This window comes from Sphingomonas sp. CFBP8993, assembly GCF_034044895.1.
Taxonomy (GTDB): Bacteria; Pseudomonadota; Alphaproteobacteria; order Sphingomonadales; family Sphingomonadaceae; genus Sphingomonas.
In genome coordinates this window covers 229,091-454,662 of the sequence record NZ_JAXCWU010000004.1, presented here as the reverse complement: position 1 = coordinate 454,662, position 225,572 = coordinate 229,091, and the positions used below count along the sequence as shown (strand labels likewise).

The 225,572-nt window shown below is 67.1% G+C and carries 210 protein-coding genes, 5 tRNA genes, 1 pseudogene, 1 riboswitch and 1 other annotated feature (2 of these 218 running past the window's edge); of the genes and pseudogenes, 132 read left to right on the top strand and 84 right to left on the bottom strand.

The features are described from left to right. On the top strand, nt 1-136 hold the 3' portion of the coding sequence (locus SOM26_RS10965) for a hypothetical protein (protein WP_320452738.1). The gene continues 1,421 nt to the left of window position 1, outside the view; 136 of the gene's 1,557 nt are visible here — the last part of the coding sequence; the start codon falls outside the window, past its left edge; the stop codon is at nt 134-136. A 6-nt stretch (nt 137-142) separates the two neighbouring features. Here the strand turns inward: SOM26_RS10965 and SOM26_RS10960 are convergent, their stop codons facing one another. Continuing rightward, nucleotides 143-961, bottom strand: a complete 819-nt coding sequence (locus tag SOM26_RS10960; RefSeq protein ID WP_320452737.1) for a bifunctional transcriptional activator/DNA repair enzyme AdaA — start codon at nt 959-961, stop codon at nt 143-145. A gap of 252 nt (nt 962-1,213) precedes the next feature. On the opposite strand from SOM26_RS10960, the gene SOM26_RS10955 reads away from it, so the two are divergent. The 7 genes from SOM26_RS10955 to SOM26_RS10925 all read left to right on the top strand — a co-directional run bounded on the left by SOM26_RS10955 (nt 1,214) and on the right by SOM26_RS10925 (nt 7,626). After that, on the top strand, nt 1,214-1,783 hold the full coding sequence (locus SOM26_RS10955; RefSeq protein WP_320452793.1) for a F0F1 ATP synthase subunit delta: 570 nt from the start codon (nt 1,214-1,216) through the stop codon (nt 1,781-1,783). A gap of 7 nt (nt 1,784-1,790) precedes the next feature. Continuing rightward, a complete protein-coding gene (atpA, locus tag SOM26_RS10950) occupies nt 1,791-3,320 on the top strand; it encodes a F0F1 ATP synthase subunit alpha (protein ID WP_320452736.1) in 1,530 nt (509 codons plus the stop codon). 127 nt (nt 3,321-3,447) lie between these two features. After that, the gene (locus SOM26_RS10945) at nt 3,448-4,323 is read left to right on the top strand and encodes a F0F1 ATP synthase subunit gamma (RefSeq protein ID WP_320452735.1); all 876 of its coding nucleotides are present in this window, start codon (nt 3,448-3,450) and stop codon (nt 4,321-4,323) included. Further along, nucleotides 4,323-4,919, top strand: coding sequence for a hypothetical protein (locus SOM26_RS10940; protein ID WP_320452734.1), 597 nt, complete (start codon nt 4,323-4,325; stop codon nt 4,917-4,919). Before SOM26_RS10945 ends, SOM26_RS10940 begins: the two co-directional genes overlap by 1 nt. Beyond that, nucleotides 4,903-6,375: a F0F1 ATP synthase subunit beta gene (atpD, locus tag SOM26_RS10935; RefSeq protein ID WP_320452792.1), complete on the top strand. Its 1,473-nt coding sequence runs from the start codon at nt 4,903-4,905 to the stop codon at nt 6,373-6,375. The genes SOM26_RS10940 and atpD overlap by 17 nt, the downstream gene beginning before the upstream one ends. 78 nt (nt 6,376-6,453) lie before the next feature. Continuing rightward, the gene (locus SOM26_RS10930) at nt 6,454-6,705 is read left to right on the top strand and encodes an ATP synthase F1 subunit epsilon (protein WP_320452733.1); all 252 of its coding nucleotides are present in this window, start codon (nt 6,454-6,456) and stop codon (nt 6,703-6,705) included. A gap of 54 nt (nt 6,706-6,759) precedes the next feature. Next, nucleotides 6,760-7,626 (top strand): beta-1,6-N-acetylglucosaminyltransferase, encoded by an 867-nt coding sequence (locus tag SOM26_RS10925; RefSeq protein WP_320452732.1) that lies wholly within the window; start codon nt 6,760-6,762, stop codon nt 7,624-7,626. A 78-nt stretch (nt 7,627-7,704) separates the two neighbouring features. On the opposite strand, the gene SOM26_RS10920 is transcribed toward SOM26_RS10925, so the two are convergent. After that, a complete protein-coding gene (locus SOM26_RS10920) occupies nt 7,705-9,876 on the bottom strand; it encodes a primosomal protein N' (RefSeq protein WP_320452731.1) in 2,172 nt (723 codons plus the stop codon). Nucleotides 9,877-10,045: 169 nt separating this feature from the next. Further along, complete coding sequence (locus tag SOM26_RS10915; protein WP_320452730.1) at nt 10,046-11,506, bottom strand: sensor domain-containing diguanylate cyclase; 1,461 nt, start codon at nt 11,504-11,506, stop codon at nt 10,046-10,048. Nucleotides 11,507-11,862: 356 nt separating this feature from the next. On the opposite strand from SOM26_RS10915, the gene SOM26_RS10910 reads away from it, so the two are divergent. The 9 genes from SOM26_RS10910 to guaA all read left to right on the top strand — a co-directional run bounded on the left by SOM26_RS10910 (nt 11,863) and on the right by guaA (nt 19,411). Continuing rightward, complete coding sequence (locus SOM26_RS10910) at nt 11,863-12,555, top strand: response regulator transcription factor (protein ID WP_320452729.1); 693 nt, start codon at nt 11,863-11,865, stop codon at nt 12,553-12,555. Continuing rightward, a complete protein-coding gene (locus SOM26_RS10905) occupies nt 12,552-13,907 on the top strand; it encodes a sensor histidine kinase (protein ID WP_320452728.1) in 1,356 nt (451 codons plus the stop codon). The genes SOM26_RS10910 and SOM26_RS10905 overlap by 4 nt, the downstream gene beginning before the upstream one ends. Before the next feature lie 72 nt (nt 13,908-13,979). Beyond that, complete coding sequence (locus tag SOM26_RS10900; RefSeq protein ID WP_320452727.1) at nt 13,980-14,228, top strand: hypothetical protein; 249 nt, start codon at nt 13,980-13,982, stop codon at nt 14,226-14,228. Between the two features lie 157 nt (nt 14,229-14,385). Continuing rightward, nucleotides 14,386-14,754 carry a 30S ribosomal protein S13 gene (gene rpsM, locus SOM26_RS10895; protein WP_320452791.1) on the top strand — a complete coding sequence of 123 codons (369 nt, stop codon included), beginning with the start codon at nt 14,386-14,388 and terminating at the stop codon, nt 14,752-14,754. A 94-nt stretch (nt 14,755-14,848) separates the two neighbouring features. Then, nucleotides 14,849-15,238 (top strand): 30S ribosomal protein S11, encoded by a 390-nt coding sequence (gene rpsK / locus SOM26_RS10890; protein ID WP_204195567.1) that lies wholly within the window; start codon nt 14,849-14,851, stop codon nt 15,236-15,238. A gap of 88 nt (nt 15,239-15,326) precedes the next feature. Further along, nucleotides 15,327-16,391 carry a DNA-directed RNA polymerase subunit alpha gene (locus tag SOM26_RS10885; protein WP_056430549.1) on the top strand — a complete coding sequence of 355 codons (1,065 nt, stop codon included), beginning with the start codon at nt 15,327-15,329 and terminating at the stop codon, nt 16,389-16,391. Between the two features lie 244 nt (nt 16,392-16,635). Further along, the gene (rplQ, locus tag SOM26_RS10880) at nt 16,636-17,058 is read left to right on the top strand and encodes a 50S ribosomal protein L17 (RefSeq protein ID WP_320452726.1); all 423 of its coding nucleotides are present in this window, start codon (nt 16,636-16,638) and stop codon (nt 17,056-17,058) included. A 155-nt stretch (nt 17,059-17,213) separates the two neighbouring features. Beyond that, nucleotides 17,214-17,825 carry a hypothetical protein gene (locus SOM26_RS10875; RefSeq protein ID WP_320452725.1) on the top strand — a complete coding sequence of 204 codons (612 nt, stop codon included), beginning with the start codon at nt 17,214-17,216 and terminating at the stop codon, nt 17,823-17,825. Between the two features lie 32 nt (nt 17,826-17,857). Continuing rightward, the gene (guaA, locus tag SOM26_RS10870) at nt 17,858-19,411 is read left to right on the top strand and encodes a glutamine-hydrolyzing GMP synthase (protein ID WP_320452724.1); all 1,554 of its coding nucleotides are present in this window, start codon (nt 17,858-17,860) and stop codon (nt 19,409-19,411) included. 131 nt (nt 19,412-19,542) lie between these two features. On the opposite strand, the gene SOM26_RS10865 is transcribed toward guaA, so the two are convergent. Beyond that, a tRNA-Arg gene (locus tag SOM26_RS10865) sits at nt 19,543-19,619 on the bottom strand. 75 nt (nt 19,620-19,694) lie between these two features. Between SOM26_RS10865 and SOM26_RS10860 the strand changes: the two genes are divergently transcribed. Next, nucleotides 19,695-20,435 carry a queuosine precursor transporter gene (locus tag SOM26_RS10860; protein WP_320452790.1) on the top strand — a complete coding sequence of 247 codons (741 nt, stop codon included), beginning with the start codon at nt 19,695-19,697 and terminating at the stop codon, nt 20,433-20,435. Between the two features lie 361 nt (nt 20,436-20,796). Here the strand turns inward: SOM26_RS10860 and purQ are convergent, their stop codons facing one another. From purQ to purC, 3 genes are read right to left on the bottom strand one after another with little or no spacing between them, the layout of a single operon-like run. Continuing rightward, nucleotides 20,797-21,465, bottom strand: coding sequence for a phosphoribosylformylglycinamidine synthase subunit PurQ (gene purQ, locus SOM26_RS10855; RefSeq protein ID WP_320452723.1), 669 nt, complete (start codon nt 21,463-21,465; stop codon nt 20,797-20,799). Next, the gene (gene purS, locus SOM26_RS10850; RefSeq protein WP_320452722.1) at nt 21,465-21,695 is read right to left on the bottom strand and encodes a phosphoribosylformylglycinamidine synthase subunit PurS; all 231 of its coding nucleotides are present in this window, start codon (nt 21,693-21,695) and stop codon (nt 21,465-21,467) included. The genes purQ and purS overlap by 1 nt, the downstream gene beginning before the upstream one ends. Next, a complete protein-coding gene (gene purC, locus SOM26_RS10845; RefSeq protein ID WP_007405170.1) occupies nt 21,696-22,475 on the bottom strand; it encodes a phosphoribosylaminoimidazolesuccinocarboxamide synthase in 780 nt (259 codons plus the stop codon). 288 nt (nt 22,476-22,763) lie between these two features. Between purC and SOM26_RS10840 the strand changes: the two genes are divergently transcribed. Then, nucleotides 22,764-23,153, top strand: a complete 390-nt coding sequence (locus tag SOM26_RS10840; protein WP_320452721.1) for a hypothetical protein — start codon at nt 22,764-22,766, stop codon at nt 23,151-23,153. Between the two features lie 72 nt (nt 23,154-23,225). Here SOM26_RS10840 and SOM26_RS10835 read toward each other — a convergent pair whose 3' ends face one another. After that, nucleotides 23,226-25,235 (bottom strand): TonB-dependent receptor domain-containing protein, encoded by a 2,010-nt coding sequence (locus tag SOM26_RS10835; RefSeq protein ID WP_320452720.1) that lies wholly within the window; start codon nt 25,233-25,235, stop codon nt 23,226-23,228. Nucleotides 25,236-25,511: 276 nt separating this feature from the next. On the opposite strand from SOM26_RS10835, the gene parC reads away from it, so the two are divergent. Beyond that, nucleotides 25,512-27,764, top strand: coding sequence for a DNA topoisomerase IV subunit A (gene parC, locus SOM26_RS10830; RefSeq protein ID WP_320452719.1), 2,253 nt, complete (start codon nt 25,512-25,514; stop codon nt 27,762-27,764). Nucleotides 27,765-28,008: 244 nt separating this feature from the next. Further along, nucleotides 28,009-29,613, top strand: coding sequence for a putative bifunctional diguanylate cyclase/phosphodiesterase (locus SOM26_RS10825; RefSeq protein WP_320452718.1), 1,605 nt, complete (start codon nt 28,009-28,011; stop codon nt 29,611-29,613). Here SOM26_RS10825 and SOM26_RS10820 read toward each other — a convergent pair. Genes SOM26_RS10820 through SOM26_RS10805 form a run of 4 tightly spaced genes read right to left on the bottom strand, consistent with a single transcriptional unit; the run spans nt 29,604 to nt 32,492 of the window. Then, a complete protein-coding gene (locus SOM26_RS10820) occupies nt 29,604-30,764 on the bottom strand; it encodes a CCA tRNA nucleotidyltransferase (RefSeq protein WP_320452717.1) in 1,161 nt (386 codons plus the stop codon). The genes SOM26_RS10825 and SOM26_RS10820 overlap by 10 nt on opposite strands. Beyond that, entirely contained in the window at nt 30,752-31,345 is a 594-nt protein-coding gene (locus SOM26_RS10815; RefSeq protein ID WP_320452716.1) for a CoA pyrophosphatase, read from the bottom strand. Before SOM26_RS10815 ends, SOM26_RS10820 begins: the two co-directional genes overlap by 13 nt. Beyond that, on the bottom strand, nt 31,342-31,914 hold the full coding sequence (locus SOM26_RS10810; RefSeq protein ID WP_320452715.1) for a DUF1285 domain-containing protein: 573 nt from the start codon (nt 31,912-31,914) through the stop codon (nt 31,342-31,344). The genes SOM26_RS10815 and SOM26_RS10810 overlap by 4 nt, the downstream gene beginning before the upstream one ends. A gap of 47 nt (nt 31,915-31,961) precedes the next feature. Then, on the bottom strand, nt 31,962-32,492 hold the full coding sequence (locus SOM26_RS10805; RefSeq protein WP_320452714.1) for a GNAT family N-acetyltransferase: 531 nt from the start codon (nt 32,490-32,492) through the stop codon (nt 31,962-31,964). A gap of 128 nt (nt 32,493-32,620) precedes the next feature. Here SOM26_RS10805 and SOM26_RS10800 point away from each other — a divergent pair, with 128 nt between their 5' ends. Both SOM26_RS10800 and SOM26_RS10795 read left to right on the top strand, forming a co-directional pair. After that, entirely contained in the window at nt 32,621-32,989 is a 369-nt protein-coding gene (locus tag SOM26_RS10800) for a dihydroneopterin aldolase (RefSeq protein ID WP_320452713.1), read from the top strand. A 4-nt stretch (nt 32,990-32,993) separates the two neighbouring features. Next, nucleotides 32,994-33,281 (top strand): Rossmann fold domain-containing protein, encoded by a 288-nt coding sequence (locus tag SOM26_RS10795; protein WP_320452712.1) that lies wholly within the window; start codon nt 32,994-32,996, stop codon nt 33,279-33,281. Here SOM26_RS10795 and SOM26_RS10790 read toward each other — a convergent pair. After that, nucleotides 33,257-34,150, bottom strand: a complete 894-nt coding sequence (locus SOM26_RS10790; RefSeq protein ID WP_320452711.1) for a hypothetical protein — start codon at nt 34,148-34,150, stop codon at nt 33,257-33,259. The two genes, SOM26_RS10795 and SOM26_RS10790, sit on opposite strands and share 25 nt — an antisense overlap. A 215-nt stretch (nt 34,151-34,365) precedes the next feature. On the opposite strand from SOM26_RS10790, the gene SOM26_RS10785 reads away from it, so the two are divergent. From SOM26_RS10785 to SOM26_RS10765, 5 genes are all read left to right on the top strand, one after another. Then, a complete protein-coding gene (locus SOM26_RS10785) occupies nt 34,366-35,046 on the top strand; it encodes an energy transducer TonB (RefSeq protein WP_320452710.1) in 681 nt (226 codons plus the stop codon). A 50-nt stretch (nt 35,047-35,096) separates the two neighbouring features. Then, nucleotides 35,097-35,891, top strand: coding sequence for a MotA/TolQ/ExbB proton channel family protein (locus SOM26_RS10780; RefSeq protein ID WP_320452709.1), 795 nt, complete (start codon nt 35,097-35,099; stop codon nt 35,889-35,891). A gap of 101 nt (nt 35,892-35,992) precedes the next feature. After that, nucleotides 35,993-36,466 (top strand): ExbD/TolR family protein, encoded by a 474-nt coding sequence (locus SOM26_RS10775; RefSeq protein WP_320452708.1) that lies wholly within the window; start codon nt 35,993-35,995, stop codon nt 36,464-36,466. Nucleotides 36,467-36,500: 34 nt separating this feature from the next. After that, a complete protein-coding gene (locus SOM26_RS10770) occupies nt 36,501-36,926 on the top strand; it encodes an ExbD/TolR family protein (RefSeq protein WP_320452707.1) in 426 nt (141 codons plus the stop codon). Nucleotides 36,927-37,883: 957 nt separating this feature from the next. Continuing rightward, nucleotides 37,884-38,243 (top strand): tetratricopeptide repeat protein, encoded by a 360-nt coding sequence (locus SOM26_RS10765; protein WP_320452706.1) that lies wholly within the window; start codon nt 37,884-37,886, stop codon nt 38,241-38,243. Nucleotides 38,244-38,411: 168 nt separating this feature from the next. Here the strand turns inward: SOM26_RS10765 and dcd are convergent, their stop codons facing one another. After that, a complete protein-coding gene (gene dcd, locus SOM26_RS10760) occupies nt 38,412-38,966 on the bottom strand; it encodes a dCTP deaminase (protein ID WP_320452705.1) in 555 nt (184 codons plus the stop codon). 112 nt (nt 38,967-39,078) lie between these two features. Between dcd and SOM26_RS10755 the strand changes: the two genes are divergently transcribed. Next, nucleotides 39,079-39,858: a MerR family transcriptional regulator gene (locus tag SOM26_RS10755; protein ID WP_320452704.1), complete on the top strand. Its 780-nt coding sequence runs from the start codon at nt 39,079-39,081 to the stop codon at nt 39,856-39,858. A 206-nt stretch (nt 39,859-40,064) separates the two neighbouring features. On the opposite strand, the gene SOM26_RS10750 is transcribed toward SOM26_RS10755, so the two are convergent. Genes SOM26_RS10750 through SOM26_RS10740 form a run of 3 tightly spaced genes read right to left on the bottom strand, consistent with a single transcriptional unit; the run spans nt 40,065 to nt 41,682 of the window. Next, the gene (locus SOM26_RS10750; RefSeq protein ID WP_320452703.1) at nt 40,065-40,529 is read right to left on the bottom strand and encodes a cytidine deaminase; all 465 of its coding nucleotides are present in this window, start codon (nt 40,527-40,529) and stop codon (nt 40,065-40,067) included. Beyond that, a complete protein-coding gene (locus tag SOM26_RS10745) occupies nt 40,526-41,200 on the bottom strand; it encodes a GH25 family lysozyme (RefSeq protein ID WP_320452702.1) in 675 nt (224 codons plus the stop codon). Before SOM26_RS10745 ends, SOM26_RS10750 begins: the two co-directional genes overlap by 4 nt. Next, nucleotides 41,200-41,682, bottom strand: a complete 483-nt coding sequence (locus tag SOM26_RS10740; RefSeq protein ID WP_320452701.1) for a UPF0262 family protein — start codon at nt 41,680-41,682, stop codon at nt 41,200-41,202. Before SOM26_RS10740 ends, SOM26_RS10745 begins: the two co-directional genes overlap by 1 nt. A gap of 97 nt (nt 41,683-41,779) precedes the next feature. On the opposite strand from SOM26_RS10740, the gene SOM26_RS10735 reads away from it, so the two are divergent. Then, nucleotides 41,780-43,273, top strand: coding sequence for a replicative DNA helicase (locus SOM26_RS10735; protein WP_320452700.1), 1,494 nt, complete (start codon nt 41,780-41,782; stop codon nt 43,271-43,273). A gap of 161 nt (nt 43,274-43,434) precedes the next feature. Here SOM26_RS10735 and SOM26_RS10730 read toward each other — a convergent pair whose 3' ends face one another. From SOM26_RS10730 to cobA, 6 genes are all read right to left on the bottom strand, one after another. Next, nucleotides 43,435-44,013: a dihydrofolate reductase family protein gene (locus SOM26_RS10730; RefSeq protein ID WP_320452699.1), complete on the bottom strand. Its 579-nt coding sequence runs from the start codon at nt 44,011-44,013 to the stop codon at nt 43,435-43,437. A 77-nt stretch (nt 44,014-44,090) separates the two neighbouring features. Beyond that, nucleotides 44,091-44,828, bottom strand: a complete 738-nt coding sequence (locus tag SOM26_RS10725; protein WP_320452698.1) for a phosphoadenylyl-sulfate reductase — start codon at nt 44,826-44,828, stop codon at nt 44,091-44,093. After that, a complete protein-coding gene (locus tag SOM26_RS10720; protein ID WP_320452697.1) occupies nt 44,821-45,279 on the bottom strand; it encodes a DUF934 domain-containing protein in 459 nt (152 codons plus the stop codon). Before SOM26_RS10720 ends, SOM26_RS10725 begins: the two co-directional genes overlap by 8 nt. Further along, complete coding sequence (locus tag SOM26_RS10715; protein WP_320452696.1) at nt 45,272-46,897, bottom strand: nitrite/sulfite reductase; 1,626 nt, start codon at nt 46,895-46,897, stop codon at nt 45,272-45,274. Before SOM26_RS10715 ends, SOM26_RS10720 begins: the two co-directional genes overlap by 8 nt. A gap of 23 nt (nt 46,898-46,920) precedes the next feature. After that, complete coding sequence (locus SOM26_RS10710; RefSeq protein ID WP_320452695.1) at nt 46,921-47,217, bottom strand: DUF2849 domain-containing protein; 297 nt, start codon at nt 47,215-47,217, stop codon at nt 46,921-46,923. Then, a complete protein-coding gene (gene cobA / locus SOM26_RS10705; protein WP_320452694.1) occupies nt 47,214-48,005 on the bottom strand; it encodes a uroporphyrinogen-III C-methyltransferase in 792 nt (263 codons plus the stop codon). The genes SOM26_RS10710 and cobA overlap by 4 nt, the downstream gene beginning before the upstream one ends. A gap of 250 nt (nt 48,006-48,255) precedes the next feature. On the opposite strand from cobA, the gene SOM26_RS10700 reads away from it, so the two are divergent. Further along, the gene (locus tag SOM26_RS10700; RefSeq protein ID WP_320452693.1) at nt 48,256-51,204 is read left to right on the top strand and encodes a TonB-dependent receptor domain-containing protein; all 2,949 of its coding nucleotides are present in this window, start codon (nt 48,256-48,258) and stop codon (nt 51,202-51,204) included. A 40-nt stretch (nt 51,205-51,244) separates the two neighbouring features. Here SOM26_RS10700 and astD read toward each other — a convergent pair whose 3' ends face one another. Further along, entirely contained in the window at nt 51,245-52,645 is a 1,401-nt protein-coding gene (gene astD, locus SOM26_RS10695) for a succinylglutamate-semialdehyde dehydrogenase (protein ID WP_320452692.1), read from the bottom strand. 9 nt (nt 52,646-52,654) lie between these two features. Beyond that, entirely contained in the window at nt 52,655-54,031 is a 1,377-nt protein-coding gene (locus SOM26_RS10690; RefSeq protein ID WP_320452691.1) for a protein adenylyltransferase SelO family protein, read from the bottom strand. Between the two features lie 37 nt (nt 54,032-54,068). Here SOM26_RS10690 and SOM26_RS10685 point away from each other — a divergent pair, with 37 nt between their 5' ends. The 4 genes from SOM26_RS10685 to SOM26_RS10670 all read left to right on the top strand — a co-directional run bounded on the left by SOM26_RS10685 (nt 54,069) and on the right by SOM26_RS10670 (nt 58,288). Continuing rightward, on the top strand, nt 54,069-54,929 hold the full coding sequence (locus tag SOM26_RS10685) for an alpha/beta fold hydrolase (protein WP_320452690.1): 861 nt from the start codon (nt 54,069-54,071) through the stop codon (nt 54,927-54,929). A 237-nt stretch (nt 54,930-55,166) separates the two neighbouring features. Then, nucleotides 55,167-56,303: a glycosyltransferase family 4 protein gene (locus SOM26_RS10680; RefSeq protein ID WP_320452689.1), complete on the top strand. Its 1,137-nt coding sequence runs from the start codon at nt 55,167-55,169 to the stop codon at nt 56,301-56,303. Nucleotides 56,304-56,392: 89 nt separating this feature from the next. Beyond that, nucleotides 56,393-57,796, top strand: a complete 1,404-nt coding sequence (locus tag SOM26_RS10675) for an NAD(P)H-dependent flavin oxidoreductase (RefSeq protein WP_320452688.1) — start codon at nt 56,393-56,395, stop codon at nt 57,794-57,796. Between the two features lie 54 nt (nt 57,797-57,850). Beyond that, nucleotides 57,851-58,288 carry a hypothetical protein gene (locus SOM26_RS10670; RefSeq protein ID WP_320452687.1) on the top strand — a complete coding sequence of 146 codons (438 nt, stop codon included), beginning with the start codon at nt 57,851-57,853 and terminating at the stop codon, nt 58,286-58,288. Between the two features lie 5 nt (nt 58,289-58,293). Here SOM26_RS10670 and SOM26_RS10665 read toward each other — a convergent pair whose 3' ends face one another. Further along, the gene (locus SOM26_RS10665) at nt 58,294-58,485 is read right to left on the bottom strand and encodes a YMGG-like glycine zipper-containing protein (protein ID WP_320452686.1); all 192 of its coding nucleotides are present in this window, start codon (nt 58,483-58,485) and stop codon (nt 58,294-58,296) included. A gap of 170 nt (nt 58,486-58,655) precedes the next feature. On the opposite strand from SOM26_RS10665, the gene SOM26_RS10660 reads away from it, so the two are divergent. Further along, nucleotides 58,656-59,015 (top strand): hypothetical protein, encoded by a 360-nt coding sequence (locus SOM26_RS10660; RefSeq protein ID WP_320452685.1) that lies wholly within the window; start codon nt 58,656-58,658, stop codon nt 59,013-59,015. Between the two features lie 96 nt (nt 59,016-59,111). On the opposite strand, the gene SOM26_RS10655 is transcribed toward SOM26_RS10660, so the two are convergent. Then, a complete protein-coding gene (locus SOM26_RS10655) occupies nt 59,112-60,110 on the bottom strand; it encodes a 2-hydroxyacid dehydrogenase (protein ID WP_320452684.1) in 999 nt (332 codons plus the stop codon). A gap of 135 nt (nt 60,111-60,245) precedes the next feature. On the opposite strand from SOM26_RS10655, the gene SOM26_RS10650 reads away from it, so the two are divergent. Next, nucleotides 60,246-60,746, top strand: a complete 501-nt coding sequence (locus SOM26_RS10650) for an SH3 domain-containing protein (RefSeq protein ID WP_320452683.1) — start codon at nt 60,246-60,248, stop codon at nt 60,744-60,746. 381 nt (nt 60,747-61,127) lie between these two features. On the opposite strand, the gene SOM26_RS10645 is transcribed toward SOM26_RS10650, so the two are convergent. Next, complete coding sequence (locus tag SOM26_RS10645) at nt 61,128-62,309, bottom strand: acetyl-CoA C-acyltransferase (RefSeq protein WP_320452682.1); 1,182 nt, start codon at nt 62,307-62,309, stop codon at nt 61,128-61,130. Nucleotides 62,310-62,402: 93 nt separating this feature from the next. Here SOM26_RS10645 and SOM26_RS10640 point away from each other — a divergent pair, with 93 nt between their 5' ends. The 8 genes from SOM26_RS10640 to SOM26_RS10605 all read left to right on the top strand — a co-directional run bounded on the left by SOM26_RS10640 (nt 62,403) and on the right by SOM26_RS10605 (nt 75,903). Further along, a complete protein-coding gene (locus tag SOM26_RS10640; protein ID WP_320452681.1) occupies nt 62,403-63,164 on the top strand; it encodes a prepilin peptidase in 762 nt (253 codons plus the stop codon). Next, on the top strand, nt 63,161-63,574 hold the full coding sequence (locus tag SOM26_RS10635; RefSeq protein WP_320452680.1) for a hypothetical protein: 414 nt from the start codon (nt 63,161-63,163) through the stop codon (nt 63,572-63,574). The genes SOM26_RS10640 and SOM26_RS10635 overlap by 4 nt, the downstream gene beginning before the upstream one ends. A gap of 99 nt (nt 63,575-63,673) precedes the next feature. Further along, complete coding sequence (locus tag SOM26_RS10630) at nt 63,674-65,893, top strand: autotransporter assembly complex protein TamA (protein WP_475527925.1); 2,220 nt, start codon at nt 63,674-63,676, stop codon at nt 65,891-65,893. Further along, nucleotides 65,893-70,125, top strand: a complete 4,233-nt coding sequence (locus SOM26_RS10625; RefSeq protein ID WP_320452679.1) for a translocation/assembly module TamB domain-containing protein — start codon at nt 65,893-65,895, stop codon at nt 70,123-70,125. Before SOM26_RS10630 ends, SOM26_RS10625 begins: the two co-directional genes overlap by 1 nt. Nucleotides 70,126-70,225: 100 nt before the next feature. Next, complete coding sequence (gene argE / locus SOM26_RS10620; RefSeq protein WP_320452678.1) at nt 70,226-71,395, top strand: acetylornithine deacetylase; 1,170 nt, start codon at nt 70,226-70,228, stop codon at nt 71,393-71,395. A gap of 322 nt (nt 71,396-71,717) precedes the next feature. Then, nucleotides 71,718-73,037 carry an EAL domain-containing protein gene (locus SOM26_RS10615; RefSeq protein WP_320452677.1) on the top strand — a complete coding sequence of 440 codons (1,320 nt, stop codon included), beginning with the start codon at nt 71,718-71,720 and terminating at the stop codon, nt 73,035-73,037. Then, the gene (locus SOM26_RS10610; protein ID WP_320452676.1) at nt 73,024-75,447 is read left to right on the top strand and encodes a tetratricopeptide repeat-containing sensor histidine kinase; all 2,424 of its coding nucleotides are present in this window, start codon (nt 73,024-73,026) and stop codon (nt 75,445-75,447) included. Before SOM26_RS10615 ends, SOM26_RS10610 begins: the two co-directional genes overlap by 14 nt. Nucleotides 75,448-75,513: 66 nt before the next feature. After that, nucleotides 75,514-75,903 carry a response regulator gene (locus SOM26_RS10605; protein WP_320452675.1) on the top strand — a complete coding sequence of 130 codons (390 nt, stop codon included), beginning with the start codon at nt 75,514-75,516 and terminating at the stop codon, nt 75,901-75,903. On the opposite strand, the gene SOM26_RS10600 is transcribed toward SOM26_RS10605, so the two are convergent. Continuing rightward, nucleotides 75,904-76,764, bottom strand: a complete 861-nt coding sequence (locus tag SOM26_RS10600; protein ID WP_320452674.1) for a class I SAM-dependent methyltransferase — start codon at nt 76,762-76,764, stop codon at nt 75,904-75,906. It lies immediately after the preceding gene. A gap of 58 nt (nt 76,765-76,822) precedes the next feature. On the opposite strand from SOM26_RS10600, the gene SOM26_RS10595 reads away from it, so the two are divergent. The 5 genes from SOM26_RS10595 (at nt 76,823) to SOM26_RS10575 (ending at nt 79,295) form a co-directional block, all read left to right on the top strand. Further along, the gene (locus SOM26_RS10595) at nt 76,823-77,581 is read left to right on the top strand and encodes a ComF family protein (protein WP_320452673.1); all 759 of its coding nucleotides are present in this window, start codon (nt 76,823-76,825) and stop codon (nt 77,579-77,581) included. Between the two features lie 31 nt (nt 77,582-77,612). Continuing rightward, on the top strand, nt 77,613-77,870 hold the full coding sequence (gene grxC, locus SOM26_RS10590) for a glutaredoxin 3 (RefSeq protein WP_320452672.1): 258 nt from the start codon (nt 77,613-77,615) through the stop codon (nt 77,868-77,870). After that, nucleotides 77,867-78,691, top strand: a complete 825-nt coding sequence (locus SOM26_RS10585; protein WP_320452671.1) for a carbon-nitrogen hydrolase family protein — start codon at nt 77,867-77,869, stop codon at nt 78,689-78,691. The genes grxC and SOM26_RS10585 overlap by 4 nt, the downstream gene beginning before the upstream one ends. Continuing rightward, nucleotides 78,688-79,149, top strand: a complete 462-nt coding sequence (locus SOM26_RS10580; protein WP_320452670.1) for a DUF1178 family protein — start codon at nt 78,688-78,690, stop codon at nt 79,147-79,149. The genes SOM26_RS10585 and SOM26_RS10580 overlap by 4 nt, the downstream gene beginning before the upstream one ends. A gap of 69 nt (nt 79,150-79,218) precedes the next feature. Beyond that, nucleotides 79,219-79,295 (top strand) — tRNA-Arg (locus SOM26_RS10575). Between the two features lie 175 nt (nt 79,296-79,470). Here the strand turns inward: SOM26_RS10575 and asd are convergent. Continuing rightward, nucleotides 79,471-80,313 (bottom strand): archaetidylserine decarboxylase, encoded by an 843-nt coding sequence (gene asd, locus SOM26_RS10570; RefSeq protein ID WP_320452669.1) that lies wholly within the window; start codon nt 80,311-80,313, stop codon nt 79,471-79,473. A 53-nt stretch (nt 80,314-80,366) separates the two neighbouring features. Between asd and SOM26_RS10565 the strand changes: the two genes are divergently transcribed. Further along, nucleotides 80,367-82,043 carry an aminotransferase class III-fold pyridoxal phosphate-dependent enzyme gene (locus tag SOM26_RS10565; protein ID WP_320452668.1) on the top strand — a complete coding sequence of 559 codons (1,677 nt, stop codon included), beginning with the start codon at nt 80,367-80,369 and terminating at the stop codon, nt 82,041-82,043. Between the two features lie 185 nt (nt 82,044-82,228). On the opposite strand, the gene SOM26_RS10560 is transcribed toward SOM26_RS10565, so the two are convergent. Then, the gene (locus SOM26_RS10560; RefSeq protein WP_320452667.1) at nt 82,229-82,852 is read right to left on the bottom strand and encodes a hypothetical protein; all 624 of its coding nucleotides are present in this window, start codon (nt 82,850-82,852) and stop codon (nt 82,229-82,231) included. Further along, nucleotides 82,849-83,502 carry a class I SAM-dependent methyltransferase gene (locus tag SOM26_RS10555; protein ID WP_320452666.1) on the bottom strand — a complete coding sequence of 218 codons (654 nt, stop codon included), beginning with the start codon at nt 83,500-83,502 and terminating at the stop codon, nt 82,849-82,851. The genes SOM26_RS10560 and SOM26_RS10555 overlap by 4 nt, the downstream gene beginning before the upstream one ends. Before the next feature lie 549 nt (nt 83,503-84,051). Between SOM26_RS10555 and SOM26_RS10550 the strand changes: the two genes are divergently transcribed. Both SOM26_RS10550 and SOM26_RS10545 read left to right on the top strand, forming a co-directional pair. Continuing rightward, a complete protein-coding gene (locus SOM26_RS10550; RefSeq protein WP_320452665.1) occupies nt 84,052-84,306 on the top strand; it encodes a hypothetical protein in 255 nt (84 codons plus the stop codon). 32 nt (nt 84,307-84,338) lie between these two features. Beyond that, entirely contained in the window at nt 84,339-84,590 is a 252-nt protein-coding gene (locus tag SOM26_RS10545) for a hypothetical protein (RefSeq protein WP_320452664.1), read from the top strand. 48 nt (nt 84,591-84,638) lie between these two features. On the opposite strand, the gene SOM26_RS10540 is transcribed toward SOM26_RS10545, so the two are convergent. Next, nucleotides 84,639-85,790 (bottom strand): GNAT family N-acetyltransferase, encoded by a 1,152-nt coding sequence (locus SOM26_RS10540; RefSeq protein ID WP_320452663.1) that lies wholly within the window; start codon nt 85,788-85,790, stop codon nt 84,639-84,641. Between the two features lie 131 nt (nt 85,791-85,921). Here SOM26_RS10540 and SOM26_RS10535 point away from each other — a divergent pair, with 131 nt between their 5' ends. Continuing rightward, entirely contained in the window at nt 85,922-87,016 is a 1,095-nt protein-coding gene (locus SOM26_RS10535; protein WP_320452662.1) for a fatty acid desaturase family protein, read from the top strand. 199 nt (nt 87,017-87,215) lie between these two features. On the opposite strand, the gene lptG is transcribed toward SOM26_RS10535, so the two are convergent. The 14 genes from lptG to hspQ form a co-directional block, all read right to left on the bottom strand. Continuing rightward, nucleotides 87,216-88,313, bottom strand: a complete 1,098-nt coding sequence (gene lptG / locus SOM26_RS10530; RefSeq protein ID WP_320452661.1) for an LPS export ABC transporter permease LptG — start codon at nt 88,311-88,313, stop codon at nt 87,216-87,218. Then, entirely contained in the window at nt 88,310-89,509 is a 1,200-nt protein-coding gene (gene lptF / locus SOM26_RS10525; RefSeq protein WP_320452660.1) for an LPS export ABC transporter permease LptF, read from the bottom strand. The genes lptG and lptF overlap by 4 nt, the downstream gene beginning before the upstream one ends. A 199-nt stretch (nt 89,510-89,708) precedes the next feature. Next, a complete protein-coding gene (locus tag SOM26_RS10520) occupies nt 89,709-91,628 on the bottom strand; it encodes an ATP-binding protein (protein ID WP_320452659.1) in 1,920 nt (639 codons plus the stop codon). Nucleotides 91,629-91,680: 52 nt separating this feature from the next. Further along, nucleotides 91,681-92,943, bottom strand: coding sequence for a serine palmitoyltransferase (gene spt, locus SOM26_RS10515; RefSeq protein WP_320452658.1), 1,263 nt, complete (start codon nt 92,941-92,943; stop codon nt 91,681-91,683). Nucleotides 92,944-92,971: 28 nt separating this feature from the next. Continuing rightward, nucleotides 92,972-93,217: an acyl carrier protein gene (locus SOM26_RS10510; protein WP_058718202.1), complete on the bottom strand. Its 246-nt coding sequence runs from the start codon at nt 93,215-93,217 to the stop codon at nt 92,972-92,974. Nucleotides 93,218-93,289: 72 nt separating this feature from the next. After that, on the bottom strand, nt 93,290-94,186 hold the full coding sequence (locus tag SOM26_RS10505) for an SDR family oxidoreductase (RefSeq protein WP_320452657.1): 897 nt from the start codon (nt 94,184-94,186) through the stop codon (nt 93,290-93,292). Beyond that, on the bottom strand, nt 94,183-95,283 hold the full coding sequence (gene proB / locus SOM26_RS10500) for a glutamate 5-kinase (protein ID WP_320452656.1): 1,101 nt from the start codon (nt 95,281-95,283) through the stop codon (nt 94,183-94,185). The genes SOM26_RS10505 and proB overlap by 4 nt, the downstream gene beginning before the upstream one ends. A gap of 178 nt (nt 95,284-95,461) precedes the next feature. Beyond that, on the bottom strand, nt 95,462-96,511 hold the full coding sequence (gene obgE / locus SOM26_RS10495; RefSeq protein WP_320452655.1) for a GTPase ObgE: 1,050 nt from the start codon (nt 96,509-96,511) through the stop codon (nt 95,462-95,464). Nucleotides 96,512-96,559: 48 nt separating this feature from the next. Then, on the bottom strand, nt 96,560-98,176 hold the full coding sequence (locus SOM26_RS10490) for a pilus assembly protein TadG-related protein (protein WP_320452654.1): 1,617 nt from the start codon (nt 98,174-98,176) through the stop codon (nt 96,560-96,562). Further along, nucleotides 98,176-98,571 carry a TadE/TadG family type IV pilus assembly protein gene (locus SOM26_RS10485; protein WP_320452653.1) on the bottom strand — a complete coding sequence of 132 codons (396 nt, stop codon included), beginning with the start codon at nt 98,569-98,571 and terminating at the stop codon, nt 98,176-98,178. Before SOM26_RS10485 ends, SOM26_RS10490 begins: the two co-directional genes overlap by 1 nt. A gap of 719 nt (nt 98,572-99,290) precedes the next feature. Continuing rightward, nucleotides 99,291-99,839 (bottom strand): GNAT family N-acetyltransferase, encoded by a 549-nt coding sequence (locus SOM26_RS10480; protein WP_320452788.1) that lies wholly within the window; start codon nt 99,837-99,839, stop codon nt 99,291-99,293. A 183-nt stretch (nt 99,840-100,022) separates the two neighbouring features. Beyond that, nucleotides 100,023-100,289, bottom strand: coding sequence for a 50S ribosomal protein L27 (gene rpmA, locus SOM26_RS10475; protein ID WP_042486007.1), 267 nt, complete (start codon nt 100,287-100,289; stop codon nt 100,023-100,025). Between the two features lie 43 nt (nt 100,290-100,332). Beyond that, nucleotides 100,333-100,632 carry a 50S ribosomal protein L21 gene (rplU, locus tag SOM26_RS10470; protein WP_007405484.1) on the bottom strand — a complete coding sequence of 100 codons (300 nt, stop codon included), beginning with the start codon at nt 100,630-100,632 and terminating at the stop codon, nt 100,333-100,335. 136 nt (nt 100,633-100,768) lie between these two features. Next, nucleotides 100,769-101,149: a heat shock protein HspQ gene (hspQ, locus tag SOM26_RS10465; RefSeq protein ID WP_320452652.1), complete on the bottom strand. Its 381-nt coding sequence runs from the start codon at nt 101,147-101,149 to the stop codon at nt 100,769-100,771. 126 nt (nt 101,150-101,275) lie between these two features. Here hspQ and SOM26_RS10460 point away from each other — a divergent pair. Then, a tRNA-Ser gene (locus tag SOM26_RS10460) sits at nt 101,276-101,365 on the top strand. A gap of 156 nt (nt 101,366-101,521) precedes the next feature. Then, nucleotides 101,522-101,782 (top strand): hypothetical protein, encoded by a 261-nt coding sequence (locus SOM26_RS10455; RefSeq protein ID WP_320452651.1) that lies wholly within the window; start codon nt 101,522-101,524, stop codon nt 101,780-101,782. Here SOM26_RS10455 and SOM26_RS10450 read toward each other — a convergent pair. Beyond that, entirely contained in the window at nt 101,745-102,263 is a 519-nt protein-coding gene (locus SOM26_RS10450) for an isoprenylcysteine carboxyl methyltransferase family protein (protein ID WP_320452650.1), read from the bottom strand. The two genes, SOM26_RS10455 and SOM26_RS10450, sit on opposite strands and share 38 nt — an antisense overlap. Next, entirely contained in the window at nt 102,260-103,510 is a 1,251-nt protein-coding gene (locus tag SOM26_RS10445; RefSeq protein ID WP_320452649.1) for a type III polyketide synthase, read from the bottom strand. Before SOM26_RS10445 ends, SOM26_RS10450 begins: the two co-directional genes overlap by 4 nt. On the opposite strand from SOM26_RS10445, the gene SOM26_RS10440 reads away from it, so the two are divergent. Continuing rightward, the gene (locus tag SOM26_RS10440; RefSeq protein WP_320452648.1) at nt 103,458-104,990 is read left to right on the top strand and encodes a DHA2 family efflux MFS transporter permease subunit; all 1,533 of its coding nucleotides are present in this window, start codon (nt 103,458-103,460) and stop codon (nt 104,988-104,990) included. The genes SOM26_RS10445 and SOM26_RS10440 overlap by 53 nt on opposite strands. Before the next feature lie 34 nt (nt 104,991-105,024). On the opposite strand, the gene SOM26_RS10435 is transcribed toward SOM26_RS10440, so the two are convergent. Beyond that, nucleotides 105,025-106,563 carry a GMC family oxidoreductase gene (locus SOM26_RS10435; protein WP_320452647.1) on the bottom strand — a complete coding sequence of 513 codons (1,539 nt, stop codon included), beginning with the start codon at nt 106,561-106,563 and terminating at the stop codon, nt 105,025-105,027. Then, on the bottom strand, nt 106,560-107,909 hold the full coding sequence (locus SOM26_RS10430; RefSeq protein ID WP_320452646.1) for an alpha/beta hydrolase: 1,350 nt from the start codon (nt 107,907-107,909) through the stop codon (nt 106,560-106,562). The genes SOM26_RS10435 and SOM26_RS10430 overlap by 4 nt, the downstream gene beginning before the upstream one ends. Before the next feature lie 208 nt (nt 107,910-108,117). Here SOM26_RS10430 and SOM26_RS10425 point away from each other — a divergent pair, with 208 nt between their 5' ends. After that, on the top strand, nt 108,118-108,687 hold the full coding sequence (locus SOM26_RS10425; protein WP_320452645.1) for a Dps family protein: 570 nt from the start codon (nt 108,118-108,120) through the stop codon (nt 108,685-108,687). 35 nt (nt 108,688-108,722) lie between these two features. Next, nucleotides 108,723-110,222, top strand: coding sequence for an FAD-dependent oxidoreductase (locus SOM26_RS10420; protein ID WP_320452644.1), 1,500 nt, complete (start codon nt 108,723-108,725; stop codon nt 110,220-110,222). Nucleotides 110,223-110,247: 25 nt separating this feature from the next. Here the strand turns inward: SOM26_RS10420 and SOM26_RS10415 are convergent, their stop codons facing one another. Beyond that, nucleotides 110,248-111,108, bottom strand: coding sequence for a type 1 glutamine amidotransferase (locus SOM26_RS10415; RefSeq protein WP_320452643.1), 861 nt, complete (start codon nt 111,106-111,108; stop codon nt 110,248-110,250). A gap of 119 nt (nt 111,109-111,227) precedes the next feature. Here SOM26_RS10415 and SOM26_RS10410 point away from each other — a divergent pair, with 119 nt between their 5' ends. Both SOM26_RS10410 and SOM26_RS10405 read left to right on the top strand, forming a co-directional pair. Then, nucleotides 111,228-111,374, top strand: coding sequence for a hypothetical protein (locus tag SOM26_RS10410; protein WP_320452642.1), 147 nt, complete (start codon nt 111,228-111,230; stop codon nt 111,372-111,374). A 34-nt stretch (nt 111,375-111,408) separates the two neighbouring features. Continuing rightward, a complete protein-coding gene (locus SOM26_RS10405; protein WP_320452641.1) occupies nt 111,409-111,777 on the top strand; it encodes a DUF4440 domain-containing protein in 369 nt (122 codons plus the stop codon). Between the two features lie 47 nt (nt 111,778-111,824). Here the strand turns inward: SOM26_RS10405 and SOM26_RS10400 are convergent, their stop codons facing one another. Further along, on the bottom strand, nt 111,825-113,315 hold the full coding sequence (locus SOM26_RS10400) for a SulP family inorganic anion transporter (protein ID WP_320452640.1): 1,491 nt from the start codon (nt 113,313-113,315) through the stop codon (nt 111,825-111,827). Nucleotides 113,316-113,372: 57 nt separating this feature from the next. After that, nucleotides 113,373-113,428, bottom strand: a sequence feature (sul1 is cis-regulatory element that is thought to sense ions involved in sulfur or methionine metabolism; They are found in Alphaproteobacteria). 307 nt (nt 113,429-113,735) lie between these two features. On the opposite strand from SOM26_RS10400, the gene SOM26_RS10395 reads away from it, so the two are divergent. The 3 genes from SOM26_RS10395 (at nt 113,736) to SOM26_RS10385 (ending at nt 118,842) form a co-directional block, all read left to right on the top strand. Further along, the gene (locus tag SOM26_RS10395) at nt 113,736-113,897 is read left to right on the top strand and encodes a hypothetical protein (protein ID WP_320452639.1); all 162 of its coding nucleotides are present in this window, start codon (nt 113,736-113,738) and stop codon (nt 113,895-113,897) included. Between the two features lie 358 nt (nt 113,898-114,255). Then, nucleotides 114,256-115,887, top strand: a complete 1,632-nt coding sequence (locus SOM26_RS10390) for a beta-helix domain-containing protein (RefSeq protein WP_320452638.1) — start codon at nt 114,256-114,258, stop codon at nt 115,885-115,887. 114 nt (nt 115,888-116,001) lie between these two features. After that, the gene (locus tag SOM26_RS10385) at nt 116,002-118,842 is read left to right on the top strand and encodes a TonB-dependent receptor domain-containing protein (RefSeq protein WP_320452637.1); all 2,841 of its coding nucleotides are present in this window, start codon (nt 116,002-116,004) and stop codon (nt 118,840-118,842) included. Nucleotides 118,843-119,106: 264 nt separating this feature from the next. Here the strand turns inward: SOM26_RS10385 and SOM26_RS10380 are convergent, their stop codons facing one another. After that, the gene (locus tag SOM26_RS10380; protein ID WP_320452636.1) at nt 119,107-119,778 is read right to left on the bottom strand and encodes a prolyl hydroxylase family protein; all 672 of its coding nucleotides are present in this window, start codon (nt 119,776-119,778) and stop codon (nt 119,107-119,109) included. Nucleotides 119,779-119,902: 124 nt separating this feature from the next. Between SOM26_RS10380 and SOM26_RS10375 the strand changes: the two genes are divergently transcribed. From SOM26_RS10375 to SOM26_RS10270, 22 genes are all read left to right on the top strand, one after another. Then, nucleotides 119,903-120,739 carry a type II secretion system protein N gene (locus SOM26_RS10375; RefSeq protein ID WP_320452635.1) on the top strand — a complete coding sequence of 279 codons (837 nt, stop codon included), beginning with the start codon at nt 119,903-119,905 and terminating at the stop codon, nt 120,737-120,739. Further along, nucleotides 120,736-122,973, top strand: a complete 2,238-nt coding sequence (gspD, locus tag SOM26_RS10370) for a type II secretion system secretin GspD (protein WP_320452634.1) — start codon at nt 120,736-120,738, stop codon at nt 122,971-122,973. The genes SOM26_RS10375 and gspD overlap by 4 nt, the downstream gene beginning before the upstream one ends. Before the next feature lie 118 nt (nt 122,974-123,091). Further along, nucleotides 123,092-124,579, top strand: coding sequence for a type II secretion system ATPase GspE (gene gspE / locus SOM26_RS10365; RefSeq protein ID WP_414712049.1), 1,488 nt, complete (start codon nt 123,092-123,094; stop codon nt 124,577-124,579). Between the two features lie 381 nt (nt 124,580-124,960). Beyond that, complete coding sequence (gene gspF / locus SOM26_RS10360; protein ID WP_320452786.1) at nt 124,961-126,184, top strand: type II secretion system inner membrane protein GspF; 1,224 nt, start codon at nt 124,961-124,963, stop codon at nt 126,182-126,184. Nucleotides 126,185-126,201: 17 nt separating this feature from the next. Continuing rightward, a complete protein-coding gene (gene gspG, locus SOM26_RS10355; RefSeq protein ID WP_320452633.1) occupies nt 126,202-126,657 on the top strand; it encodes a type II secretion system major pseudopilin GspG in 456 nt (151 codons plus the stop codon). A 185-nt stretch (nt 126,658-126,842) separates the two neighbouring features. Continuing rightward, nucleotides 126,843-127,253, top strand: coding sequence for a GspH/FimT family pseudopilin (locus SOM26_RS10350; RefSeq protein WP_320452632.1), 411 nt, complete (start codon nt 126,843-126,845; stop codon nt 127,251-127,253). A 112-nt stretch (nt 127,254-127,365) separates the two neighbouring features. Further along, a complete protein-coding gene (gene gspI / locus SOM26_RS10345) occupies nt 127,366-127,767 on the top strand; it encodes a type II secretion system minor pseudopilin GspI (RefSeq protein WP_320452785.1) in 402 nt (133 codons plus the stop codon). 98 nt (nt 127,768-127,865) lie between these two features. Then, on the top strand, nt 127,866-128,528 hold the full coding sequence (gene gspJ, locus SOM26_RS10340; RefSeq protein ID WP_320452784.1) for a type II secretion system minor pseudopilin GspJ: 663 nt from the start codon (nt 127,866-127,868) through the stop codon (nt 128,526-128,528). Further along, entirely contained in the window at nt 128,521-129,510 is a 990-nt protein-coding gene (gene gspK / locus SOM26_RS10335; RefSeq protein WP_320452631.1) for a type II secretion system minor pseudopilin GspK, read from the top strand. Before gspJ ends, gspK begins: the two co-directional genes overlap by 8 nt. Then, on the top strand, nt 129,510-130,592 hold the full coding sequence (gspL, locus tag SOM26_RS10330) for a type II secretion system protein GspL (protein ID WP_320452630.1): 1,083 nt from the start codon (nt 129,510-129,512) through the stop codon (nt 130,590-130,592). Before gspK ends, gspL begins: the two co-directional genes overlap by 1 nt. Further along, the gene (gene gspM / locus SOM26_RS10325) at nt 130,589-131,062 is read left to right on the top strand and encodes a type II secretion system protein GspM (RefSeq protein ID WP_320452629.1); all 474 of its coding nucleotides are present in this window, start codon (nt 130,589-130,591) and stop codon (nt 131,060-131,062) included. Before gspL ends, gspM begins: the two co-directional genes overlap by 4 nt. Before the next feature lie 11 nt (nt 131,063-131,073). Next, nucleotides 131,074-131,784 (top strand): type II secretion system protein N, encoded by a 711-nt coding sequence (locus SOM26_RS10320; protein WP_320452628.1) that lies wholly within the window; start codon nt 131,074-131,076, stop codon nt 131,782-131,784. 48 nt (nt 131,785-131,832) lie between these two features. Further along, nucleotides 131,833-131,909, top strand: a tRNA-His gene (locus tag SOM26_RS10315). 132 nt (nt 131,910-132,041) lie between these two features. Then, nucleotides 132,042-133,088, top strand: coding sequence for a Glu/Leu/Phe/Val dehydrogenase family protein (locus tag SOM26_RS10310; RefSeq protein ID WP_320452627.1), 1,047 nt, complete (start codon nt 132,042-132,044; stop codon nt 133,086-133,088). 253 nt (nt 133,089-133,341) lie between these two features. Continuing rightward, nucleotides 133,342-133,797, top strand: a complete 456-nt coding sequence (locus tag SOM26_RS10305; RefSeq protein WP_320452626.1) for an SUF system Fe-S cluster assembly regulator — start codon at nt 133,342-133,344, stop codon at nt 133,795-133,797. After that, nucleotides 133,797-135,260 (top strand): Fe-S cluster assembly protein SufB, encoded by a 1,464-nt coding sequence (sufB, locus tag SOM26_RS10300; protein ID WP_320452625.1) that lies wholly within the window; start codon nt 133,797-133,799, stop codon nt 135,258-135,260. The genes SOM26_RS10305 and sufB overlap by 1 nt, the downstream gene beginning before the upstream one ends. After that, a complete protein-coding gene (locus tag SOM26_RS10295) occupies nt 135,257-135,580 on the top strand; it encodes a hypothetical protein (protein ID WP_320452624.1) in 324 nt (107 codons plus the stop codon). Before sufB ends, SOM26_RS10295 begins: the two co-directional genes overlap by 4 nt. Beyond that, complete coding sequence (sufC, locus tag SOM26_RS10290) at nt 135,580-136,332, top strand: Fe-S cluster assembly ATPase SufC (protein WP_320452783.1); 753 nt, start codon at nt 135,580-135,582, stop codon at nt 136,330-136,332. The genes SOM26_RS10295 and sufC overlap by 1 nt, the downstream gene beginning before the upstream one ends. After that, the gene (locus SOM26_RS10285; RefSeq protein WP_320452623.1) at nt 136,329-137,408 is read left to right on the top strand and encodes a SufB/SufD family protein; all 1,080 of its coding nucleotides are present in this window, start codon (nt 136,329-136,331) and stop codon (nt 137,406-137,408) included. Before sufC ends, SOM26_RS10285 begins: the two co-directional genes overlap by 4 nt. A gap of 46 nt (nt 137,409-137,454) precedes the next feature. Then, the gene (locus SOM26_RS10280; protein WP_320452622.1) at nt 137,455-138,660 is read left to right on the top strand and encodes an aminotransferase class V-fold PLP-dependent enzyme; all 1,206 of its coding nucleotides are present in this window, start codon (nt 137,455-137,457) and stop codon (nt 138,658-138,660) included. Then, nucleotides 138,657-139,130 (top strand): SUF system Fe-S cluster assembly protein, encoded by a 474-nt coding sequence (locus tag SOM26_RS10275; RefSeq protein ID WP_320452621.1) that lies wholly within the window; start codon nt 138,657-138,659, stop codon nt 139,128-139,130. Before SOM26_RS10280 ends, SOM26_RS10275 begins: the two co-directional genes overlap by 4 nt. A gap of 2 nt (nt 139,131-139,132) precedes the next feature. Then, nucleotides 139,133-139,486 (top strand): HesB/IscA family protein, encoded by a 354-nt coding sequence (locus tag SOM26_RS10270; protein ID WP_320452620.1) that lies wholly within the window; start codon nt 139,133-139,135, stop codon nt 139,484-139,486. A 264-nt stretch (nt 139,487-139,750) separates the two neighbouring features. Here SOM26_RS10270 and SOM26_RS10265 read toward each other — a convergent pair whose 3' ends face one another. From SOM26_RS10265 to thpR, 3 genes are read right to left on the bottom strand one after another with little or no spacing between them, the layout of a single operon-like run. After that, nucleotides 139,751-140,413: an HAD-IA family hydrolase gene (locus tag SOM26_RS10265; RefSeq protein ID WP_320452619.1), complete on the bottom strand. Its 663-nt coding sequence runs from the start codon at nt 140,411-140,413 to the stop codon at nt 139,751-139,753. Nucleotides 140,414-140,468: 55 nt separating this feature from the next. Next, entirely contained in the window at nt 140,469-141,005 is a 537-nt protein-coding gene (locus SOM26_RS10260) for a superoxide dismutase family protein (protein WP_320452618.1), read from the bottom strand. Between the two features lie 40 nt (nt 141,006-141,045). Then, nucleotides 141,046-141,597: an RNA 2',3'-cyclic phosphodiesterase gene (thpR, locus tag SOM26_RS10255; RefSeq protein WP_320452617.1), complete on the bottom strand. Its 552-nt coding sequence runs from the start codon at nt 141,595-141,597 to the stop codon at nt 141,046-141,048. Nucleotides 141,598-141,720: 123 nt separating this feature from the next. Here thpR and SOM26_RS10250 point away from each other — a divergent pair, with 123 nt between their 5' ends. The 4 genes from SOM26_RS10250 to SOM26_RS10235 all read left to right on the top strand — a co-directional run bounded on the left by SOM26_RS10250 (nt 141,721) and on the right by SOM26_RS10235 (nt 144,571). Then, the gene (locus SOM26_RS10250; protein ID WP_320452616.1) at nt 141,721-142,467 is read left to right on the top strand and encodes a Bax inhibitor-1/YccA family protein; all 747 of its coding nucleotides are present in this window, start codon (nt 141,721-141,723) and stop codon (nt 142,465-142,467) included. Nucleotides 142,468-142,551: 84 nt separating this feature from the next. Beyond that, complete coding sequence (locus tag SOM26_RS10245) at nt 142,552-143,331, top strand: transglutaminase-like domain-containing protein (protein WP_320452615.1); 780 nt, start codon at nt 142,552-142,554, stop codon at nt 143,329-143,331. Nucleotides 143,332-143,420: 89 nt separating this feature from the next. Continuing rightward, a complete protein-coding gene (locus tag SOM26_RS10240) occupies nt 143,421-143,696 on the top strand; it encodes a hypothetical protein (protein WP_320452614.1) in 276 nt (91 codons plus the stop codon). A gap of 317 nt (nt 143,697-144,013) precedes the next feature. Continuing rightward, a complete protein-coding gene (locus SOM26_RS10235; RefSeq protein ID WP_320452613.1) occupies nt 144,014-144,571 on the top strand; it encodes a hypothetical protein in 558 nt (185 codons plus the stop codon). A 56-nt stretch (nt 144,572-144,627) separates the two neighbouring features. Here SOM26_RS10235 and SOM26_RS10230 read toward each other — a convergent pair whose 3' ends face one another. The 3 genes from SOM26_RS10230 to SOM26_RS10220 all read right to left on the bottom strand — a co-directional run bounded on the left by SOM26_RS10230 (nt 144,628) and on the right by SOM26_RS10220 (nt 146,264). After that, a complete protein-coding gene (locus SOM26_RS10230; protein ID WP_320452612.1) occupies nt 144,628-145,359 on the bottom strand; it encodes an extensin-like domain-containing protein in 732 nt (243 codons plus the stop codon). Next, nucleotides 145,359-146,117 (bottom strand): NUDIX hydrolase, encoded by a 759-nt coding sequence (locus tag SOM26_RS10225; protein WP_320452611.1) that lies wholly within the window; start codon nt 146,115-146,117, stop codon nt 145,359-145,361. The genes SOM26_RS10230 and SOM26_RS10225 overlap by 1 nt, the downstream gene beginning before the upstream one ends. Nucleotides 146,118-146,188: 71 nt before the next feature. Next, nucleotides 146,189-146,264 (bottom strand) — tRNA-Ala (locus SOM26_RS10220). Between the two features lie 250 nt (nt 146,265-146,514). On the opposite strand from SOM26_RS10220, the gene SOM26_RS10215 reads away from it, so the two are divergent. After that, nucleotides 146,515-147,840 (top strand): DUF2171 domain-containing protein, encoded by a 1,326-nt coding sequence (locus SOM26_RS10215; RefSeq protein WP_320452610.1) that lies wholly within the window; start codon nt 146,515-146,517, stop codon nt 147,838-147,840. Between the two features lie 104 nt (nt 147,841-147,944). Then, nucleotides 147,945-148,928, top strand: coding sequence for an NADP-dependent oxidoreductase (locus tag SOM26_RS10210; RefSeq protein WP_320452609.1), 984 nt, complete (start codon nt 147,945-147,947; stop codon nt 148,926-148,928). A gap of 186 nt (nt 148,929-149,114) precedes the next feature. Here the strand turns inward: SOM26_RS10210 and ypfJ are convergent, their stop codons facing one another. Continuing rightward, nucleotides 149,115-150,029 carry a KPN_02809 family neutral zinc metallopeptidase gene (gene ypfJ, locus SOM26_RS10205; protein ID WP_320452608.1) on the bottom strand — a complete coding sequence of 305 codons (915 nt, stop codon included), beginning with the start codon at nt 150,027-150,029 and terminating at the stop codon, nt 149,115-149,117. A 128-nt stretch (nt 150,030-150,157) separates the two neighbouring features. On the opposite strand from ypfJ, the gene SOM26_RS10200 reads away from it, so the two are divergent. Together SOM26_RS10200 and SOM26_RS10195 are read left to right on the top strand one after the other, a co-directional pair. Further along, a complete protein-coding gene (locus SOM26_RS10200) occupies nt 150,158-150,943 on the top strand; it encodes a 3-hydroxybutyrate dehydrogenase (protein ID WP_320452607.1) in 786 nt (261 codons plus the stop codon). Beyond that, the gene (locus SOM26_RS10195) at nt 150,940-151,560 is read left to right on the top strand and encodes a DUF4893 domain-containing protein (protein ID WP_320452606.1); all 621 of its coding nucleotides are present in this window, start codon (nt 150,940-150,942) and stop codon (nt 151,558-151,560) included. Before SOM26_RS10200 ends, SOM26_RS10195 begins: the two co-directional genes overlap by 4 nt. Here the strand turns inward: SOM26_RS10195 and SOM26_RS10190 are convergent. The 4 genes from SOM26_RS10190 to aceA form a co-directional block, all read right to left on the bottom strand. Further along, a complete protein-coding gene (locus SOM26_RS10190; protein WP_320452605.1) occupies nt 151,512-152,186 on the bottom strand; it encodes a hypothetical protein in 675 nt (224 codons plus the stop codon). The two genes, SOM26_RS10195 and SOM26_RS10190, sit on opposite strands and share 49 nt — an antisense overlap. Nucleotides 152,187-152,197: 11 nt before the next feature. Further along, nucleotides 152,198-153,154, bottom strand: coding sequence for a cation diffusion facilitator family transporter (locus SOM26_RS10185; protein WP_320452604.1), 957 nt, complete (start codon nt 153,152-153,154; stop codon nt 152,198-152,200). Nucleotides 153,155-153,354: 200 nt separating this feature from the next. Then, nucleotides 153,355-153,513, bottom strand: coding sequence for a hypothetical protein (locus SOM26_RS10180; RefSeq protein ID WP_320452603.1), 159 nt, complete (start codon nt 153,511-153,513; stop codon nt 153,355-153,357). Nucleotides 153,514-153,555: 42 nt separating this feature from the next. Continuing rightward, the gene (gene aceA / locus SOM26_RS10175) at nt 153,556-154,953 is read right to left on the bottom strand and encodes an isocitrate lyase (RefSeq protein WP_320452602.1); all 1,398 of its coding nucleotides are present in this window, start codon (nt 154,951-154,953) and stop codon (nt 153,556-153,558) included. A 67-nt stretch (nt 154,954-155,020) separates the two neighbouring features. On the opposite strand from aceA, the gene SOM26_RS10170 reads away from it, so the two are divergent. Next, entirely contained in the window at nt 155,021-156,415 is a 1,395-nt protein-coding gene (locus SOM26_RS10170; RefSeq protein ID WP_320452601.1) for a helix-turn-helix domain-containing protein, read from the top strand. Nucleotides 156,416-156,535: 120 nt separating this feature from the next. Next, nucleotides 156,536-158,578 carry a putative bifunctional diguanylate cyclase/phosphodiesterase gene (locus SOM26_RS10165; RefSeq protein WP_320452600.1) on the top strand — a complete coding sequence of 681 codons (2,043 nt, stop codon included), beginning with the start codon at nt 156,536-156,538 and terminating at the stop codon, nt 158,576-158,578. Between the two features lie 22 nt (nt 158,579-158,600). On the opposite strand, the gene SOM26_RS10160 is transcribed toward SOM26_RS10165, so the two are convergent. The 3 genes from SOM26_RS10160 to SOM26_RS10150 all read right to left on the bottom strand — a co-directional run bounded on the left by SOM26_RS10160 (nt 158,601) and on the right by SOM26_RS10150 (nt 160,194). Further along, the gene (locus tag SOM26_RS10160; RefSeq protein WP_320452599.1) at nt 158,601-158,966 is read right to left on the bottom strand and encodes a response regulator; all 366 of its coding nucleotides are present in this window, start codon (nt 158,964-158,966) and stop codon (nt 158,601-158,603) included. Between the two features lie 67 nt (nt 158,967-159,033). Continuing rightward, nucleotides 159,034-159,990 carry an aldo/keto reductase gene (locus SOM26_RS10155; RefSeq protein WP_320452598.1) on the bottom strand — a complete coding sequence of 319 codons (957 nt, stop codon included), beginning with the start codon at nt 159,988-159,990 and terminating at the stop codon, nt 159,034-159,036. Between the two features lie 6 nt (nt 159,991-159,996). Next, nucleotides 159,997-160,194, bottom strand: coding sequence for a hypothetical protein (locus SOM26_RS10150; RefSeq protein WP_320452597.1), 198 nt, complete (start codon nt 160,192-160,194; stop codon nt 159,997-159,999). A gap of 102 nt (nt 160,195-160,296) precedes the next feature. Between SOM26_RS10150 and SOM26_RS10145 the strand changes: the two genes are divergently transcribed. After that, nucleotides 160,297-160,782: a DUF4126 family protein gene (locus tag SOM26_RS10145; RefSeq protein ID WP_320452596.1), complete on the top strand. Its 486-nt coding sequence runs from the start codon at nt 160,297-160,299 to the stop codon at nt 160,780-160,782. Here the strand turns inward: SOM26_RS10145 and SOM26_RS10140 are convergent. Together SOM26_RS10140 and SOM26_RS10135 are read right to left on the bottom strand one after the other, a co-directional pair. Next, nucleotides 160,779-161,714, bottom strand: coding sequence for a hypothetical protein (locus tag SOM26_RS10140; protein ID WP_320452595.1), 936 nt, complete (start codon nt 161,712-161,714; stop codon nt 160,779-160,781). The genes SOM26_RS10145 and SOM26_RS10140 overlap by 4 nt on opposite strands. Before the next feature lie 63 nt (nt 161,715-161,777). Then, on the bottom strand, nt 161,778-162,962 hold the full coding sequence (locus tag SOM26_RS10135) for a Gfo/Idh/MocA family protein (protein WP_414712048.1): 1,185 nt from the start codon (nt 162,960-162,962) through the stop codon (nt 161,778-161,780). A gap of 122 nt (nt 162,963-163,084) precedes the next feature. On the opposite strand from SOM26_RS10135, the gene SOM26_RS10130 reads away from it, so the two are divergent. The 9 genes from SOM26_RS10130 to SOM26_RS10090 all read left to right on the top strand — a co-directional run bounded on the left by SOM26_RS10130 (nt 163,085) and on the right by SOM26_RS10090 (nt 171,971). Then, entirely contained in the window at nt 163,085-163,477 is a 393-nt protein-coding gene (locus SOM26_RS10130; protein WP_320452593.1) for a c-type cytochrome, read from the top strand. Continuing rightward, nucleotides 163,474-164,532: a sugar phosphate isomerase/epimerase family protein gene (locus SOM26_RS10125; RefSeq protein ID WP_320452592.1), complete on the top strand. Its 1,059-nt coding sequence runs from the start codon at nt 163,474-163,476 to the stop codon at nt 164,530-164,532. The genes SOM26_RS10130 and SOM26_RS10125 overlap by 4 nt, the downstream gene beginning before the upstream one ends. Before the next feature lie 69 nt (nt 164,533-164,601). Beyond that, nucleotides 164,602-165,906, top strand: a complete 1,305-nt coding sequence (locus SOM26_RS10120) for an MFS transporter (RefSeq protein WP_320452591.1) — start codon at nt 164,602-164,604, stop codon at nt 165,904-165,906. Continuing rightward, nucleotides 165,903-166,826 carry a hydroxypyruvate isomerase family protein gene (locus tag SOM26_RS10115; RefSeq protein WP_320452590.1) on the top strand — a complete coding sequence of 308 codons (924 nt, stop codon included), beginning with the start codon at nt 165,903-165,905 and terminating at the stop codon, nt 166,824-166,826. Before SOM26_RS10120 ends, SOM26_RS10115 begins: the two co-directional genes overlap by 4 nt. 17 nt (nt 166,827-166,843) lie before the next feature. Beyond that, nucleotides 166,844-167,668 (top strand): 3-keto-disaccharide hydrolase, encoded by an 825-nt coding sequence (locus tag SOM26_RS10110; protein WP_414712047.1) that lies wholly within the window; start codon nt 166,844-166,846, stop codon nt 167,666-167,668. Then, nucleotides 167,665-168,240 carry a gluconate 2-dehydrogenase subunit 3 family protein gene (locus SOM26_RS10105; RefSeq protein WP_320452588.1) on the top strand — a complete coding sequence of 192 codons (576 nt, stop codon included), beginning with the start codon at nt 167,665-167,667 and terminating at the stop codon, nt 168,238-168,240. Before SOM26_RS10110 ends, SOM26_RS10105 begins: the two co-directional genes overlap by 4 nt. After that, nucleotides 168,237-169,070 carry a sugar phosphate isomerase/epimerase family protein gene (locus SOM26_RS10100; protein WP_320452587.1) on the top strand — a complete coding sequence of 278 codons (834 nt, stop codon included), beginning with the start codon at nt 168,237-168,239 and terminating at the stop codon, nt 169,068-169,070. The genes SOM26_RS10105 and SOM26_RS10100 overlap by 4 nt, the downstream gene beginning before the upstream one ends. Before the next feature lie 30 nt (nt 169,071-169,100). After that, nucleotides 169,101-170,783: a GMC family oxidoreductase gene (locus tag SOM26_RS10095; protein ID WP_320452586.1), complete on the top strand. Its 1,683-nt coding sequence runs from the start codon at nt 169,101-169,103 to the stop codon at nt 170,781-170,783. 165 nt (nt 170,784-170,948) lie between these two features. Continuing rightward, the gene (locus SOM26_RS10090) at nt 170,949-171,971 is read left to right on the top strand and encodes a LacI family DNA-binding transcriptional regulator (RefSeq protein ID WP_320452585.1); all 1,023 of its coding nucleotides are present in this window, start codon (nt 170,949-170,951) and stop codon (nt 171,969-171,971) included. A 207-nt stretch (nt 171,972-172,178) separates the two neighbouring features. On the opposite strand, the gene SOM26_RS10085 is transcribed toward SOM26_RS10090, so the two are convergent. Beyond that, entirely contained in the window at nt 172,179-173,198 is a 1,020-nt protein-coding gene (locus SOM26_RS10085) for a class 1 fructose-bisphosphatase (protein WP_320452584.1), read from the bottom strand. 209 nt (nt 173,199-173,407) lie between these two features. On the opposite strand from SOM26_RS10085, the gene epsC reads away from it, so the two are divergent. The 9 genes from epsC (at nt 173,408) to SOM26_RS10040 (ending at nt 181,962) form a co-directional block, all read left to right on the top strand. Continuing rightward, nucleotides 173,408-174,394, top strand: a complete 987-nt coding sequence (gene epsC, locus SOM26_RS10080; protein WP_320452583.1) for a serine O-acetyltransferase EpsC — start codon at nt 173,408-173,410, stop codon at nt 174,392-174,394. Next, on the top strand, nt 174,391-175,131 hold the full coding sequence (locus SOM26_RS10075) for a gamma-glutamyl-gamma-aminobutyrate hydrolase family protein (protein WP_320452582.1): 741 nt from the start codon (nt 174,391-174,393) through the stop codon (nt 175,129-175,131). Before epsC ends, SOM26_RS10075 begins: the two co-directional genes overlap by 4 nt. 99 nt (nt 175,132-175,230) lie before the next feature. Continuing rightward, complete coding sequence (locus SOM26_RS10070) at nt 175,231-176,076, top strand: fumarylacetoacetate hydrolase family protein (RefSeq protein WP_320452581.1); 846 nt, start codon at nt 175,231-175,233, stop codon at nt 176,074-176,076. A 407-nt stretch (nt 176,077-176,483) separates the two neighbouring features. Further along, a complete protein-coding gene (gene fucP / locus SOM26_RS10065; protein WP_414712046.1) occupies nt 176,484-177,797 on the top strand; it encodes an L-fucose:H+ symporter permease in 1,314 nt (437 codons plus the stop codon). Then, entirely contained in the window at nt 177,794-178,525 is a 732-nt protein-coding gene (locus tag SOM26_RS10060) for an SDR family oxidoreductase (protein WP_320452579.1), read from the top strand. The genes fucP and SOM26_RS10060 overlap by 4 nt, the downstream gene beginning before the upstream one ends. Then, on the top strand, nt 178,510-179,409 hold the full coding sequence (locus tag SOM26_RS10055) for an amidohydrolase family protein (protein ID WP_320452578.1): 900 nt from the start codon (nt 178,510-178,512) through the stop codon (nt 179,407-179,409). Before SOM26_RS10060 ends, SOM26_RS10055 begins: the two co-directional genes overlap by 16 nt. A 26-nt stretch (nt 179,410-179,435) precedes the next feature. Continuing rightward, nucleotides 179,436-180,434: an aldo/keto reductase gene (locus SOM26_RS10050; protein ID WP_320452577.1), complete on the top strand. Its 999-nt coding sequence runs from the start codon at nt 179,436-179,438 to the stop codon at nt 180,432-180,434. Next, complete coding sequence (locus tag SOM26_RS10045; protein WP_320452576.1) at nt 180,431-180,730, top strand: UxaA family hydrolase; 300 nt, start codon at nt 180,431-180,433, stop codon at nt 180,728-180,730. The genes SOM26_RS10050 and SOM26_RS10045 overlap by 4 nt, the downstream gene beginning before the upstream one ends. Then, complete coding sequence (locus SOM26_RS10040; protein ID WP_320452575.1) at nt 180,727-181,962, top strand: UxaA family hydrolase; 1,236 nt, start codon at nt 180,727-180,729, stop codon at nt 181,960-181,962. The genes SOM26_RS10045 and SOM26_RS10040 overlap by 4 nt, the downstream gene beginning before the upstream one ends. A 306-nt stretch (nt 181,963-182,268) precedes the next feature. On the opposite strand, the gene SOM26_RS10035 is transcribed toward SOM26_RS10040, so the two are convergent. Further along, a complete protein-coding gene (locus SOM26_RS10035) occupies nt 182,269-183,396 on the bottom strand; it encodes a mannitol dehydrogenase family protein (protein ID WP_320452574.1) in 1,128 nt (375 codons plus the stop codon). Next, entirely contained in the window at nt 183,393-183,731 is a 339-nt protein-coding gene (locus tag SOM26_RS10030; protein ID WP_320452573.1) for an L-rhamnose mutarotase, read from the bottom strand. The genes SOM26_RS10035 and SOM26_RS10030 overlap by 4 nt, the downstream gene beginning before the upstream one ends. Before the next feature lie 136 nt (nt 183,732-183,867). On the opposite strand from SOM26_RS10030, the gene SOM26_RS10025 reads away from it, so the two are divergent. Beyond that, nucleotides 183,868-184,884 carry a zinc-binding alcohol dehydrogenase family protein gene (locus SOM26_RS10025; RefSeq protein WP_320452572.1) on the top strand — a complete coding sequence of 339 codons (1,017 nt, stop codon included), beginning with the start codon at nt 183,868-183,870 and terminating at the stop codon, nt 184,882-184,884. Between the two features lie 84 nt (nt 184,885-184,968). Next, a complete protein-coding gene (locus tag SOM26_RS10020) occupies nt 184,969-185,793 on the top strand; it encodes an IclR family transcriptional regulator (protein WP_320452571.1) in 825 nt (274 codons plus the stop codon). Between the two features lie 15 nt (nt 185,794-185,808). Here SOM26_RS10020 and SOM26_RS10015 read toward each other — a convergent pair whose 3' ends face one another. From SOM26_RS10015 to SOM26_RS09990, 6 genes are all read right to left on the bottom strand, one after another. Beyond that, nucleotides 185,809-186,264, bottom strand: a complete 456-nt coding sequence (locus SOM26_RS10015) for a winged helix DNA-binding protein (RefSeq protein WP_320452570.1) — start codon at nt 186,262-186,264, stop codon at nt 185,809-185,811. A 67-nt stretch (nt 186,265-186,331) separates the two neighbouring features. Next, entirely contained in the window at nt 186,332-187,519 is a 1,188-nt protein-coding gene (locus SOM26_RS10010; RefSeq protein ID WP_320452569.1) for a beta-barrel domain-containing protein, read from the bottom strand. Continuing rightward, nucleotides 187,516-189,657 (bottom strand): type I secretion system permease/ATPase, encoded by a 2,142-nt coding sequence (locus tag SOM26_RS10005; RefSeq protein ID WP_320452568.1) that lies wholly within the window; start codon nt 189,655-189,657, stop codon nt 187,516-187,518. The genes SOM26_RS10010 and SOM26_RS10005 overlap by 4 nt, the downstream gene beginning before the upstream one ends. Continuing rightward, on the bottom strand, nt 189,654-190,949 hold the full coding sequence (locus SOM26_RS10000) for a TolC family protein (RefSeq protein WP_320452567.1): 1,296 nt from the start codon (nt 190,947-190,949) through the stop codon (nt 189,654-189,656). Before SOM26_RS10000 ends, SOM26_RS10005 begins: the two co-directional genes overlap by 4 nt. Before the next feature lie 183 nt (nt 190,950-191,132). Next, entirely contained in the window at nt 191,133-201,572 is a 10,440-nt protein-coding gene (locus SOM26_RS09995; protein WP_320452566.1) for a BapA/Bap/LapF family large adhesin, read from the bottom strand. A 218-nt stretch (nt 201,573-201,790) separates the two neighbouring features. After that, a complete protein-coding gene (locus SOM26_RS09990; RefSeq protein ID WP_320452565.1) occupies nt 201,791-202,768 on the bottom strand; it encodes a family 43 glycosylhydrolase in 978 nt (325 codons plus the stop codon). Between the two features lie 151 nt (nt 202,769-202,919). On the opposite strand from SOM26_RS09990, the gene SOM26_RS09985 reads away from it, so the two are divergent. Then, a complete protein-coding gene (locus SOM26_RS09985; RefSeq protein ID WP_320452564.1) occupies nt 202,920-204,053 on the top strand; it encodes a glycoside hydrolase 5 family protein in 1,134 nt (377 codons plus the stop codon). Between the two features lie 10 nt (nt 204,054-204,063). Here the strand turns inward: SOM26_RS09985 and SOM26_RS09980 are convergent, their stop codons facing one another. Continuing rightward, the gene (locus SOM26_RS09980; protein WP_414712040.1) at nt 204,064-205,437 is read right to left on the bottom strand and encodes a glycoside hydrolase family 27 protein; all 1,374 of its coding nucleotides are present in this window, start codon (nt 205,435-205,437) and stop codon (nt 204,064-204,066) included. A gap of 228 nt (nt 205,438-205,665) precedes the next feature. Here SOM26_RS09980 and SOM26_RS09975 point away from each other — a divergent pair, with 228 nt between their 5' ends. After that, entirely contained in the window at nt 205,666-207,138 is a 1,473-nt protein-coding gene (locus tag SOM26_RS09975) for a sensor histidine kinase (RefSeq protein ID WP_320452563.1), read from the top strand. 21 nt (nt 207,139-207,159) lie between these two features. Here SOM26_RS09975 and SOM26_RS09970 read toward each other — a convergent pair whose 3' ends face one another. Beyond that, nucleotides 207,160-208,167 carry an SMP-30/gluconolactonase/LRE family protein gene (locus tag SOM26_RS09970; protein ID WP_320452562.1) on the bottom strand — a complete coding sequence of 336 codons (1,008 nt, stop codon included), beginning with the start codon at nt 208,165-208,167 and terminating at the stop codon, nt 207,160-207,162. Nucleotides 208,168-208,292: 125 nt separating this feature from the next. On the opposite strand from SOM26_RS09970, the gene SOM26_RS09965 reads away from it, so the two are divergent. After that, nucleotides 208,293-208,559 (top strand): glutaredoxin domain-containing protein, encoded by a 267-nt coding sequence (locus tag SOM26_RS09965; protein WP_320452561.1) that lies wholly within the window; start codon nt 208,293-208,295, stop codon nt 208,557-208,559. 215 nt (nt 208,560-208,774) lie between these two features. On the opposite strand, the gene SOM26_RS09960 is transcribed toward SOM26_RS09965, so the two are convergent. Beyond that, on the bottom strand, nt 208,775-209,692 hold the full coding sequence (locus tag SOM26_RS09960) for a Gfo/Idh/MocA family protein (RefSeq protein WP_320452560.1): 918 nt from the start codon (nt 209,690-209,692) through the stop codon (nt 208,775-208,777). A 178-nt stretch (nt 209,693-209,870) separates the two neighbouring features. Then, nucleotides 209,871-210,090, top strand: a riboswitch (cobalamin riboswitch). Nucleotides 210,091-210,265: 175 nt separating this feature from the next. Here SOM26_RS09960 and SOM26_RS09955 point away from each other — a divergent pair. Beyond that, complete coding sequence (locus SOM26_RS09955; RefSeq protein WP_320452559.1) at nt 210,266-212,425, top strand: TonB-dependent receptor; 2,160 nt, start codon at nt 210,266-210,268, stop codon at nt 212,423-212,425. A 19-nt stretch (nt 212,426-212,444) separates the two neighbouring features. Next, a complete protein-coding gene (locus tag SOM26_RS09950; protein WP_320452558.1) occupies nt 212,445-213,845 on the top strand; it encodes a PepSY-associated transmembrane domain-containing protein in 1,401 nt (466 codons plus the stop codon). Here SOM26_RS09950 and SOM26_RS09945 read toward each other — a convergent pair. After that, nucleotides 213,818-214,315, bottom strand: a complete 498-nt coding sequence (locus SOM26_RS09945; RefSeq protein WP_320452557.1) for an Lrp/AsnC family transcriptional regulator — start codon at nt 214,313-214,315, stop codon at nt 213,818-213,820. The two genes, SOM26_RS09950 and SOM26_RS09945, sit on opposite strands and share 28 nt — an antisense overlap. A gap of 105 nt (nt 214,316-214,420) precedes the next feature. Between SOM26_RS09945 and SOM26_RS09940 the strand changes: the two genes are divergently transcribed. The 4 genes and pseudogenes from SOM26_RS09940 to SOM26_RS17635 all read left to right on the top strand — a co-directional run. Next, on the top strand, nt 214,421-215,230 hold the full coding sequence (locus SOM26_RS09940; protein WP_320452556.1) for a tryptophan 2,3-dioxygenase: 810 nt from the start codon (nt 214,421-214,423) through the stop codon (nt 215,228-215,230). Between the two features lie 11 nt (nt 215,231-215,241). Continuing rightward, on the top strand, nt 215,242-216,480 hold the full coding sequence (gene kynU, locus SOM26_RS09935; RefSeq protein ID WP_320452555.1) for a kynureninase: 1,239 nt from the start codon (nt 215,242-215,244) through the stop codon (nt 216,478-216,480). Next, nucleotides 216,477-217,334 (top strand): alpha/beta hydrolase family protein, encoded by an 858-nt coding sequence (locus SOM26_RS09930; RefSeq protein WP_320452554.1) that lies wholly within the window; start codon nt 216,477-216,479, stop codon nt 217,332-217,334. The genes kynU and SOM26_RS09930 overlap by 4 nt, the downstream gene beginning before the upstream one ends. Nucleotides 217,335-217,923: 589 nt before the next feature. Then, a pseudogene (locus SOM26_RS17635) lies at nt 217,924-218,119 on the top strand (transposase zinc-binding domain-containing protein); the annotation flags it as partial. 701 nt (nt 218,120-218,820) lie between these two features. Here SOM26_RS17635 and SOM26_RS09925 read toward each other — a convergent pair. Next, nucleotides 218,821-219,423, bottom strand: coding sequence for a tyrosine-type recombinase/integrase (locus SOM26_RS09925; protein ID WP_320452553.1), 603 nt, complete (start codon nt 219,421-219,423; stop codon nt 218,821-218,823). A gap of 153 nt (nt 219,424-219,576) precedes the next feature. Here SOM26_RS09925 and SOM26_RS09920 point away from each other — a divergent pair, with 153 nt between their 5' ends. The 6 genes from SOM26_RS09920 to SOM26_RS09895 form a co-directional block, all read left to right on the top strand. Beyond that, the gene (locus tag SOM26_RS09920; protein ID WP_320452552.1) at nt 219,577-220,899 is read left to right on the top strand and encodes an EAL domain-containing protein; all 1,323 of its coding nucleotides are present in this window, start codon (nt 219,577-219,579) and stop codon (nt 220,897-220,899) included. Nucleotides 220,900-220,999: 100 nt separating this feature from the next. Then, complete coding sequence (locus tag SOM26_RS09915) at nt 221,000-221,170, top strand: hypothetical protein (protein WP_320452551.1); 171 nt, start codon at nt 221,000-221,002, stop codon at nt 221,168-221,170. A 64-nt stretch (nt 221,171-221,234) separates the two neighbouring features. Further along, nucleotides 221,235-221,513: a hypothetical protein gene (locus SOM26_RS09910; RefSeq protein ID WP_320452550.1), complete on the top strand. Its 279-nt coding sequence runs from the start codon at nt 221,235-221,237 to the stop codon at nt 221,511-221,513. 107 nt (nt 221,514-221,620) lie between these two features. Beyond that, nucleotides 221,621-223,024 carry a sugar transferase gene (locus SOM26_RS09905; protein ID WP_320452549.1) on the top strand — a complete coding sequence of 468 codons (1,404 nt, stop codon included), beginning with the start codon at nt 221,621-221,623 and terminating at the stop codon, nt 223,022-223,024. 73 nt (nt 223,025-223,097) lie between these two features. After that, the gene (locus SOM26_RS09900; RefSeq protein WP_320452548.1) at nt 223,098-224,363 is read left to right on the top strand and encodes a nucleotide sugar dehydrogenase; all 1,266 of its coding nucleotides are present in this window, start codon (nt 223,098-223,100) and stop codon (nt 224,361-224,363) included. Between the two features lie 23 nt (nt 224,364-224,386). Continuing rightward, nucleotides 224,387-225,572: the 5' portion of a glycosyltransferase gene (locus tag SOM26_RS09895; protein ID WP_320452547.1), read on the top strand. 131 nt of this gene lie beyond the right edge of the window; 1,186 of the gene's 1,317 nt are visible here — the first part of the coding sequence; it begins with the start codon at nt 224,387-224,389; the stop codon falls past the right edge of the window.

Here is a 225,572-nt window from a genome sequence, read left to right as displayed (position 1 = left end):
TCGTCCGCTCGCCTTCAACCCGCATCTGTCCGCCGACAACCCGGCCGCCCAGATGCTGACGGTGCTGGAATCGGGTAACCAGGAGGCGATTCGCATCCTTGCCGGACCTTCCCCGGCACCGACTGCCGCCCCCTGAGCCGGATCATCCCCCCGATACCCATGCGCGCAACACCGCCTCGACAAAGGCGGTGTGCCGTGTGGGCTCGGCAAGCTGCGGGTCGGGCGTCGCGGTCGCGGCGATCAGGCGGGTCATGCGGTCGAGCGTAGCCGGCCCGGCGGGCTTCAGCTCGGCCCTTGGGAACAGGTCGCCAAGCCGCTCGGTGTCGCTCTCGAACGCGATCCGCGCCAGCCCGCGCGGTGTGGCCGCGATCAGCAGGGCCCCGAGCGGCGAGGGCAGGATCGCCCATTCCACCGTCACGCCGTCGCCGCCGCGCCGCCACTGTCCCGGCGCCATGCCCAGCCGCTGTTCGCTGTCCGCATAGAAGCGGCTGGGCCCGGCATAGCCCGCCTCGTAAAGCGCGCGCGTCACGCTGTCCGCGCTGGCCAGGGCTTCGGCGGCACGGGCCCCGCGCAGCGCGCGGGCATAGGCGGCCGGGCTGACCCCGGTCGCGCGCTTGAACAGGCGGTGGAAATGATGCGGGGCATAACCGACCTGGGTGGCGAGCGTGGTGAGGGGCGGCGCGTCTTCCGCCGCCTCCAGGATCGCGATGGCCGCGGCCACCGCCTGTCGGTCGCGCGTCACCGCATCGGGCAGGCAGCGCAGGCAGGGGCGATAGCCCGCCGCGCGCGCTGCCTCGCCACTGGGGTGGAAACAGACATTCTCGCGCCGGGGCCGCCGGGCCGCGCAACTGGGGCGGCAATAGATGCCCGTCGTCTTCACCGCGACCACGAACCTTCCGTCCGCCGCGCGGTCGCGGCGGTGGAAACTCTGCCAGGCGGCGTCTTCGTCGAAATCGGTCATCGGGTCGGCTTTCGGTCGCACGCCGGGGGCGGGGCGGTACGATCATAGCAGCGCCGCTGTGGCAATCATCCCACGGCTTGCGGCCAAAGCCGTTAAAATGGCGTCATCATCCCGTCACAAGATGCGCCACGCACCTTGCATCGATTGGTTCCCGATGCTAACCGCCCGCCAACCCATCGGAGGCGCGTTTTTCGCGCCCCGTTCCCCTTGGGGCCAACCCGTTCGTTGTTCGAGGAATTCGCATCCGTGGAGATGTCCGGCGGTACTATAAGCGGCACAGGCGGCATCCAGGCGAGCCTGGGTGGACGTTATGCGCTCGCGCTTTTCGAGACGGCCGCTGAGCGCCGTTCGATCGACACGATCGAGGCTAGCCTCGTGACCCTGCGCGACGCGCTGGCCACCAATGAGGATCTGGCGGCGCTGACCAAGAGCCCGGTCGTGGCGCGCGGTGCCGCCGTAAAGGCGATCCTGGCCGTGGCTGACACGCTCGGCCTCGACGCGATCACCAAGAATTTCCTCGGCGTCCTTGCCGAGAATCGGCGCCTGTCGGCGCTGCCGCAGATCATTCGCGCCTTTCGCCAACTGGCCAGCCGCCATCGCGGCGAAGTTGCTGCCGAGGTGACGAGCGCCCACCCGCTGACCGAGGCACAGGTCGCAGAGCTCAAGCAGCAGCTGCGCACCCGGGTCGGCCGCGAAGTGTCGGTCGACCTGTCGGTCGATCCCGATCTTCTCGGCGGGCTTGTCGTCCGCATCGGTTCCCAGATGATCGATAGCTCGATCCGCACCCGTTTGAATGCGCTCGCCAGCGCGATGAAAGGCTGACGTTCCCATGGATATCCGCGCCGCAGAAATCTCCAAGGTCATCAAGGACCAGATCGCCAATTTCGGCACCGAGGCCCAGGTCAGCGAGACCGGCCAGGTGCTGAGCGTCGGTGACGGCATCGCGCGCATCTACGGCCTCGACAATGTCCAGGCGGGCGAGATGGTCGAGTTCGCCAATGGCGTGCAGGGCATGGCCCTCAACCTCGAGGCCGACAATGTCGGCGTCGTGATCTTCGGCTCGGACGCCGAGATCAAGGAAGGCGACACCGTCAAGCGCACCGGCACCATCGTCGACGTGCCGGTCGGCCGTGGCCTGCTGGGCCGCGTCGTGGACGGCCTGGGCAACCCGATCGACGGCAAGGGCCCGATCGAGGCGACCGAGCGCCGCCGCGTCGAGGTGAAGGCGCCCGGCATCATCCCGCGCAAGGGCGTGCACGAGCCGGTGCAGACCGGCCTCAAGGCGATCGACGCCCTCGTCCCCGTCGGCCGTGGCCAGCGCGAGCTGATCATCGGCGACCGCCAGACCGGCAAGTCGGCCGTCGCGATCGACGCCTTCATCAACCAGAAGGCGGTCAACGCCGGCACCGACGAGGCGAAGAAGCTCTACTGCATCTACGTCGCCGTGGGTCAGAAGCGCTCGACCGTGGCGCAGCTCGTCAAGACGCTCGAAGAGAATGGCGCGATGGAGTATTCCATCGTCGTCGCCGCGACCGCGTCGGAGCCCGCCCCGCTTCAGTTCCTGGCGCCCTATACCGGCACCGCGATGGGCGAGTATTTCCGCGACAACGCGATGCACGCGCTGATCGTGTTCGACGACCTGTCGAAGCAAGCCGTTGCGTACCGTCAGATGTCGCTGCTGCTGCGCCGCCCGCCGGGCCGTGAAGCCTATCCGGGCGACGTGTTCTATCTGCACAGCCGCCTGCTGGAGCGTGCGGCCAAGATGAACGACGCCAACGGTGCCGGTTCGCTGACCGCGCTGCCGATCATCGAGACGCAGGCGGGCGACGTGTCGGCCTACATCCCGACCAACGTGATCTCGATCACCGACGGCCAGATCTTCCTCGAGACCGACCTGTTCTTCGCGGGCATCCGCCCGGCGATCAACGTCGGCCTGTCGGTCAGCCGCGTCGGCTCGGCCGCGCAGACCAAGGCGATGAAGAAGGTGTCGGGCTCGATCAAGCTCGAGCTTGCCCAGTATCGCGAAATGGCGGCCTTCGCGCAGTTCGGCTCGGACCTCGACGCCTCGACGCAGAAGCTGCTGAACCGCGGTGCGCGCCTGACCGAGCTGCTGAAGCAGCCGCAGTTCTCGCCGCTGCCCTTCGAGGAGCAGACCGCGTCGATCTTCGCGGGCACCAACGGCTATATCGACAATGTGCCGGTGGCGCAGGTCGTCCGCTACGAAGCGGCGATGCTGGCTTACCTGCGCAATGATCACGCCGACGTGCTGGCGATGATCCGCGACACCAAGGATCTGGGCGACGAGGCCAAGGGCAAGCTCAAGGCCGCGCTCGACCAGTTCGCGAAGATCTTCGCGTAAAAGCAGACATGACCCTCTCCCCTTGCGGGAGAGGGTTGGGTGAGGGGGCGCCGCAAGCGACCCCGCCCGTGGCAACCCCTCACCCCGACCCTCTCCCGCGAGGGGAGAGGGAGGCAGAAGGACGAAGATGGCGAGCCTCAAGGCCCTCAAGATCCGGATCAACTCGGTCAAGTCGACCCAGAAGATCACCAAGGCGATGAAGATGGTCGCCGCCGCCAAGCTGCGCCGTGCGCAGGACGCGGCGCAGAACGGCCGTCCCTATGCCGAGCGCCTGGAAACGGTGATGGCCAGCATGGCCGCGCGCGTGGGCGGCGTCGGTGCGTCGCCGCTGCTGGCGGGCACCGGCAAGGACGATGTCCAGCTGCTGGTCGTCGCCACCTCGGAGCGTGGCTTGGCGGGGGCGTTCAACACCAACATCGTCCGCGCCGCGCGCCGCAAGGCCGAAGAGCTGACCGCTCAGGGCAAGACGGTCAAGTTCTACCTCGCGGGCAAGAAGGGGCGCGTGCTGAAGCGCTTCTTCCCCAACGCGATCCTCGCCGATCACGACATGAGCGCGATCAAGGCGCCCAAGTTCGACGACGCGCGCGTGATCGCCGACGACCTGATCGCCCGTTTCGAGCGCGGTGAGTTCGACGTGGCGCACCTGTTCTATTCGAAGTTCGTCTCGGCGCTGGTGCAGGACCCCGTCTCGCAGCAGCTGATCCCCGTGCCGATGCCTGCGCCCAGCAAGGGCGAAGCGTCGGTCGAGGCGGTCGCCGAGTTCGAGCCGAGCGAGGAAGACATTCTCGAGGCGCTGCTGCCGCGCAACGTCGCGGTGCAGATCTTCCGCGCGCTGCTGGAGAACCAGGCCGGTTTCTATGGTTCGCAGATGAACGCGATGGACAACGCCACGCGCAATGCGGGCGACATGATCCGGCGTCTGTCGATCCAGTATAACCGCACCCGCCAGGCGGCGATCACCACCGAGCTGGTCGAGATCATCTCGGGCGCCGAGGCGCTCTGATGCGTTTCGCGCTCCTTCTGGGCCTGACGGTCGCACTGGCCGGATGCGGCCAGGCGTCCGATCAGCCGAAGGGCGCGCCCAAGGCGACGCCGACGCCGTTCGTGAAGGGCGGCTGGGCCACCGTGTTCGCCGATCCGGCCGAGACGGTCAGCCTGCTCGACCGCATGGGGTTTCGCATGAGCGGCTATACGCCCGTCCAAGGCGTGTACCGTGCCATCGCGCAGGCCACGCCGATGGCGGATCCGGCGGCAACGCCGATCAACATGGCGAACCTGATGGTCGAGGGTGATGCGTCGCGGCTGAACACGCTTCGCTACTCGCTTGACCTCGTCAATCTCGACACCAGCCCGTTCGCCAAGACCCAGTTCATCCGCTGGGTGACCAAGCCGATGGATCAGCTGGGTCTGGACGGCAAGGATGCGGTGTCCGCCGCCATCCAGACCGAAAGCGCCACCACCGGCCACCTGACCGGCGCCGATTACCATGTTACCCGTGACAAGATCGACGGTGGCCGCCGTCTGGTCGTAACCTTTACCCGCCCCGAAGTTATGTCGGGCCAGCAGAACCAAGGAAGCAATGATGGCAACCGCCGCTGATGACATCCGGCCGACCACGGCCACCAACAATGTCGGCACGATCGCCCAGGTCATCGGCGCGGTCGTCGACGTTCACTTCCCCGAGAACCTGCCCGCGATTCTGTCGGCGCTGGAGACGGACAATAACGGCACCCGCCTGGTGCTCGAAGTCGCGCAGCATCTGGGCGAGAACACCGTCCGCACGATCGCGATGGACACGACCGAGGGTCTGACCCGCGGCCAGACCGTGACCGACACCGGCAGCCAGATCCGCGTGCCCGTGGGTCCCGCGACGCTGGGCCGCATCCTGAACGTCGTTGGCGAGCCGATCGACGAGCGTGGCCCCGTCGCCACCGACCTGCGCGCGCCGATCCACGCCAAGGCGCCCGAGTTCATCGAGCAGTCGACCGAGAGCGCGATCCTGGTCACCGGCATCAAGGTCATCGACCTTCTCGCGCCATACGCCAAGGGCGGCAAGATCGGCCTGTTCGGCGGCGCGGGCGTCGGCAAGACGGTTCTGATCCAGGAACTGATCAATAACATCGCCAAGGGCCATGGCGGCACCTCGGTGTTCGCGGGCGTCGGTGAGCGTACTCGCGAGGGTAACGACCTGTATCACGAATTCCTCGACGCGGGTGTTATCGCCAAGGACGCCGAGGGCAACGCGATCAGCGAGGGCTCGAAGGTCGCGCTGGTTTATGGCCAGATGAACGAGCCGCCGGGCGCCCGTGCGCGCGTCGCGCTGTCGGGCCTGACCATCGCGGAATATTTCCGCGACCAGGAAGGCCAGGACGTGCTGTTCTTCGTCGACAACATCTTCCGCTTCACCCAGGCGGGTGCGGAAGTGTCGGCGCTGCTGGGCCGCATTCCGTCGGCCGTGGGCTATCAGCCGACCCTGTCGACCGACATGGGCGCGCTGCAGGAGCGCATCACCTCGACCAACAAGGGTTCGATCACCTCGGTGCAGGCCGTGTACGTGCCCGCCGACGACTTGACCGATCCGGCGCCGGCCACTTCGTTCGCCCACCTGGACGCGACGACCGTGCTCAACCGCGCCATCTCGGAGCTGGGCATCTACCCGGCCGTCGACCCGCTGGATTCGACCAGCCGCGTGCTCGAGCCGCGCATCGTCGGCCAGGAGCATTACGAGACGGCCCGTGCGGTCCAGTCGCTGCTCCAGCGCTACAAGGCGCTGCAGGACATCATCGCGATCCTGGGCATGGACGAGCTGTCGGAAGAGGATAAGCTGACCGTCCAGCGCGCCCGCAAGATCCAGCGCTTCCTGTCGCAGCCCTTCCACGTCGCGGAAGTCTTCACCGGCATCTCGGGCAAGTTCGTCCAGATCGAAGACACGATCCGCTCGTTCAAGGCGGTGGTCGACGGCGAATATGACCACCTGCCGGAATCGGCCTTCTACATGGTCGGCGGCATCGACGAGGCCGTCGCCAAGGCCGAGAAGATGGCTCAGGAAGCCTGATGACATGGGGGGACGGTTCGCGCCGTCCCCCTCTTTCCTCTCCCTCCGAGGGGGAGAGCGATGCGAGATAGACAACCCATGCTGCACTTCGAACTCGTCACGCCCGAAAAGCTCCTCCGTTCGGAGGACGTGCATATGGTGGTCGTGCCCGGCACCGAGGGTGATTTCGGCGTGCTGGAAGGCCATGCGCCCTTCATGTCGACGATCCGCGACGGCGCGATCCAAGTATATCGTACCGAAAAGGGCGAGCCGGAATCGATCCAGATCCGTGGCGGCTTTGCCGAAGTCGGCCCCAAGGGCCTGACCGTGCTCGCGGAGCATGCGGGCTGATCCCATAAATTGGTCTACCGGCGATCGCGCCGATGACATGTTGATGGGGGCATCATGCGGTTGGTCTATGCGATACTGGCCCATGATGCCTTCGATCAGCTCGAACGGCTGATCCACCGCCTGCTGGCGGACGCACCCGAAGATCGGGTTTGCCTTCACATCGATGCCACGGCCACGCCGCCCGATGCCTTTCTGAACGGCCTGTCCGACGCCGTGCGCGCGCGGGTGACGATCGTGAACCCAGCCATTCCAGTCCATTGGGCGCACTGGTCGCAGACCGTGGCGATCGCCCGCCTGCTCGATGCCGCACTGGCCGAGCCCTTCAATCTGGTTCACGTCATCAGCGGTCGCGACTGGTCATTGTGTTCGCGCGCCGAGATGGTCGCGGCGATCGAGGCGGCCCCGGCGGGCACCTGCTTCATGGATCGGCGCGACGAGGACCTCGGCTGGCGGATGAACGACTGGTGCTTCATCGACCGCCATCTGCGCCCGCGTGCCGATCCGACGCCCTTGTCCTGGCGGATCGCCGTCCTGCGCAGCCGGATGTCGGCCTGGGCAGATCGCGGGATCAAGCGGCTGCGCGGTCCCCGCCCGGAACCGCTGGGGCCATGGGCGACGAGCTGGACATGGTGGTCGCTGCCCAGAGACGCAGCGATAGCGGTGCGCGATGCCACCGACATACTGATGGCGAGCGGACGCCTGCGGCATACGCAGGCCAGCGACGAGCATGTCGCCCCCACCGCGCTGATCGCGGCCGGTTACGGCGACCGGATGCAGCCGGCGCGGCGGCTGGTTCGCTTTGCGCCGGGCCAGTGGAGCCCGATGACGCTGACCCGCGCCGATCTGGAAAACCGGCCGGGGGATGCTTGGTTCGGGCGGAAGTTCGATGCGAAGGTCGATCCGGCGTTCCTAGAAATCTGAGGCTTTTCCGTGCGCCAGGGCCCTCTTTCCTGTCCGGGGAAGAGGAAAGAGAGAGTTCAGCGGTGCCGGCCCGCCCCCTCAAAGAAAGCTGTAGGGGTCCACGTCCACCGCCACACGCACCTTCGCGGACCATTCCAGCCCGCCCAGCCACTCGCGGATCACGTCCTGCACCGCCAGCGCGCGACGGGCATGGACGAGCAGGCGGAAGCGGTGCCGTCCGCGCAGCATTGCCAGCGGGGCGGGGGCAGGGCCGAAGACGTGCATGCCGTCGACCCTGGGGGCGGCGCGCGCGATCAAATTGGCGGTGGACTGTGCTGCGCCCTGATCCTCCGACGAGATGATGATCGCGGCATAGCGACCGAAGGGCGGCGCATCGGCGTCGCGCCGTGCCTCGGTTTCGGCGGTGTAGAACGCCTCGGCATCGCCGGTGACGAGCGCCTGCATCACCTGCGCCTTGGGGCTGTGCGTCTGGATGAAGACATGACCGGGCTTGGCACCGCGGCCCGCACGCCCCGACACCTGGCGGATCTGCTGGAAGGTCCGTTCCGCTGCGCGCAGGTCGCCCCCCTCCAGCCCGAGGTCGGCGTCGATCACCCCGACCAGGGTCAAATTGGGGAAGTGATAGCCCTTGGTGATCAACTGCGTGCCGACGACGATGTCGATATCGCCCGCCTCCATCCGCCCGACGAACTCGGCAGCCTTGGCGGGGGACCACATGGTGTCGGAGGTGACGACCGCGATCTTCGCCTCGGGGAACAGCGCGGTCGCTTCGTCGGCGATACGCTCGACACCGGGGCCGCAGGCGACCAGCGAGTCCTCGCCGTCACATTCGGGGCAGGCGCGCGGGGTCGGCAGGACATGGCCGCAATGATGGCAGGCCAGCCGCCGCACCAGCCGGTGCTCGACCATCCAGGCGGTGCAGTTGGGGCATTGGAAGCGATGCCCGCAGGTCCGGCACAAGGTCAGCGGGGCATAGCCGCGCCGGTTGAGATAGAGGAGCGACTGCTCGCGCTTCTCGAACGTCTGCTTCATCGCCGCGACCAGCTTGGGCGCGATCCAGCGGCCGCGTTCGGGCGGGTCCTGGATCAGGTCGATCGCCTCGATTGTCGGCATCTGCGCGGGGCCGAAGCGGCCCGGCAGCTTGACCTCGGTATAGCGGCCCAGCGCCACCTGTTGCCGCGTCTCGATCGCGGGGGTGGCCGAGGCCAGGATCACCGGGCAGGGCTCGAACTTGCCGCGCATCACCGCCACGTCGCGCGCATGGTAATGGACGCCGTCTTCCTGCTTGAAGCTGGTCTCATGCGCCTCGTCCACGACGATCAGGCCGAGATTGCGATAGGGTAGGAACAAGGCCGAGCGCGCGCCGACCGTCACCAGGCCTTGGCCGCTGGCGATGGCCCGCCAGGCGCGCCGTCGCTGCGACGAGCGCAGGCCGGAGTGCCAAGCCACCGGCTCGCAGCCGAATCGGTCATGGAAGCGCTTGAGAAAGGGTTCGGTCAGCGCGATTTCGGGCAGCAGGACGAGGACCTGCCGTCCCTCGGCGATCGCCTCCGCCACCGCCTCGAAATAGACCTCGGTCTTGCCCGATCCGGTGACGCCGTCGAGCAGTACCGGCTGGAAGGCGTGCGCGGCGACCCCGGCGACCAGCGTATCGGCCGCCGCCCGCTGATCTTCCGACAGGACCGGGCGATGATGGTCGGGGTCGGGCAGGGGGAAGGGGCTGTCGATATCGACCTCCACCCCCTCGATCGCGCCGTTCTTCACCAGTCCCCGGATCACCGCGTCCGACACATCGGCCATCGTCGCCAGCTCGCGGATCAGCCCCTGGCGATCGCCGATCCGTTCCAGCGCCTGCGCCCGCTGCGGGGTGAGGCGGTCGGGAACATGGCCCGTGACGCGGTATTCGGTGGCGGTGCGTGCGCCCTCCAGCGCGGAGGTGGAGGACAGCGCCATGCGCACCACTGCGGCGGGCGGGGCGAGATAATAGTCCGCCGTCCACTCGATCAACCGGCGCAAGGGAGTGGGCAAAGGCGGCGCGTCGGCTACGCCCAGCAGCGGGCGCAGGCGGTTGTCGCCGACCTCCGCATCGGACGGCATCCGCTCGGCCTCCCACACCACGCCCAGCAGCTGGCGAGGGCCGAGCGGCGCGACGACGATCGACCCCGGCTCGACCGTCATCCCGTGCGGAATACGATAATCGAGCGGACCGAGCGCGGAGTTCAGGACGAGGACGCGGGCACGCGAGGACATGAGCCCGCTATATGGGGCGGAGGACCCAGGAGGAAAGGCCCGGTGTACGGGTCAATGGAACGGATTGCTTCGCGATGCGGGCCCGTTCACGGCCGCTCATTCCTCTGGGCAGGCGTGGCGTGGTGGAGCAATCCGGCCTGGCGCATGATGACGGTCGGCCCGGTGATGGCTACCCCACGCGCCGCCGGTCGCCACGTCGCCGCTCACCCACCCGGTCGCGCTTGGCGGCGTAGAGGCGGCTGTCGGCATGGTGCATGAAGTCGCGCACCGTCGTGCATTCCTCGGGACGCAGGCTCATGCATACCGTGCCCGCGCAGCTCATCGTCAGGCCGTCCATGGTCACCGCAACGGACATCAGCGCCTCGATCCGCGTGCGCAGCTGTTCGGGTTCGGCGAGCAGCATGGGGTCATGGACGATCACGCCGAACTCGTCACCGCCCAGCCGCGCCACGAAGCAATCCGTCAGCCAGTTGGCGAGCAGCCGGGCACCGATCGTGCGCAGCACCTCGTCCCCCGCCAGATGGCCCATCGTGTCGTTGATAAGCTTGAACCCGTCCAGGTCGATCAGCACCAGCCCCAGCGGCGTCCCGTCCGTGACGGACCGGTCGATCGCCGTCTCCAATGCGCGGTCATAGGCGGCCCGGTTGGACAGGGTCGTCAGCGCATCGGTATCGGCATTGCGGCGCAACTGGGTCTCGAGCGCGTGGCGTTCGGTCACGTCCTGGAACATGCCGACCAGGCCATGAGGTTTGCCATCGACCATTTCGCGCTCGCCCATCACGCGGACGCGGCGCAGTCGACCGAGCGCGGTCACGAAGTCGAGTTCGATGTCGAACGGATCGCCGGTGCGCAGCGTATCCTCGATCGTCGCCCGCAGCACCTCACGCGATGCGGGCGGATAGTAGGACAGCCCCTGTTCGAGCGTGAACTTCTGGCCTGGCGCCAGTTCGTGGATGCGATAGACGCCGTCGGACCACATGGCCTGTCCGGTCGCCATGACGACGCGCCACGATCCGGTCAGCGCCAGCCGCTCGACCTGGCGAACAGTGCGGTCCTTGGTCCGAAGATCCTCGGCCTGACGCTCGCTGAGTTCGGCCATGGCATTGGCCCGCCGCGCGATCGCCCGCGCGGCGATCAGCGCCTCCGCCAACTTGGCCAGATGGCGCAGGGTCTGTTCGCCCACCGGGCTGAGCGACCGGGGCGTGTCGTCCATGACGCAGAGCGACCCGATCGCCTGGGGCGTTCCGTCAAGGTCGGGGACGCGGATCGGCATCCCGGCGTAGAAACGCGTGCCGTCCTCGCCGGTGACCAGCGGGTTGACCGAAAAACGCGGATCGCTGGTCAGGTCGGGAACGATCATCAGGTCGGGGGACCGGATGGTGTGGTCGCAAAAGGCGACCTGACGGGGCATTTCGCTGGGCACCGGGCCGGTCGCCGCCTTCACCCAGAAACGGTCGCGATCGGCCAGCGTCAGCGCGGCGAGCGGACAATCCAGCATGTCGGCGGCCAGCGAGACGAGCGCATCGAACTCCGCCTCCGGCTCGCTGTCGAGCAGCGCATGGGCCTGGAGCATGGCGAGGCGGCGTTCCTCGTCAAACGGCAGCGATATGGGGAACGTGGCGGCCATCATATAAGGATGATAACGCAAATAGTTGTAAAAATCTCAAATTCGCCACGAATATTATCGTATTTTATCAACGATTCCGGATGTGTATGCGCGGTGCCTGCACCACGCCCGCCCGGATGACGCATTTGTCACGTTATGGTCACCCCGGGGTAGCCCGTCGGGCGTTAGCCCAGGATCCACGGAGTTCGAAGAGCTCGGCGCCCGATACTCCCGGGGGTGCCGTCGGGGCCGGCGGAGAGCGCGCTTTCCGCCGGCCTTTACATGACGGCGACTTTCGGCAACGGTGACGGGGCCAGGCTGGAGAGATTCGAACCGACGCCGACAAGTCAAGGTCGCCCAATGCCGGAGCAGACGAGCCGATGAGCCGCAAAATCCTGATCGTCGAAGATGACGCCTCCACCGCCGCCTATGTCGCCAAGGGGCTGGGCGAGGCGGGTTATGCCGTCGAACAATGCGGCGATGGCCGCGACGGCCTGTTCCTGGCCAGCGAGGGCATATTCGACCTCATCATCGCCGACCGGATGCTGCCGCGCCTGGACGGGCTGGCGATGGTCAGCGCGATCCGCGCGGCGGGTATCTCGACGCCGGTTCTGGTCCTGTCGGCGCTGGCCACGGTCGACGACCGGGTCGACGGGTTGAAGGCGGGTGCGGACGATTATCTGTGCAAGCCCTTTTCCTTCGCCGAATTGTCGGCGCGGATCGAGGCGCTGGTCCGCCGGTCCGATCGTGCGGCCTCCGAGCCGACCCGTACCAAGTTGAGCGTCGGCGATCTCGAAATCGACCTGCTGGCACGCACCGTGACGCGGGCGGGCAAGATCATCCCGGTCGGCGCGCGCGAATTCAACCTCCTGGAATTCCTGGCGCGCCATGCGGGCCAAGTCGTCACCCGCACGATGATGCTGGAGAAGATCTGGAACTATCATTTCGACCCGGGTTCCAACGTGGTCGACGTCCATATCGGCCGTCTGCGCCGCAAACTTGAGGAAGGGTTCGGCAGCCCGATCCTGCATACCGTGCGCGGCGCGGGTTACAGGCTGGCCGTCGAAGGGTGAAGTCGCGGCTGACGATCTCGGCGCGGATCGCGCTGCTGTCGATCGCATTGGCGTTGGTATCCAATCTGGCGCTGGTCGGCTTCATCTGGAAGCAGACCAGCGCCGATGCGGTGGCGGCGCTCCACCGCGAGATCGTCGAACAGGCCGACGCCCTGCGCGCGGTCTGGCGCACCGGCGCGCTGCCCGCGCTGGCCGATGCCATCAAGGAGGCGCGCGAACCGGGCGACGTGTCGCTGGTCCTCGCCATCTTCGATCCGCAGGGGCACCGGATTGCCGGTTATGCGCCCAGGCATCTGGCGGTGCCATTGTCCGACACGCCGTTTCGCATCGCGGTGCTGGGCCGCGAGGGCGTCTGGAATGCGCGCGAGGCGGGCTATACGCTCCACCCCATCGGCAAGGACTGGTTGCTGGTGGGCCGCCCGCTCGACCTGATCGAGGCGCAGCAGGTCGCGATCGAACGCGCGCTGGCGCTGGCGGTGTTCCTGTCGCTGATGCTGGGGGTGGGCACCGGGCTGGTGCTGGCCCGCTATGTCACCGGGCGGCTCAACACGATCGTCGCGGTGATCGACGCGGCGGGCGAGGGCGACCTGACCCGCCGTGTCCGGCTGGTGCGTGACGGCGACGACAAGGGCGATGCCTTCGACAGGCTGGCCGAGCGACTGAACGCGATGCTGGGCAAGATCGAGCAGTTGATGGCGGAATTGCGCGTCGTCACCGACAGCCTGGCGCACGACCTGCGCTCGCCGCTCGCCCGTTTGCGCACCAAGACCGAGCAGGCGGTGCTGATCGCCGATCCCGGCCAGCGCGAGGCGGCGCTGGGCGGCCTGCTGGTCGAGACCGACCTGATCATGCGGATGCTGACCATGGTGATCGAGATCAGCCGGTCCGAATCGGTGACCCGCGACCGCTTCACACTGGTCGCGCCCGCCGAACTGGTCGAGGAGATCGGCGAACTCTATGCCCCGGTCGCCGAGGATGCGGGGCTGCGCTTCCTGATCGAGGTCGAGGCGCGCCCCGCGCCGCTGCCCCTCCACCGTGAACTCATGAGCCAGGCGCTCTCCAACCTGATCGACAATGCGCTCAAGCATGGCGCGGCGGGCGGCCAGGTGACGCTGCGCCTGCGCGACGGGGCGGAGGGAATCCTGTTCCAGGTCGAGGATCACGGCCCCGGCATCGCCGAGGCCGACCATGCCCAAGCGCTCAAGCGTTTCGGACGACTCGATACGGCGCGCACCACGCCGGGGGCCGGGTTGGGCATGGCGCTGATCGAGGCGGTGGCCCGGCTGCATGGCGGCCGGTTCGAACTGGGCGACAATGCCCCCGGCCTGGTGGCACGGGTGGTGATTCCGTGAAGACGCTATTCCTCCCCCGCAAGGGGAGGAATAAGGTTTGCCCCTTTCCGTCAGGGCTCTACACCCCGCGTCATGGATAATCTCTCCCTGTTCGGCCTGGCCGCCGTATCGTTCACCCTGGTCTGCTATGCCATGGAGGCGGGGACGCACTGGTGGACGCTGGGGTTCGTGCTGGGCTGTATCGCGGGCTCGGTCTATGGCTTCATGCAGGGCGCCTGGCCGTTCGGGGTCGTCGAGATCGTCTGGGCGATCGTGTCGTTCCGCCGCTGGCTGACCCTGCGTCGCGTCCAGTCGGGCAGGTTTCGGGAACCGATCGCTTGACAGGGTGTTGCGCGGCCTTTAACGGACCGTCCTTCCAGTGCACCCGATGGACGACGCGCGACTTGCGTGCGTCGCGATCGTGCGTGGTGGAACCATCGCGTTGAGATGGAGCGTGTGCGGCCATGCCATGCTCCGTGGAGCTAGGAGAACAAGTTTCATGGCACGTATTGCGGGTGTCAACCTCCCGACCAACAAGCGCGTTCTGATTGCGCTGACTTATATCCACGGCATCGGTCCGACCAAGGCGAAGCAGATCACTGCCAAGCTGAACATCGCCGAAGATCGTCGCGTCCAGGACCTGTCGGATCAGGAAGTTCTCCAGATCCGCGAAACCATCGACGCCGATCACACGGTCGAAGGCGATCTGCGTCGCGAAACCGCGATGAACATCAAGCGCCTGATGGATCTGGCCTGTTATCGCGGCCTGCGTCACCGCAAGGGCCTGCCGGTCCGCGGCCAGCGCACGCACACCAACGCGCGCACCCGCAAGGGTAAGGCAAAGCCGATCGCGGGCAAGAAGAAGTAATTCGCCCCGGGCGAATTACTCCGCCGGAGGGCAGGCCTGTGGCTGACCGCCCGCCGCTCTCCGCATCAGGATACCAGGTCAGGACTTTCATATAATGGCACGTGAACCGCAGCGCATTCGTCGTCGCGAGCGCAAGAACATCACCGCCGGCGTCGCTCATGTGAACGCCAGCTTTAACAACACCATGATCACCATCACCGACGCGCAGGGCAACGCCATTTCGTGGTCGTCGGCTGGTGCGATGGGCTTCAAGGGTTCGCGCAAGTCGACCCCATATGCGGCGCAGGTCGCAGCGGAAGACGCGGGCAAGAAGGCCGCCGAGCACGGCGTCCGCACCCTGGAAGTCGAAGTGAAGGGTCCGGGTTCGGGCCGCGAGTCGGCGCTTCGCGCGCTGCAGGCGGTCGGTTTCCAGATCTCCTCGATCCGCGACGTCACCTCGATCCCGCACAACGGCGTGCGGCCTTCCAAGCGTCGCCGCGTCTGATGCTTCCCATGGCCGGCTGACGAGTCGGCCATGCCTCTCTCCATGGCTGGAACCGTCCCCGTTCCGGCCCACAACTCAGGGGAACCACGTGTCTGTCAACGCAAAGAACTGGCAGGAACTGAAGAAGCCCAACGCGCTCGAGAAAAAGGGTGGCGATGGCAAGCGGAAGGCGACGTTCGTTGCCGAGCCGCTGGAGCGTGGCTTCGGCCTGACGCTGGGCAACGCGCTTCGTCGCGTGCTCCTCTCGTCGCTCCAGGGCGCGGCCGTGACCTCGATCAAGATCGAGAACGTGCTGCACGAATTCTCGTCGCTGGCTGGTGTGCGTGAAGACGTCACCGACATCGTCCTGAACGTCAAGCAGCTCGCCATCCGCATGCAGGGCGAAGGTCCCAAGCGGCTCCAGCTGTCGGCAACCGGCCCCGCCACCGTCAAGGCCGGCGACATCGCCGTGTCGGGCGACATCGAGGTCATGAACAAGGACCTGGTGATCTGCCATCTCGACGAAGGCGCGACGTTCAACATGGAACTGACCGCCGACATCGGGAAGGGCTATGTCCCCGCCGCATCGAACCGTCCGGCCGATGCGCCGATCGGTCTGATCCCGGTCGACGCGCTCTACTCGCCGGTCCGTCAGGTGTCGTACAAGGTCGATCCGACCCGCGTCGGCCAGGACCTCGATTATGACAAGCTGACGCTGTCGATCGAGACCGACGGCACCGTGACCCCGGAAGACGCCGTGGCCTATGCCGCGCGCATCCTCCAGGACCAGCTGGCGCTGTTCGTGCACTTCGACGACTCGGCGCTCACCCGCGCCGCGCCGGTCGGCCAGGCGGCGATCCCCGCCGCTGGCGGCGAGCCGCAGAGCGACGCGCAGCAGATCAATCGTTACCTTCTCAAGAAGGTCGACGAGCTGGAACTGTCGGTGCGTTCGGCGAACTGCCTCAAGAACGACAACATCATCTATATCGGCGATCTGGTCGGCAAGACCGAAGCCGAGATGCTGCGCACTCCCAATTTCGGTCGCAAGTCGCTGAACGAGATCAAGGAAGTGCTGTCGTCCATGGGTCTGCGCCTGGGCATGGAAATCCCCGGCTGGCCGCCCGAGAATATCGAGGAAATGGCCAAGAAGCTGGAACAGGAGATCATGGGCTGAGCCACGCGCGGATAGCATCGCTATCCGCGAGACGGCGAAAGCCCGGCCGGCGGGTCGCCCATGGGCGGCCCGTTCGACGTCAGGATCGCGGCTTCGCCGTGATCCGGTCCGGCCACTCCCAGCTTTGCTGATCCGCTCGCCGGCACATGCCGGAGAGCCACAAGACAGGCGAAGGTGACGGCCTTGACGGTCACCGGCTCTGGGGTTCCGTGACACGGCCCCTTAACGAACGAAGGAAATACCCATGCGTCATCGCGTCGGCGGCCGTAAGCTGCAGCGTACCTCGGCTCATCGTATCGCGCTGTTCCGCAACATGGCGGCAGCCCTGATCAAGCACGAGCAGATCACCACCACCGTCGCCAAGGCGAAGGAACTGCGTCCCTACGTCGAAAAGCTGGTGACCCTGGCGAAGAAGGGCGGTCTCTCGAACCGTCGTCTGGCCCATGCCCGTCTGCTCGACGACGCACAGCTGGTGAAGCTGTTCGACACCCTGGCGACCCGCTATGCGGACCGCAACGGTGGTTATACCCGCATCATCAAGGCCGGCATCCGCGCGTCGGACGCCTCGCCGATGGCGATCATCGAGTTCGTCGACCGCGACGTCTCGGCGAAGGGCCAGGATTCGGGTCCGGTCATGAACGACGAGGACTTTGACGAAGCCGCGTAAATCTACGCGTCTTTCGAGACACCTTCGAGAGGGGGTCGTGCCAGCGATGGTGCGGCCCCCTTTTCGTTGGGCCAAGCATTTTTCTGCAGTGTCGCAGCATTGAACGCGGCCGGGATGCGATGCGATATACCGGAGCAGGCCGGGGGAGGGGACATATGCGGGGGGTGATGGCGGCGGTTTTGGCGATGGGGGTGACCCTGTCGCCCGCTATGGCGCAGAGTGGCGCGGCGCAGAGTGAGGTGGCGCAGGCGGACCCGGCACCGGCCGATACGCAACGCACCAAGACTAGGGCCGAGTTCGTGCCCATGCTGCCCAGCGACGCCAATCGTCCCTGGCTGGGCCCGCAGATGCGCGAACAGGGCGGTGCCGCGACCAAGGGCTTCGTGGCGGGGGCCGTGCTGTCCACGGCAGCCGCGCTGGTCAAGGGACGCAAGCCCGCATCCGGAGTCGGGCCGGTCGACCCGTCGCGACCGGTACGTGCGGCCGAAGCACCGTCTTCCTATCGCGCGGAAACCGACAGCGAGGCGGCCGTCCATGCCTGTGCCAAGGCGATCGAGGCGGAGGGGCGCCGCAGCTTCCCGCTGGCGCAGGTCGGGCAGGTGCACACCGCAAATCCGCTGGGCAATGGTTATGACGTCCAGGGCGACGTGCTGCTGCGCGTCAATTACCGCGAGGCGGGGGTAGCGCACGGCTTCCGCTGTCGCGTCGATGCCCAGGCCGTACGAATGGTTGCGATCGAGTCGCTTCAAACCGGTCCGACCCGGTAGCTTTTCGCCAAAGACCTCGCTATCGGACCGCCATGGAGCACCCGGACAGCATCCTCATCGTCGATTTCGGCAGCCAGGTCACCCAGCTCATCGCGCGCCGCGTGCGCGAGGCGGGGGTCTATAGCGAGATCGTACCCTTCCAATCCGCCGCCGAGGCGTTCGCGCGGATCAACCCCGCCGCGGTCATCCTGTCGGGTGGCCCCGCCTCGGTCGTCGACGAGAATTCCCCGCGCATTCCGCAGGCGATCCTCGACAGCGGCCTGCCGATGCTGGGCATCTGCTATGGCCAGCAGGCGCTGACCGAGCAGCTTGGCGGCAAGGTCGAAAAGGGCGACAGCGGCGAATTCGGTGAGGCCTTCATCACCGTCGAGGGCGAATGCACGCTGTTCGACGGCTTGTGGGCGACGGGTGAGCGGCATCAGGTGTGGATGAGCCATGGCGACAAGGTCACGGCGCTGGCCCCCGGCTTCCGCGTCGTCGCGACCAGCCCCGGTGCGCCTTATGCGATCATCGCCAATGACGAGCGCCGCATCTATGCGATGCAGTTCCACCCTGAGGTCGTGCACACCCCCGACGGGGCCAAGCTGATCGCCAATTTCGTCCGCCACGTCGCGGGGCTTTCCGGCGACTGGACCATGGCCGAGTTCCGCGCCGCCAAGATCGCCGAGATCCGCGAGCAGGTCGGCACGGGCAAGGTGATCTGCGGCCTGTCGGGCGGGGTCGACTCGTCGGTCGCCGCACTTCTGATCCATGAGGCGATCGGCGACCAGCTGACTTGCGTGTTCGTCGATGGCGGCATCCTGCGCCAGGGCGAGGCCGAGCAGGTGGTCAGCCTGTTCCGTGGTCACTACAACATCCCGCTGGTCCATGTGGACGCGCAGGATCTGTTCATGGACGGCCTGGCGGGCGTCACCGACCCCGAGGCCAAGCGCAAGTTCATCGGCAAGACCTTCATCGACGTGTTCGAGGCCGAGGCCAAGAAGATCGGCGGCGCCGAGTTCCTGGCCCAGGGAACGCTCTATCCGGACGTGATCGAGAGCGTCAGCTTCACCGGCGGCCCGTCGGTGACGATCAAGAGCCACCACAATGTCGGCGGCCTGCCCGAACGCATGAACATGAAGCTGGTCGAGCCGCTTCGCGAGCTGTTCAAGGACGAGGTTCGCGTGCTCGGTCGCGAGCTGGGGCTGCCCGACGTGTTCGTTGGCCGCCATCCGTTCCCCGGGCCTGGCTTGGCGATCCGTATCCCCGGCGAGGTGACCCGCGAGCGCTGCGACATCCTGCGCAAGGCGGATGCCATCTATCTCGAGGAAATCCGCAAGGCGGGTCTGTACGACGCGATCTGGCAGGCTTTCGCGGTGCTGCTGCCGGTCCGTTCGGTCGGCGTGATGGGCGATGGCCGTACCTACGACTCGGTCCTGGCGCTGCGCGCGGTCACCTCGGTCGACGGCATGACGGCGCAGGCCTTCGACTTCCCCGGCGACTTCCTGCCGCGCGTGACGACCCGGATCATCAACGAGGTGAAGGGCATCAACCGCGTCGTCTATGACTATACCAGCAAGCCGCCCGGCACGATCGAGTGGGAATAACCAAGACTCGCGGCCCCGCGGAGCGGGGCTGCGGCTTGGTTATTCGGTGCCGCAAGGCGCCGTTCACAGTATGATACGCGAGAAGCGCCTCGGCCCATGCCGGGGCGCTTTTTCATTGCGAATGGAAGAATTGGCGCGCCCGGAGGGATTCGAACCCCCGACCGAGGAGGTAGAAGCTCCTTGCTCTATCCAACTGAGCTACGGACGCGCGGATGACGGGCTCCCTAGCGTGGTTTGCTTGGGTTGGGAATGGCGATAAATGTCGCCCCTCACGGTGGAAGGGATGGGCATGGGCGTGGAACGGGTGGTGGCGAGCCGGGATGTCGGGCACGGGGCGTTCCGCTGGTTCGACTTCGTCATGGCGGCCTTCGTGACCATCCTGCTGCTGTCCAACGTCATCGGTGCGGGCAAGGTGGCGGTCATCACCCTGCCGCTGGTCGGCCAGTGGCCGTTCGGCGCGGGCATCCTGTTCTTTCCGCTGAGCTACGTCATCGGCGACGTGCTGACCGAGGTCTATGGCTATGCCCGCGCGCGGCGGGTGATCTGGGCGGGGACGGTGGCGCTGCTGTTCATGGCGTTCATGAGTTGGGTCGTCGTCAAGCTGCCGCCCGCGCCCAGCTGGACCAACCAGGCCGCCTATGAGGTGATCTTCGGCCAGGTGCGCCGGATCGTCTTTGCCAGCATCTGCGCCTTTTGGGCAGGCGAGTTCGCCAATGCCTTCGTCATGGCGCGGATGAAGGTGTGGACCGGCGGGCGGCACCTCTGGTTGCGGACGATCGGTTCGACGGTGATCGGGCAGGGGGTGGACAGCCTGATCTTCTATCCGCTGGCGTTCTGGGGCGCGGAGGGCTGGACGACGCATCTGGTGGTCGTGGTGCTGTTCACGCAATGGGCGTTGAAGGTGGGCTGGGAAGTGCTGCTGACGCCGGTAACGTATCTGATCGTCGGCTTTTTGAAGCGCGCCGAGGGTGTCGACGTGTTCGACGAGGGCACGGACTTCACGCCGTTCCGGGCGAAGGTGTGAGTTCGCGCGAAGCCGCGATGACGCGAAGCGTATAAAGAAGATTTGTTCGCGCAGAGGTGCAGAGGACGCAGAGAGGGTGGGCGCAACATAAGCTGCGCGATCCTCTTATAAAAGCTGGGAGAGGCAGCAAGGCGTCTCCAAAAGCGAAACCCCTCCGCGTCCTCTGCGCCTCCGCGCGAACAAACCTTCTTCCCGTCATCGCGGCTTCGCGTGAACCCAAATGAAAAGGGGAGGCGAGTTGCCTCGCCTCCCCATAAGTCATCCCGTGGCCTTCGCCTTCGGCGCGAAGCACCGAAGTTTATCCTGAGCGGCGGGCTTGCCAGCCAAGCCGAAGGGCTCAGACTGAACGAAAAGGTGGGGTTTACGCCCCCACCATCTCCAGCAGGCCCTCGAACAGGCGGCGGCCATGGTCGCCGCCGTGCGCGGCTTCGATACGACGCTCGGGGTGGGGCATCATGCCCAGCACGTTGCGCTTCTCGTTCAGCACACCCGCGATGTTCCGCGCCGAGCCGTTGACGTCCTCGGCATAGCGGAACGCCACGCGGCCTTCGCCTTCCAGCCGGTCCAGCGTCTCGACATCGGCGAAATAATTGCCGTCATGATGCGCGACCGGAATCCGGATCGTCTCGCCCTGCTTGTACAGCCGCGTGAAGGCGCTGTCGGTGTTGGCCACCTCCAGGTCGACGTCGCGGCATACGAAGTTGAGCGAGCGGTTGCGCATCAGCGCGCCTGGCAGAAGCCCGGTTTCGGCCAGCACCTGGAAGCCGTTGCACACGCCGAACACCGGCGTGCCCTTGTTGGCCGAGTCCACGACCGCACGCATGATCGGCGAGCGGGCCGCGATCGCGCCGCAACGCAGATAGTCACCATAGGAGAAGCCGCCCGGCACGCCGATCAGCCCCAGTCCTTCGGGGAGTTCGCTGTCGCCGTGCCAGACCATGGCCGGCTTGACGCCCGTCACCGCCTCCAGCGCAACGGCGAGGTCGCGGTCGCAGTTCGAGCCCGGAAAGACGATCACGGCGGTCTTCATCAGGCGCGCTCCACCCGGTAATTCTCGATCACGGTGTTGGCCAGCAACTGGCGGCACATCTCGTCGATCTGGGCGTCGGTCGTCTCGTCGGCGATCTGCATCTCGATCAGCTTGCCCGCGCGCACGTCATCGACGCCGGCAAAGCCCAGGCTGCCCAGCGCGTGCTGGATCGCCTTGCCCTGCGGGTCGAGCACGCCGGGCTTCAGGGTGACGAAAATCTTGAGCTTCATTTACTTGCCCCGGCTCTTGCGGTGTTCTTCCAGATCGAGGACGGCGGTGTCGCCCCCCTCGGGCAGCAGGCCCAGACGACGCGCCACTTCCTGATAGGCCTCGACCTCGCCGCCCAGGTCGCGGCGGAACCGGTCCTTGTCCAGCTTCTCGTTGGTGGTCATGTCCCACAGGCGGCAGCCATCGGGGCTGATCTCGTCGGCCAGGATGATGCGACCGAAGTCATTGTCCCAGATGCGGCCGAATTCCAGCTTGAAGTCGACCAGGCGGATGCCGATCGCGGCGAACATGCCCGACAGGAAGTCGTTCACGCGAATCGCCAGGTCGGCGATGTCGTGCATCTCTTCCTGGCTGGCCCAGCCGAAGCAGGCGATATGCTCGTCGGTGACCATCGGGTCGCCCAGCGCATCGTCCTTGTAATAATATTCGATGATCGTGCGGGGCAGCTTCACGCCCTCTTCGATGCCCAGGCGCTTCGACAGCGAGCCTGCCGCGACGTTGCGCACCACGACCTCGATCGGCACGATCTCGACCTGGCGGATCAACTGCTCGCGCATGTTCAGGCGGCGGATGAAGTGGGTGGGAACGCCGATATGGTCGAGCATCGTGAAGACATGCTCGGAGATACGGTTGTTCAGCACGCCCTTGCCGTTGATCGTGCCCTTCTTCTGGGCATTGAACGCGGTGGCGTCGTCCTTGAAATACTGGATCAGCGTGCCGGGCTCGGGGCCCTCGTACAGGATCTTGGCCTTGCCTTCGTAGATTTGGCGGCGGCGAGCCATGCGGCGGTCCCCTGAAATGAGTACAGCCCCGGCGCCCCCATGCTGAGGCCCGAGGCGGGATGGCGCGGCCTATAATGGATGCGGCGCGGCGGCGCAATGGAAGCGTGCTGGCCGCCGCGGCATGAGCAATATGTCGGTACGAACAGTAAAGCCAACATTACGGCCATGTAATTATCCGTACATGATGGAAGAGATTTTAAGGGGGCATGAAAAAAATGTAAGGTGGAAAGAACAGGAAACCGATATCCAAAGTCGTGGGTTTAGATGGTGCTTGCAAAGGAGGAAGTCATGAACAAGCTGATGATCGGTGTTGTTGGTGGGGCTCTGATGCTGACGGCGGGTGCTGCCGTTGCACGGCCGATGCACATGGCGCAGCAGCCGCAGATCTGGGAGCAGGCCCATGTGCCGCTCGCCAACGGCATGGAGGCCATCGCGGTGGTGAAGAACGGCAACAAGGAACGCACGGTCGCCTGCCGCGACACCGCGGACGTCCTTGCGACCTTCCGCCCCGAAGTCGTCGCCTTCGCACCCGGCCACACGGCCAAGGGCAAGGCGGTGACCGACGAGGAGGTCGCCGGGGTCGAGACCTTCACCCCCGTCGCCTTCCAGAACTGCACCGTCGCCGCGGGCGATCACTTCCAGCAGGATGTGAACCAGGCGCAGGCGAACCGGACGTAAGCCGACCGGTATCGCCGGACATGAAGCGGGCGCGATTCCCATCGCGCCCGCTTTGCTTTTCAGGGACTCGCCTCAGAAATCGGCGAGCAGTCCCACGAACAGCGTCCGTCCATAGTTGACCGTGCCATAGGTCGCGTCGTCCAGCCGCTTGTCCGCGACATTGTAGACGCCGCCCTTCAACGTCAGGCCGCGCGTCAGACGCTGGGTCGCCAGCAGGTCGGCGGTGGCGTAGGGCGGGGCGGGGGAGCCCGTCACGGTCGCCTCATATTCCTTTCCGTAATAGTTGAACGCGGTCCAGATCCGCGTGTCGGGCCCGGCATCCCAGTCCAGCCGCGCATTGCCCTTGAAGCGTGGGGTCAGCGCCAGCGGTGCCCCCCTGTTGGGGCCACTCTTCTGCTCGGAGTCGAGATAGGTCAGGTTGCCCCGGATCGACAGCGTCGGATCGATCCGCCAGCGGCCCGCCAACTCGACACCCAGGATCGAGGCGCGGTTCAGATTGACCCGATCCATGATCTGCAGGCCCTGCCACCGCCGGGTGGTGGTGACGGTCGACAGCGCGTCGCGGAAGTCGTTGTAGAAGATGGTCGCGTTGGCGGAAATGCCCGAGCGGTTCGACCAGGCCAATGTCGCCTCGTAATTGACGCTGCTTTCGGGGCGCAGCGCCGGATTGCCGAACTGGACGAAGCGGTTGCGCCGGATCACGGCATAATCGGGAATCACCGCGCGCAGCTCGGGCGCCTTGAAGCCGCGCGCGACGCCGCCCTTCACCGTCCATTGGCCGGTCACGTGCCACACGGCATAGGCGCGCGGATTCAGGTGGCGACCATAGAATTGATGATCGTCCAGCCGGATGCCGCCGGTCAGGCTGAACCCCGGCAGCACCCGCCATTCATTCTCGGCGAAGATCGCCTTCTGCACCACCGAATAGCGTTCATATTCGCGCTGGTTCGGGCGGCCGACATTGGCTTGGTTCCAGTCGCGCAGGCCGGTCTTCAGCCATTGTGCGCCGATGGTCGTGGTGTTGTGGGCGGACGGCAACACCAGCTTGCCGTCCGCCACGCGGTTGCGCACCTCGGGTCGACGGCCGAACACGTCGGTCTGGGCCGGCGTGGCCAGCCCCTCGCGGCTGGTATGCTCGTCCAGATAGGATAGCAGCGACGACAGCTTGCCCCAGCGGCCATTATGCATCAGCGACCAATAGTCGCGGTTGTTGTCCTGTTGCCGCGTCGCCCAGTTGGGGCTCAGGCCCTCGCCGTTGCGCAGGCGCGACAGGCCACCCTCCAGGATGACCTCATGACCCTGGGCCGGCGTCAGGACCAGTCGGCCGGTCGCGTTGCGTTGGCGGGCGCGGGTAAAGCCGTTGGTGACGACGACATCGTCGTCCGCGCCGCGCGCCAGATAGCTGCCCCAGGCCTGCACGCCCAGCAGGCCGGGGACGACCGGCCCACTGACAAAGGCTTGCGCGTTCAGGGCGTTGCCCTGGTCACCCGACGGGCGCAGCGACAGGTCATAGGACACGCTGCCGCTCCAGTTTGGGGTGGGGCGGCGGGTGATGATGTTGATGACGCCGCCGATCGCGTCCGATCCATAGAGCGAGGACATGGGCCCGCGCACCACCTCGACCCGCTCGATCGCGGCGGCGGGCGGGGTGAAGCTCTGCTCGTAGCCGCGATTGCCGTTGACGCGGGATTCGCGCCCGCTCTGGCGGCGGCCATCGACCATGATCAGCGTATAGTCGCCGGGCATGCCGCGAATCTGGATGTCGGTTTCGTTGGCGCTGCCGTTGACCGTCACACCCTCGACGTCGCGCACCGCGTCGGCCAGGCTCTGGATCGAGCGGCGGCGCAGGTCGTCGCCGTCGATGATCGTGATGGACGCCGGGGCATCTTCCTGCTTCTGGCTGTAGCCGGTGGCGGTGACGACGATGTCACCGTCCGTGCTGCCGGCCTTTTCCGATCTGGTCGGCGCCGTGCTTTGCGCCCAGGCCGGCGTTGCCAGGATCAAAATGGAGAGCGGCGCGCAAAGCGACGGGACACGAAGGTGCCGCCGCCGCGACCCCATGGTCGAGACGTTGGTGAGCATGATTCCCCTTTTGGAAAAGACCTGCTGGCGAGGCCTGGGGGCGAATTAGTTAGTAATGAGAATCGATTTCAACAGTGAAATCAGCTCGGAAATAGTATGTTACAAAGTCCCTGAAAAAAGGCCGTGAAAAGAACGGGCCGGCCCATCACCCGGCTTGCGGCGCCAAGCCGGTCAGGTCGTCACCCGGCGAGCAGGGTAGGGTAAGCCCATACAATGTTCCTGATTTGATCCGAGTGATTGCCCCGGCTCCACGGGCTTGCTAGAAGCTGGGCTTCCATGGCGATCGATCTCCGCGACAATCCCCCCGTCGGCATCCTCGATGCCCCGTTCGACAGTGCGCTGTCCGAGCGGTATCTGGTCTATGCGCTGTCGACGATCACCGCGCGCTCGCTGCCCGATGTGCGCGACGGCCTGAAGCCGGTGCATCGGCGGCTGCTCTGGGCGATGCGGCTGCTCAAGCTCGATCCCGCCTCGGGCTACAAGAAGTGCGCGCGCGTCGTCGGCGATGTGATCGGTAAGTATCATCCGCATGGCGACCAGTCGGTCTATGACGCCATGGTCCGCCTCGCGCAGGACTTCGCGCTGCGTTATCCGCTGGTCGACGGACAGGGCAATTTCGGCAATATCGATGGCGATAACGCCGCCGCCTATCGTTATACCGAGGCGCGGCTGACCCAGGTCGCGATCGACCTGATGGACGGCCTGGACGAAGACGCCGTCGCCTATCGTCCGACCTATAATGGCGAGGAGCAGGAGCCCGAGCTGTTCCCGGGCCTGTTCCCCAACCTGCTGGCGAACGGCGCGAGCGGCATCGCGGTCGGCATGGCGACCAGCATCCCGCCGCACAACGCCGCCGAACTGCTGGAGGCCGCGATCCTGCTGGTCGATCAGCCCGAGGCGGACGACGATGCGATCCTGGCGCTGGTCAAGGGGCCCGACTTCCCGACCGGCGGCAGCGTCGTCGATGCACCCGCCATCCTGCGCGAAAGCTATACGACGGGGCGGGGCGGTTTCCGCGTCCGTGCCCGTTTCGAGATCGAGCGCGAAAAGGGCGGCGGCTGGCAGATCGTCATCAGCGAGATTCCCTACGGCGTCGCCAAGGGCAAGCTGATCGAACAGATCGCCACGCTGATCAACGACAAGAAGCTGCCGATCCTGGCCGATGTTCGCGACGAATCGGATGAACAGGTCCGCATCGTGCTGGAGCCGCGTGCGCGCACCGTCGATCCGCAGGTGCTGATGGACGGGCTGTTCCGCTTCTCCGACCTGGAGACGCGGGTCAGCCTGAACCTCAACGTGCTGGACAAGGACCGCACGCCGCGTGTCATGTCCCTGCGCGAGGCGCTGGCCGCCTGGGTCGAGCATCAGTTCGTCGTGCTGCGTCGCCGGTCCGAGCATCGGCTGGGCAAGATCGCCGACCGGATCGAACTGCTCGACGGTTATCTGGTCGCCTATCTCAACCTCGACCGGGTGATCGAGATCATTCGTACCGAGGACGAGCCCAAGGCGGTGATGATCGAGGAGTTTCGCCTGACCGATCGTCAGGCCGAGGCGATCCTGAACATGCGCCTCCGCTCGCTCCGCCGTCTGGAAGAGTTCGAGATTCGCGGCGAGCGCGACAAGCTGGACAAGGAACGTGAGCAGTTGACCCTGCTCCTGGGTTCCGACCAGCGGCAGCGGACGCGGATGAAGAAGGATTTCGCGAAGCTCCGCGACCGCTATGGCCTGGAGACGCCGCTGGGCGCGCGCCGGACGCTGATCGAGGAAGCCGCGCCGACCCGCGACATCCCGCTGGAAGCAATGATCGAGCGCGAGCCGATCACCGTCATCCTGTCGCAGCGCGGCTGGATCCGCGCGATGAAGGGGCATGTCGACCTCGCCTCGGCCGACACCGCCAAGTTCAAGGAAGGCGACGGCCCCGCCTTCGCCTTCCACGCGCAGACGACCGACAAGCTGCTATTGGCCGCGGCGAACGGGCGGTTCTTCACGCTGGCCGCCGACAAGCTGCCGGGCGGACGTGGTTTCGGTGAGCCGGTGCGGGCGATGATCGATCTCGACGGTTCGATCGGCATCGTCGGCTTCCTGCCTGCCGCGCGGGCGCCCAAGCTGCTGGTCGCGGCATCGGACGGGCGCGGCTTCATCGTGCCGACCGCCGACACCATCGCCGAGACGCGCAAGGGCAAGACCGTGCTGACGCCGCGCGCGGGCTCCACCCTGAAGGTCGTGCGGCCGGTGGGCACGGACGACGACTATGTCGCGGCGATCGGGGACAATCGCAAGCTGCTGGTCTTCCCGCTGACCGAGTTCGTCGAGCTGTCGCGCGGCACGGGCGTGCAGTTGCAACGCTATCGCGACGGCGGGCTGTCGGATGCGACGACCTTCGTCTTCAAGGACGGGCTGAGCTGGCCGATGGGCGGCGATACCGGGCGAGTGCGGACCGAGCACGACCTGTCCGCCTGGCGCACGGCGCGCGGGGCGGCGGGACGCATGCCGCCGACCGGCTTTCCGCGTGACAACCGCTTCGGCTGATCACACCGACTCGGCCTTGGTCGCGTCGGTGCGATGATGGTCCGACGGCGGGGCCACGACATTCCCTGCCAAGCGCCATTTGAATTGATGTATCGCAACCGTTTTCGGTCTAGATTTCTGCCCAAATTCAGAAGCCCTTAACGATCCTGCGCTACATCATATGAAGATGGCTTCGATCGCGTATCCGGCGCAACGCCCCCCAAACCATGCGGCTGCGTCGCTCACATCGTGCGCGATCGGAATCATGGCGATTCCCGCCGCCGAGGTCGCGCTGGTCGAGGGGCAGCCGGTGATCGGCACCGCCAACGATGCCTTCCGCCGCGCCTGCCTGAACGACCAGCTTTATCAGGCGATGCTGCTGGCCGAACTGACGGATCGGGTCGAATCGTTCCTGTCCTCCGGGCGGACGTCGATCGAGTTTCCGATGCAGTTGGGCGACGCCATCGACTGCCGCTACTTCCAGGCGACGCTGACCCGTTCGGCGGAAACGGCGGTAGAGGGGCAGGGCGAATCCTGTGTCCTGATGCTGGTCGACCAGACAGCGCAGCATCACACCGAACGCAGCCTGCGCCGGGAAATGACCACCGACAGCCTGACCGGCCTGCCGAATCGCCAGGGTTTCGGCGATCTGATCGAGGCCGCGATGGCGACCGGCCAGCGCCATGCGGTGCTGGTGATCGACATCAACCGCTTCGGGCGGCTGAACGCCTGCATGGGCTCGCTGGTTGGTGACGAGTTGCTGATCACGGTCGCGCGCCGCCTGAAGGGGGCGCTGCGGTCGCGCGACTCGATCGGGCGGATCGGCGGCAACGAGTTCGGCATCCTGATGATGCTCGACGGCTCCGAGGGCGAGGCCGAGGCGCTGGCCGATCGGATCGACCGGGCGTTGCGCGCGCCGTTCCGGCTCACCGATTACGAGGTGAATGTCGAGGGTTCGGTCGGCATCGCCTTTCACGATGGGTCGGATGACGACGCCGAGGAGCTGATCCGCCACGCCCAATTCGCGGTCAAGCGCGCCAAGGCGCAGGGCCGCACCGAAATCTATCACCCCCAGGCCTTCACCATCGCGCGGGCGCAATTCGCGATGGAAACCGCGCTGCGCCGCGCGATCGAGAGGGACGAACTGCATCTCGCCTATCAGCCGATCTGCGACCTGTCCTCGGGCAAGACCGTCGCGTTCGAGGCGCTGGCACGGTGGCGCGATGTCGAGGGGCGGGATCACTCGCCCGCCGATTTCATCCCGGTCGCCGAGGAATCCGGGCTCATCATGCCGCTTGGTCGCTGGGCGGTGAACAAGGCGCTGTCGCAGCTGGCGGCATGGGACCGGGCGGCGGGGGGGCATTGCGGCGTCCGCCTGTCGGTCAATGTCTCGGCCATCCAGTTGCAGCGCGACGACATCCCCACGATGATCCAGGCCGCGCTGGCGGACACGGGTATCGCGGGCGATCGCCTGACGCTGGAGCTGACCGAAAGCGCGATCGTCGGCGATGCCGCGCGCATGACCGCGATCATGGATGCCCTGAAGGCGGTGGGCACGACGATCGCCATGGACGATTTCGGCACCGGCTATTCCAGCCTCGCCTATCTGCAGAAACTGCCGATCGACGTCCTCAAGATCGACCGCAGCTTCGTCTCGGGGATGCTGGCTGACCGCGACAAGATCGCGATCGTCCGCGCGATACTGGGCCTGGCGCAGGCGCTGGGCATGAAGACCACCGCCGAAGGGATCGAGGCGGTCGAGCTGGGCCAGACCCTGGCCGCGCTCGGCTGCACCTATGGCCAGGGCTATTATTATGCCCGTCCGCTCGATCCCGACGCCGCCTGGGCGATGATCGCGGCTCAGGCCTGAGCGACGGCGGCGTCGGCCAGTTCGCCGACCCGCGTGGCGTCTGGAAAGCCCTCGGCGATCCACTGCGTCTCGACCTGTCGCAGCAGCCGTGCGACCTCCGGCCCCTTGCTGATCCCGCGCTCGACCAGCGCGCCGCCGGTCAGGGGCAGGGCAGGGGGCGTCCAGTCACGGATCGACTCGATCGATTCGCCCGCCAGCAGCAGCCGATCGACCGCGCCGCCCACCCCGGTCCGATAGGCCAGCGCGCGCGGCCCTTCGTCACCCGGACCCGCCGTCGCGGCGATCAGACGCTTGCGATCGGTGTTGGACAGCTTCAGCCGCGCGCCGACGGTTTCGGCGGCATTGGGCGGCAACAGCGCGGCGAGGCGCCGGATCGCGTCGGGGGCGACCCCGGCTTGCTCCTCCCGCTCGGCCAGGGCGCCCAGACGTGCGACCCCCTCCATGTCGATCTCGGGCAGCACCGCGCGGAAGATACCATGTTCGACCATCAACGCGACGACCGGTACGGCGCGCGCCGCGACCAGCAGCTTGAGCAGCTCGGCCGCGATCCGCTCGCGCGACAGGGCCATCAGGTCGTTGGCGCGGGCGGCGCAGGCGGCCAGCCCGGCCTCGTCGATCGCCTCGCCGAACCGGGCGTGGAAGCGGAAGAAGCGCAGGATGCGCAGGTGATCTTCGGCGATACGCTGCAACGGATCGCCGATGAAGCGGACGCGCCCGGCCTTCAGGTCGTCCAGCCCCCCGAAATAGTCGAACAGCGCGCCCGTGGTCGGATCGGCATAGAGCGCGTTCATCGTGAAGTCGCGCCGCGCCGCATCCTCGCGCCAGTCGTCGGTGAAGGCGACGACGGCATGGCGGCCATCGGTCGCCACGTCGCGGCGCAGCGTCGTGACCTCGACCGGACCGTCGGGCAGGACGGCGGTGATCGTGCCGTGCGCGATCCCGGTGGGTACGGGCTTGAAGCCGCCCTCGCGTACCCGCTCGATCACCGTTTCGGGCGACAGCGGCGTGGCCAGATCGATATCGGCGACCGCCAGCCCCAGCAGCATGTCGCGCACCGCCCCGCCGACGAACCGCGCCTCCAGCTGCCGGGCCAGCGCGATCAGTTCGGGCCGGTTCGCCCAGGGGGTGGCTTCGGGCGTCATGCCGCCCATTGCAGCCGCCGCGACAGGTTGACGATCATTGCGGCTGTCGCGCCCCAAATGCGCCGGTCGTTCCATAATATCTCGTAGAAATGGCGGGTCCGCCCGCGCCACGGCGCGCTGACCCGGTGGTGATGGGCAGGATCGAGCAGGAAGGACAGCGGCACCTCGAACAGGGCCGCGACCTCCGCCTCGGCGGCGGTCAGGGGCAGGTCGGGCGGGATGACACCCAGGACGGGCGTCACCTCGAACCCCGTGACCGTACGATAGCGGTCGGCCAGCCCCACGACGGTCACCGCCCGTGGCGGCAGCCCGATCTCCTCCTCCGCCTCGCGCAGCGCGGTCGCGACCAGATCGATATCGCCCGGATCGGCACGGCCGCCTGGAAAGGCCACCTGGCCCGCATGGTTGCGCAGGGTGTCGGTGCGCTGGGTCAGGATGACGCCGGGCTCGGCACGGTCGGTGACGGGGACCAGCACGGCGGCGGCGGTGGACGGACCGGTCACCTCATGCGGCTCGACACCATCGCCGGTCAGAAGGTCCTGCGCCGGGATCCGCGCCATCGCCTGAACCAGCCTTTCGGCCAGCGTCATGCAGGTTGAGCCGGGGCCAGGGGAAAGAAATGGCCATCGCTCCACAGGCCGGGCTGGGCATCGTCGCCGCTCAACGCGTGTTCGGCCAGTTCGTAATAGACCGGCCGGGCGATCAGGGCCTCCAGGCCGTCGCGCACGTGCAGATAGGGGCGCGGGCCATCCTCGCCCTCGACGAAGCGCAGGCCGTGATCGGGCCCGGCGGCAACCAGATCGCCGGTGTTGAGCTGGAACATCAGCCGCGCCGTCAAGCCTTCACCCTCGATCTTGACCGCCGTCGCGACGAAGGGGGCGTCCTCGACCGCGATGTCCAGCTTCTCGACCGGCGTGACCAGCACATGGCGGCCATCGGGTTCACGGCGCAGGATGGTCGAAAACAGGCGAACCATGGCGGGGCGGGTGATCGCCCCGCCCTGATGATACCACGTGCCGTCGCGGGCGATCCGCATCTCGCTGTCGCCGCAATGCGTCGGATTCCAAAGCGCGACGGGCGGCAGCTTCTGCGCCTCCATCGCCTGGACGATTTCGGCCAGGCTGAGCGCGGACAGGTCGGGGGGCGGAGCCATCGGCATGATCGGTCTGAGTTAGGGACGCCGCGCGCTCAGGTAAAGGTCGGCCATCATCCGTCCTGTCGAAGGGCCGCCGGATCGGGCCCCAGCATTCCCGCCAGCGCAGGCACGTCGGGCCCGCGCGCCAGCAGGCGGTGCCGCTCGACCGGGCCGGGCAACCGCCAGTCGGCGGTCCGCTCGGCGGAAAAACCGAAGAAGCGACCATAATATTCCGGATCGCCGATCAGCATCATCGCCCGGTCGCGCCCTTGCGCGGCGGCGGCGTCCAGCATGTGACGCAGGAGGTCGCGGCCGATCCCGCCCTGCTGGTGCGCCGGATCGACCGCCACCGGGCCGACCATCACCATCGGATGCGCCGTGCCCCGGTCGTCGATCAGCGCGACCGGCCAGCACTGGATCGAGCCGATCAGTGTGTCGTCCGCCATCGCGGCAAAGCACAGCCCGGCGATCGGCGTGACGCGCCCGCGTACCTTGTACGCGGTGCGGGTCTGGCGCCCCGGTGGAAAGGCGCGGTCGAGCAGTGCCTCGACCCTATCGGTGGCAACCGCGTCGAGCGGGGCGAGAGCAATTCTCAACGTCAAGCGGACGGTCCGGTGCCAGAGGAGGGGAGGGGGGACGCGCGCCCTTAGCCTGACGGCGGGGCGATGCAACCCCTCGCGCCTCACGGCCTTCCCCTTTTCTTGCGCGCCCGCTCTGCTAGGGGGCTGGCATGGAAGACCGTCTCCAGCTCGAAGTTCACGACCTCGAAGTCCAGGTGCTCACCGGCATCTATTCCGAGGAAACCCATCTGCCGCAGCCGCTGCGCATCTCGCTGACCGTCGATCTCGACTGTCCGGTGCGGTACACGCCCGACAGCCCGCTGACCGAGTCGAAAAATTACCTCGACCTGAAACACGCCGCGACCCAGCTTCCCGAAGGCGTGCATTTCACGCTGATCGAGGGGGTTGCCGACCATATCTGCGACACGCTGTTCCTACAGGACAAGCGCGTGACCCGCGTGCAGGTCAAGATCGTGAAGCTGGCCATTGCCGAGGATGGCGAGGCGATCGGCATCACCCTGGTCCGTCACCGGCGCTGAGCCCATGACCGCGCGGCGAGTCGAGCTGACCCCCGACGACGATATCGCGCGCGTCGTGGCCGATCATCCGGGCGTCGACCTGATACTGGTCGTGCGGCCGGGGCGCGATGCGCTTGGGCAGGCGCTGGTCGAGGCGACGGTGGGGCCGCTCGCGGTCGCCGCCGCGCCCGGCGCGCGGATCAATGCGATCCTGGTCGGGGATGGTGCCGACGAAACCGCCGTCACGGCGGCGGCGGCCTATCTCGCCGCCGCGCACGCCGTCACCGGTCAGCTGCTCGCGGTCGGCACCTGACGTTCCCGCTGGCACGGGCCCAGCTTTTGCAGGACGAAGCGATAATCCTCGCGTGCGGCCTCGGCATCCTCGGGTGACAGCGACGCAGTGCTGCGATCGGGGAGCGACGCCGGAAGCGCGCAGGCCAGACGATACCAGAGCAGTGTGTCGCGCGCCGGAGGGGCGGCCGACTCGTCGACGATCTCGCTCAATGCCACGGCATAGCGGCGTTCCTCACCCGGACGGCGCAGCACCGACAGCGAGACGGGGCGGTTGTTCGCCGTCGTCAGGAAAATCTGCGTCTCGCCCTCGCCCGGCAGGCTGCCGGGCACAAAAAAGGCGTTGCCGACCCCGGTGATGACCGGCGGCGCGTCCGCGGCCAGGGCGTCGCGCGCGATCGTGCGGCTGCGCTGCTCGGTATCGGGGGCCCAGGGAAGCTGGGCATCGGGGGCGACCAGCTGCAACTGGTCGGCGGCGTTGGGCACGCGCCGCGCATAGATCAGGACGCGCATCTTCTTCAGCCGGGGCGCGCGACCCCGCGCATCGACCGCCGCGTCGAACAGATAGCCGACCCGCGAGGGCAGGCCGCCCGCGCCACGGATCAACGCGCCGACATCTGCCTCGATATAGAAACGCTGGTGGCCGGGGGCGACGCCCGCCGCCTCGGCGCCCTTGATCGCGGTGGCCGATCGGATCGTCACATCGGCGATGACCGGCGCCGACAGGACCAGGTCGGCCAGGTCGGCATAGGCCGGTCCTGTTTGCGCTAACACCGAATCACCCGGCCGGGTCGAGGGTGCGGTCTGGACCTGGGCGAAAACCGGGGTCGCGAGCGTGGGGATCGCCAGCGTCAAAACGCAAGCGCGAGTGGCGTGGAGCAGCGAAAACATGCCTTTGCGCTACTCTTTCGACCGTTAACGGTACAGAAATAATTTCGTCATGTGTCGGTTGTACGTTTATTACGTCCGACAAACTGATTGCACCGCGCCACCCGTGACGATAGGGTTCAAGGCTCTGCCGCATGCCGAAAGAGCATGGCAGGAGTTTCCCACGTCCCCACGCTACGGCGAGGCGAAACTGGCAGACTGAGGAGTTTCGTTGCTGAATGGCCTATACTGACCAGAAGATGTCCGGGGGCAAGGTGGTCGCGATCGTTATCGTCGTGCTCATCCATGCTGCTCTGGGCTATGCCTTCGTCACGGGGCTGGCTTACCAGTACGTGAAGAAGGCGACCGAAAAGCTCAACACGTTCGACGTGCAAGAGCCCCCGCCCCCACCCCCGCCGGAGGAGCCGCCGCCCCCGCCGCCGCCGGAGCAGCCCAACCTGCCTCCGCCGCCGACCACGGTGGTGACGCCGCCGCCGATCGTCAACGTGCCCACCCAGGCGCCGACGATCGCGACGACGAGCGTGATTCCGCTGAGCCAGCCGACCGCGCCGCCGGCCCCGCCTGCGCCGCCGGCCCCGCCTGCGCCGCCGGCACCCGTGATCTCGAAGGCGGCTGGTCTTCGCGGTAACCCGGGCCAGTATTTCGGTCCCGACGCCTACCCGCCCTCGGCCCAGCGCGAAGGCGCGGAAGGTCGCGTGTCGGCAAAGCTGTCGATCGGTACCGATGGTCGCGTCACCGACTGTTCGATCCTGTCGAGCAGCGGCAACCGGGCCCTGGACGATGCGACGTGCCGCATCTCGAAGGCGCGCGTTCGCTTTACCCCGGCACAAGACACCGGCGGCAATCCGATCGCATCGTCTTACACGCTTAACATCCGTTGGCAGCTGCCACAGGAATAACGGCTAAACGCCGAAACAACCCAACGCTTTAGTCAGAGGACCTACCAACCATGCTCACCACCATCCTCGCCGCGGGCGGCGCCGCGGCCGGTGCCGAAAACCCCTACGGTCTCGGCCAGGCCCTGAAGGAAGGCGGCCTCATCTCGCAGTCGGTGTTCACCATCCTCTGCTTGATGTCGATCGTGTCGTTCTACATCCTGTTCTCGAAGCTGTTCGAGCAGCAGAAGATCATCAACCAGTCGAAGCGCGTTCGTCAGGGCTTTTGGTCGTCGAACTCGCTGCGCGAGGGCTCGGCCAAGCTCGAGAAGAACTCGGCCTATAAGCAGATCGTCGACGACGGTCTGGCCGCGCAGGACCAGCATTCGAAGCTGACCGATCCGGTCGAAGCGCATGACTGGCTGCACGGCTCGCTGGCGCGTTCGGAAGCCGCGATCAACTCGAAGCTGGGTGGCGGTCTGGCCTTCCTGGCGACCGTCGGTGCGACCGCGCCGTTCATTGGTCTGTTCGGTACGGTTATCGGCATCTACCGCGCGCTCATCAAGATCGGCTCGTCGGGCCAGGCCTCGATCGACGCCGTCGCCGGTCCGGTCGGTGAAGCGCTCATCATGACCGCTCTGGGTCTCGTCGTCGCGGTTCCGGCCGTGCTCGCCTTCAACTGGCTGCAGCGCCGTAACAAGGGCATTGCCGAAGACCTGTCGTCGTTCTCGAACGACGTGCTGGGCTTCCTGGCCTCGAACGGTGCGGTTCGTCCGGCCATTGCCGGTGCGGCCAAGCCGACCACCGTCAAGGCGACCCCGGCGACCACCACCGCCGGTCAGGCCGGTGGCGTTCAGACCCGCGCCTGAGCCTAAGGGGGCGGGGACCGGTCCTTCAGGACACGGCCTCGCCACCCCCCGCCGAGCCAATTCGGATCGGCGATAGAATGCATGGATAGGATAGCTCTCTCATGGCGATGAGCGTTGGCGGGGACTCCGCCGAGAAACCGATGTCGGAGATCAACACGACGCCCCTCGTGGACGTCATGCTCGTTCTCCTCATCATCTTCCTGATCGCGGTGCCGGTCGTGATTCAGACGGTCAAGCTGAAGCTGCCGGACGTCCGTTTCGACCCGACCACCACGAAGCCGGAAAACGTGTCGCTCTCGGTCACCAGCGAGAACGGCCAGTGCAAGGTGTACTGGAACCTGACTCCGGTCACGTCGACCGAGCTGCGCGATCGCGCCGTTCAGAAGCTGAAGGCCGAAGTCGAGCGTCTGGGTAACAACATCACGCCCGACCTGCTGCCCGAAGCGCATATCCGGGGCGACGTGAACACGCCGTACCGGTGCATCGGTGGCACGATCTATACGATGCAGTCGGCGGGTTTTGCCCGTGTCGGCTTCATCTCCGAGCCGCCTCCCGGCGGCAACCCCCGCGCCTGATCGGCCGGGCGGACAGAATAGGAGTTAGCACGCCATGGCAATGAGCGCCGGATCCGATGATGGCGAGCCGATGATGGACATGAACACGACGCCGTTGATCGACGTCATGCTCGTGCTCCTCATCATGTTCATCATCACCATCCCGATCCAGACTCACGCGGTGAAGGTCGACCTGCCCGTCAACTCGCCGAACAATCAGCCGATTGTGAACAGCGAGAAGAACAAGGTCGGCATCGACGCCGCCGGGATCGTCACCTGGAACGGTGCCCCGGTCGACGAAGTCACGCTGCGCCAGTATCTGGACCAGACCGCCGCAATGAACCCGGAGCCGGAGCTGCACTTCCAGCCCGCGCCCGACGCCAAGTACGCCAAGGTCGACGAGACCTTGGCCGTCATCAAGCGTTCGGCGGTCAAGAAGCTGGGCTTCATCGGCAACGAACAATATCGCAACGACTTCTGATCCCATCGGGATCACGGTGTCGACGAAATCAGGCGGTCTCCCCGGAGGCCGCCTTTTTTCATGGCCGATGGGGCTGGCGATGATGGGTTGAGGACGTAGCTTGCGACGCCGCTGTCGGGGAAGGGCTGCGAAGCTCGGCCCGCTATTGTCGATGTCGCGACCGGGATGGTGGGCGTGCCGTCCGGTTGCGTGAAGCGCAGTCCTAGGTCGGGTCGACATTCATTTTATTCCTCCCCTGGAAGGGGAGGTGGCAGGGCGCAGCCCTGTCGGAGGGGTGTCCCGGTTGGAGAGTTTGGGGATCACTCGCCACTGGTGACACCCCTCCACCAGCTTCGCTGGTCCCCCTCCCCTTGCAGGGGAGGAACTGAAAGGGGACTGAATGTCGATCCGCTCTAGAGGGCGAGTCTGGCGTCATGACAGTACGTTCAACGAGCCATCATTTGGGACTGCCGTCGATACCAAATGCCGTTCGGCTTGAGCGAAGTCGGAGGCCACACCCAACGCGTCAGGATAGGCGTTTGAGGTCTACGCCATCATCGTGGCAAGAGCGGCGCATAGCATCTCCGCAACCCATCCGCCGGGCGAGCGCGGTGCGACCATTCAGGCCGCTGATCCGACGGTGGCCTACCATACGAGCTGCAAGGCTCCGATGGTTTGGCGCATGTTGAGCGCGTCGCCGACGCTCCAGAACGCAATCACCTGAGGTGGATGCGCAGAAAGCCGCTCTTCTTCAGGCGAGGGGGCGGGGTGTGGCATCACCCCGCGCTTGGCGTTTGCGCAAGCGCCCCACCCCTGAAGTGCAGGGGGGATCAAGCTGACGTCATCGCGCTCTCACCCGCCAGATCCAAGCGCGGCCACAACTGCTCCTGCCCCAAATCTGCGCATCTTTCCCCGCTTGCGTACGTTTCACAAAAGTGACACTCTCAAGTCACAAAAGTGAAATATAGGAGATTGGACATGCGTAGAGTGTTTTCGGTGTTCCTTGTGGCGGCGGCGGGCATGGCGGCCCCGGCCATGGCCCAGGATTCCTGGCCGCAGCGCACGGGGTTTCAAGAAATCGCAGCAGGCAATTTCGACGCCGCCGAGCGAACCCTTTTGCAGGAACGCCGCGCCGATCCGAACAGCCCGGAGCTGATGCTCAACCTGGCCGCGGTCTATGCCAAGACCGGCCGCACCGCCGATGCGCGCGCGCTTTATGATACCGTGCTTCAGGAAAAGGCGATCGCGATGGATATGCCGTCGGGCGCGATCTTGTCGTCGCACACCGTGGCCCGCACCGGGCTGCGCCACTTGCCGCAGACGATCGCGGCACGCTGAATCCAAGAGGCAGGTCCGGGCGAATAGGCGTCTGGACTTGCCCCGCTGCCGGGGTGCGACGGACCATCACGTCGCGCCAGCTGATCCTTTTGGGGTAGCCCATCCGGTCCGGCGGAAATTCGGCCACTCGACGGGCAGATTCATTCTTAAAAGCGAGCCGTTCCTACCTCACAGGCGCGGCAGGGTGACCCCGCGTTGGCCCATATATTTGCCCGCCCGGTCGGCATAGCTGACCTCACAGGGCTCGTTGCCTTTCAGGAACAGGAACTGGCACGCGCCTTCATTGGCATAGATCTTCGCTGGCAGCGGCGTGGTGTTGGAGAACTCCAACGTCACATGGCCTTCCCAACCCGGCTCCAGCGGGGTGACGTTCACGATGATGCCGCACCGCGCATAGGTCGACTTGCCCAGGCAGATGACCAATATGTCGCGCGGCACCCGGAAATATTCGACCGTGCGGGCCAGCGCAAAGCTGTTGGGCGGGATGATGCAGACATCGGTCTTGCGGTCGACAAAGCTGTTCGACGCGAAATCCTTGGGGTCCACCACCGCGCTGTCGACATTGGTGAAGATCTTGAACTCGTCGGCCACGCGCGCATCATAGCCATAGGAAGACAGGCCGTAGCTGATGCAGCCGTCGCGGCGCTGGTTCTCGACGAACGGTTCGATCATGCCTTGGGTCTGCGCGGCTTCGCGAATCCAGCGGTCGGACAGGATCGACATCTTCATTTCCTTCACGTTTGGCCGCTCATTGCCGGATCGCAGGGACAGGGCAAGCGCCAACGTCCAAAAAGGGGCTTGTGGTTGACGTAACGTCAAGGGGTACGGTGCCGCCATGACCATGATGCTCGATATTGCCGAGATCGCCCGCGCGACCGGGCTGAGCAGCCGGGCGCTGCGCTTCTATGAGGCGCGCGGCCTGATCCGGCCGCTGCGCGGCGAGGGCGGGCGGCGCATCTTCGGCGCGGGCGAGCTGGAGCGGCTGCACGCGATCGTCGCGCTGAAACGCGCCGGATTCACCTTGGCCGCGATCGGGGGGATGCTCGACCGGCCGAGCGCGGCACTGGGCCCGATGATCGCCGCGCAGACGCGCGTGGTCGAGGCGGAGCGCGCGGCACTGGCGGAAACCGCCATGCTGCTCCGATCCATTCAGTCCCGCATCGATGCCGGCGAGCGCATCGACGTCGCGACGCTTTGCTCGCTGATTCGAAAAGGGAATGCCATGACGACGACACAGTGGAAATCGGTGGTCGACCGCCATTTTACCGAGGAAGAACAGGCGCATTGGGCGGAGCGGATGGAAGCGCTGGCTCCGGATTTTGATCAGGATGCGTATCAGGCGAGATGGGCCGCTCTGGGCCAGCGCATCGCGGCAGCGTTGCCGATGGCCCCGGATTCGGAAACCGCGCGCGGCTTCGTGCGCGAATGGCATGCGCTGCTGGCGCCGTTTCGCGCGGTGGCGACGCCGGAAATGCTGGCGGGGGCGACCCGGCTGCACGAGAATCGGGCGGTATGGGATGGTCAGGCCGATCCCGGTTTTTCGTCCGAGGTCTGGCAATTCATCCAGGCAGCGGGCGCGGCCATGAAGGCGCGGGGGGAGTCGCCGGAGGGGTGATATCGTTCACGCGAAGCTGCGATGGTTTTTGAAGAAGAATGATGTTCGCGCGGAGGCGCGGAGAACGCGGAGGTGTCGCCCACGATGGCAGGCGGCAGCCGGTCATCGCTAGCGGTTCAGGGGCTTTCTGGCCTGAATCTCCTCTGCGTCCTCTGCGCCTCCGCGCGCACAGTCTCATGGTGCTTTTGCGGCTCGGCGGGAGGACGTCAGCCGATGCCCAGATCCGCCGGCCCGAACGCGTCGGGAAGCAGTTCCGACAGGCGATAGGTGCGCATCGCATCGCCCTCGGCCGCTCCGCAATGGACGGGCAGGTCGCGGCCGCCCATCTGCGCTGCTTCGTTGATGACCTGTCGACAGCGGCCGCAGGGGCTGACCGGGGTGTTGCCGGTGGGCACGCCGTCGGCATCCATCGCGCCGCCGATCACGCCGATGGCCACGATCTCGCGCAGCCGCCCGGCCGCCGAGGCGGTGGCGATCGCGACCGTCTCGGCACAGAGCGACAGGCCGTAGCTGGCATTTTCGAAATTGGCGCCGGTGATGACCGATCCGTCCTGCATCAACAGCGCCGCCCCGACCGCGAAGCGGCTGTACGGCGCATGGGCATGACGCGCGGCGTCGCGGGCGGCGGCGATCAGGTCTTGCGGCAGGACCTGTGGATCGGTGGTATTCATGGCGTGACGACGTCCCAGTTTACGGGGCCTTCCACCCCATCGACCCGGCGGAAATCGCTGGCACGCCACATGCGCCAGGGGCGCGCGGCATAATCGGGCTTGAACAGATTGCCGGTCGCCCAGACGGGGCGGGGCAGGGCGGCGGTGATGCTGTATTCCGACTCGAACGCCTTGGACACGCGCAGCATTACCGGCTTGGCGGTATGCGTCTCGACCATCGCCACGAACCGGGTCAGGTCGGCGATCAACTGCGCGCGGTCGGGCCGTGCGGTGCAGTCGTCGTGGAAGGACAGGTCGATCGCGGCGGGCAGGGCATCGCCGGTGCGTGGCACGAAGATGTTGAAGGCATCGGCCTGTGCCGCAGCGGGCTGGCACAGCGAATAGATATGGATCGCGCCGCGCCGCATCCCCGCTTCGGGCAGCGCATCCCAATTGCCCTCGAACGAGGGATCGCGGCGATCGGCGCCCGAGGTCGCGACCAGATAGGCGAAGTCGGCCCCGTTCGCGCGCAGCGTCCGCCATTCGACGGCGGGCGGCTTTTCGGGCAGGTCGATGCCCTGCAGCGCATAATGCTCGGGCGAGGGTTGCCAATGCGTGACCCAGTGCCGCCCGCCCGCACTGATCGCGCCAAGGGCCAGCAGCCCCGCGCCGATTTTCCAGAGAATCGCCATTAGTTGCGGATATGCAGGACGCAGAGCAGTGTGAACAGACGGCGCGCGGTGTCGAAATCGACCTCGATCTTGCCGGTCAGCCGTTCCTTCAGCATCTGCGCGGCATCGTTGTGGATGCCCCGCCTGGCCATATCGATCGTCTCTATCTGTTGCGGGGTGGCGGCGCGGATCGCGTGGTAATAGCTGTCGCAGATCGCGAAATAATCGCGGATCGGCCGCCGGAAACGGCCGAGCGCCAGCACCAGCGTCTCGATATGCGTGCCGTCCTCACGGTACATGTGGATGCCGAGGCGGCCCTCTTCCGACTCCAGCTTGATGCGATAGGGCCCGGCATAGCCGTCCGCCTGCGGCCGTTGCGGCGCGAAATAGTTTTCCTCGATCAGGTCGAAGATCGCGATCCGCCGCTCCTGCTCGACATCGGCCGAGCGCCAGCCCAGGCTGCGCTCGTCCAGGTCGATAGAGATGATCCGCGGATCGGCCATCCGGCAGGGATAGTCGCGAAGCGCGTGCGCCGCAAATCCCTCGCTGATCGACGCAATGTGTTTTCATCCGGCGGCGCTCCGCGCTAACGCCAGAGGAATGGCCTCCCTCGCTTTTTCCAATCCCGCTGCCGCCACCGAGCCGCAGCAGCTCCCCCGCAATATCGAGGCGGAAGCCGCGCTGCTCGGCGCGATGATGATCGACAACCGGCTGGCCGACGATCTGGTCGACCGCATCGACGCCGACCATTTCTTCGAGCCGGTGCACGGCCGCGTGTTCGCCGCGATCAAGAATCTGCGCGCCACCGACATGCTGGCGACCCCCGTCACCCTGCGCCCGATGTTCGAGGCGGACGAGGGAATGAAGGCGCTGGGCGGCCCGTCCTATCTCGCCCAGTTGACCGGGTCGGGCGCGGGCCTGATCGGTGCGCGGCAATTCGCGACGCAGATCTACGACCTGGCCATGCTGCGCGCGCTGGTGACGGTGGGGCGCACGCTGGTCGACCGGGCGATGGACACCTCTGAAGAGGTGAACCCGCGCGCGCAGATCGAGCTGGCCGAGAACGAGCTGTTCAAGGTTGCGGCCGATGGCGGCTCCGAGAATGCGGTGAAGAGCTTTGCCCAGGCCACCACCATGGCGGTCAAGAATGCCGAGCGCGCGCTGAATTCGGGCGGCCATGTCTCGGGCATCACCACGGGTCTCGACTCGGTCAATGCCAAGATCGGCGGTATGCACCGGTCTGACTTGATGATCCTGGCGGGGCGTCCGGGCATGGGCAAGACCTCGCTGGCAACCAACATCGCGTTCAACGCCGCACGCCGCTGGATGCGCGACATGCAGGACGGCATCCCGCCCTCCGAGTCGGTGGGCGCCAAGGTCGCGTTCTTCAGCCTCGAAATGTCGGCCGACCAGCTGGCGACGCGTATCCTGGCTGAGCAGTCGGGGATCAGTTCCGAAGCGCTGCGCATGGGCAAGATCAGCCGCAACGAGTTCGCCCAACTCGCCGCCGCCGCCGCCGAACTGGAACAGTTGCCGCTGTTCATCGATGATACCGGCGGCCTGTCCATCTCGGCGCTGCACACCCGCGTCCGGCGGCTTCAGCGGCGGCATAACAACGAGATCGGGCTGGTCGTGGTCGACTATCTCCAGCTGCTCACCGGATCGGGCAAGTCGTCCGAGGGCAACCGTGTGCAGGAAATCTCAGAGATTTCGCGCGGGCTGAAGACGCTGGCCAAGGACATGAACGTGCCGGTGCTGGCGCTGTCGCAGCTCAGCCGTGCGGTCGAGCAGCGCGAGGACAAGCGGCCGATGCTGTCCGACCTTCGCGAATCGGGCTCGATCGAGCAGGACGCCGACATGGTCTGGTTCGTGTTCCGCGAAGACTATTACATGATGCAGCGCGAGCCCAAGCGCCCGATGGAAGGCGATGACGGCAAGGTCTTCGAGGATCATGCCAAGTGGGCGACCGAGGTGGAGCGGGTCTATGGCCTGGCCGAGCTGATCGTGGCGAAGCAGCGTCACGGCGCCACGGGCAAGGTCGTCATGAAGTTCGACCCGACGATCACGCGGTTCACCGACTTCGCGGGGTATTGATCGGTTGGCGGTCGGCGGAAGGCTTCGGGACGGGCGGCATAGCGTGCACTTCGACTTCGCTCAGTGCGAACGGAGGGTGGGAAGTGGGACGTGGGCAAGGCACGACGCCTGCCCATCCCTCCGTTCAGCCTGAGCGCAGTCGAAGGCCACGCCCCAACATCTCACCTGGGTCGGTAGATTTGGGCGATGGCCCCGCCCGGAAAACGTATCGCCTCGACCAAATTCAACGCCAGCGGTGCATCCAACTCCGAAAACAATGCCTCACCGCGCCCCAGCGCCACGGACACGACCAGCAGCGCGAATTGGTCCACCAGCCGCTGTTCGATCAGGCTGCGGGCGAAGCGCACCCCGCCATGCGCGATGATCGGGCCACCAAGCTCGGCCTTCAGCGCAGCGATCTCTTCGCCTAGGTCGCCGCTCGCGACATAGGCATCGGCCCAGCTTTCGCCGCCCGGCGGCATCGTCACCGCGGACGGGGCGATCGAATCGCCTTCGCGTGAGAAGACGGCCTTGGGGATGGTGTTCATCGGTTCGGCGAACGGGTCGGTGGAGCCGGGCCAATGGTCCGCCATCGCATGGAACGTCTCACGCCCCATGATGTGCAGCCCGGCCTGGCCGAGATAGTCGACGCTCCACGCTTGGGCCGCCGGGTCCTGTCCGAACATCCAGCGATTGTCGCCGTCCACGGCGTTGACGAAGCCGTCGAGCGACATCGTCATCTTCAGGATCAATTCGCGCATAGGCACCTCCGGTCAGGAGGCTCAACGGCTGGGACAGGCGGGAGTATCCCGAACGGCCCCGAATGGTAGGTGCGCGGTCAGCCCGCCGTGACGGGCCGGTGGATGCCGCATTCGACCTTGGCAAAACCACGCCAGCGGCCCGCGCGCGGATCCTCGCCGGGGGCGACCTTGCTGGTGCATGGCGCGCAGCCGATCGACAGATACCCCTCGGCCTCCAGCGGATGGCGCGGCAGGTCATGGGCGGTGAAATAGCCGTCCAGCGCCGCCTTGTCCCAATCGGCCAGCGGGTTCAGCTTCAACCGGCCATCCTCGACCTCGAAGCGCGGCAGGGCGCGGCGCGTGCCCGCCTGAAAACCTTTGCGACCCGAAATCCACGCCTCGAACGGCGCAAGGCCACGCGCCAGCGGCTCGACCTTGCGCAGGTCGCAGCAGCCATCGGGGTCATAGCCGTGGCGGATGCCGTCCGGGTCTTTTGCCGCCAGGGACGCCGGGTCGGGGCGGATAACCCGAACGTCGAGCAGGCCCAGCCGCGCGACCAGCGTGTCGCGGTAGACCAGCGTTTCGGGAAACATCTTCAGCGTGTCGGTGAACACCACCGGCGTCGCCGGATCGGCCTGCGCGACCATGTGCAGCAGCACTGCGGATTCGGTGCCGAAGGACGACACCGCTGCGATCTGGCCGTGCAGTTCGCCGGTCAGCAGGGTGCGCAGCATCTCGGGCGCGGGCACGCCCGCGAACCGCGCCTCGTAAGCCGCGGCGTCCTCAGCCGTATAGGCGGGACGCACGTCGATCCGGTCGAGTGCGCGCTCAGCCATGGCGCAGCTTCCACACCGGCACGCGGGCATCCGCCGCCTTCTGATAGGGTTGCGGGTAGAGGGCCAGCAACTTGGTCAGCGTGGGCTCGTCGATCGGCTTTTCCGGCGCGAAGCTGTCGAAGCCGCAGCGGCGCATGTGCGGGATCTGATCGACCAGTACGTCGCCCGCCGCGCGCAACTCGCCCTCGAACCCGGCCTCGCGCAGGATGCGCGCCGCTGAATAGCCGCGCCCGTCGCGAAAGGTCGGGAAGCTGATCTCGACCAGCGCGATCTGCCCCAGATGTGCCAGCAGTTCGCGCGCGTCGTCGCCCGCCTCCAGCCGGACGGCGGTGGCATTGGTCTGGCCCAGAAACGCATCCAGCGTTACCGCCGGTTCGTCATGCACCACATCGTCGCGAAAGCGCAGCAGGGTCGCACCCGCATGGGTGTTCACGGTGATCGGCTCAACCATAAATGGCTTCCTTGAACGGCTGCATGCCGACGCGGCGATAGGTGTCGAGGAAGCGCTCATCCGCCTCACGGAGTTCGACGTAACGGTCGGTCACACGCTCGATCGCGTCGACCACGCCGTCTTCGTCGAAACCGGGACCGGTGATCTTGCCGAGCGACACATCCTCCGCGCCCGATCCGCCGAGCAGCAGCTGGTAATTCTCGGTCCCCTTCTTGTCGACGCCCAGGATGCCGATATGCCCGGCATGATGGTGGCCGCAGGCATTGATGCAGCCCGAGATCTTCAGCTTCAACTCGCCCAGTTCGCGCTGCCGCCCGGCGAAACGCTCGCCGATCTTCTGCGCCAGCGGGATGGAGCGGGCATTGGCCAGGCTGCAATAATCCAGGCCGGGGCAGGCGATGATGTCGGAGATCAGGTCGAGGTTCGCCTCGGCCAGCCCGGCGTCGCGCAAAGCGGTCCAGATGGTGTACAGATCGGCCTTGCGGACATGCGGCAGGACGATGTTCTGCGCATGGGTCACGCGCAGTTCGTCATGGCCGTAACGCTCGGCCAGATCGGCCATCAGGTCGATCTGGTCCGCCGAGGCGTCGCCGGGGATGCCGCCGATCGGCTTCAGGCTGATCGTGACGATGGCATGGCCGGGCTGCTTGTGCGCCGCGACATTCTGGTCCAGCCAGACAGCGAAATCGGGGTCGGCGCGGTCGACCGTATCTGGCGCATCGCTCGCGAAATCGGGCCCGGCGAACATCGCGGTAATCCGCGCCAATTCGGCGACCGGCGGGTCGATACCGAGGTCGCGGATCGCGGCGAACTCCGCCTCCACCTGGTCGCGATACGCATCGACGCCGATCTCGTGCAGCAGGATCTTGATCCGCGCCTTGTAGATATTATCGCGGCGGCCATAGCGGTTATAGACCCGCAGGCACGCCTCCAGATAGCTCATCAGATGGTCGGCGGTGATGAAATCCTTCACCTCATGCGCGATCATCGGCGTGCGGCCCATCCCGCCGCCGACGAAGATCTTCGCGCCGAGCACGCCGTCGCGCTCCAGCAGCTGGATGCCGATATCGTGCAGCCGCATCGCCGCCCGGTCCTCGTCCGCCGCGATCACCGCGATCTTGAACTTGCGGGGCAGGTAGGTGAATTCGGGGTGGAAGGTCGACCATTGGCGCAGCAATTCGGCCCAGGGGCGCGGATCGGCGAATTCGTCGGCGGCGGCACCGGCGAACTGGTCGGACGAGATGTTGCGGATGCAGTTGCCCGACGTCTGGATGGCGTGCATCTGCACCGTCGCCAGCTCGGCGAGGATGTCGGGCGCATCGGCCAGCTTGATCCAGTTATACTGGATGTTCTGGCGCGTGGTGAAATGGCCGTACCCCCGGTCATATTTGCGCGCGATATGGCCCAGCATCCGCATCTGGCGGCTGTCCAGCGTGCCATAGGGCACCGCGACGCGCAGCATATAGGCGTGAAGCTGCAAATAGAGGCCGTTCATCAGCCGCAGCGGCTTGAACTGGTCCTCGGTCATCGCGCCCGAGAGGCGACGGCTTACCTGGTCGCGAAATTCCTCGACGCGGGCATCGACGATGCCCTGGTCATATTCGTCATAGCGATACATGGCGGTCTCTCAAATCACGCGCTTCAGATTACCCAGGCACCGGCGTCCGCATCGGCGGGCTTCAGTGTCAGGTCGGGGCGCACCGTGGGGCCGAGCGCGCGGATACGGTCCTTGATATGGGCGGGGCGGGGGCCTTGTTCGGTGGCCTCGGCATCGATCAGATAGGGGACGTTGACCCGGCGCGCGCCTTCCTCGGCCCGCAGGATCGCCTCGCCGGTCGCGCCGACATCGACCGCATCCTCGACATGGCGCGACCAGTCGCGGCCCGTCCACCAGACCACGTCGCCGGTCGCCAGATCATTGCCCGTCAGCAGTTTCATGCACTCATTCCTTCCGCCACGCGGGCCCAACGCGCGAGCTTGTCTTCGGCATCCGACAGGGTGACGACCTCGCCGACGACGATGATCGCCGGGCTCTTCACCGCCTCGCGCTCGACCATGGGACCGAGATCGGCGAGCAGGGTGCGGATGGCGCGGTGGCCGTCCAGCGTCCCGCGCTCCAGCACCGCGACCGGCATGTCGGGGGCGACACCGTCCGCCATCAGCTTGTCGGCGATACCGTTGGCGGTCGCCACGCCCATATAGATGACCAGCGTACGGCCCTGGCCTGCCAGCCCCGACCAGTCCTGATCGGTCAGCCCCTTGCACTGGCCCGCGACGAAGGACACCGCCGAACTATGGTCGCGGTGCGTCAGCGGCAGCATGGCCTCCGCCGCGCAGCCAAGCGCGGCCGAGACGCCGGGGATCACCTCGACAGGGAGACCGGCGGCACGCACCGCCTCCACTTCCTCACCGCCACGCCCGAAGATGAACGGGTCGCCGCCCTTCAACCGCACGACGATCGCGCCGGTCTTCACATGCGCGACGATCAGGGCGTTGATCGCCTCCTGCGACAAGGTGTGCCGCGCGCGCCGCTTGGCGACCGAGATGCGCTGGGCCTCTGGCGGCGCCAGGTCGAGGACGCGGCTGTCGATCAGCCCGTCATGGACCAGGACGTCGGCGGTCTTCAGCGCCTCGACGGCGCGGACGGTCAACAGGCCCGGATCGCCGGGGCCTGCGCCGACAAGGATCACGCGTCCGCGTGCGGTGGGATCGAGAAGACTGACCATGCCCTACAGATGATCCCGGCGGCCATCCTCCACAACCGAGCGATGCTTGGGGAGGCGGTAGATCAGCTTGGGACAGCCGATGCTGCAACGCATATAGTATAACATATTTGCTTATCACCCCAATTTATGATTGAATGGATTCGCAAAAATCAAGGCGGGGAAGAGTCGAATGGGGGAATATCGTTACGCCAAGCGTCTGTTGGGGGCGTCGTTAATTGCGCTGGCATGGTCAGGCGTTGCATCGGCTCAGGTGGCTGATGGCAGAGTTGCTGATCCGGGCGTTCAGGACGACGCGCCCCTGACCGGTGTGGCCGCCTCGACCGACAAGATCGACGCCCGGCAAGACAAGCGCGATCCATCGGATGTCATCGTCACGGGCACGCGGATCGTCCGCCCCAACATGACCAGCAACGCGCCGATCACCACCATCGACTCGACCTATCTCAAGGAGCGGGGCCTTGCCCGGGTCGAAGATGCGCTCGCGCAACTGCCGCAGGTCACGCCGATGCTGGGCTTGCAGGGCCAGAACTGGACTTCGGGCGCCGCGCCGGTCGGCTTGCGCAACCTGGGGGCGGGCCGCACGCTGACGCTGCTCAACGGGCAGCGGATGGACAATGACGTCAATATCATTCCCGGCGCGCTGATCGAGCGGATCGACATCATGACCGGCGGCGCCTCGGCGGTCTATGGCTCGGATGCGATCGCGGGCGTGGTCAACTTCATCCTGAAGCGCAAGTTCAACGGCATCGCCTTCGATGGCGAGGTCAGCGGCTTCAACCACAATAACAACAACCCGCTGCTCGCCACAGCCGCGCAGAATGCGGGCTATACCTATCCGCGCGGCACCTATCTGGGTGGAGGCAACTATTTCGCATCGCTGGCGGCGGGCAAGAACCTGCTGGGTGATCGGCTGAACATCAGCGGTTTCGTGACCTATAAGAAAGCCGACCCGATCCAGTTCCGGAATATCGATACCGTCAACTGCCCGCTTCTGATGTTCGATCCCAACAATCGCGATGCGGGCAATACGAAATGGGCGTGCGACGGCACCACCTACAATCCGTATAATTATTTCAACATCAATGATCAGGACCGGACCAATGCGCGCGACGGTTCGCGCAGCTTTCGCCCCTATGACACGGCGGACGAGGTGCGTGTCCAGCGCGTCGACTCGATCCAGCGGCGCAGTGAAACGGTCAACAGCGGCGGCTTCCTAACGGCGGAACTGCCGCTGGGGATGCGGTTGAACGGCAGCTTCCTGTACAGCCGTATCGTGGAGACCGGGGCCAATTCGGTCAATGGCGGGCTGTGGACGCCTGCCGCGCCGGTCAATTGCGACAATCCGTTCCTCAGCGCGTCGCAGGCCCAGGAAATCTGCGGCGCAGCGGCGGGCAGCACCGCGCTCAGCAAGCCCATCGCGCTGTCGCTGTTCCGTCCCGGCATGATGGTGAACTTTCGCAACACGACCAACGATTGGCGCGGCTCGCTCAATTTGTCGGGGATGATCGTCGACAAGATCCGGTTCGAGCTCAGCTATCAGCAGACCCGCAACATCATGAACGGGTCGGCCGATCATCTGTATGTGCCCGATCAGGCCGATCGACTGGCACGCGGGCTTCAAGTTCGCAACGTCAACGGCGTGCCGACCTGTCTGTCGAAGATCAACGGCACGGACCCGAACTGCCAGCCGATCGATGCCTTTTCGTCAAACACCTCGATCAGCGACGCGGTCTATAATTGGGTGACAGGACCGGGCAGCCGCCGCCAGCAGAACGACCTGCAGGTCATCAACGGCATCGTGTCCGGCACGCTGGAGGATTACGGGATCAAGAGCCCGTTCGCCACCAACGGCGTCGGCTTCGCGATTACCGGCGAGTATCGGAAGTATCGCAACCAGTCGCAGGGCTTCGGCTCATGGTCCAACTTCACGACCTTCGACGGGCGAACCAGCGTGAAGGAGCTGGGCGGCGAAATCGACATTCCGCTGGTCGAGGACAAGCCGTTCATCAAGGAACTCAGCATCAATGGCGGCTATCGGATTTCCGATTACGACGTCTATCAGCGCTTGATCCATAGCTGGAAGGCGGAGGCGAGCTGGGCGCCGGTGGACGGCCTGCGTTTCCGGGGCAGCTATAACCGCGCTGTGCGGGTGGGCGTGCTCCAGCGCCTGGAGGGTGAGAACCGCTATCCCAACACGCTGATGCTCGATCTATGCGCGCCGCCGCGCGCATCGAGCGACGGAAAGGGCGCGACGCGCTATACGTTCGATCGTTGCTCGATCGGCATGACGCGGGCACAATATGATGCGCTGACCAGCTATACCGGCTGTGATTCCAACGGCTTCTGCCCGACGACGTTGGTCAATGGCGGCAATTCTGCCCTGCAGCCCGAACGCTCGCGCAGCAAGACGCTGGGCGTGGTGTTCCAGCCTCGCGCCATTCCGGGCCTGACCGCCTCGGCCGACTGGTACGACATCAACATCCAGGGCGCGTTCGAATGGACCCGCATCGGCATGGCGTTCAACCAATGCTATGACAACAAGGTCGAGTTCTTCTGCCAATTCTATAAGCGCGACCCCCAGACGGGGCAGCTTCTGATCGCCGACGCCCGCTATAACAATTCCGGCTATACCGCCACGCGGGGCATCGATTTCAGCACCAATTACGCGCTCGATCCGAAGCGGTTCGGCATGAAGGACAATATCGGCACCTTCGGCCTGAACTTCAACGGCACGCTGACCACCAAGTACGAACGCCAGTTCGCGCCAGGCAACACGCCCTGGTCGTGCCTGGGCTATTTCGGCTTTGCTTGCGTCGATCCGATGCCGCGCTGGCGCCATGTCGCGGGCGTCAACTGGCAGTTGCCGTGGATCAGGGGCGGTCTCGGCTTCACCTGGCGCTATACCGGCCCGACGAAAAATTCGAAGCTGTCGACCAATACGGTTCTGGCAGCGGCACCGGGCCAGAGCTATCCGCTGGCCAATCGCATTCCGGGCTACAGCTATTTCGACTTCAACACCAACGTCACGCTGGTGAAGGGGATCGACGTGCGGTTCAACGTCCAGAATCTCTTCGACAAGGACCCGCCGCTGATCGGCGACGATCTGACATATAGCACTGGTCAGTTTTTCAATACCTTCCCGACCTATTACACGGTACGGGGACGGACCCTGCGGGTCGGCATCTCCGCCCGCTTCTAAGCGACGGGATGGCCCGGAACCTCGGTTCCGGGCCATTTTCCTATCGGCGCAGTCCGATCGGGATCGTCGCGGCGGCCTGCTCCGTCTCGGCGCTGGCGACCGGATAGGCGCAGTAATCGGCGGCGTAATAGGCGCTGGGGCGGTGATTGCCCGACCAGCCGATGCCGCCGAACGGCGCGCTTGATGCCGCGCCGTTGGTCGGGCGGTTCCAGTTGACGATCCCTGCGCGGATGCCGGTCCAGAACTGCTCGTAACGGTCGCGTGAGGGCGAGATCAGCGAGGCGGACAGGCCGTAGCGGGTGGCGTTGGCCTGCCCGATCGCATCAGCAAAATCGTGTGCGCGGGAGACTTGCAGGACCGGGCCGAACAATTCGTCGTCGGGGCGGTCGGCGACGCTGCTGACGTCGAGGATGGCGGGCGTCAGCAGCGGCAGGCCGGGCGTCACGCGCTCCAGCGGGCGAATGACCTTCGCGCCCAGATCGCCAACGGCCTTCAACAAATGGTCCGCCGCGGCATTGTCGATCACCGGCCCCATGAACGGCGCGGGGGCGTCGTGCGGCGCGCCGACGATCAGCCGGTCGGTGAGGCGGGTCAGCGCCGCCATCAGCGGATCGAACAGCCGGTCCTCGACGATCAGCCGCCGCCCGGCGGTGCAGCGCTGCCCGGCGGTGGTATAGGCCGACTGGACGATCAGCGCGGCGGCGGCGTCCAGATCGGGATCGTCCCAGACGACAATCGGATTGTTGCCGCCCATCTCCAGCGCGAGGATTTTCTCCGGACGCTCGGCGAACTGGCGATTGAGCGCGAGGCCGGTGCGTGCCGATCCGGTGAAGAGCAGCCCGTCGATCTCGTCATGCCCGGCTAGCGCCCGCCCCTGATCGGGGCCACCGACCAGCAGCCGGACGACCCCCTGGGGCACCCCCGCCGCATGATAGCATTCGACCAGGAACGCGCCCGTCGCGGGTGTCTTTTCGGACGGCTTGAAGACCACCGCATTCCCGGCGAGCAGGGCGGGCACGATATGGCCGTTGGGCAAATGCGCGGGGAAATTATACGGCCCCAACACCGCCAGCACGCCGTGCGGCCGGTGGCGCAGCGCCATGCGGCCGCCGCCCGGCTGATCGGTGAACCGCTCGCCAGCGCGCTCGGCCTGGGCGGTGATCGAGATGGCGACCTTGGCGATGACCGTGTCGACCTCGGTCTTCGCCTCCCAGAGCGGCTTGCCCGTCTCACGCGCGATCAGGTCGGCAAAGGCCTCTGCGCGGTCCCGCACGACCTCCGCGAAACGGCGCAGCATGTCGATCCGCCCGGCCAGCGGCGTCGTCGCCCAACCGGCCCATGCGGCGCGCGCGGCGGCCACTTCCCGATCTGCGTTACCGATGGGAAGCTCGGCGATCAGCGCGCCGGTGGCGGGTTCATAGGTCGGCAGACATTCGCTCATGAGGGAAGGCTAGGCCCCCGCCGCCGGGTCGGCAAGCGCCCGGCCCATCGCCCGCACCCGCGCGACCTTGTCATGAAGCAGGGTCCAGTCGTCACGCTCGGCGATCGGGGCCCAGATTGCCTCGACCTCGTCGATCAGCATCGATTCCGGGCGGCCCTGCCAATAGGCGTCGTCGCGGGCGCGGCGTGGGTGATAGGGCTCGATCAGGTCGCGAAGCGGGTTCCAGCTTTCGTCATAATGATCCGGCACCTGCCCGCCGAACAGGTCGAAATAGGTACGGTCCAGGCCGGCCTGGCTGTCGCGTAGCGCGCGTTCGAAGGTCTGGACCAATGCACGGTCCTCGGTGCCGCCGCGTGGGGTCAGCCCCAGCCGCCAGAGGATCGCGGTGACGATCTCCGCCTGATAGGTCGTGGCGAACCCCTCCAGCGCGGCGATCAGCGGATCGCTCTCCGCGATCAGGCGCAGGCTGGAGGCGAGCTGCATCACGTCCCACTGGATCGCCTCGGGCTGGCGGGCGAGGGCGTAGAGGCCCGTCTGGTCGAAATAGGCCGCGGTGAACTCCGGGTCCCAGGTCGGCGCGAACCGCCACGGGCCATAGTCGAAGCTTTCGCCCGTCACGTTGATATTGTCGGAATTGAGAACGCCGTGGACGAACCCGGCGGCCATGTAGCGCGCCGCCAGCGTCGCGGTCCGCTGCGCCACCAGGGTCAGCAGCCGGACGGGATCGTCCGAATCCTCGCCGTAAAAATGCCGGAGGACATAGGCGACCAGTCGCTTCATGCCCGCCTCGTCGCGCTCGAAGGCCAGACGCTGGAAACTGCCGATGCGGATGTGGCCATGGCTCATCCGCACCATGACGGCCGAGCGGGTGGGGGAGGGTTCGTCGCCCCGGTGCAGCGCCTCGCCCGTCTCGATGATCGACAGCGTGCGCGAGGTGGGGACGTTCAGCGCCTCCAGCATCTCGGTCGCCAGGATTTCGCGCACGCCGCCCTTCAGCGTCAGGCGACCGTCGCCCGATCGGCTGTACGGCGTCTGCCCCGACCCCTTGGTGCCGAGTTCGAGCAACCGGCCATCGCGCGCGGTCATCTGCGCGAAGGTGAAGCCGCGCCCGTCGCCCAGGTCGGAATTGTAATGGCGGAACTGATGCCCGTGATAGCGCATCGCGAACGGCCCGGGCAGCGTATCGGGCAGGGGGGCGAACCGGCCGAGATGCCGTGCCCATTCGTCATCGGTCAGCGTCTCCAGACCGATCTCGGCGGCCGCCCGGTCGTTGCGGAAGCGGATGATCGTCTGCGGGAAATCGGCGGACGCCACGGGATCGGCGATGAAATCGGTGATCTCGGTGAGCGCGGATGCGGGGCGGTAGGCTTGCGGGGATACGGGCATACCGCGATATGGAGGCGGCACCGGAGGACCTTCAAGCATGATCCCTCATGAGAATCGTTATTGGTGGTCGAAGGACGGCCTGCGGCTCCATGCGCGCGACTATCCCGGTTCGGACGCATTGCCCCCGGTCATCTGCCTGCCCGGCCTCACCCGCAACGCCCGCGATTTCGAAGGGCTGGCGGAGGCGCTGGCGGGCCGCGCGCGGGTGATCGCGGTCAGCTTTCGGGGGCGGGGCGAGAGCGCCTATGCCAAGGACCCGATGACCTATGTGCCGCTGACCTATGTCCAGGATGTCGAGGCGATGCTGGACGAATTCGGCATCGGGCGCTTCGTCGCGGTCGGCACGTCGCTGGGCGGGATCGTGACGATGGTGCTGGCCGCGACCGCGCGCGGGCGGCTGGCGGGGGCGGTGCTGAACGATATCGGGCCGGAGATCGAGGCGGCGGGCCTGGGGCGCATCCGCGGCTATGTCGGCAAGGGGCAGAGCTTCCCCACCTGGCTGCACGCCGCGCGTTGCGTGCAGGAGACGAACGAGGACGTCTATCCCGGCTGGGGCATCGAGGACTGGCTGGCCATGGCCAAGCGCACCCACCGCCTGACCAGCGCGGGGCGGATCGTGCTCGATTACGACCTGAAGATCGCCGAGCCGTTCCGCGTGCCCAATACGGAGGGCGGACCGGACATGTGGGCCGCGCTCGACGCACTGAACGGCGTGCCCACCCTGGTGGTGCGCGGCGAGCGCTCGGATATCCTGAGCGCGGGTGTCGCGGAGCGGATGGTCGAGCGGTTGGCCCCGTCCGAGCTGGTGACGGTGCCGAATGTCGGCCACACGCCGCTGTTGACCGAGCCGGAGGCACTGGCGGGGATCGAGCGGCTGCTCGACCGGGTGGCGGGATAGGAGAGAAACGCCTTCAACACCCCAGCGCCACCACCCCGGCGAAGGCCGGGATCCAGTTGGGGAAGCGCCAAAGATCTGCGCCCATCGAGCAGCAACTGGACCCCGGCCTTCGCCGGGGTGGTGCACGATTGGGGCATGGGTTGACCATTGCGATGACGCTTCGTGGTTCGGACAAAGGTGAGTGCGCGGAGGCGATGGCGGTTTTCAACACCGCCGCCGCCCGCTAATCCGGCGACCATGGCCCGTCCGCTCCACATCCTGCATCTCCACTCCTCCTTCTCGCTGGGCGGCAAGGAGGCGCGCGCGGTCGCGTTGATGAACGCATTCGGCGACGCCGCGAAGCACACCATCGTATCGGGCATCCCCGACGAGCTCGGCGCGCGCGATGCCATCGCCAAGGGTGTCCGCTACGAGATCGCGCAGGATGCCCCGCCGCTGACCGGCAAGCCCTCGGTCAAACGCTATGAGGCGATCGCGGCCTATATGCGCCGTTTCGACCTGGTGCTGACCTATAATTGGGGGGCGATCGATGGCGTGATGGCGCGCCGCGTCTATGCCAAGGGCGCGCCGCCGCTGGTGCATCACGAGGACGGCTTCAACGCCGATGAGGCGCGCGGCCTGAAGCTGGAGCGCAACATCTATCGCCGCATCGCCCTGTCGGCGGCGGATGCGCTGGCGGTGCCGAGCCATATCCTGGAGGGCATTGCCCGCCAGACCTGGAAACAGCCCGCCGAGCGTGTTCACCGCATTCCCAACGGCATCGACACCCGGCTCTACACCCGCGATCCCGATCCCAAGGGCATTCCGGGTTTCGTGCGACAGCCCAAGGAGATCGTGGTCGGCGCACTGGCGGGCCTGCGCACCGTCAAGAACCTGCCGATGCTGGTCCGCGCGATGGGCGGCATTCCCAACCGTTTCCGCCTGGTGATCGTCGGCGAGGGGCCCGAGCGCGCGAATATCCAGCAGGCCGCCGCCGCCATGGGCATCGCCGACCGGCTGGTAATGCCGGGCTTTCTGGAACGGCCATATAATTACATCCGCCATTTCGACATCGTGGCGCTGTCCTCCATGTCCGAACAGGCGCCGATCTCGGTGCTGGAGGGGATGGCCGCGGGCCTGCCCATCGCCTCGCTGCCGGTGGGCGATGTGCCGATGATGGTGTCCGAGCCCAATCGCCAGTTCATCGCCGATGCGCCCAACGAGGTGCGCCTGCGCGACGTGATCCAGGCGTTGATCTCGCACCCCGACCTGCGCGCCGAGGCGGGGGCGGCCAACCAGGCGCGGGTGCGCGCCGAGTTCGACCAGGCGCAGATGGTCGCGCGCTACAAGGCATTGTACGAACAGGTCCTGGGGCGGCCCGGCGCTCTGGGCTGATCGTCCGCACCGGGGCGTGCTGTTAATTCCCCTCGCTAAGCGATCCCAACACGCTATATGAGGCCCTTTCGGACAGACAAGGTAACGACGTGTTCAAAGGCTTGAGCCCCATCCTGTACAACGGCCGCGAAGTCTGGCCGCTGATCGAAGGTGGGAAGGGCGTCGCTGCGACCAATCACGCCTCGGCGGGAGCCTGGGCGGCGGCTGGCGGCGTCGGCACCGTGTCGGCGGTCAACGCGGACAGCTATGACGCCGAGGGCAAGATCATTCCGCAGATCTACCGCGCGCTGACCCGGCGCGAGCGGCACGAGGAATTGATCGAATACGCTATCGAGGGCGCGGTGCAGCAGGTCAAGCGCGCCTGGGACATTGCCGGTGGCAAGGGCGCGATCAACATCAACGTGCTGTGGGAAATGGGCGGCGCGCAGCGTGTGCTGGAAGGCGTGCTGGCGCGCACCAAGGGCCTGGTCGCGGGCGTGACCTGTGGTGCCGGCATGCCCTACAAGCTGTCCGAGATCGCGGCGCATCACCAGGTCAGCTATCTACCGATCGTCTCGTCGGGCCGCGCCTTCCGCGCGCTGTGGAAGCGCGCCTATTCCAAGGCGTCGGAATGGCTGTCGGCGGTGGTCTATGAGGATCCCTGGCTCGCCGGTGGCCATAACGGCCTGTCCAACGCCGAAGACCCGTTGCAGCCGCAGGACCCGTATCCGCGCGTGAAGGCGCTGCGCGACACGATGCGCGAAGGCGGGATTTCAGACGATGTGCCGATCGTGATGGCGGGCGGCGTCTGGTACTTACGCGACTGGAACGACTGGATCGACAATCCCGAGCTGGGCAAGATCGCCTTCCAGTTCGGCACGCGCCCCCTGCTGACGCAGGAAAGCCCGATCCCGGAGGATTGGAAGCAGCGGCTGATGACGATCGAGGAGGGCGATGTCCTGCTCCATCGCTTCTCGCCGACCGGTTTCTATTCCAGCGCGGTGCGCAATCCGTTCCTGCGCAGCCTGGAAGCGCGGTCCGAGCGCCAGATCGCCTTTTCGACCCAGGAAGCCGGCGACCATGTCTTCCAGCTCGACGTGGGCGTGAAGGGCAAGAATTTCTGGGTGACCAAGGGCGACCTGCTTCGTGCGCGCGAATGGTTCGGCAGCGGCTTCACCATGGCGCTGAAGACCCCCGACAACACGCTGGTCTTCGTGAGCCCCGAGGAAGCCAAGGAAATCCGCAAGGACCAGGCCGACTGCATGGGCTGCCTGTCGCAGTGCCTGTTCTCCAGCTGGGCGGACAGCGAGACCAATTCGACCGGCCGTCTAGCCGATCCGCGCAGCTTCTGTATCCAGAAGACGCTGCAGGAGATCGCCCATGGCGGTGACGTCGAGCAGAATCTGATGTTCGCGGGCCATGCCGCTTACAATTTCAAGCGTGACCCCTTCTACTCGAACGGCTTTGTGCCGACCGTGAAGCAGCTGGTCGATCGCATCCTGACCGGTGACTAAACGCAGATGATGACGCCGGAACTCTACGGGACGCTGCGAAGCGTCGCGAGAGTGATGGCGTCATTTCCCGAAGGCTGGTCGATCATCGGCAGTGCGGCGATGGTCCTGCACGGCGTCGATGCGGGAGCGGTCGGGGATGTCGACCTGCTGGTCGAACCCTGGCTGGCGGATGCGGTGTTCGATCAGATGGGCGTGACGCCACTGACACTGCCGCCCGACCCGCTGTTTCGCTCGGCCGCTTTTGCGAGATGGGACAAGCCGCCAGTCCCAGTCGAGGTGATGGCGGGGCTGCACGTTGCAGTCGCCGGGCAATGGCAGCCGGTCGCGCTGTCCACGCGCAAACGGATCGATATCGCCGGTCAGCGTCTGTTCGTGCCGGAGTCCTCGGAATTGCTGGCGCTGTTCCGGCTGTTCGGTCGGCCCAAGGATGCGCCGCGCATTCGGGCTTTGGCGGCGGCGGAGGCGGCGGTACGACCGACCGCCTCCGCCTGACCCGATCAGTCGGCGACGGTGCCGACCACCGCGCCCGCCGTCCCGCCGACCGCTGCACCACGCTCGACGCTACCGCCGGTCGCCGCCGCGACGCCTGCACCACCCGCACCACCGATCGCGGCACCCTTCAGCGTCGAGCAGGCCGAGATCGACATGGCGGTGGCGGCGAGGGCAAAGGTAAATGCCAGCTTTTTCATGGTGGTAGCTCCCGTTGAAATGACAGGGAGGGAATGCAGACGCACCGCCACGGTTCCGCACCGCAATATTTTGACATGGTTTCGGCGACGCGCGACCATGCCGCAACGCATCATGACGGTGATAACAGGACATGGTTGATCCATGTCACCCGCTGTGTCAGGCAAAGGTCATGCAATCAGATATCCGTGCGATCGTCGCCGCCTCGTCCCATGCCCTCGTCACGGGCAACAAGGTGGCCGGACTCTACGACCAGTCGGCGGACCGGCATCTGCGCATCGCGGCGGAGGCGCGCGGCCAGCATCTTCAGGGCCTGGACGGCGACCGCGGCGTGAAGTTCGGCGGCACCCTGCCCGAACTCAGCGAAACCGGGGCGGGGGGATCGATCTATATGGAGATCGGCGACGGCACCGCACGCGGCTTCGACCGGACGACGTCGAGCCACTTCACCTGTCGCAGCGATGACGACGTGGTCCAGCTCTACGACCACTCGGTCAGCGCGTGGTTCAGCTACCGCGTGCAGACCGTCTGATCCAGACGGGGAGGGGGATTTTAGGGCGGATCAACATTCAGTCCCCTTCTAATTCCTCCCCTTTCAGGGGAGAAATGAAATGGATGTCGACCCGGCCTAAATCCATCCTTCCAGCACCTGGTCCGGCGGGCGATGGCCGTCGGCCCAGCTGCGGATATTGGCGATGACCCGCTCGCCCGAGGCGACCCGCCCCTCCAACGTGGCCGATCCCATATGCGGGGTCAGCACGACATTGGGCAGCGCCAGCAGGCGCGGATCGATCTCCGGCTCGTGCCGCCACACGTCGAGGCCCGCACCCGCCAGCCGTCCATCCTCCAGCGCGTCGACCATCGCATCCTCGTCGACGATCCCGCCACGGCTGGCGTTGATCAGATAGACGTGCGGCCGCATCAGGGCGATGCGGCGGCGGTCGATCAGGTCGTGGCTGTCGGCGTTGAGCGGCGTGTGGATCGACACGATGTCGACCGTACCCAGCATCGCGTCGAGATCGTCATGCCAGGTCGCGCCCAGTTCGGCCTCGATGCTGGCGGGCAGGCGGCGGCGGTTGTGATAGTGGATCGTCAGGCCGAAGGCGCGCGCGCGGCGTGCGACCGCCTGTCCGATCCGCCCCATGCCGACGATGCCCAGCGCCTTGCCGCCGATCCGGTGGCCCAGCATGCCGCCGGGGCTCCAGCCCTTCCACGCGCCGGAGCGGACCAGCTTCTCGCCCTCGGCCAGGCGACGCGGCACCGACAGGATCAGCGCCATCGTCATGTCGGCGGTATCCTCGGTCAGGACGCCGGGCGTGTTGGTGACGATGATACCGCGCGCGCGCGCCGCCTTCAGGTCGATATGGTTCACGCCCGCCCCGAAATTGGCGATCAGCTTCAGGCGTGGGCCCGCACCTGCGATCAGGTCGGCGTCGATCGCATCGGTAACGGTCGGGACCAGTACGTCGCAATCCGCCATTGCCGCGGCCAGTTCGTCGGGCTGCATCTTCTCGTCGGATCGGTTCAGCCGCGTATCGAACAGCGCGGCCATCCGCGCCATGATCGGATCGGGCAGTTCGCGGGTGACGACCACCCTGGGGTTCAGGCAGCGGCGTGGATCGACCATGCGTCATGGATTGGGGCATGGCCGTGCGTCCGTCAACCGGCCCCGTCAACTCGGCAAGCCGCTTGCGAACATGGTTGAAGCGCCGCCCCGGCTCGGCGTAGAGGCGGGATGGGCGGGCAGTTAAAGGGATAATGGATGCGCAGGTCGATCGCCGGACTGGCACTGATCGCGACAATGCTGTCGACCGGCCTGGCCGCTCCCGCCGCCATCGCCGCGTCGGAAAAGCGCGCCATGCCCTATTACGGCTCGATCGGCGCGACGGTCGCCCGGATGCGGACCGGCCCGGCACGCGCCTATCCCGCCAGCTGGACCTATCGCCGTCAGGATCTGCCCATCAAGGTGCTGGCCGCGTTCAAGGAATGGCGCAAGGTGCAGGACCCCGACGGCACCGAAGGCTGGATGCTCGCGGTCCTGCTGCGCAACACCCGCACCGCGATCGTGCGCGGCACCGAACCACTGCCCATGCGCTCGGCCCCGAGCGAGGGCGCCAAGACGCTGTGGCGTGCGGCTCCGGGTGTCGTCGGGCGGATCAGCGAGTGTAACGGCGGCTGGTGTCGGCTGGACGTGAAGGGGCAGGCCGGATTCGTGCCGGTGGGGTCGATCTGGGGCGTCGAGCCGGGCGAGACGGTGCCGTAATTCGTTCTTGGGGCACCCTCAATCCCAGGCACGCCCCTCCCGCAAGCGGGAGGGGATGGGGGAGGGAAGGCCACAAGCGATGGTCTCGGTGAGACTCCATACCTTCCCTGCTCCAGTTTCAGGTAAACGATGCCCCGCATCGCTTAGAGTTTGATCCATCCAATCCGAAACGCCACCCCGGCGGAGGCCGAGGTCCAGTTGCGAAGGCTTCATTGATGGAGCGAGCCGGACCATCACAACGGCCCCCCCGACTGGACCCCGGCCCCCGCCGGGGTGGTAACGCAACAGGTCTGGTCTGGTGGATCAAACGCTAGGTCATGCCGGGGGCATGACCGACCTGAAACTCGCCAGGGGGAGGGGGGAAGAAGGGGGAGCGCGGCCTTACATCAACTCCACCGCCATCGCGGTCGCCTCGCCGCCACCGATGCACAGCGACGCCACCCCCCGCCGCGCGCCCTTCGTCTCCAGCGCCGACAACAGCGTCGCCAGCACGCGTGCGCCGCTCGCCCCGATCGGGTGGCCCAGCGCGCAGGCGCCGCCATGGACGTTCAGCCGGTCGTGCGACAGGCCCAGGTCGTGCATCGCGATCATCGCGACCGCCGCGAACGCCTCGTTCACCTCGTAAAGATCGGCATCGCCGGTCGACCAGCCGGCACGCTCCAGCGCCTTGCGCATCGCAAAGACCGGGGCGGTGGTGAAGCGGGCGGGCGCATGGGCGTGTCCGGCCTGCGCCACGACCCGCGCGACCGGGGTCAGGCCCAGCCGCTCCGCGACGCTCAACCGCGTCATTACCAGCGCGGCGGCACCGTCCGAGATGGACGAGGCGTTGGCCGCCGTAATCGTGCCGTCCTTGGCGAAGGCGGGCTTGAGCGTCGGGATCTTGGCGGGATCGCCCTTGGCGGGTTGCTCGTCCAGGGTGATTTGTTCTTCGCCCTTGCGGGTCTTGACCGTGACGGGCACGATCTCGCGGTCGAACGCGCCCGACCCTTGCGCCGCCTTGGCGCGGTCCAGCGAGGCGATGGCGAAATCGTCCTGGGCGGCGCGCGTGAACTGATATTCCTGCGCCGCCTCCTCGGCGAAATGGCCCATCAGCCGTCCGCGTTCATAGGCGTCCTCCAGCCCGTCGAGGAACATGTGGTCGTACAGCGTATCATGGCCGATGCGCGCGCCGCCGCGATGCTTGTGGCTGAGATAGGGGGCGTTCGTCATGCTCTCCATGCCGCCCGCGACGATCATCTCGGCCGAACCCGCCGCCAGCGCCTCGGCCGCCATGATCGCGGCCTGCATGCCCGAGCCGCACATCTTGTTGACCGTCGTCGCCTCGACATGCTCGCCCAGCCCGGCGAAGATCGCCGCCTGGCGCGCGGGCGCCTGGCCCAGCCCGGCGGGCAGGACGCAGCCCATATGGATACGCTCGACCAGGGCGGGGTCGACACCCGCCCGCTCGACCGCGCCCTTGACGGCGGCGGCACCCAGCTGGGTCGCCGACAGGCCCGACAGGCTGCCCTGGAACGATCCCATGGGGGTGCGGGCATAGGACAGGATGACGATGGGGTCCGTCATGGCATACTCTCCGATAGGTCTGTTTTGATGTCGTTGTTTGCCGCGCGCCTTACGCCTTTTGCCCCGGCCACGCAAAGGGGGTAGGGGCGAGCCATGACGTTCGGGGCGGCATCGGCGGCATGGGCCGCGATCTATGGCGGGGCGGGGGCGATCACGGGCTCGTTCGTCGCCGCGCTGGTGTTGCGCTGGCTCGACGATCGCTCGGTCCTGGTCGGCCGGTCGGCGTGCGACGGGTGTGGCGGCACGCTGCGCGCCTGGGAACTGGTCCCCGTGTTCAGCTTCGTCCTGCTGCGTGGTCGCTGTGCGCGCTGTCGCCAGCCGATCGACCCGGTGCATTGGCGGATCGAGGTGCTGGCGGCGCTGATCGGCGCGGTGGCGGGCTGGGTCGCCGGGGCGGACGGATGGACCGGCGCGCTGTTCGGCTGGTCGCTGCTGGCGCTGGGTGCGCTCGATGCGCTGGCGCTCTGGCTGCCCGATCGGTTGACCGCGTGGCTGGCGGTGACCGGGCTGCTGACCGGCCTGGTCAGCCCCGTGCCTCCGCTGGACGATCGCATCCTCGGCGGCGTGGTCGGCTTCGGCGCGCTATGGGGAATCGCGGCGGGCTATCGCTGGTGGCGCGGGCGCGAGGGCATGGGCGGCGGCGATCCCAAGCTGATGGGTGCGATCGGCCTGTGGATGGGCTGGCGGATGTTGCCTGCCATACTGCTGGTGGCGTGCGTGATCGGGCTGGGCTTCGTCGCGTTCCGGCGGCTGCTGGGGCATGAAACCGGCGCGCAGGACATGGTGCCGCTGGGTTTGTTGCTGGCGCTGGCGGCTTACCCGGCCTGGGTGGTGATGATAGGAGGGATGCCATGATGCTGCTGTCGATGCTCGCCCTGGCGCAGTCTGTCGCGCCGCCCGAGCCGGGTACGCTTCCTCCACAGGCGCTGCCGGACAAGGGCTGTGCCGCGTATCTCTGGGCGGTTCAGGACCAGCGTTTCGTGGCGATGGCCGAACCGGGACGGCTGCGCCTGGTGCTCGACGGCAAGCCGGTCGACCTGCCCGCCACCGAGGCCGGGGGCGTCGGCACTTTGGGGCTGGCCAGCACGACGCGTTATGCCGGAGCGGGCGTTGTCGCCACGCTGGACATGACTATCGTCCGCCGGGAAACGTTGCAGGATGGGGCGATGGTGTCGGAGGCGGCATTGCGCCTGATCCGCGGAAATCAGGACGAAATCGTCGTGCCGGTCGGTGGTCTTGTGGGGTGCGCCGCCACATCGCGTTGATCCTGAAAGGGAACTTTGCGCCCTGTCCCGGCGTTTGCTGATCGTTGGGGGATCGTTCCGAATACGGAGGAGCCCTGTTGGAAAGGGGCTTTTGACAGCGTGGCGGAATGGAACGGTAGACACACCTGGCTTGCGTTCGCGCTGATTGCTCCCACCCTGTTTTCGTCGCCCGTGCATGCGCAGCTGGCCAAGCCGGGCACCGCGCCCGCCCAAGGTCCCAGCGTGCCGCAGGACCAGGGCGACGGTACGGCGGCGCAGGACAATGCCCCGATCGTTCCCGACGCGCAGTTCGACGCCGCCTTGCCGCCGCTGAGCGGCAACATCAACGCGCCGCTGGAATCCATGGCTACCATGGAGAAGAACCAGCCCCGCGCGCAGACCATTCCCGTACCGCAGGCCGCGCCCCCGCTGCCCAGTGCCCAGACCGCGCAGCCGCTGGCCACCGGCGATACCATCGGCCCGATCGCGCCAGAGGACCCGCAGCTCGCCCAGCCGCTGACCCCGCTGGCCAGTTTCGATACGACCCCGCTGGAAACCGCGACCGATCCCAAGAGCGGGCGGGCCCCCGAAATCCGCTACGACATCGACATACGCGGCCTGGCCGAGTTGAAGCTGGACGACGAGTTCAAGGGGCTGTCGGCCCTGCGTGAGGGCAAGGGCAAGGCGGCGAACGCCACCCAGGTCGCGGCCCGCGCGCGTGAGGACGAGCAGCTGGCGATCCGGCTGATGAAGTCGCTCGGCTATTACGACGCCACCGCCATCTCGACCCTGCAACGCGAAGGGGTGGGCGAGGATGCCAGCGGCGAGGCAGGCCGGTTGAAGGTCGTGCTGACCGCGACGCCGGGGCGGCTCTATCGCCTGTCCTCGGTAACGGTGAAGGCCGATCCTACGACGCCGCCCGATCTCGTCCGCCAGAACCTGCCGCTCAAGGTCGGCGACCCGATCGAGGCGGCGCGTATCCAGGGCGCGGAGGCCAATGTCAGCCTGGTGCTGCCGCAGCGTGGCTATCCCTTCGTCAAGGTGGGCGATCGCGACATCCTGCTGGAGGATCAGGGGCCTGAGCCCGTCGGCGCGTATACGCTGCCGGTCGATACCGGGCCGCGCTCGGCGTTCGGCAAGCTGACGACGACCGGTGATGCGGTGTTCGACCTGGATCACCTGAACGTCTTCCCGCGCTTCGACGAGGGGCAGCTCTATGATTCGCGGCTCACCGACGATCTGCGCAACGCGCTGGTCGCGACGGGCCTGTTCAACGGCATCGCGGTCGAGCCCAAGCGAACCGGTCGCCTGAACCCCGACGGCACCGAGGCGATCGATTTGCAGGTGACCCAGACCAAGGGGCCGAGCCGGACCCTGTCGGGCGAGGGTGGTTATTCGACCGGTCAGGGCGTGCGCTTGCAGGGCAGCTTCACCAATCGCAACGCCTTCAAGCCCGAAGGCGCGCTGATCGCCTCGGTCATCGCGGGTACGCAGGAGCAGGGCCTGAGCGGCACCTTCCGCCGCTCCAATGCCGGGCGGCGCGACCGGACGTTCCAGGTCATCGCCTCTGCCAGCCACCAGAATTACGACGCGTTCGACGCCTTTATCGGCACGGTCGCCTTCCGCTGGAGCTACGACTCGACGCCGATCTGGCAGAAGAAATTCACCTATGCCTTTGGCGGTGAGCTGACCGGCACCAACGAGAGCGTCTATGATTTTGCGCGCGGCGAGCGGGTGCGCGGCACCTATGGCATCGCCGCCATTCCGGGACAGGTGGTGTTCGACCAGTCCAACGACCTGCTCAACCCGACGCGCGGCTATCGCCTGAAGCTGAACCTCAGCCCCGAAACCTCGGTGCGCGGCGCGGTGCGGCCTTATGCGCGGACCATGATCGAGGGGACGTTCTACTATCCCTTCAACGACAGCCTGGTCATTGCGGGCCGGGCGCGGGCAGGCGCGATCTTCGGGATCGAGCGCGACGATCTGGCCCCGTCGCGGCGCTATTATGGCGGCGGCGGGGGCTCGGTGCGTGGTTACGGCTTCCAGCGGCTCGGGCCGTTCGATCCGCAGGGCAATCCGGTCGGCGGGCGCAGCCTCAACGAGTTCGCGCTGGAGGCACGCTACCGCTTCGGCAATTTCGGCATCGTGCCGTTCGTCGATGCGGGCAACAGCTATGAGAGCACCTTGCCGACGGGCAAGGACCTGCGCTTCGGCGCGGGCATCGGCGGGCGCTTCTATACCAATTTCGGGCCATTGCGCGTCGACGTCGCGACCCCGCTGAATCCGCGTCCGGGTGACGGCAAGGTCGCCCTCTATATCTCGATCGGGCAGGCCTTCTGATGGCGGACGAACAGACCATGTCGCCCGAACCCGCGAACGAAACGGTGATCGTGCGCCGCCCGCTCTGGCAGCGCGTGCTGAAATGGATCGGCATCGTGATCCTGGGTCTGGTCCTGCTGGTCGGGGCGGTCCTGCTGGGCATCAATACCGATCCGGGGCGGCGCTTCGTCGCGGACCAGCTTGGCGGCTATACCACCGCCTCGGGCCTGAACATCAAGGTCGGGCGGATCGAGGGTTCGCTCTATGGCCGGATGCGGCTGGTCGACCTGCGGGTCAGCGATCCCAAGGGCGTGTTCCTGTCCAGCCCGCGCCTCGACGTGGACTGGCGGCCCTTTGCCTATACCAAGAACCATGTCGACGTCCGTTCGCTGAACGCCGACCTGGTCACGCTCGCGCGGCGGCCAGAATTGAAGCCGACGCCCAGCGACCCGAACGCGCCGCTGCTCCCCGATCTCGACATCGATGTGAACCGGCTGACGCTGAAGCGTTTCGTGATCGGTGCGCCGGTGACGGGGCAAAAGCATGTGCTGGCCATCGACGGCAAGGTGCATATCGCCGACCGGCGTGCGCAGGTGACGGCCAGCGCCGATGCCCTGCGCGGCCCCGGCGTGGCGGGCGGTGACCGGCTGCGGCTGGTCCTCGACGCGGTGCCCGATGCCGACCGGCTGGCAGTGGACGTCAAGCTGACCGCGCCGACCGGCGGCGTGGTCGCGTCGATGGCGGGGCTGAAGGCGCCGCTGACCCTGACGGTCGACGGGCGCGGCGGTTGGAAGGCCTGGAGCGGCCGCGCGATCGCCACGCTGGGCGGCGGGCAACTCGCCAATCTCAACGCCACCGCTCGCGACGGGCATATCGAGGTGCGGGGCGTGACCCGGCCGGGCCTGTATCTGGAAGGACCGGTCGAGCGTCTGACCGCCCCTGCGCTGCAGGTGGCGATCGATACCACGCTGAACGAGCGGCGTGCCGACACGCGGATGAAGCTGCGCTCTTCGGCGCTGATGGTCGATGCGGGTGGCCTCATCGATCTGGCGAACAGCCGGTTCGGCAATTTCGCGGTCGATGCCAAGCTGCTGACCCCCGGCGCCATCGCACCGAACCTGCGCGGTCGCGACGTGCTGGCGCGGGTGGTGCTGGACGGCGCATTCGCGACGCCGACCGTGGATTACAAGATTCGCGCCGCCGCACTGGGCTTTGGCGAAACCTCGGTCGAGAACCTCTATGCGGAGGGGCTGGCCAAGGTGAATGCCGACCGCATCCTGGTGCCGGTCAAGGCGAAGGCGAAGCGGATCGCGGGGTTGAACGCCGCCGTGGGAGGGCTGACCAACAACGTCGCGATCCAGGGCGACTTCGCGGTCGCCATGCCCAACATCCTGTCGGACAATCTGCGCATCCGCTCGGATAATATCGATGCGACCGCGGTGGTCGTCGCGAACCTGAACACCGGGCGCTATACCGGTGCGCTGAAGGGCCGGGTCAACAACTACCGGGTCGAGAGCATCGGCATCATCAACCTGACCACCGACGCCAATCTGGTGGCGACGCCGGGTGGCTTCGGGATGAAGGGCCGGGTGGTCGTTCGGACGCAGCAGATCTTCAACGAGGGCGCACGCAACTTCCTGGGCGGCAACGCCGTCATCCGCGCGGATGTCGAGTACAGCCCGCAAGGCATTGTAACGTTCAGCGGCCTGCGCATGGCCGCGCCCCAGTTCCGAGTGACGCGCGGCAGCGGACGCTACAACCCGGCCAACGGCGCGCTGGCGGTCGAGGCAGATGCCTATTCCAACCAGTATGGCCCGATCACCGCGCGGGTGACGGGATCGCAGACCAATCCGGTGGTCGTGCTGCGCGCGGCCAGGCCGGGGGTCGGCGTGGGGCTGGCCAATCTTCAGGCCCGGATCGTCGGCCGGAATGGCGCCTATGCCGTCAACGCTCGCGGCGATACCAATTACGGTCCCTTCACCGCCGATGTGCTGGTCAGCACCGGGCGGCAACTGGCGGTCGACATTCGCAGCCTGGTCTTTGCCGGGATCAATGCGAGCGGTCGCGTGGTGCAGACGGCGGCGGGGCCTTTCGCGGGCGCGCTGCAATTCGCCGGGCAGGGGATCAACGGCCGCGTGCAACTGGCCGATCAGGGCGGCAACCAGCGTGCCGACATCGCCGCGCGTGCCTATAACGCCCGCGTGCCGGGCATGGTCGACTTCACCATCGGCCGCGCCATCGTCAACGCCAGCGTTGTCATGGTCCCCAACGCGCCGCAGATCGTCGCCGACGCGCAACTGGCGGACACCCGCTATGGCGAGGTCGTGATCCAGTCGGCACGGGCGAAGGTCAACTATGCCGGTGGGCGTGGCACGGCGCAGGCGGTGCTGACCGGGTCGTCGAGCATCCCGTTCAACGTCGCGCTGAATGCACAGCTGTCCCCCAACAACTATCTGGTGGCGGCCAAGGGGCAGGCCAACGGCATTCCCTTCCGCACCGCTAATCTGGCGCGCGTCCAGAATGCCAAGGGCGAGTGGCAGCTGTCGCCGACCCGGATCGACTTCGGTCGCGGATCTGTGCTGATGGCGGGCACCTATGGCAATGGCCTGAAGGTGCAGACGCGGCTCGACAAGTTGCAGCTGTCGATCCTCGACGCCTTCGTGCCGAACCTGGGCATCTCGGGACAGGCGAGCGGTGCGCTCGACTTTGCCCAAGCCCGCGATGCCAGCTTCCCGGCGGCCGAGGCGCGGCTGACCATCGCCAATTTCCGGCGTACCGGGCTGGCGGCGGTGTCGGAGACGGTCGACATCGTGTTCGCCGGACGTCTGGTCTCCGATGGCGGAGAGGCGCGCGCGCTGATCCGGCGTGGGCAGATGGTGGTTGGCCGGATGGTCGCCAACCTGCGGCCGCTGCCGCCGGGCAATGGCGGCTGGGTCAATCGGCTGATGCAGGCGCCACTTTCCGGCGGCCTGCGGTATAACGGCCCGTCGGCGGTGCTGTTCTCCTTCGCTGCGCTGCCCAACCAGCAGCTCAACGGCCCGATCGCGGTCGCCGCCGATTTTGGCGGGCGGGTCTCCGCGCCGCAACTGAACGGCCTGATGCGCGCCGACAACCTGACCTATGACAACGAGGCATATGGCACCCGCCTGACCAACATGCAGCTGGCGGCCCGGTTCAACAACGACCGGCTGGAGATCACCCGCCTGCAGGCCAAGGCGGGCGAGGGTACCATCCAGGCGCAGGGCTCGATCGGGCTGGCGGCGGATAGCGGCTATCCCGTCGACATCCGCGCGCAGCTCAACAACGCCCGGCTGGCCGACAGCGATGCGCTTGCCGCCACGACCAGCGGCACGGTGCGCCTGACGCACAACCGCGATGGCGGGTTGATCCAGGGCGACCTGACCGTGCCCAACGCCCGCTATCAGATCATCCGCCAGGGCCAGGCCGAAGTGCCCGAGCTGACCGGCGTGCGCCGTCGCAGTGAGATCCGCACGCCGCGTCCGACCGACCGGCCCGCACCGGCCGCACCGTCGGGACTGTTCCGCCTCGACCTGCGGGTGCGTGCGGCCAACCAGCTGTTCGTGTCCGGCATGGGGCTGGAGTCGGAATGGGAGATGGACCTGCGCATCGGCGGCACCAGTGCGGCGCCGACGATCAATGGTGGCCTCGACCTGGTGCGCGGTACGTACAGCTTTGCGGGCAAGCGGTTCGACGTGAATCGCGGCACCATCCGCTTCCGCGGCGGCGCGCTGACCGATCCGGACATCAATATCCAGGCAACGACGACCACCGACGGCATCACCGCGGTCATCAACGTCACCGGCACTGGCCAGCGTCCGCAGATCAGCTTCACCTCGACGCCGACCCTGCCGCAGGACGAGGTGCTCAGCCGCCTGCTGTTCGGGACCAATCCGGAGAATCTGTCGGCGACCGAGGCGATCCAGCTGGCCGCCGCGCTCAACTCGCTGCGCGGGTCGGGTGGCGGTGGGCTGAACCCGTTGGGCAAGCTGCGTTCGGCGACGGGGATCGACCGGCTGCGCGTGCTGGGGGCGGATGATGCCACCGGCAGGGGCACCAGCCTGGCGGCGGGCAAATATCTGACCGACAATATCTATGTCGAGATCGTCACCGACGCGCGCGGCTTTACCGCGACCCAGTTGCAGATCGCGCTGACCCGCACGCTCAGCCTGCTGACCCAGACCGGCTCGTTCGGTGGATCGGCGGCGAGCCTGCGTTACTCGCGCGACTTTTGACCGAAGCTGATGCCCTCACCTTCCCTTTCCCGATGGGGCAGGGCGGGTGGGGGCATCAATCGGGGTTTCGCCAAACTGTAACATCCGGCAGTGTAGTCGCATGACCCCGGACCAGCTCGCCGCCCAAGCCACTACCATCCTGGCCGACCTGATCGCGATCGACACCACGTCGCGCGAGTCGAACCTGGACCTGATCGCCTATGCCGAACAGTATCTGGGCAGGATCGGCGTGACCGGGCGCAGGGTCTTCAACGACGATGGCCGCAAGGCCAATTACTATGCCACGATCGGCCCGATGGAGCCGGGCGGCGTCGTCCTGTCGGGGCATAGCGACGTGGTGCCGGTCGACGGCCAGCCTTGGACCAGCGATCCCTGGCAACTGACGCGGCGGGGGGAGCGGCTGTTCGGGCGGGGTACGTGCGACATGAAGGGCTTTCTGGCGCTGTCGCTCGCGCTGGCTCCGCACGTCGCGCGCAACGGCGCGGTGCGTCCGCTGCATCTGGCCTTTTCCTATGACGAAGAGGTGGGTTGCCTGGGCGCACCGTCGATGATCGCCGAAATCGCCCGTGAAGTCCCGTCCCCCGCCGCCGTCGTGGTGGGCGAGCCGACCGAGATGGTGGTGGTCAGCGGCCATAAGGGGATCGCGACCTGGATCGTGACGGTCAAGGGTCACGAGGCGCATTCCAGCCTGATCCATCTGGGGGCCTCCGCCAACATGGTCGCGATACGGCTGATGCAACAGCTTGCGGACCTGGCCGATCGACTGGCGGGGGAGGGTGATCCGCACGGACCCTTCTGTCCGCATCATGCCACGCTGACCGTCGGACAAGTGAACGGCGGCACCGCGGTCAACATCCTGGCGCGCGAATGTCGATTCGCCTTTGACCTGCGCACGCTGCCGGGGCAGGAGCCCGAGGCGATCCTGGCACCGTTCTTTGCCGCGTGCGACGCGGCCGACGCCGCACTGCGCGCCCGTTTTCCGCAGGCCGGCGTGCGGGTCGAGCGTCGCTCGCGCACGCCCTCCTTCGCGCCCGAGGCGGATGGCATGGCCGAGCGGCTGGCGCGCCGCTGGGCAGGCGACAATGGCCCGGCGCGCGCCGTGCCCTATGCCGCGGAGGCGGGGCAGTTCCAGGGGGCGGGGTTTTCGACCGTCATCTGCGGTCCAGGCTCGATCGCCCAGGCGCATCAGCCCGACGAGTATATCGAGATTGCGCAAATGGAGCGCGGCGCCGCCTTCATGCTGCGGCTGGCGGACGATCTGGTTCGCTGAGGCCCGGGGCCGGGGCCCGGCCTTTCAAAAAATCATGGGGCGGTGGGACGGCTTTCGCACGTCACACCGCCCCATGACGTAACAGGAATTACCAGGGGCGGATCGACTCGCCGTAGATCAGCGCCAGAATGAACTTCAGCATGGGGTTTCTCCCTCGTACACGCCGTTACCCGGCGCATGCAATGGTTAATAGCCTATTAACCAATCCGCAATGGGCAGGTGTTTCGCTTGGATTAGGTTTGCCCGTCTCGCCAAAAAGGCCTGCACGGGCGATACTTACGGGGTTAATACCTTGTTTAACGCTGCCCCCTAATCTGGGGGAGTGAAGAACGGCCTCCCTCGAATCGCCTCTGGTGACCCGTCGCCAAATGGTGCGGTCGATGCCGCCGCGACGGCTGTCGGGGCGCAGTGGCAGTTGCTCGTCCTGGTCGGGTTGGCCAATTTCACGGTATTGCGCCGCCATCTCGGCCGGGCGGTGGTCGGCAAGCTGATCGATGCGGTCGCGGGTCGGGTCGCGCACGTCATTCCCGATGCGGTCGCGCGTGCCGCGTCGCCGTCCGAGGTCGAGGTGATGATCCGCGCAACGTCGCGCGAAGCACTGGACGCGCATCTGCTGACGCTGGGCGAGGCCCTGCGCTATCCCTTCCTGCTGCCCGAGGGCGAGTGTCGAATCGATCCCGTGCTGGGTGCGGCCTTGGCCACCGTGCCGCATGACGACGATATGCGTCTGCTCGAAGAAGCCGAGCAGGCGCTGGCCGATGCGCAGATGGAGGGACGGGTGGTCGTTCGCGAACTCGCCGCCCGCGCCGATCGGCTCGACCGGATCGCCCTGGCGCGCGAGCTGACCCGTGCGATCGAAGAAGGCGGCCTGTCGGTCGACTATCAGCCCAAGGTCCATGTCCGCCAGCAGCGCGTCACGAGCGTCGAAGCGCTGCTGCGGTGGCGGCATCCCTATCATGGTCCGATCAGCCCGGTGGAATTCATCCCGGTGGCCGAGGAGGCGCGGATCATCGGCCCGCTGACTTTGTGGGTGTTGCGCCGGGTCATCGCCGATCAGCGGGTACTGGCCGATGCCGGGCATGACCTGCGTGTGTTCATCAATATCTCGGGCATGTTGCTCGGCGATCAGGACTTCGTCCGCGAAGCCTGCGCGATCGTGATCGACAGCGGTGCCAGGATCGGATTCGAGATCACCGAAACGTCGGTCATCCACGACCCCGAAAGCGCCATCGCCAATCTGAAGTCCGTGGTCGACATGGGCATCGCGGTGGCGATCGACGATTATGGCTCGGGCCTGTCCTCGCTGGCCTATCTCAAGCAGCTTCCCGCCTGCGAATTGAAGATCGACAAGCTGTTCATCACCCAGCTGACCAGTTCCAACCGCGATCCGTTGATCGTGCGCTCGACGATCGATCTGGCTCATGCCCTGGAGATGGAAGTGGTGGCCGAGGGCGTGGAAACGCCCGCCACGCTCGCTCTCCTGACCGTCATGGGTTGCGACATGATCCAGGGCTATCTGATCAGCCGCCCGATCGGGCTGGAGGCGCTGCTCACATTCCTGAGCGAGCAGGCGCATCAGGGGATCACGGCACTGGCCGCGCCGACGCCCTTCGCCCGCCTGGTTGCCAGTGCGCGCGGTTAGGTTCGCGCTGATCTTCATCGCGCTCGTCATGGCGGGTGCGCAGCTTCGCGCTGCCTCCGAACCCGCGATGCCCATAGCCTATATGCGGGCGATCGACGCGGCGAAGGGCGACATGCTTCGCGATCCCGCCATGGCGATGCGCAGGGCCGACACCGCACGAGTAGCGGCGCGCGGAATCGCGGATGGACGTCAACGGGCGCTGGCGCTCGCCACCGCCGACTGGCTTCACGGCGAGGGGGCGGTTCGCATAGGGCGGCCCGACGACGCGAAAGACGTCATCGCCGGAGCGCTCAAGAGCGTGCAGGCGCTGGCACCGAAATCCGATCTGATGGCCAATCTCCTGCTTTCGCAAGGCGGGCTGAACCGCACCGATGGCAAGATCGCCGAGGCGCTGAGTTCCTATCAATCCGCACACCGGGTTTTCCAGCAGCTGAACGACACACGCGGACAGGCCAAGGCACTGGTGCAGATCGCGGACCTGTACAATGACGGCAAGGACTTCACGTCGGCCCTTCGCTATCTGGAACAGGCCAGCAGCACCTATCGTGGTGATGACAGTTTTCGACTGGCGATCCTGAACAACCGCTCGCTCACGCTGGCTGAATTGGACCGTCCGGGCGAGGCGCTGGTCCAGCTACGCGAGGCGATGCGACTGGCGCGTGAGATCGACAGTCCCGCCCTGCAAGCGGTCATCGGCCGCAATATCGCGCGCGCCCAGTTGCGCATGGGGCGGATCGCCGATGCCGAGGGAACGATTGCCCAGGTCCGGCGGGTCGATCCTCGTCCGGGCGATGAAGACACGCGCGCCCTGCAAAGTGTAGCGGCGCAGGCCGCCTTTCAGCGTGGCCGCAAGGTCCAGGCCGCCCAACTGATCGACCAGAGCTTCAAGGGTGTCGATCTGGCGACGACCACCGTGTTGCAGCGGGATGCGCATCGCAGCGCATATGAAATCTATAGCGCCGTCGGACGTACCGACGACGCATTGCACCACCTCCAGGCGTTGAAGCGGATCGACGACGAATCGACCCGGCTGGCGACATCGACCGGCCTTGCGCTGATGGGGGCGCGGTTCAATTTCGCCAATCAGGAACTGCGGATCGCGCGGATGAAGGCGGCCGACCTGCAACGCAACATCGCGTTTGAACGGGAGCAGCTGCGGACCGAGCGTGTCATCCTGATCGGGTCGGTCGGTGCGATCATCATCGTGCTGGCGCTGCTGGGTATATGGCTGGTGACGCTGGGGCGCAGCCGCAACCGGATTCGCGCGGCGCATGGCGAACTGGCGGTGACCAACGACCAGCTTGAGCGCGCGCTGGCGGTCAAGACCGAGTTTCTTGCGACCACCAGCCATGAGATACGCACCCCCCTGAACGGCATATTGGGGATGACCCAGGTCATGCTGGCCGATACCGGGCTGCCCGCGCCGCAGCGTGAGCGGGTCGAGGTGATGCACGGCGCGGGCCTGACGATGCGCGCGCTGGTCGACGACCTGCTCGACGTCGCCAAGATCGAGAATGGCCGCCTGACCCTGGAGGAGGCCCCCTTCGACCTCGCCGCGACGATCCACGGCGCGTCCCGCCTGTTCGAGGATCAGGCGGCGGCCAAGGGGATCGCCTTTGTCCGCGACCTGGCCGATTGCCCGGCGATGGTGGTCGGGGACTCGGCGCGAATTCGTCAGATCGTCTTCAACCTGCTGTCCAATGCCCTGAAATTCACGAGCACCGGCGAGGTCCGGCTGGACGCGCGGCGGACGGCGGACGGCGTCGCGGTGCGGGTCACAGACAGCGGCATCGGCATTTCCCCCGACAAGTTGGAGGAGATTTTCGAGGCCTTTCGCCAGGCTGATGCCAGCACGACCCGGCAGTTCGGTGGCACCGGCCTGGGCCTCGCCATTTGTCGCCGTCTGGCCCGGGCCATGGGGGGCGACGTGACGGTGGTGAGCGAACCGGGGCGCGGTTCGTGCTTTACGCTGACGCTGCCATTGACCGAACTTGCCGTGGAACCTGCACCGGAACGGCCGACCCTGTTGATCCTTGAGCGCAATCCGATCCGCCGCGCCATGTGGACGAAGCTATGCGCCGACCATGCCGTCCCCCTTTTCGCGGGGCGGGCGGAGGAAGCGGTGACCAGGCTGGGCGAGGGGGGAATCGCGCAGGTGCTGGTCGACGACGGCGCGATCCGCGACGAGGGCGTTGCAACCGCCCTGGCCGCCATCGTTCGTGCGGCGGGGCCGACGATCCCGGTCCACGTGTTATGGCCGCAAGCGGAGTCATTGGAAGGGAACGATTTTTTCGACAGCGCATTGGTCAGCTTCATCGGAAAGCCTGTCGCAGGGAGCGAGGTGATGAGTAAGTTGTTCGGCTACTCATCGCAAACCGCCAACACGGCACTTGTAACGCAAGCGGCATGATCGTTAGGGCGGAACCATGACCTGCGCCTCGAATGCCACGACATGCACGATGCGGAAGGGGCGGCGATGAACGTCCTTTTCATCGAGGACGATCGTATGAACCGGCGGGTCGTTCGCGACATGCTGGACGTCGCGGGCGCGCAGATGGCCGAGGCGGAAAATGCCGAGATCGGCCTCCAGATGATCGACCGCGACGATTATCACATGATCCTGATCGACCTGCGCATGCCCGGCATGGACGGGATCACCGCCATCCGCCACATCCGCGCGCGCAACGATGGGAAGGCCGAACTGCCGATCATCGTCGTTACCGCCGACAGTGGGGTCGACTTGCGCGAACGCTGCCTGACCGCAGGCGCGGACGATGTCATCGTCAAGCCGGTCGCAATGGATCAGCTGTTCGAGGCGATCGGCCGTATCCTGGCGGGCGACCGCGGCGGCGCGATCATCGGCTGATCATTTCGCGTCGGGCGGGGCTGCCTCGGGCTTCACGCGCAGCGCGTCGGCCAGCGAAGTGGTGGCGCTGCCGCGCTTGGCGGGCAGGGGCTGAGACGGGTCCGGGGCCCAGCCGGTCAGGAAGACCAGGTTGAACTGCTCGGATACGCGGCCATCGGGATCGGCCATGTCGGCAAAGGCCGCCGCCGCCGTCGCCAGTGTTTCCCGCGCGATCGGCCGCCGCTCGGCCAGCAGATTGTTCGCCGCCATGCCACGCAGATCGCCCAGCAGCCGGCCGAAGTCGCGGTAGCGCACCGCCAGCGTCTCGATATCCGCGACCGGCAGGGTAAAGCCCGCCCGCATCAGCAGGTCGCCCGCCGAACGCACATCGACCTGCGGATGCAACCGCGCCACCGGCCGCTCGGCCTCCGCCACCCGCAACGCCGCACGCAGGCGGGGCAGCGATCCGCCACCGACAAAGGCGCCCAGGAACAGGCCATCGGGCCGGAGCACGCGGCGGATCAGTGTCAGCGCGCCGGGCAGGTCGTCGATCTGGTCGAGGACGCCTGCGCTCACCACCAAGTCGAAGCTGCGATCGGCGAAGGGCAGGCGGTCCTCGTCACCCTGCACGCCGCGTGCACCCCGCGCAAAGGCGAAGCCGGGGTCGAGCCGCGCCACCTTGGCGCCCGGCGGGGGCAGGAAGCCGCCATCGAAACAGCCCAGGTCCAGGATGTGGCGAAACGGCCGCGTCACCGCGTCCAGCCGCTCGGCAATGCCGTCGAGCATGGCCGCGCGCAGGAAATCATGCTCGGCATAATCGGGCTGGGCGCGGTCGCGACGCAGGCGGCGCGCATGACGGTCGAAGATGGTGGGGCTGCTCACCCCGGCGCTTGTGCGCGTTCGCGCGATCGGGAACAAGGCAAAGCCGATGGGGGCTCGCATGAAATGGCCGGGATTTGCGATGGAGCGGGCCGGACCGGCCGCGTTCGCCATCCTGGCGGGCGTGGTCCGCTGGGCGTTGCCGCCGCGCTGCCCTGGATGCGCCGAGCCGGTGGAGGCGGACCATCGCTTCTGTGCCTCCTGCTGGGGACAGTTGCGCTTTCTGGACGATGCGGGCTGCGCGCGGTGCGGCATACCGCTGGACGGCGATGCGATCGGCGAGCGCTGGTGCGGGCCCTGTCTGGCCCGACCGCCACGCCACGCGGGCATCCACGCGGCGGTCGCTTACGGCGCCATCGCGCGGCAACTGCCGATCCGGTTGAAACATGGCGGGCGGATCGGCGTCGCCCGGACCATGGCCGGGCCGATGGCGCGGCGCTTGCCGCCCGATGCCGACCTGTTGGTGCCGGTGCCGCTCCACCGCTGGCGCTTGTGGCGGCGCGGCTTCAACCAGGCGGTGTTGATCGGCGAGGGCGTCGCACGGCTCAGCGGCGTGCCGATCGCTCGCGATGCCCTGGTTCGCGTCCGCGCCACGCCGCTGCTGCGGGGGCTGTCACCGCGACAGCGGCGCGATGCGGTGACCCGCGCCTTTCGCGTCGCCGATCCGGCGGCGGTGAAGGGGCGGCGCGTCGTGCTGGTCGACGATGTCTATACCACCGGGGCAACGGCGGGGGCGTGCGTCCGCGTGTTGCTGGCGGCGGGGGCGGCGTCGGTCGCTATCCTGTGCTGGGCGCGGGTGATCGACGGGGCGGGCGATTGACAAGCTGCCCCGCGCGCCACACCTGAGAGGGATGGCAAAGGTTGAAATCTACACCAAGGCGTTCTGCCCCTATTGCACTCGGGCCAAGGCGCTGCTCGCCTCCAAGGGCGTCGAGCCCCAGGAATATGACATCACCATGGGTGGCCCCCAGCGTGCCGAGATGATCGACCGCGCGAACGGCCGCACCACCGTGCCGCAGGTCTTTATCGACGGGCAGCATATCGGTGGGTCGGACGACCTCGCCGCGCTCGACAAGCGGGGAGGGCTCGACCCGCTGCTGGCGGCATGACCGCCGTCGCGGTGTTGCAGATGACGGCGGGGATCGATCCCGCCGCCAATGCAGCCACGCTGGAACAGGCGATCGCCCGCGCGGCGGCGGGCGGTGCGGCGATGCTGTTCACCCCCGAAATGTCCGGCCTGATCGACCGGGATCGTAGCCGCGCCGCGCCGCATCTGGTCGGCGAGGACAAGGATCCGGTGCTGGCCCGCGTCCGGGCCGCGGCGGCCGAGCATCGCCTATGGGTGAATCTGGGATCGCTGGCCGTGCGCGAGGCGGACGGGCGGCTCGCCAATCGCGGCTATGTCATCGACGATACCGGCGCGATCCGCGCCCGGTACGACAAGATGCACCTGTTCGATGTCGACCTGCCCAGTGGCGAAAGCTGGCGCGAGTCGGCGTCCTATGGGCCCGGTGAGCGGGCGGTGGTCGTCGACACGCCCGTCGGGCGGCTGGGGCTGGCCATATGTTACGATCTGCGCTTCCCGGCGCTGTTCGCCGCGCTGACCGAGGCGGGGGCGACGATCCTGTCGGTGCCCGCTGCCTTCACCCGACCGACGGGGGCGGCGCACTGGCACATCCTGCTGCGTGCCCGCGCGATCGAGGCGGGTGTCCATCTGGTCGCCGCGGCGCAGACCGGCGAGCATCAGGACGGGCGCACCACCTATGGCCATTCGCTGGTCGTCGGGCCATGGGGTGACGTGCTGCTCGACATGGACGACCCTGCGGGGCTGGGCTTCGCGACGATCGACGCGGGCCAGGTCGATGCGGTGCGTGAGCGTCTGCCCGCCATCCGCCATCGCCGCCCCATTCCGCCGGTGGAGCGGGCATGATCGTCTTCGACCTTCGCTGTACCAGCGGCCATGTGTTCGAGGCCTGGTTCGCCTCGTCCACCGCCTATGCCGATCAGCGGGCCGGCGGGCGGGTCGAATGTCCGCTGTGCGGCGACCGGCAGATCGAAAAGGCGGTAATGGCGCCGCAGATCGCCGCCAAGGGCAACCGCAAGCCCGACACGCCCAACCTCCCGTCGCCGGATCGTCGGTCGGTGGACCCCGTGGCGATCAAGGCCGCGCTGGAGCAACTGGCCCACGCGCAGGCCAGGATGCTGGAAAAGTCGACCTGGGTCGGGACCGGCTTTGCCGATCAGGCGCGGGCGATGCATGAAGGCGAGACGCCGGTCGCCCCGATCCATGGTCAGGCGAGCCTGGCGGAGGCCAAGGCGCTGGTCGAGGAAGGCGTACCGGTCGCGCCGCTGCCCTTTCCCGTGGTGCCGCCCAAGCTGACGAACTGATCCGCACAGGCGGACGCCAAACCGCTCTGGACCCCATCGCCTCTGCCGGTTATCACCGCGCTCGCGTGGGGCCCCGTAGCTCAGCAGGATAGAGCATCAGATTCCTAATCTGGGGGCCACTGGTTCGAATCCAGTCGGGGTCACCACGCGCTTTCAGGCATCGGCGAACGGTATCGGCAGCTTCGAACGGGCCAGTTGCGCGCCATTCCGGGTCGCGGGCGTCGGCGCGCTGTTCTATACCGGGTTTGGAACGCTCCGTCGCCATGCTATCACGTGGCACGGCCGGGCACCCCGAAGCAGGAGCGGGCGAAAGCGCGTTCGTTACAATCGCCCGATCACCTCTCCTGCGCGGATCGCCTGTCCCTCGACCAGGGTTTCGGCCAGCGTCATGCCCTTGGGAAGGAACAGGAGGATCGTCGAGCCATGTTCGAACCAGCCCATCTCCTCGCCCTTGCCGATCCGCGCCGAACAGGTGGTGCGGCCGGGGCCATGCTCGCGCAGGGTTCGGACGGTATCCACGCAGTGGAGACGGATGCTGGCGACCAGGATCGCAGCGACCGGCACGATCAGCAGCGGATGGCCCGACATCAATGTCCGCGCCTCGATCACCGCGCGCTCGTTGCGGCAGAACAGCCGCTCGACCCGCTTGAGCGCGATCGGGTTCACGTTCCAGCAGTCGCCCGACAGATAGGTCACGCCCTCGACCACGATATCGGTCGGCGCGTGGAAGCGGTGGTACATGCCCGCCGTCAGCCGCAAGGTCAGGAAAGACCCGTCGCGATACCGCTCGACCAGTGCGGGGTCGGGGATCAGGTCGCCCAGCGTGTAGGGAAACCCCTTCACCTGATAGAGCCGATCATCCTCGATCCGGCCATGCGCGCCGACCAGTGCGTCGCAGGGGCTGGCGATGCTGTCGGGATCGGCATCGAACTCGCGCGCGCCGTCACGCAGCGGGCGGACAAAGCCGTCGCGCAGCGACCGGAACCGCGTGGTGCGCGCGTCGGACAGGTCGACCCCGGCAAAGAATTTCCACAGGCTAAGGCTGGGTTTCGCGATCAGCGGATGCTCGATCCGGGCGATCCGCCCGACCGCCTTCGTCGCGAAGCGGCGCGGCAGGCGGTTGGTCAGGAGGAAATTGATGTCCTCGTTCAGCAAGAACCGCATGATGGGTCCGCGCATTGTCATGCCTCCGTCATGGGTACGCGGTCAAAGGCCGCATGAACCCGATTCTCACTGGCCTGCTGGCCGCTTCCGCCGGTGCCATTGCCCTGACGAAGGGGCATCGGCGACTGACCCTGTCGCGCGCCAAGCATCCGGGGCTGGGCGGCCATGTCCGCATGGCCAAGCGCATCGCCGGGCAGATCCCGTTCTATGCCTATGGCGAGGATCGCTTCTTTTGCGTCGACGATGCGCCCGACACCGTCGCGGCCCGGCGGCGTGCCGGGTTCGAGCGGCTGGGCGCGCTGTTCGCCGAGCGCTTCGCCAGGACGCTGGCACTGACCCGCGAGACGCGGCCCGGCCTGTCCGACCTGCAGTTCACCGGTGCGTACCGTGTGCCGTTCCAATTCCGCGAGAAGGTCCGCACGACCCTGGCGACCGGCGCCTTTTACGAGCGCTCCGAGGGGCCGATCCTGGTCGACCTGGACGGTAACCACCTGATCGACCTGACCGGTTCCTACGGCGTCAACCTGTTCGGCAACGACTTCTACAAGCAGACCATGGCCGAGGGTGCGGCGATGGTGAGCGATCTGGGCGGGGTGCTCGGCTCGTTCCACCCGGTCGTCGCCGACAATGTCCGCCGCCTGACCGCGCTGTCGGGAATGGACGAGGTGTCCTTCCACATGTCGGGCACCGAGGCGGTGATGCAGGCGGTGCGGCTGGCGCGCTACCATAGCAAGCGACCGCGCCTGGTGCGGTTCGCGGGCGCCTATCATGGCTGGTGGGGTGATGTGCAGCCCGGCATCGGCAACCCGGTGCCCGCCGACCGCACGCTGACGCTGGCCGACATGTCCGAGCGGACGCTGAAGGTGCTGGCGACGCGCAAGGATATCGCCTGCGTGCTGGTCAATCCGCTCCAGGCGATGCACCCCAATGGCTCGGCCCCGTCCGACGGTCAGCTGGTCGATGGCGGGCGCAAGGCGGGGGCGGATATGGCCGCCTATCGCGACTGGCTGCACCGGCTGGCCGAGACTTGCCGCGCGAACGGCATCGTCCTGATCTTCGACGAGGTATTCATGGGCTTTCGCCTGGCGAAAGGTGGGATGCCCGAATATTTCGGGGTGAGGCCCGACCTGATCACCTACGGCAAAACGCTGGGCGGCGGTCTGCCGGTCGGCGTGCTGTGCGGTCCGGCCCATCTGATGAAGCGCTGGCGTGAGGATCGCCCCGTCGACATCTGCTTCGCGCGCGGGACCTTCAATTCGCACCCCATGGTGATGGGGGCGATGAACGCGTTCCTGCGGCGGCTGGAGACGCCCGAGGTGGCGGCGCTGTATGACGGGCTGGACGAGCGTTGGAACGCGCGCGCCGCGATGTTCAATGCGCGCATGGCGGAGGCCGGCCTCCCGCTGTGGGTCGCGCATGTCCAGACGATCTGGACCATCCTCTACTCGGTCGCCTCGCCCTATAACTGGATGCTGCAATATTATCTCCGGGCGGCGGGCTTGGCGTTGAGCTGGGTCGGGACCGGGCGGCTGATCTTCAGCCTCGACATCGACGACCCCCTGTTCGCCGATATTTGCGACCGCTTCGTTGCAGCGGGACAACAGATGCGTGACGATGGCTGGTGGTGGACCTCGCCCGATGCGCCCGCCGACCCGAAGCAGGCGAACAAGGCGATCCGGCGGCGGATATTGAAGGAGTCCCTGGCGGTGCGGTTGGGGCGGGGGGCGTGAAGACCTCCCCTTATTAAGCCCCTCTCCCGGCAGGGGGAGGGGTTGGGGAGGGGCAAGGGCCACAGGCGAAAATCTCTGTGAGATCCTTGCCCTCCCCCATCCCCTCCTGCCTGCGGAGGGGAGCAAAAAAGAAGGGCGGCGGTCCTTCTCGAACCGCCGCCCCGTCCGTCAAACCAAGGTCGACCTTACGCGGCCTTCAGATCCTCGAAATCATCGGCATCGTGATGATCCATCCGCTCGCCCTTCATCAGTCGGCGCGGCGCGCTCTTGTACATCTTGAAGTCGTTGAACGGGTCGGTGACGATCTTCGTCGCCCAGACCAGCCCGGTTTCCAGATCGCGCTGCACCCAGAGCTGCATGACCCGCACGAAGATCGCGCTGACGCCCAGGCCAAGCCAGCCGATGCCGACATGGCGCAGATAGCCCATGAAGCCATCCGGATATTCCAGTGTCCCGAACAAGGTGGGTTGGAACAGCAGCACGACCGGGATCGCGCCCCAGATGGCCATCAGCACATATTTGCGGGCCAGGTTATAGCCGACCTTGATCTCTTCCTTATGCTCATGCGTCGCCTTGTTCACATGGTCATAGCCCTTGGGCTCGAAGAAGAAGTGGCCTGCCTGGCGGCTGGTCATCGCGACGCCCCAGGCGAGCAGGCTGGCGACCGCCGGGTCGATGAACAGCAGCACGTACGCGGTCAGGAAGGTGCAGGCGCTGACGAAGTGCAGGCTCTGGTTGACCAGGCTGTGGTGGTAATAACGATGATCGTCCCACCGCTGTTCGGCAAGCTGCGCGCGAAAACCCGTCATTGCACATGTCCTTGGAGGATGGGCTGGCGCTTGGCGAAGCGGACCAGCGAGAAATGGCCGAGCGGGGGCAGGGGGCGGCTTTCGACCAGCTCCACATCGCCGCGCGTCGCGGCCCAGTCGGTATAGCGTTCGAACGGGAAGTCGGTGCGGAAGCCCAGGCGGCTGGTGACCGGCATCAGCGTCTTCTCGATCCGCCCGCGCAGGCCGTTGCCCGCGCCGACGCGCGTCGTGATCACGATCTCGCCACCGGGGCGGCAGATGCGCGCGAACTCGTCCAGCGCCTTTTCGGGGTTGGGCACGGCGGTGATGACATATTGCGCCACCACCACGTCGAAGCTGTTGTCGGCGAATTGCAGCGCCTCGGCATCGCCGTAGGCGATCTGCTCGACATGGGTCAGCTTGCCGCTGCGCACCCGTTCGCGCGCCTTGTCGAGCATCGGCTCGGACAGGTCGACGCCGACGATGCGGTTCCGGTTGGAATATTGGGGCAGCGAGATGCCGGTGCCGACCCCCACCTCGATGATGCGGCCGCCGATCCGTTCGGCGGCGACGATGGCGGCGGAGCGGCCCTTCTTGAAGACGGGGCCGAAGACCAGATCATAAACCGGGGACCAGCGATCATAGGCCTTGGTGACGCTGGCGGTACTCATCTGCGTTGCCATCGAAGGGGCATCCCGTTGTGCGACGATGCCAATCCTGTTCGCAGCAGGCGGTGACACTTTCGCGACAAAGCCTGCTTGCCATGCGAGAATTTCTCAATAGCGAAACCAATATGTCATCAACCCGGCATGAATTTGTCGCATCAAGCCTCTACATATTATTGTGTCGGTATCCGACCAAAATGGTTTTAGCCTGCCAGGCAAGGTTATGCCTTGTCGGCGATAGTCCTATTTACTGTTAGAAATTTCCTTTGAACTTGAAGTTGGCGCCTGAGGATTCGGGATATCCGGCCTTGCGCCTTTTGTATCACTCGTCCGGCAGGCGGTCTCGGGGAACGCGTGAAACAGCGCAGCGATGTGCGCCGCGCAGGCATCGCATCGGTGATAATACGCCAAGCGATCGGTGAAATTTCCCAGACTATGGCGATTCATGCCTAGCCCTAAATCGCTAAGTGGCTGAAAACATACATTCGAAGTGTGTGGCACGACTAATGCAGTAACTCACATGCCGGGGTCATCCGGCACCAGGGAGTTACCACCATGTTGCTGAAATTGCTGATCGCATCGACCGTATCGACCGCCGCTCCGGTCCGGGAGGCCCCCACCGTCACGCTGGACGCCGTCGCCGTTGTGACCGACCTTCGCGGCCGTCCCGCCGCGTCCGATGCCAAGACCCGTTACTGCATCGTCGATCGTCTCCCCGGATCGCTGATCCCGACCCGGTTCTGCCACACGGCCAGCGAGTGGATCGCCATCGACGGTGCGGTTCCCACCGGCCGTATCGCGCGCCGCTGATCCTACCTCGTTCCGATTTCTGGAGACGTCCCATGATCCTCACCCTGCTCGCCGCCACCGCTGCCCTGACCGCCGCATCGCCGCGCGATGACGTCGTCAAGCCCGCTGCTGCTCCCGCCGCCGCCACCGCTCTGCCGACCGCGCCGGCCGCCGCCAAGCCGACCCGCTACTGCTTCCTGAATGTCGAGGAAGACCACATCATGCGTGGCAAGGTTTGCAAGACACGCAAGGCCTGGCTGTGGAACGGCGTCGACCCGCTCAACTATATCGGCCGCAACAAGTGAGGAAAAAGGGTGGGGGTCGCCCATGCCGGGCAGCCCCGCCCGCCGCGATCAGACCAGATCGCGCGAATAGACGTTATAGGTCTTGTTGACGTTGCTGTTGATGGTCTCGGCGATCGAGCGCATCCCCTGATTGTCGTCGAGAATCCAGCCGATCTCGCCGCGCGACGCGCCGTAACGCACGATCGAGGCGCGGCGGATATATTCGATCATCATGAAGGCCAGCTGGCTGGCCATGCGCGACGACTGCAATTCCTTGACCACCCCCATCAACGGCACACGCATCGTCCGCACCTTGGGCGCGCGCAGCCACAGCAGCAGCTTGGCCCAGCCGAAGGGGAGCAGGCTGCCGTTCAGCGGCTTGATCGCCTCGTTCAGGTCGGGGAGCGTGATCATGAACGCCACCGGCTTGCCGTCCAGTTCGGCGATGCGGATCAGGTCGTTGAAGACGATCGGCTTCAGCTTGACGCCGACATCCTTGATCTCGGGCGGGGTGAGGGGGATGAAGCCCCAATTGTCGGACCACGCATCGTTCAGGATGTGCAGGATGATCGCGGCCTCTTCGTCGAACTTGGCCTTGTTTACCTCGCGGATGCGGATGCGTTCGTTCTTCTCGCCCGACTTGATGATGCGCTGGACGATCGGGGGAAATTCCTGCGTGATGTCCAGCTCATAGGTGAAGAGCTGCTTGACGATGCCGTACCCCGCCGCCTCGATCCAGCCCTGATATTCGGGGCGCGCATGGCCCATCATGATCGTCGGGTCCTGATCGAAGCCCTGGACCAGCAGGCCCGGTTCTTCCCACACCGATTGCGACACGGGGCCAATCGCCCGCGTCATGCCCTGTTCGCGCAGCCAGCCCTCGGCGGCGGCAAGCAGGCTGCGGAACACGTCCTGGTTCGTCGCATCCATCAGGCCCCAGAAGCCGACACCGGGCCCGAAGCCCTTGGCCGGGTCCATCTCCAGCGCCAGCGTGTCGAGATGCGCGGAGACGCGGCCGACGACCTTGCCATTGTCCTCCGCCAGGAAAAGCTGCGCCTTGGCATGGCTGTACCAGCCATTCTTTTCCGGCGTGATCAGGCCCAGCGCCTCGCCCTTCAGCGGCGGAACCCAGTGGGGGTCGTTGGCGTAGAGCGAAAACGGGAAGTCGACGAACGCCTTGCGATCGCGCTTCGACGAGATGGGACGGATGGAAACGGTCATGGAATGCGGTCCGGCAATGATTTTGCCGTCATTCCTAACCGTCTCGCTCGATCATAGCGAGTGAGGATTCCGTCATGGCGGGGCGTGGGAATGCCACCGTGTCGCCACTATGTGGGGGCAAAGGATAAACCATGGATTCGACGCTTTCTTTCGACCGCGCCTCGGCCCCGAACGCCGCCGTTGCCACGCCCCGTGTCCCCATCATGGACGACAAGGCCATGCTGCGGGCGGCCGCCGAGCTGACCCGCGACCTGATCGCGCCGCGCCCCAGGCTCTATTGGGCCGACATGGCGGGCAGCGCACTGCTCGGTTACGCGGCGCTCGGCGTCGCGGTGACGGTGTCGTCGACGGGCGTGATCGTGGTGGCTTCGGTCGTGGCGGTGCTGGCGCTGTATCGTGCGCTGCTGTTCATCCATGAAGTCAGCCATATGAAGCATTCGGCGCTGCCGCACTTCCGCGAGGGATGGAACGCGCTGGTCGGCGTGCCGCTGCTGACCCCCGCCTTCATGTATGAAGGGGTGCACAATCTGCACCATGCCAAGACGCGTTACGGCACGGCGGAGGATCCCGAATATCTGCCGCTGGCGCTGATGAAGCCGTGGACGCTGCCGGTGTTCATCCTGGTGTCCACGCTGGCGCCGCTGGGCCTGCTGATCCGGTTCGCGATCCTGTCGCCGCTGTCGTGGGTGATTCCGGGCCTGCGCAAGATCGTCGTCGAGCGTTATTCGGCACTGGCGATCAATCCGCAATTCCGTCGCCGCATGCCCGAGGGAGAGGCGCTGGTGCGCTTCAACCGCACCGACGCGGCGGCCTCGATCTGGGCGATCGCGCTGGTGGCCATGGTCGCGACGGGTGTCGTTCCGGTGCGCGGCTTTGCGATCGGGTTCGCGATCGGGTCTGCGGTGGCGGTGCTCAATCAGGTCCGTACGCTGGTCGCGCATCTGTGGGAGAATGAGGGCGAGCAGATGACTGTCACGGCCCAGTATCTCGACTCGGTCAACGTACCGCCGCCCGCGCTGCTGCCGGGGCTGTGGGCGCCGGTGGGGCTGCGGTATCACGCGCTGCACCACTTGCTGCCGTCGCTGCCCTATCATGCGCTGGGTGAGGCGCACCGCCGGATCAGTGCGGCGCTGACCCCCGACTCGCCCTATCACAAGGCCAGCTACAAGGGCCTGCCGGGGCTGGTCGCCAAGATCGGTCTGAGCACGATCCGCCGGGGGAAGTAACTTCCCCCCGGCCGAGCGAGGCGAGGGGCGTGCGCTTCGACCCCGCTCGGTGCGATCGGAGGTCAGGTATTTCTCACCCCCCGTTCAGCCCGAGCGAAGTCGAAGGCCAGGGGAACACCGCCATCCAGCCGCCATGCCTGGACCGTGCACTTCGACGTCGCTCAGTGAAACGGGGACCAAGGTAGAGGGCTAATCGCCCTCACTCCTCCGTCCGGAACAGCACCGCTTCCCCGATCAGGAAGAATAGCAGGATCGGTGCCCAGGCGGCCAGAAACGGTGGGTAGGCGCCAAGATCGCCCATCGCCATCGAGAAATTGTCCGCCACGAAATAGGCGAAGCCCAGCGCCATGCCGACCACCGCGCGGAGGAACAGCTTACCCGACCGCGCGACGCCGAAGGCTGCGACCGCGCCCAGCAGCGGCATGAGCATCGCCGACATCGGCGCGGACAGCTTGTGCCAGAGCGAACCCTCCAGTGACTTGGTCGGACGGCCCGCCTCCTGCAGGTCGGTGATCGCGCTGGACAGCGCGCCGAAGGACAGGTTGTCCGCGCTGACGCTGGCGAGCGTCAGTTGCTCGGGCGTAACCCCGCGCCCGACGATCAGCGAGGGATAGCGGGTCAGCTTACCCGACTGCACCTCGAACCGCGTCGCAGGACCGATCTGCCAGCCATCGCCGGAGCGGATCCCGCGCGGCGCGCGAACGATCGCCCGCAGGCTGCCGCCCTCGCGGTCATAGAGGGTCACGCCGCCCATCTGGGTCTTGGCCCCGCGGCCCTGGATCAGGTCGACCGAGATCAGGTCGTCGCCGTCGCGCACCCAGACATTGGCCCGGTCGCCGCTGTCGATGGGCAGGGGGCCATATTGCACCTTCTGCCAGGCGCTGAGCGTCGCGCTGGCACGCGGGACGATGCGGTCGTTGAAGACGAAGCTGAACGCCGCCACGCCCGCGCTGGCGATCAGCAGGGGGGCGAGCACCTGATGCGCCGACATGCCCGCCGCCTTCAACGCGATGACCTCGGAATTCTGGTTCATCGTGAAGAAGGTCAGGATCGTGCCGAGCAGCACCGAGAAGGGCAGCAGGAACGAGATGATCTGCGGCGCGCGCAGCGAGACGTAGCGCCACACCTGCGCCTGCCCGTTGCCGGGTGCGGCCAGCACCGCGCCGGACTCGCTGAGCACGTCGAGCGTCTGGAGCACCAGCGCCACCGCGAACAGGATGGCGAAGGTGCGGACCAGGAACATCTTCGCCATGTAGATGGCGATCGTCCGGGACGGGAAGATATTAGACAGGCTCATGCCGTGTGCGCCTTCTTGCGGCGGCGGCCGGGCAGCCAGCGGCCGATCGCCTTGGCGGTCTTGGCCACCCCACGCTCCAGCGCGCCGATCGGCTGGCCGCCGGGGACATAGGCGGTGACGTAATACATCCACAGCACCAGTCCGGCGAAGACCGCAAACGGCCCCCATAGCGCCAGCACCGGGTTCACCCGGCCCAGCGCACCGATATCGGCGGCATATTGGTTCACCTTGAAATAGGTGACGAGCATCACGATCGACAGGAATACGCCCAGCGCCGAGGTCGATCGCTTGGGCGGGATGCCCAGCGACACCGCCAGCAGCGGCAGCAGGAACATCGTCACCACCTCGACCACGCGGAAGTGGAATTCGGACCGGCTGCCCGCACGGGCCTCGGCGCTCTGTGCGTCCTGCCCATGGCGGGCCAGTTCGGGCAGGGTGAACTCCAGGTCGCGGCCGCCGCGCTGGCGGAAATTGTCGAACTTGGGCAGATCGATGGGCAAATCGTGGCTGGAGAAGGTCAGCACGCGCGGTGCCTTGAACTCGGGCCGGTTGTGGATCAGCGTGCCGTTGGTCAGGCGGAAGATGATGACGTTGGGATCATCGGTCGCCAGGAAGCGCCCGCGTGCCGCCGTCACGCCGATCCAGTCGCCCTTGGACGTGTTGGCGTGAACGAAGATGCCCGACAGGTCGCGGCCATTCTCGCGGCTTTCCTCGATGCGCAGGGTCATGCGGTCGCCCAGATGGGTGAACTCGCCAACCTTGATCGACGCTCCCAGCGCACCGGTGCGCAATTCGTAGCGCAGCCCTTCGTAATAATAGCGGGCGACCGGCTGGATATAGCCGACGATCGCGAAGTTCAGCGCGGCCAGCACGATCGCGTACATATACGGCACGCGCAGCAGGCGGGTATAGCTCATGCCCACGCCGCGCATCACGTCCAACTCGGACGAGGTGGCCAGGCGACGAAAGGCGAGCAGGATGCCCAGCATCAACCCGATCGGAATGCCCAGCCCCAGATATTCGGGCAGCAGGTTGGCGAGCATCCGCCACACCACGCTGATCGGACCGCCCTCGGTCGCGACGAACTCGAACAGGCGGCGGATGCGATCGAGCACGAGCAGCATCGCAGAAATGAGCAGCGTCGCGAACAGCGGCAACGCGATCAACCGGGCCATGTAGCGATCGATTGATTTCATGCGGGGGACTTCATGCCGGGGACATCACTCGCGCGCTAAAACGGCCATGGCTATACGAGGGCGGGCAGGGCGCGTCACCCCTTGATTGCGATGGATTTCCGTGGCCTTCGACTTCGCTCAAGCTGAACGGCTTCTGGTATCAAGCCCCACGCCTCTGCCTCCGTTCCGCCTGAGCGAAATCGAAGGCCATGCCCCAAGCTCAAGCCGCCGCGCAGACCAGCCCTTCGCAACGCTTCAACGCCGCCGCCACCGCCCGCTCCAGCCCGGCGAGCGTGAAGGGCTTGCGCAGGACCTCATGCCCCTCGAACCCCGCCGCCTGCACGTCACCCGCAAAGCCGGTGACGAACAGCACCGCCACATCCGGGTGGCGCGGGCGCAGCGTGGCGATCAGTTCGGGCCCGGTCAGATGCGGCATCAGCACGTCCGACACGATCAGGCGCACGCCCGGATGACGCGCCAGCAGCCCCTCGGCCTCGCGCGGGTCGCTGCAGGGGATGGGGTCGTGGCCCAGTTCGCGCAAAGCCTCCAGCGTCGCGGCCAGCACCCGTGGATCGTCCTCGACCAGCAGGATGCGCAACATGCCCGTATCGGCGGCTTCGACGGGTGCGGGCGCCTGTGCCTCGACCGGCGCAGCCACCGGCCTGGCGACATGGCGCGGCAGGTACAGGTTGACCGTGGTGCCCTCGCCGGGGGCGGTGCGGATGGTCACGTCGCCGCCCATCTGGCCGACCAGTCCGAAGATCTGGCTGAGCCCCAGGCCGGTGCCCTTGCCCGCGGGCTTGGTGGTGAAGAAGGGTTCGAACACGCGCTCGACGATGTCGGGCGTCATGCCGGCGCCCGTATCGGTGACGGACAGGATGACATAGTCGCCCGCGCCTGCGCGGGGCAGCGTGTCGACGGCAACCGTCGCTTCGCTGGTGGTGATGGTCAATTCGCCGCGCCCGTCCATCGCGTCGCGGGCGTTCACCGCCAGGTTCAGGATGGCATTTTCCATCTGCGTCCGGTCGCCGAACAACAGCCAGTCGGTCGTCGCATCCTCGACCGTCACCTTCACCCCGTCGCCCAGCGTCCGGTCGAGCAGGTCGCGCATGTCCGCGACCAGCTGGCGCGGTTTCAGCGATTCCGGCGTCAGCGCCTCTTCGCGGCTGAACATCAGCAGGCGGCGGGTCAGTGCGGCGGCGCGGTGCGCGCCCTCGGTCGCGCTCTCGAGATGGCGGCCAAGATCCTCGGCCTTGCCGGTGCGCCGGGCAAGCTCCAAGCCGCCCAGAACGACCGCCAGCATGTTGTTGAAGTCGTGCGCGATGCCACCGGTCAGCTGGCCCAGCGCATCCATCTTCTGCGCCTGGCGCAACCGGGCTTCCTGAACCTTCAGTTCCTGGGTCGCGGCCTCGACCGCGCTGGCCAGTTCCTCGGCCCGCGCGCGTTCGGCCCGCGCCTCCGCCCGCGCCTCGGCCCGTTGGGACACCGCGCGCAGGATCAGCCAGCCCAGCACCATGCCTCCGAATGCCAGCGCGATGACGAACAGCGCCAGCCCCCCCGCGATCCGGTTGGAATGGAGGACGGTGTCGCGCGCGACGGTGCTGCGTTGATCGAGAAGGATGCGTTCGCCGTCGATCAACGCATCGAGCGTCCGCCCGATCTGCACCAGCGCCCGCGCCTGTCCCGCCTGATAGAACAGCGCATAGGCCTGGCGATTGTGGTGATAGGTGGTCGACAGCGCGATCGTGGCCAGTTGCTTGCCGCGTTCGTCATAGACCCGGCGCAGCCGGTCGATCAGCCGTTGCTGCGCGGGGTCCTCGACCAGCTGGTCCAGTCGGTCGAGCTGCGCGCCCGCCAGGGTCCATTCGTCCGAATAGATCTGGCCCGGCTTGTTGTCGCCCGAGATGACATAGCGGCCCAGCGACGCTTCCGACCGGGCGATCGTGCCCGCCAGCGTGCGCGCCAGGATCATCACGTCGTAACTGCGCCGCTGCCGCTCCAGCGCGCTGTCGCGTTCGCGATTGGCGTGGCCCAGCGTCAGGATGAGCATGACCAGCGTGATCGCACCGGCCAGCGCCACCGCGATCAGGGCCAGGGTCTGCCACCGGCTCCCCTCTCGCTGGTCTTCCTGCTCGGTCACGGTCGCCACGCTAAACCCAAGCCCCCCCGTTTGCCAAGCGGGTCAGGGGAGATCAGCCGATGACGCCCACCGCCTGTCCCGCCGCGCGGAACATGCCCAGCACCGTCTGGATCTGCTCGGGCGTATGCTCGGCACAGATCGAACAGCGCAGCAGATAGGTGCCTGCCGGGGTCGCGGGCGGACGCGCCATGTTCACGTACAGCCCGCCGTCGAGCAGCGCCTGCCACATGACGACCGCCTGTTGCTGGTCGTCCAGAATGACGGCGACGATCGCGCTGTCACAATTCTCGGTGCCCAGGCGGAAGCCCATGTCCTTCAGACCGCCATGCAGCGCGCGCGCGTTCGACCACAGCCGCTCGCGCTTGTCATGGGCGGTCATCAGCTTGCGGATCGAGGTCGTCGCGGTCGCGACGACCGAGGGGGGCAGCGAGGCGGTGAAGATATAGGGACGGCAAGCGAGGCGAACCGCCTCGAACTTCGGATGGTTGGACACCACGAAGCCGCCGACCGTGCCGACCGACTTGGAGAAGGTGCCGACGACGAAATCGACCTGGCCTTCCAGCCCCTGCGCCTCGTACACGCCGCGCCCGTTGGGTCCGAAAAAGCCCATCGAATGCGCCTCGTCGACCAGCACCATGCAGCCATGCTTCTTGGCGACCGCGACCATCTCGACCAGGGGCGCGATGTCGCCCAGCATCGAATAGACGCCCTCCAGCACGACCAGCTTGGCAGGCTCCTTGGGCAGGCGGCCGAGCCGCTTGTCCAGGTCCTCGACCGAATTGTGGCGGAAGCGGACGATCTCGGCATTGCCCTGCTGGCAGCCGTCATAGATCGACGCATGGCTGTCGGCGTCGAGGATGACATATTCGCCCTTGCCCGCCAGCGTCGAGATGATGCCGAGGTTGGCCATGTACCCGGTCGAAAAGACGATCGCGCCGGTCATGCCGTAGAAATCGCGCAGCGCCTGTTCGACTTCCATATGGTCATGGAAGGTGCCGTTGAGCATCCGGCTGCCATTGGTGCCCGAACCGAACTGCTCCAGCGCGGTCTTGCCCGCCGCGATGACGTCGGCGTCGAACGTCATGCCCATATAGTTGTACGTGCCGAGCAGGATCGTGTCCTTGCCGCGGATCACCGCCTCGGTCGGCGACTTCACCTGTTCCATCACGATCGCGAAGGGATCGGTGACGCCCGAGTCGAGAAGCGCCTGCCGTTCGGCGATCAGGCCGTCGAACTTGGAAAGCAGGTCGCGTTCCGGCGCGATTTCGGGCGCGTCGGTGGGCAGGGCGTGGGGCTGGGCAGCGGCTTCGGTCATGGGAAAGTCCGTCTCGGGCGCTTCAGGGTCAGGCTTGCTTCAGCTTTTCGACCGCGTCGACCAGCTGGCCGACATTCTCGATCTCGGCCTGCATGTTCATCGTGATGATGATGTCGAATTCGTCCTCGATCGCGGCGACGAAGTCCATCACGGTCAGGCTGTCCCATTCCAGGTCGCCCTGGAAGGTCGTCGCCTCGGTCAGCGCCACGCCCTTTTTGTTGAAGGGCGCGATCTGGGCCGCGACGGTGTCGAAAATGGCTTGGCGGTCGCTCATGGTGATCCTTTCAGTCGGGGGCCCAGTGGCACCCAAATGCGGCGGCTTTTCGACCGCGCGTCTATGTGTCTGCTATAGCAAGCCGTTGGCGCGATACCACCGCGCCGTATCCGCCAGCCCCTTGGGCAATGATATGGCGGGCTGCCACAGCGCCGGGTCGGGCCGCAGGGCGGGGTCGGCGGTCCAGTCGGGGTGGCAGAGATAGCCGACGCGGTCTTCGGTCAACTTGGCGCGGGGCCCGCGCACGCGGCGGTCGATCTTGGCGCCCAGGCTCAGCAGCCCCTTGGGCAGATGCAGCGTCATCACCCGCCGCCCGACCGCCGCCCCCATCGCGGCGGCCAGTTCGGCATGGGTCAGGACCTGGCCGTCATCGACCTCCAGCACGGCGCGCGGGCCGTCCGCGGCCATGAGCGTGGTCAGCAACCGCGCGAAATCCTCGACCGCGATCAGCGAGAGCCTGCCCGGCGGCGGCATGAAGGCGAGGCCGAGCTTCGCGGTACGAAACACGTCCAGCCATTCGGTGTCATGGGGGCCGTAGATGCCGCTCGGCCGGACGATGGTCCAGTCGAGGCCGCTATCCGTCACGACATCCTCGGCCTGGCGCTTGGACCAGCCATAGACGGACAGGTCGGGCTCGCGCGCGGACAGCGAGGACACGTGGACGAAGCGGCGGATGCCCGCCGCCTTCGCCGCCTCGACCATCGCGCGGGTGCCGTCGATATTGCCAGAGACGAAGCCCGCACGGTCGGGCGCGTTCACCACGCCTGCGATATGCAGCACCGCGTCCGCCCCCTCGACCAGCGTGGCCAGGCTGTCCGGCTTGTCGAGCGCGCCCGCGATCCAGGTGATGCCGGCCCGCGACGGCTGGGCACGGCGGGTCAGCGCCCGCAGCGACAATCCCGAACCGGCGGCACGATCGACCACCGCGCGACCGACAAAGCCGGTCGCTCCCGTCACCGCCACGATCATAGCAGGGCCAGATGGTTGCGATGGATCAGCGCGGCGCGGGGCGCATGGCCCAGAATTTCGGCCTGCTGGTCCGACCGCGTGCCCACCAGCGCGCGTGCCTCGGTCGAGTCATATTCGCTGAGGCCGCGAGCGATGGTGCCGTCCGGCCCCTCGACGGTGACGAGGTCGCCACGCGCGAAATGCCCCTGCACGGCGGTCGCGCCCGCCGCGAGCAGGCTGTTGCCCTCGGCCAGCGCCTTCGCCGCGCCCGCATCCACGAAGATCGCCCCGCGCGCGGTCAGGCCACCCGCCAGCCATGCCTTGCGGGCGGGGGCGCTCTTTTCGGCCACAAAGATGGTATGGCGCGCGGGCGTCGACAGCGGATGGTCGATCCGGCCCGACGCGATGGCGAGGTGCGCGCCCGCGCTGACCGCAATACGCGCGGCGGCGATCTTGGACACCATGCCGCCCGAGCCCATGCCCGAGGCGGAGCCGCCATCGGCCATACCACTGACCGCCTCGATCCGCTCGACGCGTTCGATATGCCGGGCGGTCGGATTCGTGTGCGGATTCGAATCGTACAGCCCGTCGACGTCGGACAGCAGCAGCACGCCATTGGCTCCGGCCGCCTGACCCACCCGCGCGGCGAGTCGGTCATTGTCGCCGAAGCGGATTTCCTCGGTGGCGACGCTGTCATTCTCGTTGATGACCGGCACTACGCCCAGGCCCAGCAAGCGCCCCAGTGTCGCGGCGGCGTTCAGATAGCGGCGGCGGTCCTCCAGATCGTCCAGCGTCACCAGCATCTGCGCGGCGGTGAGGTTTTCGGCGTGGAGCAGCTCCGCCCAGGTCTGGCTGAGCGCGATCTGGCCGGTGGCGGCGGCGGCCTGTGCATCCTCCAGGCTGGCGCGACCGCCCTTGGGCAGGCCCAGGCGACGCGCGCCGAGCGCAATCGCGCCCGACGAGACGATGGCGATCTGCTGCCCCTGCCGCACGCGCGCGGCGATGTCGGCGACCAGACCGGTCAGCCAGTCCCGGCGCACATCGCCTTCGGGCGTGACGAGCAGGGCCGAGCCGACCTTGACGATCAGGCGCTGGCAAATGGTGGGGGGGAAGATCATTATTGGGTGGAGCACCAGGATTGTTGATCTCTGCGAGGCCTCTTTCCCTCCCCCGACCCCTCCCGTTTACGGGAGGGGAGAAGAAGGCGCGAACGGCCCGCCAGGTATCGCTCCCCTCCCGCAGGCGGGAGGGGATGGGGGAGGGCCGGATGTCTTACCGAGCCCATCCCCCGACACCTCAGGACAAGGGCGACCACGTGATCTCGTCCTCGCCCACGTCCCCCTCGGGCACGGCGTCCGGCCCCGGGCCCATCTGCTCCAGCAGCTTGTCGAGCACCCAGTCGATGCCGGTGCCCGCCGCGCCCGACAGCGGGATCACGTCCGCGCCGCTCGCCTCGGCCAGTTCGGCCGACAGCGCCTCGATCAGCTCGTCGTCGAGCGTGTCGATCTTGTTCAGGGCGATGATATGCGGCTTGTCGATCAGACCCGCGCCATAGGCCTCCAGCTCGTCGCGGACGATGCGATAGCTCTCGGCCACATCCTCGTCATTGGCGTCGACCAGATGGAGCAGCACGCGGCACCGCTCGATATGCCCCAGGAAGCGATCGCCGATCCCCGCACCGTCGGCGGCCCCCTCGATCAGGCCGGGGATGTCGGCGACGACGAACTCGCGGTCGTGATGCCGCACCACGCCCAGCTGCGGGCGGGTGGTGGTGAAGGCATAGGCACCGACCTTGGCCTGCGCATTCGTCACCGCATTGATGAAGGTCGACTTGCCCGCATTGGGCAGACCCACCAGGCCCGCATCGGCCAGCAGCTTCAGTCGCAGCCAGACCCACGCCTCTTCGCTGGGCCAGCCGGTGCCGTGCTGGCGCGGCGCGCGATTGGTCGAGGTCTTGTACGTGGCATTGCCCCGCCCGCCGTCACCACCGCGCAGGAACACCTCGCGCTGGCCGACCTTCGTGAAGTCGAGCAGCACCTCTTCCTTGTCCTCGGACAGGACCTGGGTGCCGACCGGCACCTTGATGACCAGATCGTCGCCGCCGCCGCCGGTACGATTCGACCCCGATCCGCCCGAACCGCGCGGTGCCCGGAAATGCTGGGTGTAGCGGAAGTCGATCAGGGTGTTCAGGCCTGCGACCGCCTCGAAGATGATATCGCCGCCCTTGCCGCCGTTGCCGCCGTCGGGACCACCATATTCCATGAACTTTTCACGGCGAAAGGACACTGCGCCGGGGCCGCCCGAGCCGGAGCGGACGAAAATCTTGGCCTGATCGAGAAAATGCATGGGGTCGCCTTTACCGCTGACCGCGCCGACTGACCAGCCTTGCTGCGCTCAGGCGACCAGGGTCGCGCCGCCGCACCGTACGCCGTTGACCGTCAGGTCCGCCTGCCCGACATGCAAACCCAGCAGATCGCTCAGATTGCCGATCAGCAGGTCGAGCGCGGGGGCGACCGGGGTCAGCGCCGCGCCGACCACGCCGGACAGGCCGCCCAGGCCAAGGCCGAGGCCCAGGATCTCGGGGCGCAGGCTGACCTGTCCGATCAACGCGCTGGCGATTCCTCGCACGGCGGAATTGGCGGTGACGGTCTTGGGCGTCAGGGTGGTGATGTCGCTCTGGCTGAAGCTGACACGCTGCCACGCGCTGTCGGCGGCCAGGTTGACCTTGGCATAGCCCTGGACATTGGCCAGCGGGATTTGGAGCAGCGGCACTTCGCCGCCGATCGGCGAGCGGCTCATGTCGTTGAAGCGGCTGCGGTCGATCTGCGCGATGGCGATCGTGCCGGGGGAGGGGAGTACGTCCAGGCTGACGCTCGGGATGCCTGCCGTACAGGTGACGCTGTTCAGGCGCGCTTGGGCCGAGGCGGTCTCGACGAAGATCGGAAACTGGACATTGGCGGCGAGCGGCACACCGATCTGGGTGTCGATCAGCAAACGCTGTTGCGCGGTGCGGATGATCGCCGATCCGTTCGGCGCGACGGCCAGCCAGGGCGAATTGACCGGCCGCTGGCCGATCGCCAGCAGCACCTTGGTCGAGAGGAGGCCGGGCACCGACGCGCCCAGGTCCAGCGCGACCTGACGCTGGCCATTGGCGACCGACAGCGATTCGCGCAGCATCGAGTAAGCATCCATGGTGATGACATCGCGCGAGTTCGACTTGGTCAGGTCGCCCAGCGGCCCCAGGTCGATCAGCCGGGTCAGCGGCACCGTCGATCCCGGCAGGCGGGTCGACAGGTTGCGCAACAACGCGGCCGTTCCCGCATTGCCGGCGGCATCGGCCATCGCATTGACCAGCGAGGGCAGGGCGACGTCGGTCGCCAGGATCGTGTCGAAGCTCGCCCCCGTCAGCCCGATCCGGGTGCCGAGCGACTCGCTCATCTTCAACAGGTCGATCCGGCCGCTGATCAGCGCCTGATAATCGCCCAGCGACAGCGACAGGTCGCTGCCCGCCAGCCCGTTGAGCAGCGCGCCAGGCAGGCCGCCCGATACGCTGGCCAGCCGCGTCCCCATCGAGAAGGACGCCAGGTCGATCCGCCGCGCCGTGGCGCTGGCGGCGACGGGCGTGCTGTTCTGGCCCGTCAGCAGCCGGCCGAAGAACAGGGGCACCGGGCGGCTGAGCCGGACGCGCAACGCACCCGCATCGGTTCCGGCCACGAATCGGTTGGCGGGCGCGATGCCGGTGTCGGCCTGATAGCTGCCGGTGGTGATCGTGGCGGTCACATCGCTCAGGCCATTGGCGGCGATCAGGCGGTTGATCGCCTCCGCCCGGCGATCGACGGACGAAGCGACGGCGGCAAGCGCGGCTTGGTCGGCAATTCCCTGCAACCGGCGTTGCGACAGCGACATCATGCCGACGTCGATGCCCAACGCGGCAAAGCCGATGATCGCCATCGCCGCGATCGCGGTCAGGATGCTGACCGCCCCGCGCCGATCCCCCCAGAGCGCGCGCATCACAGGCCCCCGATCATCGCGACACCGCGCGCGGTCAGGGTGGTGCCGGGCGAGGGCACGAAGGGCAGGCTAAGCAGGGGGTCGGCGGACGCGTCATAGCGGACCGAAACGGTGATCAGATTGTCGACCTCGACCGTGTCCACCTGTCCCCGATCGCGGTGCAGGACGCCGGTCGAATCGAGCATCCGCTTGGCGGTGTCGACCGCGATGCTCTTGCGCTCGGTGGCATTCATGCCGGCAAGCGACGCGCGGGCCGCGTCATGCGCCGCCTGCTGGACCAGATGGGCGGTCAGGAAATAATCGCCATAGCTGACGATGCCCATCAACAATGCCAGCAGGAAGGGCAGCACCAGCGCCATCTCGACCGCAGCGACACCGCGAGGGCATCGGGTCACGCCACCCGGGCCATGGGGGCGGCAGATTCGAAAGGGGCACGACGCGACGACGCGAACGGACATAAGGGCCACCGGACAATCCCCTGCGGCAGTGAGCACGGCAGAAGAAAGCGGTTTCAAACCTTATCAATTTCCTAATAATTCCGCATGCATTCGTATACTGTTATTTTAAAACAAAAGCATGACCGGAATGGTCGGTGCACCCGAGTTCAACGGCATGCATCCTGCCCAATTCGAGCACGATGATGCGACAGAGCCATGTCGTGCAGTACTATGCGAAATGGGGCCCGTGCGAGTCGCGAGACGTTGGCTGATGCGATTCGATCCGCAGATTTGGGGCAGATCGCCATTCAAACGGCAAAGTCCTCATTCCTCCCCTGTAAGGGGAGGGGGACCAAGCAAAGCATGGTGGAGGGGTTTCCCCGGCTGCAGCTTTTACTGCCCTCTCCTATCGGGACACCCCTCCGTCAGGCCTTCGGCCTGCCACCTCCCCTTACAGAGGAGGAATGGAGTAAGTATCAATTTTTAGAGTACGATAACGTCAGCTCGACCCACCCCTCCCCTTCAGGGGAGGGGCCGGGGGTGGGGCGCTTCCACAAACGACAAGCCCTGGGGTGATGCCCCACCCCAACCCCTCCCCTAAAGGAGAGGGGCTTTCTTCGGATCAACCTCATGTCATCGCGTTCCAGGACCGCGCAACGAACGCGGTCCTGTCAGGGTCAGGCGGCCAGCGGCATTATCGACCGTCGTTCGCTTTCCAGGTCGAGTGCATAGTGCAGGCTGGGCGACAGGCCCGACCGTCCAGCCGACGCCCGCGCCATGCGCTGTCCGGTGGCGCGAAAGCCCAGCTTGCCCAGGACGCGCCCGGATGCCGGGTTGTCGACGAAGTGCCACGCGCCCAATCGGCTGATCGGCAGGGCGTCGCGCGCCATGGCGACGACGGCGCGGCCCGCCTCGGTCGCATAGCCACGACCCCAGGCCGATGGGGTCAGCCAATAGCCGAGTTCGTGGCCGGTATCGCCCGCGATGATCGCGATGCCGCCGATCAGTTCCGGCGCACCACCACGATCGAGCGCGGTGATCAGGAAGCGCGGCTCGGTCGGTCCACAGGGCTGGGCCAGCCAATGCTCGGCATCGGCGCGGGTATAGGGATAGGGGACACGCGCCGCCATCCGGGCGACGTCTTCATGGCCGATGGCCTGGGTCAGGGCGGCGGCATCTTCCGGCCAGGCTGGCCGCAACAGCAATCTTGGTGTCCGCGCGAACATCACTCGACAACTCCTCGTCACGCCCGGCGCCTCTGGCACACGCCCATGACGGGACGGAGACAGACGCCGCAAGCGGTGGAGGGAGCATGAAAAAAGGGAGCCGGGGTGACCCGTCTCCCTTTTTTGCTGGTTCCTGCGCGGAACCCGGGTCACCCTGGTGGGCAACCCGGCGCGGTTGCCCGATTATTCGGCCGCTGCGGCCAGTTCGACCGAGCAGAATTTACGGCCCAGCTTGCCCTCGTGGAACGCGACGCGGCCATCGACGAGCGCGAACAGGGTATGGTCCTTGCCCATGCCCACGTTGCGACCCGGATAGAACTTCGTCCCGCGCTGACGCACGAGGATGTTGCCGGCGATGGCTTCCTGGCCACCGAACTTCTTCACGCCAAGGCGACGGCCGGCCGAATCACGACCGTTACGCGACGAACCGCCTGCTTTCTTATGTGCCATTGCGAACTACTCCTGGATTTCGTTGGGGTGGCGCGGCTGAAATTCAGGCGCCGACCGACACGATCTTCAGGATCGTGTGCTGCTGACGGTGGCCGTTGCGGCGGCGATAGTTGTGACGGCGACGCTTCTTGAAGACGATGACCTTGTCGGCCTTCGCCTGAGCGATGATCTCGGCGGCGACCGTGATACCGTCGACGGCCTTCAGCTCCGAGCCTTCGCCCGCCAGCAGGACGTCACCCAGCGTCACCGACGCGCCGGCTTCGCCCTCGATCTTCTCGACGACGATCTTATCTCCGGCGGCGACGCGATACTGCTTGCCGCCCGTGCGCACGACTGCGAACATGGCTCTCATCACTTCCCAAATGCATGGCTCCCGCGCGGGGATGCCCGTCGGGAAAGAAGGGTCAGCTAGGCAAAGGGGCGACGATTGTCAACCGGGGAATCCGGTTTTCGCCCCTGTCAGGCGATCCCCATGCCCCTCAATGGCGGTGTTCGCGCCGCAAGAGGTAGCGGCCATCGGCATAGCCGGTGAACAGGCCGGGAATCGCGGGATGTTCGATCGGCTCGTCGCTGTCGTCGCGCAGCAGGTTCTGCTGGCTGACATAGGCGACATAGCTCGATTCGGCGTTCTCGGCGAGCAGGTGGTAGAAGGGCTGGTCCTTGGCGGGCCGGATATCCTCCGGGATCGCGTCATACCATTCGTCGCTGTTGGCGAAGACCGGGTCGACGTCGAAGATTACGCCGCGAATATCGAACATCCGGTGACGCACGACGTCCCCGATCGCGAACCGGGCGGTCGCAACCATCGGCGCCTCCACATCCAGGCGCGAGGTGAGAGGCAGTGTGTCGATACGATCCATGCAGCCGATTTAATGCCTTTGTCGCGTTGCACAAGTTTAGGCGCTTGCAATGCGTAAAAAGCTGATCTAACAGCGCGCCTCCAATCGATCAGCCCCAGCGGTTTTCCACCGCTCGGACGTCCTCGCGGAGAGGTGGCAGAGTGGTCGAATGCACCGCACTCGAAATGCGGCGTACCGGCAACGGTACCGAGGGTTCGAATCCCTCCCTCTCCGCCACTTACCCTGCTGACGATCGGGACCCGGATGGAAATCCCGGTTCCCCAAGCTTCATGACCATCACCCCGTCATCTTGCGCCCATGCGCCTTTTTCCCGGTGCGATGCGTATTGGAGAAGGGGTGGCGCGATCACCCGGCCATCATGAGGTTTCCGCAATGACCCACATTCCTTTCGCCCTGGGTGCCGCCCTGCTGATCCTGTCGCCGGGTATCGCGGCGGCGCAAGGGGCCCCCGATCAGGGCAAGAAGGCCTGTGTCGCCGAGGCGCGGCGGCTGTGTCCGATGGAAATGAAGTCGATGAGCCGCAAGAAGGTCGAGGGCTGCATGATCCAGAAGATCGAACAGACCTCGCCGACCTGTCACGCCGCCATGTTGCGGATCAAGGCCGAGCGTGAGGCGGCGTCGCCCCGGCGTTGAGCCCCAGCGCGCGATTCTCCGCGCCGATCCGGACATAGAGCATCGCCGCGTTGAGTATCGTGAACAGCGCGGCGATGCCGACCAGCCCGAAGGTCAGCGGCAGGACCGCGATCTCGGCCGTGACCACGGCGTAATTCGGATGGCGCAGAAAGCGGAACGGCCCCTTGGCGACCAGCGACACGCCGGGCAGGACGATGATCCGCGTGGTCCAGCGCGGACCCAGTGTCGCCAGCACCCAGATCCGCATCCCCTGCAACACCACGAAGACCAGTAGCAGCGGCCAGGATATCGGCCGGTCACCGACGCTGAACCACAGAGCGAGCAGCCAGGCGGTGTGCATGGCCACCATCACCGGATAGTGATTCGCGCCATATTCGCGCGCGCCCGCCGCCATCAGCCGTGCGGTATTGCGTTTGGCGATGACCAGTTCGCTCAGGCGCTGGAGCGTGACGAACGCCATGATGGCATAGGGCAGGATCATCGGTCGCACTCCAGCACCAGCAAGGAGGCGGTGAAGCCCGGCCCCAGCGCGCTCAGGACCGAACGGGGCGGCAGGCCCTGTCGGCGATACCGGTCCAGCACGAACAGCACGGTCGGTGCGGACATGTTGCCATGGTCGTGAAGGACCGAGCGTTCCTCCGCCAGCGCACCGCGTTCCAGTTCGAGCGCGTTTTCCAACGCCTCCAGCACGCGCGCGCCACCCGGATGGCAGATGAAGCGATCGACGTCGGACAGCGCCAGCCCCTGTGCGCCCAGCATCTCGGTCACCGCCTGGCGCATCTCGAGCTCGACAAAGGCGGGGATGGCGCGGTTCAGGACCACGGCCAGACCGGTTTCCTCGGTGCGCCAGCCCATGATGTCGAGCGTGTCGTTCCACGTCTTCTCCGCACTGCCGACCAAGCGAGCGAAGCCCTGCGCCCCGGCCCGCAACAGGCAGGCCGCCGCACCGTCGCCGAACAGCGCGGTCGAGATCAGGTCGGCCTTGTCCGCGCCGTTGGTCCGCAAGGCGAGGCTGCACAGTTCGACCGTCACGAACAACACGGTCGATCCCGGCCGCGCCCGCGCAAGATCGGCGGCCAGCGCCAGCCCGGTGGCACCGCCTGCACAGCCCAGGCCGAAGACCGGCACGCGGCGGACATCGTTCCGAAACGCCAGCCGCGCCATGGCGCGCGCCTCCAGGCTGGGCGTCGCGATCCCGGTCGACGAGACGGTGACGATCGTATCGACCTGATCCGCCGTCACCCCCGCTTCGTCCAGCGCGGCACTGGCGGCCGCGATGAACAGGTCGAGCGCCACGTCGAGATAGGCGGCGCTGCGCTCCTCGAACGAGCGGGGGGTGCGATACCAGTCGAGCGGCATGGCCAGCTGACGCTCGGCAATGCCCGCATTGGCGAAGACCGGAGCCAGCCGATCGAAATCGGTGAAGCGATCGCCGATCAGCTCACGTGCGGTGGCGAGGGCCTGATCCTGGGAGAGTCGATGGCGGGGCGTGCGCGCCGCAAGCGACAAAAGGGCAACCGGTTGAGACATGCACCGTCCGAGTAGCCGGGCGACCGGCGGAAATGGATACTGGTGCGCAACGATCCGCGTCGCGGCTGGTTCATCCTGTCGCGAAATAGAAGGGCGGACCGAGGGTATGCGAAGCGACGACAGGACAGCGGCGGTCGCATCGTCCATGGCCGAACCGCAAAAGGCCGGGCTGGCCGCCTGGGCGGGCTTCACGTTCATGTGCCTGGGCATGTTCATGGCGATCCTGGACGTGCAGATCGTCGCGACCTCGCTGCCCACGATCCAGGCCGCGCTGCGGATTCCGACCGACCAGATGGTGTGGATCCAGACCGCGTACCTGACCGCCGAGATCGTCGCGATTCCGCTGACGGGTTATCTCACCGACGTGCTGGGGATGCGGCGGCTGTTCGTCGGCGCGGTCAGCCTGTTCACGCTCGCCTCGATCGGCTGTGCGATGAGCGACCATTTCGAGAGCCTGATCCTGTGGCGCGTCGTCCAGGGTTTTTCGGGCGGTACGCTGATCCCCATCGTGTTCTCCGCCGTCTTCCTGCTGTTCCCGGTACGCGTGCAGGGGCTGGCGACCACCATAGCCGGGGTGGCGGCGGTGCTGGCGCCCACCATCGGGCCGATCGTCGGCGGTTGGGTGACGCAGTCCTTTTCATGGCACTGGCTGTTCCGCATCAACATCGTGCCGGGCATCGCCGCGGCGATCGGCGTAGCTTGGCTGTTGCGGGGGCAGGCGGCGGTCGAGCGATCGGGGGTCGCCCGTGCGATCGATATCGTGGCGCTGGTCCTGCTCGCCGCCGCGCTCGTCGCGTTGCAGATCGGGTTGAAGGATGCGCCGACGCGGGGCTGGGGCGATGCGCGGGTGCTGGGCCTGCTGGTGGTCTTCATCGCGTGCGGCATCGGCTTTGTCATGCGGACGTGGCGTGCGGCGTCGCCGCTGGTCGAGTTGCGGTGCTTTGCCGACCGCAATTTCGCCATCGGATGTTTGTTCAGCTTCGTCTTGGGCTTCGGCCTGTTCGGTTCGACCTATCTCATGCCCTTCTTCCTGGGGCTGGTGCGCGGGCACGGCGCGCTGCGCATCGGGGAGATCATGCTGGTCACCGGCATCGCGCAACTCGTGACCGCGCCGATCGCGGTGTGGGCGGAGCGGCGCTTCGATCCGCGCTGGCTGACCGCCTTCGGCTTCGCGTTGTTCGCGGTCGGCCTGCTGATGAGCATGGGGCAGACGGCGCAGACCGACTTCCATGCGATGATCCTGCCGCAGATCGTGCGTGGGGCGGCGATCATGTTCTGCCTGTTGCCGCCGACCCGCATGGCGCTGGGCCGCCTGCCACGCACATTGGTCGCCGATGGCAGCGGGCTGTTCAACCTGATGCGCAATCTGGGCGGCGCGGTTGGACTGGCACTGGTCGACACGATGATCTTCAGCCGGGCGGCGACCGAGGGCCGCCATATCGCCGGCCAGCTTCAGGCGGGCGACCTCGACACCGCGTTGCGCATCGGCATTCCAAAGGACGCCTTTCTGGAGCAGCGCGGACAGCCGGTCGACGACTTCGCCATGGAGATGGTGCGGCCGCTGGTGGAAAAGGCCGCGCTGGTGCCATCGATCAATGCGGCCTGGGCGATGTGTGGAATATTGACCGCGATCGCCCTGATCGCCGTCTTCTGGGTACGCCGCACGCCGACCGAATGAGCGGCCGGGAACCCGGAGTCCCCGGCCTGTCCCATCACCGGCCCGCCGCCAGGAACCGGTCGGCGGTGCGCAGGCTCATCGCCATGATCGTCAGCGCAGGGTTTGCGGCCAGCGCGCTCGGGAACACCGAATTGTCGCAGATCAGCAGGTTGGGGATGTCGAAGCTGCGGCCATCGGCATCCACCACCGCTTCGTCGCCATTGTCGCCCATGCGGCAGGTGCCGATGGTGTGCGCCGAGCGGTCGACCGCGAAGATGTCGCTGGCGCCCGCCGCTTCCCAGATCGCGGTCATCGTGTCACGCGAATGGCGGTCGATGGCGCGTTCGTTGGCGTGATAGCTGAAATCGATCCGCGCCTTGCGCTGGCCGAAGGCGTCGGTTTCGTCCGACAGGGTCAGGCGGTTGTCCGGATGCGGCAGGCAGTCGCCGTTGATCCCGATCCCCGCCATGCGGTTATAGCCGTGGAGCAGGTTCTGAAGCCGCTGGCCCCACATGCCCGCACCGCGCGCCAGCCCGGTCGCCAGATTGACCGGCAGGACGCCCAGGCTCTGGATCAGATAGCCGCCGACGAAATCGGCATCCTCGGGCCGCATCAGATCCTCGGTGATCAGCGACGAGGGGTAGCCCCGGTTCATCCGCATCTCGGCCTCGAACCGGCCCCAGACCTGGGTGGCGACATGCGCCATGAAGTTGCGGCCGACCTGTCCGCTGGAATTGGCGAGCCCCAGGTTCAGCAGCAGGCGCGGGCTTTCCACGCCGCCCGCGCACAGGAACACCGCCTTGCACCGCTGGCGGTGTTCCTGGCCGTGCTGGCGATAGACGACGGCGGTGATCCGCCCTTGCTGGTCCTGTTCGAACGACACGACGCGGGCCTCGGCGCGGATTTCGGCCCCGTGCGCGATGGCCATGGGCAGATAGCTGGTATCCATGCTGGTCTTGGCGGCGTTGCGGCAACCCTGGTGACAGGTGCCGCAACTCACGCACGCCTGGCGCTGGCCCCAATGCGGCTGATCGCGATCACGCGAAACCAGCGCGGCAGGCGCGTCGGTGGCGGTGATGCCCAGCGCCGCGCACCCGCGCGCCATCGCATCGGCCGAGGCATTGCGCGCGACCGGTGGATAGGCATAGCGGCGGCTGTCGTCCCATGGATAGCGGGCGGGGCCGGACACGCCGGTAAACCCTTCGACCTCCTTGATATAGGCGATCAGCTCGGCATGGGGGATCGGCCAGTCCGCACCCTGGCCGGTCAGCGTCCGCAACTGCAGGTCGCGCGCATCGGGGCGGGGACAAAAGGCGCCCCAGTGCAGCGTCGAGCCGCCGACCCCCATGCCCGAATTGTTCGAGCCGAAGGCGGTCGGGTCCGCGCCGCCGCTCAGCCGCTCCTCCATCCAGTAGATGTCGGCCGCCATCTCGTCGGCGACATGCTCGTCGGGGCGAAAGGCACGCCCGGCCTCCAGCGCCACGACGGACAGGCCCGCCTCGGCCAGACGCGCCAGCAGGGGCGCACCGCCCGCGCCGGTGCCGATGACCACGGCATCGACGACGTCCTGCTCGGCATAAGGGGGGCGGGTCATGCGGTCGTCTCCGGGGCGTGCTGCCATTGTTCGATGTCGGCGGCAGCGGTGCGGGTGTAACCCTGTTTGCGCGGGCCATCGCCGCCGACCGCGAAACCGTCATAGCCGATCGCGGCCATGGCGGCCGGGGTGGCCATCCACTGGCGAACGATCTCGGCGCGGACATCCTGGAACCACAGCATCATCTGGTGGGCCGAAAGCCGCGTGTCGTCCTCGCTTCCCGCATCCCCGGCGGCGATGCGTTCCAGCAGTGCGGCCTGCGCGGCGTGATCGAGGGTCGTGAAACCGCCGCCCAGCGTATCCAGTGTCGCCAGCCCGCGCGTCCATGCCTCGCGGTCGGGGGGCAGGTCGGCAAAGCGCCAACCATCGCCCGCGCCGTTCAGGCCCGCGCCGATCCGGCGGGCCAGGTCACGGGCATCGCGGCAATCGGGCAGGACATGCGCCACCAGCGCGACGACGGTGGTCAGCTCGGTATCGGTCCACCCTGCGTCACGATCGGCGACCGGGCGCGTGCGCGCCAGCATCGCGGTGCGTGTCCGCTGGCTGACCCGGTCGGAATCCAGCAAGCGGACGAAACCCGGCGGCAACAGAGTCGGCGACAGCGCCGCGACATGCCCGGCGATCAGATCGGCCAGCGCCTGGGGCTGTTCATAGGGGATCAGATGCGCCGCACCCTCGACCACGCGCACCTCGCCCGCGGCATAATGGGGCAGGTTCAGCCGCCGCTGCGCCTCCTCGCCCAGATCGCCGTCCTCGCTGCCCGCCACGATCAGGGCGGGCATCGCGATGGTCCCGGCCTGCCGGCTCCAATCCTCGCGGCTGCCCCGTTCCAGCCAGCCGAGCCATGCCTCCCGGCTGGACCGCCGGACATCGGCCATCGCCTGTTCGCGAAGCGGCTCGGGCAGTGGCGCGGCGGTGTTGGCGTCGACAAAGGTTTCGGCGTCCGTGCGCCCGACCGGACCATCCGCGACCCAGCCGATCATCTGCGCGCGCCGGTCATCCTCGATCGGCTCGGGCGAGGGCGGGGAGGCGGCGACCAGCACCACGCCGACAACACCGGCCAGCCCGGCTTCGCCAGCCTCGGCCCGGGCGGCGACCAAGGTGGCGATCTTGCCGCCCATGCTGTGCCCGACCAGGACGCCCGCCGTCAGCCGGTGTTCGCGGATCGTGTCGGCCAGCCCATCGGCCATCGCCATCACATCCCTGTAACCCTGATCGGCATTGTCGCCGAAGCCGGCCAAGTCGATCGCGATGGCGGGCAGGTCGGGCAGGTGACGGCGCACCAGATCCCATTCCCGGCCACTGGCGCCAAGAGCGTGAAGAAAAACCAGGGTTGGTTGGGTCATGCGGCCTCGTCCGGGGGGAAAATCCCATGCTGGACGCCCGCCGGAGCGGGAGCGTTCCCGTCCGTGACCGCTGTATTGAAATTAATTTGCATCATGATCGGCTGAGCAGGGTCCGATACCGCTATCGCCGAATTTATGGAACATCACGCATCATCATGCGCTTCGCCACCCGATCCCTTCATGAACCTCATAGGAACGGAGTGACGTCATGGCCGATACTGATCAGGCACAGCCGCAATACAATATCGAATATCGCGAGATTCAGGCATTCGGGACGCTGAAGGACCTGCCGCTCGGTCTGTCCGACAATGCCCGCAAGCAGAGCGTGTCGATCCTGAACCAGGTTCTGGCCGACACCATGATGCTGCGCGACCTGTACAAGAAGCATCACTGGCAGATGTCGGGCGCGACCTTCTACCAGCTGCATCTGCTGCTCGACACGCATTATGAAAAGCAGGCCGAACTGGTCGACATGGTGGCCGAGCGTATCCAGTCGCTGGGCGGCATCAGCATCGCCACGCCGCACGACGTGGCGGAAATGACCAAGATTCCACGCCCGCCGCGCGGCCGCGAAGACGTGCCGACGATGCTGGCGCGCCTGCTCGAGGCGCACAAGATCGTCCTCGAGGAAGCGCATGAGGGCGCCAAGACCGCCGACGAGTCGGGCGACGACGGCACCAACGACTTGCTGGTCAGCGACATCATCCGCACCGGCGAGCCGCAGGTATGGTTCATCGGCGAGCATCTGGCCGCCACGGCGCTCCAGCGCGCGGACTGACAAGCGGAAATTCTCGGGCAAGAGGTGAGGCGGCGATGGCGGAACGTGATCTGGCGAACGGCATCGCCTCCACCGAGCTCGAGGAAGGGCGCATCGTCGCCGGGACGCTGGACGGGCAGGATGTGGTCTTGGTCCGCCATCAAGGCCGCGTCTGCGCGCTGTCGGGCATCTGCACCCATTTGAAGGCGCCGCTGGCCGATGGCATCGTGGCGGACGGCACCATTCGCTGTCCGTTCCACCACGCCCGGTTCGACCTTGCGACGGGCGAGGCGGTCGACGCACCCGCCTTTGCCCCGCTCGACCGCTTCGACGTGGTCGAGGAGGATGGCAAGGTGCGGGTTGCGGCCGCGGCAGCGGGCGAACCTTCCGCCTCCGGGGCTACTCCGTCAGTCGGTCGGGTGGTGATCATCGGTGCGGGCGCGGCCGGTCATGCCTGTGCCGAGATGCTGGCCCGTCACGGTGCGGGGGCGTCGGTCACCATCCTCGATGAAGAGGCCGATGCGCCCTACGACCGCACCTTCTGTTCGAAACAATATCTGGCGGGCAAGGCGGAGCGCGACGACCTGACGCTGCCGGGCCTGGACGGCGTCGATCTGCGCACCGGCGTCTCGGTGTCGAAGATCGATCGCGATGCCAAATCGGTCTTGCTCGGCACGGGCGAGCGGGTTCCTTACGACACGCTGGTCCTGGCGACCGGTGCGGAGGCGATGCGGCCCGATTTCTACGGCGCGGACCGACAGGACGTGCATGTCGTGCGCAGCCTGGCGGACGCTGATCGCCTGATCGCCGCGCTGGACCAGGCAGGGGCCGCCGTGGTGATCGGATCGAGTTATATCGGGCTGGAGGTCGCGGCGTCGCTCGTCGGGCGGGGTTTGACGGTGTCGGTCGTGTCGGATGCCGATCTTCCGTTGGAAAAGACCGCCGGGCCCGAAGTCGGCGGCATGATCCAGTCGCTGCACGAGTCGAAGGGCGTGACCTTCCATCTCGGTCGGCGCGTCGCCCGGTGGGACGGGCATGGTGCGATGCTGGATGACGGCAGCCAGGTGGCGGGCGACATTCTCGTCGCCGGGTTGGGGGCAAAGCCCCGGACCATGCTGGCGGAGGCGGCCGGGCTGGTTCTGGCGGACAAGACGGCGGGCGGCGGTGTTCAGGTCGATGCGATGCTGCGTACCTCCGATCCTGCCATCCACGCCATCGGCGATATCGCCAATGCGCCCGATCCCCGGCTGGGTCATCCGATCCGCGTCGAGCATTGGGTCGTCGCGCAGCGTATGGGCCAGTGGCTGGCGCGGCACCTGTTGGGCCAGACGGACGATGCGTATGATGCGGTGCCGTTCTTCTGGTCGGGACATTATGACCTCAGCCTGCGCTATGTCGGCCATGTCGAAAGCCCCGAGGACCGCCATATCGACGGGAAGGTCGCGGATCGCGACTTTGCGGTGACCTTTGCCGAGGACGGCCGCGATCAGGCGGTGCTGACCGCCGGGCGCGATGTCTTCGCGCTGGAGCAGGAGCATCGCTGGGAACGCGATTGACCTGTCCGGCCGACGCAAGGCGTCGCTAGTCCGCCAAGGGGGTTTCACCGCGCTGCTGGCGGACATGGTTCAGGAAGTTGACGATCTCCCGCCGCCGCAGGCGTTCCTCCGCGAATTCGCCATCCACCCCGAGCGACCAGCGAAGTGACCGGCTGTCGGGATCGTCATGCAGCGCATCGATCTCGGCGGCGCGAGCTTCGATATCGCTTTCCCGCAACGCCAGTCCTGACTTGACCAGTTCGGCGGCCTGCGCGGCGACCGCAATGGCGATCTCGCGCAGCGCCAGTTCGGGGTGATATTGCACCCCCCAGAAGACGCCGCGATCATGGCGGATCTCGGCGGCCTGAACGCGGGTGACGGCGTTGCCGGCAAGCAGGATGGCACCCGGCGGCAGCTCGCAGACCTCGTCGCTATGGATGGCGGGTGCGTCCCAGCTGGGCGGGCGACCGGCGAGCAGCGGATGGTCGCGCCCCTCGGGCGTGGCGCTGATCCGGCGGGCGATCGCCGCCTCCATCCGCTGCGGCATCTTGCGCACCCGGCCGCCCGCCGCCGTCACCGCGATCTGCAATCCCGCGCACGAGCCGAAGGACGGCACGCCCGCCGCGAAGACGCAGCGCATGAAGGCGATCTGGCGGCGGACCGGGGCGGTGTCCTCATAGACGTGCATGGGCGAGCCGGTGAGGAAGACCGCATCGAAGCTGCAGAGCCGCTCGACCGACATCGGCTCGGCATCCTCGTCCGCCGGAGACACGATGGTCGTTGCGATGCCGGGCTCCAGCTGGCGAAGCGTCGCGGCATAGGTTTCGCCCGAACTCTTGCCTGCCCGGGCGCGGCGGGCTTCGCGTTCGTCGGGGCGTTCGCTCTGGGCGATGAGGTAATGGGGCACGGGCACCTTTCGATCGGGAACGCCCCCAACGCATGCCGGACACGATCGGCCGAAAGACGGCGACGATTTGCTCCACGGCCAAGGCTCCATCGCGCCCGTGGTGCGTTCCCCCGAGCGACATGACCGAAAACCACAAACAGGGTCCCGCACCGGACGTCCGCCCCGATCCCGACGACGACGTTCGGCCGGATCAGGCTGCGTCAGAGCCGCCGGTCGACCCCGAACGGGTCGAGGACGAAGCCGCCAAGTTCGGCGACTTCGCCTGAGATTTTTCAGAGATTTTCAACGGGAGAGAATGTGATGGACGATGATCGCCTTTGGAACTTCGAAGAGAGCCTGTGGACCGAGGGTCCCGACAATTACCGTGAAAAGGTCGACGCCGAAGTCGTCATGGTGCTGCCGCAGCCGCCCTTCGTGCTGACCGGCCAAGACGCGATCGCGGCGGTTGCCGACACGCCTGTCTGGGACAGCGCCGAGCTGACCGAGCGGACGGCATCGCGGCCGCAGGAAGGGTTGATCGTGATCGGCTATCACGTCGCCGCGCAGCGCGGTGACGAGCGTTACGAGGCGCATTGCACCTCGACCATCCGTCGCCTGGAGCATGAGGTCTGGCGCGTCGTCCAGCACCAGCAGACGCCGGCGCTGGCCAAGGCCATGACCCACGATTGAGGCCATGCGGGTCCGGTGCGCCGCTGATCGGCGCACCGGACCACCGGTCAATGCGGGGTCAGGCCCATCTCGACCCCGGTCTTGTCGTGCAGCGCGAACCGGTCGATCAGGTCGGCGCTGGCCCGATTGTAACCGACGACTTCGACCGTCCGCCCGTCGCGCCGCAGCCGCGCGACGATCCGGTCCAGCGCGCCGACCCCCGAAATGTCCCAGAAATGCGCCGCGCCGACGTCGATGACGACATGGCGTGCGGGCTCGTCCGACCGAAAGGCGCGGGTGAAACGCTCGACCGAGGCGAAGAAGATCTGGCCCGTCACGCGGTAGGTCGCCCGCTCGGCCGTGGCGTCGCGCTCGACCGCGAACATGCGCTGGACCTTGCCCGCGAAGAAGATGCCCGACAGCAGTACGCCCGCCAGCACGCCCAGCGACAGGTCGCGGGTGGCGACGACGACCGCGACCGTGGTCAGCATGACGACCGACGAGGTGGGGGGATGACGGCGCAGGTTGCGGATCGAGCTCCAGCTAAAGGTGCCGATCGACACCATGATCATGACGGCGACGAGCGCGGGCATCGGCACCCGGCCGACCCATGGCCCGAGCACCGCCAGCAGAAACAGCAGAAAGGCACCCGCGACAAAGGTCGACAGACGACCGCGCCCGCCCGACGTGACGTTGATCACCGACTGGCCGATCATCGCACAACCGCCCATGCCGCCGAACAGCGCGGCAACGATGTTCGCCCCGCCTTGCCCAGCGCACTCACGCCGCTTGTCGCTGTCGGTGTCGGTCATGTCGTCGACGATCTGCGCGGTCAGCAGCGACTCGAGCAACCCGACCGCCGCCATCGCCAGCGAATAGGGCAGGATGATGCGCAGCGTGTCGAGGGTCAGCGGCACCTGCGGCAGCACCAGGCTGGGTAGCCCTTGCGGCAGCGCGCCCATGTCGCCGACGGTGTTGACTGGCACGCCCAGCCCGATGCTGATCGCGCTCAGCACCAGGATCGCGATCAGCGGCGAGGGCACGGCGCGGGTGATCCGCGGCAGGCCATAGATGACGGCCAGGCCGCCCGCGACCATGGCATAGGTCTGCCACCCGACATGGGTCAGCTGGGGCAGCTGGGCCATGAAGATCAGGATGGCGAGCGCGTTGACGAAGCCGGTGATCACCGATCGCGAAACGAACTGCATCACGAGGTCGAGGCGCAGCAGCCCGGCGAGGATCTGGAACAGGCCCATCAGGATGGTGGCGGCGAACAGATATTCCACGCCGTGCTGGCGCACCAGCGGGCCGACCAGGACGGCGACGGCGGCGGTGGCGGCCGACACCATGCCCGGTCGCCCCCCGATCAGCGCGATGACGATCGCGATCGCGACCGAGGCATAAAGGCCGACGCGCGGGTCGACGCCCGCGATGATGGAAAAGCCGATGGCTTCGGGAATCAGCGCGAGCGCGACGACGATGCCCGCCATGATGTCGCGCCTGGCGGCGGCGGCATCGGTAAACCATTGGCGACGATAGGTCGAAAGATCGAATGTCATTGAGAACCCACAACAGGGAACAGCACGCCGTTGGGCGTTTGAGGCGTTCGTGCATGTTGTTGTCCGGCGGATCGGCGGCCGGAATAGCCACCCGGAATTTCACCGGGTCCTTGCGAATGGGCCGGTCCATAGGCGAGGGGAGGGGGCTGGCGCAAGTCGTCAGGCGGATCGTGCGGGAACGCGGCGGGCATTGGCCCTGTTCTTTCCAAGCCGGGTCGACATTCATTTCATTCCTTCCCTGGAAGGGGAGGTGGCAGGGCGCAGCCCTGACGGAGGGGTGTCCCGGTTGGAAAGTTTGGGGATCACTCGCCAGCGGCGATACCCCTCCACCAGCTTCGCTGGTCCCCCTCCCCTTGCAGGGGAGGAATGAAAAGGGGACTGAATGTCAATCCGCCCCAGGCAACGCCGAGGAGAGCGACCATGGCCGATCCGATCAAGCCGACTACCGAAACCCGCGACCCCATTTTGTCGACCGAGCATCAGCGCGACGGCGATGCCCGCCGCCCCAGCGACACACTGGACAAGGGCCAGGACAGCACCGAGGGACAGGATGCGCCGAAACGCAAATCCTCGCTGACCTGATGATGTATGGGGGCATTAGGGACGCCCCGCCCAATCCGTAGTGACACTAGCTTGAGCGGGGCGTCGAGGACGCGCGGAAGCTCGACCTCGCGGCCCCATTAACGCGGTTTGCCGCAAAAGGCTTCGCCAAACTTGTCGCGACGCACAAAATCTTCTGTCGGCGGGGCCCAAGCATGTCCGCCGGTTTCACAAAATTGACGCAGTATTGTCACCAAAGTTTCTTCCAAACTGCATCTTGGCGTCATGAGATGCGCCTAACGCCCGGTCCGGGATCGACAGGGGGACCCTTCGGGGTCGGTCGGTCATCGGGCGGCTTTTCGTCCGATACGGCAACGACAAGATCGGGAGTTTTTCGGCGATGGCGAGCTTCAAGCGCTTCGGCCTCATTCTCATGACCAGCTCGGCCTGCGCGGCCCTTGCCGCGTGCGGCGGAGCCGACAGCGTGGCATCGCCGGGCGCAGGCAGCGTGGTGATCGTGCAACCGCAGCCGACGCCGACGCCGTCGCCCACCCCGACGCCGACCGCCAACATCACGGCCGCGCAGTTCGCCGCCGTCAGCACCGTCAACACCGTGTCGATCACCGCCGACGAACAGCTGGCGATCGTGAACGCAGGGTCGAACAACAACGTCAACGGCACCGGTGCCGCGCTGAACGGCGTCTATCCGACCAGCAGCACCTCGCTGATGACCGCCGCCGATCCGTCGATCATCAACGGCTTCTTCACCTCGACCAACTATGTCGGCGCGCTCAACGGCCCGTCGGATACCGCGTTCCAGGGCTGGACCTGCAACTCGACCTCGGCCGAATTCGGCGGCTCGGGCGCGCGCTGCACCGCGGTTCCCTCGATCGGCACCTATGCGGCGGCGACCTCGGTCTGCCCGACGGGCACCACCGATGACGGCACCAACAGCTCGTCCTCGCCCACCTTGCGTTTCTGCCGCCTGCCGCAGAACATCACCAGCGACCTGACGCTGCCGAAGATCGCAGGGATCGTATACCGCCTGCGCGGCCAGACCGAAGTCGGCACCGACCTGGGTTCGACCGGTGGCACCGGCGCCACGCTGACCATCGCGGCGGGTGTCGTGATCGCGGCGGACTCGACCGAGGCGACCAACGACCTGCTGCTCGTCAATCGTGGTTCGAAGATCTCGGCGATCGGCACCCGCGACGCGCCGATCGTCTTCACCTCGCAGCAGAACCTGGTCAGCAACGGCGTGTCCGACGCCAGCCAGGGCCAGTGGGGCGGCATCATCCTGCTCGGCCGCGCGCCGACCGCGGTCTGCGCCACCGGCACCGGCCCGAACAATGCGGGCGGCACCTCGACCACCTGCCAGCAGGCGATCGAGGGCGTTACGGGGCGCTTCTACGGCGGTGCGAACCAGACCGACTCGTCGGGCCAGATGTCCTATGTCCAGATCCGCTACTCGGGCATCGCCATCTCGGACGGCAACGAGCTGCAGGGCCTGACGCTGGGCGGCACCGGTTCGGGTACGGTCCTGGATCACATCCAGAGCCACAACTCGGCCGATGACGGCATCGAGATCTTCGGCGGCACGTCGAACCTGAAATATATCGCGATCACCGGCGCGGACGATGACGGCTTCGACATCGACAATGGCTATCGCGGCTTCATGCAGTTCCTGATCGCGGCGCAGCGCACCATCGGCGCGACGGCGGACAGCTTCTCGACCGAGATCGACTCGAACAATGCCGAGGACCTGCTGCCGCGCACCTTCGGCCGCTATGCCAACTTCACCTTCGTCCAGACCGCGAATGCGCCGGCGGCGATCCGCCTGCGCGGTGGTGCCGACATGACCTTCATCAACGGCATCGTTAAGTCGACCCAGTCGGGTGTGGCCTGCATCAACCTGATCGCGGGCGAAGGCTCGGGCTCGGGTCGCACCACGATCCGGGGGGCGGACGCTTCGCTGCAGGACGTCGGGCCGCCGGTCTTCACCTCGGTCTATTTCAGCTGCAACGGCCGCTAAGGCCCCGCTGACCATGCGCCCAGGGTTCCACCGGGCGCTCTCGGCAAGCCGGGGTGGCGGATCATCGCCGCCCCGGCTTTCCTCCATGAAAATCTGATACGGGATGACCCGGCCATGCAGCGACGCCTCGCTTATGCCTCCCTCCTTCTGCTGACCTCGCAACTCGTCGCGCCCGCGCTGCTCGCGCAGACGGCGGGCGGGGCGACGCCTGCGCCCGCGCAGACGAGCACCACCGCGACCAGCCCGGACGGGCAGGCCACTCCCCAGAGCCAGACCCCGACCGGGCAGGACGGCCAGTCGGCGGAAGAACCGGTCGAAATCTCGGCCCCCGGCGTCGATGCCTCGTCCAGCAACGAGATCGTGGTCGTCGGTCGCAACATCCCCAACACGATCCGCGCCACGCCGCAGATCGTCTCGGTCCTGTCCGCCGCCGACATCGCGCGCACGGGCGAGGGCGACATTGCGGGCGCGCTGACCCGCGTCACCGGCCTGTCGGTCGTGGGTGGCGGCTTCGTCTATGTCCGTGGCTTGGGTGACCGCTATTCCTCGTCGCTGCTCAACGGCTCGCCGCTGCCCAGCCCCGAGCCGCTGCGCCGTTCGGTCCCGCTCGACATCTTCCCGACCACCATCGTCGGCTCGGCGCTGGTCCAGAAGACCTATTCGGTCAATTATCCCGGCGAATTCGGCGGCGGCGTCATCAACCTGACGACCAAGGCGATCCCGAACAAGAACTTCATCTCGGGCGGCTTCACGGTCGCGGCCGACGATGCGACGACCAGCGAGCTGGGTTACACCTATCGCGGCGGCGACGCCGACTGGCTGGGCTTCGACGACGGCACGCGCGGCGTGCCGCAGTTCGTGCGCGACGTGCAGGCGGGGCGCGGTTCGGGCATCGTGCCCGCGTCGCAGCTGCTCGGCCTGTCCAACGCCTCGACCACACTGCTCCAGCGCAACAACCAGCTGCCCGCCAACCTGTCGGGTGAGCTGTCGGCCGGTTCGGTGTTCGACATCGGCAGCGACCGGCTGGGCGTGATCTCGTCGCTATCGCTCTCCAACACCTTCCGCACCCGCTCGGCGATCCAGCAGGACTCGGTGTCGGCGGACGGCACGCTGCGCAACGATTACCGCACGCTGCTGACCGACAACCGCATCGTCGCCAACGCGCTGGTCGGCCTGGGTTACGAGTTCGGCGACAACACGGTGCGCTGGACCAACGTGTATATCCACGACACGCTGAAGCAGGGTCGCGGTTCGGCGGCCGAAGTCTACAACAACGCCAGCGGCCTGCGCTTCCAGCAGAACACCAACTGGTTCGAACGCCAGCTGATCGAAAGCCAACTGGTCGGCGAGTTCAAGCTGACCGACGCGCTAAAGTTCGACGCGCGCGGCGCCTTCGCCAATTCGAAGCGCAATGCGCCGTACGAACGCCAGTTCGACTATCTATGCGCGGCACGCACGACCAACGGCCTGCCCGTCAGCTATGACGGTGCGAATGGTGCGGGCGGGTTCCAGTGCAACGGCGCATATCAGGTAACGCAGCGCTTCACCCCCTTCGCCTCGATCATCTTCTCGGAATTGAACGAGAATCTGTGGACCGGTCAGGCCGACCTTTCCTACAAGATCGACAGCGATCGTCCGATCACGCTGAGCACCGGTTATTTCTATCAGGGCACGGACCGCTATTCGAGCCGTGTTCAGTTCAACTACCAGACCAGCGACGGTGCGGGCACCGCGCCGGGCTTCCCGTACAATCTCTATCGTCCCGACTATCTGCTGAGCCCGGACGTCGTGAACAATGCCTGTCCGTTGCGGGGGCAGGGGGCGTGTACGCTCCAGCTGCAATTCTCGACGCAGGCGGGCGCCTATGCGTACGACGCCAAGCTGAACGTCCATGCCGGTTACGTGCAGGCGGAATCGGAAGTGGCCGACGGTCTGCGCGCGGTGGCGGGTCTGCGCTACGAAACGGCGATCGAGACGGTGACGCCGGTGCAGAGCGCGACGACGCGGTTGAAGAACAACTATTTCCTGCCGGCGGGCACGCTGACCTGGAACTTCGCCGCCGACATGCAGCTTCGCGCGAGTGGCGCGAAGACCATCTCGCGCCCGCAGTTCCGCGAACTCGCGCCGCAGCAGTTCCGCGATCCGGATTCGGACCGCCTGTTCTTCGGTAATCCGAACCTGCGCGACAGCGAGTTGTGGAACCTCGAGGCGCGTTACGAATGGTTCTATGCGCGCGACCAGCGCTTCACGCTGGCGGGCTTCTACAAGCGGATCAAGAACCCGATCGAGCAGGTCGGCTTCTACACCGGCGCGGACGACCGGTTGCAGACGGGCTTCACCTATCTGCCCTCGGCGACGCTCTACGGTGCGGAAGTCGAGTTGCAGAAATATGTGCCGCTGGCGGGGCTGGGCGGCGATTTCTTCGCCACCCGCCGCCTCGTCGCGATCGCGAACTACACCTATACCAAGTCGCAGATCAAAGCCGACGCGTCCTGCGTGCCCAATCCGGCGGCCGCGCAAGGGTCGCCGGGCCTGGCGGGCTGCGCCTCGGGCTTCGGTCCGGCGCGGCTGCTGTTCCGCGACGGCGCATCGCTGACCGGCCAGTCGGACCATCTGGTCAACCTGCAACTGGGCGTCGAGGACACCGCCGCGCTGTCGCAGGTGACGGTGCTGTTCAACTATGCCAGCAACCGCGTGACCAATCGCGGCCCGTCCAACCTGTCGGGCAACGGGTTCCAGCCCGATATCGTCGAAGTACCGGGCATCCGCCTGGACGTCGTCGCACGCCAGGGCTTCGAGCTGATGGGCGGCAAATTCGAGCTGAAGGCCGAAGCCCGCAACCTGACCCGCACGCGCTATAACGAGCGGCAGGACTTCGGGAATGGCCGGTTCGTGTATCTCAACCGGTACAATCTGGGTCGCGTGTTCTCGCTCGGGATCAGCACGACCTTCTGATCCTTTTGGGGATTGGTGTTGAAGGGCCGTCGTCCGGGGAACCCGGGCGGCGGCCTTTTGGCGTTTGGCCGGGCTTGTGTTTTAAAAGGCCCTGCGCGTGAAAGGAAGCGGAGGCCAGCCCCACGTCCGTTCAGGCTGAGCGAAGTCGAAGCCCAAGGGATTCACCTCGCCAAGTTCAGAGCCCCGGCGTGCACTTCGACTTCGCTCAGTGCGAACGGACGCTCGCAGGGCGGGGAGGTGGCAGGCTAAAAGCCACCAACACCCTCACCCCCGCCAGGGCAACTCGCGATACCATTTCGTGATGACGTACTTTGCCCCCGCGCGCACCTTCATCGCCTGATGCAGCGTGGCGGGGTTGGGCGAGCCGTCGGCGCGGCGATTGCTCCAGGCGACCATCTTGCCGGGTTCGGGCTGGATGACCTTGTCCACCACCTTGAAGCGCGTGGCGCCACCAGCACCCGGCGTGTTGAGGTACAGCATCACGGTCCAGGTCCGGTTGCCCGACACGGCGCAGTAGCGGTGATAGTCCAAGCCCTGGGGCTCGAAATAATCGGTATGCTGCTTGAATTCCTGGCCGACGGCATAGCGCTGGCCCTGGATCGGTTCGCCATATTCGCCCGACAGGCCGGTCAGCATCGCGATCAGCCGCTCGGTTTCGATCACCGCCGGATCGTCGGCGGGCAGGTCGCCCGTCTCGCTGGTGCGATAGGCGGCATCGCCGTTGGCATCGGCGATGGTCGAGGGACGGCGGACCGCATCGATTCGGGTCATTAGCGCGGCGCACAGGTCTGGCGGCAGGACGTCGCGCTTCACGAACAGCGTCAGCCGGGGATCGGGCAGTCGCTGCACGCCCGGCGTCGCGGCCAGCCGCTGGACGATCGGTGTCGGGTCGAGGCCGTTGCCCAGCATCGGCATGGGGTCGGAAGAGGTGTTCATCGGTCCATCCCTGCAAAACCCCTGTGACGATCATGTTTCGAGGTGACGAACATGTTTCGAGGCTTTGACGCAGGACTGTAACATGCCATGCCTAGGGCCTGAAAATGCGGACGGGGTGTATTTCATGCGGTTGAGGCTCGACGCGCGCGGACGTCGCTGGTTGCGACGCCTGCCGGTCGTGAATGTCTATTCGGTGGCCGAGCTGGCGCTGATGGCGGTTCTCGCCGTTCAGGGCGCGCGGCTGCTATGGGTGATCGCCACCCCCGTCTCGCCGCTGGGCGAATGGCGCCCGCTCGCCCCGGCCATCGCGGGGTCGCCCGCCGCCATCCTGGAGGGCTTCGACCCATTCTTCCGGTTGCAGGGGCAACAGGGTGCCCCCGCCGCCGTCACCACCCTGCAACTGACGCTGTTCGGCACCCGCATCGACGAGGCGTCGGGACGTGGTTCGGCGATCCTGGCGGGGCCGGACGGCGTGCAGCGATCGGTCTCGGTCGGCGACGAGATCCAGCCCGGCGTGACGCTCAAGTCGGTTGCGTTCGATCATGTCACGATCGACCGGGGCGGTGCGACCGAGGATCTGTACATCGATCAGTCGGACGCCCCACCCGCCGCCGCCACTGGCGCAGGCGCGCCCCCCGCACCGCCAGCCGGGACCGTTCCGGCGCAGGGCGGCGTGGCGATCGCGCAGGTGCGCAGCGATATCGGCTTCATCCCCCGGCTCGACGGCGGCCGTATCTCGGGCCTTGTCGTCCGGTCGCAGGGTTCGGGCGCGGCGTTCCGTGCGGCGGGCCTGCGCGAGGGCGATATCGTCACCGCGCTCGGCGGACGTCCCGTCACGGGGCCGGGCGACCTTGACCGTCTGGCGGCGGATTTCGCACAGGGCGGTTCTCTTTCCATCACGGTCGAGCGGGGCGATCAGACGCTGCCGCTCTCCCTTCAGATTGCGGCACCACGGCCATGAAGAAGCTCGTCCCCGGTTCGGTCCTCGCGTCAGTCCTGGCCATCGCGCTCGCCGCAGGTGCGCATGCCCAGACCACGCTGAACGTCCGCGACGCCGATATCCGCGCCTTCATCGCCGATGCCGCCAAGGTGACGGGGCGGACCTTCATCATCGACAGCCGGGTGAACGGCGAGGTGACGGTGGTGACCGACCGGCCGCTGTCCCGATCCGAATATTTCGAGATTTTCCTGTCGACGCTGCGCTCCAACGGCCTCGTCGCGGTGCCGACTTCGGGCGGGGCGTTCCGCGTCCAGCCGATCGACAACGCCGCGTCGCAGCCGAGCCGGATCGGCTCGGCGGGGGCGAACCGCAATTCTTACGTGACCGAGATCATCCGCCTGCGCGCGATCGACGCGCCGAGCGCGCTGGAGACGGTGCGCCCGCTGGTCAGCGCGCAAGGATCGGTGACGGCGAACCGCGCGGGCAACAGCCTGGTCGTGGTCGACTTCGCCGACAATATCCGCCGTATCCGCGAAGTGGTCCGCCGGATCGACGCCGACAATGCCTCGACCCGCGTCATCGGCTTACGCAATGCGGGCGCGCGGGAAATCGCGACCGCGCTGCAGACGCTGGCGGGCGGTGCGGGCGGCGGCGCGCAGGGCGGCGGTGCGGCCCCGGGGGGCACCGGCGTGTCGGTGGTCGCCATCGACAGCTCCAACTCGATCGCATTGCGCGGCGATCCGTCGAGCGTGTCGCGCTTCGCCCAGATCGCGATCGACCTGGACAACAAGGCCAAGAGCGGGACCGAGATCCGCGTCGTCTTCCTGGAAAATGCCGATGCCGAGCAGCTCCTGCCCGTGCTTCAGCAACTGGTCGGCCAGACGCCTGATCCGGTCCAGGAAACCACCCTGTCGCGCGGCAGCTTTACCCAAACCAATTCCCAGGCGGGATCGGCCGCGGGCACCTCGATCGCGCAGCGTATCCAGCCGGTCGCCCAGCCGCAATCGGCGAACGCGCCGGGCGCGGGCGGCCAGAACGGCCAGCCGCCCGCGATCAGCACGCAAGGGGGACGGACGGCGGCGGTCGTGACCCGCTTCGTCGGCGCCAATGCCATCGTGATCGCCGGTCCCGCCGATATCCAGCGTCAGATCAGCGAGGTCGTGCGCCAACTCGACGTGCGCCGCGAACAGGTGCTGATCGAGGCGATCGTGGCCGAGGTGTCGGACCAGACCGCGCGGCGGCTGGGCGCGCAATTCCTGCTTGGCAGCCTGTCGGGCGGCGCCTTCGCCGCTTCGACCTATGGCAACACCGCGCCCAACATCCTCCAGATCGCGGGTGCGGTGGGCGCGCAGACGCTGGGCGGCAACCGCACCGTCGTCGTCGCCCCCGACGGCACGCGCACCGAAACCAACGTCCCCAACGCCTCGTTCAACCAGCTCACCCAGTCGGCGGTGCAGTCGATCCTGGGCACCACCGGCGGCTTTGCGGGCTGGGGCGGGCAGGTCGGCGACACGGTGTTCGGCGCGATCATCAACGCGGTGAAGAGCGACACTACGTCGAACCTCCTGCAAGTGCCGCATATCATCACGCTGGACAATCAGCAGGCACACAGCCTGGTCGGCCAGGAAATCCCGGTAACGACCGGCCAGGCGCTGTCGAACAATTTCGACAATGCCTTCCGCACCGTGCAGCGCCAGAATGTCGGTATCCAGCTCGACGTAAAGCCGCAGGTGAACGCGGGCGGCTCGCTGAAACTGTACGTGCGGCTGGAGGTCAGCTCCATCGCCGGGCCGGTGTCGAGCAACAATAGCGAACTGATCCTCAACAAGCGCGCGTTCGAGAATGTCTTCACCCCCGACGACGGCCAGATCACCGTCATCGGCGGCCTGCTCGACGATAACGAGCGGCGCACGATCGAGAAGATCCCGCTGCTCGGCGACATTCCGGGGCTGGGCGCGCTGTTCCGGTCCAAGGCGCGCAGCCGATCGAAGACCAATTTGATGGTCTTTATCCGCCCCACCATCCTGCGCACGCCGGAGGACAGTCGCCGCGTCACCGAACAGCGTTATGGCTATCTCCGCCAGTTGCAGGGTTATGCCCAGCCGGGCGTCGAGCCGTCGATCGACGAACTGGTCCGCGATTACATGAACGCCGCGCCGCCGATCCCGCGCGCGCCGATGCCCGGCAATATCGAGGACCCGCGCATCGCCGTTCCCATCGCCAAGCCGGTCGAACCGATCAAGCGCCGTGACTGAACAGGAACAGCCCATCACCACGGGAGATACCGTGCCCCTGCCGCTGGGCACACCCCTCCCGCAGGCGGGAGGGGATGGGGAAGGGCCCGCCGCGCTTCCCCTGCCATCCGCCGGCGATGTGCCCGAAACGCTCGAACTGGTCGCCCCGCTGACCATCCCCTATGGTTTCGCGCGCAAGTTCGGCACCGTCGTCCACACCGCCGACCCGCTGACCATCGCCCTTCGCGAAGGCGCCGACCCGCGCGCGCTGATCGAGTTGCGCCGCCATATCGGCCGCCCCTTCGCCATCACCCGGGTCGAGGCCCCCGCCTTCGACCGCCTGCTGTCCGATGCCTATGCGATGGACGGACAGGCGACCGCGATCGCGGCGGTCGGCATGGGCGACGAGCTGGACATGCTGGCCGACGGCATCCCGACCGCCGAGGACCTGCTCGACACCGCCGACGACGCGCCCGCCATCCGCCTGATCAACGGCATCATCGCCGACGCCGCGCGCAACGGCGTGTCGGACATCCATATCGAGCCGTACGAAACCGGCCTCGTCATCCGGATGCGCATCGACGGCATGCTGCGCGAGACGCTGCGGATGCCGCCGCATGTCGCGCCGGTGGTGGTTAGCCGTATCAAGGTCATGGCGCGGCTCGACATCGCCGAGCGGCGCGTGCCGCAGGACGGTCGCATGGCGCTGACCCTGGGTGGCAAGCTGCTCGACGTGCGTGTCTCGACCTTGCCCAGCCGGGCGGGCGAGCGCGTTGTGCTGCGTATCCTGGACAAGGACAATGCGGGCATCGACCTCGACGCGCTGGGCATGAACCCGGCGATGTATGCCCTGCTGAGCGAGGCGTTGAGCGAGCCCAACGGCATCATCCTGGTCACCGGGCCGACCGGCTCGGGCAAGACGACCAGTCTCTATGCCGCGCTGCGCCTGCTGAACGATGGCAGCCGCAATATCCTGACCGTCGAGGACCCGGTCGAATATGCGGTCGAGGGCGTGGGGCAGACTCAGGTCAATGCGAAGGTCGGCCTGACCTTCGCGGCCGGGCTGCGCGCGATCCTTCGCCAGGACCCCGATGTGGTGATGGTCGGCGAAATCCGCGACCGCGAAACCGCCGAGATCGCGGTGCAGGCCTCGCTGACCGGCCACCTCGTGCTGTCGACCGTCCACACCAACGATGCGGTCGGCGCGATCACTCGCATGCGCGACATGAAGGTCGAGCCGTTCCTGCTCGCCTCGACGCTGCGCGCCGTGATCGCGCAGCGGCTGGTGCGGCGGCTGTGCCCGGCGTGCAAGCGCCCGGTCGAGGCGAGGGAGACCGTCGCGCCGCTGCTCGGCATCGATGCCCATGCCACCGTGTACGAGGCGGTCGGCTGTCCGCAGTGCAACGGCAGCGGCTACAAGGGCCGGACCGGCGTCTATGAGGCGGTGCGCGTCGACGATACGATCCGGCGGCTGATCAACGAAGGCGGCGACGAACAGGCGATCGCGGCGCACGCCTTTGCCCGCCAACAGCCGCTGGCGACGGCGGCCCGCGCGCTGGTGCTGGAGGGCGTGACGACGGCCGAGGAAGCCATCCGCGTATCCCGCCGCGACTCCGAAGCGGGGTGAGGGAGGTGAATGCTCTCACCACCCCCCGTCCCCCCGCAAAGGCGGGGGCCCAGTGCCTATGCCGTATCACGCTGAACGCTGTCGGTTGTCATGGCATGGGTTCACGCGGAGACGCGGAGACGCGGAGAAAGAGTGGGTTCGCGCAGAGGCGCAGAGGACGCGGAGATGGTGTTCTCGCCGCGCCAGCGGCCCTCCTGTTTCGGCCGTTTGCAAAAGCGGTTCGCTGCCGCGCGCGAAAACCCTCTGCGCCTCTGCGCGAACGACCTTTTCTCCGCGTCTCCGCGTCTCCGCGTGAGATAAGACTTCCGTCCTGCACATCGCCAGAAAGCTGGGCCACCGCCTTCGCGGGGGAACGGGCTGGCCATGGGGCGGGGTACTGACATGGCCGGGTTCGACTATGTCGCCATCGATACCAGGGGTGCGGAAAAACGCGGTTTCATCCCCGCCGAGACGAGTGACGCCGCGCGCGCCGCGCTGGAGAAGCAGCGCCTCTACGTCGTCTCGGTCAAGCCGGGCAGCGGCGATACCGCCGAGCGGCGTCCGCTCTTCGGGCTGAAGCTGGGCCGGGCGCGTATGTCGGTCAAGCAGCTGACGCTGTTCACGCGCCAGCTCGCCACGCTCAACCGCGTCTCGCCGCTGGAGGAGAGCCTTCGCACCATCACCCGCCAGACCGAGCAGGAACGGGTGCGCGCGATCGTAGCGACGGTGCACCAGGGCGTCACCGAAGGCCGCCGCCTGGCCGACGCGATGGCGCGCGAGCCCAAGAGCTTTCCGCCGCTCTATCGCGCGATGGTAGCGGCGGGCGAGAGTTCGGGAACGCTGCCGACCATCCTCGACCGGCTGGCCGCGCTTCTGGAACGGCAGGCGGAGATTCGCGGCAAGATGATTACCGCGCTGGCCTATCCGACGATCCTGGCGGTGGTCGCGCTCGGCGTCGTCGCGGCACTGATGATGTTCGTCGTGCCGCAGGTGGTCGAGCAGTTCGATACGGTGGGTCAGGAACTGCCCTTCCTGACGCGGATGGTCATCGGCGTGTCGGACCTGCTGGTCGGCTGGTGGTGGCTGATGGCGGGGATCGTCGTCATCGGCGGGGTCGGTTTCTGGCGCGCGTTGAAGGTGCCTTCGATCCGCCTGTCCTTCGACACGTGGCTGTTGAAGCTGCCGCTGATCGGCCGGTTGTTGCGCGACCTGCATGCCGCGCGGATGGCGCGCACGCTGGGCACCATGGTGGCCAGCCGCCTGCCGCTGCTCGAAGGGCTGACCCTGACGGCGGGGACGATCCACAATCGCCGGTTGCGGGTGGCGTCCGACGCGATCGTCGACGCGATCCGGGGCGGCGGCAGCCTGTCGGCGGCGATGCGGCGCGCGGGCGTCTTCCCGCCGCTGCTCACCTATCTGGCGGCCAGCGGCGAGGCGGCGGGGCGGCTGGACGAGATGCTGGAGCGCGCCGCCGACTATCTGGAGCGCGAATTCGATCGCTTCACCGCCACCGCGCTGTCGCTGCTCGAGCCTGCGATCATCGTCGTGATGGGCGGCGTGGTCGCCACCATCGTGCTATCCATCCTGCTGCCGATCCTGCAGCTCAACACGCTGGCGGGACAATGAGTCGAGAGGACATGTTGATGCGTAACCCCACCCCCCGGCGTATCCGCCGCAAGCGCGCCGCGAACGGCTTTACACTCGTCGAGCTGATGGTCGTCGTGGTCATCATCGGCCTGCTCGCGACGATCGTGGCGCTGAACGTCCTCCCCTCGGGCGACACCGCCAAGATCCAGAAGGCCAAGGCCGATATCGCGAACATCGAGACCGGGCTGGAGATGTACAAGCTCCAGAACCTGACCTTCCCGACGACGTCGCAGGGGTTGCCGGCGCTGGTGTCGATGCCCGCCGGGCTCGCCGATCCGTCGCGCTATCAAAAGGGCGGGTATCTGAAGAAGCTGCCCGAGGACCCCTGGGGCCGTCCGTACCTCTATGCCGCGCCCGGCCAGCATGGTGAGGCGGACGTCTGGACCTACGGCGCCGACGGCAAGGAAGGCGGCGAGGGCACCAACGCCGATATCGGCAATTGGGATAAGTGAGCTTTCGTGCCCGCCTGGATGCCGGGGACGGCGGCGGGCGGGGCCTGCTTGGGGTGTCTGAGGCTTTCCTATACTCCGTTCAGGCTGAGCGAAGTCGAAGCCCGCGCGGAAACGTCACCCCATGCCCTTCGACTTCGCTCCGTGCGAACGGAGCGGGGGAGCGGGGCTTCACGCTGGTCGAACTGATGATCGTCATCACGGTGATCGGCCTGGCCTCGGCCGTGGCGGTCCTGTCGCTCCCCGACCGGCGCGGGCGGGTGGCCGACGAGGCGTTGCGCTTCGCCGCTCGCGTCCGCGCCGCGCATGACGTGGCGGTGGTCGAGGCGTCGCCGGTCAGCATCTGGGTCACGCGCGGCGGCTATGGCTTCGACCGGCGGGCGGACGGCGCGTGGAGCCCGATGACCGCCAAGCCCCTGCGCGTCGCCCAGTGGGAAGACGGCACCCAGGCGGTGATCCCCGATGCCAGCGGCCGGGTGCGGATCACCTTCGATGTGACGGGGCTGGCCGACCGCCCGGTCGAACTGCGCCTGACGCGGGAGCGCGCGAGCAGCACCGTGCGGATCGGCGCGGACGGCACGGTGCGCGTCGATGGGTGAGGGGTATCTCTATCCTCCCCGGCACGGGGAGGGGGACCATGCGCAGCATGGTGGAGGGGGGCTTTCACGAAGGGCATGCTTTGCGGAAGCCCCCCGCCGTCAGCGCTGCGCGCTGCCACCTCCCCGTGCCGGGGAGGATGGCTTCACCCTGATCGAGATCATGGTGGCGCTGGCGGTGTTCAGCCTGGCCGCGATGGCGCTCGTCCGGCTGGAAAGCGCGACGATCCGGGGTGCCTCTATCCTGGACGAAACCGTCGTTGCGCAGATGGTCGCGCGCAATGTCGCCATCGCCGCCGTGACCGACCCGCAGGCGCCTGCACTCGGCCGAACGACGGGCGCAGAGGTGAATGGCGGGCGCAGCTGGAAATGGACGCGCATCGTCAGCGGGACGGGCGACGTGCGTGTGGTGCGGATCGACGTGGCGGTGGCGAATGCGGGGGGCAGCATTGTCGGCCGGATGACGATGGTGCGGCCTCCGACACCCGCGCCGCCGGTCGGGGTGGTGGCGTCGTGATCTTCACCTTACACCACCCCGGCGAAGGCCGGGGTCCAGTCGCCGAGCAGTCTGGGGCGCGGGGTGGCGTTTGCCCCGATTCTCGTGGTTCATCGAAACTGGGCCCCGGCCTTCGCCGGGGTGGTCCCCATTTCAACGGCTTCACCCTGGTCGAGGTCATGGTGGCGCTGCTCATCTTCGCGATGCTGGCCGCCGCTGGCGTGGCGATCCTGTCGCTCAGCGTCCGTGCCCAGGCAGTGACCGGGCAGAAGCTCGACGCGATGGCGGCGGTCAGCCGGACGACTGCGATCCTGTCCGCCGATCTGGCACAGGCGATCAACCGGCCGACGCGTGACGAGGGCGGTGTCCTCAGCCCGGCGATGGTCGCCGGGCCCGATGCCATGCGGCTGGTGCGTGGCGGCTGGAGCAATCTGGACGATGCGGCCCGCCCGTCGGTGCAGAAGGTCGCCTATCGCCTGAACGGCGACGTGCTGGAGCGGGTGGCCTGGCCGTTGCTCGACGGGGCGCAACCGATGGAGCCTGCCGCGCTGATGGACCATGTGCGCGAACTGCACCTGCGTTATCGGTTCAACGGCGCGTGGCTGGACCAGTGGCAGGGGCAGCCCGGCATCGCCCTGCCACAGGCGGCCGAGGTCACGATCGTGCGTGACGACGGCATGATCTTCCGCCAGCTGTTCCTGGTCGGCACCGGCTATAGCGTCCCGCCCAACCTGCCCCAGCCGAACCCGACGCCCACCCCGACGCCAACCCCCAATGGCTAGGCCCCTTCCGCCAGCGGGCGAGCGCGGGGCCGCGCTGCTGACCGTCCTGATCCTGGTCGCGGTAATCGCGGTATTGGCCGCGACCGCGCTGGAAAAGCTGCGCCTGTCGACGCGACTGGGCGGCAATGCGGTCGCGATCGAGCAGGCGCGCGGCTTTGCCTATGCGGCCGAGGCGCTGGCGATCATCCGCGTCGGCGACCTGCTGGAACGAAGCCAGGGCAAGGTCTCGCTGCTTGGCGGCTGGAGCGACCGGCCCTTCGCGCTGCCGCTGGGCGATGTCGCGGGCGGGGGTAGTGCGGTGGCGCGAGTGACGGACGGCGGCAACTGCTTCAACCTGAACGGCCTGGCGCAGGACATGCCGGGTCAGCCGGGCATGCTGGTCGGCAATGCGGTCGAGGTCGCGCATTTCGCCAAGCTGATGCGGTTGCTCGGCGTGCCCGGCCAGGTCGCGCAACAGGTCGCCACCGCCGCGTCCGACTGGATCGACAGCGATCAGAACCCGCAAGGCGGCGGTGCTGAGGACCCGGTCTATCTGGCGCGCGATCCGCCCTATCGGACCGGCGGCGCGATGATGGCGGACGTCAGCGAGCTGCGCATGGTCAGCGGCGTGACGCCCGAACTCTATGGCCAGCTGCGCCCCTGGCTCTGCACCCTGCCAGAGGCGAAGCCGACGACCGTCAACATCAACACGCTGGCGCCCGAACAGGCGCCGCTGGTGGCGATGGCGCAGGCCGATACGATTTCGCCCGCCGCCATCGCCCAGGCCCTTTTGCGCCGCCCGCCGCAAGGCTATGCGGACGCAGGCGCATTCTGGGGGCAGATACCGGGGGCGAGCGGCGGTGGTGGCGTGGCGTTGACGTCGCGCTGGTTCGCCTTGCGGATCGATGTGACCTTGGGCAGCGTCCGGGTGCAGGAACGTGCGCTGGTCGACGCCACGCGGCAACCGCCGCGGCTGGTGGCCCGGACTTGGGGGGAAGAGTGATGAGTGCGACGAACCTCCTGTTCCTGCCGCCGGGCGAGGGCGGCAATTATCGCTGGATGCGGATCGAGGACGAACGCGTCGCCGCTGCCGGAGAAGGCCTGCCCCAGGGCGACGGCGCGGTGATCGCGGTCGCGCCCGCCGATGCGGTGTCGCTGCACTGGGCCGAAATCCCCGCGCGTTCGACCGCGCAGGCCGCCGCGGCCGCGCGGCTGCTGGCGGCCGAGGTCAGCGCCGCGCCGATGGACGAACTGCACGTCGCGGTCGGTGAGGACGAGGGCGGCACGCGCGCGATCGGCATCGTCAATCGCGGCGCCATGGCGGGATGGCTCGCACGGCTGGGGGCGGCGGGGGTCGATCCGGTCGCGGTGGTCCCTGCGCCGCTGCTGCTGCCGCGTCCCGACGAAGGCTATGTGCGCGGACATCTGGCCGGGCAGGGCGTGGTGCGTGGGCGGGCATCGGGCTTTGCCGACGAACCCGGCTTCACCGAGATCGTCACCGGCGATGCGCCGCTCGCCGACCTGAATGCGGACGGGATCGAGGCGGCACTGGGCGCGGTCGCGGCGAACCCGGCGCTCGACCTGCGGCAGGGCGTGTTCGCCCGGCGGCGCGGCTTTGCGATCGACTGGCGGCTGGTCCGGCGGCTGGCCTGGCTGGGCGTCGCGATCGTCGTCGCCACGCTGGCGATCGATTTCGTGCGCTGGACCAAGTACAGCTTCGCCGCCGATGCGACCGAGGCGCGGATCGAGCAGGTCGCCCGCACCGCCCTGCCGCGTGGCGAAACACTGGTCGATGCCGATCGCCAGCTGACCGAGCGGCTGTCGGCGATCCGCGGGCCCGGTCAGGGGTTCAGCCGGACGGCGGCGGCGGTCTTCGCCGCGGTTCGTGCGGTTCCCGGCACCGAGCTGACCGCGCTCGATTTCCAGCCGAACGGCGATATTCGGCTGGGCGTCGCGGTGGACCGCGAGGCGCTGGCCACCGACCTGAAGCGCGCGATCGAGGTGGAGGGCTTTACCGTCCAGCCCAGCACCTTCGTCGCGGCCAACGGCCGGATCACGGGAGAATTCACGGTGCGCGCACGATGAAGGCGCTGAAACTCTGGTTCGACGGCCGCAGCCTGCGTGAGAAGCGCCTGTTGCTGGTCATGGGTGCGCTGCTGGTGGTGACGATCATCTGGGGTGGCATATTGCGTCCGCTGGACGACGGCCTGTCGAGCGCGCGCGAGCGTCATACGGATGCGGTGATCCGGCTGGGCGAGGCGCAGGCCATTGCCGCCGAACTGGGTCAGCGTCGTCGTCGTCCGCCCGCGCTGTCGGGGACGCTGGCCGATACGGTGCGGCTGTCGGCGGAGCAGGCGGGTTTCACCCTGTCCGCGCTGACCGAGGACGGTCCCGGCCGGGTGCGCGCGCAGATCGCGTCGGCCCGTCCCGCCGCGCTGACGCCGTGGCTTGCCCGCCTGGAGCGCGGCGGGGTGCTGGTCGAACAGGCGACTTTGACCGACAATGGCGATCGCACGGTCGGTGTGGCGCTCCTCCTGCGGACGCGGGTGTCCTGATGCGGTTGCGGATGACCACCCGGCCTTCGGTGCTGTTCGCGGCGATGCTGATCGTCGCGCTGATCGTCTTCCTGCCGATGCGCCTGGCGCTGGGCATGACGGGACTGGCCGAAGAAGGGCTGAGCGCACGCCGGGTCGGCGGCACCATCTGGGGCGGCAGCATGATCGAGGCGCGGTTCGGTGACGTCGTGCTGGGCGATTTGCGCGTCTCGCTGTCACCGCTCGCGCTGCTGGTCGGTCGGGCGAAGCTCACCTTCGACGGGGCCGGGGCCGATGGACGTCCGATCGCGGGAACGGCGTCGATCAGCCGCCATGCGATGGGCATCGACGGCGTCACCGCCACTTTGCCCGCCGCCACGCTGTTCGCGCCGCTCCCGGTCACCACGCTCGCGCTGGAGGATGTGACCGTCAGGTTCCGCGACGGCGTCTGCGAGGAAGCGGGCGGCCGCGTCCGTGCGACCGTGGTGGGCGAGGCGGGTGGCCTGCCGCTGCCCCCGACGATGACGGGGACGGCACGGTGCGAGGCGGGCGCGCTGCTGTTGCCGATGACGGGGCAGGGGGGCACCGAGGGTGTCAACCTGCGCATCCGGCCCGACGGGCGCTATACCGCCGACCTGGTCCTGACGCCCGGCGATCCGGCGGCCGCGGCGCGGCTGGAGCAGCTGGGTTTCGTGGCCGCGACGGGGGGTGGATACCGACTTTCGGCAGAAGGGCGATTTTGACCGCTTGACGAAAGCGGGTGATCCCGTTTAGGGGCGCAAGCCTTCGCGGCGACCGTAGTTCAATTGGTTAGAGCGCCGGCTTGTGATGCCGGAAGTTGCGGGTTCAAGTCCCGTCGGTCGCCCCATTCTTTTTCGGCCATATCCTGGCCACGGCACCGGCCCTTCTCCTGCCCGTGTCCCCCCTAAATCCTCACCGATTGGGTGGCCGGGTCGTCAGACTCGGTCCGGTTCCGCTTTTGTCGGACCGAAGGACGAGCATGACGAACTGGGGTTTTCCCGATTTCGACGCGCATGAAGGCGTGCACCTGTTCACCGATCCCGCATCGGGCCTGCAGGCGGTCATCGCCGTGCACTCGACGCATCTGGGCCCGGCGGCGGGCGGCGCGCGCTTCTGGAACTACGGCACGCCCGCGCTCGCCATCACTGACGCGCTGCGCCTGTCGCGCGGCATGAGCTACAAGAACGCCATGGCGGGCCTGGCGCTGGGTGGCGGCAAGGGCGTGGTCCTGGCGGCCAAGCCGGGCGACGTCATCACCACCGCGCAGCTGGAAGCGTTCGGCCGCTCGGTCGAATCGCTCGGCGGTCGTTACGTGACGGCCGAAGATGTCGGCATGTCCGAGGAGCGGATGAAGGTCATCGCGACCCAGACCCGCTATGTCTCCGGCCTGCCGGTGGCGAGCGGTGCGGCGGGCGGCGACCCCGGCCCCTACACCGCACACGGCGTCTATCTGGGCGTGAAGGCGGCGGCCAAGCGCGGGCTGGGCGCGACCGACATGAAGGGCGTGCGCGTCGCGATCCAGGGCGTCGGCTCGGTCGGCGGCGGCCTTGCCAAGCTGCTGGCCAAGGACGGCGCGATCCTGACGATCGCCGACGTCAACCAAGCGCGCGCGGAAGCGATGGCGGCCGAACTGGGTGCAAGCGTTGCCCCGGCCGACGAGATCCTGTTCGCCGATGTCGACCTCGTCAGCCCCAACGCGCTGGGCGCGGTGCTGAACGCCGATTCGATCCAGCGGCTGAAGGCCAAGGTCGTCGCCGGTGGTGCGAACAACCAGCTTGCGACCCGCGAGGACGGCGCGCGCGTGGCGGACGCGGGCATCCTCTATGCCCCCGATTACGTCATCAACGCGGGCGGCATCATCAATGTCGGCCTGGAGTATCTGGGCCAGGGCGACGAAGCCGAGGTCATGGCGCGCATCGCCAAGATCCCCGAGCGTCTCGAGCAGGTGTGGCAGCGTTCGGCCGAGACGGGCCATCCGGCCTCGGACGTGGCGGACGAGATCGCGCAAGGCCTGATCGGGCGATAAGAGCCCCATGCTGCTGAGGCTCACGCCCCTCCCGTAAACGGGAGGGGATGGGGGAGGGCAAGCCACGGGCGACAGGCTCTGTGAGACTTCATGCCCTCCCCAAACCCCTCCCGCCTGCGGGAGGGGCTTATGAAAGAAGAGAGTGAGCCCCCCTCACTCACACCCATCGAAATTCCCGCGGCGATACCCGGTTGACGAACCGTCCCCCCACGCCCATTTGCCAATCGGATCAAAACCATCCGATTGGGAGTTCATGCGCCTTTCCAGCCTAGCCGATTATGCGGTCGTGATGATGACCGCCGCCGCACGCGAGGGCGTGGGCGGGCGGAGCAATGCGACCCTGCTGGCCGGGCAGACGGGCGTGCCGCTGCCCACCGCGCAGAAGCTGGTCAGCCGTCTGGCGGGCGCAGGGCTGATCGAGAGCACGCGCGGCACCGGCGGCGGCATCCGTTTGGCGCGTGATGCCGATGCGATCAGCTTGGCCGACATCGTCGAGGCGGTGGACGGCCCGATCGCACTGACCGCCTGTGTCGACGGGGCTGCGCACGATTGCAGCCTGGAAATGCAATGCCGCGTTCGTCCGCATTGGCATTTCGTCAATCAGGCGGTACGCGCCGCCTTTTCCGGGGTGACGCTTGCGACGCTCGCCGCCGATCCTGTTGAATCGCAAGTGATGGACGCGTCTGTGCGTCCGGGGGTATTCGCCTGATGGCTACGAAGAATGCAGAGGCGCTTGCCGCCGCCAACAAGAAGTATGAGTGGGGCTTCGCCACCGACATCGAGCAGGACTTCGCGCCCAAGGGGCTGAGCGAGGATACGGTTCGTTATATCTCGGCCAAGAAGGGCGAGCCCGAATGGATGCTCGACTGGCGGTTGAAGGCGTTTCGCCTGTGGCAGACGCTGGAGACGCCGGACTGGGCCAAGCTGAACATCCCGCCGATCGACTATCAGGACGCGTATTACTACGCCGAGCCCAAGGCGAAGAAGACGATCGCGTCGCTGGACGAGCTCGACCCCGAAATCCGCCGGACCTACGAAAAGCTGGGCATCCCGATCGCCGAGCAGGAAGTGCTGGCGGGCGTCGAGGGCGCGCGCAAGGTCGCGGTCGACGCGGTGTTCGACAGTGTCTCGGTCGCGACCACCTTCCGCAAGGAGCTGGAAGCGGCGGGCGTCATCTTCCGTTCGATCTCCGAGGCGATCAAGGAATATCCCGATCTGGTCCGCAAGTGGCTGGGCAAGGTCGTGCCGCAGCGCGACAATTACTTCGCGACGCTCAATTCGGCGGTCTTCTCGGACGGCACCTTCGTCTATATTCCCGAGGGCGTTCGCTGCCCGATGGAGCTGTCGACCTATTTCCGTATCAACGCGGAGAATACCGGCCAGTTCGAGCGCACGCTGATCGTCGCGGACAAGGGGGCTTATGTCTCCTATCTCGAAGGCTGCACCGCGCCGATGCGCGACGAGAACCAGCTGCACGCAGCCGTGGTCGAGCTGGTCGCGCTGGACGATGCCGAGATCAAATATTCGACCGTCCAGAACTGGTATCCGGGCGACGAGAACGGCGTCGGCGGCATCTACAACTTCGTCACCAAGCGGGCGCTCTGTCAGGGCAAGAACAGCAAGGTGTCGTGGACGCAGGTCGAAACCGGCTCGGCGGTGACGTGGAAATACCCGTCCTGCGTGCTGGCGGGCGACGGCTCGGTGGGCGAGTTCTACTCGGTGGCGGTGACGAACAATCGCCAGCAAGCCGATACCGGCACCAAGATGATCCACCTCGGCAAGAACACCCGCTCGACCATCGTGTCGAAGGGGATTTCGGCCGGGCGCTCGGACAACACCTATCGCGGCCTCGTCCGCGTGGCGGCGACCGCCGAGAATGTCCGCAACTTCACACAGTGCGACAGCCTGCTGCTGGGCGACCAGTGCGGCGCCCACACCGTGCCCTATATCGAGGTGAAGAACCCCAGCGCGCAGATCGAGCATGAGGCGACGACCAGCAAGATCAGCGAGGATCAGCTCTTCTATGCGATGAGTCGTGGTCTGGATCAGGAAGCGGCCGTCGCGCTGATCGTCAACGGCTTTGCGCGTGAAGTCTTGCAACAGCTCCCGATGGAGTTCGCGGTTGAGGCGCAGAAGCTGCTGGGGATTTCGCTCGAAGGGTCGGTTGGGTGATCACGTTTCTAGCATTGCAGCTGGCAGTTTTGTTGTCGAACGCGGACGAGGCATCCTTCAAAGACTACCGTATTTGTGTGCTGCAGAAAGTTTCGACCTCAGATTTGGTTGAACGCGATAGCCAAATTATTGAGGCGGCTAAAAAAGAGTGTGAGGACGACAGGCTCGCTGCTGCCATGGAAATGGCCGCGGATGATTTGGAGCGAGAAGGCGCCAAGAAACCGAAGGTTGACGCCGATGCTCGTATGAACGTGATGGAAAAGAAACTGACCGCTGATGCGCTGAACGCGCTCGTGGCCCGACGGACGAAAGCGCAATGATGCTGAAAATTGAAAACCTCCACGCCGAGATTGACGGCAAGCCGATCCTCAAGGGCCTGACGCTCGAGGTGAATGCGGGCGAAGTCCATGCGATCATGGGGCCGAACGGCGCGGGCAAATCGACGCTCGGCTATGTGCTGGGCGGGCGTCCGGGTTACGAAGTGACCGAGGGTTCGGTGACGTTCGACGGCATCGACCTGCTTGAGCTGGAGCCGAACGAGCGTGCCGCTGCCGGGCTGTTCCTGGGCTTCCAGTATCCGGTCGAAATTCCCGGCGTGTCCAACGTCCAGTTCCTGCGCGAGAGCCTGAACGCGCAGCGCGGGCAGCGTGACGAAAAGCCGCTGTCGGGCGGTGAGTTCCTGAAGCTCGCCCGCGCGCAGGCCGATGGGCTGGGGCTGAACCAGGACATGCTGAAGCGCCCCGTCAATGTCGGCTTCTCGGGCGGCGAGAAGAAGCGCAACGAGATGGTCCAGATGGGCATCCTGAACCCAAAGTTCGCAATCCTGGACGAGACGGACTCCGGCCTCGACATCGACGCGCTGCGCATCGTCGGCGACGGCATCAACCGGATCATGCGTGCGCCCGACAAGGCGGTGCTGCTGATCACCCATTATCAGCGGCTGCTCGACTATGTGCAGCCCGACCGGGTGCATGTGCTGGCCGATGGCCGCATCGTGCGTTCGGGCGGCCCCGAACTCGCGCATGAGCTGGAGCGCGAAGGTTATGCGGGCGTCGAGGGAGCCGCGGCGTGACGACCACGCTGGAACTCCCCTCGACCCGCCAGGAGGCGTGGCGCTGGGCCGATATCGACGCGTTGCGGCGTGCGGCGGGAAGCGAGCGGGTGCAGGCCGTGGCGGGGACGGATCGTTTCCTCGACCTGCCCGGCGCGCGGCTGTTGTTCGTGGACGGCGTGCTGGACGAGAGCGCCAGCAGCCTCGGCCCGGTGCAGCTGACCCAGATCGACGCGAGCGATCATCCGCTGGGCCGCCAGGCGCTCGGGCGCGGCTGGTCTTTGCGGCTGGAGCGCGATGCGGTCGCCGATCCGGTGCAGATCGTCCATGTCGCCAGCGGTGCGGCCAACCACCTGCCCGCCGAGATCGTGCTGGCTGAGGATGCAGCGGCGCAGGTCTATGAGACTTATGTCGGGCGCGGTTGGACCAACCGTCTGACGCGGGTTAAGCTGGCGGCGTCGGCGCGGCTGATGCGGGCGGTGCGGCTGTTGCAGGAAGACGGCTTCGTATCGTTGCGCGAGGAAGCCGAACTGGGCGAGGGTGCCAGCTTGACCGCAACTTTCCTGGCCGCCGGCAATATGGGCGCGCGGATCGACGGTGGGATCACCCAGACCGGCGACGGCGCCTATGCCGAATTCGGTGGCGCGCTGCTGACCAAGGGCGACCTCAAGCAGGAATGCGCGGTCGGCCTGCGCCATGCCGCGCTGAACGGCCAGAGCCACCAGTTGTGGCGCGCGGTCGCTGCGGACCGCAGCCAGGCGAGCCTTGCCGCGCGCGTCGAAGTGGCGCGTCACGCGCAGAAGACCGATGGCGAACAGTCGCTTCGCGGCCTGCTGCTCCAGCGGACGGCGACGGTGAACCTGAAGCCCGAGCTGGAAATCTTCGCCGACGACGTGAAGTGCGCGCATGGTGCGACCGTCGGTGAGCTGGATGGCCGCGCGCTGTTCTACATGCAGAGCCGTGGCATCCCGAAGCCGCGCGCGCAGGCGCTGCTGACCCGCGCTTTCGTGGCGGATGCGATCGACCGCATCAGCAACGAGATGGTGCGCGAGGCCTTTGCGGCGGATGCGGATGCTTGGCTGGAGGCGGCGCTTTGAGCCTCACTACCCAGATACTCCCTGCGCGCAGCGTGGGGAGGAATTGATGGCGGCGGCATCCCCCCTCGACCGGGTGGCCGACTTCCCCGCGATCCCGCAAGGCTGGGCGTATCTCGACACCGCCGCGACGGCGCAGAAGCCGCAGGCCGTGATCGACGCGATCACGCGCGCCTATGACACCAGCTATGCGACCGTGCATCGCGGCGTCTACCAGCGCTCGGCGGACATGACGGTCGCCTATGAGGCGGCGCGCGAGGCGACGGCGCGGTTTATCGGCGCGGGGTCGGCGAACGAGATCGTCTTCACGCGCGGCGCGACCGAGGGGATCAACCTGGTCGCGCAATGCTGGGCGGCGACGAACCTGAAGGCGGGCGACCGCATCCTGCTGTCGATGCTGGAGCATCACTCCAACATCGTGCCGTGGCAGATGGTCGCCGAGCGGATGGGCGTCGCGATCGACGTGCTGCCGCTGACCGCCGATCACCGCATCGACTTAGACGCGATGGCGCGGATGCTCAGCCCGGCGCATAAGCTGGTGTCGCTGGGCCATGTGTCGAACGTGCTGGGTTCGGTGCTCGACGGGCGGCGCTCGGCCGATCTGGCGCATCAGGTCGGCGCGAAGATCCTGCTCGACGGATGCCAGGCGGTGCCGCGCATCGCGGTCGATGTTAAGGCGCTGGATTGCGACTTCTACGTCTTTTCGGGCCACAAGCTCTATGGCCCAACCGGCATCGGCGTGCTGTGGGCGCGGCCCGAATTGCTGGAGGCGATGCCACCCTATCAGGGCGGTGGGTCGATGATCGACCGGGTCAGCTTCGAAAAGACGACCTATGCCCCGCCGCCGGGCCGGTTCGAGGCGGGGACGCCGCATATCGTCGGTGCGTTGGGGCTGCATGCCGCGATCGACTATGTGTCGGGCATCGGCCTGGACGCGATCCATGCCCATGAGGCGGCCTTGGTCGCCCAGGCGCGCGAGGGCTTGTCGGCGATCAACTCGGTGCGTTTGCTCGGTCCTGAGGATTCGGCGGGAATCGTCAGTTTCGCGGTCGAGGGGGTTCATCCCCACGACATCGGCACCATATTGGACGAGAGCCGGGTGGCGATCCGCGCAGGCCATCACTGCGCCCAGCCGCTGATGGAGGCGCTCGGTCTGCCCGCCACCGCGCGGGCCAGTTTCGGCGTGTATAACGGACCCGATGACGTCGCGGCGCTGGTGGATGGCGTCCGGCGGGTCACGAGGATTTTCGGATGAGCGATTTCAAGGTCGAGCAAGTGGACAGCGTCGCACCGCCCCCCAAGGCGCGCGTACAGGATCTGGTCGAGCCGCCGGTCCAGGACGCACCGGTGGAGCGGCAGCGCGACTATCTGTCGGGCTTCCTCTCGCAAAAGCCGACCGCCGACGATCCGACCCAGCCAGGCGGCGCCTTGTATGACGGCATCATCGATGCGCTGAAGGATATCTTCGACCCCGAAATTCCGGTCAACATCTATGACCTGGGGCTGATCTACGGCGTCGAAGTGACCGAGGGCGGGCATGCGGTCGTCAACATGACGCTGACCACCCCGCACTGCCCGGTCGCCGAGTCGATGCCGGGCGAGGTCGAACTGCGTGTCTCGGCGGTGCCGGGGATCGCGACGGCCGACGTCAACCTCGTCTGGGATCCGCCTTGGGACCCGCAAAAGATGTCGGACGATGCCAAGCTCGAACTGGGGATGCTCTGATCATGGCGACCACCCTGCGTCCGCGCCCCGCCGCGCTCAACCTGACGCCTTCGGCCGAGGCGCGTATCGCCGAGCTGATGGCGCGCGCGCCGGAAGGGGCGATCGGCGTCAAGCTGTCGACCCCGCGTCGCGGATGTTCGGGGCTGGCCTATTCGGTCGATTACGTGACCGAGGCCAAGGCGTTCGACGAGAAGATCGATACGCCGGGCGGGACGCTGTTCGTTGATGGCGGGTCGATCCTGTATCTCATCGGCTCGACGATGAACTGGGTCGAGGACGACTTCACGGCCGGGTTTGTGTTCCAGAACCCCAACGCCAAGGGCGCGTGCGGGTGCGGGGAAAGCTTTACGGTTTGAGGAGTCGGGGGGCGGCCTTCGACTTCGCTCAGGCTGAGCGGGGTTTGGGTATAGCCAACCTCATCCCAAGCCGTTCCTTGGCGAAGTCCGGGGCCCAGTTCCTATCGGGTTGAGATTACGGGAAGTCGCGGCGTGGGATGCAAATGTCTCGCGCCGCCGAGAGTGTGAGGCAACTGGACCCCGGCCTCCGCCGGGGTGGCGCTTCGGGTTGGATGGATCAAACTCCAGTACGGACCCGTGGCCCGTATACCCTCCGCTACCGGCTCAGACCCGGTGCTCCAGTTTCAAACTTGCGCCATCCCACTCCACCGCCAGATCACGATAATCCGCCACCGTCGCATGGGCGGTGTCCATCGAGTGACGATGCGTCTCGGTGATCACCACCACCGTCATCCCCGCCGCCTCTGCCGCCGCGATCCCGGCGGGGGCGTCCTCGAACGCCAGACAATTCTGCGGCGCGATGCCCAGCCGTTCGGCACCTAGCAGGAAGCCGTCGGGGGCAGGCTTGCTCCGCTCCGCATCCTCGGCCGTGACGAACACGCTTGGTAGTGGCAGGCCCGCCGCCTTCAACCGTACCTCCGCCAGCCGCCGCGGTGCGGAGGTCACGATCGCCCAGCGGTCGGGTGGCAGGGCCGCAAGGAAGGCCGCCGCGCCGCCGATCGGCACCACATCGTCCACGTCCAGCATCTCCGCTTCGGTCAGCGCATGCGCCTCGGCGACGGGATCGATATCGGGCAGGCCCAGCCGCCGGATCGTCTCCACCGACTGAACCCCGTGGATCGTCGGCAGGAACGCCGCGACGTCCAGGCCGTGACGCTCGGCCCATCTGGCCCAGGTGCGCTCGGCGGAGGCGATCGAGCTCAGGATGGTCCCGTCCATGTCGAACAGGAAGCCGCCAAAGGCGCGGGTCGGCAGGGCGTTGGTCATCGACTCTCCGGAAATAAGGGCCCCGCCACCGAAAGGGCGGCGAGGCGGGGGAGGCTCAGTTCGCCTGGAACACGCCGCAGGCCAGGCGGCCGCCGCTATTGCCACTGGGGTCAGTCTTCAGGTCGTCGGCCGCCGCATGGATCACGATCGCCGAGCCGTCGGCATCCAGCAGGCCCGCCATCGTCGCGCCGGGCAGGACGACGCCCAGCGTGCCGCGTCCGTCATTGCCGACGGTCATGTTGGGCATGTCGCCTTCATGCGGCCCCTGCGGGTTCATGCTGCCATGCTGGCGCTGTGTGGGGTTCCAGTGGCCGCCCGCCGTGGTGAAGTCGGGCGCGTCGCAACGGCCGACGGTGTGGACATGGACGCCGTGCATCCCGGCGGGCACGTTCATCGCGTCGAGCGTGATACGCACGCCGCCCGCGACCTCGGTCGCCATGGCGCGGCCGGCATCCAGGCCCGTGCCGGTCTTCAGCATCGCGGTCGCACTGGCGCCGTTCGGCATGGGGGAGCCCGTCTCCATCTTGTTCTGATCGCAGCCCGCAAGGCCCAGCGCGACGGTGCCGACGATCAGCAGCGTGAGATATTTCATGACGGAAGCTCCCTGTTGGATAACGATGGATCGCGGCATGTCACCCGCCGGTTCCGAGCGGCCAACGCATCACCGGTTCATAAGATGCACCGCCATGCCCCAGATGGCTTTGATAGAGGATCAGGTGTGGCATCGCGAAGGGCTCGCTCGACAACCCGGCATGGACCGCGCGCCAGCCGTCGATCTCGGGCGCGCGCCCGGCCGATCCGGGCAGGCGGGCCAGCGTGACATGCGGCTGATAGGCGCGTGATTCGGGCGGGAGGCCTGCGCGGACACAGGCCTGGTCGACCTTGCGATGCAGATGGGCCAGCGCGTCGTGCGGGCTGACCCCGGCCCATAGCGTGTCGACCCGGCCCCGGCGATCGAAGACGCCCACGCCCGAAATCCGCACGGTCGGCAAGGGCGCATGGACCTGGCCCAGCGCGGCGGCGACGTCTTCGGCGACCGGGCGATCCACTTCGCCGATGAAGCGCAGGGTGAGGTGGAGCTGGTCGTCATCCTGCCAGCGGGCCTGGGGAACGCCGTCCATCGCATCGGCGAGCAGGGCGCGAATGGCGGGCGGCGGGCGAAGGGCGACGAACAGGCGAACCATGACAAATCATGTCTATCACATTCCGTCTTCGTCACGGGAACCTCTCCCGCTTGAAAAGCGTCCCCAACAGAGCGATATTTCCAACAACCGGCATATGGCCGGTCAAAGGAGCAATAGTTCACCATGGCAAACTGGTCTGATCCACGGCCGAGCGCCGCGCCGTTCGGAACCACCGCCACCACGGGCTCGACCGCCTATGACGCGGGTCTGCGTTCGTACATGCTGTCCGTCTACAACTACATGACGTCGGGCGTGCTGCTGACGGGTATCGTCGCGCTGCTCTTCGCATGGGGTGGGCGTGAGAGTCTGGCCGCGCAGGTCTTCCTCAACGGCGGCGCGCTGAAGTACGTCATCATGTTCGCGCCGCTGGGCTTCGTGTTCGCGCTGAGCATGGGCGTCAGCCGCATGAAGACCTCGACGATGCAGATGCTCTTCTGGGCGTTCGCCGTCGTCATGGGCCTGTCGCTGTCGACCATCTTCCTGGTCTATAGCGGCGGTTCGATCGCAGGGGCCTTCTTCGCGACCGCAGCGGGCTTCGCGGCGCTGAGCCTGTACGGCTACACCACCAAGCGCGACCTGTCGGCCTTCGGCACCTTCCTGATCATCGGTCTGGTCGGCCTGATCGTCGCCAGCGTCATCAACATCTTCCTCCAGTCGGGGACGATGGGCCTGGTCATCAGCTTCATCGGCGTGCTGCTCTTCGCAGGGCTTACCGCCTATGATACGCAGCGTACCAAGTCGATGTATTACGAGGTGCGCGGCACCAGCATGCAGGACCGCGTGGTCATCATGTCGGCGCTGAGCCTGTACCTCGACTTCATCAACATGTTCATGTTCATCCTGCGTCTGACCGGTTCGAGCCGCGACTGATCGGGAAAAACGAGGTAGGACCTCGAAGGGCTCGGCGGACCGTCCGCCGGGCCCTTTTTCTTGGGTAAAAAAGGGGACGTGGCCATGCGCCTGTCGATCGATGTGACGCTCGACTATGTCCTGACGGACCCGGCCGATATCCTCCTCCAGATCGAGGCGGCGGCCACGCCCGACCAGCGGCTGGAGCAACAGTCTCTGACCATCTGGTCCGACCACGGCGTCACGGCGGTGGGGGGCGAGGAAGGGATCGGCCAGCGATGCTGGGTCCGCGCCGATCATGGGCTGCTGGCGAAATACCAGGCGATCGTCGCGATCGAGCGGCCGGTGGTACGGCTGGAAACGCTGGCGGCGACGCCGGCGCGGGGGCTCGGCGGGGCGTTGATCCCCTATCTGCTACCCAGCCGATATTGCGAATCGGACCGGCTCGAAGGTTTCGTGCGCCAGCGGTTCGGCGGCCTGTCGGGCGGGGCGATGGCGGCGGCGCTGGCCGACTGGGTCGCCACGCGGCTGATCTACCAGGCGGGCAGTTCCACCGGAGTGACCACCGCGCTCGACACCTTCGGCTCGCGGCGTGGCGTGTGCCGCGATTATACGCATTTGCTGGTCGCGCTGGCGCGGGCGGCGGAGATACCGGCACGCTGCGTCTCGGCCTATGCGCCCGGGGTCACTCCGCCCGACTTCCATGCGGTGGCCGAACTCTGGCTGGAGGGCGGCTGGCACCTGGTCGATGCCACCGGCATGGCGCAGGCGGACGAGATCGCCAGGGTCTGCGTCGGCCGGGACGCAACCGACATCGCCTTCATGACCGTGTTCGGCGAGGCGCAGCTTTGCGAGCAGCGGGTGGAGGTGACCCGGATCGATTGATGCGCCGGTCCGGCCCTCGCGGCGGATGGGGGCAGGAACGGTGCGCGTCATGGCTCGTTGTTCCTATCCACTGATGATGGGGAAGTGACATGAACGACAGCATCGACGATCGCGCGCTGGACAGCGTTTCCGTCGCGCCCGGCGGCGAACAGGCCGAACAGGGCAACCGCCCGCAGCCGCCCGAACAGCATGCCGGGCAGGACCCGGAGATTGCCGAGAAGCTGGATCGGAACCCCGAGGACGTCGACGCGCAGCTGGACGAAAGCCTGGACGAGTCGATGGACGCCAGCGATCCGCCCTCGACGACCCAGCCCGGCCGCGATGGGCCGGCACAGTCGTCGGGCTATAACGAAAATGATCGCTAAGGATTGACACGACGTGGGATCGAGGGTCGCTATCGGCCTTCGGTCCCCACGATCGTAAGAGCCTTACCGCTGGCCACACTATTCGTGACCAGCGCTGACACAGGGGATGGGTTGCCCCGTTGCGTCATCGCAACAAACGTCGCGATTGTGTCGTGATGCCCCTGATCTTCGCAAAATCCTTACCGCGATAACCGTTCGTCGCAATCTATGTTGCGGCGCGGCGGATTTCGTGTTCGTCTGTCTTTGCCGTTCAGCGTTGCGTTAACCAAAATGGCGCATGATGATCGGGTTGGTAAGATTGGGCGGGGTAAACGCAGATGGGATCGAGGAGCAAACCGGCCGAAGGTACGATGACATTGGCCGAAATGAAGGAATTTGCCGGGTTCGCGGCGGCGACGCAGCGTTATATCCGCCGCTCGCTGGATATCGGCCTGGACCGCGAGGATGCGATGGCGCGCTGGTCGCGTGACGTCGTCGAGGCGGCGAGTATCCGGGCGCAGGCGCGCCTCTATCGCAACCTGCCGGAAATCCGGCACCTGATCCCGGTCGATAGCGGCCTGGAATCGCTGGAGCCCTTCATGGCGCCGTTCGTCACGATCGCGGCGTTCGATCTGGGGCAGGGGCGGCTGACCAGCTTCTCGGCCTTTCGCTTCCTCTATGAACGCCTGATCGGGGCCGAGGTCCGACCGTGGCTGCCCTCGGTCTTCTGCGCAGCGGCGGCGCTGCCGCATCTGCACCCGGAATTGCGGCGCAAGCTGCTCCAGTCGATCAGCGAGGCGGCGGCGACCGCCGCAGGCTGGTCGAGCCGTCAGCCCGCCTTCTTCCCGCATTGGGTGGAAAAGGTCGACACGAACGGCACGTCGCTGGCCAACTGAGGAAGTGCGATGGCGGGTCGGGGGGCTCCGCCGTCGCGTCCCCGGGACCGCCTATGTCACCGGCACGCCCGCCAGCCCATCGAGCCGCGATAGGCCTGGTCGAGGTGGAAATGGTCGGCGTGCGCCGCATTATAGTCGGGCGACAGGGTCGTCGCGAATAGCTGACAGGCCTGGTCGCGCACCCGGCGCAGGAACTGGCCCGACGCACCTTGATCCTTCCAGTCGCGCAGCACGCTGATCCGTCGCCCGTCCGCCAGGCGGAAGCCCGCAATGTCGACGGCGTTGGCGCGGGCATGTTCGCTCCAGTCGCTGCTGCTGCGCCCGCTGATCCGGCGGCAATTATAGCTGCCCAGATGGTCGATCGCGACGACCTCGCTGCCCAGCAAGGCGCGGGCGGCGGGCTGCACCGCATCCCATTCCCATAGCGCCAGCGAGGCCGCGACCGGACAGGACACGCCCAGCGTCGCCGGGCGATAGCCGATCGCCCGCGCCCCGCCCGAGGTGAAGCGCACTGCATCGTCATAGCCGCATTGCGCCCCGTCCGTACGGGCGGGGAGCGCGGTATAGCGAATGCCAGCCCGGTCGAGCAGCGCCAGGCACTGCGTCCGGTCCTGGGTCAGCGCGGTCAGCTTGCGCCCGGTGAACATGCCCACCGGCTGGCCCAGGTCCAGCGGCGCCCAGGGTACGTCCTGCGGATGGCGACGCAACCAGCCCCATAGCAGCAGCGCCAGCATCGCCGTCACCGCGACCACCACCAACAGGGTCGTCCACCGCCGGAGCGCGCGCATCAGCCGCGCTTTGCGCACGCGACGGGTTCGGCGGTGATGGGATAACCCAGATCGTCGGGGATGCAGATCGATGCCACGCCGTTACGCTCCGCCTGGAAGGGGATGATCCGTCGGATCGGCCAGGCCCGTGCATCGGCGGCCGCCGAGACGAAATCGCGGTATAGCGCCAATCGTTCCAGCGTCCGGCGGGTGGGAAAGATGATGTGGATCGCGCCGCTATCGGCCTGGGCCAGTGCGTCGCGTGCGGTCGTCCAGATCGCCCCCACCGTCTCGGCCCCGTCGATCGTGGGGGTCGAGGCGTTTCGGGGCATCCTCGCCAGATAGAATCGCGCATCGAACCGCCGCACCGGCACATGTTCGGGACACCAGCGCGCATAGGGGATCAGGTCGTCGGGGGCGATCGCCAGGCCGTGGTCGGCTAGCGCCTGGGCAAAAGCCTGTCCCGCCGTCATTGCGGTACGCAGGCTGGCCAGAGCCACGGGATTGGGCGAGGGGGCGATCCCTACGGCAAGCCCGACCTCCTCGATCGTCTCGCGGATCGCGGCGACGCGTGCGGCCCAGTCATCGCGATCCCGTGCCTCGTCGGGTACGAGCAGATGGTCGCCGGGATCGACGCGCCCGCCCGGAAAGACCATGGCGCCGCCTAGAAAGGCCAGCGTCGCGCCGCGTTCGACCATCAGGATTTCGGGCAGCGTATCGGGGGCGGGCCCTTCGCGCATCAGGATCAGGGTGGCGGCGGGAATGGGATCGGGTGTCATCGACGGCTCAACGCATCAGCTCCGTCGCGGGAACCGGGCGTTCGTATCGCTGATGTGAGGGGGAAGCGGGGTGGTGGAGCTGAGGGGAATCGAACCCCTGACCTCTGCAGTGCGATTGCAGCGCTCTCCCATCTGAGCTACAGCCCCGCCCCGTGACCCGGCCATGGCCGGGAGCGACGCCATTAGCCCGAGCGCGGGGGCGACGCAACACCGCTTTGCCGCCGATCGGCAAAAAATTTCGACTGTCGTTCGACCCCTGCCGATGCTCCGTCCGTCGCGCGTGATGCGTTGGTAACGGAACAATGTCTCGATCTTCCTCATTGAAACACCCGGATGGCACGACCCGCCAGTCGAGCGGTGTCGGCCCCCGCAGGACCGAATTTCAGGAGGGTTTAGGATGGCTTACGACCGCTATTCCCGCGACGCCAATCGTGGCGACCGCGACTTCGATTATGGCCGGGACTACGGCTCCGGGCGGGATTACACCTATTCCAGCGCGCGCAAATATGACGCGGCCGGTGCGTTCGACAATGAGCGCAACGACGACGATCGCGATCAGGACAGCCGCCGCGGTTATGGCGCGCGTGACTATGGCCAGCAGGGCTATGGCCGCCAGGGCTATGACACCCAGAGCTATGGCCGCGACAACGACTATCCCTCGTCGCTCCAGGATTTCGGCGGCCGTTCCAACGAGGGGCGCTATGGCGAGGGCCGCTCGGGCGCATATGGCGCCTATCGCGGCAGCGAGGGCGGCTATGGTCGTGACCAGGACCGCGACGCCTATCGTGGTGGTGAGCGCAACTATGGCCGCAACGCGAGCTATGGCGATTCGTCGCGCGGCTATGGCTATACCGGCGACCGCTTCGGCCGCGACGATCGCCAGGAGCGCGGCGATTATGGTCGTCAGCAGCAGGGCCGTGACTATGGTCGCCAGCGGGGCGGCGATTATGGTCGCCAGCCGCAGGGCTACGACTATGACGATCGCGGCTTCTTCGCCCGCGCCGGGGACGAGGTCCGCTCGTGGTTCGGTGACGAGGAGGCGGAGCGCCGCCGCGAGGCCGATGCGCGCTTCGACGAGCGTCACTATGCCCAGCAGGATCACGACTATAACCACTGGCGCACCGGCCAGATCGCCGCGCTCGACCGCGATTACGACGAGTATCGCAGCGAGAACCGCACCAAGTTCCAGAACGAGTTCTCGACTTGGCGCACTGAGCGCGAAGGCCAGCGCGGCCTTCTGCTCAAGGTGAAGGAGCATCAGGAAGTCGTCGGTTCGGACGGCAGCCATGTCGGCACCGTCGACAAGGTTCGTGGCGACCGCATCCTGCTGACCAAGAACGACAAGGATGCGGGTGGCCAGCACCACTCGATCCCGTCGCGCTGGCTGAAGTCCGTCGAGGACAAGGTCACGCTGACCAAGACCGCCGAGGAGGCCAAGGCCCAGTGGCGCGACGAGGAAAATGCGCGCGCCATGTTCGGCGATCGCACCAATGAGAACGACCGTTACGGCCAGGCCAATCGTTACGGCCAGACCGGCACGAGCGGTCAATCGAGCGGTTACGGCCAGAGTGCGACCGGTACGACCAGCTCGGCACAGAATAACAGCGCGACGGGCAGCACGTCGACCACCGGCACGACGACCGGCACGGGCTCGACGACCGGTACGACCACCGGCATCGGCACCACGTCGAGCAGCACCTCGGACACCAGCCGGGGTTATTGATAAAGAAAAACGTCACGATCGAGTGACTTTTCTTGAAGGGCTCGGGTGGACTTCACCCGGGCCCTTTCCCATGTCTGCGGCTGTTGAATGATAAGGATATTGTGATGAAGGCTTGGACCCTGGCGGCACGCCCGAACGGCACCCCCGTGGCCGGTGATTTCGCCCTGATCGACCAGGCGCTAGCCGCGCTTGGCGAGGGCGAGGTGCGGATCGCCAATCGCTGGCTGTCGGTCGACCCCTATATGCGCGGACGGATGAACGACACGAAAAGCTATGTCCCGCCCTTCCAGCTCGGCGAGCCGATGCAGGGCGGTGCGATCGGCGAAGTGGTCGAAAGCCGTGCCGACGCCATCGCCGTCGGCACCCTGGTCAGCCACATGGCGGGCTGGCGCGACGAGGCGATCCTGCCCGCCGCCCATGTTCAGCCGCTGCCCGATCTCGGTGTCGATCCGCAGGCCTATCTGGGTCAGTTCGGTATGCCGGGCATGACCGCCTATTACGGCCTGCTCCATGTGGCCCAGGCCAAGCCCGGCGACACGGTGTTCGTCTCGGCGGCGGCGGGCGCGGTCGGCTCGACCGTGGTACAGATCGCCAAGGCCAAGGGGATGACGGTCATCGGTTCGGCCGGCGGCGCGGACAAGACCGCCTGGGTTCGCGAACTGGGTGCTGACAAGGTCATCGACTATAAGTCGGGGACATCGGTCGTCGATGCGCTGGGCGAGGCGGCGCCGGATGGCATCGACGTCTATTTCGACAATGTCGGTGGCGATCACCTCGACGCGGCACTGGCCCATGCCAAGCCCAATGCCCGCTTTGCGATCTGCGGCATGATCGACGTGTACAATGATGCCAAGCCGACCAGCCTGAAATATCTGGCGCGCCTGATCGGCAATCGCGTGCGGATCCAGGGCTTCATCGTCAGCGATTTCAAGGATCAGGCGGGCTTCTATCGCGACATGGCCGAGATGCTGGAGCAGGGCCGGTTGAAGCGCGAGGAAACCGTGTTCGAGGGCCTGGATCGGACGCCCGAGGCGTTCCTGGCGCTGTTCACCGGCGGTAACAAGGGCAAGATGCTGGTGAAGCTGTAAGGTCGAAGGGCACTTTTCGACTGTCGTCCCACCTGTGCGATGGCGTTCCGGGGGTGACCTGTGTTTAGCGACATTGCCCGCGACGGACCCTCCCCCGGCCCCCTCCCGCTTGCGGGAGGGGGAGCGCGCTTGGCGGGGTGGTTGGTCAAATGGCAAGGCGGGCCAAGCCGAATACGTCTCCGATCCTTAAATTGCCCCCGAAAACGTATCGCACTGCGCGGGATCGCCGGTTTCCATACCGCGCCGCAGCCAGCGCATCCGCTGTTCCGACGAGCCATGGGTGAAGCTGTCGGGCACGACCCGACCGGTGGATTCACGTTGCAACGTATCGTCGCCGATCGCGCGGGCGGCGGTCATGCCTTCCTCGACGTCGCCGGGCTCCAGCCGATCACGGTTCTTGGCCGCCCAGACGCCCGCATAGCAGTCCGCCTGCAACTCCAGCCGCACCGACAGGGCATTGCCCTGCGCCTCGCCCGCCGCCTGCTGCGCGCGGCGAACCTGGTCGGAGGTGCCGAGCAGCGTCTGGATGTGATGGCCGAATTCATGCGCGATCACGTAATTGCGCGCGAAGTCGCCCTTCGCGCCGAACTTGTTGGCCAGTTCGTCAAAGAAGCGGGTGTCGAGATAGATACGGCGATCCGAAGGACAGTAGAACGGCCCTGCTGCTGACGGAGCCGTCCCGCAACCCGACGTTACGCTGTTCGCACCCGGCCGGAAGAAACGCAGGCCGGGGGCCGAGAAACGCTGCCCATTGTCGGCGAAGATCTTTTCCCAGGTATTCTCCGCATTGCTAAACGCCTGGCAGGCTTCGCGGCGTTCGGGCGAGGCTTCACAGGTCTGGCGGGCCCCTTCCGAACCCGACGATCCCGCGCTCTGGGTCACGGGGGCATTGCCGCTGCCGCCACCGGTCAGCAGGCTCAAGGGGTTCATGCCGACGACCGCCAGGATGATCAGTACGACCACGATGCCGCCGCATCCGAACCGGCTGCCGATCAATGGCAACAGCCCGAATAGCAGGCCGCCGCCGCCGCCGAAGCCGCCGCCACCTCCGCTCTGTGCCTCGCCCACGTCGATGTCGTTGTCATAATCGTCGAGCCGCATGGCACCGTCACCCCTTTGTCGTCTTGTTCCCTTATCGGGCCCTTCGGCCATGAAACCCGCGAAGGGCAACAGCGGTTGCACGGGCGTGCATCTGTCCGCATGGTGCGGGCCTATCACGGGAGAATGGCATGTTCCTGAAGGGCAAGACCGCAGTGATCTCGGGCTCCACGTCCGGCATCGGCCTGGCCTATGCCAAGGCGCTGGCGGCCGAAGGGGCGGCGGTGGTCCTCAACGGCTTCGGCGATGCGGATGCGATCGAGCGGGATCGCGCCGCGCTGGAACGGGTGAGCGGCGCGCAGGCGCTGTACGACCCCGCCGACATGACCCGGCCCGAACAGATCGCCGCGATGATCGAGCGGGCAGCGGCGGAAACCGGATCGGTCGACATCGTCATCAACAATGCGGGTATCCAGCATGTCGCGCCGATCGCCGAGTTCCCGGTCGAGAAGTGGGACGCGATCATCGCGATCAACCTGTCCTCGGCCTGGCACATGATGCGCGCGGCGATCCCGCACATGCGGGCAAAGGGCTGGGGCCGGATCATCACCACCGCATCGGCGCACAGCCTGGTCGCCAGCCCGAACAAGTCCGCCTATGTCGCGGCAAAGCACGGGGTCGTCGGCATCACCAAGACGGTGGCGCTGGAGGTGGCGACCGACGGCATCACCGCCAACTGCATCTCGCCGGGCTATGTCTGGACGCCTTTGGTGGAGAACCAGATTCCCGACACGATGAAGGCGCGCGGCCTGACCCGCGAGCAGGTGATCGACGATGTGCTGCTCAAGGCGCAGCCGACCAAGGAGTTCGTGACCATCGAACAGGTCGCCGCGCTCGCCCTGTTCCTGTGCCGGGACGAGGCGAAGGCGATCACGGGGGCCAATTTGTCGGTCGATGGCGGCTGGACCGCCCAGTGACCGCAACATGGACGCGGTCGATCCTGGGGGTCGCGATCGCGCTGGCGGCGGTCGGCACGGCGGAGGCGAACCGCGCCGAGGAGGCGACCGACTGGCGGCTGGCGGCGACCGAGGATGACCGGGTTCGCCTGCGCAACTGGCGCACCGCCTGGGTCAAGGGAATTGCCCAGGCAAAGGCGGGCGGCGCGGCGGCGGAGGTTGCTGCATTGGGGTTGCTGGCGGACCCGGACTATTCGATCGCGGAGCCCAAACTGCCCGATGGCGACTATCGGTGCCGCACGATCAAGATGGGGACGCAAGGGCGCGCGGTCCTGACCTATGTCGCCTATCCCTATTTCCGCTGCCGGGTGTCGGCGGATGGCGCCAGTCTGACCAAGCTCGACGGGTCGCAGCGGCTGACCGGACGCATCTATCCCGACACCGATGCGCGCAGCGTCTTTCTGGGCACGATGGTCCTGGGCGACGAAGAACGGTCCTATGCCTATGGCCGCGACCGAGCCCGCGACATGGCGGGGGTGGTCGAGCGGATCGACGCCAATCGCTGGCGGATCGCCTTCCCGTTCCCCGCTTACGAGTCGGTGGTCGACGTGCTGGAACTGGTGCCGGTCCTCCCCTGAACGCTCACGCCATTGGCGTTGGCCGGTGCCGGTTGCACCGTGGCGGAGGCTGCGGGCGCGGCCGGGAGCGGCGGCAGCGAGGCGAGATAGGCCTTGCCGTTCTGCCCGACGATCGTCACCCGGTCGGCATTGGCCTGCGCCACCGCCTTTAGATAGGAGCGCGGCTTCTTCATCAGATCGGGGTGGTCGAGGCCGACCAGACCCAGCCGCCGTGCCGCTTCCTGCACGAAATGGACGCAGTTGCGCTGGTTGAGATTGTAATGCGAATCGCCGGTCTTCTCGTCCCAGGCGGCGACGAGCGCCAGGATGTCGGCATATTGCGCATCGGTCATGACATAGGAAAACTGCGCGTCACTGGTCGAGATGTAGAAGGGCTTGGAGATGTCCAACCGTCCCTTGACCGTACCCATCAGCAGCGCGGGCGAGATCGACCTGGCGGTGAAGCCGTAATTGGCATCCACTGGCGCGCCGTTCGCGTCGACCGTCCCGCGCAGCGAGAAGAAGGTATGCGGAAAGCTGTTGCCCAGTTCATGGCTCCAGAAGGTGATCGTCACCGCCGCCTGGGCAGGCAGGGCCCAGGCGCACATCAGGAAAAGAGCCGTGGCGGCGCGCATCAACATCGTCATGAGGGGCCTCATCATGCAGGTCCGGCTGCCACCCTGGCGGCGTTTTCCTTCTTTTCGGGGCGGATATAGATGGACGACAGGCTGGGCACCGCCCGGCGCAGATCGTCCTCCAATATCTCGATCATGGTTTCTGCCTCACCCATGGGGAGGCTGTCGACAAAATCCGCGCTGATCGCCGCAAAGATGCTGTCGGGCGCGGTGTGGATCGTGCGGACATGGTTGACGTGACTGATCCAGGGGCGCGCGGCGACGATGTCGCGGATCGTCTCGACCACCTCCGGGTCGGCGCGCTCGCCGATCAGCAGACCCTTGGATTCGCGGGCGAGCAGGATCGCGACAAGGCCCAGCACCAGGCCGATCAGGATCGAGGCGAGGCCGTCGATCCGCGCATCGCCGGTCTCGTGCGACAGCCACACGCCGAGTGCGGCGATCACCAGCCCGGCAAGTGCAGCCGAGTCTTCGAACAGCACGATGAACCCTGGCGGGTCCTTGGAATCGTGGATGGCGCGCCACCATCCGCTCTTGCCCTTGGTCCGCGCGAATTCGCGCACCGCGATGGTCCAGCTGGCACCCTCTAGCGCAAAGGCGATGGCAAGCACGATATAGTTGACGGTGGGATCGCGCAGCGGCTCTGGCGACTGGATGTGGCGCCAACCCTCGTAGATCGAGATGCCCGAGCCCAGCGCGAAGATCAGGATGGCGACCACGAACGCCCAAAAATACAGCTCGCGGCCATAACCGAACGGGTGGATCGCATCGGGCCCCCGCTTGGCGCGGCTCTGGCCATAGAGCAGCAGGATCTGGTTGCCGCTGTCGACGACGGAGTGCACGCCCTCGGTCAGCATCGAGGAGGATCCGGTGATCCCGGCCGCCACGAATTTGGCGACGCCGATCGCCAGATTGGCTGCCAGCGCGCCGTACAATACGATATTCTCGCGGATGCGCGCGGTCAGGCCGGTGTTGGGCATGGCCGATACAGCGTGTGATCGGGGCGGTTGTTCCGTTGGTTCAACAAAGCGTGATGGTGGGGGCCTCGTGCTGCCTTCCGTTCAGCCAAGAGATGCCCGGTCACATTTCGGGTGCGCATTTCGACTTCGCTCGGCGCGAACGGGGGGCTCGGTACTGCCCTCCGCCCGGCCTGAGCGAAGTCAAAGGCCGTGCGCGTGCCTCAGGAGGCGATCCGCCCCAGGCGGTGGTACAGGTGCGCGAATTTGATCGAGCGCGGGTCGTCGGCGACGCGCTTGACGTGCTCGGCAATGGCCTCCTTCATCAGGGCGAAGTCTTCGGTGGAGAAGACGGCGCGGCTGCGGCGCGGTTCGGTCGGCATGGCATTTTCTCCTTTGGTGCGTGGGACAGGGAGTGGAAGCCGTCAGGCGGCCTGGACGAACTGGGCGGCCTCGGTAGATTCGGCCAGCGCGGTGGTCGAGCTGTCGCCGCCCGCCGCGATTTGCGCGATCAGGTCGAAATAGCCGGTCCCCACCTCGCGCTGGTGACGGGTCGCGGTATAGCCATGCGCCTCGGCGGCGAACTCGGCCTGCTGCAGCTCGGAATAGGCGGCCATGCCACGATCCCGGTATCCGCGCGCCAGTTCGAACATGCCGTAGTTCAGCTGATGGAAGCCTGCGAGCGTGACGAACTGGAACTTGTATCCCATCGCCCCGATCTCACGCTGGAACCGGGCGATGTCGTCGCGGTCCAGATTGGCTTCCCAGTTGAAGCTGGGCGAGCAGTTATAGGCCAGCATCTTGCCCGGATGCTCGCGCCGGATCGCCTCGGCAAAGCGCCGTGCATCGTCCAGATTGGGCTTCGACGTCTCCCACCACAAAAGATCGGCATGGGGCGCGAAGGCCAGTCCGCGCCTGATGCAATGGTCGACGCCCGAGCCCGGCTTCAGGCGGAAGAAGCCCTCCGCCGTCCGCTCGCCGGTCAGGAACTCGCGGTCGCGCTCGTCCACGTCGGATGTGATCAGCCGGGCGCTTTCCGCATCGGTGCGCGCGCAGATGACGGTCGGCACGCCCGCCACATCCGCCGCCAGCCGGGCCGCATCCAGGTTGCGGATATGCGCGGCGGTGGGGATCAGCACCTTGCCGCCCAGATGGCCGCACTTCTTCTCCGACGCCAGCTGGTCCTCGAAATGCACACCCGCCGCGCCCGCCGCGATATAAGCCTTCATGATCTCGTGGCAGTTGAGTGGGCCGCCGAAGCCGGCCTCGGCATCGGCGATGATCGGCGCGAACCAGTCACGGGTCGCGCCACCCTCGGCATGTTCGATCTGGTCGGCGCGGGCGAGCGTCGCATTGATCCGCCGCGCCAGTTCCGGGCCGGCATTGGCGGGGTAGAGCGACTGGTCCGGATACATCTGCCCGGCGGTGTTGGCATCGGCCGCGACCTGCCAGCCCGACAGGTAGATCGCCTTCAGTCCGGCCCGCACCATCTGCATCGCCTGATTGCCCGACAGCGCGCCCAGCGCATGGACATAATCCTCGGACTTCAGCAGCTCCCACAATTTCAACGCGCCGCGCCGAGCGAGTGTATGCTCGACCGCGATCGACCCGCGCAGGCGTGCGACGTCGGCGGGGGTGTAGGGACGGGCGATGCCGTCGAACCGTCCGGCGGGGGCGGGGATCAGATCCTGGAAGCTGGGCATCGCATCGTCCTTTACAAATGGTCGCTTGTTGACGACGACTGTGCGCCGCATCGGCCAGTTGGCGAAGGGCGCATGGCGATCCGCTCGCGTCGCACGGTCGGAATTATGGGGGCGTGGCAAGTCGGGCTGTAAAGAATTGACAAGGCTTGTGCCCAAGCGCAGCTTTGCGTGGGAGGGGATGCGGGCCATGAACGCGACCAAGCTGATTGCCGGACATGCGGTGCGACGGGTGCGTCGTCAGAATGCATTGTCGCAGGCCGCGATGGCCGAGATGCTCGACATCTCACCCAGCTATCTGAATCTGGTCGAACGCAACCAGCGCCCGGTATCCGCCGCCTTGCTGGTGCGGCTGGTCGAGACATTCGACTTCGACCCGCGCACGCTGACCGCCGCGGCACCGGGGGGAGGGGCTGCGGCGATGCGGCGGCGGCTGGCCGATCCGATGTTCGCCGATCTGGAGATCGATCGCAGCGAACTGGAGGAATGGCTGGCGGCGGCACCGGGCGGGGCAGAGGCATTCGCACGCGTCTTCGACCGGCTCGGCGGGGCGGCGGGCGGCGCGGCCGACATGACGCCGACACCCGATCCGACCGTCCTCGTACGTCGCGAGATCGAGCGGTGGCGTAACCATTTTCCCGATCTCGATGCCGCCGCAGAGACCTTGGCCGACGAGTTGCGGCTGAACGCGGGCGACCTGTATGCGGCGCTCGCCGAACGGCTGCGAGTGCGTCATGCGCTCGCCATCCGGGTGCTGCCGGTCGATATCATGCCCGACCGGCTGACCCGGCTGGATCTTCATGCCCGGCAGTTGCAGCTGTCCGAAATGCTGGAGGCGCCGGGTCGCGTCTTCGCGCTGGCGGTGCAGGTGGCGCAGTCGGAGGCGCGGGGCGAGATCGAGGCGCTGGCGCGCGGCGCGGCCTTTGGCGACCGGATCGCCGAGCGGCTGTTCCGCCGTTACCTGGCACAGTATTTCGCCGCCGCGCTGGTCATGCCCTATGCCCGTTTCCTGCGCGCGTGCGAGGCGACGGGCTATGACCTGGCGGTGCTGCGCCGCCGGTTCGGCGTGTCGCACGAGCAGCTGGCGCACCGCTTGACCACGCTGAACCGCGTCGGTGCGCGCGGGCTGCCCTTTTTCATGCTGCGGATCGACCGGGCGGGGCAGGTGTCGAAGCGGCTGATCGGGGCCAGTGATCCCGGCCTGGCCGAGGCGGACGGTATCTGCCCGCTATGGGACGCGCTCGGCATCTTCGACCGGGCAGGCGATCCACCGCCGCAACGTGTGGCGATGCCGGACGGTACGCCGTTCGTGACCATCGCCCGCCGGGTCGACCATGCGGGGCGATCGTCATCGGGCGTGACCGCGCGGTTCGTGATCGTGCTGGGATTGGCGGGCGATCTGGCGAGCCAGCTGGCGGCTTTGCAAGGACTGGATCCGGCCGTCCGCGCGATACCGATCGGACCGGGATGTCGCCGCTGCCCACGCCCCGATTGCCCGCAACGCGCCGTGGCTGCGGCGGGACGTGCCCTGATCGTCAACGAACGGGAACGGGCCGTCGCGTCCTTGGCCTGCGCGGCCGACTGACGCTCCCCATTCTCGCGTCCTTCGGTGCGGCCGGGCGATATGGCGCTGTCAGGGCAGGAGAAATCTTTTTTACTAACCTTCATTAAATTTAAGGGGGCCATCGGTCATCACGCTGCCGCGATGAATTGGCTGTTTTCCCGTTTCCGTTCATTGGAAGTCCGCTTTGCGGTCGCGTTGTCGATCGTATTGTTCACCTCGACGGCGCTGACCCTGGCGGGGGTGTCGCTCGACCGGCGGCTGATCGCCACGGTCGAGACGATCGAACGGATCACCAGCACGCTGGGCCGTTTCGCCGAAGCCGACACCCGGCTGCGCGATCTGCGCAGGCAGGTCCTGGCGCTTGACGGACGGACCGCCAACCGATCGGCGGCGGAATGGGCGACGATCGCACGATCGGTCGATGTGCAGCGTCGTCCGGACGCGAATGGGCCCGTTGCCCAGACGGTTTATGGCCAGCGAGCGGAAGCGGAGGTTCGTGCCGCCGAACAGCGGTTCGTCCGCGTCACCCATGCCCTGCTGGTTGCAGGAAAAGCCGACCCCAGCGCATTTTATGACGGCCTGCCGCAATTTCAGAACGCGCTGCGATCCCTGGAATATTGGCGCGACGCGGTTCGCCAGGCGCTACGCCAGGAGTTGAAGGCCCCGATACGGGAAGCCGAGATCGTATCGCAGCGCACGATGGTCGAGACCATTGTTGCTGCGGTGATGATGGTCGCCCTGGTCGGCGGTCTGATCCTGTGGCTGCGCTGGCGGATCGTCGGGCCGCTGATGACGATCGTCCTGGCGGTGCGCGGCATGAATGGCGGACGGGCGCTGCCCGCCTTGCCCTATGCCCGGCGCAGCGACGAACTGGGCGAGTTGACCCGCGCGCTCCAGACCCTGGCGCAGGAGCGGGAAACACGCGAACGGGCACAGCGACAGGTTGAGTATCTGGCGCATCACGACTCGCTGACCGGGCTGGCCAACCGCCTGGTCTTTGCCGAGCGAATGGACCAGGCACTTCGCGCGGGACAACGGATCGCGCTGCTGGCGATCGATCTGGACGGATTCAAGAGCGTCAACGACACGCTGGGCCATGCCGCGGGCGACATCATGCTGCAGCGAACGGGCACGATCCTGCGCACCGCGGCGGGGGAGGAGGACGTCGTTGCGCGCATCGGCGGCGACGAATTCGCGATCATCCATTATCTGGCTCCTGACCAACACGATGCCTGCATGGTGCTGAGCCGGATTTTCGATACCGTGGCGCAGGACCGTGCCGCCCCCACCATCCGCATGAGCATCGGCGTCGCCCTGTCGCAATGCCATGGCAGCGAGAGCGACGAACTACAGGCCTGTGCCGACATCGCGCTGTACCGCGCCAAGGCCGATGGCCGTCACCGTGCGCGCCATTACGACACGGCGATGGACGAGGACCGGCGCCAGCGCCACTGGCTGGCGCATGAGTTGGGCGAGGCCGCGAGCCGGGGCGAGATGAGCCTGGTGTTCCAGCCCATCGCCGATTGTGCGTCGCGCCGGATCATCGGCCAGGAAGCACTGGCCCGCTGGACGCATCCGGTGCTGGGGCCGATCAGCCCCGATACCTTCATCGCACTGGCCGAGGAGCACGGGCTGATCGCCGATATCGGCCAATATCTGCTGGTCGAGGCGCTGACCACGGCGCGCCACTGGCCGATGGACTGGAAGCTGGCGATCAACCTGTCCCCGGTGCAGCTGCGCGAGCCGCAACTGGGCGAGCAGATGCTGGCGACGATCCTGGCGCATGGCATGGACCCCGTTCGCGTCGAGGTGGAGGTGACCGAGGGTGTGCTGATCGAACAGCGCGAGACCGCCACCGCCAATCTGCGCACGCTGCGTGCGGCGGGCGTGCAGATCGTCATGGACGATTTCGGCACCGGCTATTCCTCGCTCAGCAGTCTTCAGCAATTCCCCTTCGACAAGATCAAGATCGATCGCAGCTTCATCAGCGCGATGGATGCGCACGGCCCGGCATTGTCGATCGTCCGCGCGTCACTGGGCCTGGGGCGCAGCCTGAACATCCCGATCGTCGCCGAGGGGGTCGAAACCGAAGCGCAGTTGACGACCCTGCGCAGCCTGGGCTGCGATCAGGTCCAGGGGTATCTGATCGGGCGTCCCGGTGTGTTCCGCAACCAGGTGACCTGACCCGGCTGCGCACCGGTGCCGCTCAGACGACCTCTTCCGAAATCATCCTGATGATGCCCGACCCCGTATAGGGCTTGGGCACGAAGCGAACGCCCACGGGCAGGGCGTCGGGCACATAGTTCGCGTCGCCGGACGTGACGATGATCGCGACATGCGGATGGGATTCGCGCAACCGCGTGGCGAGCGCCGCGCCGTCGAGTGTGCCCGGCATCGTCACATCGGTGAACACCGCGCGAATTTCGGGGTGTCTGTCCAGCGCGACCAGCGCTTCATCGGCGCTGGTCGCCTGGATCACCCGGTACCCCGCATCCTCGAAAGCGAACTGAACGTGCAACAGCAGCAAGGGCTGGTCATCGACCACCAGAATGGTCGGAGGCTTGATTGTCATAGGCCTCGTTCAATTCCTGAGAAAATCTGTCCGTTCCAAGACTTAACATACTTGAAGTTTGTTCGCCTCAAGTCAAGCTCTCGGTCAGGCGGGCCAGCTGGGCATCGGACAGGGCGAGGCGCATGGCAGGCGTCAACTCCAGCAGCTGCTTCACGCTGGTCGCGCTGGCGATCGGCGCGGTCACGCCGGGTTGCGCCATCAGCCACGCGAGCGCGACCTGCGCCGGGGTCGCGTCGGTTTCTTCGGCCACGGCGTCCAGCGCCTCCAGCACTGCTGCACCCTTGCCGTGCAACAGCTCGCCCATCTTCGCGCCCCGCACGCTTTGCGACAGGTCCGCGTCGCTGCGATATTTGCCGGTCAGGAACCCGGCGGCCAGGCCGTAATAGGGGACCACGCCGATATTCTCGGTGACGCAGTAATCCTGCAACTCGCCCTCGAACTTCTGGCGGCTGACCAGATTATATTCGGGCTGAAGCACGTGGTAGCGCGGCAGGCCCGCATCGCGCGCGGCTTCGTTCGCCGATTTCAGGCGTGCCGCATGATAGTTGGATGCGCCGATCACCCGGATCTTGCCCGCCTGGACCAGCTTGGCAAAGGCCTCCATCACCGCCTCCTGCGGCTGGTCCTCGTCATCCTGATGCGCGAAATACAGGTCGATCCGGTCGGTGCCCAAGCGTTTGAGCGAGGCTTCGGCCGCAGCGGCGATCCGGGCGGGGGCCAGTTTCTCGCCGCCCTCGCCGGGCAGCATCCCGACCTTCGTCGCGATCAGCACCTGGTCGCGCTTGCCGCTGGCCTTCAGCCATTCGCCGATCATCGCCTCGGACTCGCCGCCCCGATGACCATCGACCCAGGCGGAATAGACGTCGGCGGTGTCGATCAGCACGCCGCCCTGATCGACGAATGCGTCGAGCACCGCAAAGCTCGCCGCGCGGTCGGCGGTCCAGCCGAAGACGTTGCCGCCCAGTACCAGCGGGGCGATCATCAGGTCGGTCGAACCCAGGCGGCGAAGCGGCATGTCGGTCATGGGGCGTCAGCTTTCGTTATCGGTGGGATTTTCCGCCCCAACGTCCGAAGGTGCCAAGGCGTTCAGATCGACTGCATTGGCATCCAGCATCGCGGCAGCCTCGTTCAACTGGTCGTTTTCGGCGGCGCTCAATCCCTTGGGCTGGTCCTGAGAGGAACAGGCGGCGAGCGACAGCAGGGCGGCGGCGGTGAGGATGCGGATCATGGCCGCCATCATGCCAAAAGCCGGGGCGGCAGGGGAAGGGGGAACCCGCAGGCCGGGGCAAAGCGTTGAGGCGGTCGGATTTTCAGACACGAGGTCAATGCCATGCCCGCCCTCTCCCTTACCCCGCTGCTCGCGCCGTTCAAAATGGGTCTGGTCGGCGGACAGCGCGCCATGACGCCACTGGCCGCCGTGTCGATCGCCGCCGCGCGGGGGCAGTTGCCGGTCGGCAAGGGCGTGCTGCGCTATCTGGCCAACCCGATCGTCGCGGCGGGGACGCTGGCGCTGGCGATCGGCGAGATGGCGGGCGACAAGCAGAAGACGGCGCCCGATCGGATCGTCCCCATCGGGCTAGCGGCCCGGTTCACGACCTCGGCGATCGCGGGTGCGGCGCTGTCCGGTCCGAAGCATCGCTGGCTGGGGGCGGCGATCGGCGGCGTGACGGCGGTGGTCGCCTCTTATCCCGGCTGGCGCGGGCGGATGGCGGCGCTGGGCCGCTACGGCCAGACCAAGACGGGCTTTGCCGAGGACGTCGCCGTGCTGGCCGGTGCGGTGGGGATCGTCCGGGGGCGGGGCGTCAAAACCGCTTAGGCGCAGGTCAGGCGAATGACCCCGGCGTCACGGTCGAAGACCAGCGACGAGCAGCGGGACAGGTAGTCCTGGCCCAGTGAAAGGGTGTCGCGGCGGGGATCGTGCTTTTTGCCCTTTGCGGTCACGACCACTTCGTCGGGGTCGACATGGACAGGGTGTTCCTCCTCGTCGCGAATGCCCCGGACGCTGCCATCATCGGCCGCGCGCAGGCCGAGTGTCGCGATCGAGAGCGTGCCCAGTTGCATCGGTTGGTGCAGCGTCAGGGTCCGAACCGGGCGTTCGACGCCGAAGAAGATTTCGGTGGGCACCGCCCGGCCCGAAATCTCCACGCCATGCACCGCCGCGATCCGAGCCCCGGCGGCCGCGGTCACCAGCGAGCGGGCATGATAAGGATCGAAGCGCACCCGCATCGGTTCGCCGCCGACTTGGATACGCGCATAGGTCGTGCCGAAATTACCGAACATGCCCAGCGGCCCACTATCGCGGTCCATCGGTAGTGACAGGGTCCTTTCCCCGGCGACCGAGGCATGGAACTGGAAACGGACGATCGGTTCGAACATGGCCTCCGGTCCGGTGCTGCCATCGGCTACCATGGCGAAGGGCCGCGATGTCCAACCGACCCGGCGCTTGACGGTCCGGTTATCGAAATCGATCCGCACGACCGGCGTTCGGGCCGTGACCGGAACGGGCCGGACGGCATAACCGATGCTGACGCCGAAGGGCCCCGTCATCTTCAACCCACCGCGCTCGGCCAGCTCGGCATGGATCAGCGGCATGGCTGGCGCGGCCGGGTCGATCCGCAACGTGGCGGTCCTGCCGTTGAGGCGGACGGGCAACAGGGCATCGCCTTGAACGACATACTCGACAGGCACGCGGGCCGCTCCCAGCAGCAGAGGCGCGCAGAGCGCCGCGATTCCGGTTGCCGCCTTCATGCCGCGTCCCCCGCTGGCCGATGTCACGGCGCAGCTATCACGCGGCGCCCATATTCGCCCAGATCAGACTGCGACACTCCCGTCCAGAACCGGGAACACCGTCCACTTGTCCTGCGACCGCGCGCTTTCCAGCACCGCCTCGACGAACGCCATCGTCCGCAGGCCCGGCTCCAGACCCGGAAACCAGGTCGCTTCGCCCGGCGCGCCACCCCCGGCCGGACCGCCGTCGCGCAGTGTCCCCGCCACCGCGCGGTAGAGGTTGCCGAATGCCTCGATATAGCCCTCCGGATGGCCGGAGGGGGTGCGCAGGCGGGGCAGGGTGGTGGGGCTCAGGCCCGGACCGCCCGCGCGGACGATCTCGGCCGGGCGGTCGAGCCAGCGCAGGGTGAGCGTGTTGGGCTCCATCTGCGACCATTCGAGGCCACCCTTCTCGCCGTGGATGCGGAGGCGCAGGCCGTTCTCCTCGCCCGCCGCCACCTGGGTCGCGCGCAGTGTGCCGCGCGCGCCCCCGGCGAAGCGCAGCAGGACGTTGACGTCGTCGTCGAGCATCCGCCCCGGCACATGGGTGGTCACGTCCGCCGACAGCGCCTCGACCGTCAGCCCGGCGACATGCTCGGCAAGCTGAAAGGCGTGGGTGCCGATATCCCCGAGCGCGCCGCCCAGCCCGGCGCGGGCGGGGTCGGTACGCCATTCGGCCTGCTTGTTGCCTTCGCGGTCGAGCGGGCTGCTCAGCCAGCCCTGGACATATTCGACATGGACCAGCCGGATCGCCCCGAAGTCGCCGCGTGCGACACGCGCGCGCGCCTCCTCGACCATGGGGTAGCCACTATAGGTGAAGGCCAGGGCATAGAGCCGGCCCGACGCCCGCGCCGCCTCGGCGATGGCCTGCGCCTCGGCCAGGTTCATCGCCATCGGTTTTTCGCTGAACACCGGGAAACCGGCATTCAGCGCGGCGATTGCCATCGGCGCATGGAGATGATTGGGGGTGACGATGGCGACGGCGTCGACCCGCTCGTCCTCGGGCCGCGCGCGTTCGTCGGCCAGCAACGCGTCGATCGTGTCATGGACGCGCGCGGGGTCGAGGCCGAGCGAGTCGCCGCTGCGCCGGTTGCGCTCGGGATCGCTGCTGAACGTGCCCGCGACCAGGTCCCAGTCCCCGTCGAGCGCCGCCGCCATCCGGTGCACGCCACCGATGAACGCGCCCTCGCCGCCGCCCGCCATCGCCCATTTCAGCCTGCGCATCGCCATCATCCTCTCTCGTCATCCGTGCCGGTTCAAACGCGACATTCGGTGCTTGCATGGCATTGGTTTAACGGTAAACTCTCGATCGAACCAGCGAGTCTGGATAAGAAAATTTCAGGAGAGTGAGGATGAGGCAGCTGATCGTGCTGGCCGCCGGGGTACCTGCCCTGGCCGCCATCCTGCTGGCCGTGCAGGCCCCTTCGGTCGCGCAGAGCGCACCGGCGGCGGGCGCGCAGGCCTTTGCCGCATGCCGGGCCTGCCACACGTTGACCAAGGGCGGGCGCAACGGAGTCGGCCCCAATCTGAACGGCGTGTTCGGACGCCCGGCGGGCTCGGTCGCGGGCTTCAACTATTCGCCCGCGATGAAGGCCTCCGGGCTGAAATGGGACGACAAGACGCTGAACGAGTTCATCGCCGCGCCGATGAAGAAGGTGCCGGGCACCCGGATGCCGATCGGCGTCGCCGACCCCGCCAAGCGCGCGGCGCTGATCGCGTACCTCAAGGCAGAGACGGCGAAATGACCGCTAATGGCGCCATGCGTGGGCCGGGCATCTTCCTGGCGCAGTTCATGAGCGACACGGCACCGTTCGACACGCTCGACTCGGCGGCGCGCTGGATGGCGGAGGCGGGTTATGAAGGCGTGCAGATCCCGACCTGGGATGCACGCTGCATCGACCTGAAAGCGGCCGCCGAAAGCCAGGATTATTGCGACGACCTCGCCGGGCGCTGTGCCGAGGCGGGGGTGGCGATCACCGAGCTGTCGACCCATTTGCAGGGCCAGCTGGTCGCGGTGCACCCCGCCTATGACGCGGCGTTCGATGGCTTCGCGCCCGAGGCGGTGCGGGGCAAGCCCGCCGAGCGCCAGCAATGGGCGGTCCAGCAGCTCCGTTACGCCGCCAAGGCCAGTCGGCGACTGGGGCTGAAGGCGCATGCGACCTTTTCCGGCGCGCTGCTCTGGCCCTTCGTCTATCCCTGGCCGCAGCGGCCCGCCGGGCTGGTGGCGGAGGGCTTTGCCGAACTGGGCAAGCGCTGGCGGCCGATCCTGGATGCGTTCGAGGAGGAAGGGGTCGACCTCTGCTATGAACTGCATCCCGGCGAGGATCTGCACGACGGCACGACCTTCGAACGGTTCCTGGACGCGGTGGGCGGGCATGGTCGCGCCAACATCCTCTACGATCCCAGCCATTTCGTGTTGCAGGCGATGGATTACCTGCAATTCATCGATTTCTACCACGACCGCATCCGCATGTTCCACGTCAAGGATGCCGAGTTCAACCCGACCGGGCGTGCGGGCGTCTATGGCAGCTATAGCGACTGGGTGGACCGGCCGGGACGCTTCCGGTCGCTGGGCGACGGACAGGTCGATTTCGGCGGGATTTTCTCCAAGCTCACCCAATATGGTTACGCCGGTTGGGCGGTGCTGGAATGGGAATGCTGCCTGAAACATCCGGAGGACGGCGCGCGTGAGGGGGCACCTTTCATCGCGGCGCACATGATCCGCCGGGCCGAGCGCGCCTTTGACGATTTTGCCGGTGGGGGTGATCCCGATGCCAATCGGCGCTGGCTGGGAATTTAACGATTGCAATGGCTTGACCATCCGCCCCGGAAGGTAAAGTCTAACAAAAAATATAAGCAGGAGAGGGGCATGGAGGCGATACCGGACAATCGGTCGCGGCTGTTCTGGCTGAGCGTGCTGGCGCTGTTCACGGCGGCGGCAAGCGCGGCCTTGCGCGCGGCGGTGGCGAGCAGCCTGAAGGCGCAATGGATCGATCCCATCGCGCCGGTCCAGGCAGGCGAGCTGATCGGCTCGGCACTGGGCTCGGCATTTCTGGGCTTTGCCGCGACCTTGTTCGTGGCGAGCGCGCTGCTCGACCGGATCGGCGCGCGGCAAATGCTGATCGGGTGCGGCGTGTGTTTCCTGGTCGGCACGACGGCGATCATCGGCGCGGGACAGGTGGCCAGCGGCATGGCGGTCTATCACATCGTCTGGGGCGGGATGCTGCTCAGCGGGATCGGCTGGGGCCTGGCGGAAGCGTCGATCAACCCGCTGACCGCGCGGCTTTACCCGGAGGAAACGACGCACCGGTTGAACGTGCTCCACGCCTGGTATCCCGGCGGGCTGATCGTCGGTGGGCTGGCGGGCGTGCTGCTGGCCGAAGTCCTGTCGTGGCAGGCGATCATGGCGCTGGTCCTCATCCCCGCGCTCGGCGTGCTGGTGATGGCGGCGACTACGCACTTCCCGCCGGTTCCGCGCGAAGTGCGCGACGTCGGCTTCGGCGGCATGATCGCCGAGGTGTTCAGGCGGCCGAGCTTCTTCGTCTGGTTCGGCGCGATGTTCCTGACCGCCGCGTCCGAACTGGCCCCGGGCCAGTGGCTCGACGTGGCGCTGAGCAGCCGGGTCGGGATGCGCGGCATATTGCTGCTGGTCTATGTCAGCGCGCTGATGTTCGTCTTCCGCCACTTTGCCGGGCGAATCGCGGGGCGGCTGTCCAATCCGGGGCTGCTCTGGGTGTCGAGCCTGATGGCGGGCATCGGCCTGTTCCTGTTGTCGCGCGCGCAGTCGCCGGTCGCGGCGATCCTGGCCTCGACCGTCTGGGGCCTGGGCGTGTGCGCGATGTGGCCGACCATGCTGGCCTCGGTGGCGGAGCGGTATCCGCGCGGCGGCGCCTGGGCGCTGGGTCTGGTCGGGTCGGCGGGCGCGCTGGCCAGCTTCTTCGTCCTGCCGCAACTGGGCGCGATGTTCGATGCAGCCAAGGTCGAGCTGGCCGGTGGGCCCGAGGCGTTCAAGCGGCTGACCGGAGAAGCGCTGCGCCAGGTCGAGGATGCGGCGGCGTCGCAATCCTTCGCGCGGTTGGCGATCGTGCCGGTCATCCTGCTGTTCGTATTCGGCGGCATCTGGCTGGCCGAGCGGCGGCGTCCGCGCAAGGCGACGCTGGGCACGGCGGCATGACCGTATCGCGCCGCACCGTCATGGGCGGTCTGGCCGCCGCGGTTCCGACCGCGGCCGCGCTGGCGGGGCGGAAAGCGGGCCCATCCTCCACCGCCGCGCGCTTCACGCTGGGCTTCGCGCCGCATCTGGGCAGCTTCGCCAGCCGGGGTACGAGTTCGGTCGAACAGATCGCCTTCGCCGCCGACCAGGGTTTCTGGGCCTGGGAAGACAATGAATATGCCCTGCGCCCGGTTGCCGAGCAGGAGGCGATCGCCCGGGCGCTGCGCCAGCGGAACATGACGATGGGGGTCTTCGTCGCGTCCATGCCCAAATGGGCGGACTCGCGGCCCTTGCTCGGCGGCGATGACGAGGCCGAGCGCAGCGCGTTCCTGGCCGATGTGCGAAACGCGGTCGAGGTGGCCAAGCGCGCCAATGCCAAATGCGCCACCGTCGTCACCGGCTTCATGGACAGGAAGCTTCATCCCGCGATCCAGCAGGGCCGCGTCATCGACGTCATGCGCCGGGCGGGCGATATCGTCGCGCCGCATGGCCTGACGCTGGTGATGGAACCGCTGAACACGCGGACCAATCATCCGGGCGTCTTCATGCAGTCGATCGCGGAGGGCTATGCCGTGGCGCGCGGGGTGAACAGCCCCGGCGTGAAGGTGCTGGCCGACCTCTATCACGAGCAGATTCAGGCCGGGAACCTGATCCCGACGCTCAAGCTGTGCTGGGGTGAGATCGGCTATATCCAGTTCGGCGACAATCCCGGCCGCAACGAACCGGGCAGCGGCGAGGTCAATTACGCCAATGTCTGCCGATACCTGAAGGAGCGCGCCTACACCGGCGTGATCGGCATGGAACATGGCAATTCGATCAAGGGCAGGGCGGGCGAAGACAGGCTGATCGCGGCCTATCGCGCGATCGATCCGACAGCATGAGGAGGGGAGCGATGCGGATGCTACCGTTGATCGCCGTGATATTGGCGAGTGGTGCCATGGCCCAGGACAAGCCGGGCCAAGACAAGCCGGGGCTCGGTTTCCGCGATACGCCGATGCTGCCCGGCGGCAAATGGCATGTCCATGATCCCGACCGGCCCGCGCCCAGGGTGGTGACACCCGCCGCGGGAGCGGGCGGCGCGCCGTCTGATGCGGTGGTGCTGTTCGACGGGCGCTCGATGGATGGCTGGACGCCCAGCGGCAAGCCCTGGGTCCTGAAGGACCGCGTGCTGACCGTGCCGCCGCGCGACGGCAAGGGGGAAAGCGTGCTGGTCAGCAAGGAGAGCTTCGGCGACGTGCAACTGCACCTGGAGTTCCGCTCGCCCAACCCGCCGCAAAAGTCGTCGCAGGATCGGGGCAATAGCGGCATCTGGTTCATGCAGCGCTACGAGGTGCAGATCCTCGACGGCTATGACAACCCGACCTATGCCGATGGCCAGGTCGGCGCGGTCTATGCCTGGAAGCCGCCGTTGGTGAACGCGGCGCGCAAGCCCGGTGCGTGGCAGAGTTACGACATCATCTTCGAGCGGCCACGCTTCGCCGCCGACGGCAAGCTGCTGCGCCCCGCTTATGTCACCGCCCTGCTGAACGGCGTCGTCGTCCAGAACCATCAGGCGGTGCTGGGCACGACCGTCTGGCGCCAGGTCGAGAAATACCAGGCGCATGGCGACGCCGCGCCGATCCAGCTTCAGGATCACGATTCACCCGTTTCGTTCCGCAACATCTGGGTCCGCCGCCTGCCGCCCGAGGCGATCGCGCAGGACCTGCCGGAGGATGCCCGATGATAGACCGTAGACATGCGCTGGCGGGGATCACCGCCATGTTCGGCTCCGCGCTGTTCGCGCCCATCGCCCGCGCGGCGGGGGCGGTGGAGCAGGCGCGAGGGGGCATTCCCATCATCTCCGAAGGTCCGCCCAGCGTCGCCGTCTTCACCCCGACCCAGCGCGCGACGATGGTCGCATTGTCCGAGCGGGTGATCCCGACCACCGACACGCCCGGCGCGATCGCGGCCAAGGTGCCCGAGTTCATCGAGAAGATGCTGGCCGACTGGGCCGGGCCCGACGACAGATTGCCGATCATCGCCGGGCTGAACGCGATCGAGGCGCGCAGCCAGAGCGTCAACCGCATCCCCGCCGCCAAGGCGAGCGCGGGGCAGCAGGACACGCTGCTGACCGAGGCGATGGAAGGCGTGCTGCCCGAGGGCCGCGCCTTTTTCGAGCCGTTCCGGCAGCTGGTCATCACCGGCTATTACACGTCGGAGATCGGCATCACGCAGGAGCGCGAATATCTGCCGGTGCCCGGTGAATATAACGGCGCCTTTCCCTATTCTCAGGTCAACAAGGTATATTCGGCATGATCGACCGTCGTTCGCTGATGGGCGCAGGGCTGGGCCTGGGTGCCGCCGCGCTGTTGCCGGGCACCGCGCAGGCCGCACAACTGGGGCGGATCGGGCTTCAGCTCTATACGGTCCGCGAGCTGTTCGCGGCCGATCCGGTCAAGACGCTCGAGGCGGTGGCGAGGATCGGGTATCGCGAAGTCGAATATGGCGGGGGCGGCTATGACGCGATGGACCATGCCATGCTCCGCCGCACGCAGGACCGGCTGGGGCTGAAGGCGCCGTCGGTGCATATCGGCTATGACGCGTTGCTGGGCAATTTCGACAAGTCGGTGGTGATGGCCAAGACGCTGGGCGCCGATACGGTCGTCCTGCCCTATATGACCGACGAGCACCGGACCGAGGCGGGGTGGAATGCCGCGCTGCCCAACTTCAATCGCTTCGCCGAGGGGTTGAAGAAGGCCGGGCTGGGCTTTGCCTATCACAATCACGATTTCGAATTCACCAACCGGCCCGGCGGCATCAGCCTGTACGACCGGATGCTGAAGGCGACCGACCCGGCGCTCGTGAAGCTGGAGATCGACCTCTACTGGGCGATCCATGCGGGGCAGGATGCGGCCGCGCTGATCCGGCGGCATGCCGGGCGCATCTATGCCTATCACGTCAAGGATGCGCGTGCCGATGGCAGCATGACGGCGGTGGGCGCGGGCACGATCGACTTCGCCGCGCTGTTCAAGCTCAACCGCATGGCGGGCGTAAAGCATTTCTATGTCGAGAACGACCAGGCGCCCGCGCCCTATCTGCCCGACATCACGACCAGCTACCGGACGCTCAGTAGCTTGCGTTTCTGATACGATAACAAGATTTTAGGGAGGACAGCCATGGCGGCGACGAACCGTTTCGACGCGATCGTGATCGGGTCGGGCATCAGCGGCGGTTTCGCCGCCAAGGAATTGACCGAAAAGGGCTTGCGCGTCCTGATGCTCGACCGGGGCGTCATGGTCGAACATGGCGAGGGCTATCCCTATGACGGCAAGCCCGCCTTTGAGGTGCCCGCGCGCAACATCATGCCCAAGCCGCTGGTGGAGAGCGATTATTTCATCGCCAGGCACGGCTATGTCGCGCCCAGCAACCAGAAATTCTACAATGACGACCGGCTGAATCCCTATGCCTATGACGAGGGCAGCAAATTCTATTGGATCCGCCCCGGCGCGGTCGGCGGCAAGTCGCTGATCTGGGGGCGCTGGTCTTTCCGCTGGAGCCCCGACGATTTCGAGGCGAACAAGCGCGAGGGCGTCGCCGCCGACTGGCCGATCCGGTACGACGACGTCGCGCCGTGGTATTCCTATGTCGAGAAATATATCGGCGTGTCGGGCTCACGGGAGAACCTGCCCTATCTGCCCGACAGCGAGTTTCAGCCGCCGATGCCGATGAACGTCGCGGAGAAATGGCTGAAGGAACGGCTGGAGGGCCAGTTTCCCGGCCGCAAGCTGATCCACACCCGCCTGTCCAACATGACCGAGGACAAGCCCGACCAGAACCGCACCAAGTGCCAGTTCCGCAACCAGTGCGGCAATGGCTGCTCGTTCGGCGCCTATTTCTCGACCCAGGCGGTGACCCTGCCCGCCGCGCGCGCGACCGGGCGGCTGACGCTCCAGTCGGATGCGGTGGTGACGGGGATCGACTATGATCCTGCCCGGAAGAAGGTCACCGGCGTCCGCTATGTCGATACCAAGACGGGGCAGGCGCAGACGGTCAATGCGAACCTGGTCTTCGTCTGCGCCTCGGCCATGGCGTCGGTGCAGATCCTCATGAACTCGCGCGCCGCCGGATCGGGGCGCAGCCATTTCGACAGCAGCGGGACGCTGGGCCGCTATGTCATGGACCATATCTTCCGCGTCGGCGTGTCGGGCGAGATTCCCGGCATGGACGACCTGATCGAATATGGCCGTCGCCCCGGCGGCGTCTATGTCCCGCGCTTCCGCAACCTGAAGGGTGACGAGGGGCTGGGGTTCCGGCGCGGCTATGGCTATCAGGGTTCGGCCTATCGCAACGCGGCCAAGCCGGTCGGCTTCGGCGCGGAGATGAAGCATGGTATGCGCCGCTATGGTCCCTGGCAGTTCAGCATGGGCGCGTTCGGCGAATGCCTGCCCTATGAGGATAATCGCGTGTCGCTTCACAGCAGCAAGGTCGACCGGTTCGGGGTGCCGCTGATGAAGTTCGACGTCACTTTCCGCGACAACGAGTTGAAGATGATGGCCGATGCCCGGCGCGAGGGCGAGGCGATGCTGCGCGCGGCGGGCCTGAAGAACGTGACCAGCGGCGAGTCCGAGCATGTGCCGGGCGACGCGATCCACGAAATGGGCGGCGCGCGGATGGGCGCGGACCCGCGCAATTCGGTGCTCAACAAGTGGAGCCAGGCGCATGACGCCTCGAACCTCTATGTCACCGACGGCGCGCAGATGGCATCGGTGTCGTGCGTGAACCCCTCGCTGACCTTCATGGCGCTGACCGCCCGCGCGGCGGACCATGCGGTCAAGGGGCTGAAGGCGGGGGCGGTTTGAATCGGAGCGCGACTTTCATTCCTCCCCTGCAAGAGGAGGTGCCGGGCCGCAGGCCTGACGGAGGGGTGTCCCGGTCGGAGAGGTGGATATTCCTCGCCAACGGGGACACCCCTCCACCATGCTGGCGCATGGTCCCCCTCCCCTTACAGGGGAGGAAGGGGTTGAATGTCGGCTACTAAACGTCCCGAAGGCGTCACCATCCGCGCGGTCGGCGAGCGTGCGGGTGTGTCGGCGATGACCGTGTCCAACGTCATCAACGGCGCGGGCAAGGTCGGCCCCGCGACGCGCGCCGCCGTGCTCGCCGCGATCGAGGAACTGGGATACCGGCCGAATATCGCCGCCCGCCGCCTGGCCAAGGCGGGGGCGACCACGCTGGGGCTGGTCTATAGCAGTCGCGGGACGCCGTTCATCGACTCGATCCTGCTCGGCGCGCTGCGGGCGACCAATGCGCGCGGGTTGCAGTTCATCGCGCAAGGCGAGGAGGAACTGACCCGCCAGGCCGCCGAGGCGGCGGTGCGTTCCCTGGTGCAGAGCGGCGCGGCGGGGGTGCTGCTGGTGCCGCCCTTTGCCGAGTTGCTGAGCGGATCGGGGCTGTTCGTCGAACTCGGCGTGGCGGCGGCGGCGATCGCGACGGGGCAGCGCATGGCCGATATCTCGACCGTGCGGATCGACAACCGTGCGGCGATGGCGGCGGTGACGGCGCATGTCGCGGGGCGGGGGCATAGGCGGATCGGCTTTCTGGCGGGGCCCGATACGTTCTCGGTCGCGGCGGAGCGGCTGGCGGGGTTTCGCGACGGGCTGGCGGCGAGCGGGGTCGCTTACGATCCGGCGCTGGTCGTGCGGTGTGGCTTCGATCCGGAGTCAGGTGCGCAGGCGGGGCGAGCGTTGCTGACGCTGCCGGAACGGCCGAGCGCGATTCTGTGCAGCAGTGACGACATGGCGGCGGGCCTGATCGGCGCGGCGCATCGCATGGGGCTGCGCCTGCCCGATGACCTGGCGGTGACCGGGTTCGACGACACCGCCATCGCCGCGCGTCTCTGGCCGCCGCTGACCGTCGTCCGCCAGCCGGTGGGCGACATGGCCTTCCGCGCGGTGGAGCAGGTGCTGGCCTCGCTCCGCTCGCAGGCGGTGGAGGATCGGGTGCTCGATTTCGAACTGGTCGCGCGGGAGTCGGTGGGGCCGGGGTAGGGGCGTGGCCTTCAACTTCGCTCAGGCTGAACGGGATAATGCGGCAACCCTGACTTCACGACAACCGGCACCCCGGCGAAGACGGGGCCCCGTTGCGGTGAACCGGCGGGGACGGGATGCACCGGCCTGCCCCGACTCGCCCGGCGCGCCACAGGCTTGTTGGAGCCTGGGCCCCGGCCTTCGCCGGGGTGGTCACGAAGGGTGGAGTTACCCCATGCGTCCATATTCCGCGATCAGCGCCACTTCTTCCGGGTCGCCCAGGACGACGCCGACGCGCTGGTGCAGGCCGACCGCCTCGACATCCATGATCGGGATGGCGCCGTCGATCGACGTGCCGCCCGCCTGTTCGATCAGGAAGCTCATCGGATTGGCCTCGTACAACAGGCGCAGCTTGGCCTTGCCGCCCGCCCGGTCGTCGGCGGGATAGAGGAACACGCCGCCGCGCTTCAGGATGCGGTGGATGTCGGCGACCATCGAGGCGGTCCAGCGCATGTTGTAGTCGACGCCGCACGGCCCCTCGGTGCCCAGGATGCGTTCCTCGATATAGCGGGCGATGCCGGGCGACCACTGGCGGCGGCGTGCCATGTTGATCGCGAATTCCTTCGTGCCGGTCGGGATCCGCATCGGTCCGTCGGTCAGCCGCCAAGACCCGATCTCGCGGTCCAGCGTGAACTCGTACACACCGGTGCCGACGGTCAGGACCAGCAGCGTCTGCGGGCCGTAAATGGCATAGCCCGCCGCCACCTGCGCGCGGCCGGTCTGGAGGAAATCCTCCTCGGTCACCTCGCGGCCCGCGCAATCCTCGGGCGCGCGCAGGACCGAGAAGATGGTGCCGACCGACAGGTCGACATCCACGTTGCTCGACCCGTCGATCGGATCGAACAGCAGCAGATACTCGCCGCGCGGGAAGCGGTTTGGGATGCGGTGGATCGTCTCCATCTCCTCCGACGCCATCGCCGCCAGGTGTCCGCCCCATTCATTGGCGTCGAGCAGCAGGTCGTTGGCGATCACGTCCAGCTTCTTCTGGACCTCGCCCTGCACATTCTCGCTGCCCAGCGAACCCAGTACGTCGCCCAGCGCGCCCTTCGAGATCGCCTGGTTCACCGCCTTGCACGCGCGCGCCACCGTTTCGATCAGCAGGCGGAGTTCGGCGGGACAGGTCTCTTCGGAGCGGCGCTGCTCCTCGATCAGGAAACGGGTCAGCGTCGTCTGGCGCGGGGTCGTCATCGTCGCATATGCTCCGGGAAGGGCATGGGGCTGGTCGGCCCGCCGGGCTCCCTCCCGCCGGACCGCGCCGTATCGGCGGCGCGGACCATGGACCGGCCGTTCCGCGTGCGCAATCCGCGGTTCAGCAAAGGTCGTGCTTTATTGGGGCGTAGCATTTCTGTTATATCCTATGACCACGATGGGATATGATGCAGGTCGGAGGATCGCCCATGTCGACCAAGCCGTTCAGTGTTGCCGCCGCCCATGACCAGGGTTCGGACCGGGAGTCCGCGACCGGGATCGACGGGATCGTGTCGGGCCTACGCGCCGCGCGGCAGGGCTGGCGGGCGCGGCAGGACGGCACCCGCGATGTCGAGCGTTTTCCCGCCCGTGCCGGGGTCGAGGATGTCGTCGCGCTGGTCGCCGCCGCGCTCTATCCGCGCCGCCTGGGCCATTTTCGCGGGAACGTGGCCGAGGAAGACCGGTTCGTCGCCGCCAAGCTGCTCGCCGCGCTGACGGCGCTGGAGCGCGAGATCGGGGCCGAGCTTGCCTATTGGCAGAAGGATGCGGGCGAGGCGTTTCCGCCCGAACAGGCCGCGCTGATCGCCCGGCTGTTCGGAGCGACCCTGCCCAGCATACGCGCGCTGATCGACACCGATGTCGAGGCGGCGTTCCTGGCCGATCCCGCCGCGCGCAGCGTGGACGAGATCCTGCTCTGCTATCCCGGCGCCATTGCCAGCCTGCACCACCGGATCGCGCATGAGCTGAACGGCCTGGGCGCACCGATCGTGGCGCGGATGATCTCCGAACTCGCCAATGAGCGAACCGGGATCGACATTCATCCGGGTGCGACCATCGGGCGGCATTTCTTCGTCGACCACGGCACCGGCGTCGTGGTCGGCGAGACCGCGATCATCGGCGAGCGGGTCCGCGTCTATCAGCATGTGACGCTGGGCGCGCGTTCGGCGCTGGGCACCGCGCCGCGTTCGCCCCGCGACCGCTTCGCCCGCCATCCGGTCGTCGAGGACGACGTCATCATTTATGCTGGCGCGACCATATTGGGTCGTGTCACCATCGGCGCGCGCTCGGTGATCGGGGGCAATGTCTGGTTGCTGACCGATGTCGCGCCCGACAGCGTACTCGTGCAGCCGGAGGCGCGGGCCTTGCAGCGCGCGGAGGGGCGGGCGCTGCGCCAGGAGCTGGAGGGGACGGCATGACGGAGAAGCGCAAGCCCATCATCGGCCTGATGTGCGGCAACGAGGTGGCGAACCGCCCGATCCAGGCGGTCGCGACCCGTTTCATCGACCCGCTGGTCACGCTGTGCGGCGCAAGCGTGGTGATCGTGCCGGCCATTCCCGAAGCGGTCGACACGGTGATGATGGCCGACATGCTCGACGGCCTGTTGCTGACCGGCGGCCGCTCGCACGTTGCGCCCGCCCAATATGGCGACTGCGCGGAACTCGCGGCATCGGCCTGCGATCCGCAGCGCGATTCGGTCGCACTGGCGCTGGCCGGGCGGATGATCGACCGGGGCAAGACCGTGTTCGGCATCTGCCGGGGGATGCAGGAGATCAACGTGCTGTTCGGCGGCTCGCTGACCTGCCTGGGCGGCCTGCCACGCCATCATCGCGGCAGCTGGGACGCCGATTACGAATCGCTGTTCGCGCACCAGCACACGGTCGACCTGATGCCCGGCGGCGTGCTGGCCCGGAATAGCGCGCATCGCCGGGTGCGGGTCAATTCGGTGCACCAGCAGGGGGTCGACCGGCTGGGCTATGGCCTGGTGGTCGAGGCACGCGATGCCGAGGACGGACTGATCGAGGCATTCCGGGCACCCGGCTGCGACGCGGACGTGCTGGCGGTGCAGTGGCATCCCGAATGGGACATTGCGACATGCGGCGTCGCGCAAGGCTTTTTCACCGCCATGGGCGAGTCGATCCGCGCGCACGCCTGACCGGCATTTGCGAGCAGACTATCATATTGGCGAGTGACAGCGCCGGGCCCGGCTGGATAAGAGAAGGGGGAACACACCCCTTGCATGGAGTCCGGGTCGATGAAGCTGCTGCGTTATGGCGAATTGGGGCAGGAGCGTGCCGGGCTGCTCGATACGGATGGCCGTATCCGTGCCTTGCCCGAGGCGCTGGGCGACCTGGCGGGTGAACGGCTGACGACGCGAGGGTTGGCCGAGATCGCCGCGCTCGATCCCGCCACGCTGCCGCTGGTCGAGGGTGATCCGCGGCTGGGCTCGTGCATCGCGCGACCGGGCAAGTTCGTCTGTATCGGCCTCAACTACCGCGACCATGCCGCCGAGAGCAATCTGCCCATCCCGGCCGAACCCGTGATCTTCGGCAAATGGTCGAGCGCGATCGTCGGTCCCAATGACGATGTCGAAATTCCGCGTGGGTCCGAAAAGACCGATTGGGAAGTCGAGCTGGGCGTGGTGATCGGCACCCGCGCGCGCTACGTCGAGGAGAGCCAGGCGCTGGCACATGTCGCGGGTTACTGCGTCGTGCATGACGTCAGCGAGCGCGCCTATCAGCTGGAGCGGGGCGGCACCTGGGACAAGGGCAAGGGCTGCGACACCTTCGGCCCGACTGGCCCCTGGCTCGTCACCGCCGACGAGGTGGGCGATCCGCAGGCACTTCGCCTGTGGCTGGAGGTCGACGGCCACCGCTATCAGGACGGCAACACCTCGGACATGATCTTCACCGTCGCGCAGATCGTGTCGTATGTCAGCCAGTTCTGCACGCTGGAGCCCGGCGATATCATCAGCACCGGCACGCCAAAGGGCGTCGGCATGGGCCAGACGCCGCCGACCTATCTGCGCGCCGGTCAGACGGTACGGCTCGGCATCGACGGCCTGGGCGAGCAGAGTCAGCGGTTCGTCGCGGCGGGTTGATCGAGCACATCTCTATTTCATTCCTTCCCTGAGGGATTGCTCTGCGAAAGCTGGCACGTTCCCGAAAACATGGGCCACCCCGGCCTCCGCCGGGGTGGGAAGGACGGAGTGTTTTAGAGGGATGCTGGCGGAGCGGGATGAAGGGGGGCGTCACTGGTTTGTCCTTCCTTGCCAAGCGGGACACCCCTCCGTCAGGCTGTCGACCTGCCACCTCCCCTTGCATCGGAGGAATGGGAGAGGCCGATCGAACCGTGCGATAAACGCATGCGGCCCGGTCTTGATACCTCTTGCCTTCATCGGCTCCATGTCCGTACAATCTCGCTCATAAAAGCAAGATTTCATGGAGAAGGAGCCGTCATGGCGCCAATCGGAGCCGGACCGTATCGCGGAGGCCATGCCTGATGCCGATGCCCGTCCATCTGTCGCCCGTGTCTGCGGACCATTCCCGTTCCGACGCGGCGTCCGGCACCGTCGCGCGCGGTTTCCTGCCCGCCATGGTCATCACGGTCAGCCTGTTCTTCCTGTGGGGCATGGCCAACAACCTGAACGACATCCTGATCGCGCAGTTTCGCAAGGCCTTCACGCTCAGCGACTTCGGGACCAGCTTCGTCCAGCAGGTCTTCTATCTCGGCTATTTCCTGCTTGCGGTGCCCGCCTCGATGGTCATGCGCCGGTTCGGGTACAAGGCGGCGATCGTGCTGGGGCTGGTGCTGTACGGCACCGGCGCGCTGCTCTTCTATCCGGCGGCGGCGGCCAGCATGTACCAGCTGTTCCTGCTCGGCCTGTTCGTGATCGCGGCGGGGCTGGCGTTCTTGGAGACCTCGGCCAATCCGTTGATGGGCGAGCTGGGCGATCCGGCTGGGGCGACGCGGCGGTTGAACTGGGCGCAGGCGGCCAATCCGCTGGGCGCGATCACCGGCATCCTGATCGGGCGCAACTTCATCCTGTCGGGCATCGAACATGACGAGCGCGCGCTCGCCACGATGGATGCCGCCGCCCGCACCGCCTTCTACAAGGCCGAGGTGCAGGCGATCGCGCCGCCCTATGTCGCGATTGCGATCGTCGTGCTGCTGTTCGCGCTGGCCGCGGCCTTGGTGCGCTTCCCCAGCGGTACGCCCTACCGGGCAAGCGATGGCCCGTCCTCCGGCGGTCGCTTCGTCCATGTGTTTCGCCGCAAGCGCCTGCTCGGCGCGGTCGTCGCACAGTTCTTCTATGTCGGCGCGCAGGTGGGGGTGTGGAGCTATACCATCCGTTATGCGCAGGCGAATGCGGGCCTGAACGAACGCAGCGGTGCGGATGCGCTGTTCGTCTCGTTGGTCCTGTTCGCTGCCGGGCGGTTCCTGGGCAGCGCGCTGATGGGCCGCGCCGCGCCGGTCCGGCTGCTGGCGCTGTTCGCCGGGCTGTCGATCGTGCTGACCGCCGTGGCGGCGGTGCTGGGCGGCTGGCCGGGATTGATTGCGCTCGTCGCCGCCAGCTTCTTCATGTCGATCCAGTTCCCGACGATCTTCGCGCTCGGCATAGAGGGGCTGGGGCCGCTGCGCCGTGCCGGGGCCTCGCTGATCGTGATGGCGATCATCGGCGGGGCGGGGCTGACCGCGCTGATGGGCCTGGTGTCCGATCGTGCGGGGATCACCGTCGCGATGCTGGTCCCGACACTCAGTTTCGCGGTCGTCGCCGCTTTCGCCCTGTTCCTGGGGCGCCATCAGGAGAATCATGCATGAACCGTCTGCAGGGTAAGCGGGCGATCGTGACCGGCGCGGGCCAGGGCATCGGCCGTGCCGCCGCCGAGCTGTTCGCAGCCGAAGGGGCCGTGGTGATCGCTATCGATCGCAATGCCGATGCGCTGGCGACGCTGGCGGGGTGCGAGACGCAGGTGCTCGACCTGCTCGATCCGGCGGCGATCGCGGCGTTCGGCGAGCGGACCGGCGCAGTGGACGTGCTGTTCAACTGTGCGGGCTATGTCGATGCGGGCGACCTGCTGGCGACCCAGGATGCGGGCTATCGCCTGTCGTTCGACCTGAACGTCCATGCGATCACCCATATGCTTCAGGCGTTCCTGCCCGCGATGATCGCACGAGGCGGCGGATCGGTCGTCAACATGGCGTCGGTCGCGGGCGCAATGATCGGCGTGCCCAACCGTTATGCCTACTGCGCGTCCAAGGGGGCCGTTGCCGGGATCACCCGCTCGGTCGCGCTGGATTTCGTCGGCAAGGGCATACGCTGCAACGCGATCTGCCCCGGCACCGTCCAGTCGCCCAGCCTGGACGAGCGACTGGCCGCGACCGGCGATGCGGATGCCGCCCGTGCCGCCTTCATCGCGCGCCAGCCCATGGGCCGGTTGGGCCGGGCGGAGGAGATCGCGGCGCTCGCACTGTACCTCGCCTCGGACGAGAGCGCCTATACGACCGGGCAGATGCACGCCATCGACGGCGGATGGACGATGGCGTGAACGGCGCGCGGCCGCCCTTCGTTGATGCCCATTTCCACCTGTGGGACCATGGCGTACTGCGCTACCCCTGGCTGGACGCGGCGGAGAATGCGCCTATCGCGCCGTCCTATCGCATCGCCGATTACCGGGCGGAGCTGCATGCGTGGAACCTGGTCGGCGCGGTCCATGTCGATGCGGGTGCCGATCCTGCCCAGGGGGCGGACGAGACGGTCTGGCTGAACCGGGTCGCCCATGACAACGGGCTGCCCAGCGGCATCGTCGCGCGGGTGGCACTGGATCATCCCGCGATCGAGCCGCTGCTAGCGTGGCAGGCGGGGCATCCGCGTGTGAAGGGCATCCGCCACCTGATCAACTGGCATCCGACCGACGCAGCCCGCCGGGCCTGTCCCCATGACCCGACACGCGATCCGCGTTGGCGGGCGGGGTATGCGATGCTGGGCCGCCATGGCCTGAGCTTCGACTTTCACGGTTTTCCGCCGCAACTGGCGGGGCTGGCCGAAGTGGCGGGGCAGCATCCCGAGGTTCCGGTGATCCTGAACCATCTGGCCCTTCCCATTCTGGAGGACGGTCTGGAGGAATGGCGCGCCGGGATCATCGCCTTTGCCGCCATGCCGCACGCCGCGATCAAGCTGTCGGGCGCCGGTTTCATCGGCCCGCGTTTCGACCCCGCCGCCTTCGCCGACATCGTGGCCGAGGTGATCGACCGGTTCGGCACCGACCGCGTGATGGTCGCGACCAACTTCCCGACCGACCGGCTGGCCGCCGATCTCGACCGGACGCTGGGGGCCTATGAGCGTCTGCTGACCGGCTTTTCCGATGATGAACGGCGCGACCTGTGGGGGCGCAACGCCAATCGTATCTATCGACTGGGCCTGAAACTGTGACCGATGTTCCACGACGCCGGGTCGGTATGAGCGACTGGACGCTGCCCGAACTGGGTTTCGGGGCGGCGGCGATGGGCAATCTCTATGCCGCGATCGACGACACCCGCGCCGCCGCGACGCTGGACGCCGCGTTGGTCGCGGGTTTCCGCTATTTCGACACCGCGCCGCATTATGGCCGGGGGCTGAGCGAGCGGCGGTTGGGCGATGCGCTGCGCGGGCGCGGGGACGTGATCGTCTCGACCAAGGTCGGGCGGCTGATGGACCCGGACGCGCGCATCACCGACGACCGCGAACGCGACGGCTTCCACACCGCCATGCCGTTCCGTGCGCGCTACGACTATACCCATGACGCTATCCTGCGCAGCCACGAGCATAGCCTGCAACGGCTGGGGCTGGCGCGGGTCGACCTGCTGTTCGTCCACGATATCGGCCGGGCCACGCATGGCGAGGCCGACGCGACGTACCGCGAGCAGTTGATCCAGGGCGGCGGGCTGAAGGCGCTGGAGCGGTTGCGCGACGAGGGGGCCATTCGGGGTTTCGGCCTGGGCGTGAACGAGGTCGCGGTCTGCTTGGACCTGATGGCGGTCGCGCGGTTCGATGTCGTCCTGCTGGCCGGGCGCTATACGCTGCTGGAGCAGGAGGCGCTCGATGCGTTCTTCCCGGCTTGTGCGGCGGCGGATACGGCGGTCATCGTCGGGGGCCCGTATAACAGCGGCATACTGGCCACCGGCAGCGCCGCTGCCGGACATTATAACTACGCCCCCGCGCCCGAGGCGGTGCGTGGCAAGGTCCGCGCGCTGGAGGCGGTGACGGCGCGGCACGGCGTATCGCTGCCTGCCGCCGCGCTCGCCTTCGTTCTGGCCCATCCCCAGGTGGCCAGCGTCATTCCCGGTATCGCCGATCCGCAACAGGTATCTGACACGATGCGACTTTATGCCGAGCCTATCCCGCCCGCTTTCTGGGCGGACCTGCGCGCCGCAGGGCTTGTCCGCCCCGACGCGCCTTTGCCCGGAGAGGACGTATGAGCGTCGCCGCGATCCGGCTGACGCCGACCGACAATGTCGCCGTCTGTTGCCGCACGGTCGAGCCGGGCGAGGAGATCATGGTCGACGGCCACACCCTGACCATCACCGAGCAGGTGGCGCTGGGCCACAAGCTGGCGGTGGTGCCGCTGGCGAGCGGGGACAAGGTCGTCAAATACGGCATGCCCATCGGTTCGATGACGCGATCCGCACCCGCCGGAGGCTGGGTCCATATGCACAATATGCAAAGCGACTATATCCCCGCGCATCTGCGCGACGCGCATGGAGACCATGCATGACCGGGGGCATGAACACGGGCACGACCGGGCGGACGTGGCAGGCCTGGGCCCGGCCGGACGGGCGCAAGGGCATTCGCGATGCGATCGTCGTCGTCTATCTGGTCGAATGCGCGCATCATGTCGCGCGGCGCATCGTCGACAGGATGGACGACCCGCGCGTGCAGTTGATCGGCTTTCCCGGCTGCTACCCCAATGACTATGCGCTGGCGATGATGAAGGCGCTGACCACGCATCCCAATGTCGGCGGCGTGGTCCTGCTGTCCCTGGGGTGCGAGAGCTTCAACCGCGAGGCGCTGGCCGCCCATGCGCGCGAGCAGGGCCGCCCGGTCGAGACGATCGTCATTCAGCAGTCGGGCGGCACGCGCGGCGCGATGGAGGCGGGGATCGCAGCGGTCGGGCGCGTCCGCGCAGCGGCGGATGCGCAGGCCGTTCGCGTGCCGATGACCATGTCGGAACTGGTGATCGGCACGATCTGCGGTGGGTCGGACGGGACCAGCGGCATCACCGGCAACCCGGCGGTCGGCCGCGCCTTCGACGCGCTGTATGATGCGGGCGCGATCTGCATCTTCGAGGAAACGGGCGAGATGATCGGGTGCGAGGGGCATATGGCGGAGCGCGCCGCGACGCCGGAAGTGGCGCAGGACCTGATCGCCTCGGTCGCGCAGGCCGAGCGTTATTACCGCGCGATGGGCTATGGCAGCTTCGCGCCCGGCAATGCGGAAGGCGGCCTGTCGAGCCAGGAGGAAAAGTCGGCGGGGGCCTATGCCAAGTCGGGCAGCCGCCCGATCACCGGCGTGATCCTGCCCGCCGAACAGGCGCCGGGTCCGGGATTGTACCTGCTTGACGTGGTGCCCGCGGGCGACCCCAAGTTCGGCTTTCCCAACATCGTCGACAATGCCGAGATCGGCGAGCTGATCGCGTGCGGCGCGCATATCAACCTGTTCGTCACCGGTCGCGGCTCGGTCGTCGGCTCCGCCATCTCGCCGGTGATCAAGGTCGCCGCCAACCCGGAAATGTATGCCCGGATGGAAGGCGATATGGACGTGAATGCGGGGCGTATCCTGTACGGCGATGCGACGCTGGACGAGGTCGGGGCCGAAATCGTCGACCTGATCGTCGCGGTGTCGGCGGGCGCGGAAACCAAGTCCGAGGCGCTGGGGCACCAAGAGTTCATCCTGACCTACAAGGCGGCGGGCGCGAAGGGGCCTGCTTGCCTGCCGCGGGTGGCGTGACGGCGGGGCGTAGGGTTGGACTTCGCCCAGCGTGAAGGGCGGCGGGCAGTGTTGCCGGGCCTGACACGGCCTATGTCACTCCATCCCGACCTTCGTTCAGCCTGAGCCCGGAGTTAGATCCAGCCAAGCTGAAGGACCACCCCGGCGGAGGCCGGGGTCAAGTTGGGGGGGCGGTTGTAATGATCCAGTGCGCTTCATCGCTGAAGCCTTCGCAACTGGACCCCGGCCTTCGCCGGGGAGGTCGGGCAAGAGTTCAGGGCAGGTGGATCACATTTTAGCCGAAGGCCACGCCCGGCGCTTGCTCCGTCAGGCCGCACCTGCCGCCAACGCCCGCAATTCCGGCATGGCCACCGTCACACCCGAACCATCCACCCAGCGCACGAAGCCGCCGATCCGCTTGTCGATCTTGGCCGCGTGGCCGCCAAAGATGTCCGCCAGCCGGTGGTCGAGGAACGGGTTGGCGAAGCGCTCCAGGGTGGTGGTGATATAGTCCTGCGCCGCTTCGGCCATTCCCCGCGCGGCAAAGCCTGGTAGCACTTCCTGCGCCATCACCCGGTCCAGTGCGGTGCGTGTCGCGGGATCGGCCAGCGCCGCGCGGACGGTCCGGTCCTTGGGCTCGCCCTCGGCGGCCCAGCGGGCGGCCAGCCAGCTATGCCCGAGATTGAGGATGTGGAGCTTCAACCGCTCGAAGCGTTCCAGATCATCGGTCAGCACGATGTCCAGATGGGTGAAGGGCAGGGTCAGGCCCGGCTGCCGCTCGATCGCCCAGAGCGCATAGGGCTCGGCGACGGCGCCTGCGGGGGCGAGCGGCTCGCTGACGATCCGGTCGACCAGCGTATTGGCCCAGACGCATTGACGCTCCAGCCATGCGACGAACCCGGCGTCGCGGTGCTGATCGCGTGCCAGTCCGACGATCGCGGTGCGCAGGGTGTCGCCGTTGCGGGCGACCAGCTCGCACGGCAGCAGGGTGACGCCCGGACGATCCGCATGCCAACGTCGATGGAGCAGTTCGGTCAGCATCCCGCAAAAGCTGGCAGGCACCATGCCGTCACCGGGCGCGGGGCGATCCGGCTTGGCAATGGCGTAACCCATATCGCCGGTATTGGAGACGATGTGCGTCACGGCGGTCGTCGCCAGCGTCACCAGCCGGTCCCAGTCGACAGCGGCGCTCAGCCCTTCACGGACGCTGCGCACCTGCACCGTGCGTTCGTCGCGCTGGCCATTGCGCAGGCCGCGCAGGATGACCGGGAACCCCGCCGGGTCGGCAAAGCCCGCCAGGCGGCGGGCGCGCTCCGGATTGTCGGTCGTCTGGACGATCACGATCGGTGGTACATCCTGCCCGGCGGCACGCGCTTCGTGGGCGAACAGGTCGATATGCGCTTGGAGGAAACGGCTGGTGCCGAATTGCAGGATGACCGGCGCGGTCGCAGTCACTTTGGGTCCAGCGTGAAGATACGGTCCATCGCGACCCATTTCTCGCCCGGAGCGCCGTGCGGCAGCGGTTTCTGGAAACGGTCCATCGCCGCTTCCCATTTCGCATCCGTCGCGGCCAGGTCGGCCGGGATGGCGCGGGGCCAGTCGTCGGCGACTTCGGCCATCATGAACAGCCGGTCGCCGGTCCGCCATATCTCCATCGCGGTAAAGCCTTTCGCGCGGATGGCCTCCGTCACCTCGGGCCAGGCGGCACCGGGGGCGTGGGCGCGTTCATACTCGGCGATCAGCGCGGCATCGGCGACCAGATCCAGAGCGAAACAGACGCGGCGGGCCATGACGGGCCTCCTCTCTCATAACGGTTCGGCGGGTCTTCGGCCCGCTCGTTCGCTGGTCGTTTTAACGTTCCCTCCCAAGAGCATCAATGGCATATGTGAGAGTAAGATCGCATATAAGAATCTGGAGAGGGCGAGTATGAAGGCGCTGGTCTGTGTGCAGCCGGGGCAGATCCGGGTCGAGGAGCGGCCCCGGCCGGTGCGGGGCGCGGGCGGGGTGCTGCTGCGGATGCGCCGCGCCGGAATCTGCGGCACCGACTATCATATCTATGGCGGCAGGCATCCGTTCCTCGAATATCCCCGGCTGATCGGTCACGAACTGGCGGGCGAGGTCGTCGAGGCACCCGAGGACTCTGGGCTGGCGGTGGGGCAGGTGGTGACGGTGAACCCCTATATCGCCTGCGGAACGTGCCGGGCCTGTCGCCGGGGCAAGCCGAATTGCTGTGCGCGGATCAGCGTGCTGGGCGTCCATGCCGATGGCGGCATGTGCGAATGGCTGTCCGTCCCCGTCGGCGCGGTGGTCGATGCGGCCGGCCTGTCGCTGGACCAGGCCGCGATGGTCGAGTTTCTGGCGATCGGCGCCCATGCCGTTCGGCGCTCCGGCCTGTCGGCGGGGGACGAGGCGGTGATCGTCGGAGCCGGGCCGATCGGCATCGCGGTCGCCCTGTTCGCGCGGATCGCGGGCGCCGGGCGCATCGTCCTGGTCGACACGCGCGGCCCGCGCCTGGCCTATGCGCGCGATCATCTGGGGCTGGGCGAGGGCGTGGTGGCCGACGATGCGCTGGGCGAGACGCTGGCGGCGATGACCGGGGGCGAGATGTTCGATCACGTCTTCGACGCCACCGGCAACATCCATGCGATGCGCGCCGGGCTGAACTGGGTGGCGCATGGCGGCACCTATACGCTGGTCGGCGTATGCAAGGACGAGCTGGTCTTCGCCGATCCCGAATTCCACAAGCGCGAAACCACGCTGATCGCCAGCCGTAACGCGCTGTCGGTCGATTTCGACCATGTCATCGCCAGCATCCGATCGGGCGCGATCCCGACCGACGCGATCGCGACGCACCGCCTGTCGCTGGACGACGCGCCCCGGCGCCTGCCCGAATTGATCGCGCAGGCGGATTCGGTGCTGAAGGCGATCGTCACCATCGCCTGAGCGATCCTCATGGTTTGGGGCGTGGCGCAGCTTGCCCGATGTCCGGCGGCGTCCTAATTCGAGGGACGTGAACAGAGGGGCGATATGACGGCAGAGGGCGGCAAGACGGGCGAGGGGCGGGTCCGCAAGGGAAGTTACGCCGCGCCCGCGCTCGACAAGGCGTTCCTGATCATCGAACTGCTGGCCGGCCATCCCGAAGGTATGCTGGTCAGCGAGATGGCGACCGCGCTCGGCCGCTCGCTGGGCGAGTTGTTCCGCATCGTCGTGGTGATGGAGGAAGCGCGCTATCTGGAAAAGTCGCCGATCGACGACCGCTATCGCGTCACCTACAAGTTCCTGGATATCGCCTATCGCGCGACGCCCGCGCGCCAGCTGACCGCCGCCGCGCTCCCCGAGATGCAGTCGCTGGCGCTGACCGTCGGCCAGTCCTGCCATCTGGTGGTGATAGAGGGGGGCGCGGGCCTGGTCATCGCGCGTGAGGAAAATCCCGGTACGCGCGGCTTCGCGCTGCGCATGGGGGCCTCGATCGACATCGTGACCAGCTGTTCGGGCAAGGTGCTGCTGGCGTTCGCGGCGCCCGCGCAACTGGGGCGGATCGTCGACCGGGTCGAACTGGCGCAGGGGCGGCCGATCGGTCGGGCCCGCCTGGCCGAGGATCTGGAGCGGGTGCGGGCGCAAGGCTATGAACTGCGCGAAAGTCCGGTCACGCGCGGGGTGACCGATGTCAGCTATCCCGTATTCGGCTTTGGCGGCGAATGCCTGGCGGCACTGACCATCCCGTTCCTGGAGACGATCGACGGCTCGCAATCGGTGACGATCGCCGAGGCGCGGTTGATCCTGGCCGAGGCCACCGCCCGCATCTCGCAGGCGCTGGGCTATCGCCCGGACGACGCCCGGGCGTTTTCGTAAGCCGCACCGCTCCGCTCAGGCGAGGCGTCCCTGTGTCGACCGGCCACCGCCTCGATCGTCACCGATGGTCAGGTACAGGTGGCGCAGCATCGCGGTCATCGCGTCGGTGCCCCGATGCGTCAGGGTGACGGCCAGCCGCCGATGGTCCGCCGGATCGGTCGCGCGCCGCAACAGCCCGGCGCTCTCCAACCGATCGATCCGCCTGAGCGCGCTGGTCGAGCTTTCGCCCGAGACCAGGATCAGCTCCTTCACGCACAGCGCCCGATCCAGCTGTTCGCAGATGAACAACTCCAGCATCATGTCCCAGGCGGAATCGCGAAAAATGTCGCGTGGAAAGAACTGGGCGGTGTTGGCGCGCATCGTCTTGGTCTGGCGCGCCAGGTCGAGCAGGCTGGGTTCGCGATCAGTCCCGCGTGGCACCGGGCTACTTCGGATCGCGGGTGGGTGATAGGCGGTGAGGTCCTTCGGCATCGATCTTATCCTTCGGCGTGGGGCAGGAGGGGATGGTCCAGGACCGGGGGGAGCAGGAAAGGGGGCATCATCGCTCTCGCATCGCTTCGCGCGCGCGGTTGAGCGGCTTGAGCAGATATTGCAGCACGGTCTTGCTGCCGGTGTGGATGTCGGCGGTGGCGATCATGCCCGGCACGATCGGAAAGCGCTTGCCCACCTTGTTGACCAGCGAGTCCGCCGTCGTGCGCACGAAGACGCGATAATAATAGACGTCCGGATTCACCTCGTCGCGGATCGTGTCAGGCGAGATGCTGCTGACCTTGCCCTCCAGTCCGCCGAAGATCGCATAGTCATAGGCGGTGATCTTGACGCTGGCGCGCTGGCCGGGGCTGATGAAGGCGATGTCGCGCGGCGATATCCGGGCTTCGACCAGCAGGCGTTCGTCGAGCGGCACGATCTCCATGATCTTGCCGTTGGGGGGAACGACGCCGCCGATGGTCGACACCTCGATATTCTTGACCACGCCGCGCACCGGCGAGCGCAGGGTCAGGCGGCTCAGCGTGTCCGATCGCCCGCGCACCACGGGGGCAAGCGCCTCGACCTCCTCGCTGACCTTGGCCAGATCCTGCCGCGCCTCGACGATATATTGCGAGCGCAGGTCGGATTTCTTCAGGTCCAGGTCGGCGCGTTGGCGCTTCAGGCGCAGCACCTCGACATTGCTGGCCGCACCGACCTGGATCAGCGATTCGCCGATGCCGACCTCGCGGCCGATCAGCGCGAGCGACTCGTCGATCAGCCCGATCGAACTGCCCAGGCTCTGGCGGCGTGCGGCATAGAGCCGCTGCTGCTCGGCCCTTAGCGCGGGGAACGCGTTCAACTCGGGCGAGAAGGTCAGGGGCGTGCCGTTCACCTCCGCCTGCAACCGTCCCTGCGCGGCGAGCGCGGCGCGATATTTGGCGGCGCTTTCCTCGACGGTCGATCCGGCCTGGGTCGGGTCTAGCTGGGCGAGGATCTGGCCCGGCTTCACGATATCGTCCTGGCGGACCAGCATCCTGGTGAGGATGCCGCCCTCCAGCGATTGCAGCACCTGTTCGCGGCTGGTGGGCACGACCCGACCGGTGCCCGTCGCCACCTCGTCCAGCCTGGCGAAAAAAGCCCAGACCAGCAGGGTGACGAACAGGGCGGTGAGCGCCCAGGTCATGCGTTTGGCCGCCAGCAAAGGCGCGGCGCCCTCGTCGGCGAAGGGCAGGTCGGCCGGGTGGGTCAGCGCGGTCATGCCGCCTGGCTCCGGCCCGCGCCCTGCATCGTAGCCAGCGCCGCCGCCTTGGGCTGGTCGAGCAATATCTGGCCCTGGTCGATGACGATGATCCGGTCGACCATCTCGAGAACGCGCATCCGATGCGTCGCGACGACGACGGTGCGCCCCTGGCCCCAGGCGCGGAAGCGGTCGATGAACAGCCGCTCGGACGATTCATCCATCGCGGCGGTAGGCTCGTCGAGCAGCAGGACCTGCGGCTGGCGGATCAGCAGCCGGGCGAGCAGCAGCGCCTGTTGCTGTCCACCCGACAGGCCGAGCCCGCCCTCCAGCACGACATGCTCCAGCCCGTCGCGCAACCGCCGGATGAAGTCGACTGCGCCGACCATCTCCAGCGCGGCGAGGATCGTCTCGTTGCTTGCCGTCACCGCGCCCATGGTCAGGTTCTCGCGCAGCGTACCGTGAAAGAGGCGGCTGTTCTGGGTCAGCAGCGCGACGTCGCGGCGGACATCGGCGGGATCGATCTGGTGCAGCGTCAGGTCGTCGAGCAGGACTTCGCCCGACACCGGCTGCAACATGCCCGACAGGCCCTGGAGCAGCGTCGACTTGCCCGCCCCGTTGCGGCCCAGCAGCGCGATCTTCTCGCCCGCCGCGATCTCCAGCCGGGGGACGGTCAATGCGGGCGGGGCGTTGGGATCGGCATAGGTGAACACCGCGCTGCGTAGGGCAAAGCGACCATCGACCGAGGGCAGGGGGATGCGATGCTCGGTCTCGGGATTGTCGACGGGCAGCGCCATGATCTGGTCCAGGCTGTTCGCCGCGACCTTGGCATGTTGATAGCGGCCAAGCAGGTGCGAGACCTGCCCCATCGGGGCCATCATCCGGCTGGCCAGCATCGAGGTCGCGACCAGCGCGCCGGTCGTGATACTGCCGGCGATCACCATCGGCGCGCCGACGAAGATGACGGTGGCATAGACCGCGTTCTGCACGCTCTGCGCCCAGGTCGACAGGCTGGCGGTCAGGCCGCGCAGGCGCAGCTGCGCCTCGCCCGCCACCGCGTTGCAGTGGTTCCATTGCCGCTGGAAGCGTTCCTCGGCCTGCAGCGTCTTGATGTCCTCGATCCCCTGCACCGCCTCGACCAGCAGGGCGTTGCGCAGCGAGGTTTCGCGCATCGACTCGGTCGCATAGCCCCGCAAGCGACGCTGGGCGAGCAAGCTGGGCAGGAGCAGCGCGACCAGCGCCACCACCGGCACCAGCACCAGCCATCCGCCGATGAAGCCCAGGATGACGAGGAACAGCAGGAAGAAGGGCAGGTCCGCCACCGCCGCCACCGTGGTGGAGGTCAGCATGTCGCGCACCTGATCCAGGTCGCGAAGCTGCGCGATGAAGGTGCCGGTCGAGGTCGGCCGCGCCCGGTTGCGCACGCGCAGCGCATGGCCGAACACCACGTCCGACAGGCGCAGATCGGCGCGCTTGCCCAGGATGTCGGTGATGCCGACGCGCAGGCGGCGCAGGACGAAGTCGAACCCCGTCGCCAGGATCACGCCGATGAACAGGATGTAGAGCGTCGGCATCGACTGGGCGGGGATGACGCGGTCATAGACCTGCATCGAGAACAGCACACCCGCCAGCCCCAGCAGGTTGGTGACGACCGAGGCGGTGGCGACATGGCCATAGCCCTTCATGTCCTGCAACAGCAGGCGGCGGAGCCAATGATCCTCGAACGGGCGGATATAGCTGTCGACGCGAATATCGGCCGCCGATCGCGCCGGGCGGGGCACGACGAACAACCGGGTCTGGTCGACCAGCATGGCCAGCGGCCGCTGCGCACCCTGGCCTTCCTCGCCCGCGACCGAGAACAGCGCCTGGCCATCGGCGTCGATGCCGGTGATCAGCGCCAGCTCGCCATCGTTCAGCCAGGCGATGACTGGCAGCCGCCAGCTGGTCAGGCGGATCGCCCCCGGCGCGACGAAACGCACCGTCAGGCCGCTCGCCCGCGCCAGGGCGCGCACCCGTGCCTCGTCATCGCCGCCGCCCTGCCACAGGGTGGTCAGGCGCGCGCGCTGCTCGGCGAAGGGCATGCGGTAATGCCGTGCGACCTGCCCCATCATGTCGATCCAGGCGAGCGGATCGGGGGCGGTGGGGGCGCTTGCCGTCATAGCGTCACGCCCCCGAGATCGGTGCCGGTCAGGCCGAAATCGTCGCGCGCCCGACCGGAATAATAGAGACATTCGATCGCCAGCCGCCGCAGGTCGTGCGTGGTGTTCACCGCATCGAAGCGCGCCTGCTGCAACTCCTGTTCGGCGTTGAGCAGGTCGACCAGCGTGCGGGTTCCCATGTCGAGATATTGCAGGCGATAGAGCTTGCCCGTCTCGACCATATTGTCCTGCCGCGCCGCCAGCGTGTCGAGCAACTGCGACAGCCCCGCCATCTGGGTCTGGGCGGCGGCCAGTTCCTGTCCGACCTCGTTGCGGGCGGCGCGTTCGGCCGCCTCGGCGGCGCGGACGCCGTAGTCGGCGCTGCGGATCCGGGCGCGCACCGCATTGCCGCCGAACACGTCGCTGCTGACGTTCAGCCCGAAATTATAAAGACTGCGGTTCGAAAAGGGCGAGCCCATATCGGCCGACGCATCCCCCGCCAGCGCGACGGTGGGCAGGCGCGCGGCATGGACGCGGCGGCTTTCGGCGGTCGCCTGGTCGGACTGGGCGCGGGCGCGCATGATCGCGGGAATGTCGCTCCACTCGACGGTCGCGGCGCGGGTGCAACTGGTCATCAGCCAGTCGGGAACGCCCGGATCGACCATGGGCGGCGTGTCGCGGCCCAGCAGATAGGTCAGGCCGGTGGTCCAGCGGCGCTGCTCCGCCTCGATCCGGGTCAGCGTGGCCTCGGCGGCGGCGACGCGCGATTGCGCCTGAAGCGCGTCGGAGCGGGTGGTCGCCCCCTTGGCGAAGCGCTTGTCGACCAGCGCGCTGATCTCGCGAATGCGTTCCAACTGTTCGCTGGCGATGGCGCGCAGCGCGGCGTTGCGCTGCACCTCGATCAGGTCATTGCCGGTATCGCGGACCAGCCCGTCGACCGCGAGCAAAAGGTCGGCGCGGCCGATCCGCGTGCCCGCGCGGGCGGACTCGACGGCCCCGGCGACCTTGCCAAAATCATACAGCATCTGCGATGCCGAAAGCTGCGGCCGGGGCCGCCAGACATTGCCGATCCGATTGTCATAGCCGCTGCCGACGCCCGCGCTGATCCGGGGCAGATATCCAGCGCGGGCGATCGACACATCTTCGCCGCGAGCCGACACCGTCGCGCTGGCCTGCGTGATCGAGGGGTGCCAGGCCAGCACCTCGCGCATGGCGCTCTGCATCGTGACGGGAGCGCCGGGGATCGCCGCCGCCGCCGCCTGGGGCGGGTTCGCCGCCGCCGTCGCCAGCAGGCTCCCTAACGAGGCCGTCATGATCCCCATCCTCCCGTGCCGCCAATGGTAGCGTTCACGCCACTCTCGATACATTGCCGGCCTCTTTTCATCCGATATGGGAGAGCATCTGGCTAAACTACGCCAGGAAAAGGAAAACGGCGCCGAAGGAAAACCCTTCGACGCCGTAAATCAACTCCGTTTCCGGATGGCTGCGCAAGATGGTCACATGATGTGCATGGTGACTGGCTTTTCATGCTCAAGATCGACCGAAACGGTCAGGTAGCCCAGCGGATCCTGTGGCAGGCCCGGCGTCGCGACCGGCTCCGAAGCGGTCGGCATGGCATGGAGGTCGTTGGCCACCGTGACAGAGTCGCTGGTCGGCGCATGGGCTTCCAGGTAGCGCGACAGCACATCCTCGACGCTGCCCTGACCCTCCATCATCGACAGCGCCATCCGCGCGTCGCCGTGATCCACCGTCGCCACCGTCTGGTGCTGCTCGGCGGTCGTCAGCATCATCGGCACCACATCGGCGGTAAATGACACCGAGTGGTCCACCGACAGTGCGGCGACCGCCGCGCTCGGGAAGACCGGTGCCACGCCGTTGTTGGCGATATCGATCGCGACATCCAGCCGCGCCGTCGAAACCTGCCCGTCGGGTTGCACGATCTGGTACGTGAAGCTGTCGATCGGATCGGCGGCGGCATAGGCGACCGGGGTCGTCGGCTGATAGGTGTAACGCCCCACCTCGTCGATGGTCAGCGAACCATGCGCACCGGCCAGGGTCAGGCCCGCATCGCCGACATCGACGAAGCTGCCGCCGACCAGCAGCTTGATGCCCAGGAACGGGGTGCCCAGCGTGTCGTTGGCCAGCACGTTGCCGCTGACCGGCGTCGAACCGGTGAAGGTGAACTGGTCGAGCCGGGTCACCGTCTCCCCGACAAAGACACTGGTCGTATAGGCGCCGCCCAGCGGATTGGTGCTGCTGACGGTGTAGTTGTACGTACCTGCCGCCAGGTTGGGGATCGTCACGCTGTAGCTGGCGCCGACCAGGCCACCGACCCCGGCGACTGCCGTGCCGTTGGCCGTGCCGACGACCGCCCCCGCCGAATTGGTGACGGTGAAGGCGACGCTGGGCAGGACCGACAGTCCGGGTGCGATTTCGGCGCGTAGCGTGACGTTGGCCAGGCTGTTGGCATCGACCGTGAAGCTATCGACGGTCTGGCCCGTCTGCGGTCCGCTGAGCAGGCTTGCGGTGGGGGTGCCGAATGTCGTGTCGAGCACGGGCGGCAATGTCTGGACGACGTTGACGAAGGTCGCGCTCGCCGTCGCCACGTCGTCCACCGCGACCGGTGAGCCCGTGACGTCCGGGCTGCCGATATTGATGGTCAGCGTGGCGCTTTCCCGCTCGTTATCGCTGGCGTCGAGCAGCGTGTAGGTGAAGCGATCCGTCTGGCCCACTACATCGGCATTGGCGTTGGGCGTGTAGTTGTAGGTGCCGTCCCGGTCGATGATCAGTGTCCCCCACTGGCCGGTGACGACCGTGTCGTCGGCCGTCACACTGGTGGTGACGCCGTTTACGGTAACGCTTTCGACGCGAGTCTGCGGGCTGACGACGTCGACCTGGCCGCCCGGGCCCGGATCGGAGATGACGTTGCCGTTCGTCACCGCCGGCGCAACCTGGCCGACATCGGTGAAGTCGGAGTCGACCCCGGTGACGCGCAAGCCCCCGACCAGCCCGACCCCCGCCGTACTGTCGAAGGTGACGAACGCCCGGTACTGGCCCGGATCCAGATCGGCGGCGGCAACCAGGTCGCCACCCAGCAGGCCGACCTGCAACAGCGTGGTGTTGCCGCCACCATTGACCGCGACCCAGTTGGTCCCGTCGAAGCGCTGGAGCACCACCGAATAGCCGCTGGCGGCGCCCAGCGACAGGGTGGCGTCATAGGTGAAGGTGGTGGCCAGCGTATGACCCGGATCGACCGTGAACTGGACGTTCGGGATGGCCAGCACCTGCGCGTCCACATTGACCAGGCCCAGCGAGGCGAGCGCGGTATAGTTGGCGTTGCCCAGCGTCTCGTTGGTCTGGACGGGGACCAGGTCGACCGTGGCGGAGGCGACATTGTCGAACGCGCTGATGTCGAACGGCGCGGTGATCGCCACGCTGGTCGAGACGTTGCCCGCCCCGTCGCGCAGGCCGATATCCAGCGTCTGGCCCGCCACCTGCGGGCTGAGCAAGGTGACGGCATAGACGCCGCCCGCCGCGACCGTGCCGGTGCCGATGACCGTGCCCCCAGCGTTGCGAACCTCGACCGTCGTCCCGGTTTCGCCGGTGCCGGTGACGATCGTGCCCGTGCCGTTGATCGCCGCGGTCGGGGCGGCGGGCGGCGTGATGTCGGGCGCGTTCGCGACGATCTGGGGCGAGGGGTTCCCCGCCGGATCGACCTGGGTCACGCTCAGGACCTGGCCATTGGCCTGCGCAGTGGTCAGCGCGGCGGTATAGGCACCGTTCACGTCGACGACTGCGGTGCCGACAAGCTGGCCCTGCGGATCGAGGATGCGCACCGTCGCGCCCGCCTCGCCCGTGCCGGTCACCACCGTCCCGACGCCGTTGACCAAGGCGGTCGGCACGGCGGGCGGGGTGATGTCAGGCGCCGCCAGCGGGATGGGGGTGGACGTGTTGCCGGTCGCATCCGCCTGCACCACGCTCAGTGCCTGGCCATTGGCCTGCGGCGTGGTCAGCGTGACCGCATAGGTGCCATCGGTCGCCACCGTGCCCGTGCCGATGGCGTTGCCCAGCGTATCGCGGACCGTGACGGTCGCGCCCGCCTCGCCGGTGCCGCTGACGATCGTGCCGACGCCGTTGATGACGGTGGTCAGCCCGACCGGTGCGGTGATGTCGGGGGCCGGTGCTTGCGCCGCGGGCGAGACATTGCCTGTCGGATCGGCCTGGGTCAGGGTCAGGAGCTGCCCGTTGGCCTGGGCGGGGTTGAGCGGCGCGGTAAAGCTGCCGTCACCCGCCACCAATATGGTGGCGATGATCGTGCCTTCGGGCGCGCGGATGGTGACGGTGGCCCCCGCCTCGCCGGTGCCGGTCAGCGTCGTGCCGTCGCCCGACACGATGCCCGCCGGGGCAAGCGGTGCGGTGATATCCGGCGCGGTCAGCGGGATGGCGGGCGAAGTGTTGCCCGTCGCATCCGCCTGCGCGACGCTCAGGGCCTCGCCATTGGCCTGCGGGGTGGTCAGCGTGACCGCATAGGTCCCGCCCGCCGCGACGACGACGGTGCCGAGCGGATTGCCCAGCCCATCGCGGACCGTGACGGTCGCGCCCGCCTCGCCGGTGCCGCTGACGATGGTCCCCGCGCCGTTGATCGCGGCGGTGAGGCCGACCGGCGCGGTGATGTCGGGTGCCGATGCCTGCGCGACGGGCGAGACATTGCCCGTCGGATCGGCCTGGGTCAGGGTCAGGAGCTGGCCGTTCGCCTGGGCGGGGTTGAGCGATGCGGTAAAGCTGCCGTCACCCGCCACCAGCGCGGTGCCGATGATCGTGCCGTCGGGGGCGCGGATGGTGACGGTGGCTCCCGCTTCGCCGGTGCCGGTCAGCGTCGTGCCGTCACCCGACACGGTGCCCGCCGGGGCAAGCGGTGCGGTCAGGTCCGGTGCGGTGACGGTGGCCGGGGCGGCGACATTGCCCGCCGCATCCGCCTGCGTCACCTGAAGTAACTGGGCGTTGAGCTGCGGCGTCGTCAGGATGGCGGTGTAGGTGCCATTCGCCGCAACGGTTGCGGTGCCGATGACGGCGGCGTTCGGATCCCGGATGATGACGGTTGCCCCCGCTTCGCCCTGGCCGGTGACGATCGTGCCTGCGCCGTTGATCGCGGCGGTCAGGCCGACCGGCGCAGTGATGTCGGGTGCCGGTGTCTGTGCGACGGGCGAGACATTGCCGGTCGGATCGGCCTGGGTCAGGGTCAGGACTTGGCCGTTCGCCTGCGCCGGGGTGAGCGGTGCGGTAAAGCTGCCGTCCGCTGCCACCAGCGCGGTGCCGATGACCGCGCCGCCGGGCGCGCGGATGGTAACCGTGGCGCCTGCTTCGCCGGTGCCGGTCAGGGTTGTGCCGTCACCCGATACGATGCCCGCCGGAGCGAGCGGGGCGGTGATATCGGGCGCGGTCAACGCGATGGGGGCCGAGCCGTTGCCCGCCGCATCCGCCTGGACCGCCTGCAGCAACTGGCCATTGGCCTGCGGCGGGGTCAGGATCGCGGCATAGGTGCCGTCGGTCGTCACGGTCGCGGTGCCGATGATCGTGTTGGTCGCATCGCGGATGGTGACGGTCGCCCCCGCTTCGCCCTGGCCGGTAACGAGCGTTCCGGCGCTGTCGATCGCCGCGGTCAGGCCGACGGGCGCGGTGATGTCGGGTGCGGCGACGGCTGTCACCGGCGAGGTGTTGCCCGCCGGATCGGCCTGGGTCAGTGTGAGCGCCTGGCCGTTGGCCTGGACGGGGGAGAGGGGGGCGGTGAAGCTGCCGTCACCGGCCACCTGCGCGGTGCCGATCACGGTGCCCACCGCATCGCGGACGGTGACGGTCGCGCCCGCCTCGCCGGTGCCGGTCACGCTCGTCCCGTCGCCCGCCACCTGGCCGGTGGGGGCGAGCGGGGCGGTCAGGTCGGGCGCGGTCAGCGCCGCGCCGGGCGAGACATTGCCCGTCGCATCCGCCTGCACCACGGTCAGGGCCTGGTTGTTGACCTGGGGCGTGCCGAGGACGACCGCATAGGCGCCCGTGGCACCGACCGTCGCCGTGCCCAGCACCGCGCCATTGGTGTCGAGGACCCGCACGGTCGCGCCGATCTCGCCGGTGCCGCTGACGACGGTGCCGGTGGCATCGATCGCCGCCACGGGAATGGCGGGCGGCGTCAGGTCGGGCGCGATCGCAACGGCGGGGGGTGAGACGTCGCCCTCGGCATCGGTCTGGGTCACGCGCACGGTCTCGCCATTCAACTGCGGCGTGGTCAGCGTCGCGCTGTAGCTGCCATCGGCGGCGACGGTGCCGGTGCCGATGACCGCGCCGCTGGCGTCGCGCACGGTGATGGCGGTGCCCGCCTGGCCGGTGCCGCCGACGCTGGCGCCGTCACCGGCGACCGTCGCGGTCGGGGCCAGCGGCGTGTCGTTGGCGATGAGGTCGGGCGCGGTGGCGTTGCCTGCTTGCGAGACATTGCCCGCCGCATCCGCCTGGGTCAGCGACAGGATCTGGCCGTTGGTCAGCGGGGGCGACAGCGTCACGCCGAAGCTGCCGTCCGCGCCGACCGGCACCGTGGCGATGACCTGGCCGACCGGGTCGGTGATCGTGACGACCGCGCCGACCTCGCCGGTGCCGGTCAGCTTCGCGCCATCGGCCGACACGCTGGCGACCGGCGGCGCGGGCGGGGTGCGATCGAGCGCGATGACGGTGGTCGAGGGCGACGAATTGCCCGCCGCATCGGCCTGGACGACGTTCAGCACCTGGCTGTTCAGCTGTGCGGCGGACAGGGCGACGGCATAGGCCGCCTGGCTGCCGATCACGCCGGTGCCCAGGATGGTGCCGTCGGCGGCCCGCACGGTTACGGTCGCGCCGACTTCGCCGGTGCCCGACACGATTCCTCCGGTCGCCTCCAGCGTGGCGGCCGGCGCGGCGGGGGCCGTGATGTCGGGAGCCGGAGCATTGGCGACCGGCGAGACATTGCCCGCCGCATCGGTCAGCGTCGCGCCGACCGTCCCGCCATTGGCCTGGGCCGGGCTGAGGGCGACGGTGAAGCGGCCGTCCGCACCGACCGTGCCGGTGCCGATCACCGTTCCACCCGCATCGCGCAGCGTGACCGCCGCACCGACCTCACCGGAGCCGCTGGCATTGGCACCGTTCGCATCCAGGGCAAAGACGGGGGCTGCGGGTGCGGTGATGTCGGGCGCCGTCGCCGGCGTGGGGGGAGCGGTGTTTCCGGTCGTATCGGCCTGCGTCACCTGAAGCTGCTCGCCATCGACCTGCGGGGTGGTCAGCGCCACCGCATAGGCTCCGGTCGTGCCCGCCGTGCCGGTGCCGATCACCTGTCCCGCCGGATCGCGTACCGTCACGGTCGCGCCCGCCTCCGCCTGGCCGCTGACGACCGTGCCGGTGGCGTCGACCGTCGCGGTCAGCCCGATCGGCGCGGTCGTATCGGTGGCGGTCAGCGACAGGGCGGGCGAGACATTGCCCGCCGTATCCGCCTGCACGACGGCCAGCGTCTGGCCATTCGCCTGCGGCGCGGACAGCGCGACGGTGAAGGCCCCGCCCGCGTCGACGACGGCGGTGCCCAGCACGGTGCCGTCGGCGGCGCGGACGGAGACGGTCGCGCCCGCCTCCCCGGTGCCGATGACCTGCGCGCCGTCTGCCGACAGCGTGCCCACCGGGGCAAGCGGTGCGGTCAGGTCCGGTGCGGTGGTCGTGGCGGGGGCGGAGACATTGTTCGCCGCATCGGCCTGTGTCACCTGCAACACCTCGCCATTGCGCTGCGGCGTGGTGAGAATCGCGGCATAGCTGCCATTCTGGTCCACCGTGGCGGTGCCGATGATCGCGCCGCCGGGGTTGCGGATGGTGACGGTCGCCCCCGCTTCGCCCAGGCCGGTGACGATCGCGCCGTCGCCACTGATCGCGGCGGTCAGGCCGATCGGCGCGGTGATGTCGGGCGCGAGGACGGTGACGCTTGGCGAGGCATTGCCCGCCGCATCGCTCTGCGCGATCTGAAGGGTCTGGCCATTGGCCTGTACCGGGTTCAGCGTGACGGAGAAGTTGCCGTTGGCATCGATCAGTCCGCTGCCCAGCACGGTGCCGTCGGCGGCGCGCACGATCAGCGTCGCACCCGCCTCGCCGGTGCCCGCCAGCGTGGCGCCACTGTCTACGACCGATCCGGTCGGGGCGAGCGGCGCGGTGGTGTCGGGCGCAAGGACATTGGCGGGGGCCGAGACGTTGCCTGCGGCATCCGCCTGTGTCGCCTGGAGCGTCTGGCCATTGGTCTGCGCGGGGGTAAGCGTCGCGGAGTAGCTGCCATTGGCGGCCACGGTGGCGGTGCCGATGATGGTCCCTGCGGGATCACGGATGGTGACGCTGGCGCCAGCCTCACCCGTGCCCGAGACGATCGCACCGTCGCCACTGATCGCGGTGGTTAGGCCGATGGGGGCGGTGATGTCGGGGGCGAGGACGGTGACGCTTGGCGAGGCATTGCCCGCCGCATCGCTCTGCGCGATCTGGAGGGTCTCGCCGTTGGCCTGCACCGGGTTCAGCGTGACCACGAAATTGCCGTTGGCATCGACCAGTCCGCTGCCCAGCACGCTGCCGTCGGCGGCGCGCACGATCAGCGTCGCGCCCGCTTCGCCGATGCCGACCAGGGTCGCGCCATTGTCGATGACCGATCCGGTCGGGGCGATCGGCGGCGTGATATCGGGTGCGATGACGTTGGCGGGGGCCGAAACATTGCCCGCCGCGTCGGCCTGTGTCGCTTGTAGCGTCTGTCCGTTGGCCTGTGCGGGGGTAAGCGTCGCCGAATAGCTGCCATTGGCGGCCACGGTGGCTGTGCCGATGATGGTGCCTGCGGGATCGCGGATCGTGACGCTGGCGCCAGCTTCGCCCGTGCCCGAGACGATCGCGCCGTCACCGCTAATCGCGGCGGTCAGGCCGGTGGGTGCGGTGATATCCGGCGCGAGCAGCCCCGTGTCGGGTGAGGCGTTGCCGCCACGGTCGGTCTGGTTCAGCGTCAGCGCCTCGCCATTGGCCTGGGCCGGGGTGAGGGTCGTCGAGAAGCTGCCGTCGGCCGCCACGGTCGCGGTGCCGATCACCGCGCCGCCGGGGTCGCGCACGGCGACCGTGGCGAAGGGTTCGCCGGTGCCGGTGACGATGCTGCCATCCGCAGAGATCGTCGCGACGGGGGCACCCGGCGCGGTGATGTCGGGTGCCGCGACATTGCTGGCAAGCGAGACGTTGCCTGCCGGGTCGGTCTGGTTGGCGGACAGTTGCTGCCCATTGGTCTGCGGCGTGGCCAGTGTCACGGCATAACTGCTGTCGGCGGCGACCACGGCCGTGCCCAGCAACGTGCCGTTGCCATCGACGATACGCACGGTCGCACCGGGCTCGCCATTGCCATAGACGGATGCGCCGTCGCTCGACAGCGTGGCGAGCGGCGGGGCGGGGGGCGTGATGTCGGGAGCGGTCAGCGCGACCGGGGGCGAGACATTGCCCGCCGCGTCGCTTTGCGTGACGCTCAGCGCCTGTCCATTGGCCTGCGCGGTGGCCAGCGGCGCGGTGTATCCGCCCTGGGCATCGACCGTGGCCGTCCCGATGACGGTGCCTGTCCCGTCGCGGACCTGGACGGTGGCGCCCGGCTCACCGGTGCCGGTGATGCTGGCGCCATCGCCCGCGACGCTCGCGGTGGGCGCGCCTGGGGCGACCAGATCGGGGGTCGGCGCGGTCGCGGGGGGCGAGGTGTTGCCTGCGGCATCGCTCTGCGCGACGGACAGGGTCTGGCCGTTGGAGGCTCCGGCGGGCAGCGTGACGCTGAAGCTGCCATCGGCCGCGACCGTGGCGGTGCCGATCGGCTGGCCCGCCGCGTCGCGGACCTGGACCGTCGCCCCGGCTTCACCGGTGCCGGTCAGCGTCGCCCCATCCGCGCTCACCGCCACCACCGGGGCGGCGGGGGCGGTGATATCGGGCGCGCCGATATTGGTGGCGGGCGAGGCATTGCCCGCTGGATCGGCCTGCGTCACGGTCAGCGTGCCGCCATTGGCCTGCGGCGTGGTCAGCGGCAGAGTGTAGCCGCCGTTCGTGCCGACAGGGGCGGTGCCGAGGACTTGCCCGCCTGCGTCGCGCACCGTCACGGTCGCGCCGGGCTCGCCGGTGCCGGTGACGGTGGTGCCGTCGCCCGAAATCGTGGCGGTCGGCGCGACCGGCGGCGTGATGTCGGGAGCCGCGACCGTGGTCGTGGGTGAGGTATTGCCCGCTGCGTCGGTCTGGGTGACGGTCAGGGTGCCGCCATTGGCCTGCGGCGTGGTCAGCGGCAGGGTATAGCTGCCGTTCGTGCCGACCTGCGCAATGCCGAGCGCCTGTCCGCCTGCGTCACGCACCGTCACGGTGGCGCCCGGTTCACCGGTGCCGGTGACGATGGTGCCATCGCCCGCGATCGTTCCCGTGGGCGCACCCGGGGCGACCAGATCGGGGGTCGGTATGGTCGCGGGGGGCGAGGTGTTACCTGCGGCATCGCTTTGCGCGACGGACAGGGTCTGGCCGTTGGAGGCTCCGGCGGGCAGCGCGACGCTGAAGCTGCCATCGGCCGCCACCGTGGCGGTGCCGATCGGCTGGCCCGCCGCGTCACGGACCTGGACCGTCGCCCTGGCTTCACCGGTGCCGGTCAGCGTCGCCCCATCCGCGCCGACCACCACCACCGGGGCGGCGGGGGCGGTAGTGTCGGCGACGGCAATAGTGGTCGCTGGCGAGTTGTTGCCCGCCGGGTCCGCCTGGGTGACGGTCAGCGTGCCGCCATTGGCCTGTGGCGTGGTCAGCGTCACGCTATAGCCGCCGTTGGCAGCGACCGGCGTCGTACCCAGGACCTGCCCGCCCGCATCGCGCACCGTCACGGTCGCGCCGGGCTCTCCGGTGCCGATGACGGTCGTACCGTTGCCCGTGATCGTCGCGGTCGGGGCAACCGGCGGCGTGGTGTCGGGGGCACTGACGGTGGCGGCCGGGGAAACATTGCCCGCCGGGTCGACCTGCGTCACCGTCAGCGTGCCGCCATTGGCCTGCGGCGTGGTCAGCGGCAGCGTGTAACTGCCGTTCGAGCCCACCGTCGTGGAACCCAGCGGTTGCCCGCTGGCGTCGCGGACCGTGACGGTCGCACCGGGCTCGCCGGTGCCGGTGATCGTCGTGCCCTGGCCATTCACGGTAGCAGTCGGGGCGGAGGGGGCGGTCATATCGGGCGCATTGACGGTGGCGACGGGGGAGGTGTTGCCCGCCGGGTCGGTTTGCGTGACGTTCGCGGGCTGGCCGTTGGTCTGGGGCGTCGTGACCGGGATGTTGAAGCTGCCGTCAGCACCGACGGTGCCGGTGCCGATCACATTGCCCTGTGGGTCGGTTACCCGGATTGTCGCGCCCGGCTCGCCCCGTCCGGTGACACTGTCGCCACGCGCGGTGAAGCCCGCGGTCGGCTGGCCCGGCGCCTGTGCGTCGCCCTTGTCGGAATCGTTGCGACCCTTGCCGCCCGACACCGCCGCGATCAGGCCGCCGATGCCCGCTGCACCCAGCACCGCAGGCAGGATGAAGCCGCCCCCCCGATCATGGGTGTCGTTCGCGGTCCCCATCAGGTCGTCGATGTCGCGGATCGCGGTGAAGCGGCCCGAGCCGCTGGACGAGGGGTGGGCCAGCCATTGCCCACCCTGCTGGTCGCGCAGCACCAGGTCGCTGTCGCCGCCCTTCTGCTCGCCATAGAAATGGTCGACGCGGATCGTCTGGCCATCGGTCAGGCGGATGACCAGGTCGTCGCCTTCGCGCACCATCGTCGCGATCCGGGAACGGTCGAGGTCGAGCCGGACGACGCTGGGGGAGCTCAGTTCGATGAGGTCGCCATTGGCTGTCGTCGACGCGCCGGTCGCCTTTGCGATGATCTGGGTCTGCATGGCCTGTTCCTCCCATTATCGTATCGATACGATCCGGCACGACGGCCGGGCGGGGGACCGCGCTCATGGTGATTCCATGCAACCGCAGGACGTCCCCCTTTGTGACGATCGAAACGTCAGGATTTGGGAGGATGATGCCGAAATTCCGTTTTCGGAGCTGATACAGTTGGTTAGCGCATGATAACGACCCACCCGGCGTGCGGGTGGGCAGACGATCGTCAGCGGCGGGATGGACGCCCTGCCGTCAGGATCGGGGCTTCCGCGTCGGTCATGCGGATCGAGCGTATCGTGCCGTCGGGGGCATAGTCCACCCGGTCGATCGCGACGACCCGCTCGCCCTGGAAGGGCCCCGGACCGGGCCCGCGGTCCCAGCGGTGATAGACGATCAGGGTGCGACCGTCCGGCGTCGTCACGAAGCTGTGATGGCCCGGCCCCTGATGTGCCCCGTCGCTGGTCAGGATCGCCCCGCGATACCGCCAGGGCCCGACAGGCGACGGGGCTGTAGCGTAATGGACGGAATAATCCGGTCCGTTGAACCGCCCATGGCTATAGGACAGGTAATAGGTTCCGTTGCGTTCGTGCAGGAACGCACCCTCGGTGAATTGCGGCGGCGTGACGACCTTCACCTCGCGCGAGATCGAGATCATGTCGGATTTGAGTTCCCATACGCGCAGCGTCGCGCCTGCGCTGCCGCCCGCATAGAGATAGATTTTTCCCGACCGGCGATCCTGAAAGACCATCGGGTCGATCGCCTCGAACCCCTTGCCGCCGGTGACCAGCGGGCGGCCGCTGTCGCGGTAAGGGCCCTCGGGCCGGTCGGCGATGGCGACGCCGATCCGGCTGGGCGTCGGGTTTTGCGGTCCGACCGAATAATAGAGATACCATTTGCCGCCCCGCGTCGCGACGCCGGGGGCCCAGAGGAAATGCTCGCGCGCGCCGTCGTCCTCGATCCACTTGATCTGGTCGCGCCGGATCAGTTCGCCGCGCGGCCGCCAAGTCTTGAGGTCGCGGCTGGAAAAGGCGCCGAAGCGATCGGCGGCCCAGCTTCCCCCCGGTCCGCCGGTCGGAAAGATCCACATCTCGTCGCCGATCATCACCGCATGCGGGTCTGCCCCCTCGAATTGCGGGTTCCGGGCCATCACCGATCCGGTCGCGGCGAGCGCCAGCGCGGCGGCGATACAGGAAAACGGCCTCATCCTCATCCTCTCCTCGAAACGGGTGCTCTCATGTCCGGCCCCTGGTTCGCGGCAGACATCACTTGATAAGTCCGACTTTTTCAAGAACATTCCACCCCAGCGAGGAAATGGACCGGGACAAACCACCGGCCATTCAGCGGGAGAGACGGGGATGAGGATGCGGCTGTACCTGGGCGTGGCGATCGCCGCGATGCTGCCTGCGCTGCCCGCCGAGGCGCGGGGCCGCTGGACCGAGGCGCAGGCGCGCGCCTGGTATGATCGCCAGCCCTGGCTGGTCGGTTCGAACTATACCCCCGCCAGCGCGATCAACCAGCTGGAGATGTGGCAGGCCGAGACATGGGACCCCCGGCGCATCGACCATGAACTCGGCCTGGCGCAGGGGATCGGGATGAACACCATGCGGGTGTTCCTGCACGATCAGCTCTGGGTCCAGGACCCGGCGGGGTTCCAGCGCCGGATCGACCAGTACCTGACGATCGCCAAGGCCCATGGTATCCGCCCGCTCTTCGTCCTCTTCGACAGTTGCTGGGACCCGGACCCGAAGCTGGGGCCGCAGCATCCGCCGATCCCCGGTGTCCACAATTCGGGATGGGTGCAGGGGCCCGGCATGGCGGGGCTGCGAGACCGGGCGAACTGGCCGAAATACCGGACCTATGTCCAGGGCGTGATCGGCGCGTTCAAGGACGATCCGCGCATCCTGGGCTGGGACCTGTGGAACGAGCCCGACAATGGCGCCGATCAATATAAGGGGCAGGAGGGCAAGGAGCCGCTGGTCCGCGCGATGCTGGCTCAGGTGTTCGACTGGGCCCGCGCGGCGGAACCGTCGCAGCCGCTGACCTCCGGCGTGTGGCAGGGGAACGACTGGACACCCGGCGGCAAGGGTTCGGCGATGGACAGGCTGCAACTGGCGCAGTCCGACGTGATCACCTTCCACGACTATAGCTGGCCCGAGACGTTCGAGCGGCGGGTGAAGCAGCTTCAGGGTTATAACCGCCCGATCCTGTGCACAGAGTATATGGCGCGCGGCAACGGATCGACCTTCGACGGCTCGCTGCCCATCGCCAAGCGGTACAATGTCGCGATGATGAACTGGGGCTTTGTCGACGGCAGGACGCAGACGCGGCTGCCCTGGGACAGTTGGAAACGTCCCTATGTGCTGGAGGAACCGACCATCTGGTTCCACGAGGTGTTTCGTGGTGATGGCACGCCGTACCGGCAGGCGGAAACCGACCTGATCCGGCGACTGGCGACGGCGCCGAAGGGTGTGGTTCCGGCGGTGCGGTGAGGGCGGAGAGTTAGCCCGCCCGCAGTCGGTACAGGCCCGCCCCGTGCGGCGGGAGCGTGCGCGCCATGCGGCCCGCAACCGGACCAAGGGTCTTGCCCTCCCACAGGTCGATTGCATCGGCCTTGCCCGACAGGCCCAGCATGGCGAGCGGGATCGCCACTTCCTTCGGTTTGTCGGTGGTATTGAACAGCGCGAGATAGCGGTCGCCGGATGCGCCCTCCGGCTTGGCCGACCAGATACGCGCACCGTCCTCGACGAAATGCGGCTGGTTGTCGGTGGAGGCCTGGTTCACCGCCAGCACCGCGCGATTGGTCAGCAGCGCCAGCGTCGGCGCATCGAGATAGCGCAGGTCGCCGCCCATGATCAGCGGCGAGCGCGCGATCGACCACAGGGTCATCAGCGTGCGCTGCTCGTCGGGCGTGAACTTGGTGTCGCGCTTGCCCAGCGCCAGGCGGCCGAGCGGCAACATGTCGGCATCGGGCCAGCCGCCGGGGCCGCGATGCGGCGTCCAATTCTCCAGACGGGTGAACTGCGCCTCCAGCATCGGCCATTCATCCCAGAAATCGTCCGAGATGCGCCACATCTGGGCGAAGCGACGGACATGGGGCCCGCGGATGACCGGCGTCTCGCCCGGCGACAGGCTGAGCATCATCGGGCGTCCGCTCGCGCCGATCGCCTTGTGTGCCGCCTCGATCTCGGGCACGTGCGCGTCATAGGGGCGGCTCATATCGTCCATCTTGACGAAGTCGACGCCCCAAGAGGCATAGAGCGCGAACACGCTGTCATAATAGGCCTGCGCGCCGGGCTTGCTCATGTCGACGCCGTACATGTCCGGGTTCCACGGGCAGATGCTGGTCGTGTCGGCGATATCGGCGGCGCGGTAGCGGGTGCCCAGGATCGGCAGGTTCCGCTTGACCGCCAGGCGCGGGATGCCGCGCATCAGGTGGATGCCGAACTTCATGCCCATCGCATGGACATCAGCCGCCAGCTTCGTGAAGCCCGATCCGTCGGCGCTGGAGGGAAAACGGTTGGGCGCGGGGATCAACCGGCCATGGTCGTCCATCGCGGGCATGGGCGCGCTGTTATAGGTATAGCTCGACGCCTCGGGCTCGTACCACTGGATGTCGACGGTGAAGATGTCATAGCCGAAGGGCAGCAGCTTTTCGCGCATGATCGCCGCGGTTTCGCGCGCCTGCGCCTCGGTGATGGTGGTGGCGAAGCTGTTCCAGCTGTTCCAGCCCATGGGCGGGCGCGGGGCGAGCGGGGCGGGGGGTGTCGTGGCCGCACCCAGCGGGGCCGTCTGCGCCCCCAGCACCATGCCGCCGGTCAGCGCCGCGCCCGCCAGCGCCTGTCGGCGGCTGATCCCGCCTTTGTCGATCGTCATGCCGTCCACTCCCGTCGGTCTGTCGTTCTTTTTCTAGTCGTACATTTGTAGAGGTTGAACGGGCCGGGGCAAGCTTCTTGGCCATGCTGGCCACCGAGCGGATGGTGTATATGAAAAGTCGGACATTGCCGGGCCTGGGCGCGCCGGACCGATCAAGCATGGCTACGCAAGCGGCGCGGCCTGCTGTAACCAGCGCATGCGGATATCGGCGACAGGCGGGGCGGACGAGTGGACGAACAGGAACGCGAACGACGGCGCGCCGCCGAGTTGCAGGCCAGCCATGAGCTGTTGCAGGCGACGATGGATGCCTCGACCGACATGATCCAGGTGTTCGTGGCGATCCGCGACGCGGCGGGGCGGATCGTCGATTTCCGCTGGGTGCTGAACAACCATACCTCGGAAACCAGATATGGCGAGGTGCGCGGCGAAAGCCTGTTGCAACGCAATCCCGGCGTGGTCGAGGAAGGGATATTCGACGCCTTTTGCCGCGTCACCGAAACCGGCCTGCCCGAACAGGCCGAGCGTCATTATGTCCATGAGCAGTTCGACGGCTGGTTCTATCAGACCGTGGTGAAGCTGGGCGACGGCGTGGCGACCACGACCCGCGACATCAGCGAGTGGAAGGCGACCCAGGCCGAAATCCTGCGGCTGCGCGAAGAGGTGGTGCAGGTGAGGCTGGCGGACAGCGAAAGCCAGCTGGCGGCGATCTTCGCCACCGCGCCGGTCGGGCTGTCGGTGATTACGCCGGAGGGGCGGTTCCTGCGCGTCAACGACGAGCTTTGCCGGATCGTCGGGCGCCCGGCCGAGGCGCTGTTGAACGCCAGCGTGGCCGAGATCACCCATCCCGACGACATGGCCCCCAGCCTGATCGCGATCACGCAGGCGGCGGCCACCGGGCGTCCCAGCACCCTCGACAAACGCTATTTCCGGCCCGACGGTTCGCAGGTCTGGGCCAGCAGCACGATCTCGCTATTGCCGCCGACCGGGGGGCAGGGAAGCCGCTTCCTGGTCGTCACCGCCGACCTGACCGACCGCCGCAAGACCGAGGCGGCGCTGCGCCGGAGCGAGGCGTCGCAGCGCGTACTGATCGCCGAACTGCAACACCGGACCAGCAACCTGATGGGCGTCGTCCGTTCGATCGCCGACCATACCGCGCGGGGGACCGACGACCTGGCCGGTTTCCTGGCACATTTCGACGACCGTATGGCCGCCTTGTCGCGCGTGCAGGGGCTGTTGTCGCGGCTCAACGATCACGACCGGGTGTCGTTCGAGGATCTGATCCACACCGAATTGGCGGCGATGGGCGGCCGGGCGGGGCGGACCACGCTGGAGGGGCCGACGGGCGTCCGGTTGCGCTCGACAACGGTGCACACGCTGGCCATGGCGATCCACGAGCTGGCGACGAACGCGATCAAGCATGGCGCGCTGGGCCAGGCCGATGGGCGGCTGGCGATCCGGTGGTCGCTCGATCCGTGCGGGGCCGATGGCAAGCCGTGGCTGCATATCGACTGGCGCGAAAGCGGGGTGGCGATGCCGCAAGCCGATACCCGGACCGATCGTCACGGCCAGGGGCGCGAGCTGATCGAGCGTGCGCTGCCCTATCAGTTGAATGCGCGTACCACCTATGCGCTGGGGGCGGACGGGGTCCACTGCACGATCGCCATTCCCGTGTCGGCCAGCATGATCGAGGGCGACGCCTAGGGCGTTACGCCCGGACCTCGATCAGCCCTGCCAGCCGGGGCGCAGCGCCACGCGCAGGATACGGTCATTGGCCGCCAGAAACAGCGCGCGGCCGCCTTCGCCAAAGGCGCAGTTGGCGATTGGCGAGCCCTGTTCGATCAGGCCCAGCGGTTCGGCGTCGGGCGTCATCAGCATCATGCCGCCGGGCACCGCGCAGACGAGCGTACCGTCGCGCGCGACCTTCATGCCGTCGGGCAATCCCGCGCCGCCCGCCGCCAGCATCGCCCTGGCGTCGAGCAGCACGCGGCGGCCGCTCACCTGTCCATGCGTATCCACGTCATAGACCATGATGCGCGGCGCCGCCTCGTCCGACACCGAGACGTATAGTTTCCGCTCGTCGGGCGACATCGCAATGCCGTTCGGCTTGGTCAGCTCGCCGTCGATCAGGTCGATGCGACCATCGGGGCGGCGGCGATAGACGCCGTTGACCGGCTGTTCCCTCAGCGGTGACCGGTCGCCGTCCTGAAAGCCGTAGGGCGGGTCGGTGAACCAGATCGCGCCGTCGCGCGCGACATGCATGTCGTTGGGGCTGTTGAAGCGCTTGCCCGCATAACGATCGGCCAGCACAATGCGGCGGCCGGTGCCCAGGTCGACGCGGTCGAGGCTGCGCCCGCCGCTATTGGCGATCAGCAGCGCACCACCGGCATCCAGCGACAGGCCGTTTGCGCCGGGTTCGCGGACCAGCTTGGGATCGGTGCCGGGCGCGCCCGACGGGTTCAGCACGACGGAAAGCCCGCGTCCCCGCTGCCAGCGGCGCACCAGATTGGCCGGGGGATCGGAAAACAGCAGATACCCGCCGCGCGGCACCCAGACCGGCCCCTCGGCCCAGCGGATGCCGGTCGCGATCACCTCGGGCTCGGTGCCCGGCGCGATCATGCGGTCGAGCGCTGGGGACAGGCGACGAAGACGCGGCGCGCCCTGTGCCGCCGCGACGGGCGCGGCCATGAGCGCAAGGCCTGCGGCCAGGACGGAACGGCGATCGGGTGTCATGTCCATGATGATGCGCGAAGCCCGGAAGCCGCGCAAGCCACTGATCCGCCTGCCGGTTTGGGCCATCGGGGCCGGGCGATGGAGGGGGGGGCGGAACCCTTTGGACGGGCCGACGCTGTGGTCGCATGACCCAGAAGGAAAACGACATGGCGGAGCAGAAGACGACGACCCTCTACCGCATGGTCCTGCCCGAACATACCTGCCCCTTCGGCGTGCGCGCCAAGGAGATGCTGGAGGGCGCAGGCTATGAGGTCGACGACCGCATCCTGTCCTCGCGCGACGAGGTCGAGGCGTTCAAGGCGGAGCAGGGCGTCGCCACCACTCCGCAGATCTTCATCGATGGCGAGCGCATCGGCGGCAGCGATGCGTTGGAGGCGTATCTCGCCGATTAGGCGCGATCGTTCCTGTTCTGCCGTTCAGGCGACAGCCGAGCTAAAACAGGCCTGCTCTCCCGAACCCCATACCACCCCGGCGAAGGCCGCGGCCCAGTTGGGAAACGGCAAGAGAGACGTCCAATGATCGCCCAACTGAATCCCGGCCTTCGCCGGGATGGTGCTTGGGGGACATGGGAAACCCTCGCAAGGGTAGAGCGGGTGGCCGAAACACTTCAGGAGGATGGCGGCATCGCCCCCACGGCTTCCGCTGCTTCGGTCATCGCCTCGCACAGAGCATGGGTCGCCAGAATATCCTCGGCATCCGTCGTCACCCCGTCGCGGGCGGCGCTCAGGAAGTCGAGGCACATCGCCTCGAACCCGCGCTGCCAGCCGACCGAGGTCCAGTCGCTGCGTCGTGTCCGGACCTCGCTTCCAGCCAGATGCACCTGGTCCGCCATGTTCAGCACCGACCGGCGGAGGCCGCCGCCCATCATGTCCAGCCGTTCCTCGTTCAACCCGCTGTCCCGGTGCATCATGCCGATCGCGGTGAAACCGTCGCCCGCCAGCATCAGCGTGATCGCGGTCAGCAGGCCGTCGACGACCCTGGGTTCGATCACGCGGCGGCGTATCGGCCCCGGCGCCATGAAGAGCAGCGTGTCGGCGACATGGATGAAGTCGTCGAAGATCACACGGCGCGCGACGTCCGGCTGGCGGTGGCGGTGCTTCTCCATGACGATCAGGTCCGCCGTTTCGTCGCGCAGCGTGGCGTAACAGGGCGCGAACCGGCGGTTGAACCCGACGCGCAGCAGGGTGTCCTGCGCCGCCGCCAGTGCCATAAGCCGTTCGGCTTCCGCCAGCGTATCGGCCAGCGGCTTGTCGACGAAGGTCGCGATCCGCGCCTCGAGCAGATGCTGGACCAATGCGGGATGCGCCTCGGTCGCGGCGTGGACGAAGGCGGCGTCGAACGCGCCGGTCGCCAGCGCCGCGTCCAGCGTGGCATGATGGCCCGCCACCCGCCAGGCGCGGGCGGTGTCGTGCCGCACCTGCGCGTCGCGCGTGACGAGATGCAGGGCGATGTCGGGGCGGGACGCCAGGACGGGCAGATAGGCCTTGTGCGCGATATCGCCCAGACCGATGACCAGCACGCGCATGTCCGTCTCTCCTTCGACCCGCCGCCATGGAACCGGGGAGGGCTTTCGATCCGTCCGGCTTTCCGCCGTCACGGGGCCGCGTGTCAAACGCGGATGGGCCCGCCGTGCAGTCTTCGGCCGTCTTGTACCGCACGGCGCCTTCCCCTATCGATCGCAGCGGCGGTGCCGCGAGGCGCCGTCATGATCGCGTCGGTTCCTCCGGGAGGAGGATGAAAAGGGAATCCGGTGAAGGCGAGTGGTCGCCGAAATCCGGGGCTGTCCCTGCAACTGTAAGCGGCGAGCAAGGCGTGCACCGGCGGGATGATCGCATCCGGCCAGGCCACTGGGGCAACCTGGGAAGGCCGCACACCCGGCGACGACCCGCGAGCCAGGAGACCTGCCGACGTCTGGTCGCTCATGCCTGGTCCAGGGGATGGCCGAGGCACGGTGATGATCCGACGAGCGACGCCAAAGGTGCGGCGGGGGCCGCATGGAGGGGCGTGCGCGTGGCCGGTGGCGTCCGGCGGGCATGGCCGTCGCCGCGTATGCGGAGGGCCCCCGTCAATGTGCGTCAGACGCCCGAAGGACAAGACGATGTCGTGTATTTCCCTGACTTCCGCCGCCCCGGCGATATTGCTCGCGCTGGGTGCCGCCCCCGCGATCGGACAGGTGGCCGAACCCCGTGCCAATGAGGGGGGCAGCGACAGTGCCACCATCCTCGTCATCGGCGAAAAGGACGGTGGCGTGCTGACCATGCCTAATGCGACGGCCAGCCGGTTGAACCTGACGCCGCTGGAAACGCCGGCCAGCATCGCGACGCTGGACGGCGACACGATCCGTGCGCGGGGCGACCAGTCGCTGGTCGATGCACAGACCCGCGCACCGGGGATCACCAGCGTCGCCAATCTGGGCAATGGCGGCACCGCGCTCGCCGCGCGCGGCTTTGCGGGGCAGGGGTCGGTACTGCAACTGATCGACGGCGTGCGGCTGTTTCCGGCGGCGGGGACGATCACCTTTCCGACCGATCCGTGGATGGTCGAGCGGGTCGACGTGCTGAGCGGCCCGGCCTCGGTCCTGTACGGGCAGGGCGCGCTGGGCGGTGCGGTGAACGTCGTGATGCGGCGGCCCGACGCCCGGCGCACCTCCGTGCAGGGCGAGATCGGCTATGGCGCGCAGGACAGCCTGCATGCCGCGGCCGGGATGGGCGGGCCGATCGGCGACACGCTGGCCTATCGGATCGACGGCAGTTGGCGGCGATCGGACGGTTATGTCGATCGGGGATCGTCGCGCAGCCTGGCGCTGGCGGGGACATTGCGCTGGACGCCGCTTCCGACGCTGGCGATCACGTTGCGCGGCGATCATGGCGACCAGCGGCCCATGGCCTATTTCGGAACGCCGCTGATCGCGGGGCAGCTCGATACGCGCAACCGGCGGGCGAACTACAATGTCGCCGATGCGCGGCTACGCTTTCGGGACGATCGCGCCACGCTTCAGGTCGACTGGACGCCGAACGACTGGATCAGCATCTCCAACACCACCTATCGCCTGACCAGCGACCGGTTCTGGCGCAATCTGGAAAGCTATGCCTGGGTCGCGCCCGTGGGAGCAGGGCCGGGCACGATCCAGCGCAGCGACAATTACGGCATCCGCCACGACCAGACGCAGTGGGGCAACCAGGCGGCCGTCACGCTGAAGACGCCGATCCGGGGTGCGGTGGGCAATGCGCTGGTCCTGGGGTTCGACGCCAATCTGGTCCGGTTCACGCACGAGAACGATTTCGGATCGGACGCGCAGGTCGACATGGTCGATCCCTTCCGCTTCGACCCCGGCCGGTTCCTGGATACGCAGGGGATCGCGCCGCGCTATCGCACGCGAACCGGCGAATGGGCGATCTTCGCCGAGGACCGGGTGACGCTGGGCGGGGGAGTGTCGATCGTCGGCGGCGTGCGGCACGAACAGGACCGGGTGCAGCGCTGGTCGATCGCCTATCCGCAAGGAACACCGGCCGAGACCTTTGCCCTCGATCGCACCTATCGCAACACGACCTGGCGCATCGGCACGGTGTGGCAGCCGCAGGCGACGCTGTCGCTTTACGCGCAATATGCGACCGGGGTCGATCCGCTGGGCACGCTGACCACGGTCACCACGGGGCAGGTGGCGTTCAGCAATGCGCGCGGCCACCAGGTCGAGGTCGGCGCGAAGGCGTTGTTCCTGGACGGGCGCGGCACCGCGACGCTGGCCGCCTATCGTATCGTCAAGACCGGGCTGCTGGCGCAGCGGACCCTGTCGAGCCCGATCGAACAGGTGGGGCAGCGATCCGCGCAGGGGATCGAGGCGGCGGTGACGCTCGACGTGACGCGCACGGTGGGCATCGACGCCAACGGATCGGTGCTGGATGCGCGATTCGATGATTTCCTGTCGGGCGGCGTCAGCTATGACGGCAAGACGCCGCCCAACATCGCCGAGACGATGGCCAATGTCTGGCTGCGCTGGGATGCCACCCGGCGGGTCCAGGCGCGCGCCGGGCTGCGCTATGTCGGGCGGCGTTTCTCGGACAATGCCAACCGTTTCCGCATCCCCGGCTATGCGACGGTGGATGCCACGATCGCCTATGCGCTGACCGACCATCTGGCGGTCGACCTGCGGGCCGCCAACCTGTTCGACAAGGCCTATGCGACCACCAGCTATGGCGACGAACAATGGCTGCTCGGCCGTCCGCGTTCGATCGACGTGGCGCTTCGTGCCGCTTTCTAAGGCGGCGCGGCGGGCAATCTTGCGCTGGCTGTTCCTGACCCATCGCTGGGTCGGGATCGTCACCTGCCTGTTCTTCGCAATGTGGTTCGCCTCGGGGCTGGTCATGCTCTTCGTGCCCTATCCCGCGTTGTCGCCCGCCGCGCGCTGGCAGGGCGCGACGGCGATCGACTGGACCAGGGTCGACGTTGCGCCACCGCTGGCACCGGGCGCGGCGGGCCTGGTGCTGGAGATGCGTGGGGCAGAGCCGGTCTGGCGGATCGAGCAGGCGGACGGGACCATCCGGACCCGCGCCGCACGCCGCGCCGCCACACTCGCCCCGGTCGACGAGCGGCTGGCCCGCCAGGCCGCCGTCGCCTTTGCCGGAACGCCGGTCCGCTCCGCCGAGCGGCTGATGCGCGACCAATGGACGGTGGCGGGCGGTTTCGACCGGCATCGTCCGCTCTGGAAGGTGTCGCTGGCAGACCCGGCGGGTACGGTTCTCTATGTCTCGTCGGCCACCGGCCTGCCGGTCCAGCGGACCACCGCAAGCCAGAGGATGTGGAACTGGCTCGGTTCGGTGCCGCACTGGCTGTACCCGACCATCCTGCGGCAGGATCAGCCGCTATGGCGGCAGGTCGTCCTGTGGGTGGCGGGGCCGGGTATCGCAGTGGCGCTGACAGGGTTGTGGATCGGCATCTTGCGTGCACGCTTCGGGCAACGGCGTTACCGGGCGGGGCGGATCAGTCCCTATCACGGCTGGATGCTCTGGCATCATGTCAGCGGCTTGGTCGGCGGGCTGTTCCTGCTCAGCTGGATCGTCAGCGGGTGGCTTTCCGTCGATCCGGGGCGGCTTTTCGCCGGGACCACGACCGCGCCAGCGGTTCTGGCGCGCTATCGTGCGCTGACGGCAGTACCGAGCCTGACGCTCGCGCGGCTGGCGGCGGCGGCACCGCAGGCGCGGACGGTCGAGATCATCGGCAGCGCTGGGCAGATGCGGGTCGTGATCGACCGTGCGTCGGACCGGGCCCGCATCCTCGACGCCGCGACCCTGGCCGCGCCGCATGGCGGCGACCGGATGTGGGACCATGCGACGGCGGCGCTGGTCCCGGATGGTCGCCTCCAGCAGGTCGATCGACTGGGCGAGCGCGACGCCTATTGGCCCGCGACCGCGACGCTGCCGGTACTGCGTCAGCGTTTCGACGATCCCGCGCGGACCTGGCTCTATGTCGATCCGGCCACCGGTGAGGTCCTTGCGCGGCAGGACCGGGCGCGGCGGCTCTATCGCTGGGTCTTCGATCTGCTCCACTGCTGGGACTGGCCCTGGCTGATCGAGCGGCGGGTGCTGCACGATGGAATGATCCTGATCCTGTCCGCCTTCGGGCTGATCCTGTCGGTCAGCGGTATCCGGCTGGGTTATCGCCGGGTCATGAAGCGCGCCTGAGCCGCCTGCACCGCACGGGCAAGCGGGGCGGGGGGCTTGATGACCTTCAGGCTGATCGTGGTGTGGGTGCGGGTGACGCCCGGCAACAGGGTCAGCTGGTCGCGCAGCAATCCGTCCAGCGCCTCGACATCGCGACAGGCGATCTTGAACAGATAATCGGCCTCGCCCGCGATCGAGTGGCATTCCAGGATCGCGGGATCGTCCATGACCGCCGCCTCGAACGCATCGCGCTGGCTGGCGTCGATCGCGACCTGGACATGCGCGACGACGCTCAGGCCCAGCGCGGCGGGGTCGATCTCGGCGCGATAGCCGCGAATGACCCCTGCCTCCTCCATCGCCTGCACCCGGCTCCAGCACGACGTCTTGGACAGGCCATGCTCGGCGGCCAGCGTCGCAAAGGACTGTTGGCCGTTCCGCTCCAGCGATTCCAGAAGGCCGAAGTCGACGGGGTTCAGCTTTGTGCGGGACATCGGTCTGCTATTTCCCTGTCGAACGGAACATCGTTCCGCCCATGCTATCACGCACCCGCGATTTTGCGAACAATGTCCCCGCGTGGCCGGTATAAGGTCCGGGACATGGAAGCACGCGATCCCCGGCCCGCCGACATGACCTATGGCGATTATCTGCAACTCGACCGGCTGCTCGCCTGTCAGGCGCCCCTGTCGGGGACGCATGACGAGTTGCTGTTCATCGTCATCCACCAGGCGTCCGAATTGTGGCTGAAGCTGTGCCTGCACGAGCTGGAGGCGGCGCGGCAGGCGATCATCGCCGACCGGCTGGGGGTGGCGTTCAAGATGATGGCGCGGGTCGCGCGGGTGCAGACCCAGCTGATCCAGAGCTGGGACGTGCTCGCAACCATCACCCCGGCGGATTATACCGCGATGCGCGGCAAGCTGGGTTCCAGCTCGGGCTTTCAGTCGGCGCAGTATCGCGCGCTGGAATTCATGATGGGCAACAAGAACCCGGCGATGATAGCCGTCCACGAGCGCGATGGGGCCGCCCATGCGATGCTGACCGAAGCAGCGGCACGGCCCAGCCTGTATGACGAGACGCTGCGCCTGCTCGACCGGCGCGGCTTTGCCATTCCCGCCGACCGGCTCGAGCGCGATTTCACCCAGGGCTATGTCGCTTCGGATGCGGTCGAGGCGGCCTGGCGCGTGGTTTATGCCGAGGCGGACCGCTATTGGGACCTGTACGAATTGGCCGAAAAGCTGGTCGATCTGGAATATCGGGTGCAATTGTGGCGGTTCGGGCATTTGAAGACGATCGAACGGATCATCGGCTTCAAGCGGGGCACGGGCGGCACGGCGGGGGTGCCGTATCTGGCGCGGGTGATCGACCAGGTGTTCTTCCCCGAATTGCTGACCGTGCGGGTCGCGTTGTGACGGAGGTAGTGATGACGGGCATGATCACTTTGGACGAGGCGCGGGCGCGCGATGCCGCCGATCCTCTGGCCGCCAGCCGTGCGCGGTTCGACCTGCCGGAGGGGGTGATCTATCTGGACGGCAATTCGCTCGGCGTCCTACCCTCGGCGACGATGGCGCGCATGGAGCGGGTGGTGCGCCACGAATGGGGCCGCGACCTGATCGGCAGCTGGAACACGGCGGACTGGATCGGTGCGCCGGCCCGCATCGGCGACCGGATCGCGCCGCTGATCGGGGCTGGGCCGGGGGAGGTGATCGTCGCCGATTCCACCTCGGCCAACTTGTTCAAGCTGCTTGCCGCCGCGCTGGCCGACCGGCCGGGACGCCGCACCATCCTGTCCGAGCCGGGCAATTTTCCCACCGACCTCTACATGGCCTCGGGCGTCGCCGAGTTCATGGGGGCGACGCTGAAGACGGTTCCGTCCGACCGGATCGTCGAGGCGATCGACGCGGATGTGGCGGTCGTCCTGCTGACCCATGTCCATTACAAGACCGCGCGCAAGCTCGACATGGCGGCGATCACCGCGGCGGCGCAGGCGGCCGGTGCGCTGACTTTGTGGGATCTCAGCCATAGCGTCGGGGCGGTTCCGGTCGACCTGAACGGCACCGGTGCCGACCTGGCGGTCGGGTGCGGGTACAAATATCTGAACGGCGGGCCGGGGGCACCGGCGTTTCTTTATGTGGCGGAGCGTCATCAGGCGCGTCTGCGTTCGCCTTTGTCGGGCTGGATGGGGCATGGCGCGCCGTTCGATTTCGACGACGCCTATCACCCCGCGCCGGGCATTGCCCGCTTCCTGTGCGGAACGCCGCCGATCCTGGGCCTCGCCGCGCTGGAGGAAGGCGTGGCGCTGTTCGAGGGCGTGGATTTCGCGGCGGTCGTCGAGAAATCGGTGGCGCTCTCCACCCTGTTGATCGAGCAGGTCGAGACGCGCTGTGCCGGGTTCGGCCTCGAACTCGCCACGCCGCGCGATCCGGCGGCGCGGGGCAGCCATGTCTCGTTCCGCCACCCCGAGGCCTTTGCCCTGTGCCAGGCGCTGATCGAACAGGGCGTGATCGGCGATTTCCGCGCGCCCGACATCCTGCGCTTTGGCCTGACGCCGCTCTATCTCGGCTATGCCGATGTGTGGGAGGCGGTGGAGCGGCTGTACGATATCCTCGCCAACCGCCGGTGGCAGGACCCGCGCTTCCGTGTCGTCAAGCGGGTGACATGAGCGGTACCGGAACGGGCTATCAGCCGCTCGTCTGGGACGACCTGACCCGTCGGCCGCGTCCCGAGCCGGACGCGACGATCGCCTACGGCTCCGACTCGCTGCAAAAGGTCGATATCTGGCTCCCCGAAGGCGCGGGGCCGCATCGGACCGTGTTGATGGTGCATGGCGGTTGCTGGCAGACCGAAATCGCCGATCGCCGCCTGATGAACTGGGTCGCCGATGATCTGCGCCGGAACGGATACGGCGTCTGGAATATCGACTATCGCGGTGTCGACCGAGTTGGAGGCGGCTATCCGGGCACGTTCCTCGATACCGCCGCCGCCGCCGATGCGCTCCGGGTCGAGGGCGCGCGGTTCGGGCTGGCGACCTCACCGGTCGTCGCGGTCGGCCATTCGGCGGGCGGCCATCTGGCGCTCTGGCTCGCCGGGCGGCCACGCCTGCCGAGCGGCAGTCCGCTGGCCAGCACCGATCCACTACCCATCGCGCACGTCATCAGCCTGGGCGGCCTGCCCGATCTGGAGGATGTGGCCACCAGCCCCGACAATGGCTGCGGCACCGAGGTCGTGGCGCACCTGATCGGTGCCGACCGCAGCGATCCCTATGCCGACACCTCGGTCCCTCGATTGCTGCCGCTGGGCGTGCCGCAGGACCTGGTCAACGGTCGCGCGGACCGCATCATCCCGTTCCGCATGGCGACCTACTATGTCGCCCGCGCGCGGGATGCCGGAGACAGGGTTATGCTGCATGAGGTGGCGGATACCGGCCATGTGGAACTGATCACGCCGGACACATCGGCCTGGAACCTGACCCTGCGCCTGACCGCGCAGGCATTCGATAGCTTGGGTGGGGCCTGACGACGGCAGCCCGATGTGTCGGATGTTATTCAGCGCGGTGCAGAATTTTGCCGAACTGCCAGCCCGCCGTTTCGGCGGCTGCTGGTGACCCTCGCCAGAGGCGTTGTTCCAACGGGACAAGCACGCAATTCTTGCAGGCTTCGTGGGGCACTTACCCATCAGTTTGTACGCACGGCCTGTACCCGTGTGCGTGCTGATATGAACCCTCTATTCGTATCCGTAAACGCAAAGCTGGTGGAAGCACGAGCCTATTGTGCGGTGTGAGGTGTGGAACGCAGGCGGAGCATCGGGACCCCCAGAAAAAGAGCCTTGCTATGACTACATTCATCCCGGGTATTGCCATCAGTCCACGACGCCAGCGCCTCATCGACGGGATGGACATACGGCGCTTCCAGATCGAACAGTATGACTTGGCAGTGCTGGCGCAGTCGTTGGCTGGGACCACGTGCCTGAATCATTAGGCTGCGTGTCCATCGCGGGCCAGCGCGCAGCCCTGGTCGCCACCCGCGCGCTACGCAACGTCGCCAAGTCCGTTCGATTAGATTGCCATGGCCACCACAGAAGTAATAATGTCCAGCGGCCCATGGGCATGGGTGCCACACACGATGTCGCTGAAATCTTCGGCACTACCAGTCCCGCCAACCAAGCCGCTTATGCAGCGCACTTGAACCTCCATCAGTTGAAGGTCATGTCGGCCACTGAACATTGCCGCACCGTCGTCAGGGGGGAAAATGTCGAGGCCTGCACCGACTGCGGGTTACTGGCGGGTCGTCTATAGCTCCTGTTAAAATCGGCACTGCCCGCAGTGCCAGGACACGGATGTATGCACATGGCTCCGTACTGAAAGGGGGCGGCTCGGTTGTCGCAGCGCCCGCATCTCTGTCCTTTTCAGGCGAAAGCGAGGACAAGCAAGCTGTGATGCCGATCAAGTCGACTCTGCGGGTTCTCGTGATCTAGCGGTGACCCGGCCCCGGTTCTTCAGCTTGTTGAAGAGCCGTTCAACGCCACTGCGCGTTTAATTGCACCAGCCCCGCGCAGTTCAATCGAAACACGTCGCGTCGAGCAAATGCCTCTCCGATTATACGGGATAAGTCCATGTTTACCCTGCGGCAATCGTCTGGTCCCAGCCCCGATGGATGGAACCTGCGGCGCACAGGGTCGTTGCCGAGCGTCGGTCAAATCATTCTGCCGACCGAGAAAAACTGGCCAAGACTAAACCCATGAAAAATAATGATAATAATAGTTACGCTTTATCCAAAAGTGTATCAGCTGGCAAGCTGTTAATCGCCTTGGCCATTTTTCCGGGCCTCCCGTCTCATCCTTGACCTTGTCGCAGCCACTCTGAGTGCGCTTCCATTTATGATTATGGGGAAAAGTATCGTCAGATACTGTCGGCTTAAGCGTTTGCGGCGCGCTATCTGAAACGCATCCGATCGGTATCGGCCGCGCTTGAGTGCAAGAACTCTGCCGCTTACCGGGCGTTTCATTACAGGTGATGTGCCGCGAAAGCGGGGGCTGCTCCCTCGTGCCGCCACATACGGGACGCGATTTCACGCTCCTCTGGTCCGACAGCGCTAGTATAGATGGCCGTCGTCTTAATGTCCGCATGTCCCAGCCACCGCTGAACCAACGTCAGCGGTACGCTTGCCTGGATCGCCCGCACGCCAAAGCCGTGGCGCAATCCCTTGGGACTGGCATAGCTTCCTTGAACCATTGCATCGCTCATGACTTCGCAGATGCGGCGATATCCGGTCATGCGCGACCAAGGCCATAGACGATCATTCGCTCCATTAAGAGTTTGGAACCAGCATTGTAGGATTTTCAAATATGAGGCGGGAAGCGGCACAGCTCGATATACACATTTTCCCCGCTTCTTAAGGCAACGGATGACGACGTGCTTCGCTTCGAAGTCGATACTGTCCTTCGTCATAGCCAAGGCTTCCGATATACGGCAGCCAGTAAAGGCCATCATGCAGCAGAATGTCTTGATGTCGGTGCTGCACGATCGGGCGACACGGATAAACGCGTCTATTTCCTGCGAAGTCAGATACTTGCGTTGGCCATGCTGGTTGTAAATCGTCCCGGGCATTGGTTCTTTTCCTCGCGCTGGGCTGCTTTCTGAGGAACACGTTGAGTTCGTTTCGATATCATAACGACGCTCCCGGGCGACTGATACACTTTTGGATATACAGTAACAGACTCGGTGGTTCGATCCCGACCGCTGCCGAGCTGGGGGCTGCCGATGGCTTTGCGCGCGAGAAATAGGAGGCAATCGGCCATCGCATGCGGCGCGCTATGCTCGCCGATCCGGCCGGATCGTTACGCCGCACATTTTCAGTTCCGTATTGCGAATTATCAGCACCTTTCGTCCGCTTATGGCGGCGCGACGGCCGACGCCGTGGTGTCGGCCGTTTGCAGTCATCTGGTGCAGGTTGTGCGAGGTGCTGGTTCGGTCGAACGGGTCGCGGCCGAGCTGATAGAAATCCGCCTCGTGTCGCTGCCTGCGTTTGATGCCGAATCCGATGGGTTGGCCTGTCAGGCATGGGTCGACGGGGTGTGTGGTATCCTGCCGACCGTGCCGTTCGAAACCGGTGCTGGTCCGGTCCACTTGTGGCTGTCTGGGTGCTGGCGTTTGGCAATCGACGGGGCGGAGTTCGGCGAATGGTGCTTTCCCTTTGCCGGTGCGCCCCCCGGTGAAGGTGATTGGTGCGTCCAGTATCGTGGGGACATGGCGCTGGCGTCGCGTACGCTGGCTACGCTCGACCCGTCCGGCATCGGTGATGCGGATGGCAATGTGCAGTTGTGCTGGCAGGTCGTGTGTAATGCGGAAGACGGGCGTATCGCCTATTTCGAGGCATTGGCACGGCCGTCCGACCGTCATGGTGCATTTCCGGCTGCCGATGACTGGATCTTGGCCCTCGAACGGACGGGGATGGTGCGTCTGTTTGACCGCCATATGGTAAGACAGGTCCTGGCCGATCTGGAGCAGGCGCCGGACGATGTGAGCCTGGCGGTCAATCTGTCCGCGCTAAGCCTATGTACCGATCCCTGGTGGGCGGATGTCATGGAGCGGCTGTGCGCCCGACCGAATGTCGCCCGGCGACTATTGCTCGAGATTACCGAAACCGCTGCCGTGCCCGACTTTTCGCGGGCGATTGCGCTGGTCAACCGGCTGCGCCGACTGGGATGCCGGATCGTAATGGACGATTTCGGGGTCGGCCACGCTTCGATCCGTCAGCTGCTCGCCTTCGCTCCGGATATCGTAAAGGTGGATCGCATTTTCGTATGGCGGGCAGGCATGTCTTCGCGCGACCAGCTGCTATTTGCGCGACTCTCTGCGCTGGCGGCGTCGGTGGGTTCCATCGTGGTGGCGGAAGGCGTGGAAACGCCTGAACAGAGTCGAATTGCCCGGGATGCCGGTGCGCTTTGGCAACAGGGTTATTTCTGGGGGCGGCCATTCTATTCTCGCCCTTGGAAAGAAGTAAGGCGTCATTCGTCAACAGTCCCTGACCGGCCGATCGGCCGGTATCGTCCGGTTGGCTCACGTCTGGCGGTCGGGCGATGACGATTGCACATGTTCCGGATCGCCGGGTGATGCAATGGCTTTCGCCGCTCAACGTTGCATCATTGCCATATAGAAAAGTAATCGATGCGGGAGGTCAATCGTGACTGATTCCAAGCATCGATACGCCATAGAAAAAGATAGAATGCTGCGTGAAGAATATTTTCGCATCGATGGCGATGTCGAAAATACTTCGTTATTTTTTCGCGGAGTGGTTTTTGCGGCATCTTTGTCGGTGCCGTTCTGGGCTGTCGTTGCATTTTGGCTGATATGAATCGCAAGCTCCATGGCTGCGATGACGATAGCCACTTGTCCAACACGCATCGAAAGGAAAGGCTATGTTGGTATCGACAACCAAGTCGTTAATCGCGGCGTCCGCCATCATCTCGCTGGCGGCCGCCGCGCCGCCCACGGCAAGGAAGGCGGCGCGCGTTGGCGCCAGGGTCGGCGCACAGTCGGGAGGGGCGGCTGGCACGGCGGGGGCAACCGGTGCGGCGGGCGGTGGCCTGCTGACCAACACGCTGTTCCTTGCCGCCCTGGGGGGTGTGGTAGCGACAGGCGCGATCGTTGCGGCGGCGGCCGGAGACAACGAGCAGTCGGTCAGCCCGGCATCGTGATCCGCCCCTAACGGGGGACCGTAGAACATTTCGAATGACGTAGTCCCAGATCCGCGGCGTCGGTTCTGGGGAGGGGGACGCACGTGCTAAATCCGGCTCAACGCCCAATGGGCTATATAGAGGAACCGGCGATCGTCGATGCGCCGGGATGGGGGGGCGCCATGTTCTCCGGCAAGCCCATTCGCTTCGTGTTTCTGGGGGGGCAGTTGTGCCTGGCGGATGCCATCGCCTTCATCGCGACCGCCAGCCTGTCCGCGACCCTTGGCATGACGATCGGCGGGACGGTCCATCCGCAGCTGCTGTGGATGCTGGGCGCTATCTACTTCGCCGTCGCGGTCTATGGAGCGGCTTACTCCCCGGCGATCGCCGCCGACGCAGTACGCAGCGTGCAGCGGGCTTGGCTTGCGCTGCTCATCACCTTCTGCGCCGCGGCGACCTTCGCAGTCCTGGAGGGGCGGTCGATGGACCACGTGTCCACGGCTTTGCTCCCCTCCTTGACCGGTCTTGCCTTCACCCTGGGGGGAGCGCGTAGCGCGCTGGCGTTGCTGTTGGGGTCTGCCTGGTGGAGTGAACGATCGGGGCGGCACCGCACCATCCTGATCGTCGATGGCGAGGCAAGCCTGGTTGCCCCGATGGACGGTTTGGTGATCGATGCCGTCCGCCACGGTCTGCGCGCCGATGTCCATGACCCCGGCGTTCTGGAGCGGCTCGGCGCACTGGCAGGCAGGGCCGACCGGCTGGTCGTTTCCTGCCCGCAGGATCGTCGCGGCGCCTGGGCAGCTGCATTGCGCGGCGCCAATGTCCCTGTGGAATTGCTGGTCGAGGAAGTCGCGTCGCTGGCTCCCACGGGCGCAGGTAGCTTCCATGGACAGGCGACGCTGAAGGTGGCGGGCGAGCCGCTGTCGTTGAGCGACCGCATCACCAAGCGGCTGTTCGATATCGTGGTGGCTGGGATCGGCCTGCTTCTGCTGACCCCGTTCCTGCTGTTCACTGCGCTGGTGATCCGGCTCGACAGTCCCGGCCCGGCATTGTTCCGTCAGCCGCGGATCGGCCGGGGTAACCGACAGTTTCGGATGCACAAGTTTCGCAGCATGCGCGTCGAGACGCAGGATCTTTCCGGCAGCCGGCTGACCCAGGGACGCAGCGACGATCGCGTGACGCGGATTGGTCGGATCATCCGATCCACGAGCATCGACGAATTGCCACAGCTGATCGACGTGCTGCGTGGGGACATGAGTATCGTCGGGCCCCGGCCTCATGCGCTGGGCGCGAAGGCTGGCGACAAGCTCTATTGGGAAGTCGATACCGCTTATTGGCACCGCCATGCCGTCAAGCCCGGCATGACCGGACTGGCGCAAGTCCGCGGGTTCCGTGGCACCACCTTTGTCGACGCGGACTTACAGAACCGGCTCGACGCAGACCTCGAATATCTTCGCGACTGGTCGCTGGGGAAAGACATCAAGATCGTCTTCCGCACCGTCATGGCTCTGGCCGGTCGATCGGTCTTCTGACCGCCTCATTCAACGCCCGCCCGGCGCACCGGGCAAGCTTTCGCGCGCAAATCACGAGCAGGGGTTTCTTGTAATGCATATTGCTGTTTTCGGTCTGGGCTATGTCGGCCTTACGGCGACGGCTTGTCTCGCCAGGGACGGCCACAGGGTGAGCGGTATCGAGGTCAACGAGGCCAAGGTTGCCGAGCTCAATGCGGGCGGATGTCCGATTACCGAACCGGGACTGCACGAACTGCTTCGCAAGGGGCGGGAAGACGGCCTTCTGAGCTATTCGCAGAGCGCGGACGGCGTCATCAACGAATGCGACATCGCCATCGTCTGCGTCGGCACGCCGAGTGGCCCCGACGGATCGCACAACATGACCTATATCAGCGAGGTCAGCCGTCAGATCGCCAACGCCGTCACGTCGAACCGCGCAAATCCCCTGACCGTTGTGTATCGCTCGACGATCCGCCCCGGAACGCTCGATACGCTTATCAGCCCCATCTTCGAGGCCGAGTTGGGCGACCGGCTGAACGACGCCGTCGAGCTGGTCTACAATCCCGAATTCCTGCGTGAAGCGACCGCGATCGAGGATTATTTCCACCCCCCGAAGATCGTCATCGGCACGGTCGACGGCAAGCCCTCGGCCAATATGACGGCGTTGTACCGGGGGATCGACGCGCCCTTGTTCGTGACGCGGTTTCGGGAAGCCGAATTCACCAAGTTCGTCGACAATACGTGGCACGCGGTCAAGGTGACCTTCGCCAACGAAGTCGGGCGCACCGCGGTCAAGCTCGGCATCAGCGCGCGCAAGGTCCACGAAATCTTCGTGTCGGACACCAAGCTGAACATCTCGCCCTATTATACCAGGCCCGGTGGCGCGTTCGGCGGTTCCTGTCTTCCCAAGGATGTACGCGCGCTGCAGTATATCGCGGCGGATGTCGGATCGCATACCGCGATGATCGATTCCGTCATCCGGTCGAATGAAAGCCACAAATATTTCCTGTTCGAATATGTGCAGGAACATGTCCGGCCAGGCGGCAAGGTTCTACTCGTCGGGCTGTCGTTCAAGGCGGAAAGCGACGATCTGCGCGAGAGCGCCAATGTCGACCTTGCACGCAAGCTGCTGGAGGCGGGCTACCAGCTTTCGGTCTATGACCCGGTGGTCGTCCCCGCGAAGCTGATCGGGCAGAATCTGGGCTATGCCTATAGCCAGCTTCCCGCCCTCAACAGACTGTTCGTTCCCCGCGACGTTGCGGAAACAGAGGATTGGGATCTCGCCATCGATACGGTCGGGCTGATCGCCGATCTGAACGTCAATGCGCGCCAGCATGTCAGCACCAATCGGCTGCCGTGATGGTCGACGCACTTCCCAAGATCATGGACTGTCTTCCGAGCGACCGGCCATTGCGGGTGGCGTTCGTCTATAGCCGATTGCCCTTTCCCATGATGCGCGGCGACCAACTGACCGTCGCGCATCTCCTCAGTTTCCTTGCCGCAAGGGGGCATCAGGTCGATTTCTACACCCTGGCGAAGCATGGCGAGGTTTCGCCGGTCCAGCGGGACTGGTTGAACAGTGCGTGCCGCCATGTCCGCATTCATTCGCACGGGATCGGTCAGATCGCGTGCGGGCTGATCAAGGGGCTGTTCCACCGCGAGCCCGTGCAGGTGGCCATGTTTCGCAACCGGTCGCTGGCGCGGGAAGTGAAGGCGAGGGTGCAGGCGGGCGAGTATGACGTCGTCTACAGCTATTACATCCGTAGTGCGCATGCGGTACCCCATGCGCTGACCCGTGTCGGTCGACCAGATGATGCGCGTGCGCCGGTCTCGTTCCTGGCGATGCAATTGTCGCAGTCGCTCAATTCCCGGCGCATATTCGAGAATGAGCGTCATGCCTTCAAGCGACTCTTGTATCGCATCGAGACGGCGTTGTGCGAACGCTATGAGGCGCGCATTTGGCAGCGCTTCAATCGAGCGGTGCTGATCGGTCCCGCCGACGTCGCCAAGGTCGAGGCGGTCTGTACCGCGCAGAAGCAGCGTCCGATCGACAATTGGGTCTATGGCGCACACGGCACCGACCTGACCCGGTATCGCCCGGCGATAGCGGCGGAGGTTATTACAGGTCGCGTCGTCTTCTCCGGGTCCATGCTCTATCAGCCCAATGTTCAGGCGGTGCTGTGGTTCGTCGATCATTGCTGGCCGATCGTTCGTGCCGCCGTTCCAGGTGCCACGCTGATCATCCAGGGGCGCGATCCGACGGCGGCCATTCGCGATCTCGACGGTCGCAATGGGATCACCGTCACCGGTACGGTGCAGGACGTGGGGCATTTCATCCGTTCGGCAACCGTCTGCATCAATCCGATGCGTGCAGCCGGCGGCATGCAGAACAAGCTGATCGAATATATGGCTTGTGCCAAGGCGACGGTGGCCACCTCGATCGCGAACGAGGGCATCATGGCGCCGGACGACACGCTGCGCATCGCCGACGATGCCGATGGCTTTGCCGCGGCCGTAATCGCGCTGCTGTGCGATCCGGACCAGGCAATGGCGCTGGGGGCCGCCGCGC

What these genes read in the sequence shown, in the direction of transcription:
- SOM26_RS10565 (WP_320452668.1), top strand. Translation starts at nt 80,367, where the DNA reads ATGAACCCGATTCTCACTGGCCTGCTGGCCGCTTCCGCCGGTGCCATT.
- fucP (WP_414712046.1), top strand. Translation starts at nt 176,484, where the DNA reads ATGCCCGTCCATCTGTCGCCCGTGTCTGCGGACCATTCCCGTTCCGAC.
- SOM26_RS10375 (WP_320452635.1), top strand. Translation starts at nt 119,903, where the DNA reads ATGCGGTTGAGGCTCGACGCGCGCGGACGTCGCTGGTTGCGACGCCTG.
- asd (WP_320452669.1), bottom strand. Translation starts at nt 80,313, where the DNA reads ATGCGGTTCTTGCTGAACGAGGACATCAATTTCCTCCTGACCAACCGC.
- thpR (WP_320452617.1), bottom strand. Translation starts at nt 141,597, where the DNA reads ATGGTTCGCCTGTTCGTCGCCCTTCGCCCGCCGCCCGCCATTCGCGCC.
- SOM26_RS10955 (WP_320452793.1), top strand. Translation starts at nt 1,214, where the DNA reads ATGTCCGGCGGTACTATAAGCGGCACAGGCGGCATCCAGGCGAGCCTG.
- SOM26_RS10010 (WP_320452569.1), bottom strand. Translation starts at nt 187,519, where the DNA reads ATGACCGCGCTGACCCACCCGGCCGACCTGCCCTTCGCCGACGAGGGC.
- SOM26_RS10200 (WP_320452607.1), top strand. Translation starts at nt 150,158, where the DNA reads ATGTTCCTGAAGGGCAAGACCGCAGTGATCTCGGGCTCCACGTCCGGC.
- SOM26_RS10015 (WP_320452570.1), bottom strand. Translation starts at nt 186,264, where the DNA reads ATGCCGAAGGACCTCACCGCCTATCACCCACCCGCGATCCGAAGTAGC.
- SOM26_RS10665 (WP_320452686.1), bottom strand. Translation starts at nt 58,485, where the DNA reads ATGAAAAAGCTGGCATTTACCTTTGCCCTCGCCGCCACCGCCATGTCG.
- SOM26_RS10725 (WP_320452698.1), bottom strand. Translation starts at nt 44,828, where the DNA reads ATGGCTGAGCGCGCACTCGACCGGATCGACGTGCGTCCCGCCTATACG.
- rpsK (WP_204195567.1), top strand. Translation starts at nt 14,849, where the DNA reads ATGGCACGTGAACCGCAGCGCATTCGTCGTCGCGAGCGCAAGAACATC.
- SOM26_RS10440 (WP_320452648.1), top strand. Translation starts at nt 103,458, where the DNA reads ATGGCCGAACCGCAAAAGGCCGGGCTGGCCGCCTGGGCGGGCTTCACG.
- SOM26_RS10645 (WP_320452682.1), bottom strand. Translation starts at nt 62,309, where the DNA reads ATGACGGACCCCATCGTCATCCTGTCCTATGCCCGCACCCCCATGGGA.
- cobA (WP_320452694.1), bottom strand. Translation starts at nt 48,005, where the DNA reads ATGGTCAGTCTTCTCGATCCCACCGCACGCGGACGCGTGATCCTTGTC.
- SOM26_RS10655 (WP_320452684.1), bottom strand. Translation starts at nt 60,110, where the DNA reads ATGGTCGATCCACGCCGCTGCCTGAACCCCAGGGTGGTCGTCACCCGC.
- SOM26_RS10595 (WP_320452673.1), top strand. Translation starts at nt 76,823, where the DNA reads ATGAAATGGCCGGGATTTGCGATGGAGCGGGCCGGACCGGCCGCGTTC.
- SOM26_RS10075 (WP_320452582.1), top strand. Translation starts at nt 174,391, where the DNA reads ATGACGGAGAAGCGCAAGCCCATCATCGGCCTGATGTGCGGCAACGAG.
- kynU (WP_320452555.1), top strand. Translation starts at nt 215,242, where the DNA reads ATGACGGGCATGATCACTTTGGACGAGGCGCGGGCGCGCGATGCCGCC.
- SOM26_RS10875 (WP_320452725.1), top strand. Translation starts at nt 17,214, where the DNA reads ATGCGGGGGGTGATGGCGGCGGTTTTGGCGATGGGGGTGACCCTGTCG.
- guaA (WP_320452724.1), top strand. Translation starts at nt 17,858, where the DNA reads ATGGAGCACCCGGACAGCATCCTCATCGTCGATTTCGGCAGCCAGGTC.
- SOM26_RS10450 (WP_320452650.1), bottom strand. Translation starts at nt 102,263, where the DNA reads ATGATCCTGCCCTATGCCATCATGGCGTTCGTCACGCTCCAGCGCCTG.
- SOM26_RS10380 (WP_320452636.1), bottom strand. Translation starts at nt 119,778, where the DNA reads ATGAACACCTCTTCCGACCCCATGCCGATGCTGGGCAACGGCCTCGAC.
- SOM26_RS10020 (WP_320452571.1), top strand. Translation starts at nt 184,969, where the DNA reads ATGACGGCAGAGGGCGGCAAGACGGGCGAGGGGCGGGTCCGCAAGGGA.
- lptF (WP_320452660.1), bottom strand. Translation starts at nt 89,509, where the DNA reads ATGAAATCAATCGATCGCTACATGGCCCGGTTGATCGCGTTGCCGCTG.
- SOM26_RS10455 (WP_320452651.1), top strand. Translation starts at nt 101,522, where the DNA reads ATGACCCACATTCCTTTCGCCCTGGGTGCCGCCCTGCTGATCCTGTCG.
- SOM26_RS10235 (WP_320452613.1), top strand. Translation starts at nt 144,014, where the DNA reads ATGGGATCGAGGAGCAAACCGGCCGAAGGTACGATGACATTGGCCGAA.
- SOM26_RS10400 (WP_320452640.1), bottom strand. Translation starts at nt 113,315, where the DNA reads ATGACATTCGATCTTTCGACCTATCGTCGCCAATGGTTTACCGATGCC.
- SOM26_RS10000 (WP_320452567.1), bottom strand. Translation starts at nt 190,949, where the DNA reads ATGACGGCCTCGTTAGGGAGCCTGCTGGCGACGGCGGCGGCGAACCCG.
- SOM26_RS10420 (WP_320452644.1), top strand. Translation starts at nt 108,723, where the DNA reads ATGGCGGAACGTGATCTGGCGAACGGCATCGCCTCCACCGAGCTCGAG.
- SOM26_RS10670 (WP_320452687.1), top strand. Translation starts at nt 57,851, where the DNA reads ATGGCGTCATTTCCCGAAGGCTGGTCGATCATCGGCAGTGCGGCGATG.
- SOM26_RS10445 (WP_320452649.1), bottom strand. Translation starts at nt 103,510, where the DNA reads ATGAACGTGAAGCCCGCCCAGGCGGCCAGCCCGGCCTTTTGCGGTTCG.
- SOM26_RS10135 (WP_414712048.1), bottom strand. Translation starts at nt 162,962, where the DNA reads ATGGCGATGCGCAGGCTGAAATGGGCGATGGCGGGCGGCGGCGAGGGC.
- SOM26_RS10640 (WP_320452681.1), top strand. Translation starts at nt 62,403, where the DNA reads ATGACGTTCGGGGCGGCATCGGCGGCATGGGCCGCGATCTATGGCGGG.
- SOM26_RS10030 (WP_320452573.1), bottom strand. Translation starts at nt 183,731, where the DNA reads ATGGCCCGCCGCGTCTGTTTCGCTCTGGATCTGGTCGCCGATGCCGCG.
- SOM26_RS10395 (WP_320452639.1), top strand. Translation starts at nt 113,736, where the DNA reads ATGGCCGATCCGATCAAGCCGACTACCGAAACCCGCGACCCCATTTTG.
- SOM26_RS10120 (WP_320452591.1), top strand. Translation starts at nt 164,602, where the DNA reads ATGGAGGCGATACCGGACAATCGGTCGCGGCTGTTCTGGCTGAGCGTG.
- SOM26_RS10925 (WP_320452732.1), top strand. Translation starts at nt 6,760, where the DNA reads ATGCGGTTGGTCTATGCGATACTGGCCCATGATGCCTTCGATCAGCTC.
- SOM26_RS10775 (WP_320452708.1), top strand. Translation starts at nt 35,993, where the DNA reads ATGGCGATGAGCGTTGGCGGGGACTCCGCCGAGAAACCGATGTCGGAG.
- SOM26_RS10210 (WP_320452609.1), top strand. Translation starts at nt 147,945, where the DNA reads ATGAAGGCTTGGACCCTGGCGGCACGCCCGAACGGCACCCCCGTGGCC.
- SOM26_RS10105 (WP_320452588.1), top strand. Translation starts at nt 167,665, where the DNA reads ATGATAGACCGTAGACATGCGCTGGCGGGGATCACCGCCATGTTCGGC.
- SOM26_RS10240 (WP_320452614.1), top strand. Translation starts at nt 143,421, where the DNA reads ATGAACGACAGCATCGACGATCGCGCGCTGGACAGCGTTTCCGTCGCG.
- SOM26_RS10215 (WP_320452610.1), top strand. Translation starts at nt 146,515, where the DNA reads ATGGCTTACGACCGCTATTCCCGCGACGCCAATCGTGGCGACCGCGAC.
- SOM26_RS10960 (WP_320452737.1), bottom strand. Translation starts at nt 961, where the DNA reads ATGACCGATTTCGACGAAGACGCCGCCTGGCAGAGTTTCCACCGCCGC.
- SOM26_RS10800 (WP_320452713.1), top strand. Translation starts at nt 32,621, where the DNA reads ATGGAAGACCGTCTCCAGCTCGAAGTTCACGACCTCGAAGTCCAGGTG.
- SOM26_RS10050 (WP_320452577.1), top strand. Translation starts at nt 179,436, where the DNA reads ATGAGCGACTGGACGCTGCCCGAACTGGGTTTCGGGGCGGCGGCGATG.
- SOM26_RS10810 (WP_320452715.1), bottom strand. Translation starts at nt 31,914, where the DNA reads ATGCCGATGGCTCCGCCCCCCGACCTGTCCGCGCTCAGCCTGGCCGAA.
- SOM26_RS10170 (WP_320452601.1), top strand. Translation starts at nt 155,021, where the DNA reads ATGAACGCGACCAAGCTGATTGCCGGACATGCGGTGCGACGGGTGCGT.
- SOM26_RS10140 (WP_320452595.1), bottom strand. Translation starts at nt 161,714, where the DNA reads ATGAAGGCGGCAACCGGAATCGCGGCGCTCTGCGCGCCTCTGCTGCTG.
- SOM26_RS10245 (WP_320452615.1), top strand. Translation starts at nt 142,552, where the DNA reads ATGCGCCTGTCGATCGATGTGACGCTCGACTATGTCCTGACGGACCCG.
- purS (WP_320452722.1), bottom strand. Translation starts at nt 21,695, where the DNA reads ATGAAGCTCAAGATTTTCGTCACCCTGAAGCCCGGCGTGCTCGACCCG.
- SOM26_RS09985 (WP_320452564.1), top strand. Translation starts at nt 202,920, where the DNA reads ATGAGGATGCGGCTGTACCTGGGCGTGGCGATCGCCGCGATGCTGCCT.
- obgE (WP_320452655.1), bottom strand. Translation starts at nt 96,511, where the DNA reads ATGCATTTTCTCGATCAGGCCAAGATTTTCGTCCGCTCCGGCTCGGGC.
- SOM26_RS10795 (WP_320452712.1), top strand. Translation starts at nt 32,994, where the DNA reads ATGACCGCGCGGCGAGTCGAGCTGACCCCCGACGACGATATCGCGCGC.
- SOM26_RS10270 (WP_320452620.1), top strand. Translation starts at nt 139,133, where the DNA reads ATGGCGACCACCCTGCGTCCGCGCCCCGCCGCGCTCAACCTGACGCCT.
- SOM26_RS10915 (WP_320452730.1), bottom strand. Translation starts at nt 11,506, where the DNA reads ATGATGGCCGCCACGTTCCCCATATCGCTGCCGTTTGACGAGGAACGC.
- SOM26_RS10535 (WP_320452662.1), top strand. Translation starts at nt 85,922, where the DNA reads ATGGATTCGACGCTTTCTTTCGACCGCGCCTCGGCCCCGAACGCCGCC.
- SOM26_RS10145 (WP_320452596.1), top strand. Translation starts at nt 160,297, where the DNA reads ATGCCCGCCCTCTCCCTTACCCCGCTGCTCGCGCCGTTCAAAATGGGT.
- SOM26_RS10625 (WP_320452679.1), top strand. Translation starts at nt 65,893, where the DNA reads ATGGCGGACGAACAGACCATGTCGCCCGAACCCGCGAACGAAACGGTG.
- SOM26_RS10780 (WP_320452709.1), top strand. Translation starts at nt 35,097, where the DNA reads ATGCTCACCACCATCCTCGCCGCGGGCGGCGCCGCGGCCGGTGCCGAA.
- SOM26_RS10550 (WP_320452665.1), top strand. Translation starts at nt 84,052, where the DNA reads ATGTTGCTGAAATTGCTGATCGCATCGACCGTATCGACCGCCGCTCCG.
- sufB (WP_320452625.1), top strand. Translation starts at nt 133,797, where the DNA reads ATGGCTACGAAGAATGCAGAGGCGCTTGCCGCCGCCAACAAGAAGTAT.
- SOM26_RS10425 (WP_320452645.1), top strand. Translation starts at nt 108,118, where the DNA reads ATGGCCGATACTGATCAGGCACAGCCGCAATACAATATCGAATATCGC.
- SOM26_RS10190 (WP_320452605.1), bottom strand. Translation starts at nt 152,186, where the DNA reads ATGACGATGTTGATGCGCGCCGCCACGGCTCTTTTCCTGATGTGCGCC.
- SOM26_RS10510 (WP_058718202.1), bottom strand. Translation starts at nt 93,217, where the DNA reads ATGAGCGACCGCCAAGCCATTTTCGACACCGTCGCGGCCCAGATCGCG.
- gspK (WP_320452631.1), top strand. Translation starts at nt 128,521, where the DNA reads ATGGCTAGGCCCCTTCCGCCAGCGGGCGAGCGCGGGGCCGCGCTGCTG.
- SOM26_RS09955 (WP_320452559.1), top strand. Translation starts at nt 210,266, where the DNA reads ATGTCGTGTATTTCCCTGACTTCCGCCGCCCCGGCGATATTGCTCGCG.
- gspF (WP_320452786.1), top strand. Translation starts at nt 124,961, where the DNA reads ATGGCCGGGTTCGACTATGTCGCCATCGATACCAGGGGTGCGGAAAAA.
- SOM26_RS10815 (WP_320452716.1), bottom strand. Translation starts at nt 31,345, where the DNA reads ATGACGCTGGCCGAAAGGCTGGTTCAGGCGATGGCGCGGATCCCGGCG.
- SOM26_RS10265 (WP_320452619.1), bottom strand. Translation starts at nt 140,413, where the DNA reads ATGACCAACGCCCTGCCGACCCGCGCCTTTGGCGGCTTCCTGTTCGAC.
- SOM26_RS10765 (WP_320452706.1), top strand. Translation starts at nt 37,884, where the DNA reads ATGCGTAGAGTGTTTTCGGTGTTCCTTGTGGCGGCGGCGGGCATGGCG.
- SOM26_RS10770 (WP_320452707.1), top strand. Translation starts at nt 36,501, where the DNA reads ATGGCAATGAGCGCCGGATCCGATGATGGCGAGCCGATGATGGACATG.
- SOM26_RS09900 (WP_320452548.1), top strand. Translation starts at nt 223,098, where the DNA reads ATGCATATTGCTGTTTTCGGTCTGGGCTATGTCGGCCTTACGGCGACG.
- SOM26_RS10180 (WP_320452603.1), bottom strand. Translation starts at nt 153,513, where the DNA reads ATGCCGACCGAACCGCGCCGCAGCCGCGCCGTCTTCTCCACCGAAGAC.
- SOM26_RS09910 (WP_320452550.1), top strand. Translation starts at nt 221,235, where the DNA reads ATGTTGGTATCGACAACCAAGTCGTTAATCGCGGCGTCCGCCATCATC.
- SOM26_RS10090 (WP_320452585.1), top strand. Translation starts at nt 170,949, where the DNA reads ATGTCGGCTACTAAACGTCCCGAAGGCGTCACCATCCGCGCGGTCGGC.
- SOM26_RS10920 (WP_320452731.1), bottom strand. Translation starts at nt 9,876, where the DNA reads ATGTCCTCGCGTGCCCGCGTCCTCGTCCTGAACTCCGCGCTCGGTCCG.
- parC (WP_320452719.1), top strand. Translation starts at nt 25,512, where the DNA reads ATGGCGATCGATCTCCGCGACAATCCCCCCGTCGGCATCCTCGATGCC.
- SOM26_RS10680 (WP_320452689.1), top strand. Translation starts at nt 55,167, where the DNA reads ATGGCCCGTCCGCTCCACATCCTGCATCTCCACTCCTCCTTCTCGCTG.
- SOM26_RS10260 (WP_320452618.1), bottom strand. Translation starts at nt 141,005, where the DNA reads ATGAAATATCTCACGCTGCTGATCGTCGGCACCGTCGCGCTGGGCCTT.
- SOM26_RS10750 (WP_320452703.1), bottom strand. Translation starts at nt 40,529, where the DNA reads ATGAATACCACCGATCCACAGGTCCTGCCGCAAGACCTGATCGCCGCC.
- SOM26_RS10040 (WP_320452575.1), top strand. Translation starts at nt 180,727, where the DNA reads ATGACCGGGGGCATGAACACGGGCACGACCGGGCGGACGTGGCAGGCC.
- SOM26_RS10635 (WP_320452680.1), top strand. Translation starts at nt 63,161, where the DNA reads ATGATGCTGCTGTCGATGCTCGCCCTGGCGCAGTCTGTCGCGCCGCCC.
- SOM26_RS10755 (WP_320452704.1), top strand. Translation starts at nt 39,079, where the DNA reads ATGACCATGATGCTCGATATTGCCGAGATCGCCCGCGCGACCGGGCTG.
- SOM26_RS10580 (WP_320452670.1), top strand. Translation starts at nt 78,688, where the DNA reads ATGATCGTCTTCGACCTTCGCTGTACCAGCGGCCATGTGTTCGAGGCC.
- rpsM (WP_320452791.1), top strand. Translation starts at nt 14,386, where the DNA reads ATGGCACGTATTGCGGGTGTCAACCTCCCGACCAACAAGCGCGTTCTG.
- SOM26_RS10385 (WP_320452637.1), top strand. Translation starts at nt 116,002, where the DNA reads ATGCAGCGACGCCTCGCTTATGCCTCCCTCCTTCTGCTGACCTCGCAA.
- SOM26_RS10545 (WP_320452664.1), top strand. Translation starts at nt 84,339, where the DNA reads ATGATCCTCACCCTGCTCGCCGCCACCGCTGCCCTGACCGCCGCATCG.
- SOM26_RS10940 (WP_320452734.1), top strand. Translation starts at nt 4,323, where the DNA reads ATGCGTTTCGCGCTCCTTCTGGGCCTGACGGTCGCACTGGCCGGATGC.
- SOM26_RS10605 (WP_320452675.1), top strand. Translation starts at nt 75,514, where the DNA reads ATGAACGTCCTTTTCATCGAGGACGATCGTATGAACCGGCGGGTCGTT.
- grxC (WP_320452672.1), top strand. Translation starts at nt 77,613, where the DNA reads ATGGCAAAGGTTGAAATCTACACCAAGGCGTTCTGCCCCTATTGCACT.
- rplQ (WP_320452726.1), top strand. Translation starts at nt 16,636, where the DNA reads ATGCGTCATCGCGTCGGCGGCCGTAAGCTGCAGCGTACCTCGGCTCAT.
- SOM26_RS10740 (WP_320452701.1), bottom strand. Translation starts at nt 41,682, where the DNA reads ATGGCCGATCCGCGGATCATCTCTATCGACCTGGACGAGCGCAGCCTG.
- SOM26_RS10835 (WP_320452720.1), bottom strand. Translation starts at nt 25,235, where the DNA reads ATGCTCACCAACGTCTCGACCATGGGGTCGCGGCGGCGGCACCTTCGT.
- atpA (WP_320452736.1), top strand. Translation starts at nt 1,791, where the DNA reads ATGGATATCCGCGCCGCAGAAATCTCCAAGGTCATCAAGGACCAGATC.
- SOM26_RS10305 (WP_320452626.1), top strand. Translation starts at nt 133,342, where the DNA reads ATGCGCCTTTCCAGCCTAGCCGATTATGCGGTCGTGATGATGACCGCC.
- SOM26_RS09970 (WP_320452562.1), bottom strand. Translation starts at nt 208,167, where the DNA reads ATGACACCCGATCGCCGTTCCGTCCTGGCCGCAGGCCTTGCGCTCATG.
- SOM26_RS10225 (WP_320452611.1), bottom strand. Translation starts at nt 146,117, where the DNA reads ATGACACCCGATCCCATTCCCGCCGCCACCCTGATCCTGATGCGCGAA.
- SOM26_RS10095 (WP_320452586.1), top strand. Translation starts at nt 169,101, where the DNA reads ATGGCGGCGACGAACCGTTTCGACGCGATCGTGATCGGGTCGGGCATC.
- dcd (WP_320452705.1), bottom strand. Translation starts at nt 38,966, where the DNA reads ATGTCGATCCTGTCCGACCGCTGGATTCGCGAAGCCGCGCAGACCCAA.
- SOM26_RS10160 (WP_320452599.1), bottom strand. Translation starts at nt 158,966, where the DNA reads ATGACAATCAAGCCTCCGACCATTCTGGTGGTCGATGACCAGCCCTTG.
- SOM26_RS10155 (WP_320452598.1), bottom strand. Translation starts at nt 159,990, where the DNA reads ATGACCGACATGCCGCTTCGCCGCCTGGGTTCGACCGACCTGATGATC.
- SOM26_RS10900 (WP_320452727.1), top strand. Translation starts at nt 13,980, where the DNA reads ATGGATAATCTCTCCCTGTTCGGCCTGGCCGCCGTATCGTTCACCCTG.
- SOM26_RS10435 (WP_320452647.1), bottom strand. Translation starts at nt 106,563, where the DNA reads ATGACCCGCCCCCCTTATGCCGAGCAGGACGTCGTCGATGCCGTGGTC.
- SOM26_RS09925 (WP_320452553.1), bottom strand. Translation starts at nt 219,423, where the DNA reads ATGCCCGGGACGATTTACAACCAGCATGGCCAACGCAAGTATCTGACT.
- rplU (WP_007405484.1), bottom strand. Translation starts at nt 100,632, where the DNA reads ATGTTCGCAGTCGTGCGCACGGGCGGCAAGCAGTATCGCGTCGCCGCC.
- SOM26_RS10735 (WP_320452700.1), top strand. Translation starts at nt 41,780, where the DNA reads ATGGCCTCCCTCGCTTTTTCCAATCCCGCTGCCGCCACCGAGCCGCAG.
- SOM26_RS09920 (WP_320452552.1), top strand. Translation starts at nt 219,577, where the DNA reads ATGGCTTTGCGCGCGAGAAATAGGAGGCAATCGGCCATCGCATGCGGC.
- SOM26_RS10840 (WP_320452721.1), top strand. Translation starts at nt 22,764, where the DNA reads ATGAACAAGCTGATGATCGGTGTTGTTGGTGGGGCTCTGATGCTGACG.
- SOM26_RS10230 (WP_320452612.1), bottom strand. Translation starts at nt 145,359, where the DNA reads ATGCGCGCGCTCCGGCGGTGGACGACCCTGTTGGTGGTGGTCGCGGTG.
- gspM (WP_320452629.1), top strand. Translation starts at nt 130,589, where the DNA reads ATGAAGGCGCTGAAACTCTGGTTCGACGGCCGCAGCCTGCGTGAGAAG.
- purQ (WP_320452723.1), bottom strand. Translation starts at nt 21,465, where the DNA reads ATGAAGACCGCCGTGATCGTCTTTCCGGGCTCGAACTGCGACCGCGAC.
- SOM26_RS10820 (WP_320452717.1), bottom strand. Translation starts at nt 30,764, where the DNA reads ATGGGCGGCATGACGCCCGAAGCCACCCCCTGGGCGAACCGGCCCGAA.
- SOM26_RS10690 (WP_320452691.1), bottom strand. Translation starts at nt 54,031, where the DNA reads ATGCCCGTATCCCCGCAAGCCTACCGCCCCGCATCCGCGCTCACCGAG.
- SOM26_RS10125 (WP_320452592.1), top strand. Translation starts at nt 163,474, where the DNA reads ATGACCGCTAATGGCGCCATGCGTGGGCCGGGCATCTTCCTGGCGCAG.
- SOM26_RS10070 (WP_320452581.1), top strand. Translation starts at nt 175,231, where the DNA reads ATGAAGCTGCTGCGTTATGGCGAATTGGGGCAGGAGCGTGCCGGGCTG.
- SOM26_RS10745 (WP_320452702.1), bottom strand. Translation starts at nt 41,200, where the DNA reads ATGGCGATTCTCTGGAAAATCGGCGCGGGGCTGCTGGCCCTTGGCGCG.
- SOM26_RS10350 (WP_320452632.1), top strand. Translation starts at nt 126,843, where the DNA reads ATGATCGTCATCACGGTGATCGGCCTGGCCTCGGCCGTGGCGGTCCTG.
- SOM26_RS10100 (WP_320452587.1), top strand. Translation starts at nt 168,237, where the DNA reads ATGATCGACCGTCGTTCGCTGATGGGCGCAGGGCTGGGCCTGGGTGCC.
- SOM26_RS10005 (WP_320452568.1), bottom strand. Translation starts at nt 189,657, where the DNA reads ATGACGGCAAGCGCCCCCACCGCCCCCGATCCGCTCGCCTGGATCGAC.
- SOM26_RS10825 (WP_320452718.1), top strand. Translation starts at nt 28,009, where the DNA reads ATGGCGATTCCCGCCGCCGAGGTCGCGCTGGTCGAGGGGCAGCCGGTG.
- hspQ (WP_320452652.1), bottom strand. Translation starts at nt 101,149, where the DNA reads ATGGATCGTATCGACACACTGCCTCTCACCTCGCGCCTGGATGTGGAG.
- SOM26_RS10115 (WP_320452590.1), top strand. Translation starts at nt 165,903, where the DNA reads ATGACCGTATCGCGCCGCACCGTCATGGGCGGTCTGGCCGCCGCGGTT.
- SOM26_RS09995 (WP_320452566.1), bottom strand. Translation starts at nt 201,572, where the DNA reads ATGCAGACCCAGATCATCGCAAAGGCGACCGGCGCGTCGACGACAGCC.
- SOM26_RS10660 (WP_320452685.1), top strand. Translation starts at nt 58,656, where the DNA reads ATGCAATCAGATATCCGTGCGATCGTCGCCGCCTCGTCCCATGCCCTC.
- SOM26_RS10410 (WP_320452642.1), top strand. Translation starts at nt 111,228, where the DNA reads ATGACCGAAAACCACAAACAGGGTCCCGCACCGGACGTCCGCCCCGAT.
- SOM26_RS10310 (WP_320452627.1), top strand. Translation starts at nt 132,042, where the DNA reads ATGACGAACTGGGGTTTTCCCGATTTCGACGCGCATGAAGGCGTGCAC.
- SOM26_RS10055 (WP_320452578.1), top strand. Translation starts at nt 178,510, where the DNA reads ATGGACGATGGCGTGAACGGCGCGCGGCCGCCCTTCGTTGATGCCCAT.
- SOM26_RS09930 (WP_320452554.1), top strand. Translation starts at nt 216,477, where the DNA reads ATGAGCGGTACCGGAACGGGCTATCAGCCGCTCGTCTGGGACGACCTG.
- SOM26_RS10585 (WP_320452671.1), top strand. Translation starts at nt 77,867, where the DNA reads ATGACCGCCGTCGCGGTGTTGCAGATGACGGCGGGGATCGATCCCGCC.
- SOM26_RS10280 (WP_320452622.1), top strand. Translation starts at nt 137,455, where the DNA reads ATGGCGGCGGCATCCCCCCTCGACCGGGTGGCCGACTTCCCCGCGATC.
- SOM26_RS09990 (WP_320452565.1), bottom strand. Translation starts at nt 202,768, where the DNA reads ATGAGGCCGTTTTCCTGTATCGCCGCCGCGCTGGCGCTCGCCGCGACC.
- atpD (WP_320452792.1), top strand. Translation starts at nt 4,903, where the DNA reads ATGGCAACCGCCGCTGATGACATCCGGCCGACCACGGCCACCAACAAT.
- SOM26_RS10720 (WP_320452697.1), bottom strand. Translation starts at nt 45,279, where the DNA reads ATGGTTGAGCCGATCACCGTGAACACCCATGCGGGTGCGACCCTGCTG.
- SOM26_RS10945 (WP_320452735.1), top strand. Translation starts at nt 3,448, where the DNA reads ATGGCGAGCCTCAAGGCCCTCAAGATCCGGATCAACTCGGTCAAGTCG.
- SOM26_RS10930 (WP_320452733.1), top strand. Translation starts at nt 6,454, where the DNA reads ATGCTGCACTTCGAACTCGTCACGCCCGAAAAGCTCCTCCGTTCGGAG.
- gspG (WP_320452633.1), top strand. Translation starts at nt 126,202, where the DNA reads ATGCGTAACCCCACCCCCCGGCGTATCCGCCGCAAGCGCGCCGCGAAC.
- SOM26_RS10390 (WP_320452638.1), top strand. Translation starts at nt 114,256, where the DNA reads ATGGCGAGCTTCAAGCGCTTCGGCCTCATTCTCATGACCAGCTCGGCC.
- SOM26_RS10910 (WP_320452729.1), top strand. Translation starts at nt 11,863, where the DNA reads ATGAGCCGCAAAATCCTGATCGTCGAAGATGACGCCTCCACCGCCGCC.
- SOM26_RS09960 (WP_320452560.1), bottom strand. Translation starts at nt 209,692, where the DNA reads ATGCGCGTGCTGGTCATCGGTCTGGGCGATATCGCGCACAAGGCCTAT.
- SOM26_RS10730 (WP_320452699.1), bottom strand. Translation starts at nt 44,013, where the DNA reads ATGCGCGAATTGATCCTGAAGATGACGATGTCGCTCGACGGCTTCGTC.
- ypfJ (WP_320452608.1), bottom strand. Translation starts at nt 150,029, where the DNA reads ATGCGGCTCGACGATTATGACAACGACATCGACGTGGGCGAGGCACAG.
- SOM26_RS10555 (WP_320452666.1), bottom strand. Translation starts at nt 83,502, where the DNA reads ATGAGTACCGCCAGCGTCACCAAGGCCTATGATCGCTGGTCCCCGGTT.
- SOM26_RS10250 (WP_320452616.1), top strand. Translation starts at nt 141,721, where the DNA reads ATGGCAAACTGGTCTGATCCACGGCCGAGCGCCGCGCCGTTCGGAACC.
- SOM26_RS10320 (WP_320452628.1), top strand. Translation starts at nt 131,074, where the DNA reads ATGACCACCCGGCCTTCGGTGCTGTTCGCGGCGATGCTGATCGTCGCG.
- gspL (WP_320452630.1), top strand. Translation starts at nt 129,510, where the DNA reads ATGAGTGCGACGAACCTCCTGTTCCTGCCGCCGGGCGAGGGCGGCAAT.
- gspD (WP_320452634.1), top strand. Translation starts at nt 120,736, where the DNA reads ATGAAGAAGCTCGTCCCCGGTTCGGTCCTCGCGTCAGTCCTGGCCATC.
- SOM26_RS10560 (WP_320452667.1), bottom strand. Translation starts at nt 82,852, where the DNA reads ATGACGGGTTTTCGCGCGCAGCTTGCCGAACAGCGGTGGGACGATCAT.
- sufC (WP_320452783.1), top strand. Translation starts at nt 135,580, where the DNA reads ATGCTGAAAATTGAAAACCTCCACGCCGAGATTGACGGCAAGCCGATC.
- SOM26_RS09940 (WP_320452556.1), top strand. Translation starts at nt 214,421, where the DNA reads ATGGAAGCACGCGATCCCCGGCCCGCCGACATGACCTATGGCGATTAT.
- SOM26_RS10490 (WP_320452654.1), bottom strand. Translation starts at nt 98,176, where the DNA reads ATGCGCGCGCTCTGGGGGGATCGGCGCGGGGCGGTCAGCATCCTGACC.
- SOM26_RS10710 (WP_320452695.1), bottom strand. Translation starts at nt 47,217, where the DNA reads ATGAAACTGCTGACGGGCAATGATCTGGCGACCGGCGACGTGGTCTGG.
- SOM26_RS10505 (WP_320452657.1), bottom strand. Translation starts at nt 94,186, where the DNA reads ATGATCGTGGCGGTGACGGGAGCGACCGGCTTTGTCGGTCGCGCGGTG.
- SOM26_RS10150 (WP_320452597.1), bottom strand. Translation starts at nt 160,194, where the DNA reads ATGATCCGCATCCTCACCGCCGCCGCCCTGCTGTCGCTCGCCGCCTGT.
- SOM26_RS10110 (WP_414712047.1), top strand. Translation starts at nt 166,844, where the DNA reads ATGCTACCGTTGATCGCCGTGATATTGGCGAGTGGTGCCATGGCCCAG.
- argE (WP_320452678.1), top strand. Translation starts at nt 70,226, where the DNA reads ATGACCCCGGACCAGCTCGCCGCCCAAGCCACTACCATCCTGGCCGAC.
- SOM26_RS10650 (WP_320452683.1), top strand. Translation starts at nt 60,246, where the DNA reads ATGCGCAGGTCGATCGCCGGACTGGCACTGATCGCGACAATGCTGTCG.
- rpmA (WP_042486007.1), bottom strand. Translation starts at nt 100,289, where the DNA reads ATGGCACATAAGAAAGCAGGCGGTTCGTCGCGTAACGGTCGTGATTCG.
- SOM26_RS10785 (WP_320452710.1), top strand. Translation starts at nt 34,366, where the DNA reads ATGGCCTATACTGACCAGAAGATGTCCGGGGGCAAGGTGGTCGCGATC.
- SOM26_RS10085 (WP_320452584.1), bottom strand. Translation starts at nt 173,198, where the DNA reads ATGACGACCCCGCGCCAGACGACGCTGACCCGTTTCCTGATCGAGGAG.
- SOM26_RS10715 (WP_320452696.1), bottom strand. Translation starts at nt 46,897, where the DNA reads ATGTATCGCTATGACGAATATGACCAGGGCATCGTCGATGCCCGCGTC.
- SOM26_RS09905 (WP_320452549.1), top strand. Translation starts at nt 221,621, where the DNA reads ATGGGCTATATAGAGGAACCGGCGATCGTCGATGCGCCGGGATGGGGG.
- SOM26_RS10060 (WP_320452579.1), top strand. Translation starts at nt 177,794, where the DNA reads ATGAACCGTCTGCAGGGTAAGCGGGCGATCGTGACCGGCGCGGGCCAG.
- SOM26_RS10275 (WP_320452621.1), top strand. Translation starts at nt 138,657, where the DNA reads ATGAGCGATTTCAAGGTCGAGCAAGTGGACAGCGTCGCACCGCCCCCC.
- SOM26_RS09945 (WP_320452557.1), bottom strand. Translation starts at nt 214,315, where the DNA reads ATGTCCCGCACAAAGCTGAACCCCGTCGACTTCGGCCTTCTGGAATCG.
- SOM26_RS10130 (WP_320452593.1), top strand. Translation starts at nt 163,085, where the DNA reads ATGAGGCAGCTGATCGTGCTGGCCGCCGGGGTACCTGCCCTGGCCGCC.
- purC (WP_007405170.1), bottom strand. Translation starts at nt 22,475, where the DNA reads ATGGCTCGCCGCCGCCAAATCTACGAAGGCAAGGCCAAGATCCTGTAC.
- astD (WP_320452692.1), bottom strand. Translation starts at nt 52,645, where the DNA reads ATGAGCGAATGTCTGCCGACCTATGAACCCGCCACCGGCGCGCTGATC.
- epsC (WP_320452583.1), top strand. Translation starts at nt 173,408, where the DNA reads ATGTCGACCAAGCCGTTCAGTGTTGCCGCCGCCCATGACCAGGGTTCG.
- SOM26_RS10540 (WP_320452663.1), bottom strand. Translation starts at nt 85,790, where the DNA reads ATGACCGTTTCCATCCGTCCCATCTCGTCGAAGCGCGATCGCAAGGCG.
- spt (WP_320452658.1), bottom strand. Translation starts at nt 92,943, where the DNA reads ATGACCGAAGCCGCTGCCCAGCCCCACGCCCTGCCCACCGACGCGCCC.
- SOM26_RS10790 (WP_320452711.1), bottom strand. Translation starts at nt 34,150, where the DNA reads ATGTTTTCGCTGCTCCACGCCACTCGCGCTTGCGTTTTGACGCTGGCG.
- SOM26_RS10860 (WP_320452790.1), top strand. Translation starts at nt 19,695, where the DNA reads ATGGGCATGGGCGTGGAACGGGTGGTGGCGAGCCGGGATGTCGGGCAC.
- SOM26_RS10165 (WP_320452600.1), top strand. Translation starts at nt 156,536, where the DNA reads ATGAATTGGCTGTTTTCCCGTTTCCGTTCATTGGAAGTCCGCTTTGCG.
- SOM26_RS10480 (WP_320452788.1), bottom strand. Translation starts at nt 99,839, where the DNA reads ATGTTCGCGCGGACACCAAGATTGCTGTTGCGGCCAGCCTGGCCGGAA.
- SOM26_RS10025 (WP_320452572.1), top strand. Translation starts at nt 183,868, where the DNA reads ATGAAGGCGCTGGTCTGTGTGCAGCCGGGGCAGATCCGGGTCGAGGAG.
- SOM26_RS09965 (WP_320452561.1), top strand. Translation starts at nt 208,293, where the DNA reads ATGACCCAGAAGGAAAACGACATGGCGGAGCAGAAGACGACGACCCTC.
- SOM26_RS10685 (WP_320452690.1), top strand. Translation starts at nt 54,069, where the DNA reads ATGATCCCTCATGAGAATCGTTATTGGTGGTCGAAGGACGGCCTGCGG.
- lptG (WP_320452661.1), bottom strand. Translation starts at nt 88,313, where the DNA reads ATGAGCCTGTCTAATATCTTCCCGTCCCGGACGATCGCCATCTACATG.
- proB (WP_320452656.1), bottom strand. Translation starts at nt 95,283, where the DNA reads ATGATCTTCCCCCCCACCATTTGCCAGCGCCTGATCGTCAAGGTCGGC.
- SOM26_RS10185 (WP_320452604.1), bottom strand. Translation starts at nt 153,154, where the DNA reads ATGCCCAACACCGGCCTGACCGCGCGCATCCGCGAGAATATCGTATTG.
- SOM26_RS10430 (WP_320452646.1), bottom strand. Translation starts at nt 107,909, where the DNA reads ATGACCCAACCAACCCTGGTTTTTCTTCACGCTCTTGGCGCCAGTGGC.
- SOM26_RS09980 (WP_414712040.1), bottom strand. Translation starts at nt 205,437, where the DNA reads ATGACGATCGACAAAGGCGGGATCAGCCGCCGACAGGCGCTGGCGGGC.
- SOM26_RS10045 (WP_320452576.1), top strand. Translation starts at nt 180,431, where the DNA reads ATGAGCGTCGCCGCGATCCGGCTGACGCCGACCGACAATGTCGCCGTC.
- SOM26_RS10405 (WP_320452641.1), top strand. Translation starts at nt 111,409, where the DNA reads ATGGACGATGATCGCCTTTGGAACTTCGAAGAGAGCCTGTGGACCGAG.